Raw genomic sequence first — 223,323 nt, forward strand, 5'->3', positions numbered from 1 at the left:
CCAGAGGGCCATCTGGCGATTATCAGCTTCCTTCAGCGGCAAAACAGAGTGAGACAGCCCAAATTGTCGCGCGAGTCTCCTGCTGATCTCGATATCCATTTCGGCATTCGGGGCCTCAATCGTCACAAATTTACATCTGGACACGCTTTCCCGACAGCTAGCGAGAACTAGTCTCGAATCAAATCCAGCAGTCAACGTCGCCGCTACATTGAATTCACGGCACGTCGCAGTGCTAAATCCCCTTAACGCCATGGCAGCACGGGACGATGCCTCATCTATATTGCGCCACGCGGAGAATTCTCCCGGCCTCGGCCAAAACCTGTGGGCGGTCCAAGAGGATAGATCGAGGCAGTGGTTGGGCAGAAGGCGACTGACGTCCTCATGAGCGGTCAGGGTTCCCGAGATCCATCCGCCGTAACCTTCCCGACCAACAAGCGCCTTGTGGAGGTCTGCGCGGAACCGATCGCGATAGTCCGTCTCATCCAACAGCAATGACGGCGACGAGGCCGCTCGGCGGTCGGAGGCCGAGAAGACGATAGGCAACGAGCCCCCATGGTCAGGATAGATCCGCCTCGGGAGGCCCTCCGCCGTCAGGAGCACGAACATGCCCGAGAGCAGAGGCAGGACCTTCTCCTCGATGTCCTGGATATCGGTGATTTCCAACGGCAGTTCGGCCTCACCCGCAGGGAGAAAGGCGCTCGTGAACTCGCTGTATGCAAAGCCAAACACGGTCGCGAAAGGTCGTCGAGACTGATCCAGGAGCTTGGTCGTTGGAAGACGCCTGTCGTGTGCGACCCAAACTCCGTCCATTTTAGTCAAGTCGTAGGACGACGGGACTTCGGGAGGTTCAGTGGTTACGAAGAGCTGATAGTCCACAATAGTGGTGGCGCGAAAGCCGGCCTCGCGCCCCTTCAAGTCCGTCATGACCAGTCCTCTTCGCTTGTACGAGGGGTCGCCCAGAGGCGCAGCCTGCTTAGTGTCTAAATTGAAGAGCATTGAAGCGCCATAGAGCGATCGATCATGGCTTGGCACCCGTCAAAGACAAGCCCATTGCAGACCAGTTGGCGCTAACGTGGATCTTACGCCTTCGGCGGCGCAAATCACCTTGGGAGGGGACGAGAGGCGATTGCGCTGTCGGGCGACCGCTCGCGGTATGTGAGCCCGCCCCAACTCCCGCTCATGATCGAAACGCGATACAGATGGAAGATGCGCGAGCCGGCCCAAGATTGACGTGGGGATCTGATGTGAAAATCCAGCCTGCAGACGGCGAGTTCGCTCGGCGCCCTCACGACCGCCTTGACCCGCGACATGCCTCGCCGGGGGGCTCGATCCAATCCTCCGTGCTGCACCCGTACTTTGGCGGACTAAAGTCGGTTATCCCGCCTATGGCGCGCTGGGGCATTTTCGCCGCCATCGCCCTCTACTGCGTCGCGGTCGGATTTCTCTTCGCGCTCTTGGCGCCTTTCGTGATGGTGCCGTTCGCCGTGCCCATCGCGGCCTTGAGCATGGCGGTCATATGGGCCCTGCCCGACATACGAAACCCGCCGATTGCGCCGCTTCGCATGATGTTCTGGATATTTTTCCCGGCCCTGTTTCTGTGGCCGAACTATCTGGCTATCACATTGCCCGGCCTGCCGTGGATCACCATGATCCGACTGACCGGCATACCGCTCGTATTTCTTCTGCTGGTTTGCGCCTCGGTTTCCGCCGACTTTAGGTCTCAAACATCACAAGTGCTGCGCGCCTCCCCCGCACTTTGGAAGATGCTTGTCATTTTCGTCGGCATACAATTCCTCTCCATCTTCCTCTCGGACCAACCAGCAAATTCGCTACAAAAATTTATCGTCGCCCAACTTACATGGACGTCTATATTCTTCGTGAGCTGCTATATATTCTTGACGCCGCGGTCCGTCATTCGATGGAGCTTCGCATTTTGGCTTATTACCTGCGCTGTAACCGCAATCGGCTTCCTAGAGTATGTACAGGGAAAACTACCTTGGGCTGGCCACATCCCGAGTTTCCTGCAAATTGAAGACGAGCACGTCCAACGAATTTTAGCTGGCGCTTTTAGGGACAATAAATACAGGGTCCAGAGCACATTCTCAACAAGCCTAGGATTTGCAGAGTTCGTCGCTCTCGCCCTCCCCTTTGCGCTTCATCTGACCTTTAGCAGGCAACGCATCGCCATCAGGGTCGGCGCAGCCCTATCAATCCCGCTTTTCCTGTTCATCGTCATTGCAACTGGCGCCCGCCTGGGTCTCATTGGCTTCATTATCGGGCCACTACTTTACTTGGCATTTTGGGCGGTCCTTCGCTGGCGCGAAAGTCGGGGCAGCCTGCTCGCACCAGCAATCGCGTTCGCATACCCCGCCATCTTTTGCGCCATGGTTGCGTCGACGTTTTTCGTCGGTCGTATCCGCAATAAGGTGTGGGGAAATGGCACTCAAACCGCGAGTACTCAGGGCCGCATTGAGCAATACGAAACGGGAATTCCAAAGGTTTTCCGCCACCCCGAGGGATATGGAATCGGCATGGCAAGCGAGACGCTAGGAAGCGCCAACCAAGCAGGCATCCCATCCATCGATACCTATTATCTGCTGGTGGCGCTTGATTACGGAATCCTCGGATTTTTGGCGTATTACGGCATGATCCTGTGGTCCATCTACAATGCGACCAAGTACGCGTTCCAAGGTGGCGGGCGTGATCGTGATTACGGCCTCTTCACCCCGATCGCGATTTCGCTGACGATCTTTTTCGTCATCAAGGCGGTGTTCGCCCAGGATTCAAATCACCCACTGGTCTTCATGATGATGGGGGCGCTGGCGGCGCTCATATATAGGGCGCGCCGGGACGAGCAGGCGGCTCAAACAACGACCTGATGAGCCAGCCGCGCCGGACGGCGTGGCTAACGCCCCATCCAAACCGGGGCGTCGCGCTCGTTTCGCAATCCTGCCGCCAATCCGGAAAACGCATATCCTACTTGCCGCCAAGCGCCATGCCTTCCGTATCGCACCATGAGTTGGAGCATGGCGGCCGGCGCAGCCACCGGTAGGCGGAAGGGAAAGAGGTCCCGGGTCAGCAGCAAGCTGTTTCTCGCGCTGAGATAGATCGGCAACCGTGGACGCCTTGAGGCGGCCTCGCCAGCCCCGGTCGTGGTTCCCTGCGCGTGTAGGACGCGCGCGTCGGGCGCGAAGCCCAACTTAACGCCACGATCGAGCGCGCGAAGGCACCATTCGACTTCCTCGCAGTACAGGAAATAGTCTTCCCGCATCAGCCCGACCCGCTCGACGAACCGCCTGCTCACCAGCATCGCAGCGCCGTTGAGATAGCGCTGCTCCCGCTCCACGGCCTCCGCGTCGACAACCTCTTCCAGGCTGTCGCCAAGCCCGATGGACTCCGCTCGCGCCAACCACGAGATCCATTTGCCGCCGACCGATTGAATGCGACCGTTCGCACGATAGAGCGTGCAGCCCACCGCCTCGCAGTCACCTTCACGAAGCCTACGAACCTTCGCGGCCAAGGCGTCGGGATGTGGCTCCGTGTCCGGGTTCAGCACCCACCAGGCATCTGCGTCGGGGGTCTCGCTGATGCAAAGGTTGACGCCCCCAGCAAATCCACGATTCCCATCGGGACACACGATGCGCACCTGCTGGCCGCCTTTGAGACTGGCAGGAGCGATCGCCTTCAGATCTCGACACGCGTCTTGCCCACCATTCTCGCAGACGATGACTTCGAAGTCCGAATAGGTCGAACGGCTCAGGGCGACGAGGCAGCGCCCCACATCTTCGGCGTTGCGAAACCCTACGATGGCGACGGCGACGTGCATCAAGCCGCTACTCCGCCGGAGGCCAGGCGAAGCGCATCCCAGAACCGCCAAAGCCGGAGACGATAGAGGACCGCCAATGCGAGCAGCCTGTCCCTGGGGTGATGGAGCTTTCTGCTGGTCAGAATCCTCGGCGTGTGGGCCAGCGCGGACCCCGGCAAAGCCAGGCTACGCAGCAGCCAACGCAGCTTGCCGCCGCGCTCCGCCGCGTAGATCGCATAGGTCTCGGCGTTCAACCGCCGCCACTTTTTCTGCAGATCCGGCCACGAGCGACGCGCCGGATGCCCCACGACCGCCATCTCTGCGTACCCCAAGCGAAATCCCTGACCTAGGGCCCGGTGCGACCAATCGAAATCTTCCGACACTCCGACGCGAAACCCACCGACGCGATCGAAGACCTCGCGGGGGCAGAACAGATTCGCCGTTACGGTGAAGCCTTTCTGTTTGACGTAAGCCTCGTTGTTGAAAGCGAATTCAGCCTCAAAGGCCTCCGCCGGCGTCATCTTCTGCGGATCATCGACCAAGACTTTCATTCGGCCGCCGACGAAGTCAAAACCGCGGAGAGCTTCCAGGCCTTTCTCGAGCCACTCAGGTTCCGGCCGACAATCACAATCGGTGAAAGCCAAGATTCGGCCTCGAGCCTGCGCGACACCGCCGTTGCGGGCCGGGCCGGCCCCGCGTTCCGCGACGGTCACCAACCTGGCCCGCCCGCCGAGCAGCGCTGCCACGGCGGCTTCCCCCTCGGGTGAGGCGTTGTCCGCGACGACGATCTCGAAGGTCTCGGCGCGAAGCGATTGGCGCTCCAGCGCCGCGATGCACTGCGCCAACGATTCCAGATCATGGAAATGAGGGACCACCACGCTGACTTCCGGCGCGCTGCTCACCGCTTAGCCTCTCTGATCCATGCCTCCAGCCTCGCCACCGTAGGTGCATAAACCAAGTCTCGACGCTCCTCGACAAGCTTTCGAAGATCCATCAAATCCAATTCCCACCAGCGGCTCGCCTCCAGCGCCGCAATCAGTTCCGGCTCGAAACGAGAACGGAGTTTCCGCGCAGGGTTGCCCGCCATGATCGCGTAGGCTTCGACATCCTTCGTCACGACCGCTCCGGCCCCGATTACCGCCCCGCGGCCGATGCGCTTGCATCCGGGCAGGATCATCACATTATGCCCGACCCACACGTCGTCCTCGACGACGAGCACCTCATCCCACTCAATGTCCTTGTCCACCACGCCGAAGGCCCGCTCGTAGAGCGCTGGGTGGGTGGTCATCGCCTCCATGGGGTGATTGATGGGGGCGGACCGCACGGTGTTCGCAAAAGAACAGTAACGCCCGATGCTGATTGGCCCAGGCATCCGCCATTGATCGAAGCAGCCGTAGGAATATAAACCAATGTCGATCCTATGCTTCGATCTGAAATAAGCGCGCAGATTTTCACTATCGAACTGCCGGCGACGCAGCACATAGAGCCACGCTTTCTCGGCCAAAGATTTTACCATTCCAGCCACAACGACCACCTTTCAACTTCAACTCCTAACAGTCGTTCATTGAGCCCGGGTGAACGCCCCGCTCCGATACAGGACATCGAAGTCCGGCAGGCTGGAGCGCTTGACCGGCATGGCTTTTGCAGATGACTCCCTGGCGGCGCGAATTCGTAATAGATCGTGACTATCGTGGACATCCAAGCCATCGCCCACTAGCGCCGAACAACAAATATCACCCGCGTTACTATGAAGAGAAGGATGAGCCGTGCCTGAGTCCGCATCGCAATTTGAGACCCTGATGGCTCGCCTCGACAAGCGTGAGGCGACAATCGGCATTGTCGGTCTCGGCTATGTCGGCCTGCCTCTGGCCCTGGCGGCCCTGGACGCCGGCTTCAAGGTTGTCGGCTTCGATATCAACAGCGGCCGCGTTTCGGCGATCAATCAGGCCGAGCAGGTCATCAACTACATAGGCGCGGACGTTATGCGAGCGGCCATCGACAGCGGTCGGCTCAGGGCCACGACTGACTTTGGTCAACTATCGGAACCCGACGCGATCCTGATCTGCGTGCCGACGCCGGTCACGAAGCATCGCGACCCGGACTTGAGCTATGTGAGCAACACCGCCGAGACCATAAGCAAGGCCCTTCGCACTGGGCAGCTCGTCGTGCTAGAGTCGACGACTTGGCCCGGGACCACGCGCGAGATCGTGCAGCCCCTCATGGAGTCCGCCGGCTTCACCGTCGGCCAGGACGTGTTTCTGGCCTTCTCGCCCGAACGGGAAGATCCGGGCAACCCCCATTTCGGCACGAAGACGATTCCGAAGGTCGTTGGGGCGGACGACGCCCATTCGCGGGATCTGGCGGTCAAGCTCTACGAGCAGATGATCTCGAAAGTGGTCGCCGTGAGCAGCGCGGCGGCGGCCGAAGCGACGAAGCTGACAGAGAACATCTTCCGCTCGATCAACATCGCTCTCGTGAATGAGTTGAAGATGGTCTACGCCGCGATGGGCGTAGACGTCTGGGAGGTCATCGGCGCGGCTTCGACCAAGCCCTTCGGCTTCATGCCCTTCTACCCGGGCCCCGGGCTTGGCGGCCACTGCATCCCGGTCGATCCATTCTACCTGACCTGGAAGGCGCGGGAATATGGAATGGAAACCCGCTTCATCGAGCTGGCGGGCCAAATCAACACCAGCATGCCTCGGGTCGTCGTCGACGCCCTTGCCGAGGCCCTCAACCAGTCGTCCGGCAAGGGTTTGAAGGGCTCGAGGGTCCTGTTGATGGGCGTGGCCTACAAGAAGAACGTCGACGACACGCGCGAGAGCCCTTCGCTCGTGCTCATCGAAACGATCGAGGCCCGCGGCGCGCGTTGTGACTTCCATGACCCGCATACACCGACGATCCCGCCGACCCGCGAGCATGCGGGCCTGACGGGCCGCACCTCCATTCAACTCACGGCTGAGGCTATCGCCGATTACGACGCGGTCCTGGTCTCCACCGATCATGACGCCGTGGACTACGCCTTGCTGCAGGCGAACGCGAAGCTCGTTGTCGATACTCGCAATGTGTTCGCCCGGCTTGGCCTGCCCATGGACCGGGTGGTCAAGGCCTAGTTTGGAAATGTGGGGCGCGCCATGCGCGCCCCACCTACGCGATCCGATCGCTCCAAGCGTTAAGTGCCTCGTCAGGCCGGGGCCTTCTCCGCGGCGCGTGCGAACGGCAACTTCGGCTCGACGAAACTGGATGGGGCAAGTTCGTATTCCCGACCGCCGTCGTCGTGTTCGGCGACACGGATGAAGCCCAGTTTGTCAAAGTGGTCGGCGACCATCCGGTTCTTGGCCGTCGGGATATAGCGGGCCAGGAGCCGCGTCACCCCGGCCGCCCGCGCCGCTTCAACCAGTTCGGCCAGCATCGCCTCATCGACCTTCCGTCCCAAAACGCGACAGCTCATCAGCCAAGTGTCGATTTCCCACACTTGGCCCATCTCGGTTTCGTTGGCGATGATGACGCCGATCATCCCAAAATCGCCGTAACGATCGGCCAGCCGCGTCTGCAGCGTGAAGGCCGCCGAGCCAGCCTCCATCTGGGCGACTTGCGCCTCGGTGTAGCGCCGCGTCGTCAGATTGAACTGGTTGGTCTTGTTGATGAGTTGGGCGATCCGGGGGCGATTCAGCGCATCGAACGGCGCGAACCCTATCTGCATCTCGAGCGAGGCCAGGTAATCGTCAAGATTGCGAGCCTTGCTGTAGACCTCGGCCCGCTGCGCGTTGGCGGCATAGCTCGCGCTCCTCGCTCGATCTTCCGACGAGAACGATACGGCTTCGAAATACCCGGCCCCAAGCAGTATAGCTGGGTACAGCGCAGGGTCATTGGGTAGTTCAGGCACGCCAACCATGGGTAGAGCGCTGCGGACCTGGGCCCGTTCCGCGCCGTTGTCGTCCAGCAGCACCAGGGCGTCGAGGCCGATCTCGAGCTTCGCCGCGATGGCCTCCAGGTTGCTCGCCTTGTCGTTCCAATTGGCCTGGAAAACCGCGATGTCGCTCTCCTTCAAGAGCATGTCTGGATGCTCGCGGAACGGGAGGCGTGCAGTTTCGTCTTCGTTCTTGGAAGAGACCGCAAGGATCACACCCCGGGCCTTCAGCTCCAGCGCCATCCGTTGCACGGACAGGAAGCTGTCCCCGCCGGCCCCGCCGCCGCCGACCCGTATGTTCTCCAGGCCGTCGTCGCCGATGACCCCGCCCCAGCAGGTGTTGTCCAGATCGAGTACGAGACACTTGCGCGCCTTGCCGCGCATCGCGCCCATCAACCTGGCCAAGCCGTCGCAGTACAGCGGCACCGCATCTGGCGAGAACGGTAGCTTGTAGAGGCTGTAGAAGGCCGCATCGAACCACGTCGCAGTTCCGACGCTTTCGGCCAGCGCCGCGACATCGAAGAGGACCGAGCCCGTCTCCGCGCAAATCCCGGGGAGAAGCGCATTGAAGCGATCTATCAGGCTGCGCACGCTCCCCGGTTCCCGGCGATCATAGCTCCCGAACAATTGGGATGGTGGCACAGGGATGGTGGGGACGATCGCCGTCGTCGCCGCGGTTTCCGAAAGGGCCCCGAGCACCCCGCGAAGGCGATCGACCGCATCCTGGAGCCTCAGCTCGTGATCGCCGTCGAGAGCAGGTTTATCCAGGCCGAGCCAACGGTGATCGACCGCCAGCAGTACGGCGTCGGGCGTCGCTCGATAGAGCTCCGAAGCGACGTCATAGGCTTGCTGCTCGATCTGATCCAACGGACAGAGGGTGACCTCGACCGCGATGCCGTGGCGAGCCGCCGCGGCCGGCGTGGCTGCGGCTATGAAGTCGAACGTCGCACCGGGGAGAATGGCCAGCCGGAATCCCGAGAGCGGCTCGAACTTGGCGCCCCCGGCCCGCAGCCGCGCCATCGCCTTGCCGAAAGCGGCGGCTTGGGCCGCGTCCAGGTAATGCGTCGCCATCTTCTGCAGCGTGGCGCCGAGTTCAGGGTCAGCGTCCGAGAGCGCCCGGCAACTGTTGCGGAACCCCTCGGGCGCTCGCAACAACCAGGGCAACGCAATAGGCTCGAAACTCACCGTGACCCCCTACAGATCCGGCCGGCGGCGACCACCGAACCCCTACGCCTGCTGGGTTTCCCGAGCAAGGCGCACCAAATCCCCGACGTCCTTCAGGCCGTCGATCTGCTCGACTGTAAACTGACGGCCCAATCGTTTCTCGATCGCGACGATAATACCGACATGGGCCAGGCTATCCCAGCCCTCCACGGCGCTTGGCGCCGTGTCCATCGCCAGTTGAACATCATCATTGTCCAACTCGTCCTGAACGATCTGGGTGATCCACCCAAGGGTCTCCGCATCGCTCAAGAAAAAACCTCCAAAAAGATCCAATAGCCAAAAGAGGGCCGACGCCGGACGGCATCGTCGCCGGAATCCATTGCCGAAGCCTGGCCCCAAACCTAGCTCACTTGTCCGACATGAATATGTGTTTGTCAGTTCGTTGCCAACGCTGGCGGTATTGCTGACTCCGCACAACACGTATGAAAAGCATCCTGGCTCCATCACTGGGCCTCAAAGATACGAAGGAGCGGCATGGAACAGGGAAGGAAGTCCTTCACGGTGGAGGATCAGGTCCATTTCGCCCGCCTTTCGGGCGACGTAAATCCGATGCATATGGACGCCAACTTCGCGCGCAGAACTCAGATGGGCGCGCCAGTCGTTCACGGCGTCCACGGGGTGCTTTGGGCCCTTGAAGAAATTTGCCGTCGCGAAAGCCCCGACCTGAACGCGCTGAAGGTCAATTTCTCTGGCCCCGTCTACGTAGGCGATGCCGCCACGGCGGTATTGGGCAAACGTAGCGGGAGCCAGCTCCGAGTGCAGGTACAGGTCGACGGTGCCACGGCCACTACGATCACCCTGGGCCTTGGCGAGCCTGCACGCGGATCAGTTCCGGTCGTATCCGCTCCAGAAGGACCGAATTGGCCGAAGGAGCCAATTCCTTTGAAGCTCGAGGAAATGCGCGGTCGCAGCGGCGCCATCGAATTCGCCACGTCCGAATCCGAGATTGCTGAGGCGTTTCCCGCCCTGTCTTCCTGCATTTCGCCCCGGCGCGTCGCGGCGGTAGCCGCCCTATCTCGGGTCGTCGGCATGATCTGCCCCGGTATGCACTCGATCTTCAGTGGATTTAGCCTGGCGTTCACAGGCGATGCGGCCGGAAACCGCCTTGAGTACGCCACGACCGAGATCGACGAACGCTTTCGGATGGTCCGCCTCACCGTCGCCGGAGGCGGGATCGAAGGTGAGCTTACGGCGTTGGCGCGCATCCCGCCCGTCGCCCAACCGACAATCTATGAAGTCGCCGCCGCTGTCGCGCCGACGGCCTATGCCGGCGACGCGGTTCTCGTCGTCGGCGGATCGAGAGGGCTTGGTGAGGTCACTGCGAAGGCCTGCGCAGCGGGCGGAGCTCGCGTTTTCATCACCTACGCCACCGGCCATACTGAAGCGAACAAGGTGGTCGAGGAGATCCGCGCCTTTGGAGGTGAGTGCGAAGCCCTCCCGCTTGACGTGCGAGGGGATGTCGCCGCCCAGCTATCGAGGCTCCCGGTGGCGCCTTCCCACCTCTATTACTATGCGACCGGCCCTATTGCCCAACGTCGGACCAAGCTACTCAGCCAGGAGGTATTGGCCGAGTTCATGCGCTTCTACGCCACCGGGTTCGTGGAGACTGTCGAAGCCCTGCGGGCCATGCGCGCCGATGCCCAGTTGAATGTCTTTTACCCATCGTCCGTAGCCGTGAACGACACGCCGAAGGGTTGGCTCGAATATGCCATGGCGAAAGCTGCCGGCGAAATCGTCTGCCGCGAAATCGGGACGAACCTGCCGAACGTCCGCGTCCTCTGCGCCAGATTGCCGCGCATCCTGACCGACCAGACCGCCAATGTTCGCGCGACCGAGGCCGCGCCCATCATAGAGGTCATCATGCCGATCGTACGTGACCTGCATGAGGCATCTCGGTGAGGCCAAAGTCTGGCCGACCGTCCTATTGCCGTCCCAAGGCGACCGATCCCATTCGTTGCCGAAGGCTTTGCAGGGGCTTTTCCAGCAGGAAGTAGGATGCACAGGCCATAGCGAACGCCACCAAGAAAAGGGCCAAAACCTCGACCCAACCACTCAACCTGGCCACGTATCGCACGACGTCATGCGTGCATATCGACCAAACGTAGAGCGAATAGCTAATGTATCCAACAAACATAAATGGCGACGTATTTAGTATATACTGAACCCAACCCGGCCTAAACAATATAGATACCACGGCCGCCGCAATAGCGCAGCCCTGTATGCTATACCTAATAGTCTCTCTGAAAAATGGGTCGCGCCAGACCAGCGTGCCGAGAACAACTAGCCCAGCGATCACCAACGTTATCGGTGAAGCAATTTTGAGAAGCCGCCCCCTCCACTCCGGCATCTCGCACATGGCTGCCAAAGCAACACCATAGGCCAGAGAATCAATTCGCGCTTCGGTTCGGAAGTAAAAGAACCGTGTATCCAGCAATTCTGGATGCAACATGGCCATGACGATTCTGTAGACCAGACACAGAACACAAATCACAATCATCGAAGCGAGAAGCTCCCGCGGCCGTCGACGCAGGAAGAGCATCGCAGCTGGGAGGAGAAAATAGAAATGCTCCTCAACCGCCAGCGACCAAAGCGGCTCAAACGGCATGGTTCCGACACCACCCTGACGAGGCATCGGCGCATAAAAGTAATTAGCAAAATAAAATATGACAGACAGCGGCTCAGGCCAATTGATATCCATCCCAAGAAACAGATAAGCTGCAACAACAAAAAACGTATAGACGAAGACTACCGGATACAACCTCATCGCCCTTCTTCCGTAGAATTTGAGCAACGATATCTTTCCGTATTTTTTGTCTTCCTGGATAAGAAGTCGGGTTATAAGAAATCCACTTATAACAAAAAATATGTAAACCCCCAAGCTACCAGGAAATAGCTTCGACGATATGAAATGACTGCAAAGAACGATAAATACACTAATCGCTCGAAGGCCGTCTAAACTGGGAACTCGGCCAGACTGTGCACTCATCTCCGCTTCTTGAAGGTACAACCTAGCTGAAACTTTCGGCGCCTCGCCGACTTCCTGAGGTACGGCCGTCAAGATGCGCCTCCCATCACAACTCTCGCCAATTCATGCACGTCTAAAGGCCAAGCGGTCCATCGCCATCCAATGGTGTCAGATGCATCCGTTTGGCTGACGCTTGATCGCCGCCAAGAATTTCCGCAAGGGCCGGTGAGATTAGCAATATCCGCCTATTGTCACTTACCAAAAATCCGCAGCGCTTGAAGGCTGAATTCCATACGGGATTTGAGAAGTTGGCAACGATGGCGTCAACACCGCGACGCTCGAGATAACGGGTGGCCGACATTAGGACGGCGTGTTCGCAGCCCGGCAGGGACAAGGCATCGATGACCGAGCCAATTCGGAGATCGCCGAAACGAGGACTGTCCTTAAGTTGGGTGTTACGAACAGCCGCCCAACCGACGATGCTCCCGCCCACTTCCATCTTCAGGATTGAAGCTTCCGGCCAGCCATCCTGCGGCAGAAGCAGATTCATCGTCTGGCTGTCACGGGCCGCGATGAAATCGTAGTTCGAGCGCACCTTCGACCAAATCTCGTCGGCCCAAGGCCCGAAGCGCGACGCCTCCACGGCGTTCGCCCTGGGACCACCCAGCCCGCCCGCCAAAATCCGTTGCCCAAATTGAGCGGCGCCAAAGGCGAGGGTTCCCAAATGACTTGCGGCGAGCAGGTCTGATGCAAGCCTGACGGTTCGGCTGCCCCGAAGAAACCGGTTCAAGCGTAGAAACCGATTGCCCCTGACGACCTTCATGGCGAAGGGCGTATCGAGGGCGGTCCACCGCATTCGCCTGAGCACCGAAAGCAGACGCTCGGACGCGCCCCAAGCAAACAGCTTCGGCTCCCGCCCTTGCATGTCCCGGATCAGATGCAGCGCGACCGTGCCGAAGCGCTGATCAACCAACCCCTCGGACACTGGCCCCTGAATGCTCGCGACTTCCAGGGCGTTCCCGTTCACCAGAAACGGCTGGCGCTTCAGGCAATAGGCGCCCCGGACCGCCGGCGTCTCGTCGGTAGCCAGATAAAAATCCCGACGCACCTTGGGGCTCAGCCCCGGCGGGAGCCACGCTGGAATGGAAGTATCGTAAAAGCCCCAATGACTGCCCGCCTCCGACAGACGTTGATTGAAGGCCCGGACCATCGGCTCGTGTTCGCTCCGATACTCCGCGACGCTGATCGCCATGACTTGCCCCCCAGGGACAGATGATTTCATTGGACGGCTGCTGCCGACGGACCGTCGACTAGGCCGGTTTAGGCGGAGACGCCCGAGGGCGCGTGCTCGCGCGCGATGTCGCCGAGCAGATGGAAGCTAACGTCATGTAACGAGCCTAATCCGTCGGCGAGCTCGGCTAGGAATAACCGATCTTCCCGTTCCGGATAGGCGTTGTGGTGGAACATCAGCCCGACCACCGACATCCTACGTCGCGCCAGGCCAATCGCAGCCAGCACGGCCCCGGCGGTCTTCATCCTCACCGATCCGTTGTCGACTGGCACGGCGATCGAAAGCTCGGCGAGGCCGACGTCCCGACGCGTGCGTCCGTGATATGATATTCCGGAGCGACCCAGACGCGTGCGGCCCAACAGGCCACCGACGCCATAGACGATGCGATGGCCTCGACTGGCATAGCTCGAAGCCGAAAGCACCCGCACCCCAGAGGCCTTGAGGGCGACCAGCGTGTTGTAATCGTACTTGTGCTGGGGGGGGGTGAAGATGCTCGAATTGAAGTGGGCTGCCAGCCGCTCTCGAAGAATCGCCTGCCCAGCTTGAATTATCTCCAGCTGCTCTTGGTAGCTGCGCTCTGGTCCGAACTCATAGAACACGCGTCGCCCGCCCACCGTCATCTCGTGGGTCAGGCCGTGCTGGCAGAACTCGAAAAGGCCGGCCGCGCGTTCGCGGCGGAACTTGAGATGCTCCGCGCAGTCTTCGGTAAGGGCCGCCGGAATTATCTGATAGCTGACCGGAAGATTCCGTTGCGCGAAGATGTCCATGAAGCCGGTTAAGGCGGGCGTCAGAGCACCGACGTCGTCGTCGCGCAAAAAAATGCGCGTATGGTTCTCTTTCAGCACGGCAGCTCCCAAACGTCGATGAAGGAATGCCGCTCAACGCGGTCATCCCTTATTCTGAACGTCGTCTCGACGCTGTCCTGCAATTGTGGCGCCAAGATAGAGTAAATTACTACCCCTCCACCACCTCCCGCACCGCCTCGATCCCCGCCGCGGCCAACGCGGCGGTCAGATCGGCCACAGCCCGCGCCAGTTCGTCGGCGTTGCGGCTGCGCAGCACCAGGTTGGAGCCGAAGCCTTCGGGGTTGAAGAAGGGGTAGCTGCCCAGGGACATCTCCGGATGGGCCTTGGCCACGGCCTCCAGCGGGGCGGCGATCGTGCCTTCGCCGGAGCCTTCGACGCGCAGGGTTCGGGCGATGGTGACCATCCCGCCCCTCAGCCGCGGGCCCACGTCCTCCAGCATGCCGCGCATAATGGTCGGCACGCCGGCCAGCACGAAGACATTGCCGATCATGAAGCCGGGCGGGCCTTGGACCGGGTTCTTGACCAGCACCCCGCCCACCGGCACTCGCGCCATGCGGCGGCGCGCGGCGTTCAGGTCGTCGCCCCAGCGCGCCCGCATCATCGCCATGATCTCCGGATGCTCCTCCAGTTCCACGCCGAAGGCCGCCGCCACCGCGTCGGCGGTGATGTCGTCATGGGTCGGGCCGATGCCGCCGGTGGTGATCACGTAGTCATAGCGACCACGCAGGGCGTTCAGGGCCGCGACGATCTCTTCGTGCACATCGGGCACGGTGCGCGCCTCGGCCAGGTCGATGCCCAGCACGCCGAGATACCGGGCGATGTCGCGCAGATTGGTGTCCTGGGTCCGCCCCGACAGGATCTCGTCCCCGATAATCATCACCGCGGCGGTCACCCGCTCGCCCCCCGGACTCCCCATAACCTCGCTCCTCGCCTACATCCGCCGTTCAGTCGTTTTCCAACACCGGACTAACCCCGCCCATGGACTTACCGCAACCGCTCGTTCGCGGCCGGCTCGTCAGCCGCTACAAGCGCTTCTTCGCCGATGTGGTCCTCGACGACGGCTCTCCCCTCACCGCGCACTGTCCCAATCCGGGAGCGATGCTGGGGCTCAACGCGCCCGGCCTGCCGGTCTGGCTGTCGAAGTCCGACGATCCCAAGCGCAAGCTGGCCCACACCCTCGAACTGGTCGAGGTGGACGGCGGCATGGTCGGCATCAACACCATGCACCCCAACCGCCTGGTCGCCGAGGCCCTGGCCGCCGATGCGCTACCCGAGGTCGCCGGCTATTCCAGCCATCGCCGCGAGGTGAAGTACGGGGTCGGCTCGCGCGTGGACTTCCTGCTGGAGGACCCCGCCCGCGCGCCATGCTGGCTGGAGGTGAAGAACTGTCAAGCAGCTTACAACGCGCGGCTCAAACCCGATCACAAGGTCTGGCTCGAAGTAAAAAACGTCCACTTGATGAGGACGCCGGGCCTCGCCGAGTTTCCCGACTGCGTCGCGGCACGGTCGCTCAAGCATCTGCGCGAACTCGAAGCGATGGTGGCGGAAGGCGACCGCGCCATTGTCTTGTTCGTCGTTCAGCGCGGCGACTGCGAAGCGTTCAAGGCTTGCCACGAACTCGATCCCGCCTTTGCACGAGGGCTGGATCAGGCCGCCGACGCTGGTGTGGAGGTGTTGATCTACGCGTGCGACGTGGCGATCAGCGGACTGAAAATCTCTCACCGAATTCCTTGGGCGCGCTGACCCAACTGGTCGCCGATTTCGCTGCAACCCGTCAGCAACCTTGCACCGCATCCCGCAACCTCTACCGTCAGCGATATGATGCACCCCGCTCCGCTTTCAACGCTTGAGAATATCTACCTCGAAGATAGCTACTTTCTGGGCATGTTGGCCGTGGGCAGCGATCTGAAGCTACGCGGACTGTTCGCATTGACCGGGGATCATCCGGATTACGCGCCGCCGAAGCCCGGAGAACAGCACTGCTATCGAGAAGGCGACATCGTCATTTCGGGCCTTAAGGTCACGAAATGGCAGGCTGGCGCTCACCCCACAATTCTGGTCGGCCCGGACACAGAACTGGATTTCGGTAGCATCGGCATCGGCGCGAACGACGATGGGTATTGGGTAGAAACGGAATGGTTCGAGATGTCATTCCAAGCCGATAGCGTGAAGGCGGTTTTGGATGGAGTGGAACGCTAAGGTCGAAAGCGGGCTGTGAAGAACCTCCACCTGCGCCGTTCTGGCACACTGGCGGAGTTTCCCGACTGCGTGGCGGCCCGCTCGCTGAAACATCTGGCCGAGCTGAAGGCCATGGTCGCCGAGGGCCACCGCGCCGTCATGCTGTTCGTCATCCAGCGCACCGACTGCGACAGCTTCGCCGCCTGCGCCGAACTCGACCCTAAGTATGCGGCCGGACTGATCGACGCGGCGCGGGCAGGCGTTGAAGTCCTGTGCTATGATTGCGACATAAGCCCCAGCGCCATCCGCATCGCACGCCCGGTTCCGTGGCGCGACGCGGCGCTTACGGAAGCCGAAAGAAACTGACCATGAACGACGTCCTCGACGCAGAGCACCGCACCGGACAGATCCGCATCCACGACGCTGAAGCCTTCGAAGGCATGCGCGTGGCTGGCAAGCTGGCCGCCGAGTGCCTGGACATGCTGGTCCCGCATGTCGTGCCCGGCGTGGTCACCGAGCATCTGGACGACCTGGCCCGTGAGTTCATCCTTGACCACGGCGCGATCCCCGCCTGCCTGTTCTATCGCGGCTACGGCAAGACCACCTGCATCTCGCCCAACCACATTGTCTGCCACGGCATTCCCGGCGACCGGGTCCTGCGTGAGGGTGACATCGCCAATATCGACGTCACCGTCATCGTCGACGGCTGGCACGGCGACACCAGCCGCATGTATGGCGTCGGCGCGGTCGCGCCGCGGGCCAAGCGCCTGGTCGACATCACCTATGAGGCGCTGGAGCGCGGCTTGGCCGAGGTGCGGCCCGGGGCGCGCACCGGCGACATCGGCCACGCGATCCAGTCCTACGTCGAGTCCATGCGCTGCTCCGTGGTGCGCGACTTCTGCGGCCACGGCCTGGGCAAGGTGTTCCACGACGCGCCGAACATCCTGCACTTCGGCCAGAAGGGCACGGGCGAGATCCTGCGCCCGGGCATGTTCTTCACCATCGAACCCATGGTGAACCTGGGCAAATATCAGGTGAAGGTGCTGTCCGACGGCTGGACGGCGGTGACCCGCGACAAGTCGCTCTCGGCCCAGTGCGAGCATTCCATCGGCGTGACAGAAGATGGCTATGAAGTCTTCACCAGCTCGCCAAAAGGGATTTTCAAGCCTCCCATTCAGAGCGCCTGAGCCTCCGGTGCGGCCTTTGGACCGCCTAAGCTCGTTGCAGACGTTTCTCCCCGGGCCGGCACGCTGCGTTGGCGCGTTGCGCCAGTTGGAGACATTGCCCTCCCGCCCTGAAGCGGATTTAGTAGTGGGTCTGCAATCAGGCGCTTTGGCTTCGACCGCTGCCGACCCTTTGCGGACGTTGGCCTAGGCCGCGGTCTTCACGACATTGACGAGTGCCAGTCCTTGCATCGCGTTTGCATTTGCGCACCAAACGCCCGCGAGCCCATTCAGAGGGACTAGGCCGTAATCAAAGTCCTCAAAAGCGGCTGCAACCTCCTCCGAAACAGAGTGGGCAATTTGATCTGAGCTCAGCATGCCGATCCAATCGCGGACTGCCGCTCTTTCGTCAGCAGCGCAGGTCTGGGCCACATAGGTGCCGCCCGCATAGTCGAGCATGATCGTATAGAGATGCATGTCTCATGCTCGCACGACGTCGCGCCATTCCCAACGTCCGCAATCCACCCTGAAGCGACGAACAACAGGTCAACTCTGCGGAGCGGAGCGCGGGCGGCGAACGAATGACCGCCTGGCGCCAGGACCGGACATAGGCCGCCTACCCGGAATCGGACATTACGAGTGGGGGCCCACCGGGAGCCTGCCACCTGCGACGGTTCACAATTCCCACGGACGCGGTCGCACCAAGAACGCGCTTCAAAGCATCCGAGTATCGGCCCGAAACCTGTTCCCACACGCGGCGAACTCCTACAGTCACGCTGTAGAATCGGCAGAGGTCCTCGTGGACACAATCCTCAGCAACGCCGTGCAATCCATCCAGATCGGCATGGAAGACTCCAAGTCGCCCGATCCAAGGCGCGTGCTCTCGGCGATCCGCAACGTCCAGGCCGGCATCCTCCTGCTCTGCAAGGAGAAACTACGGCTCCTGTCGCCGCTCGGAAGTGACGAGGTCTTGGTCCGAGAACGCATCGCGCCACATCTGAACGCCGCCGGCGAGCTCACGTTTCGGGGTACCGGCCCCAAAACCGTTGATCAGCACCAGATCAAGGAGCGCTTCAAGACGCTCGGCGTGAAGGTGAATTGGGGGCCTCTCGATAAGCTGACCGGGTACAGGAACAACCTGGAGCATTACGCCTTTAGCGGCGCTCGAAGCGAACTGACGGAGGCGCTGGGCCAAGCCGCTGTCATCATCCAGGAGCTGGTAGAAGACGTCCTTGCCCTCGATCCGGCATCATTGCTTGGAGCTGACTGTTGGGAGGCTCTCCTCGAGTCGGAAGCGCTCTATGAGCTCGCGCTGACGAAGTGCAGATACACGATTGCAGCTATCCGCTGGATCTCCCCAGCCATGGGTCAAGCAGTCGAAGACATTGAATGCAGCGTCTGCGGCTCTCAGCTTATCGAGCAGGCGGATGTAACGAACACCGATCAACGTCGCGCAACCTTCCGCTGCATCGTCTGCCACATGGAATGTAGTGCGGAAGAGATCGTGCCATTCGCGCTGTCCAAGCACCTTTTCGCTGACGCCTACCTGGCCATGACAGACGGTGGCGAGTGGCCGCTCGGGGACTGCCCATCCTGCGGCGTAGCCGGCGCGATCCCCTTAGGCGAGGGCGAACGGATCTGCGCCCTATGTGGCGACGGCTTTCCGGAAGCCAGCTGCGCCGTTTGCCATGCGGCGCTTTCAGTCGATGAAATCTCGGAGAACGGCAGCCTCTGCGCTTACCACTTACATCAAGCGCTCAAGGACGACTAAAGACCTCGCTCAAATGCTCGCCGTAACTCCGTTGCCCCTCAATACTCAACGGCGCGCCCTGACCTGGCCGATGTCCGATTCTGTCGTGAGAAGGCGAGAACTTGTGGACGATCGCCCCCGGACCACGCTTAAGCTCCACTGTGGAAACAAACGTGCAACAGTCAGTTCTCTTTGACGAACGGTTCTTAGAGCGGCACGCTGGCCCGATCATCTCCGATCCGGCCGTCGCCATCGTTGAACTCGTCGCTAACGCGTGGGACGCTTGGGCCACTCGGGTTGAGGTTGTTTGGCGTGAAGGCGCCAAAGGGCTGCTGTTTTCGATACGCGACAACGGCAAGGGGCTGACCGCGGATCAATTCCGGCGTCGCTGGGGCACCCTGGACTACAACCGCTTGACTGAAGAAGGCGAACTCTCCGAGCCGCCGCCTGAGCTCGACGGCTATAGCCTTCGCAAGGCGTACGGTCGAAACGGAAGGGGGCGCCACGCAGCATTCCGGTTCGGCAATCCGTATGAGGTGAGAACCTGGCGCGACGGCCGCGAAGCCCGCTTCGAGGTGAGCCGCGATCCTGTCCTGCCGTTCAAGATTGAGCAGATTGGTGCACGCGACGGCGCTTCCGGCCATGGAACAGAGATCGTGGCTGAGGGCGGAGCTGGGGGTGTTCTGAGTGATCAGTCTCTGCGCGAAGTCATCGGCACGAGGTTCCTTTCCGATCCAAACTTCTTAGTCACGGTGAATGGCACCCAGGTGACTTTCGAAGACGTGCCGTCGGGAAAGCTGCGGCGCGAAACCATCGAGGTTCCGGAATTCGGCTCCGTCAATCTGACCGTCATCGACACGCTTAGGGCAGATAAGACCACGCGCCAGCATGGTATCGCTTGGTGGGTCGACAATCGGCTCGTCGGATCTCCAGGCTGGGTGGGATTTGATCACGAACGGATCCTCGACGGTCGCACCGCTGAGGCCAAGCGGTTCATTTTCATCGTGCAGGCGGACTTCTTGTCCACTCACAATGCCGTCCTCACCGATTGGACCGGCTTCAACCCAAACATTTCCGCTTGGTTGACGACGCGCAACCTCGTTCACAACAAGATTAGGGAGGTCCTGGCTGAAGTCACAAGCGAACGCCGGAAAGAGACGAAGGAAGCCATCCGCGCCCACCTGAGCACCACCATCAGGAAGTTGCCGCCGTTGGGCCGGGATCGTTGGAGTACCTTCCTGGACACTGTGGTCGACCAGTGCACAAGCATCAGCCCGACCGAAGTTGAACAGGTCGCCGAGATCCTGGCCAAGCTTGAACTGAGCCAATCCCAGTATGGACTGATCCAACAGCTCCACGAGATGAAGCCAGGCGAACTGGACGATCTCAACAAGCTTCTCGCCGACTGGAGCTTACGGGCCGCAAAGTTGGCGCTGGACGAAATCCAATCCCGTCTCAGCCTCATTGCAGAGCTGGACGAGAAGCTTCGGGACCCGGCAGTGTACGAAGTTGGTGACTTGCAGCCGTTGTTCGAGCGCAGCCTTTGGGTGTTCGGTCCCGAGTTCGAGAGCCTGGAGTTCACCAGCAATCGGGGCATGACCGAGGTGATTGCGAAGCTCTTTGCCGGCAAGCAGAAGGGGTCGTTGCAGCGTCCCGATTTCGTGATCGTGCCCGATGGGAGCGTGGGCTTCTACAGCCGCGACTCCCACGACGCGGGCCATGACGTTGATGGCGTCGCTCGGCTCGTTGTGGCCGAGATCAAGCGGCCTGGCGTCACGATCGGTGCCGATGAGAAGGCTCAGCCATGGCGCTACGTGAAGGAGCTGATCGAAAAAGGCCTCCTCACCAAGGCGGCCACAATCACTTGCTATGTTCTAGGTTCGCAGGTGGACCCTGCGGAGTCGGGCGATGATCGGCGGTGGGACGATCGCGTGCTGATCCGTCCTATGAGCTACAACACGTTCGTACGACGCGCAGAAAAGCGCATGCTCGGCCTCCGAGACAAACTTCGCGACGCGCCGTTCCTCCGTGAGGTCGGGCTGGACGCGGATGAGTTTGTTCACGGCCCTCGAAGCAGACCGACCGAACTACAATTCGAGGCGTAAGTATTTTCGGTCCTGGAGGTTATGCGGCCGACTAGCACCAGCAGCGTTGACGATGCACTAGATGCGGGACTGTTCGGCAGTGCGGCACGTTGCTGCGGCCGCCCACAAGCCGTGCCATAGAGACAAGAATGCCTATCCAAGTCGACGACGCGAATGCCGCCGCCAATCTCTGGGAAACGCTGATTCCGGCAGGTGTGGGCTTACTCGGCGTACTTCTCGGCGGTGCGATCCAGACTTACTCGTCGAGCAGCGTCTCAAACCAGCAGCGACGTGATCGCCTCTTAGACGAGGCGAAGGCGCGCGAGCGAGAGGCCGCCAAGGAAGAAGCTCAACGACAGTTCGTAAGAGCGGTGTTGGCCCGGCATCTCGAAGCCTTTGCTCGTAGTTGCGCGGAGGCGATGTGGCACAATGGCAATCCAGAAATTGACGGTGCTGCGGCACCACCCAGCTTTCCAGCTTGGCCGGCGGTACAGTGGGAGCTGCTAGGCTCTTCGGAAATGATCCGCATTCGGGATATTGAAATCCGTGTCGCAATTCTACGCGACAGCACCGAAGGCGCTGTCATCTATGGAGCGTCACACGAGGACGAAGCGCGAAGCTTCTACGCTGAAGGCGCGGCAGCCATTGGCCTGGAAGCTTGGAATCTCGCCCAGCGTCTCAGAACCGATGCTGGCGTTGATGCATTTCGCTTTCCTCGCGAAGGCGCAAACTACGCCGAGGCGCTCCAGGATCACGTGGAGCACATTGCACAGCGAGAACGTGAGGCTAGAGAGCGAAGGGCGGCGCGAATTGCCGCGGGAGATTCTGATCTTGTCGATTAGCCTGCCAACCTACACCACGAAGGCAACGCTGTACCGCGCCCGCGTCACCGCAACGTAGAATTTCGCACGATCAAGCGACATCTCCGGGTTAGGCTCCTTGATGTACTTTCTCATCGGCTCCGTCGGAAAGATGAGGACGCGATCAAAGCTCCTGCCTTTCACAACGCCGAAGTTAGTCGCCGGCAGACCAAGCGTGTCCGAGTTCTTGTTCCAACGGAGCACGACCGGGTTGAATTCCGCGACATAGCTCGGAACGTCCGCGGCGCTGATGTGGAAGACACCATCGTGCGGCGTCCGGGTCGCATTCCGCGAAGTCGTTCGCGGAAGATGGGGATATAGCGCGTCAGCGAAATCACAGATCACCTGATTGCAGCGCCAGCTCTCGGCACGCTCTTCCTGGGTAATGAGCCCAGCCTTCTCCATCGCGGAGAGCCAGGTCACGATCCCCGATCGCGCCGCCTTCTTGTGCTTAATCGAGTTGTTGGTGGTGTAGGTGCCTTGTCGAGGGTCCGCCACGGCAACCATCGTGATCTTCGATTTAAAAAGGCGTTCGAGCAGATCGAGGTCAGAACCTGCCATATCCTGCAGTTCGTCGATGAGAATGTGTGAGTAAATTGCCTCCAGTCTCTGGATGAGCTTACCGCCGGTCTTATCATCGACGAGGCACACAAAATCGGAGACGCGATCTCGATAAATGTCGCCATTTCGCGTGAAGAAATATCGATTCACATCGGCCTTCGGTACGAACCGCAGCGCCTGCGGTACCTGGATGAAGGCAATGGTTTGAGTGACGCCGACGTTGGAAAGTAGATTTTGATACGGGCGCACGCCGTGCCTAAGGAGGGTGCTGTACCAGCTCTCAATATCGATATTTTCCGGCACGTAGCCGAAGCGCGCGACCACGCAGTCTCGAATGTTGTCAACGTTCTCGTTCGTGTAGGTCGTGATGAGGACACGCCCCGCCTTTACGTGGGCCGCCTGGTCGATCAGGTGGGTCGTCTTCCCCGATCCGGCGCTGGCAACGACAACGGTGCTAACCATGCACCGCTTCGAAAATGTACGCGGGGAACTCTAGCTCCTCGTCGGCCTCAAAGACGCGCAACGCCCATTCGGACTTATTGTCGATCATCCACTCAGCCAAGCTGGCGGTGTCAGCGTGCGCGGTTCCTAGCGCCTTGTTAAGCGCTTCGAGCGTGTTGCATTTCACCATCTGCGGTTCGAGGGTGTTGGCTGTGTTGTCATCATCCGCGCAGATCCGAATGCCCTTGATCCCGGCATAGGGCTTGTATCGCTCCACGATCTTGTTCGCGTGATCACCGTCGTTGTCCGTGACCACGCAGACGTCCTTCCCAAGCTCCTTCGCGATATCGAGGAAGCGCGGAAATGACAGCCCCCGTACGTTAATCACATCGACGCCGTCGTCCGCCGGTAGGTGGCCGTGCACGCGCGCGTACGCCTTCTGCACGATCAGCTCGTCTGATGGCCCCTCGACCAGGATGCTTCGCTTCGCGAGGATGATACGGAGCGTGTCGTAGCCTGAGAGCTTCTTAAAGTAAGCCTGGGTGTCCTTTGGTAGCTTCGCAAGTGTGGTGGTCATGCCATCATGGAGAAGAACAGTCTTCTCCATTCCCAGCTTGTTCAGCACGTACGCGCTGTGCGTCGTGATGATGATTTGCTTGCCTTTGCACTTCTCATTGATCTTCGCGATGAGTGTCTGGAGCGAGGAGAAAGACAGGTGGTTCTCTGGCTCTTCAATCAGGATCACGTGGGCTTCGCCGGCCTGCCGCTCCAGGGCCAAGAGTATCTTGAGCGCGCTCTGCTCACCCTTACCGATTAGGTGAAACGGCAGGTCGTCGAGGTGTGGGACGAGGTTCGTCTCCCAGCTCGATTTCTGCGACACATCGACGGCGATCGCGAGCTTCTTGTCAGTGATCGCGCCCTTGTTCTGGGTCAGCTTATCGTTGATCGCTTTGATAGCAGCCTCGCCGGAGAACTTCTCCTTCAGTCCACGGTACGCGAGAGTGAGCGCTACGCGCTCCTTTGCGTCGAGGCCCGCATTGATGATGTTCTGGAGGTAATAGTCAGTGCCGCTCTGGAGCCTGATCGTCGTCGCGTCGATGTACGAGAGCCCCACCGGCATGCCGCGACTTGAGATCGCGTTTCCCGCAAACGAGCACCATTGAACGGTGTAAAACTCGATTGGGATCGTGCGTACCTCCGCGCGATCCGCAAGAAAGGCACCGTACTCGGCACCGTATTCGTCGTTGAAGCCGATCTCCAGACGAACGCCCACCGCGTCTGATTTTTCGATATTGTGGGAGCCGCGGAGGGCGGCGACGCTTGGCTCGTCCGACAGAAAAACCTCGATACGGATGCGCGGGAGGTCAGGATTTCCGCCAGCCTGAACTGCGGCTACGTAGGCGTCGACCGCTGCCTTGTTAAAGAGCGAAGCGCTTAGTTCCGTCTCGATCGCGCGGCCATTTATTCGCTTAGTCAGCGCCAGACCAAGAGCTTCCAGAATCGACGACTTCCCAGCTTCATTGTCGCCGACAATGATGTTGAGGTCCGGCTCCAGTGCTAGGCTAAATGCGCTAAATGCCTTGAAGTTGTCGATATAGATTTTGGTAATCATGGCCAATATTGTCTAATCAATACTGCACACTAGGGCCCACCTTCTGGTGCCGCTCAGTGCGACTTCGTCCAATCCCCTTGGCAGGCGCGACAGGCGGCCCGGGCCTATCCCTCTTCTTCAGGAAAGCGGACTAACGTGGAATGCGAAAGCGCCGGCTCCACGATTGCGATCTCCCACTCGGGATAGATTATCCCACCCTCTAGGCTGACCACCTTCTTGCCTGTGGAAAGAGACCAGAGCCCCTGCCCCGCCTTACGCACCACAATCACCGGATCCCCATTGGGAAGCAGAACCAACGCGCCATGTGCCGCGCTCGATTCTACTTTCGCGAGGAACGGACGCGCATCTTTCTCCGCACGTGGCCGGATGACGAGTTGCTCGCGGGGAACCGCCGCCAGATTGAATCCGAGCACGGATATGTTGAGCATGCGAGGCGTGGGAAACTGGTCTCCCATGTCGCCTTCATAATCGAGGACGAGGCACAGCGGCTCGGCCTCCGCCCCTGCTTCAACGGCCAGACACACGCCCTTCCAGCCGTGGGCGAACGCCGAAAAGTACGTACCCACGGGCACCGAAGTGATCGGCGCACCAAACCCCAGGACCTTAATTGTCATACTCGCCTCCGGACGGACGCTGTCCCTGCAACACTGTCTTGCTGCTCAGCTTAGGCGATCACCCCCGACCGCTGCTCGCTAACGCTATCATGCCGCGCTGTAGTGGCAACCACGCGCTTCGCGTGCGATTTCGAAGGCGCGTTTCAACTCCGGGCATTGCCTTCGCGGAGCCTCAAGTTCGATTGTTCGTGGAGAGGAACGGGCTGTCATCCGACCTTTACGAGCGGTGCCTTGAACCATCCGGACATCGCCGTGGCTACCCGGCTCAATAGCCAGGAGCGGACTTCTTGAATGTCGGCTAGGAGCCCTTCCACGACATCCGCAGGTTCTGCTTTGGACACGGAGCCTCGCCGCGCAGGGAGTTCCGATATATCTTAATAGTTGTAAGTTGGAATTGGACTTGGGACAGCCTTTGAGCTGAAGGCTGGCGCCGACTTTGCATTAACGGTTCGGTAACCTTTTGGATCGAGCCGTTCGTGCACAATCAGCCCATGCCCCGCCCGCTGAAGATCGTCCTCGGCGCCTCGATGGTCGCCGCCACGGCCTTCGCCTGGAGCGCTCTCGTCACGCTCTTTGGGGCCGGCGGCGCCTTGATCGCCATTTTGCCGGCGCTGCTGATTGGCGCAGGCGGCATATTGGCGATCGCCCAGCTCGTGGAGATGGCGTTTGTCGCGTTGCGCGGCGCGACTGCACGCTCCGCGTCGCAGAGACCAGCGGCGTAGGCGCCCTGATCGGAGGCCATGGCAAACGACAAAGCCGGTCGCATAGAAGGTCAGTCACGCCACTCTGCTCTGTAGAAGCCGGTCAAGGCGACCTAGACTTGAGCGAATCGCACCTCGCTGGATTCGCTGATCAGATCGATGAACGACAGCCTCGACCATCTCCCTGAGGGCAAGCGCCAGGAACTGGCGCGGGTGCTCGAGATCCTGTTCCGGGAGTTCGAGGACGCCACTCGGAGCAGGTCGTCTGCGCGCAAGCAGGGCCGCATCCTGAAGGTGCTGCTGTTTGGCAGCTACGCCAGGGGCGACTGGGTGGACGATCCGGTCGGCGGATATAAGTCGGACTATGATCTCCTGGTGGTGGTCAACGCCGATGAGCTGACCGACACCGCCGAGTACTGGATGGAGGCCGACCAGCACCTGTTGCAGGCCTATGAGATCGCCCACCAGCTGACCGCCCCGGCGCACTTCATCGTCCACTCGCTTTCGGACGTGAACCATCAGCTCGCCCGCGGCCGGCCGTTCTTCACCCAGATCGTGCGCGAAGGCGTGGCGCTCTACGAAGCCCCCGATCACCCCTTCGCCAAGCCGGCCAGGCTCTCGCCGCAAGAGGCCTATGCCGAAGCCAAGGCGAATTTCGATAATTGGTTTCCGAGTGCGTCAGATTTTGCTGACCAGGCACGTTATGCGATTTCTAAGAACAGGACGAACGTCGCCGCCTTTGAGCTCCATCAGGCCACCGAGCGGTTTTACCACTGCGTCCTGCTGACCATGACGCTGCACTCGACCAAGTCGCACAATCTGAACTTCCTGCGTTCTCAGGCTGAGCGGGTGGAGCCGGGGCTGATCCCGGTCTGGCCGCGCAGCAGCCGGTTCGAGAAGCGCTGCTGGGAGCTTCTGCGACGAGCCTATGTCGAGGCCCGCTTCTCCTCGCACTATGTCATCACCGTCGAGGAACTGGCTTGGCTGATCGACCGCGTGAGCGACCTCCAGCAGCGGGTTCAAAAGAGCTGCGAGGCCTACCTGGCGACGATCAGGCCTGACGACCGATAGACGGGCCCCTCCTATAGGCCAAGGTCCAGCTCAGCCGAGCGCTGAGCTCCTTTGCTGCTCATGGTCAATTCGACGGCGCCGCCGACCATGGGCGGCGCCTCGCCAATAGCAAGACGGGCATAATGGTCGCCGCCGCGACCGTCTCGCACGATGGCATAGCCAAAGGTTCGATGCCGATCGTGGAACCCGCTTTTCAGCACCTCTCCCTTCACCCTGCCCTGCATGAGCTCCTCGACGCGCGCTCCTGTCGCCAGTCGATGCTCGTTGATCGTGCGCAGCTTGGCCTTTGTGAGGTCCATTGCGGTCAGGCGCTGTTGAAGATCTGGAGCAATCCGATATTGCGCCCCCGCCGGAACGGCGAGCCCGAGGGCCGTGAGCGTGCGCAAACGCGCCCTGATCAATGCGCGCCATGTCGGACCTTGCCCCGGCTCGGGTCCGACGAGGCCGTCCTGCGTCGCCGACTGGACCAGTCGCCGGTCCAAGGCGGTGAAACGCTCGGCCTTTGTCTCGCGCCAAACCCCGCGCTCTTCATCGCCGCGTGAGAAATCGCCCAGTTGGGCGCTCGCCACTTCCCGGGCTCGGGCGCTAATCCCGTGATAGAGGTACTTGGGCGAGATCAGCAAAACGGCGCCGTCCTGGCGCCGACCGCGCACCACGACATGGGCGTGAGGATGGTCGGTATTGAAGTGGCACGTTCCGAGCCACGTCAGCTCCGGTTCGGAAAGGTCTGCGCTTACGTGGCTCATGACCTCCCTTACATATCCCCGCAGATCTGCCAGGCAGTCGCCATGCTCGGGCGAGATCATGAACCGGTAATGGCGCCTGTCATCTCTCCATGAGTGCGCCAGGCCTCTAATCTCAAGACCGTCATCCTTGCGATCGAAGAACTCAGCCCGCGCGCCCCCAAGTCCGACCCCCTCACGCTGAAGGTAACGTAGATGATTGTCGAGCCGCCAATATGACCGCGGGATCTCAACTGGTTGAATGGAAATGAAAGTTCGGACGATGACCCGCTGCCCGCTACCTGACCAGGCCCCGCGCCTTGCGCGTTGGGATGGGGCCCCACTCCATCCCCATCCCTTGACAACACCGACCCGTCGCAAAATCCAATCGCGGGCGATAGGTTTCTCCAATCTGAGCCAGAGGGGCAGATGCGGCCACACGCCGTCGCCGGCGGGGTCCAAACCTGTCGGGGATCCCGCCGTCCTCCGAAATGTCGAGGAGGGCTTCACCGGCCGCCTTGCGAACGACAGTCCTGCGCGGACTTGACCTGGCGGCCGGCGCTGATCGCCAGGAAACATTCGACCACGGTCTCGACATAGGCTTGCGTCTCGGCGATCGCCGGAACCCTGCCGAGCCGTTCCACACGCGCAGGACCGGCATTGTACGCCGCGAGCGCCAGCCTCAGATCGCCAAACCGCGCCAGCTGCCGAGCCAGATAATCTGCGCCGCCCAGCAGGTTGGCTTGCGGATCAAACCGGTCCGTTACGCCCAATTCCTCGGCGGTTGCAGGCATGAGCTGGGTAAGCCCGCCCGCCCCAGCTTTCGAAACGGCTTCAGCCTGGAAAGCGCTTTCGACCGCCACCACCGCCGCCAGCAGCTTGGGATCGAGTCCGTGGCGACTGGCCGCAGAGCCGATCGCCTCGGCAAAAGGCCAATGCGCGGGGCGCGCTCGCATTTCAGTCGATACGTCATCATCGGATACAGGGACCGGATTTGGCTCGGCCCCGACGAAGAGGGCGCCGCCCGCCGCGCTCCAATCGCTTTGCGCGGCGGCCGGACCGCCCGCCAGCGCAAGCAGAAGCGCCAGACATCTGGCCGCTACCATCGCAGCACCAGGCGATAGGTCCCGGCCACCGCGGTGTTGCGAACCGGGCCGAAATACCGGCTATCGAAGCTGGTCGGGGTGTCGCCAAGCAGTAAGAGCTCGCCCGGCGCCAAGACGCGGCATTCGCGCCAAGCCGGCAGAGCCCGCCCGAGGCGATCGCGGCGCAGCACTTGGGCCTGGCGCTCTGGGGTCGACAGAACATCGCCCCGAACGCACGCGGCGTCTCCGCCCAGGGCCGCAACGCGTTTGAGAATCCACATGTCCGCAGGGACCCCGAGCCTCGCCAGATAAGGGCGCGCGACAGCTGGCTGGAGAATGGCCACAACCGATCCACGACGCAGATCGGCGGTGAAGCTGCGCAGATAGATTCCCTTTGGAAGGCTCGTCGTCTCATTGATCATGATGGCTGGAGACCGCGCCTCGACGGCCGCGGCCCCCGCCGCGAGGGCGCAACCGAACAAGATCGCCGTGGCCGCTGTCCGCGAGACTGCTCGGATCTGCATGTTCATGGCGCATAAGGCTCCAGGACAAGGTCGTGGGTGATCAGCACGCGGACCCTCGCGCCTGGCCGAACCTGGATCGACGGACGCACATCGAGCTCGCGGTCGATCAATCTTCCCCCCACCTGGGCGGCCTCTATGGCGGCTGCGTCGCCCGCATCGTCGACCCATCGGCGTGAGGCGTCGGCCTCGTCGCGAGCCATCTGCCCGAGCGCGGTGATGGCGCCGCCGATCAGGCTCGCGGCCACCAGCGGCAAAAGACGCCGCTCGACCTTGCCTTCGACGCCGATCATGCCTTGGGCGTCCACGCCAGGCTCCCGATCGAGCACAAGGCTCTTGCCGTTGGGCAGGATCAGTCGGTCCCAGACGAGGAACACGCGCTTGTCGCCGTGACGGCTCTCGCCTTCATGCCGACCGATGAGGCGCGAGCCTTGAGGGATGAGCAGGTGCTGGCCCGTGACCGTGTCGTAGATGCTGTCGGTGACCGCGGCCGTCACCGGGCCGGCGCGAGCGGTGTCCACTCCCGTCAGTAACAAAGCCGGGATAACCGAACCGGCTTTCAGTTCGTAGGGGCTCACCAGATCGAGGAGATTGTCGGAATTGTAGGCGTCTTGCCCAGCGGTCCTTGGATCGCCGCCCAGGTCGGCTCGGGCTGGCGGGACTTGCGCAACCTGCCCGCTATGGGCCTGCGCAAAGAATAGAGGCGAGGTGCGAGCCTCGCTGGCCCGATCCATCGGCCGCGCCCCTCGATGCGCCGGCGCCTCGAGGGGCGACCTGGGCGGGGCGGCCGGTTGCGGCTGTGCTGAAGCTGGCCGCTGCGACACGTCCTGAAGCGGCTCAAGATCGCCATAGGTCGCTGGTCCTTCGGCGATCTGTGGGAGGGGCGGCGCCCGACCCTGGTCGTCCTCGACGGCTTCATCCTGGCGGGCCTGCGCGCGCAGGTCCGGCTGGATAATGAAGGCCCAGGCGAGCGCTCCGGCGCATAGCGCCGCGCTGGCGAGACCGGCGGCGACGACAGGGCCCTTGCGCACGCGCACCAGGACCTGAGCCGAAGACTGGATCGCTGCGGTTTGACCGATGGCCGACTGACTGGCCGCCAGGGCGCCCTGCAAGCGGCCGGGACGGGCCTTGGCCATTTGCTCAAGCTCGGCTGCGGCGCTCGCCAGGTCGCGCGCCGTATTCCTGGCCGTGGCGTTGCGCTCTTGACGAAGCTTCAGAGCCGTCTGCGGATCTAGACCTTGGACGATCGCCGGATAGATTTCCTCGAAGTCTGCCTGCAGTCCTGCAACATCGGAGGCCAATCCCTTGGCCGCCCCCGCAAGCTCGCCAATGCTGCTCAGCGTCTGGCTTGTCGCGGTCAGGTGGCTGTACGGGGAAGAGGCCAGTTCACGCGCCTGATTGGTCAGCATGTGCGCCTCATTGGCGAGGCTTTCCAACTGCCGGGCCGCCTGCAGTGCGTTCTCCAGATGGTTCTTGGGATCGAACACCAGTTGCTGGGCGTGAGCGGCCCGAGGACCGCAAGCCAGCACCGCCCCGGCCATGGCCAGGACCATTGCGGCGGCCCTAGGCCGCAGCCTCCGGCGCATCGAACGCATCGAACAGTTGATCCACATGAGGCACTCCCTTGGCTTTGAGGAAGGCGCGCGCAAAGCCGGCCTGGCCGGCCTGGCTGAGCGCTGCATCGATGAGGAGTTGATCTTCGGGGCTTGAAGCTGCGCACAGCGCCAGGCTCAAACCGGAGAGTTTGAGATCAAATAGCCGCCGCCCGCCGGGTTGGCGCCAATAGTAGGATCGCTTGGGAGTGGCCAGGGCGAGAAGCTCAAGCTGGCGCTGGTTGAGACCGAAGGCGCGGTAGTGCTGGGCGCCGCCAGGTTCCAGGGCTCGCGGATTTGGCAGGAAGACCTGAGTCGGGCAGGATTCGATAAGGCTGGCGGCGATCGGCGATGCGGCCACATCCTCCAGGCTTTGGGTGGCGAAGATCACCGCCACACGCTTCTTGCGCAGCGTCTTCAGCCATTCGCGGATTTTCGCGGCAAAGACCGTATCGTCGAGAAAGAGCCAGGCTTCGTCGAGGATCAGGAGCGTGGGGCGACCGTCGAAGCCACGTTCCAGGCGGTGAAAAAGGGCGTTGAGCATCGGCACGCTCGCCGAGCGCGCGGCCATGACGCTTTCCAACTCGAAGGTGTCAAAGCAACTTTCGACAAGTTCATCGCCTGCGCCGTCCATCAGGTGGCCGTGGGCGCCCTGCAAGGTCAGCGGCTCCAGGGCCGTCGCCACGGCGCGATCCTGGACCATCGCGCAAAAGACCGTGAGCGTGCGCTGGCCGCGCGGCGCCTCGGCCATGGCGTTGAGGCTCGCCCAGATTTCTTCACGTGCGCCGGGATCTGGCTCCACGCCCGCGGCCCTTACAGCCTCGGTGATCCATTCGGCCGCCCAGGCTCGCTCAGATGGGGCCTCGATTTCGGCGAGCGGCTGGAGCGAAAAGCTGTCGCCAGGTTCGAGACTGCGCCAGACCCCGCCAGCCGCCAGGGTGGCGGCTCGGGCGCTGCGGCCCTTGTCCAGGAAGATCACCCTTGAACGCGGGTAGCGAAACCACTGCAAAGCCAGGAACGAGAGCAGCGCGCTCTTGCCTGAGCCGGTCGGTCCCACCACCATGGCATGGCCGACATCGCCGACATGCAGCGCCAGCCGAAACGGCGTCGCACCGGTCGTTCTGGCCACGACAAGCGGCGCCCCATCCAGGCAAGCGTCACGAGCAGGTCCGGCCCAGACGGCCGAGACCGGCAAGAGATCAGCCAAGTTGAGGGTGGAGATCATCGGCCGCCTGACGTCGGCATAGGGCTCGCCGGGAATGGAGCCCAGCCAGGCCTCGACGGCATTGACGTCCTCGACCCTGGCCACAAGACCCTGGGCGTTGAGCGCGGCGACCGCTGCGCGGGCCTTTTCGGCCGCGCGCGCGCGATCGCCATCCAGGATGGTCACCGTCAAGGTGAAGTAGCCGTAAGCGCAGACCTCCGATCCCAACGCGGCCAGCACCCCATCGCACTCGTCGACCTTCACGGCCGCATCAGTGTCGAATAAGGGGACCTCTTCCTTGGTGACCGCCTCGCGCAACAGAACCGAGAGCCCCTTGCGCTTGGCGAACCAGCGCTTGCGCAGCCGGGTGATCTCACGTTCGGCCTCCGCCTTGTCGAGCCCGATCCAGCGAGCGCTCCAGCGCAGCTCGAAGGGAAGCGTCGAGAGCGCGTCGAGCAGGCCAGGCCGAGTGGCGGCCGGCAAGGCGCGGATAGACACCACCTTCAGCCATCGATCCCCCAGCTTCGGTTCCAGCCCGCCGGCCAGCGGCTCGTCGGCAAGTGCGGAGTCGAGAAAGGCCGGGACAAAATCTGGCTTCACCCGCGAGGCCCGCCCCGACACGCAGGCGCGCAGCCAAGTCAGGAGCTCTTCGTCCGACAGCAGGCGTACTTCGGGCAAGGCCTGGCTCAGAAGGTCGACCGCGACCTCGATCTCGTGGCGGAAGGCCGCCAGCGCCGTACGCCATTCCCGGCCAGCTTTTCCCAGGCCAGAAAACATCGCCCGCTCGATCCAGCGCGTCTCATCGGCTGGCGGCAGCCAGGTGAACGCCATGGTGAAGTCGGTTTCGAACGCGGGCTCGGCGTCCTCAAAGAGGGCCTGGCGCTCGGCATCGACCAGCCAGGCGGCGAGTCCTCTGTTTTCCATGGCGATGTAAGGATCGGCCGGGCGGCGTGCGGCCTCCACATGCAGGCACCAGCCCGCGCCCAGCCGCCGCAGCCCGTTGTTGAGGCGCGCACGCACCGCCATCAACTCGTCCTCCGTCGAGGATTCCAGGTCCGGACCGCGGAACCTGAGCGCGGTGAGAAACGAGCCATCCTTGTTGAGGACGACACCAGGCGCCACGAGCACAGCCCAGGGAAGGTGGTCGGCGAGGCTTATCGGCCGACGTCGGAATTCGTCGAGGAAACGCACGGCCCTTCACCCGTCCAGATGGGCCGGCCGGGCCAGATGACGCCGCAGGACATCGAAAAACCGCTTGTCGCCCCGCGCCAGAAAGACGCCAAGCCCATGAGCGCCGGCCCACCAGAGCAGGCCAAGCCACCAGATCCGCAGGGCCAGTCCGAGGATGAGCGCCAGCGTTCCCATCAAGATGGCGTAGTCCCTTGGCATTCCAGCCATGAGCACCGGTTCGGCGAGCGCTTGGGCCACAGGAAGCTCCCAGGCGCTCGGACGTTGGTCGGCCTTCATCAGCCGATCTCCACGCCGCCGGCGAACCCGAAGAAGTCCAGGAAGAACGTCGAGGCGGCGAAGGCGATGGAAAGACCAAGCAGAATTCCAAGCCCGCGCCGGATGCCAGACCCGGTCTCGCTCATGGCGATCCCCACGCCGAATATGGCGACAGCGATCACCGCTCCAGCTTGCACGACCGGTCCTGTCACCGAGTCGACGATCTGCTGCATGGGGCCTTCCCAGGGCATCCCCGCCCCACCTGCCAGGGCCGGACCGGCCATCAGGAAGGCACATGACGTCATCAGGGCGGTCCGACCGCACGAAAATATTCCGCGCACGTTTTCACCTCTTGGCGATGAGCATCTCCGCTCGACACCGAAAGAAGGCCGACCGCTGCAAATTGAGTCAATATATTTTTCAAGTGAATCTGCGTTTTACATCACGCAACTCAAAGATGACTTATAGCCGACGCAAAAGTAGGTTCATTTCCTTGATCAGCACGTCAATCAAAAGTTGTCATAACTTCGCCGCGACTTGCATGTACGTCACACGCGATCTGTCGGCTCACATCTTGAACACAAAGGCCGAGCTCGGCCGGCCCGCCGATGGAGCCGCATGCAACGCGTTCGAAGCCGGCGAAATCGACCGCGCCCTACGCCGCCCACAATCTTGGAAAAGCCCGAAGCGCGCTTCGTCTGCGAGGCTCGACCTTGGAGGCTCGCGACCGCTAGATCGATCTTAGAATTTTGCGAGGCTGATCGGGCGGGATCACCGATACCGGGCCTGGCGGGGGCGCTGGGCTCGGGCAAGCTGAAGCCTCATTATTCGCCTTTAACATTGAGCTGAGGTCAGCTGCGTTCCTCCGGCGCAATCGCCTCGGAAGCTTTTCGGCCATACGCCAACGGTCGGCTCCCCTTCCATGGGCGCGAGGCCAGAACCGATTGCTGCGTTCAGGACCCGTAGGCGCTTGCCCCACCGGTCGCCTCCGGCAGCGGATCTGCGCCAGCATCGCCGTCCTCGCCTGCGTGCGCCTGGACCAGCAAGGCGCGTTCGGCGATGGCGGCGGCGAAGGCCTCGGCGTCCTGGCCGCCGGCCGGCATGGCCGCCACCTCGGCCGCCGCGTTGGCCGCCTCGGCTGCGACCCGGCCAGCCAGCTGCTGGACGCGCCGCACGGTGGCGGGGCCGGCCAGGCCGGCGGCTTCGGCCATGCGGCGCCAATGTCGGCCATAGATGTGCCGGGCGCGCTGCTGGCCTCCGATGTCCTGGGCGTGGCTGAGGGTGATGTTGGGCCAGGTCAGGCCCGTCATCAGATCATAGAGCGGCGCCAGCGTGCTGCGGCGCGGCTGCAGGAGCACCGAGTAATTCTTGGCGTGGGAATCGACGTTGCCGATCGCGATGTTGAAGATCACCGCATCGAGCAACTGGGTGATTTCACGCGCCGTCATGTGGTGTCGCACCAGGGCGAACATGTCCGCTAGCGACGGGCCTTTGACGCCCGAGCGGTTGTGCTCGTACTTGGCGGCTGGCGGCTTGCCCAGAGCCTGGCAGAAGTCCTCCTGGTGCAGACGCTGGACGCCGGCGTCCGAGACTTGGCGATCATAGCGTTCGACGAGCAGATAGGACCGCGCCCCCGCACGCCCGGTCGTGACCGGCGCCACGGAGAGGCCGCACCGGCCCGCCAGCACCATGCACAGGGCTTCGTTCTGCACGCTGCCAGGCAGGCGTGGGTTGTCGGGTTTGAGGATGTGGGTTGAGGCCGCGCCATCGATCGGGATGGCGAGGCCCTCGGCGAGGCGGACGAGCGGCAGCTTCTCCTGAGCGCCGGCCAGGCTCATCGACACCCCGGCCTCGCCGACCAGAAAGGGCCGCGACGGCAGCTCCTCGATAATCCGCTCCAGCGCTTCGCCAGGCAGGGACACGAGCTTGGGCGCATCGCCCCGGCGTGGCTCGCCCATGGTCAGGGCGCCCGCGAGATCGCGGCCGAGGCTGGCGATCAGGCCCAGAATGTCGTCGCGGGCCACGCCGAGCGCGCGGGTGACGCCTCGCAGCGGCTCGCCCTCCGGAAGGAGGTTCATCAGCCAGGGAACCGTCGCCTCCGGCCCATGGCGCGCCTGCGCCAACGGCATGGTCAGGGAGATGGGAAAGCTGTCGCGCGCCCCGCTCCAGGCCTCCTCATAGTGCAGCCACGGCCCCTCGGCGTCGGTTTCGATCCGAGCGACAAGCCGGTCCGCCGCATAGATGGGCAGGCTCATGGTCGCACCGCCCTTCAGAACTCAGCCGCGTCGGTGAGGCGCATGCCCGCAGCCTTGGCGGCCGCCAGCGCCTTGCCTAGTTGGGCGGTGGCCTTCCCCGCCTCGAGCTCGACGATGAAGCGTTCGCCGACGCCGATGGACAGCGCCAGTTCCCGTTGGGTGAGCCCCAGGGCCTTGCGCGCGCGCGCCAGGGTGGCTCCGAATTCTTGCGCCGTGGCGATCATGGTCATCTTCCCGAGCGGGAAGATAGGCGCGATAAGGCGCATCGCGCAAGACACATCTTCCCGCTCGGGAAGAAGAGACGATATATCTCTGTCGGAAGCTGGAAAACTTCCCGTTCGGGAAGAAGTCGGGCGAGCCCGAAGCAATAGCGTTGGCTTGTGCAGGCCCAACACCACCGCTCGCTTCATCCGGCGGCGACCGGTGCGGCGGAACTCGACACGGGTTTGAGAGGCTTATCGCCGGGTGTCCGGGCGACTTCATCCTCCTACCTGCAGCAGCGCTCATCCTGCCCAGGTCCGCCAAGTCGCCGGGGTCAAAACATCCCGGGTCGCCAACACCGAGACGCTCTGCATTTTGCTCGATGCTCATGGCGATGCGCCGACGTCGCGTGTGAAAACCGCCTCTGCCGCCTCCCAGGGCCATAGAGAGACCCCTTCTTGGCCGTTGGACCCAGCCGATCGCGGGTTCCAAAGGAGCCCTTCGATCCTGCGACCATCGTCTGTTCGCGCGACGTGAACGATCAGGTCCACCGCTCGTTCGATCAGGCGCAGAGACGAACTAGCCATGACCTCGGCCAGTAGATCTTCCAGACGTGATAAGGCCTCGAGCGCAGAATTCGCATGTATCGTAGCAAGGCCGCCTGGATGGCCGGTGTTCCAGGCCTTCAAGGTCTCCAGGGCCGACGCGCCATCGCGCAGCTCGCCAACGACGATACGATCTGGGCGCATGCGTAGAGCGTCGCGCACGAGATCGACCACCGCGATCGCATCGGGTGGACGGCGGGTGAGCGTCGCGACCTGATCCCAGGCCGAGCACTGGAGTTCACGCACGTCCTCGATGAGGAAAACCCGGTCGCTGGCGAAAGCCGGTTCGGCCAAAAGCGCATTGGCCAGCGTGGTCTTTCCCGAACCGGCCCCGCCGGAGACGAGGATATTGCGTCGCGCACATACGGCCTGGCTGAGTGTTGCAGCCTCTTCTGGCGACATCGCACGCTGGGCCACATAGTCCTTGAGCGTCCAGATCCTCTGGGGCCGCTTACGAATGGAAAAGGCCGGCTGGGCGCAGACCGGAGGAAGGAACGCCTGGAAACGCTCCCCGCTCGGCAGCGCGCCCGACAACCTCGGAGCGCTTGGCGTAATGGTCTGCCCGACATGGGCCGCCACCAGCCGAATGACCCTTTCGCGCGCGCCGACAGTCAACCTTACGCCCAGGTCGCGCCGCCCCTGGCCTAGCACGTCGACGATGACCCGTCCGTCGGGATTGACGAGGACCTCCACGACGCCTGGCTCGGCGAGCGCCCTTAGCACCACCTCGCCAAGCGCCTGATCAAGCGCTTGATGTCTACGCGCCTGAGAGGCCGCCTCGGCCTCCATCCTAAGGCGCCGCCGGCGAGTTGACGGGCGGCAAGACTGAGCTGGGCGACGAGGCCCTATCGGGTCGGAAGGAGGCCTGCGATCCCCCTGCGATAATCTTGCCGGCGGCCACGCTCAGCAGACGCTCGATGCGCGCCTGGGCGGCGACCTGCATCAGCGGATCGTTGTCGGCGGGCGCATCGGGCAGCCGCAAAAAGAGCGCCCTGGCCAACTCCACGATCAATTCCTGCAAGATGCTGAAATCGCGCGTAGTCCGACGCTCATGATCGCCCAGCACCCTGGTCAGGGCCTCCTCTCCGCAGGTTTGGCTAGGGGGGTCAGACGAGAGTCCGCGTTCGATCGCTCGTTCGGCCGCACGGCTGAGGGAAACTCGATCCCCCCGCGCCGAACGCCGCAGCGCCGTGAGCAGCTTGGGATTGTCGAAATATACCTGAACGCGGGCGACTCGCCGATCAGCTTTCCTAGTCATGATGACGTCCCTGCAGATGGTCCAAAAAAGCTTCCTGGGCAGCCGTTTCCCCCGCCGCTCCCCGGTAAATCTCCGCCGGATGGGCAGCGGGCCTATTCTCGCCGGCCTCCGCGTTCGCCCTGGGGACCACAGGGCTTGCTCCCTCAACCTCGCCTAGCGCGCGGCGCCCAACCCAGGGATGCGGGACAGCCCCGGGCGTATCGAGGCCTGCGGCCTGGTCCGGCGCTGGCCTGGCCGCTCGGCGCGAAAACGGCGCACGCTGATCGTAGCGAAGCTTTCGGGCGAGCAGCGGCCGTCGGCCGGCCACGAACATCAATTGCTGATCATCGCTCAGGCCCCGGATCTCGCCAGGATCCATCAGCGGCCTTTCGGTCTCGCTGCGCGAGATCGAGGCGCGCCCGGCCCCAAGTCCGGCTGGACCGCTGCGGCTGGTGCGCAACTGGGTGGTCAGACCGGTCAATCTGGACACCTTGTCCTGAGTGAGCGGATCAAGGGCGCTGAAGGCGGTGTAGACGAAGCAGTTGTCCAGGATCGAACTGTGCGGCCCATAGGTTTCGACGATGTCGTTGAGGCTCTGGGCGACCAGCATGGCCTTCAGCCCATAACCGCTCATCAGCCGCAGAGTCTTTTCGAAGAACGGAAGGCGGCCCAGCAGCGGAAACTCATCCATCGCCAGGAGGAGCTCGTGGCGCTTGGGCCGCCCGCTGACATCTTGCGTCTCATGGGCCGTCAGCGATTGAGCCGCCGCATAGAAAAGCATCCGGATCAGCGGTCGAAGCGCGGCGACATCGGAAGGCGCAGCCTGGACATAGAGGCTCATCGGCGCTTCGGCGCACATGAGATCGCCAATGGAAAAATCCGAAGCCGAAAGCGCCCGCTCCATGTCTTCTCCGGCCAGCCACTTCAGATAGGCGCGGGCTGTGCCTTGCACGGAGGTGCGGAAGCGGTCGTGCATGGCGACATAGCCCTTGGCCGCGGTCTGGATGAAGGGGTGAACCTGTGGTCGCCCATCGGATCCGGCGCGATGCAAGGTCCTCAGCATCGTCTCGGCGACCGCGTCGAGGTCGGCGAGGAGTTCGCGCACCCTTAACAGGGTCTTCTGGTTGTCCGGCTCGGCGTAGAGCACGTGCAGGACGACCGCCTCCAGAATCTCTGTAGCGGATTTGTCCCAGATGGCGTCTTCGTCCCGCACCCCGCCCGGATCGGCCAAGATCGCCACCAGACGTTGAATTTGCGCGATCTCGCCCGGCCCCGGACTGATCTCCGCAAGCGGGTTCCAGCGCGCCGAAGCAAGGTCGCGGGGATTGAAGTAGAGGACGTGGGAAAATGAAGAGCGCCAGCCGGCCGTCGTGCGCCAAAGCTCGCTCTTGGGGTCGTGAACCAGCGCGCTCGCCGGCCAGCTGAGCAGGCTTGGCGTTACATGTCCCCGTCCCTTGCCCGAGCGCGTCCCCCCCGTCACCAGGGTTGGACGCAGATCGGCGGTGATCAGCAGGCGACCGTCGAGCTCGCCCAGCACGCAGCCGCTCTTGTCGCACAATCCGGCCGACCTGGCTTCGGCCAGATCCCCCCAGCTGCGCCCTCGCCGTCCCGCGACGCCTTCGCCCAGCATCGCCAGACCAAGGCCGCCCCCAACGCCCAGCACGATGACAAATCCGGCCCGCGCGAACAGCCTCGGCTGGGATTGGCCGAACTGCACGCGCCAGGCCAGCACCCGCCAGGGCTCATAGACGGTAAGCTGAGTGGAGAGTCGCAGGCCCTTTCCCAGGGCCGGATCGAAACCCACCGACCAGGCCGCGTACTGGGTTGCGCCCTGCAGCCCGACGGCTACGCCGAGCAGAGCCCCGAACAAGCGCATCCGAACGCCCATGTGCAGTTCACCTCCCGTCGGGGCGCAAGGCCGCACCCCGTAGAAAACGCAACCCACACTTGAATATTACTGGAATATATTTCCGCGATATCAAGCGTCCACGTCATGTATTGACGTCACCCACGACAAATTCTGTCGTTTCCGCCCTATTCGCCGTCCGTATTGGGATCGTCTTTTCCCTCGAGCCACTTCCTGCTGAAAGCGCGAGCAGCCTCCACCTCCTCGCCGAGCCGCGAAAAGGCCGCCTCCAGGATTTCAACGACCGCATGGGGCTGCAGCCATCTCACGTCCTGGCCCTTACGGTCGTACAACTCGCGCACGTGCTCCATCAGGAGCATGACAAACTTGTTGTCAGCGCACGCCACGGCCAGTTCCGGCGTCCCGAGCCTGAAGCTGGCCAAGAGCGCATAGGGATCGCTGTCGGTCACCGCGGCGAAGCGAAAGATGCGTTCCACCTTCAAGTAACCTTCACCAGCTTCGAAACGCTGATAGCTGCGAAGGTCCATCGCCATGGCGTCGGCGATCTGCATGGACGTCATGCCGCAATGAGCACGCAGAGCTTTCAGAATGGCGGAAAGGACCAGATCGCGTTCGGGTTTCCTGCGCTGGCGCCGATCGCTTTCAAAAGACATTGGACAACCCCACACTGTAAATACATTGCGGATCACCCGTAGGTCGCTATCGCACTGATAACGCTCAAGCGCAGCCTTAACAAGAGGGGCGCGGCCGTCCGCCAGCCCATTCGACCCGGACAAAGGCGGCTCCCCCGCGCCCGCTCAATTCTCGCTCATATTCGACGCAAATAGATGGACGATTTTCTTCGCCAATCGCGACAATAATTGTCGCATTCCTCGCCCATTCCGTCGTGTTACCAATTCATCTTATTCGAATTGTTTTTACTACCGGCTCTATGCTGATAAATGGGAGACTTCGACGATGCGCAAGCGCCCGGAGTCCTTCGCTATCGCCTTGGAGACGCTGCGCGCTGAGCTAAGAGCGGGCGTCTATCCTGCCGGGTCACGGCTTACCTCCGCCGCCATCGCCGAACGCCTTCACCTGAGCCCGACCCCGATCCGCGAAGCGCTCTCGCGGCTTGCCGGCGATGGCCTCCTGGATGACCGCCGCGGTCAGGGCTATTTCGCCGTTCAACTTGGAGCCAGCGCGCTTGAACATCTGTTTGCGCTGCAACGAGATCTGCTGATCATCGCCTGTTCGCATGGGCCCACGCGCGTGTCGGGAGCCCTGGAACGCCTGGCGACTGGACTTGGCCAGCGCCCGCCTCCCGAGCGATTTCTGCTAGGCAGCGAGCACTTGTTCCACTTGCTGACGGCGAGCGCCGGCCATGCGCTCAGCGACCATCTCAGACGGCTGCAAGATCAACTGGCTCCTGCCCGGCGTATGGAGCCGCTCGTCCTGCCCGAACTGGAAGCCGAGCTCGCCGGCCTCCTGCATGCCGCCAAGGCCGAGGACGCCGATGAACTCAAGATCGCTATCGAGGCGTTCCATCGACGGCGAATCGACTCAGCCGCACATCTCGCCCGACTACAGGAGGCGTCGACAATATAGATTCGATATAATTTGAATATATATGCAAGGAAACTCAAATTCCAAACCTCACCACATGGTGGTGAGATATCAAATACAGGAGCGTTGACATGCAATATTCCGAAAGCAGCTTCGAGCTTCTGGCGCTCGGCGACGCCGTCGCCGAGACCAATTCCCCGACTGGGGACCAAGAGCAGGAGCTCAATCCCGACGAGAAGTACGACGAGTAAGCCTCAAGAGCGCCGGCCCCTCCGGCGCTCTTTCTTTGTGGAAAGGCCACGACTTGCCCCTAGCCGCACGTCAGCGACCGCGTCGCGAGGCCCACGCCGTTGCGATCGGCGACGACCTGGTCATTCTTGATCTTGGCCGAAATCTCTACATGTGCGTTCCAGGCGCGGCGAAGGCTTGGCTCAGCCCGGACGGCGCAAGTCCTGATATTGCAAAGCTCTTCACCTTGGCTGGCCTGGATATTGGCGACGCCCCGGACGAGCGGGGACCATATTCACCGCCGGCGAAGCCCTGGGCCGATGTCGGCGAGGATTTAGAGGCAGCGATTTCCTGGCGCGATCTTGCCCAGGCCGCCATCGCCACCGTCGACCTTTGGCTGAACTACCGCGGGCGGTCCCTGGCCCAGCTCATCGCCCGGATCGAACAGGGACGCCCGCGCCAAGGCCGCACGATCGATCCCAATGCGGCCCATGCGCTGGCAAGACGCTTCCAGGCCTGGATCGCCCTAGCGCCGGTCTCGGACAAGTGCCTGGTCAGGTCGTTCATGCTGCTTCGCTACCTGCAGCGCAACCGGCTAGGCGGAACCTGGGTCTTTGGCGTGCGCACCTGGCCGTTTCGCGCTCATTGCTGGGTTCAGCTCGGCCCAGTGGCGCTAGATGACGCTCATGAGCGGCTCATCGCCTATACGCCGATCCTGGCGGTGAGCGCCCAATGAGCTACCTTGCCCTCTGCATGCCGTCGCACTCCGGGCCCGCCGAGCTGCGGACCAAAGCCTGCAGGCTGCTGGCGCAGGACGCCTCCTGGAGTCAGGCCGGGCAAACCGGCGAGCTCCTTCTTTGGACAGGGCCAGGCCCAACGCCGACCATCCGTTCCCTTGGCGACCAGGGATTTGCGATCGGCGAGGTTTATAGCGCCTGCGACGGGCGCCCATGGCGCGTGCCGGCCGCGCCGCAGATGGCCGCGCAGAATATCACCGCTGAGCTTTGCAGCCAGGCCTTCGGGCGATACGTGGCGATCTTTGCAGGGCCCGAGCCCGAAGCATTTCGCGATCCTTCGGGCGGGCTTGACTGCCTGGTCTGGCGGATCGGACCGCTTACGCTTGTCGCCGACGATCTTGAGCACGTTCCTGGGCCGCTGCAACCGCCGCTGCTCTCCCTGGATTGGAATGTCATCGCACGTTTTGCAGCCTCAGCGAGCCTGGCCTTCGGCGAACTGGCGCTTGAGGGCGTATTTGGCGTGACGCCAGGGACGTCACGCTCGCTGACCGATCCTTCCCAAAGCCGCACCTATTGGACGCCCGCCAGCTTCGTTGGGACTTGGGCGCCTACGCGCCTTGACCAGCTGGCCGAGACCCTGGCCGGGCGGGTCGATATCGCGGTGAAGGCCCTGCTTGGCGACCATGAGCGTCTCATGGTCGAAGTCTCGGGAGGCCTCGATTCCGGAATTTTGGCAGGTTCCATCGCCCGTTTGGGGGGCCTGCAAGATCGCATCGTCGGATGGTTGAACCATTTCGCGGACCGCGCTGAGGGCGATGAGCGCGCCTATGCGCGCAGCGCCACCGAAGCGATCGGCGCCACGTTGACCTGCGCCCACCTCCCCGTGCGCGCGCTCTCGGAGCGCGATTTCAGCGCCCTCGCCAGGGGCGCGCGCCCTGCTTTCAACGCGCTTGTCCCGGTGCGCGATGAGGACGCTGCGGCGCGCATGAGCATGCTGGGCGCCACCGGCTTGGTCTCAGGTCAGGGCGGAGACGCGGTCTTCTATCAGATGCCCAGCGCGCTCATTCTAGCGGACGAGCTGAGCGCCCATGGCCCTCGTGCATTAGGCTCTCCGCTCGTCCTGGCCCTGGCGCGCAGGCTTCGAAGGTCGGTCTGGAGCGTGATCGGCCAAGCGCTAGACGGCGACAGGGCGCAGGTGGCCGGCCGAGCTGGCTCGATCACGACCTTGCCACGCCAGGCGGCCAGGCAGGCCCACCCTTGGATCAGCGCGGCGGGCAAGGTCGGCCCGGCCAAGTCTTTGCAAATTGTCGGCCTCGCCAACGCGCAGGTCGCCACCGGCCGATGTCGGATCGCACAGGTCGGAAGCCTGCTCTACCCGCTGACCGCCCAGCCGGTCGTAGAATTCTGCCTGGATCTTCCCGCCGCCGTCCTCACCGCTGGCGGCAGGGAGCGTGGTCTTGCGCGCCAGGCGTTCGCCGACCGCCTGCCCTCGATGATCCTGAACCGCAGAAAGAAGGGCGAACTGACCGCCTTCCACGCGCAAACGGTCGCCGCCAGTCTCGACTTCCTGCGCAGCCACCTGTTGGACGGAGCGCTGGCCGACGCTGGGGTGCTCGACCGCCACCGCTTGGAAGCTGCGCTAAAGCCTGAGCAGCTTCTTTGGCGCGGCGAAGGAAGCGAGATTCTGCTGGCCGCCGCGCTCGAAGCCTGGGTCCGTCATTGGCAGCGTTACGTTCCCGACTCTGGGCAGGCAGGACGTCGCCAGTTCTGGGCGGGCGGGCGCAGATAATAGTCCAGCCAGTCGCTCGCCCGTCGATAGAGGTCGCGAACATTACCAGGGCTGGCCACGATGTGTCCTTCCCCCCAATAGGTGACCAAAACGGCGTCTTTGTTCTGACGATAGAGCGCTGAGAACATCTCCTCGGCCTGATTGAGCGGGACCGGATCTTGATCGGCGTGGACGAGCATGACCGGCGTATGAATGTTCATGGCCCAAAAGAGCGGGCTGTTGGCGATATAGCGATCAGGGACCTGCCAGGGCGGAGCGCCCATACGACCTTGCGAGTCCTCGGCCCAGCCCGCCGGCCAGCTTGGCCAGACGCCGTCTTCCGGGCTTGATCGCCAACTCGGCTGGAAGCTTCCGTAGATGCTGATGAGGTCGGTCGGCGCATTCATCGAAATGGCGGCCTTGAACCTGTCGGTCTGCCCGATCGTTCCCAAGGCGGCATAACCGCCATAGCTATGTCCCCAGATCGCCAGACGTTCAGGATCAAACTGGCCTGGCGCCTGCCGCGCGGCGGCGTCGACAACATCAAGGATGCGCTTGGCCAAGCCCTCCAATGGATCGCGCTGGCTCATCGCAAGCGGCAGGCTCGGGAGCAAAACGCCATAGCCACGGCCCACCAGCACACGAGTATCGGCGACCAAGCCCAGCACAGGCGGTCGAGACGAGGGCGGGCTGCGATAGTTATCGCCAAGATAGGGACGCACCACGAGCGCTGGCCTGCAGGCGCCGGGGGCCGGTAGATAGAGCCAGCTCAACAGGGCCTTACCGTCAGGCCCGGAATGCGCGATGGGCAAGACGCGCATCGGGTCGGTATCGGCAAGCCGCCGGTTCAGACGCATCGCCACGGCAGGCGCTTTTCCCGCCCTGCGCGCCTTCAAGAGGCTCACCCCCGAGGGCGTCGAGCTGGTGACCAGCAGCACCCTCTTGGCTGCGCTGAACCCCACCACGGTCTCTCCGGTCTCAAGGTCAAGGCCGATCGGCCCCTTCAGCGTCCGTAGGCTCGGCCTACCGGCCTCGGTCAGCAGCAAGGCGCGGCCAAGCTCGCGGCCTCCGTCCGGTCGTTCCGGGGGCCGCCACGCCACGGCGCCGAGCGCTTGTCCGGGCTGGGGCTCAAGCCCTCCCTTGGCGTCCATGCGCCAAAGTCGTGAGGCGGCCAGCAACACGAGATCGCCATCTTGAGACCCGAGCAGACGGGGGGCCTCCGGCATTTGAGCGGTGAGATTGACTGGGAGGTCGCTGGAAAGGCGCCACCAGTCCAAGCGACCTTCCCGTCTGGCCAGGCTCTGCCCGCGGACGATGGGCCAGTCCCCCAGCCAAGCCGTCTCGATCGCTTCAGGTCGCCGGCGCAGGGCCGGCGAAAATCCGCGACCGGCCAAGCGCTGACAGCGGTTCGAGCCGCCCTCCACACTGTAGAATTCTCCTTTGGACCAGGGAGCCTGATCGGGACGCGCAAAGATCAGGAGGCGGTCTGAGGTTGGGGACCAACTGAGAAGCGTCTCGAGCACGTCGCGCCCGCTGCAAGGATAGGCCAGCACTCCGCTGTGCAGATCTAGCAGGCCAAGTCGGCGCGCCTGCGCGGCCACGCCCCAGTCGCCTTGTGGGCTGCGCCCGTTGGCCGGTTGCAACGGTTCGCCGCGTTCGAGCAACGCGATCTGCGCTCCGGACGGGGAGAGCTTCAGATCAACAAAAGCCCCAACGCGCACGACCCTCGCCCGCCCGGTGGAAACGTCCACGTCCACCACCTGGGTCGGCTCAGGTCCGGGCGAGAGGTTTCGCCAGACGCCGCTGCCGATGGCGGTGTGCGCGCCGCGCCCGCCCGCACTGGCGCTCCAGCGGGGCGGCATTTGATGCGCCGCCTCGGAGATACGGCGCAATTCCGCCGGCGGCTTGGCGCTGGCCAGGACGATAAGTTCGCTTGGAGAACGCCATTCGACGTTGCGCCCTGGGAGGGACGCGGGAATGAGGCCCAGCCATCTGACGCGGCCCGACGCCAGATCGAGCACGCCCAACTCCCACTGCTCGGCGCCTAGCCTGTAGACGGCAAGCTGACGTCCGTCAGGCGACCAGGGACCAAGCAGATAGCCATAGCCCGAAGGCTGGGCCATCAGCTCTCTGGCCTCGGTTGGCGCGTCCAGCGAGATCAGAAAAAGGCGAGTTCCCGCTTGGGGCGCCTGGTGGCCTAGATCAAAGCGCGCGCCAGCGGCGTAAGGCCCGCGCCGCTCCACCGCGGCGTATCGGCCTGCCGGATCGAGAGAAATCTGGCCGAACGACTCCTGGTTCAGCAGATCGTCCACTGTGAAAGGACGCGCCAAGGCCGATGGGGCGCCGAGCCCTGTGAGCAACAGCGCCAGGGCGAGTATCAAGGAACGCATGGCTCAGCTGACTCACCAGGCCTTAGTCAGTTGCAGAGACATGAAACGGCCGATCGGATCGCCGTTGGCCGTGTCGTAGGCCACGCCGGAGGTGTTGTCGTAGAACGGCGGACGCTTGTCGAAGAGGTTGCGAATATTGAGCGTCGCCGACAGACCTGCGAGCGGCGAACCGCTGGGCGCCTGGAAGCGCAGTTGCAGATCGAAGGTGGTCATTGCATCGATCGGCGCGCCCAGGGCGTCCTGGTAGGCCGAAGTGTAATTGACCGAGGCCCCTGCGCCGAGAGCCCCCCGCCGCCAATCGAGCGTCCCCCTGGCGCGCCAATCGAGTGGGTAGGTCGCAATCCCGACGAGATCGACAGGCGCCGAGGTCGGGGTCACCGTCTGCTCGTAGCGATAGAGATGGCTGGCGGCGCCGCTGATGGCGACGACATCGTCACCGAAGGCATGTTCGTAGGCGGCGCTAAGGTCGATCCCGCTCACCCGCAGCGAGGCCGTGTTCACATAGCGGGAATCGACGATCGCTCCGTAGGCCTCGGGCGGACCGAGCACCGTGCGCGTGGCCGGATCGGCCAGCAGGGCGGCGATGAGCGCCCGGTCGGCCGCATTGGTGGCCGGCGAGATGCGGCGCACGAAGGTGGAGACGTTCGCATCGTCCAGGGCCGTCTGGATATTGGCCTGAACAGGACGGTCGATGCGATCCTTGAAGCGGATGTCGAACCAGTTGAAGCCGAGCCGCAGGCCGCTGAGCCGCCTAGGGGCGAGCTCAAAGCCCACCGTGTAGGAATCGGCGGTCTCCGGATCGAGGTCTGGATTGCCGCCCGACTGGATGAGCGTTCCAATCCGCGCAGCCCCTGACGGCAGCAGTGAGGAGGAATTGCTCGCCGGATCGCTTAGCTCCCGCAGCGCCGGCGCCCGGAAAGAGCGCCCATAGCTCGCCCGTATAAGCAGGCCCTGAACCGGTGACCACAGCGCACCCACCTTCGGGTTCCCGGTCCATCCGAAATCGCTGTAGCGCTCTAGACGCCCGGCGAGCGAGAGCTCCAGGCGCTCCATCCCGGAGCGGCGGTTGGCTTCATCGAAAAGTGGGATGCGCAATTCGGCGAAGCCGGCGTCGACCTTGCGCGCGACATCCACCGAGGCCAGCGGGATCGGCGCGACGCTCGTGGTGTAGTTCACCCCGCCCCGCGTAAAGCCCTCTTCCCTGTGCTGGGCCCCAAGCGCGAGCTTGATCGAACCTGCGGGCAAGGTCAGGAGCGAGCCATCGGCCTTGATGTTCAAGGAGCGGACAACGCCCCTGTTGCGGATTTTCTGGTAGCCGCCGCCGATATAGCCGAGCACGACATCGGAGTTGGCCGGTCGGCCGGTGAAGGGATTGAAGTAGCCGTCCAACGCCGGGCTATAGGGGGTGTCCGGACGATCAGGGCTCAAACCCAGGGCCTCTCCCACGGCAATGGTGTTGAGCAGCCCGGTATTGTTGGATCGGCCGATCTCGCGCGCATAAGCGCCATAGACCTCGGCGCGCCAGTCTCCCCAAAGATCTGCATCCAGGCCCAGCGAGATCCCAAGGCTCTCGGCTAAACCCGCCGCGCGAGCGTTCGGCAGTTCGGCGAAGGCGTATTGGATGCTGTGGCTGGCCGCCCCGTTTGGCGAAACGAAGAACGGATTGGCTCGTGAAACGCTGATCAAGCCGGTATTGGTCGATGACGCCGCCTCATATTTGCGCCGCCCATAGCGCACGTCGCCCGAGAGCTCGATCCGTTCGGTGAGCGCTTGCCTGGCCGTCGCATAGAGACTGTGCCGCTCCTGATGGGGCAGGACATCCACCCCCAGACGCTGGTTGCGCAAATTGACGGTCCCGGGCGTGAAGTCGTCTGGGCCAAGGCTCGTACCGTCCTGATCGACCGGAATGGCCCAATAGGGCGCATTGGCGCCGGTGACTGGATCCAGCCTGAGGATATTGCCGGGATAGGCGAAATTGCTGCGTTGGTCGGAACCTCCGAGACGCCGAAGGTCGGCATCTCTGGCGATCTCCCGGTCGGCCGAACGCAGGCGATCTCGCTGGTAGTATTCATAGGAGATCAATCCGCCGCCGCCGGACCAGCTTCGACCAAAGGTCTGAGCGAACTGGAATTCCGAAGGCTCGCCTGCCGTGGCGATCCCGCTTGAAAGGCGCGTTTCTGCGCCCTCGAACCTCTTCTTCAGGATGATGTTGACGACGCCGCCGACGGCGTCGGCGCCGTAAAGCGCCGAGGCCCCGTCAAGCAGAAGCTCAACCCGTTCGATGGCCGCCGTCGGGATGGTGGAGATGTCGGCGAACTCGGCGTTCGAACCGGCCCCGCCCATCCGTCGACCGTTCACGAGCACCAGTGTCGCATCACTGCCCAGGCCGCGCAGGTTCAATCCGCTTCCGAAATGGGAATTGCTGCCCTGACGTTCGCCGCCGTTATTGTTCAGTCCCTCGTTGACGCTTCCGGCGAAATTCTGCGGCAGCGCCGCCAGAGCCGCAGCCACGGTCGTGTAACCAGAGCGCTCGATCTGGGTGCGATCCAAGATCAGCACCGGCGAAGGCGTGTCGGTTACGCCCCGGATCAACGACCCGATGACCGTGACTTCAGCGATCAGCTCCGGCGCGCTCGCAGCCGCGTCGACCGAGGAAGACGAGGACTCAAGGCCGACCCGTCCGCTTTCCGGTGGAACGCTCCTAGCGGAACTATCGATGTCCCTGGCAGGCGGCGTCGACGGCGATGCTGGAGCCGGTTGTGCGCGCCGTAGCACCAGGACGCCTTCCTGCGTGCGCGTGACCTCGATATCGCTGCCCACGAGCAAGCGTGAAAGCGCCTCCTGCGGTGTGAACGCTCCGCGCAGCGCGCCGGTCTGCCGGCCGGCCACCAGCTCGGAGGGGTAAAGGACCTGCTGATGGGTCTGGGCGGCCAGCTTGTCCAAGGCCGCGGCGAGCGTTCCGGCCGGAACGTCGATAGCGACGGGCTCTTGAGCGATGGCTGACGAACACCAGCTCAGGAGCAGGCCAGAAGCGACACCGGCCAAAAGGCGAAGCTTGGGGCCGGACGGTATACGAGCGGATCGGTGCATTTCACTCCCCCGACGCCGCAGCAGCCCGCCGAAATGGCGAGGTCTTGGGTTCTTTTCGCGACGTCACCCAGGAAGACGCGCCAGACCCTCCGATTGCGAACTTCCCGGTGTGGAATTTTTTCCGCCGCGCGCGGCGGCGTCGGCCCGCAGGACAATGCGGTCGTCCGTCCTGGCTGCCGTAAGGCCGAAGAGCTCGGTGACGGCCGAAACGAATGCGGCCGTATCGCCCGTCTCGAATGCGCCGTTGATGCGCACCTGCGCCACATCGCCCGCATCGAGCACGATCTTCGTGCGGCTGTACCGATTGACCTCATCCACCGCCTTGACCAACGGCGTGTCGAGAAAACGCAGGCGTCCGATTGTCCAGCTCGTGGCCTGAGGAACGTCGGCCGGCCCCGGCCTTGGCGCAGCTTCGCCAAGCGTAATCTGCTCGTTCGGCTTTAGGGTCCAGGCGCTGGGCGTGCCGGCGCGTGCGACTTCCACACGTCCTTCGACCAAGGTCACACGGGTCTTCCCCTCGGTGCGCTGGACATCGAACTTGGTCCCAAGGGCGCGCACCTGCGCGTCGCCAGCTTCGACCACGAAAGGCCGGCCCCCATCGTGCGCGACCTCGAAATAGGCCTGGCCCCGCTCGAGCACCAATCGGCGCACGTGTTGGCCGTAGCGGACGCGCACCTTGCTATCGGTGTTCAGGCGCACCACCGAGCCATCCTCCAGGCGCACGACCTGCTGGGCCCCGACGTCGGTTGAGTAGGCCGGCCCACGCGTCGCCATCACAATGATCAGCGCAACGGCGGCGAAGGACAGGGCCGCCAGGGCCATCGGCGGAGCCCCGCGCCATCGCAAGATCGAACGTCTGGTCTTTTGCTCAGGACCGCGTAGGACCGCCTCGGTCATCCGAACCAACTCCGGATCGTTTCGCAGCCGCTCGACTTGCGACATGCGCCCTTGGACCTCGGCATAGGCTGCGCGATGGCCGGGCTCTGCGCGCCACCTAAAGAACTCGTCGATCGTCGTCTGGCTGACCTTGTTCTGACTGAGTTGCACGAACCAACCAGCCGCCTCTTCCAGCGCCTGGCGTTCATCTCTCCGGAGCGTGCCCATGGCCAATTACAGCCTCAATCGCGAAGTCGCGCTACAACGAGAGCCATCGCCTTCTGGAGCCGCTTGTCGATAGCGCGGACCGACACTTTACAGCGTTGCGCGATTTCGCGGTTCGTCAAGCCGCCGATCTTGCTCAACAAGATCACCTCCCTGAACTTGGGAGGTAACGACTTGATCACCTCACGCACATGGTAGTCGTCGTCTATCGTCCCGAACGTCCCAGGATGGGCCAGGTCTACGCCTTCGAAAAGCGCAGCGTGATCGGCGCGGACCTGGCCACGCCGGAATTGATCTCGTGCGACATTCTTGGCGATGGTGATCAGCAGCGCCCTTGGCATGTCGATATCCCCGTTGGCGTAGGCCGCCGCCCGGAAGAAGGTTTCCTGGGTCAAATCATCGGCCCATTGAGCGCCATAACGCCGCTGCAGGGACTTACGAAGCCAGTCGGCATGGCGCCGATAAAGTTCGTCGAGCCTGGCGCATCTGAGCTGGTCTGCCACGTTGCTCGGCGCCGAACCGACACGCAGCGATGTCGCCTGCGCGACATCGTGCTCCTGGGACCGACGCGCACGCGCAGCCCCCCAGTGACGGGACATTGGATTTCCTCGAGCACGAACCGCGCGACGTCAGAACCGGGCGTCTCGAACGCGAGGACCTAAGCCCCTCGCACCCCGCGCTTTTCCACAAAATGCGGTCTTGCATGGCGCGGGCGCCCAGCAACTGCTTGTCGCCGTCGCGGCGGCGGGCGGCTTGCCGTCCCAACCTTGCAAGAGATTGTCACAACTTGAAACAGCCGCCTAGAGCGCCTCTGCGCCTGACGTCAGCTCGCCGGGTCGTACATGAACTCGCGCAGTTCCTGCGAGCAACGGCAGGCGACCGCGATTTTTCGCGCCCAGGCGACGGCGTCTTCGCGCGTCGGCAACTCGAGCACGGTGAAGCCGCCCTTGAGGTGACTGCCGCGATAGATCTCCGTGGAAACCGACCCGTCGCCGGAGACCAACACCGGATCGACCTGCTCGTGGATTCCGCCGCCGAACACGTAGACCCCGGCCGCCTTGGCTTCTTCGATCACGGCCCGCGCCGCGTCGGCGACGATCGGCAACTCCTCGGGAGTGACCACCATGGCTTCGCTGGGAAACGAGATCAGATATTTGGTCATGCGCTGACTATGCATGACGCACGCTAGGATGTGCATCGCTTTCAGCGGGAAGGCCGGGCGGCCGGAACGCTCAAGACCTGGTGCGGGCGGCCGGGATCGAACCGGCAAGAGCCTCTCGGCTCGACGGATTTTCGTACCACTTCGGCTTTCGCCGCCGGGCCTGCGCCCGTTCGTGGTCTGGACTATCCCTTCGCCATAGCCACCGGCCTTAGGCGCCGCCCGTCTAGTCTCTACACCTTCCCCGAAGGGCTTGGCTCGGGATCGCCATCTGACAGGGTTCCCCGAATTTGAGCGGTTCTACGTCCGGGATTTCCCCCGGCGCACTCAATCCTCGGCTTAAGTCCGTTGCGTCTACCAGTTTCGCCACGCCCGCAGGCCGTGCTGGCCCTATAGCCAGTCGCCCGTTCGCCGCCAAGTGGTCCTCAGCCCTTCGGCAGGGCCGCGACGGCTTCCTTGAGCACCGCCAGCCGGTGGGCGTCGGCCGGATGGGTCGACAGCACCTCCGGCGGCTCGGGCTGCTTGCGCCCCTCGATGGCCATGCGTTCGAAGAAGCGGATGGCGCCGGCCGGGTCCAGGCCCGCCCGCTGCGCCAGATCCACGCCCAGCCGGTCGGCTTCCAGTTCGTGGTTGCGGGAATAGGGCAGGATCACCCCATAGACCGCGCCCATGCCCAGGGCGCCGGCGATCTCGCCCGCGTGCTGGCCATAGTCCCCGTTGGCGAGGATGGCCTGCAGCACGCCGACCCCGACCTGGACGGCCAGTTGCTGGCTCACCCGCTCGGCCGGATGGCGCGCCAGGATGTGGCCGACCTCATGGCCCAGAACGCCCGCCAGTTCGTCGTCGTCGCGGGCGAAGTCCATCAGGCCCTTGAACGCGGCCACTTTTCCGTTCGGCAGGACGAAGGCGTTGATCTCCGGCCGATCGAAGACGACGAACCGCCAGTCCAGGTCGGTGCGCCCACTGGCCTGGACGATCCTGCGGCCCACCCGCTCCAGCCGCGCCTGCATGGCGGTATCGGTCGAAGTCGGCGTCTGGTTGATCAGATCGGCCCAGGCCTGGTCCGCCATCTCGCGCAGGGTCTCGTCGGGCACCACCGCGAACTGGCTGCGCCCGGTCGCCGCGTTCTCCGAGCAGGCGACCAGCGCCGCGCCGCTGGCCAGCACCGCCAGCAGGTTGCGGCGCGAGACCCTGACAGGGCCTCGCCGACAGCCGCACGCCGTAATCACGCCCTCGCGGCGCTCTCCCATGCCTTGAACTCCGGGGTGGCCAGCAGCCGGTTCATATAGGCGCCGCAGGAGCCATCGTCGCCATAGTCCGAAGGATGCACGCCATAGGTCCGGAACCTGGTGGCGACCGGCGTATAGAAGGCGTCGGCGATTGACCACTCGCCGCCCAGGAACGGCCCGCCCGACCGGGCCAGCAGTTCGCGCCACAGCGCCACGATGCGGCGGATGTTCTTCTGGGTGGCTTCCGACAGCGTCACGACCTTCGGCTCGGCCTCCAGGGCCATCGGGCACTCGCCGCGCAGCGACTGGAAGCCGGAGTGCATCTCGCTGGCCGCCGCCCGCGTCAGAGCGCGCAGCGCCGGATCGGCCGGCCACAGCCTGGCCTCGGGGAATTTCTCGGCGAGATACTCGCAGATCGCCAGTGAATCCCAGACCGTCAGGTCGCCGTCCTTCAGCGCCGGCACCATCCCCGAGGGCGAGTGCGGCAAGATCTCAGCTTCCGTACGCCCGTCATCCTGGCGCAACATGATTTCTACTTCGGTGAATGGCGCGCCAACGTGCTTTAGGACCAGCCATGGGCGCAGGGACCAGGTCGACCACCGCTTGGTTCCGATCACGAGTTCCATGGGCTACTCCTTTTTTCTTCCGGAGAGGCTATTGCCCATGCCCCGGGGGGCTCGTCTAGAGTGCGCCCAACAATAAGAAATTCGTATCAGTCCCATTTTCGTAGGAAACGTCCTTCATGACCGAGACCACCGCACAGTCGGTTGATCCGGCCACCGCGGCCGCCGCCCCGGCGGCCAGCGCCCAGCCATTCTCCGCATCTTACACGCGGTATGCGATGTTCCTCCTGCTGGGGATCTACATCGTGAACTTCCTGGATCGCGCCGTGGTCAATATTCTGGCCGAGCCGATCAAGAACGACCTTCACCTTGCGGACTGGCAGCTCGGCCTGATGAGCGGCCTGGCGTTTGCGATTTTCTACACCGTGCTCGGCATTCCGATCGCGCGTATGGCCGAGCGTAAGAACCGGCCGATCATCATCGGCACCGCGGTCGCCGCCTGGTCCGGCTTCACCGTGCTCTCCGGCTCGGCTCAGAACTTCATCCAGCTCGTGCTCTGCCGGATCGGCGTGGGCGTGGGCGAGGCCGGCTGCACGCCGCCGGCCCACTCCCTGATCGCCGACTACGTGCCCAAGGAAAAGCGCGCCTCGGCGCTGGCCTTCTACTCCATGGGCACCCCGCTGGGCGGCCTGCTGGGCTTGGTCATGGGCGGCCTGGTGGCCGACGCCTTCGGCTGGCGCTGGGCCTTCGTGGTCGCCGGCGCGCCGGGCGTTCTCTTCGCCCTGCTCGCCTGGTTCACGCTGAAGGAACCCCGGAAGGTCATGGCCCAGCACTCCGCCGCCATCCAGGCGACCCAGGCCTCCTTCGGCGAGACCCTGAAATATCTCGGCAAGAAGAAGACCTTCTGGCTGATCGCGCTCGGCGCGGCCATCAAGGCGTTCATCGGCTACGGCCACGCCCCGTTCACCGCCTCGTTCTTCCTCCGCGTCCACGGCGACGAAGTCGCCAGCCTGGCCTCGGCCTTCGATCTGAAGTCCGTCGGCTTCCTCGGCCTGGCGCTCGGCCTCATGGGCGGCACCGCCGGCACCATCTCGGCCTGGCTCGGCGGCCAGATCGCCGACCGCTACGCCAAGACCGACCTGCGCGGCTACGTGTCGGTTCCGGCCATCGCCTCGCTGCTGGCCGTGCCGATCTACGTCATCGCCGTCAGCGTCCCGTCGGCGACCGCCGCGCTCTGGATCCTGGTGATCAACGGCCTGATCGGCTCGCTCTGGTACGGGCCGGTCTATGCGATCGGCCAGTCGATCGTGCCGCCGCACATGCGCGCGACCACCGCGGCGATCCTGCTGTTCATCATCAACCTGATCGGCCTGGGCCTTGGCCCGCTCGCCGTCGGCATCCTGTCGGACATCATGAGCAACGTCGTCGGCCTCGGCCCGGCGCAAGGCGTCCGCTGGGCGCTGATGCTCTCGACCGGCTTCGGCCTCGTCGCCTTCGCGCTCCTCTGGGCCGCGCGTCGCACGATCCGCGAAGAAATGGTCAGCTAGGCCTCATGGGCGGAGAGCGCCGCGCGCTCTCCGCCTAATGACGCAGGAAGACTAGCCACATCGCAGTTGCGGCGAAGATCAGCCCGAACACCAGGTTCAGCCAGCGGGCCCGGCGCACTGGCCGGCCAAGCGCCGCCTGGATCAGGAACACCGCCGCGGCCAGGGCGCACCCAGCCGCCGCCAGCCAGAACTTCCCCGGAGGCGGCACGAATATCGCCGCGGCCACCATCGCCAGGGCGATCGCACGCCCGATCAGTTCCGGCGCCAGCCGCCGCTTTTCCGCCGCCATCACGTCCCTCTTGCTCGAGCCTGCGCCGGACCTCGACGCGGTCGGTCATGGTCACAGAACCCGCAGCGGCGATCCAGCCGGAAGTCGAAAGCGTGAGCTTGTCGCCCTGCCCGGACTCTGGAAAATAGGTCGGTGACCAAGCTCATCTTCGATTGCGACCCGGGCGTCGACGACGCCATCGCCCTCTTCCTCGCCTTCGCCTCGCCAGAGCTCGAGCTGCTGGCGATCACCACCACGGCCGGCAATGTCAGCGCCAGCCTGACCGCCCGCAACGCCGCGATCATTCGCCAGATCGCCGGCCGCGAGGACGTGCCGATCCACGCCGGCGCCGATCGCCCGCTCTTCCGCGCCGCGGTCGAGGCCGGCGCCTTTCACGGCGAGAGCGGCCTTGGCCCGCTGGAGCTCTTCACGCCCGCAAAGGGCGTGGAGGCCGGCCACGCCGCCCAGGCCATCGTCGATATCGTCATGGCCCACGCCCCCGGCGAGGTCACGCTCGCCGTCACCGGCCCCTGCACCAACCTGGCCCTGGCCATGCAGCTCGAACCCACCCTCGCCGCCCGGCTCGGGCCGGTGGTCGTCATGGGTGGCGCACGCCGCGAGGGCGGCAACATCACCGCCTCGGCCGAGTTCAACATCTTCGCCGATCCGCACGCGGCCCAGGTCGTCTTCGCCTCGGGCGCGCGCTGCGTGGTGATGGGGCTGGACGTCACCCACCAAGTCCGCGCCGATCCAGCCCGCACCGCCGCGATCGCAGCCATCGACAGGCCGGCGGCCAAGGCCAGCACCGTACTGCTCGAGTTCTCCAACGCCCTGGAACGCGACATCGTCGGCGGAACCGGCGCGCCGATCCACGACCCCTGCGTGATCGCCTACCTGCTCGCGCCCCAGCTCTTCACCCTGCGCCGCTGCGACCTGCAGGTGGAGACCAGCTCGCCCCTCACCCTCGGGCACACCGCGGTCGAGTTCCGGCTGCCCGATCCCGCCGCCGCGCGCATAGAATGGGCGACCGGCGCCGACGCCGACGGCGTCTTCACCCTGCTGACCGAGCGCCTCGCCAGATGACCAGGATCACCATCGTCGGCTCGATCAACCTGGATTTCGTGGCCACCGCCGCCACCCTGCCAGCCCCCGGCGAAACCGTGACCGGCGCCAACCTCGCCCGTCATCCCGGCGGCAAGGGCGCCAACCAGGCCCTGGCCGCGCGACGGCTGGGCGCCGACGTCGGCCTGGTCGGCCAGGTCGGCGCGGACGGCCTCGCCGACGAGGCCCTGGCGCTGCTCTGCGCGGGCGACGTCGATCTCTCCGGCGTCGGGACCGATCCCGCCGCGGCCACCGGCGTCGCCCTGATCGCCGTCGCGGCCGGCGGCGAGAACCAGATCATCGTCGCCCCCGGCGCCAACGCCAGCTTCACGCCCGAGCGCCTGACCACCGTCCCGCCCGGCGCCCTGATCTGCCAGCTCGAACTGCCCGTTGCGACCGTCGCCAAGGCGGTGGCCATGGCCGAGGGTTTCGTCTGCCTGAACCTCGCCCCGGCCGCCGAGATCCCGCCTGAGACTCTCGCCCGCGCCGATCTCATCGTCGTCAACGAGACCGAGGCCGCCTTCTATGGGCAGGCGCTGCACGCCCAGCCCGGCCTCGTCGCCATCACCTGGGGCGCCAGAGGCGCCGGGCTCTTCCGGGCCGGCCGCCAGCTCGCGCTCGCCGCGCCGCCGAAGGTCGAGGCGGTGGACGCCACCGGCGCCGGCGACACCTTCGTCGCGGCCCTCACCCTCGCCCTGCTGGAGGGCCAGCCCCCGGCCGACGCCCTGGCCTTCGCCTGCGCCGCCGGCGCGCTTGCCGCCACCCGCCCCGGCGCCCAATCCTCCCTGCCGACCCGCGCCGAGGTCCTCGCCCTCATGGAAGCCGCCCGATGAGCGTTCCCACCCTCAGCCTCAGGACCTTCGCCGCCGGAGACGCCGCCGCCCGCGCGCGCTTCTCCGACGACCTGATGCGCGGCCTCCAGGACTACGGCTTCATCATCCTGGCCGACCACGGCGTGCCTGAGGACCTGCTGGGCGCCGCCTACGCCCGGAGCGCCGAGGTCTTCGCCCTGCCCGAAGCGGTCAAACGCCGCTACGCCGCCGGCATGCGGGGCTACACGCCGTTCGGGACCGAGCACGCCAAGGACTCCACGCTCCCTGACCTCAAGGAGTTCTGGCAGATCGGCCGAGACGCCGCCCCCGGCCTTCCGGCTGAGGATTTCCCCCCGAACGTCTGGCCGGCCGAAGCGCCAGCCTTCCAGGCGACCTTCAGCGCCCTGTTCGACGCGCTCGACCGCACCGGCCGCATCCTTCTCTCGGCCCTCGCCCCGAAGCTCGACCTTCCGTCTGACTATTTCGACGACAAGGTCTCGGCGGGGACCTCGATCCTGCGTGTGCTGCACTATCCGCCGGTGCCAGGCGACGCCCCGGCCGGCGCGGTCCGCTCGGCGGCCCACGAGGACATCAACTTCATCACCCTGCTGGTCGCCGCCAAGGGCGCGGGTCTCCAGCTCCTCGATCGCGACGGGACCTGGCTTCCGGTGGAGACCGAGCCGCGCAACCTGATCGTCGACTCCGGCGACATGCTCCAGCGCCTGACCAACGGCGTCATCCCCTCGACCACCCACCGCGTGGTCAATCCGGTCGGCCCGAACGTCAGCCGCTATTCGATGCCGTTCTTCATGCACCCGGCCTCCGACGTGTCCCTGGAGTGCCTCCCCTCGTGCCGGGGCGACGGCGCCCGCTGGCCGCCGATCACCGCCGGCGAGTTCCTCGCCGAACGCCTTCGCGAGATCGGCCTGGCGAAGTAGAAAGCGCTCATGAACCAGACGCAGACCATCTGCGGCCGCGAGGTTCTCTTCTGGAGCTCCGCCGGCCCGCCCCTCTCCGCCCCGAGCGACGCCTCCGACCTGGTGGGCGAAGCACTTTCGGCCAGCGCCGAACTGATCGTCATCCCGGTCCAGAGGCTCTCGCCGGACTTCCTCAGGCTCTCGACCGGCCTGGCCGGCGAGGTGCTGCAGAAATGCGTCAACTACGGCCTGAGGGTCGCCATCCTTGGCGACGTCAGCAGCGCGACCGCGGGCAGCGGTCCCTTGCGCGACTTCGTCTCCGAGTCGAACCGCGGCCGCTCGGTCTGGTTCGTGACCGACCGCGCGGACCTGGAAGACAAACTCGCCAGACTCCCCCCCTCAACGGGCGCCTGAAGCCTCCGGCACGCGCATGATCATGACGAGGCAGGGGTTCTCCGGTCCCCAGACCTCGATCAGCTCTTCCAGGGCCTCGAAGCCCACCGCCTCATAGAAGGCCCGGGTTCGCTCATAGGGTTCGTAGGGCAAGGACGGCCCACGCGTCTTCACGGTCAGGTTGGGCTTGCCCAGCTCCCGCGCGACGGCCCGGGCCTGGGCGATCAGCGCCTTGCCCACGCCTTGCCGATGAAGGTTGGGGCGGACCGCCAGGAGGTGGACGTCCAGTGCGGAAAAGCCGGTGTCCGTCAGGACCATCAGGCCAAGGGCCCGCCCGTCGGCCTCGGCGACCCAGGCCTGCTCGCGCTCGGCGGCCTCGGCATAGGCGGCGTTGGACTCGGGCAGCCCGAACCATTCGGGCAGTTCGGCAAGTATCGCAGCGCATTCGGCGCCGGCGGGCCGGCGGGTGATCTTCAAGCTCATTGGGAAGTTCTCGACAGTGGAATTCAGGCCGCAAACGGCCGTTCGCGCTCAAGGCGCGGCGAAGGCGGGGTGCTGGGTTCGTTTTCCTGTCGCGAAAAGACATACCGGCCAAGGCGCCCGACCACAAGAGGCGGCGGCGCCGCTCCAACCCGCCATCTGGCCGACCAAACCCGCTGCGTCTAAATCTTCCAGCCAAGTGTCGGGAACACGCAATCAGGCGCGTCCTTAGGGAGATCGGAAGCCAGCCATGCTCTACGCCATCCTTTGCTACAACGACGAAGCGATCACCTCCGCCTGGACCAAGGAAGAGGACGACGCGGTCATGGCCAGGCTCCAGGTCGTCCACGAGAAGACGCGCGAAAAAGGTCAGCTCGGCCCGGCCATCCGGCTGCTGCCGACCACCTCGGCCACCACCCTGCGCAAGGCCCAGGACCTGGTCATCGACGGCCCCTACGCCGAGACCAAGGAACAGCTTCTCGGCTTCTACATCGTCGACGTGCAGTCCCTGGACGAGGCCCTGCAGATCGCCCGCGACCTGGGCAAGGCCAATCCCGGCGGCGCCTATGAGCTGCGCCCCATCAGCATCTACCAGCCCGGAAAGGAGCTGCAGCTTACGTGACCGACCCGGCCTGGATAGACGCCGCGCTGACTTCCGCCCGCCCGCAGGCGGTCAGCGCCCTGCTGCGCTATTTCCGCGACCTGGACCTGGCCGAGGAGGCGTTCCAGGACGCCTGCCTGCGCGCCCTCAAGTCGTGGCCGCAGAAGGGGCCGCCCCGCGATCCGGCGGCCTGGCTCATCCTCGTCGGCCGCAACAGCGGCATCGACTCCGTCCGTCGCCGCGCCCGCAACCAGGCCCTGCCGCCCGAAGAAACCATCTCCGATCTCGACGATGTCGAGGCGCCGCTCGCCGAGCGCCTCGACGGATCGGACTATCGCGACGACATCCTGCGGCTCTTGTTCATCTGCTGCCATCCCGACCTGCCGGCGGTCCAGCAGGTGGCCGTCGCCTTGCGCATCGTCAGCGGGCTGTCGGTCAGGCAGATCGCCCGCGCCTTCCTGGTCAGCGAGGCGGCCATGGAACAGCGCATCACCCGCGCCAAGGCCAAGATCGGCCAGGCCGACGTCGCCTTCGAGGCCCCGGGCCCCGCCGAACGCGCCGAGCGTCTGACCACCGTCGCCTCGGTCATCTATCTCATCTTCAACGAGGGCTATTCCTCCACGGTCGCCGAGGCCGACGCCCGCGCGCCCTTCGCCGAGGAGGCCATCCGCCTCGCCCGCCTGCTGCTGCGCCTCTTTCCGACCGAGCCGGAGATTATGGGCCTGGCCGCTCTCATGCTGCTGCAGCACTCCCGCGCCGCGGCCCGCTTCAACTCGGACGGCGAGATCGTCCTGCTGGAGGACCAGGACCGCGGCCTCTGGAACCGCCGAATGATCGCCGAGGGCCTGGCCCTGATCGACAAGGCCCTGCGCCACGCCAGCCCCGGCCCCTATCAGGTCCAGGCCGCCATCGCCGCCCTGCACGCCAGGGCGCCCGCCCCTTCCGACACCGACTGGGCCGGCATCGACCGGCTCTACGCGACGCTGGAGGCCATGACCGGATCGCCCGTCGTCACTCTCAATCGCTCGGTGGCGATCTCCAAGACGCAGGGCCCGTTGGCGGCCCTCGCCATGATCGAGCCCCTGGCCGACAAGCTCTCCGGCTATTTCTATTTCCACGGCGCCAAGGGCGGCTACCTCATGCAGCTCGGCCGCAACAACGAAGCCCGCGAGGCCTTTGACCGCGCCATAGCTCTCGCCAACTCCGCCCCCGAAGCCGCCCACATCCGCCTCCACCTCGACCGGTTGCAGGCCGAGGCCGATCAGTAGCAGGCCGGGCCGGCGGAGGCGGCCAGCGGCTCGCGCATCAGGCGCACCTCGCTGGCGACGAGATCGGGGTCTTCCTGCGCGATCCCATGGCCGCACCGCTCGGCCACGACGAAACGCGATCGGCTGGACAACTCCGCCAGGCGCTGTTGTCCCTCTCGCCAGCCAGCCTCCAGCGGCGCGTGCGGTCCGCGGAACGGCTTTCCATGGGCGATGACCGTCAGCGGGAGGTCTCCCAGCCTTCCGAAACCGCCCGCGACCCGGCGATCGCCCGGGGTCGCAAGATAGGCGTCCGCCTCCTGCATGGCCGCGGCCCAGTGCTGAGCCCGGTTGACGACCCTGGCGATGCGTCGGCGCTGCTGCGCATCGAAGCTGCTTGGAAGGCCGCGCGACATCAACGGCCCCAGCAGGCCGAGCGGGCGCAGCAGGCGAACGGCCGCGAACTGCTGTCGGCTGGAGGCCAGCAGCAGGTCCAGGGAGGCGAACACATGCTGCTCTCCGGCGCTATCCACCAGGACAAGCCCGGCGACCTCGCCGGGGAACAGCCTGGCGAAGGCCCGCGCCACCAGCCCGCCGAAGGACTCCGCAACCAGGACGAACGGGCCTGCCTCGCCGGCCGTGGCGAGCAGGTCACGCAGATCGCGCGCATGGTCCTCGAAGGTCAGCGATTGGGGCGCCGGATCGCTCTCGCCGAGACCTGCGCGATCATAGCTGCACACCCGGCCAAAAGCGGCGATCCGCGCCTGGAGCGGCGCGCTGAACGCCGCCGACATGCCGCCGCCCGGGATCAGCACCGCAGTCGGCCCGCCGACGCCGCTGGCGACCATATGCAGCTTGCGTCCCCGCCCGGTCTCCAAAAGGAGTTCGTTCATGACCACAACCCCCGCCTGTATCGATCACGGCACAACCGGCGACGGACATCAAGACAGCTCGTGACACTATTGGGGTCCGGCATCGGGACGCTTTCAGAAGATATTCTCCTGCCGGCATGACAACTGTCGTGTCCGGGCAGCGGGGGCCCGGGCTAAGCTGAACCTCAACTGCCGCTACGGCGCGAAGCCGATCCCACGACGCCAGCGCCGCGGCTGTCATCGAAGGATTGCGCCATGGATGTCACCGTCGCCCGGATCATTCACGTCCTGTCGGTCCTGCTGTGGATCGGCGGGGTGGGCTTTGTCACGACGGTGCTCTTCCCGTCGGTCCGACGAAATTACGCGCCCGAGGAGCGGCTGGCGGCCTTTCTCAGGTTCGAGGGAGTGTTCGCCTGGCAAGCTCGGATCAGTGTTGGCCTGGCTGGCCTGAGCGGTCTCTACATGACCTGGCGGCTTGACGCCTGGAGCCGCTTTCAGTCTGCGACCTACTGGTGGATGCATGCCATGCTGCTGCTATGGCTCCTCTTTGCGGCGATGCTTTTCATAGTCGAACCGCTCGGTCTGCATCGGAAACTGGAGCGCGCGATCGCCGCTGGAACCTCGAGCGTCCAGTTCGGCCGCATGGAGCGTTTCCATAGGATCATGCTCGGCCTCAGCCTGCTGACTCTGGTGGGCGCCGTCGGCGGGAGCCATGGCCTGTTCGTCTGATAGGCCGGTCACCCATTTCGTTTCGCCGGACGAGACGATTCCGCTGGTTCTTGACCGCCTTGGCTTGGGCCATCCGCCCCGCTGACGTCGAGCGCCCCAGCCGGGGATCGGAAGGTCCGTTCGACGCCAAGAAGTCGATCAAATCTCGACCATGTCGAACTCGGCCTTGGCCGTGCCGCAGAGCGGGCAGATCCAGTCCGCGGGAATGTCGGCCCAGCGGGTGCCGGGGGCCAGGCCCTCGTCCGGATCCCCCGCCCTCTCGTCGTAAAGATAGCCGCAGGTCCGGCACTGCCAGGTCTTGTACGCCTCTGCCATGCCCGCCTCAGTTCATCTTGAAGCGGACCGGCACCGACTTCGGGCCGCACACGAAGCTCGCGGTCATGTTCTTGGGCTCGCCGTCAAGTTCGATCGCCTCCAGCCGCTTGAACAGCTCCTCCCAGAGCACCCGCATTTCCATCCGCGCCAGATGCTGGCCCAGGCACACGTGCGCGCCGTAGCCGAAGGCCACGTGCTTGTTGGGCGTACGCTCCGGGTCGAAGACGAAGGGATCGGTGAACACCGCCTCGTCCCGGTTGCCGGACGGGTAGCTGAGCATGAGCCAGTCGCCCTTGGCGATCTTCCGGCCGGCCAGTTCGGCGTCCGCAGTCGCCGTGCGCATGAAGTGCTTCACCGGCGTCACCCAGCGGATCGACTCCTCGACGAGACCGGGGATCAGGGCCGGGTTTGCCTTGACCCTGGAGAACACCTCCGGATTCCGCGCCATTTCCCACATCGCGCCCGCCGTCGTGGACGAGGTGGTGTCGTGCCCGGCGGTGGCGACGATGATGTAGTAGCTCATGGCCTCCAGGTGGCCGAGCGGTTGGCCCGCCACCTCGCCGTTTGCGATGATGCTGGCGATGTCGTCTCGCGGCCGCGCGCGGCGATCCTCGGTGATGCCTGCGAAATAGGTCATGAAGTCCATGACGACGGACTGGATCGTGTCGACTCCGGAGCCCACGTCGCCGGTCGTTTCCGCACCGGTGCGGTTCAGCTCCGGGTCGGCCGCGCCGAACAGTTCCTGGGTCAGCTTGAGCATCCTGGGCTCGTCGCTTTCCGGCACGCCCAGCACTTCCATGATGACCTGCAGGGGATAGAGGAAGGCCACGTCGCGGGCGAAATCGCAGCGCTCCCCCATGGCCGCCATGTGATCGATGAAGCCGTTGGCGATCTCGCGGATACGGTCTTCCAGCTTTCGGAGGTTCTGCGGCACGAAGGCGCCCTGGGTGAGGCGCCGGTAGCCCATGTGGTCGGGGTTATCCATCTGCACGAGCGAGCGGACCAGGTGCGGGCTGCCGCCCATCATGGCGCGCACCTTGCGGTCGCCCTCGATCGTCGTGAGCGTCGCGGAGCGGTCGCCGTTGTGGAACAGCTCGTTCTGCCGCTCGACATCGAGAATGTCCGCATGCCGGGTCACGACCCAGAACGGGTCGTAGCCGTCGGGTTCGGCCACCGCCAGGGGGGCCTCCTTGCGGAGCCATGCGAAGGCGTCGTCCACGGGCTTGCCGGCGGCATAGGCGCGGGGATCGATGATGGTGGCGGCGACGTCCGAAGGTATTTTCACGGCCTGGTCCCTGAGCGTATCTTGTCGGCATTAAGTTGATTGTCATACAACAAGTAAAGTGGATTCGATGACCGCGCCGACCGCCGCCGTGGACAATGCCGCCCGCGTCCGCCGCACCCAGGCCGAGCGGCGCGACGAGTCCGGGCGCCGACTGCTGCAGGCCGCCGCGGAACTGATCGTGGAGCGTGGCGTCTCGGCGGCCACGTTCCAGAACATCGGCGCGCGCGCCGGGTACAGCCGCGGGCTCGCCACCCAGAGGTTCGGGTCCAAGCAGGGCCTAATTGACGCGCTGGTCGCCTTTCTCGAGGCGCGGCAGGCGGAACTGATGGGCGAGCTCGACGCCCTGCCGGCGCTGGACGCGGTCCTGGCCTATGTGGAGCTCTTCCTGCGCAATCTCGGCGGGGCCGGGGAGGCGCGCGCCTATTTCATGATGATGGCCGGCGCCGTCGCCGACCTGTCGCCCCAGCGCTCAGCCTTCGCGAAGGTGCACGAAGGCGTGGAGCGGCGGCTCGAAGCTCTGATCCAACGCGGTCAGGCCGAGGGGACCATCCGGGCCGAGCTGGACGCCGACGCCACGGCGCTGATCATCGGCTCGCTATTGCTGGGCCTGTCCATCCAGCTCCTGGTGGACCCGCAGATGAACCTGGAGCCGATCCGTGAAACCAGCCTGATCTCGCTTCGCAAGACCCTGACGGCCGACCAGTAGCCCCAAGATCATACGTGATCGCCCTACCCGAGCCCCCAGGCCGTCCGCGCCGCCTCGATCGCCGCCAGCTTGGCGTGTAAGGCGCTCCAGTCGTCGCGCTCGGCGATGCCAGCCCAGATCGCCTCGATCTCGTCGTAGAGCAGTTCCTGCGGCTCGGGCTCGGCGAAATAGGCGTTCGCCAGCCGCTCGGGCCGGTCGGGCGCGAAGCCCTTCAGCAGCCGCCGGAACTCGGCGAAGGCTTCGCCCTCATAGAGGCTGGCCCGCGAACCGCCCATGGCTCGCACCTCGTCGCCGCAGAACCAGTCGAAGAAGAACGGCTCCCAGCGCAGCGCCTGCCCGCCCTCGGCGATGGCCCGGAACGTGGCGTTGGCGAAGGCGACCTCGGCCTCCTCCTCGCCGCGCAGCAGGCCAAGCCGGTTCAGCAGCGCGCCGGCCAACTCCCGCCGGTAGATAGGCCCGAAGCCGTTCAGCGCCTCGATCAGCGGCTCTGACGGGCTGACCAGCGTCAGGCAGCCGCCGAGCTGCTGCAGGTTCCAGAATACGCTCTCCGGCTGGCGGCCGAAGGCGTAGAGGCCGGCGGTGTCGAAATAGGCCGCCGTGAAGTTGGGGTCGTTGTAGGGCAGGAACCGGTAGGGGCCGTAGTCGAAGCTCTCGCCGGTGATGTTCATGTTGTCGGTGTTCAGCACCCCGTGCACGAACCCGGCCGTCATCCAGCGCGCCGTCAGCCGCGCCGCCCGCGCGACCACCGCCGCCATCAGCGCCGCGCCCCGATCCCCTGCGCCCGCCAGCTCCGGATAGTAGTAGGCGATCACGTGGTCCACGAGCTGGCCGACCTGCTCGCCCTTCTGGAAATAGGCCTGCCGCTGGAAGGTCCCGAAGCGGATGTTGCTGTGCGATAGGCGGACCAGCACCGACGAGCGGGTCGGGCTGGGCTCGTCGCCGCGCATCAGTTGCTCGCCGGTCTCGATCAGCGAGAAGGATCGCGAGCTCGGAACCCCCAGCGCCTCCAGCATGGCCGTCGCCAGCACCTCCCGCACCCCGCCTTTGAGGGTCAGGCGTCCGTCGCCGCCCCGCGACCAGGGCGTCTGGCCCGAGCCCTTGGTGCCGAGGTCCAGCAGCCGCCCGCCCTGGTCTTCGCGCATCTGGGCGAAGGTGAAGCCCCGCCCGTCACCGAGCTCGGGATTGTAAACGCGGAACTGATGGCCGTGATAACGCATGGCCAGCGGCTGAGGCAGGTTGTCCGGCAGCGGCCGGAAGCGCCCGAAGTGCGCGGTCCATTCCTCGTCGCTCAGGGCCTCCAGCCCCACGCTGGCCGCGGCCCGGTCGTTGCGGAACCGCAGCAGGGTCATCGGAAAGTCGGCCGGGGCCACGGGGTCGAAGAACTCTGCGCCTAGTTCCTGGACGTGCGGCTCGGGACGGTAGTCGGGCGAGACGGGCATCCCCTTCAAATGAGCGATCACATCGGCGCCAGCAACGCCCGATTGATGTGCGGGGCCGCGATGGCCCATGCTAACCGAAGCCATGGCGAGACGATTGACCCTCGATTTCCTGAAGACGGAAACCGCGTCGGGCGTGATCCTGGCCAGCGCGGCGCTTCTCGCCCTCCTGCTCGCCAACTCGCCCTGGGCCGACTCGTACTTCGCCTTCATCAGGCACGAGATCCCGATCCAGATCGGCGCCTTCCACGAGGTGAAGCCGGTTGATCGGTGGATCAAGGACGGCCTGATGGCGATCTTCTTTTTCGTCGTCGGGCTGGAGATCAAGCACGAGATCCTGCGCGGCGAACTCTCCAGTCCGCGGCGCCTGGCCCTCCCCGTCCTCGCCGCTATCGGCGGGATAGTGACGCCATCGGCAGTTTATCTGCTGATAAACGCCGGTTCGGCAGGTTCGCCGCAGGGCTGGCCGACCCCCGTCGCCACCGACATCGCCTTCGCCCTGGCCGCCCTCGCGGTGGCCGGACCGAGGCTGCCGGCCTCCTTGCGGATCTTCCTCCTGACCCTGGCCATCGCCGACGACCTGGGCGCGGTCGCCCTGATCGCCATCCTCTTTACGTCCGACGTGAACCTGTACGCCCTGGGCGGGGCGGCCGCCTCGATCGGGCTCATGGCCTTGATGTCTCAGTGGAAATCGGCGCCCTACCTCTTCTACGCGGCCTGTTTCGCCCTGGCCTGGGCCTTCTGCCTGAAGAGCGGCGTCAACACCTCGCTGGCCGGCGTCGCGGCGGCCATGACCGTCCCCATCGAGCCGCGCAAGCCCGGCCACGAAGGCCCGCTCAAGCACTTCATGGAGAGCCTGCACCCCTACGTCGCCTACCTGATCCTGCCCCTCTTCGCCTTCGCCGCCGCCGGTTTCTCCTTCGCCGGCCTGTCGCTTTCGACCCTGCTGAGCCCGATCCCGCTGGGCGTCGCGCTGGGCCTCTTCCTTGGTAAGCAATTGGGCGTATTCGGTTTTTCGGCCCTCGCCATCTGGCTGAAACTGGCCCGCCGGCCGACTGGCGCGAAGTGGCTGGAGCTCTACGGCGTCTCGCTGCTGTGCGGGATCGGGTTCACCATGAGCCTCTTCATCGGCGGCCTCGCCTTCGATCCGCATGACGGCCTGGCCCAGACCCAGGTGCGCGTGGGGGTCATCACCGGCTCGATCCTCTCGACCCTCGCCGGCATGGCGGTCCTGGCCTACGCCCAGCGGCTGCGCGGCGACGAGGTCTAGACCAGGGTCCGCGCCCAGCCCTCGTCGCCCCGCCGCGCGGCGATCACCTTCAAGCCCGGCGCGAACCGCGCCACGGCCTCGAGCGTCTGGTCGAAGTCGGGCGCGTCAGCCGCGCCATCCTGGCTGACCACCACCGCCTCGATGCTCAGCCCCCGCCCGCGCAGCGTTTCGACCGCGGTCAGGGTGTGGCTGACCCCGCCCAGATAGGACCCGCCCACCAGCACGCTGGGCAGGCCAAGCGTGATCATCAGGTCGAGGCACGTGGCGTCCTCAGCGATCGGCGACATCACCCCGCCCACGCCCTCGACCACAGTGAGGTCCGCTCCGCTCGCAGCCAGGCCATCGCGGCAGAACCGCTCAAGCTGCGCCAGCCGCAGGTCCACGCCCTCAAGCCGCGCCGCCATCGGCGGTGAGAGGGCCGCGCCGAATCGCAGCGGCGAGACCGCGTCCAGTTCCGCGACCGTCAACGACCGCCCCAAGGCGCTCAGCAGGCGGCCCGGATCGCTCCCTTCCCAGTTGGCGAGGTCGAAGCCGCTGACCACAGGCTTCAGCGCCTGCACGGACTGTCCGGCGGCCCTCGCCGCGCGCAGGATGGCGCAGGCGGCGTAGGTCTTGCCAACGTCCGTATGAGCGCCGGCGATGAACAGTCGCCGGCTCATGACGCCATAAGCGGACGCACCGCCGCCGATAGACGGTCGATCTCTTCGTCAGGATGGCCGGCGGTGAACGCCACCCGCAACCGCGCCGTCCCCGCCGGTACGGTCGGGGGACGGATCGCCACGACCAGGAAGCCCTCGGCCTCCAGCGCCCTGGCGGCGGCCAAGGTCCGCTCGGCCTCGCCCAGCACCACCGGCACCACCGAACTCGTCGCCTCGGGCAGGCCAAGCGCACGGGTGAAACGCTGCGCCTTGGCGAGCGGCGCGGCCGCCAGCGCCGGGTCCGCGGCGACCACGTCCAGCGCCGCGAGGGCCGCAGCGGCGTTCGCCGGCGGCAGGCCGGTCGTGTAGACCAGGGTCCGCGTCCGGGTCTTGATGAAGTCGATCACCGGCGCGCTGGCGCAGACATAGGCGCCATAGCCGCCGAGGGCCTTGGAAAAGGTGCCCATGGCCAGATCGATCCTGGCGTCCGGGAAGAGCGCCGCTGTCCCGCGCCCTTCACCCAGCACCCCCAGCCCGTGGGCGTCGTCCACCAGCAGCCAGGCCTCGTGCGCCTGAGCGAGCCGGGAAATCTTGTCCAGCGGGGCGATGTCGCCATCCATGGAGAAGACCCCGTCGGTGGCGATCAGCGCCCGTCCCTCGCCGCGCAGGCCCGCCAGCTTCTCGGCAAGATCCTGCATGTCATTGTGACGAAACCTGACGATACGGGCCTGCGAAAGCTGCGCGCCGGACCAGATGCAGGCATGGGCCAGCTCGTCCACGAACACCACGTCGCCTTCGCCCACGAAGGTCGGAATGATCCCGCTGTTGGCGAGATAGCCGGAGCCAAAGACACAGGCCGCCTCAGTTCCCTTCAGCGCCGCCAGCCGCGCCTCCAGCTCACTGAAGATCGGATGGTCGCCGGTCACAAGCCGCGAGGCGCCGGCTCCCGCCCCGTGCGCCTGCACCGCCGCGATCGCCGCAGCCTTCACCGCCGGATGATGCGAAAGGTTCAGGTAGTCGTTGCAGGAGAAGGAAAGCAGCCGTCGCCCGCCACGCTCGACCCACAGGCCGTCCAGCCGATGCGTCGGCGTCAGGCTGCGCTTCAGGCTCTGGGCCTCGAGGGTCGCGAGCTTTGCCTGCGCGAAGGCGGTCAAGGTGTCTGTCACGGCGTGCGGTATGCACGAGCCCGGCCTTCGGTTAAAGCCGCAGGTCATGACTTTCGCGACACCGGACTGGCTCACCCACGGCGCCCGCAACGTCTGGCGGCCCTACTGCCAGATGAAGACCGCGCCTGCGCCCCTCGCCGTCGCCCGCACGGAAGGCGCGCGGATCATCCTGGAGGACGGCCGCGAACTGGTGGACGGCATCGCCTCCTGGTGGACTGCCTGCCACGGCTACAACCACCCGCACATCCGCGCGGCGGTGACCGCCCAGCTCGAAACCGCGCCGCACGTGATGTTCGGCGGCCTGGCGCATGAGCCGGCCTATCGCCTGGCCAGCCGCCTGGCGGCCCTGTTGCCCGGCGATCTCGACCACGTCTTCTTCGCCGAAAGCGGCTCGGTCTCAGTCGAGATCGCGATGAAGATGGCGCTGCAGTACTGGATCAACCGCGGCGTCGCCGGCCGCACCCGCTTCCTGAGCTTCAAGGGCGGCTATCACGGCGACACCCTGGCCACCATGACCATCTGCGATCCGGAAGAGGGCATGCACAGTCTGTTCGCGGGCGTCATGCCGGCCCAGATCGTCACCGACCTGCCCGCAGGTCCGGCAACCGAAGCGGCCCTCGATACGCTGCTGGCGCAGAAGGCGTCCGAGGTCGCGGCGATCATCGTCGAGCCGCGTATCCAGGGCGCCGGCGGGATGCTGTTCCACGACGACGAGGTGCTGCGTAGCCTGCGCCGTCTGGCCGACAAGCACGGCGTCCTGCTGATCTTCGACGAGATCTTCGTCGGCTTCGGCCGCACCGGCGACCTCTTCGCCTGCGAAGGCTCGGGCGTGACGCCCGACATCGTCACCCTTTCCAAGGCCCTGACCGGCGGCACCCTGCCGCTCTCGGCCGCCATCGCCCGCAGCCACGTGTTCGAGGCCTTCTGGTCCGACGATGCGGGCGCGGCGCTGATGCACGGCCCGACCTACATGGCCAATCCCCTGGCCTGCGCCGCGGCCAACGCCAGCCTCGACCTCTTCGAGACCGGCCAGTGGAAGGCGGATGTCGCCCGGATCAACACCGCACTAACGGAGGGCCTGGAGCCCTGTCGCGCGGCGCCCGGCGTGGTGGACGTGCGGACCTATGGCGCCATCGGGGTGGTCGAGTTCGATCATGCGGTCGAGAGCGGCCCGCTCTGCATGGCCTTCGCCGAAGAGGGCTGCTGGATCAGGCCCATGGGCAAGGTCGTCTATCTCACCCCGCCCTACGTCACGACCGACGACGAACTCGCCCGCCTGACCGGCGCGATCCGTCGGGTCCTGACCCGCTAGTTTTTTTGCCTGCCCTGTCGGATCGGTCACCGCCCCCGCGTCCTTGAGCCAAAGGCCCTTTCACGGGCCGCCAAGGAGGACGACCCGATGACCACCATGGAAAGCGCCGCCGGCGAACTCGCCGCCATCGACATGCCCATGAAGGGCGTGATCCCGCACCTTGCCGTCGATGGCGCCAGCGCCGCGTCCGAGTTCTACCAGAAGGCTTTCGGCGCCAAGGAGGTCTTCCGCCTGCCGGCCGACGACGGCGTGCGCCTGCTGCATTGCGCGTTGCTGGTCAACGGCGGCACGCTGATGATCTGTGACGTGTTTCCGGACATGCCCGAGCACGGCGCGCCGTTCCAACCCTCCTCGTCCTACACCATGCACCTGCAGGTGGACGACATAGACTCCTGGTCCCAGCGGGCGCTCGACGCCGGCGCCGAGGTCGTTATGCCCGTCGACCTGATGTTCTGGGGCGACCGCTACGGCATCCTCCGCGATCCCTTCGGCATCCAGTGGTCGATGGGCGAGCCTCAACCCAAAGCCTGAAGGAGGATCGCGAAATGACCGTCGCCACCGACACGGGGCGTACGTCGAGCTCCCGGCCGATGGCCTGGGCCGGCTGGGCCCTGACCGGGCTCTTCGCCCTGTTCATGACCTTCGACATCGCCATCAAGCTGGTCGATCTGCAGGTTGTCCGCGACACCCTGGCCGCGCTCGGTTACCCGCCAGGGCTTGGCCGGACCATCGGGGTGATCGAGCTCGTCTGCCTGGCGCTCTACCTCAATCCGCGCACGGCCGTACTGGGCGCGGTGCTGTTCATGGCGGTGATGGGCGGGGCGATCACCAGCCACTTGCGCCTGGGCAACCCGCTCTTCAGCCACACCCTGTTCGGGGTCTATCTCGGCCTCTTCATGTGGGGCGGGCTCTGGCTCCGCGACGCGCGTCTCAGGAGCCTGTTTCCCGTCAGGCCCTGATGGCCCGGCCTGCCGTCACGACAGCCTTTCCCTTGCGGCGCCTACGGACATAGTGTCAGTCCAAACAGCGCCCGCTTGGGGAGGGGAATCGATTTCATGGCCGCGACCAACGCCGGCGTTGCTGAGCCTGCCAGAAAGCCGCTCTTCTCCGAAAGCTACAAGCAGTCGGTGCTTTGGCTTCTGGTCCTGGCCTACACCTTCAACTTCATCGACCGGACGATCATCTCGACCATCGGCCAGGCCATCAAGGTCGACCTGAAGCTCACCGACACCCAGCTCGGCTTGCTCGGCGGCCTCGCCTTCGCCCTGCTCTACACAGCCCTCGGCATCCCGATCGCCCGGGTCGCCGAGCGGGGCAGCCGGGTCAACATCATCACCATCGCCATCGTCATCTGGTCGGGCTTCACCGCGCTCTGCGGCATGGCGCACAGCTTCGTCCAGCTCATGCTGTTCCGCGTCGGGGTCGGGGTCGGCGAGGCCGGCCTTTCGCCGCCGGCGCACTCGCTGATCTCGGACTATTTCGAGCCGCGCAAACGCGCCTCGGCCCTGTCGATCTATTCGTTCGGGATTCCGCTCGGCAGCATGATCGGCGCCGTCGCCGGCGGCTGGATCGCCCAGAACCTTTCCTGGCGCATGGCCTTCATGCTGGTCGGCCTGCCGGGCGTCATCGTCGCCATCCTGATCAAGGTCTTCGTCAAGGAACCCCCGCGCGGCTATTCCGACCGCCTGATCGCCCAGCAGGCGGCCGACGCGCCGATGACCGAGGGCGACGAGACCGCGCCCGCCGTCCACACCAAGCCGCCCTCGGTCTGGGAGGTCGCCAAGCGGATCTTCGGCCGCTGGGGCTTCTTCCACATGGTGGCCGGCGTCACCCTGGCCTCCTTCGCCGGCTATGGCGTCGGGCAGTACTCGGCCCCCTACTTCATCCGCAATTTCGGCCTGGACCTGGCCACCGTCGGGATCATCTTCGGCCTGATCGGCGGGCTTTCCTCGGGGGCCGGCACCCTGCTCGGCGGCTTCCTCACCGACTTCGCGGCCAGGAAGTCGGGCCGCTGGTACGCGCTCGTGCCGGCGATCGGCCTGCTGATCGCCTGCCCGCTGTACATCCTGGTCTACGTCCAGACCGACTGGAAGCTGGCCGCTGGGCTGCTGCTGCTCCCGGGGATCTTCCACTACACCTATCTCGGCCCGACCTTCGGGGTGATCCAGAACGCCGTCTCCCTGCGCATGCGGGCGACCGCCACGGCGCTGTTGTTCTTCGTCCTGAACCTGATCGCCCTGGGCCTTGGCCCGCCCTTCTGCGGCTGGTGCATCGACATGCTGGCGCAGTCGAATTTCAGGGCCGTGGGCATGGGTCCGTTCTTCGACATGTGCCCCGGCGGCGTCGGGCGCGAAGGCGCCGGGCCGATGGTCGACGCCGCCTGCAAGGCCGCCACCGCCAAGGGCACCCAGCAGGGCATCATCTTCAACCTGCTGATCTACGCCTGGGCCGGCGTCCACTACCTGCTGGCGGCCATCACCCTGCCCAAGGACATGGCGGCCGCCCAGGCCCAGACCGAGGCAGAAGCGCTGGCCGGCGCATGACCGGCGCGGTTCGGCCCTGGCCGAACCGCCACGGGCGCCTCTAGGCTGCGATTCGCATGGACCTGAGCCCCCTTCCCCTGACGTCGGTCGTCGGCGCCTTCCTCCTGGCGTTTCCGGCGCTGTTCTCGATCGTCAATCCCGTGGGAGCCGCGCTCACCTTCCACCAGGTCACCGAGGGCCGCTCCGACCGCCACATTCTGGCCTGGCGGATCGCACTCTTCGCTCTCTTCATCCTGCTCGGCTCCCTGCTGCTCGGCGGCTACATCCTCAACTTCTTCGGGGTCAGCATGGGCGCCCTGCGGGTCGCGGGCGGCCTGGTGGTCGCTATCCGCGCCTGGGGCTTGCTCATGCAGCCGGAGGCCAACGAAAGCCGCAAGGCCGACGCCGCCGCGCCTGCGGAGCTGCAGGACGACGTGGCGTTCTTCCCGCTCACCATGCCGTTCACCACCGGCCCCGGGGCGATCTCGGTCGCCATCGCGCTCGCCTCGCAGCGACCGTCGGACGGCGACGGCGTCATCTCGTTCTTCATCGGGGTCAGCCTGGCGGCCGTGCTGGTGGCGCTGGCGGTGGGGGTTTCCTATCGCTGGTCCTACAAGGTGCTGGCCCTGCTGGGCCGTTCGGGCGCTCGGGTGCTGTCGCGCCTGGTGGCCTTCCTGCTGCTCTGCGTGGGCGTCCAGATCATCAGCAGCGGCCTCGAGAGCCTTGTCCCGACCTACCTCAACGCCCTGACCTGACCCGCCAAGATTGCGATCGGGCGGCTTCGAGGCTAACACGCGCCCGTTAAGGAGCCTCGCCCATGATCCCCCGCTACACCCGCCCGGAAGCCGCCCACATCTGGGACGCGCAGACCCGCTTCAAGATCATGTTCGAGATCGAGGCCCACGCCGCCGACAAGATGGCCGAGTTGGGCGTCATCCCGAAGCTGGCCGCCGAGACCATCTGGGAAAAGGGTCGCGATGCGATCTTCGACGTTGACCGCATCGACGCCATCGAGCGCGAAGTGAAGCACGACGTCATCGCCTTCCTGACCCACGTCACCGAGATCGTCGGTCCCGAGGCCCGTTTCCTGCACCAGGGCATGACCTCCTCGGACGTCAACGACACCACCCTGGCGGTCCAGCTCTCCCGCGCCACCGACCTGCTGCTTGAGGATGTCGACCTAGTGCTGGCCGCGCTGCAGAAGCGCGCCTTCGAGCACAAGCTGACCCCGACTGTCGGGCGCAGCCACGGCATCCACGCCGAGCCGACCACCTTCGGCCTGAAGCTCGCCGGTCATTACGCCGAGTTCCAGCGCGCCAAGGAGCGCCTGGCCATGGCCAAGTTCGAGATCGCCACCTGCGCGATCTCCGGCGCGGTCGGCACCTTCGCCAACGTGGCGCCCGAGGTGGAAGCCTACGTGGCTGAGAAGATGGGCCTGGCGGTCGAACCGTCTTCGACGCAGGTGATCCCGCGCGACCGGCATGCGGCCTATTTCGCGGCCCTCGGCGTCGTCGCCTCCTCGATCGAGCGCCTCGCAATCGAGATCCGCCACCTGCAGCGCACCGAAGTCCTCGAGGCCGAAGAATTCTTCGACGTCGGCCAGAAGGGCTCGTCGGCCATGCCGCACAAGCGCAACCCGATCCTGACGGAAAACCTGACGGGACTGGCCCGGCTTGTCCGCTCGGCGGTCACGCCGGCCATGGAGAACGTCGCCCTCTGGCATGAGCGCGACATCAGCCACTCCTCGGTCGAACGCGGCATCGCGCCGGACAGCACTGTCCACCTGGACTTCGCCCTGCGCCGTCTGGCCAGCGTGGTCGACCGCCTGCTGGTCTATCCGGAAAACATGCAGAAGAACCTCGACCGCCTGGGCGGCCTGGTTCACTCCCAGCGCGTGCTGCTGGCCCTGACCCAGAAGGGCCTCTCGCGCGAGGCCTCCTATTCGGCCGTGCAGCGCAACGCCATGAAGGTCTGGCGCGGCGAAGGCAATTTCCTCGACTTCCTGAAGGCCGATCCGGAGGTGACCCTTTCGGACGCCGAGCTCGCCGAGCTCTTCGACCTCGGCTACCACTTCAAGAACGTCGACGTGATCTTCTCGCGCGTATTCGGCCAGGACGCGATGGCCAAGGCCGCCGAGTAATCGAGAAACAAGGGACGCTCCGACGGGAGCGTCCCGTCCTTCCTCAGACCCTCTCGACGATGATCGCCGGGGCCATGCCGCCGGCGGCGCACATGGTCACCAGGCCGCGCTTCAGGTCGCGGCGCTCAAGTTCGTCGAGGATCGTACCGATCAGGATCGCGCCGGTAGCGCCGATCGGGTGACCCAGGGCCATCGCCCCGCCGTTCACATTGACCTTCTCGCGGTCGAGCTTCAGGTCGCGGATGAACTTCTCGGTCACCACCGCGAAGGCCTCGTTGATCTCGAAGAGGTCGATGTCGTCCAGGGTAAGGCCGGCCTTGGCCAGCACCTTCTTCGCCGCCGGAACCGGGGCGTTGAGCATCAGGGTCGGACAGTCGCCCATATTGGCCATGGCCACGACCCGGCCGCGCGCCTTCAACCCGTTCTTGGCCGCATATTCCGGCGATGCCAGAAGCACGCCGCCCGCCCCGTCCACCACGCCCGACGAGTTGCCCGCGTGGTGCACGTGGGTGAACTTCAGGTCCGGATAGACCTGCCGGATCAGGTCGGCATAGGTCGTGCCCTTCTCGTCCACCTGGACATTGGCGATCATCTCGAAAGAGGGCTTCAAGGCCGACAGTCCTTCCAGCGTGGTCTGCGGGCGCGGGAATTCCTCTTGGTCGAGGGCCAGCGAGCCGTCCTCGCGATAGACCGGCGTCAGGGACTTCTTGAAGTGGCCGCCCTTGATCGCAGCGTCCGCGCGCTGCTGACTGAGCAGGGCCAGCTCGTCCAGGGCCTGGCGGCTGATGCTTTCCATGCTGGCGACCGCATCGGCGCACACGCCTTGCTGGCTTTGCGGGCGGCGCGCCCGGAGGCGCAGGTTGCCGCCGTCCATCATCGGCGGCCCGGAGGATTGGCCGCCGCCACCGCCGCTGGAGGCGGTGTAGGACATCATCTCCGTACCCCCGGCGATCACCAGGTCTTCCATGCCCGACATGATGTTGGCCGCGGCGATGTTCACCGCCGTGATGCCCGAGCCGCAGAAGCGGTCCAGGGTCATGCCGCTGGCCCTGACGTCATAGCCGGCGTCCAGAGCCGCCATGCGGCCGAGGTCGCCACCCTGCTTGCCGCGCTGGCTCGAGGTCCCCCAGACGATGTCGTCCACGTCGCCGGTTTTCAGGTTGTTGCGCTCGGCCAGAGCCTTCAGGACCGTGGCGGCCAAGTGCTGGGGGTGAAAGTCGGCAAGCGCGCCTTTGCCGACCTTGCCGATCCCGCGCGGCGTGCGGCAGGCGTCGATGATCAGGGCTTCGGGCATCGGTGATGTTTCCTTCCGGTCGGGTCGTTTCGCCCATACGATCCACCCGCCGCTACGGCAGTCCAGCGCAAATCTCGTGCCCGCCGCGATCCGAAAAGCAGGACGAACGGCAGCCTCGATTGCCCTCTTTCATTCCCTAACGTCATTATCCGAACACTGCTTGGATAACAGGGGGAGGAGGAATCGGTATGGACGTCGTCGCCATGAACGCCTTGCTGGCCAGGCAGAAGGCAGCGCATCTTCGGGACGGAGAGCCTTCCGCCCAGAAACGCATCGACCGCATCGACCGCGCGATCGCCCTATTGGTCGACCACAGCGCGGAGATCCAGGACGCGGTCAACGCCGACTTCGGCTCGCGCTCGCCCGAGGCCACCGCCTTCACTGACGTCGCCGGCTCGATCGGCCCGCTGAAACACGCCCGCGAGCACGTCGCCAAGTGGATGCGTCCTGAACGCCGCAAGCCAAGCCCGGCGATCCTCGGCCTCTTCGGCGCCAAGGCCGAGATCCGCTTCCAGCCCAAGGGCGTGGTCGGGATCATCAGCCCCTGGAACTTCCCGGTGAACCTGACCTTCGCGCCGCTGGCCGGGGTGCTGGCGGCCGGCAACCGGGCGATGATCAAGCCATCCGAGTTCACGCCGGCGACCTCCGAACTGATGGCGCGGATGTTCGCCAGCGCCTTCGACGACGAAGAGATCGCCGTCGTCACCGGCGGGGCCGAGATCGGCCAGGCCTTCTCCTCGCTGGCCTTCGACCACCTCATCTTCACCGGCGCCACCGCCATCGCCCGCCATGTCATGCGCGCCGCGGCCGAGAACCTGACGCCGGTGACGCTGGAACTGGGCGGCAAGAGCCCGGTGATCCTCGGCAAGTCGGCCGACATCTCCGTCGCCTCGGCGCGGATCATGAACGGCAAGACGCTTAACGCCGGCCAGATCTGCCTGGCCCCGGACTATGTGCTGACCCCGCGCGAGAGCCTGGAGCCCTTCGTCGCCGGCGCGCAGGCGGCCGTGGCGCAGATGTTCCCGACCATGAAGGACAATCCCGACTACACCGCCATCATCGCCCAGCGGCACTACGACCGGATCAAGGGCTATGTGGACGAGGCCCGCGCCAAGGGCGCCCGCGTGATCGAGCTAAAGCCCGAGGGCGAGGACCTCTCCCAGCAGGAGCATCGCAAGATCGCCCCGACCCTGATCATCGACCCCACCGACGACATGAAGGTCATGCAGGAGGAGATCTTCGGCCCGGTCCTGCCGGTGAAGACCTATGGCGGCATCGACGAGGCCATCGGTTACATCAACGGCCACGACCGTCCGCTGGGCCTCTACTATTTCGGCTCGGACAAGGCCGAGCAGGAGAAGGTGCTGGCCTCGACGACCTCAGGCGGGGTCACCGTCAACGACGTGATCTTCCACGTGGCCCAGGAGAACCTGCCCTTCGGCGGCGTCGGCCCCTCGGGCATGGGCGCCTATCACGGCCAGGACGGCTTCCGCGAGTTCAGCCACGCCAAGTCGATCTACACCCAGATCAAGGCGGACAAGCCGCTCCAGCAGATGCGCCCGCCCTTCGGGCCCGGCATCCGCAAGTACCTGGAGGCCCAGATCAAGCGTTAGCCCTGCGCCCAGTCCTCCTCGGGCAGCCGCCAGTAGACGCCGGACTCGCGCGCAAGCATCCGGTGGCCGATCATCTCGCGACGCAGGGTGGCGCTGTCCCAGTGGATTTTCTGGATGATCTCGTTGACCTCGGCCTCGGGATAGCGGCGTCCGTCCTCGAACCTTCGCGCCAGCCAGGCGAGGACCACGGCTCGCTTGCGGCGGCTGGAGGGGATGACCTTCAGCTTTCCAGCCTCGTCCACGAAGCCGGAAAGCACCTTGGCTTCCCAGCTCTCGGCCTTGGGGGTGATGGCGGCCATGCCGGACGGCTCGAGGAGCGCCCGGTTCATTCGCGCCAGGGCGTCGATGTCCAGCCAATGCCATCGCATGACCCCCTCGGCCCGGGCCCTCACCACGCCCAGCGCCTTCAAGGCCGCCAGATGATGCGAGACCGTCGGCTCCTTAAGATCAAGGAGTTCAGCCAGTTCCTGCACACTCCGCTCACGCGCGGCCAGCAGCCCGACGATTCTCAGACGGCTCTCGTTCGACATCGCCTTGAAGAAGGCGAGCAGAGTCTTGAGCTGGGTTTCCGACATGGCGCGCCCCTCATAGATGAGAGTCTAATTAGACCACCATCTAATAATTTGGCCACAAAAAACGCCGCCCCAGCAGGACGGCGTTCTCGTCGGCTTGACCGTCGCCTATTCGCCGGAGCGCAGTTGCTCGCGCGCCTGGGCCAGCAGTTCGTCCATCTTCATACGGACTTCGCCCTCGCTGATGGCGACGCCGGAGCCCTTCAGGTCTTCGAAGACCTTGCGCAGCACGTCTTCATCGCCGGGCAGTTCGAAGTCGGACTTCACCACTGCCTTGGCGTATTCGGCGACGCTGTCGGCGGACAGGCCCATCAGGCCCGCAGCCCATTCGCCCAGCAAGCGGTTGCGACGCGCCCCGGCCTTGAATTCTTGCTCCTGGTCGAGCTCGAACTTCTTTTCAAAGCCACGCTCGCGATCGTCGAAGGTCGTCATGTGTTCCCCAGTAGGCGGTCGGTCGGCGTTGCATATCCCTTGAGCCCGTCGCCCGCAACGTAAACACAACGGAAGTCGCCTGCGGCCTGGCGCCGTTTGCACCGCAGCGAGGCTTCGGCTAATTTCCCGCCCGCCTCATACGAGTGAGAAGGCCTTGCTTCGAAAACGCGCGCGTTGGGATCGGACCGCGCGCGCTTTTCGTTTTTCCGATGGCGGCCAAGCCCTCACTCTGGGAGAAGGCGTATATGACCACCCGCCGCAAGAAGATCTACGAAGGCAAGGCCAAGATCCTCTATGAGGGCCCCGAGCCCGGAACGCTCATCCAGTATTTCAAGGATGACGCCACCGCCTTCAACGACCAGAAGCGCGCCATCCTCGAAGGCAAGGGTGTCATCAACAACCGCATCAGCGAGTACGTGATGACCAAGCTGAACTCCATCGGGGTTCAGAATCACCTCATCCGCCGCCTGAACCTGCGCGAGCAACTGATCCGCGAGGTCGAGATCATCCCGCTCGAGGTCGTCTGCCGCAACGTCGCCGCCGGCAGCCTGTCGCAGCGCTTCGGCCTGCCCGAAGGCCAGCCGCTGCCGCGCTCGATCATCGAGTTCTACCTGAAGGACGACAAGCTGGGCGATCCGATGGTCGCCGAAGAGCACATCACCGCCTTCAACTGGGCCTCGACCCAGGAAATCGACGATATGATGGCCCTCACCCTGCGCGTGAACGATTTCCTGACCGGGCTTTTCGCCGGGGTCGGAATCACCCTGGTCGACTTCAAGGTCGAGTTCGGCCGCATCTATGAGAACGACTTCTCGCGCGTAATCCTCGCCGACGAGATCAGCCCCGATTCCTGCCGCCTCTGGGACAGCCAGACCAACGAGAAGCTGGACAAGGACCGCTTCGACCGCGACATGGGCGATGTCATCGAGGGCTACACCGAAGTCGCCCGTCGTCTCGGCATCATGAAAGAGATGCCCACCGTCATCCAAGGAGGCCTGCACTAGTGCGCGCGAAAGTTCATGTGTTCCTGAAGCCCGGCGTGCTGGATGTTCAGGGCAAGGCCGTCGAAAACGCGCTGCACGGCCTGGGCTGGCCGCAGGTCGACGGCGTGCGCGTCGGCAAGACCATCGAGTTCGACCTGAAGGACGCCAGCGACAAGGCCGCCGCCGAAGCCGAGGTCAAGCAGATGTGCGAACGCCTGCTCGCCAACACCGTCATCGAAAGCTACCGGATCGAGGTGGCGTGAGGGCGCTCGTCGCCCTCACCCTTCTCCTGACGCTGAGCGCCTGCGCGCCTGAGCCCGAGGCGGTCCAGCCGCGTCTGGCCCTGGACTGCAGCCTTTCCTACGACGCCCTGCGCGGCAAGATCCTGGCCGTGCCCGGCCTGACGGCGGCCCCGCAGGAGCGCGGCGAGCCCTATCGCTTCTACAATGTGGCAGGCGGCGGCGAGGCCTTCGTCTTCACGGAGGAAGGCGCGCCCGGCCACCCGGCGATCCTGAAGCAGGAAGCCGTCCTCGAAGGCGGCCGGAAGGTCATGAAGAACACAGGCTGCGCCTATGGCGACAAGGCCGGCTTCGACCAGGTCATGGCCTATCTGGAAAGCCTCAGCGCCCGCTGAGGATCGCCCGGCGAAGCCGATCAGGCTCCGCCGGGCCAAGCCCTCTTAGAAGCGCTTGGTGAGCTGGATCCCGAAGGTCCGCGGCTCGTTGACGAACGCCGTCAGGTTGTTGAAGTCGATGGCCCCAATGACGTTGGCCTCGTCGGTCATGTTGCGGACGTAGAGCGCCGCTTCCAGGCCGAGGTCCAGGTCACGCCAGCCGACGCGGGCGCCGCCCTCGAACGAGGTGTCCTGCATGAACTCGACCGACTCATAGAGGAACAGGTTGAAGTCCTTCTGCATGACCCAGTCGGTGGAGGCGAAGATCTGCGCCCCGCTGGCCAGGGTGCGGACGTAGTTCAGGGTCAGATTGGCGGTGTATTCCGGTGCCTGCGGGAACGGGTTGCCGTCGATGTTGGCGCGACGGGTCGCGCCGACGTTCACGATCGGATCGGTGACGGTGCAGGCCGCGCCGCAGAAGGCGACCAGCAGACCGTCGTCCTTGATCTCGGTGTGGTTCCAGGCAAAGCCGCCGGCCAGGCTGAAGCCCGCGCCGAGATAGACGTCGCCGTCCAGTTCGATGCCGTAGCCCTCGCCCTTGTCGGCGTTGATCAGCTGGTTGAAATTGCCTTCGCCGCCGATCGCCGTGAACTGCGGGTCGGAGACCTCGTAGATGTAGGCGGTGGCGTTGAAGCGGGCCCGGCCGTCCCACAGGCGCGACTTGAGGCCGGCTTCGTAGGACATCACGGTTTCGGAATCGGCGGTGGTCACCACGTTCGAGGTGGCGATGCGGCCCTGGATCGACGGGCCGCGATAGCCGTTGGCCACGCGGGCGAAGAGGTTCAGGTCGTCATTGACCTCGTAGAGCGCGCTGATGTCCCAGCTAACCTGCTCGTCGCCGACCTTCTCGGTCACGTCCAGCGGCGCGCCCAGGGTGCGCTGGCCACGGAAGTCGCGATTGTCATCGGTATAGCGCAGACCGGCGGTCAGCTTCAGGGCATCGGTGACCTGATAATTGCCCTGGCCGAACACCGACCAGGAGTCCGACTCCTGCACGATGTCGGTGACGATGGTCGGCGCAAGACCGCCCACACCGTTGAAGGTGGCCGAGATCAGGTTGAAGCGCTCTTCCCAGTAGAAGGCGCCGACCTGCCAACCGAACCGGCCGTCGCCGTTCGACGCCAGCCGCAGCTCGTAGGTGTCCTGGGTCAGGTCGCTGTCGAGGGTGCCGGTCTCGGAGTTGAACGGCGTCTTGTAGGGCGCGCCGGCCGGGGCCGAGGCCACGCCGCCGTCGATGTCGCCGTTGCCCTTGGAGGCGCCCCAGTAGGAGCCGACCACACCGGTCAGGGTCGCCGGGCCGAAGTCGTAGGCCATCTGCAGCGAGCCCGAGCGGGTTTCCTGCTTCTGGAAGTTGTTGCGGCCGCCGTCGTAATAGACGCGATCGCGATCGAAATTGGCGTTCAGCTCGTTCGAGCCCTTGGTCAGCACATTGGCGCGGTTCAGCGTGCCGGTGCCGTCATAGTCGCGGGCCTGCAGGGTCAGCAGGGCCGAGAAGCGGTCGGTCGGCTTCCAGGCCACGTGGACGCGGCCGGCGACGTCGTCGAAGTTGCCCAGGTCCTTGCCGTTACGATCGACGAACGGCGCGTCGTACATATTGTCGACCCAGTCGTCCCGATGGTTCCAGAGGCCGGCCACGCGCACCTGCAGGGTGTCGCTGAGGGGGATCGTGACGCCGGTCTCGGCGCGGACCGAACCCAGGTTGCCGACCGCGACGGAGCCGAATCCATTGAAGTCGTTGGTCGGCTTGACGGTGTCGATCTTGATCACGCCGGCCGGGGTGTTGCGGCCGAACAGGGTGCCCTGCGGCCCGCGCAGCACTTCGAGCTGCTGGACGTCGAACAGCGGGAAGCCCTTCAGGAAGACATTCTCCAGCACCACGTCGTCGAGCACGACAGAGACCGGCTGGGAGGCGTTGAAGTCGAAGTCCACGTTGCCGAGGCCGCGGATGTAGAAGCGCGGGGCGTAGCGGCCGTTCGAGCTTTCGACCTGCAGGCTGGGCACGCGCGCGGTCATCGACAGGATGTCGGCGCCGCCGGCGGCCACCTCGGCCATGGTCTCGTTGTTAACCGCGCTCACGGCGAACGGGACGTCGCGGATGTTCTCGCTGCGGCGCTGCGCGGTGACGACGATATCCTCAACGGTGACGGCGGTTTCCGGCGAGCTCGCCGACTGGGCCAGGGCGGGCGTGGAAACGAGGAGAGCCAGGCCACTCACCGAACAGGCAAGCGCGCCGAAACGACGTGTCATTTTGGAATTATCCCCAAGTACTGGAAGGCGAGCCCGCCCCTACGCTGCAGCGCAGCAAATCGCCAGTAGATAACCACGTCGCGCTATAGAATTTCGCCAGGTGAGCTCTTTCTGCATTAGTCGGCGCGCTCCACCGTCACGCCATTGCTCCTAGCGAAAAATGGTGAGATCAGGCGGACGTGCGCGACACTCCTGCTTCTCCCGACCGTCGTCTGTTCCTCGGAGCAACCGCCGCCGTCGCCGCGAGCCCGCTGCTGGCCGGCCTTTCGCCCCCTGTCGTCGGGCGCGTGCTGGCCATGTCCGACCTGCATTCGGCCTATGAGCGGAGCGGTCAGCTTCTCGCCGCACTTGAGGCGGAGGTCGCCAGCGGGCCGGCCCCCCACGTCATCGCCATCAACGGCGATATCTTCGAGCGCGGTAATGTCGCGGCCGTGCGCTCGGAAGGCGCCATCGACTGGGCGTTCATCGGCGAGGCGGCCAGGATCGCGCCGACCGTCGTCAATCTCGGCAACCACGACAACGACATCATCCCGGACCTTGCCGATGTCGTCGCCCGGCTCCGCGCCCTTGGCGTCACGGTCGTCAGCACCATCGTCGACGCCCGGACGAAGGCCCCCTACGCCTCTGCCACTGCCGTCGTGCCTCTGGGAACCCGCACCCTTAGGGTCGTCGGCATCGCCACGAACGCACTGAACACCTATCCGGCGGCCAGTCGTTCGACCCTGGACATCCCCGCCCCGGCCGAGTGGGCGCGCACGCACCTGCCGGCGGCGCTATCGGGCGCGGACGTGGCCATCGTGCTGAGCCACGCCGGCGTTGCGCCTGATCGGGAGATCCTGCCGCTGCTGCCAGCGGGCGTGCCGATGATAGGCGGCCACAATCACCTGCTGTTCCAGCATCGGCAGGGTGGAAACCTCTATGTCCACACCGGATCGTGGAGCAACGCCTACACGGCCATGACCATGTATGCGGACGGCTCCGCCGACGCGGTGTCCAAGGCGGTCGCCGTGAACGCCATGTCCTCGCCGCGTCTCGCGACCCTGATCCCCGGCATCCTCGCCGAGGCCCTGACGGATCAGGAGCGGACGATCCTGGGCGCCTCGCCCGCCGCGCTGTCTCTCGGCCAGACCGGACGCGCCGTCGCCGCAGCCATGGCCGCCGCGACGGGCGCCCATGCCGGCTTCATCGGCCATACAACTCTGGGAACGGGCCTTCCGGCAGGCCCGGTCTCTCGCCACGCCTTCGACGCCGTCGTGCGTTTCGAAGGAAAGTTTATGATCGCGGAGGTCTCTCGCGAGCGGCTGGCCGCCTTCATGGCTCGCTCGAACCAGGACCGCCCGATGCCGCTGGACCATCGGAACGGCGACTTCCTCTATGGCGACACGATCGCCCGCCGCGCCGGTCCCCTCGTCCGGATCGTGACCACCGACTGGTGCGCGTCCAACCAGGCCGAATATTTTGGCGTCTCCGACCTCGTATTCCGAGAGATTCCCGACTTGCGGCTCAAGCCGGTGGCCGCAAAGGCGCTTCTCACCGGCCAGTCCTGAACGCGATGACGCAGGCGCCTTGCATCGCCGCGCCATAGCGACATTTAGAGCAAACCCTGCTAGGAGCCGCGCCATGAAAGCCGCTGTCATCGTCTTCCCCGGTTCCAACTGCGATCGTGACTGCAAGGTCGCCGTCGAACGCTCCACCGGAGCGAAGGTCGACATGGTCTGGCACGCCGAGACCGAGCTGCCGCAGGGCCTGGACCTGATCGTGCTGCCCGGCGGCTTTTCCTATGGCGACTACCTTCGCTGCGCCGCCATCGCGACACTGTCGCCGGTCATGAGCGAGGTTCGCGCCGCCGCCGACCGCGGCGTCGCAGTCGTCGGCATCTGCAACGGCTTCCAGGTTCTGACCGAGGCCAAGATGCTTCCGGGCGCCCTGCTGCGGAACGAGAAGCTGAAATATGTCTGCAAGCCGGTGAGCCTCGAGGTCACCAACGCCCAGACCCGCTTCACCGCCGGCTATGCCGGCCGCCGGCAGGTCGAGATGACCGTGGGCAACGGCGAGGGCAACTACTTCGCCGACGAGGAGACGCTGGACCGGCTGGAGGGCGAGGGCCAGGTGGTCTTCCGCTATCTCGACAACCCGAACGGCTCCTCGCGCGACATCGCCGGCATCGTCAACAAGCAGGGCAATGTGATCGGCCTGATGCCGCACCCGGACCGCGCCTTCGAGACAGAGCTGGGTTCGGCCGACGGAGCGATCCTCTTCCAGAGCGCCCTGGCCAGCGCCTAGCCCGACCGAACAGGGCCGATAGGTTGGAGAAGTCCCGAACGGCCGCTCACCGGACGCCCGTTTAACGGCCGATCTGCCGGGACTTGCGACCGCTCCGGCGGAAACCGGTTAGCCGGACAAGCGTTTGCTATCTCGGGTCGCAAACTTTCAACCATGACCAATAGCGCGAACACTTCTGGCGCAGAGCGCGCGGCGATGCCCGCCCTAAACGGGGAATGGGCGATCAGCGAGGTCCAGTGCCGCAACCTCTTCCAGAACATTCGTGAAGGCTTCTTCGTCGGCGAGATCGTTCGCGACGACGCCGGGCGGCCGGTCGATTACGTCTTCCTCGAAGTCAACGACGCCTTCACGCGCCAGACAGATCTGAGCGCGGATGCGACCGTCGGCCGGCGCGTGACGGAAGCCATTCCCGGCATAGGGAACGACACTATCGAGACCTATGGCAGGGTCGTGGACAGCGGGCAGCCCGCCTCCTTCGAGATCGAGGTCTCCGCCCTGGGGCATCGATCGTATGAAGCGCGGGCGCACTCGCTTGGGTGCGACCGCTTCGCAGTCCTCTTTCTCGAGATCACCGAGCGCAAGCGTGTCGAGAAGGCGTTGGCCGAAAGCCGCGCCATGCTCTCGGACATCGTGGGGACGGTCGACCAGATCGTCTGGTCGGCGTTGCCGGACGGCCGCCACGACTTCTTCAATTCGCGATGGTACGAATTCACCGGCGCGCGCGCCGGCTCGAACGAGGAGGCGACGTGGGCCTCGCTGCGCCACCCCGATGACCGAGAGCAGGTGTCCGAACGCTGGCTCCGCAGCCTCGCTACTGGCGAGCCCTACGAAATCGAATATCGGCTGCTGCACCATTCCGGCCAGTACCGCTGGATCCTCGGCCGCGCCCACCCCGTCCGCAACGCTGCTGGCGAGATCATCCGCTGGATGGGGACGTTCACCGACATCGACGCCGCCAAACGTGCGGAAGCTGAGCTGCGGGAGAGCGAAGAGCAGTTCCGCACCATGGCCGAGGCCCTGCCGCAGCTCGTCTGGATGGCGGACGATCAGGGGCGCATCTATTGGTACAACCGCCGCTGGTACGAATACACCGGAGCCGCCCCGCAAGAGGCCGAGGGCTGGGGCTGGCGCAAGGCCGTCCACCCCGAGCACGCGGCCCGGGTCGCCGAAGGCGTTCAGCTTTCCGCAGAAACCGGGGAACCTTGGGAGGACACCTTCCCACTGCGCGGCGCGGACGGCGAATATCGCTGGTTCCTATCCCGCGCGACGCCGCTGCACGACGCGAGGGGCCGCATCACGCGCTGGTTCGGAGCCAGCACCGACATCACTGAGAAGCAGAAACTGGAGGAATTCCAGGCGCTTCTGATCCGCGAGATCAGTCATCGCGTGAAAAACAGCCTCGCACTGGTTTCGGCGCTGCTCGATCTCCAGGCCCGGAGCCTGGAGGGCGGCCTGCGCGCGGCCCTGGACGACGCGGCCTCGCGAGTGGGCGCGGTGGCGAGGGTCCACGATCAGCTCTTCCGGCAGGCGACCACGCGGGAGATCGACCTCAAGCCATTTCTCTCGAACCTGGCAGTCGCGATCGCGACCAGCGCGCCGGAACACGAGACGGTCATCGACGTGGAGCCGGCGATCGTGCCTGCCGACATCGCCGTGCCAATCGGATTGTTCGTCAACGAGCTCATCACCAACGCCTACAAATACGCCTACCCCGAGGGCGACGAAGGCGAGGTCCGAATAACGGGCGAGCGCACGGACGAGGAACACTACCGGCTCGCGGTTTCGGACTTGGGCGTCGGCCTTCCGAAGGGTTTCGACCTTGCTCGCGCCTATGAGAGCCTTGGGATGAGGATCATCACCACCCTGGCGAAACAGTTGGGGGGCGAACTGACGGCGGACTCGACCGAACCGGGCGCTCGGTTCGCCCTCGTGTTCCCGGTCAGGCCGGCCCCGCCCCTGGCGGCCTAGCTAGTCCTCTTCGTCGCCGGTCTCATCGCCGATAGCCTCGGTGACGAGCTTGCGCCAGACCGGATCGCTGTCGTCGACCAGATCGACATCCTCCAGCAAGGCCACAGCTCCCGCCCCATCCGGCAAGATCAGCCCGAGAACTTCCATGACCTCGCCGTCCGCGGTGGTGTGCGCCTCGGCCTGCACCGCGACCGCGGCCACCTCGCCGTCATCGTCCCACCAGATGACCGGCTGCGGCAGGTCCATCTCGATGGGGCGGGCGTCCTCAGTGTCGCCCAGCGCGAAGATTGCGGCTTTTGCCTGAACGTCTTCGAGTTGCGCAGCGGCCCCGGCGAAGGGCTTCAAGCGCGACCAGTCATCGACGTCATAGCCGCCGCCATCCAGGTCCTGGTCGTCGTCACGCATCCTCGATCTCCCGCCGCCGCCCGGCCACCCATGCCCGCAAGCCCGTGAGAATCCTAGGGGACGGGACAGATTTCACACCAGGAAAGGCGCGCCGTCCGCCCGCTGATGATTTGCAAGTCATTATCATGGACGTCAGCGCGGCTATCTGGCGCCCAACAAAAACTAACGCCTTAGGTTGCAGGTCATTGCATTCGGGCCGCTTCGGGTAACAAGGTTACTCAATCGTTAACTCGTCGGGCCCATCAGGGCCCCTGGGGAGGTACAGATGCATAAACTGCTCAGCGCAGTGTTAGCTGGGAGCGCCGTCGCCGCGCTCTCGCTCGGCGCCGCAAACGCCGCAGTCGTAGTCGATGGCTACACCTTGGACACCGGATCCTTCGGCGCTCAGACCGGAGTCCACTCGGCTGGCGCACAGACCGGACCAGTCGTCAACGCCTACGTCAATCAAGACAACTCGACCGTCACGTTCAGCACCACCTCTGGCGACCTGTCGGTCAACGGCTCTGGCGAAGCCATCATCGACGGCGATCCGCTGCTCGAGAACCTGACTGTCGATTTCCAGAAAGCCTGGGACAAGATCACCTTCAACCTGGAATCGCAGAAGGGGCCGGATGCTCCTGCGCAATCCGATTTCACGCTGCTGGTGAATGGTCTGGCGCTCTTCTCGGCGACCCCGAACGTGGGTGATGACCCCTGCACGTTCTGCATCGTCAACAACGGTGAGAACAAATTCACCGTCTCGGGGCCGGGCATCACCCAGCTTGCCTTCACCTTTGATCCTGCCATCGCCGACGGCAAGCAGTTCCGCGTCGAAGGCCTGAGCTCCGCAATTCCGGAACCCGCCACCTGGGCGATGATGATCATCGGGTTTGGCGGCGCCGGCGGGATGCTGCGGCTTTCGCGCAAACGTAGGCTTCTGGCGCTCTCCAACGCCTGAAGGTTGAACGAGCCCAACGAGAAGGCCCTGCCCGCCCCCCGCGGGCGGGGCTTTTTCAATTCGGCAAGACGAGCGCCGTTTTGCCCTGCCGTAGCGTCATGCCCTAAGCATGCTCCCTGACCAGGGAGGCGGCATGCAACACAGGATGGGACCGGGCGAGTTGCTCGATGCGAGCGGACGCCTCGTCGAGCGCGGCTGGGCCACGCAGGAGGTACGCCGATATGCACGCTCGGCGATCGGCGCGCCCCACGACGATCCGGCCATCAAGGAATGGGACTACTACGCCATCCTGACCCCGGACTTCGGCCTGGCCCTGACCGTCGCCGACAACGGCCACATGGGTTTCCTGGGCGCCTCCTGGATGGACTTCAAGGCAGGCGCATTCGTCAATGGCGGGGTGGGAACGCCCGCTCCCCACGGCGCCATGGACATGCCGCCCAGCGCGGATGCGGGGGATATCGGCCATGAGCATGCCGGGTTCCAGATCGCGTTCCGGCACGAGAAGGGGGGCCGCCGGCTGACGATCGACGCTCCCGGCTTCGACAAGGGCGCGGGCCTGTCGGGCGAGATATTCCTCACCCAACCGCCGATGGACCGCATGGTCATCGCCACGCCCTTCGCCGAGAACCCATTGGCCTTCTACTACAACCAGAAGGTCAACTGCATGCCGGCCCGCGGCCATGTCGACTATGCCGGGCGCAGGTACATATTCGAGCCATCGAGCGCCTTCGGCGTCCTCGACTGGGGGCGTGGCGTCTGGACCTTCGACAACACCTGGTATTGGGGGTCGGCTTCGGGCCGGCATGAGGGCAAGCCGTTCGGCTTCAACATCGGCTACGGCTTCGGGGACACTTCGGCGGCCAGCGAGAACGTGATCTTCCACGACGGGAAGGTCCACAAGCTCGTGGACGTCGCCTTCCACCTGCCGGAGGGCGGGTACGACACCGGCCCCTGGCGGTTCACCTCAAGCGACGGCCGCTTCGAAATGTCGTTCCAGCCCATCGTGGACCGTCACGCGGACTTCCGCCTGGGCGAGATCAGTTCGCTCCAGCATCAGGTGTTCGGGCGGTTCTCCGGAACCGCAGTGCTGGATGACGGGACGCGGCTTGCGATCAGGGACCTGATCGGCTTCGCCGAGCAGGTGCATAACCGCTGGTGAGCCAGCCTAGAGCGTGACAGCTTCAAGTGGATGCCGGTCTAAGCCTGCTGGTGCTTCAGCGGCATCAGCGCGACGAGGCTGATCAGGGCAGCCACGCCGAGGTAGACGCCGACCGGAACCAGCCCGCCCGTGGTGGAGATAGCCTGGGCGATCACCGGGGTCAGGCCGCCGCCGATGATGCCGCCCACATTGAAGGCCATCGAGGAGCCGGTGTAGCGCACGCGCGCCGGGAACAGCCCCGGCAAGAAGGCGCCCAGCGGACCATAGACGAAGCCCATGGTCAGAAGGGCGAGCGACAGGAACGCCCAGCAGCTCAGCAGCGTGCCGTTGGTCATCATCGGCGCCATCAGCGCCCCGACGGCCACCGCCATGAAGCAGCCGAAGATCAGCACCCGCCGCGGGGTGCTGGCGTCGGACCACCAGCCGGCCAGGACGATGCCCAGGGCCATGAAGCCGATGGCGCCCAGTTGCACGCCGAGGAAGGCTTCGCGTCCATAGTTCAGGACCGTGGTGCCGTAGCCCAGGGCGAAGGCGGTGGCGATGTAGAAGACCGCGAAACAGGCGACCACTGCGAAGGTTCCGGCCACGGTCGGCACGAGATGGCGCTTGAAGAGCTCGGCCAGCGGCACCTCGGAGGGCTTTTCCTCGGCCACCGCCTTGGCGAAGGCCGGAGTCTCAGTCAGCTTGAGCCGCACCCAAAGGCCGACGGCGACCAGCAGGGCGCTGCCCAGGAACGGCAGGCGCCAGCCCCAGGCCAGGAACTGCTCTGGGGTCAGCAGCACGCCGAGGATCAGGAAGAGGCCGTTGGCGGCGATGAAGCCCACCGGCGCGCCGAGTTGCGGGAACATGCCATAGCGCGCGCGCCAGCCAGGCGGCGCGTTCTCCACCGCCAGCAGGGCCGCTCCGCCCCATTCGCCGCCAAGGCCGAAGCCCTGGCCGAACCTCAGCAGGCACAGCAGGGCCGGCGCGAACCATCCGGCCTGCTCGTAGCTGGGCAGGAAGGAGATCGCTACGGTCGAGCCGCCCATCATCAACAGCGAGGCGACCAGGGTCGACTTGCGCCCAATCCTGTCGCCGAAGTGTCCGAAGACGATCGCGCCGAGGGGCCGGGCGAAGAACGCCACCGCCATGGTCGCGTATGAGGACAGGAGCTGCATCGCCGGCGAGGCGGCCGGAAAGAACATCGGCCCGAACACCAGCGAGGCGGCCGTGGCGTAGATGTAGAAATCGTAGAACTCCACCGCGGTCCCCACCAGGCTCGCGCCCAGCACCCGCCGCGCCGATGGCGCCCCCGACTTTACCGACATGCGTTTCCCCGACTGTTTGCGCCGGCTTCGCGCCTCGGGCCCATCAGGTCAACCCCCGGGCGGCGGTGGCGGCGCCTGACGCCGCGCCATCGAAAGGCCGCCCAACCCTGCGAAATCATGGGGACAAGCACGTCGCAGGATGGAACTGCGCATGGCGAGGCTCGTTTCTGGCGTGATTACCCGTGGCGGAGCGAGCCATGATTGCAGTGCAGGACGCAGACACCACGCGTAGCGAAGACATCAGTTATCGACTGCTCGTCGACGCGATCGCTGACTACGCGCTCTTCATGCTCGACCCCCTCGGCCAGGTCGCCAACTGGAACGCGGGCGCAGAACGCATCAAGGGCTACAACCGCAGCGAGATCATCGGCCGCCACTTCTCGCTGTTCTATACCGAGGAGGATCGCGCCACCGGCCTGCCGGCCCGCGCCCTTCGAACCGCCGCCTTCGAGGGCCGGTTCGAACACGAGGGCTGGCGGGTGCGCAAGGACGGCAGCCGCTTCTGGGCCCACGTCATCATCGATCCCGTCCGCGACCAGGAAGGCCGGATCATCGGCTTCGCCAAGATCACCCGCGACATCACTGAGCGCCGCGAGGCCCAGCTCGCCCTCGACGCCGCGCGCGAAGCCTTGGTGCAGTCCCAGAAGCTCGAAGCCGTCGGCCAGCTTACCGGCGGGGTGGCCCACGACTTCAACAACCTCCTGATGGCGATCATCGGCAGCCTGGAGCTGGTGCGAAAGCGCCTGCCGACTGATCCCAAGATCCTCCCGCTGCTGGACACGGCCCTGCAGGCGGCCGAGCGGGGAGCCACCCTCACCCAGCGCATGCTCGCCTTCGCCCGCAAGCAGACCCTGAAGTTCGAGGCCGTGGACCTGCGGACCCTGGTGGAGGGCGTGACGGGGCTGTTGGGCCAGGCCATGGGCCCGTCGATCATGATCAAGGCCGAGATCCCGCGCGACCTGCCGCGGGTCCATACCGATCCGGCCCAGTTGGAAACGGCGCTGCTCAATCTGGCTGTGAACGCCCGCGACGCCATGCCCCACGGCGGTGTGATCACCATTCGCGCCGACGCCGCGACGGTCGAGCCGGGCGCGACGTCGGGCCTGGCGCCCGGCGAATATGTCCGCCTCTCGGTGGCCGATTCCGGCCAGGGCATGGACGAGGAGACACTCACCAGGGCGATGGAGCCGTTCTTCACCACCAAAGGCGTGGGCAAGGGCACGGGGCTTGGGCTCTCGATGGTGCACGGCCTCGCCGAACAGAGCGGCGGGCGGCTGAACATCTCCAGCGCGATAGGCGAGGGCACCGTGGTCGAACTCTGGCAACCGAAGGCCGAGGCCGGCCTTCATCTGCGTGACGCCGGATCGCGCCTTCTCGAGCAGGTCGCGGTCGAGCCTCTGTCGATCCTGGCTGTGGACGACGACGACCTGGTGCTGCGCAGCACGATCGCCATGCTGGAGGACCTGGGCCACCAGGCGTTCGCCGCCAGTTCCGCGGACGAAGCCCTGACGCTTCTGGATCGCGAGGCGATCGACGTGGTGGTCACGGACTACGCCATGCCCAAGACCTCCGGTGTCCAGCTGGCTCAGGCGATACGCGCCCGCCGCCCGTCGGTGCCGGTGATCCTGGCCACCGGCTATGCGGACCTGGGCAGCGGCGTGGCCGATGACTTGCCGCGGCTTGCCAAGCCGTTCCTGCAGCACCAGTTGGCCGCAGCGATCGGCGCGCTGATGAGCGCGCGCCTGCACTGCCCCTGACGAGCCTTCCTTGATTTGGGCGCGGCCTTGGGCCAGATGGCGCGCATGTCCCTACGGATCGACCCGTTCCACGCGATTTCCGTCAGCGCCCTGGCTCATCGCCTGAAGGCGGAAGGCCGCTCGATCATCCATATGGAGTTCGGCCAACCCTCCACCGGCGCGCCCAGGGCAGCCATCGAGGCGGCGCACCATGTGCTCGACACCGATCCCATGGGCTATTGGGAGAGCCCGGCGCTGAAGGCGCGGATCGCACAGCACTATCAGGAATCCTACGGCGTCACGGTTTCGCCCGGCCAGCTCACCCTGACCTGCGGCGCCTCGCCGGCCCTGGTGCTGGCCCTGTCGTCGGCCTTTTCGCCGGGAGATCGCGTCGCCCTGGCCCGCCCCGGCTACGTCGCCTACCGCAACACGCTCAAGGCTCTGCACATAGAGCCGGTCGAACTGGCCTGCGGGGCCAATGAGCGCTTCCAGCTTTCGGCCGAACGGATCGCCGCACTCGATCCAGCCCCGGCCGGCGTCATCATCGCCAGTCCGGCCAACCCGACCGGCACCATCATCCCCGCCGCCGAGTTGGAGGCCATCGCCAGGGTCTGCCGCGAGCGCGGGATCAAGATCGTCTCGGACGAGATCTATCACGGTCTCTCGTATGTGGAGCCGGCCCGCTCGATGCTGGAGTTCGAGCCTAACGCCTTCGTCGTGAACTCGTTCTCGAAATATTTCAGCATGGCCGGCTGGCGGCTTGGCTGGCTGCTGTCGCCGCCGGACCATGTCCAGGCGGCCCACGCCTATATGGGCGCCCTGTTCCTGACCCCGCCGTCCCTGGCCCAACATGCCGCCTTGGCCGCCATGGATTCGCGCGAGGAGTTGGAGGGCCATCTGCAGGTCTATCGCGCCAACCGCGCCCTGCTGCTGGAGGCGCTGCCGCGGCTCGGCCTGGGAGCGATCGCGCCGCCGGACGGCGCCTTCTATATCTATGCCGACGTGGGCCACCTGACCGACGATAGCCTGACGTTCTGCAAGCGCCTGCTGCAGGACACCGGCGTCGCCACCGCGCCTGGCGTCGACTTCGATCCCGTCGAGGGCAAACGGTTCATCCGCATGTCGTTCGCGGTCTCGACGCCGGAAATCCAGGACGCCATCGCCCGGATGGAGCCCTGGTTCGCCCAGGCTGCGGGCAAGCCGGTCGTTTGAGACCGCTCAGGCCGTCCGCGGCCGCCCGGTTTCAACGCTCAGGCGTCCGCCGCTGAGCCAAAGGGCCGCCGTCGGTGACAGGGCCAGCAAGGTCTTGCCCAGCAGCACGGTCGCGGCCAGCACCAGCAACGGCTGGACCAGCAGGAAAGCCGGGTAGAGCGGCGATCCCAGCGGCCCCGATAGCTTCCCGATCGCCGGGCCTGCCACCCAGATCATGATCAGGTGCCAACAGAACATCAGGAAGACGTAGGGCTCGACCTTCAGAAGCGCGGGCGCCGCGCGGCTCACCGCCACCCTCCAGGCGACGGCCCAGAAGAAGAGCGCCGTGGTGAAGCGCATCAGGACGTCCAGCGTCCGCAGCAGCACGGGATGATCCAGCCCCGCGTCGATCCCCACCGTCTCGAACCAGACCTTCGCGGTAGCCAGCACCAGGTACGGAACCAGGGTCAGCAGGATGGGCGCGCTTCCCAGCCGCTCGGCTAAGTCATGGCGGCGCGCCAGCATGCCGACGATGAAGAAGAAGGGGATGGTGGGCCGCAACACCAGGGGGAAGGCCACGCCTGAGATGGCCCACACCAGGGCGGCCAGGGCCGCCAGGCCCATGGCCCAGCCGGGCAGGCGCGCCAAGGCGGGCGCAGCTAGCATGCAGATGAAGAGGTCCCGCAGGAACGACATCTGCACGTTGATGTCGTTGGGCCTGGCAAGGCAGAACAGCTCGTCGATCGTCCACCACAGGGTGTCCGGCTTGGGGGCCTGCAGCAGCCCCGCATAGGCGGCGCCCGAGACGATCAGGATGGCCAGGGCGTTCCAGAGGACCATGGGCGCAAGGACGGTGCGCGCCTTGCCGGCGACGAACGCCCCATAGGAACGGCGTGTCACCGAACCCATGACCAGCCAGCCGGAGATGACGCTGAGCAGTGGCACGGCGCTGCGCCCGAGCAGCTCCATCAGCCCCCAGCGCAGCATTCCCTGAGGCGTGCCGTTGACCAGGGCCAGATCCGGACCAGGGAGGCCGGTCCAGGCGTGGACATAGACGATCCCCAGGATGCACATCACCCTGGCGACCGCGATGGAATCCGAAAGCTGCGCGGCCGGCCTTCGCCGCACCCCCGACCTGTCTTTCAAATGAACGTTTCCTCGCGCTTGCCGCGCCCCTTGAGATGTTCAAACGCAGGCGGAGCAAGATCGCCTCGCAGGTGAGCCAAAAGATCGCAGGCGATGTGGATCGCGGCCCTTCGACCACGCCGGAGGCCCGGTCAAGGACCTCCGGCCGGGTTTTGATCTAGATCAAAGCGTTCGCCGCGCGGTGAGGTTCTCATGAGCTTGGCTGTAAAGCCCGCCGCGCTCGCCCCCTCCTGTCCTCCCTCAGGCTGGATTGGGCGGGCGCGGTCGAGCTTGCCCCTCCCCGACCCCGCGCTTAGGCTCCCTGGCATAAGTTTACGCCATAAAGGGAAGCGACAATGAGCGCGGCGTTGGAAACGATCCAGAAATCGGACGAAGTTCTCTACGAGGTGTCGGAGGGCGTTGCGACCCTGACCCTTAATCGGCCTGATCGGCTGAACACCATTTCAGGGCCGATGCTGGCCCAGCTTACCCGGCTGCTGATCCAGGCCAACGAGGATCCGGCCGTCCGCGTCGTGGTGCTGACGGGGACCGGCCGCGCCTTCTGCGCCGGTCTCGATCTGGTGGACGCGACGCAGGGCAGCGGCATCGGTTCGGAGAAGCAGGCGTCGTCGGTCTCGGTGAACATCGACCTGCGCAACACGCCGCCGACCGTGCTGTTCGCCATGGACAAGCCGACGATCTGCGCCCTGAACGGTTCGGCCGCGGGCTACGGCATGGACACGGCGATGGGCTGCGACATCCGCATCTCCGCCGAAAGCGCCAAGATGGCCGCCGCCTTCGTCAAGCGCGGCGTGGTGCCGGAGTCGGGGGGCACCTGGATTCTTCCGCGGCTGCTGGGCTGGGCCAAGGCGGCCGAGCTGATCTTCACCGGCCGCACCCTGAGCGCGCGCGAGAGCCTGGACCTCGGCCTGGTCAACGAGGTGGTCCCCGACGACAAGCTGGCCGCTCGCGCCCGCGAAGTCGCTCTGGAAATCGCCGCCAACGCACCGCTGGCGGTGCAGTCGGCCAAGCGCCTGATGCGCATGGCCCTCTCCGAGCAGTTCAACGACCACGTCCACCACGTCTATCTGCAGTTCCTGCAGCTCGTGCGAACCCACGACTTCCGGGAAGGGATGACCTCCTTCCTGGAAAAGCGCCCGGCCGACTTCCAGGGTCGCTGAGTCTCGATCCCGGCCCCCGAGGGCCGGGACAACTCCTAGCTGTTCAATTGGGATAACAGAATTTCTAGGGCTGCCCTCATATATTCCCTAGTACATCGATTGGAATAATACACTTAGCGTCCGCCCCGCTTTGACAACACTGCGTGGGGGATGAACATGACGCGCGCCTGGCTCCAATTTTCCGCACTGGCCACAAGCCTCGCCCTGCTGGCGGGGCCGGGCGCCGAAGCCCGGGCCGAGGAGGCCGACGCCCAGCCGGACCAGGCCTCGGTGTCGGCCGTCACTGAAGTGATCGTCACCGCCCGTCGCCGCGAGGAGCGCCTGCAGGACGTGCCTCTGCCGGTGTCGGTCGTGGATGGCGCTCTGGTCGCCGACAGCGGCTCGTTCAACGTCAACCGGCTGAAGGAGCTGATCCCCTCGGTCCAGTTCTATTCGACCAACCCGCGCAACTCGGCCGCCAACATCCGCGGCCTGGGCGCGCCGTTCGGCCTGACCAATGACGGTATCGAGCAGGGGGTGGGCCTTTATGTGGACGGCGTCTATTTCGCCCGACCGGCGGCCGCCACCCTGGACTTCATCGACGTCGACCGCATCGAGGTGCTGCGCGGGCCGCAGGGCACGCTCTACGGTAAGAACACCACCGCCGGGGCGATCAACGTCACCACGCGGCGGCCCAGCTTCACGCCGCAGACCGACCTGGAGCTGTCCTACGGCAATTACGGCTTCGTCCAGGCCAAGGCCTCGATCACCGGGCCAATCACCGAGAACCTAGCCGGCCGTCTCTCATTTTCCGGCACCCAGCGCGACGGCTTTATCTACAACGTCGCCAAGAACGAGCACATCAACGACCTGAACAACCTCGGCCTCAAAGGCCAGCTCCTCTACAAGCCGAAGGACGGCCTGGAACTCATCCTCTCCGGCGACTTCACCCGCCAGCGGCCCAACGGTTACGCTCAGGTGGTCGCCGGGGTGGCCCCCACCCTGCGCGCCGCCAACCGCCAGTGGGCCGGGATCATCGCCGACCTGGGCTATGCGCCGCCCAGCTACGACGCTTTCGACCGGGTGACCGATTCGGACACGCCCTGGCGATCGACCCAGGACCTCGGGGGCGGCTCGTTGACCGTCAACTGGGACGTCGGGCCAGGCGCCCTGACCTCGATCAGCGCCTATCGCTTCTGGAACTGGGATCCGTCCAACGACCGCGACTTCGTCGGCCTGCCGATCACCACCCAGTCGGCGGCCACCTCGCGCCAGATGCAGTGGTCACAGGAACTGCGCTACGCCGGCGACCTCTCGGACTCCCTGGCCTTCGTGGTCGGCGCCTTCGCCTTCCGCCAGAAGATCGCCTCCGACCCGGTGCAGACTCAGGTCCAGGGTTCGGCCGCCGCGCGCTTCCTGCTGGCGCCCAGCGCTCAGGCCGCCACACCCGGCCTGCTCGACGGCTACGGGCAGGAGACTCGGCTCTCCTTCAAGAACGAGAGCGCCGCCCTGTTCGGTCAGTTCGACTGGCGTGTGACCGACCGCCTGCGGATTCTGCCGGGCCTTCGCCTGAACTACGACAAGAAGGAGGTATTCTACGACAATCAGGTGTTTGGCGGCTTGCAGACCACCGACCCGGCCCTGATCGCCCTGAAGCTCGGCATCCTGTCGCCCCAGACCTACGCGGCGGACGTGGATGACACCAACCTGTCCGGCCAGGTGACCGTGGCCTATGAGCTCAGCTCGAAGGCAAACGCCTATGCGACCTACGCCACCAGCTTCAAATCGGTGGGCCTGAACCTCGCAGGCGTGCCCACGGACGCCAGCGGCAAACCGGCGCTGGCGGCGGCGGTGGTCGATCCGGAGGACGTGCGGCACATCGAAATCGGGCTCAAGACTCAGCCCCTCCCCGGTCTGATCGCCAACTTCGCGGCCTATGAGACCACCATCAAGGACTATCAGGCCCAGGTGCAGAACGCTGCCGTCGGCGTGCTGCGCGGCTATCTCGCCAACGCCGACGAGGTGCGGGTCCGCGGCTTCGAATTCGACGGCCGCGCCGTCGTCGACGAGCACCTCAACCTCTATGCGGCGCTGGCCTATACCGACGCGGTCTACACCTCGTTCGTCGACGCCCCCGCCCCGCTGGAATTGACCGGCGGCCCCGCTGCGGTGGATATCTCCGGCTCGCGGCTGCCAGGCGTCTCCAAGTGGGCCGGCTCCATCGGCGGCGAGTACGTCCAGCCCGGCGGCCTGCTGGGTCGCAGCGGCGACTACTTCGTGGGTCTGGACGCCAGCTACCGCTCGTCCTTCTCGTCCAGCGCCACCCCGTCGGAATACCTGAACGTAAAGGGCTATGGCCTCGTCAATGCGCGCCTCGGTTTCCGGGTCGAGGACGGCTGGGACCTGACCTTCTGGGTCCGCAACCTCGCCGACAAGGACTACTTCGAACTGCTCTCGGCCGCGCCTGGAGGCTCGGGCCTCATTGTCGGCCAGCCGGGCGACCCGCGCACCTATGGCGTGACCATCGGCGCCAGCTTCTAGAGCGGTATCCACCAGCCGATCACGGGCGTAGGATCCGCATGCAGATCTCAGCAAAGCGGCAAGTCCGTGAGCGACGACGCGATCCGTTATGCGGTGAACATGGCGATCCTGCAGGCTCACCGCCTGGGCGAGCCGAGGGTCCTTGAGCTGCCGCGCGGCCTGTGCGGCCAGCTCCAGTCCGTCGCCGACCCGGGCGACTGGTGCGCGGGTCCGCCGTGCAGGTACCGCGGCCTGCGGGTGGTCGAAGCCGACGCCTGCAGGGTGCTGGTCTGGGATCGCGCCCGCGAGACCGAGATGACCCAGGTCATTCCCTGGCCTTCCAGCGCCTCCTAGCCGTCGGCAAGAGCTAAACCGCGCATTGGCGGAACGCCGGTATATGTTCATACTGCGCCCGCGATCAGCGAGGGCGGCGGCCTTGAACCTGCGGCGTTTCCTCAGCGAGCTTAAGAAACGCAACGTCGTGCGGGTGGCCGGCGTCTACACCGTCACGGCCTGGGGCGTTTTCCAGGTAGCCAAGACGGTTTTCGAGACCCTCGAATTTCCCAAGTGGCTTTCGGCCTCCAGCCTGCTGGTCCTGGCCCTTGGCCTGCCGATGGCGATCCTTGCTTCCTGGGCTTTCGAGGTCGGGCCGGACGGGACGATCCGCCGGGCCGCTCCGGCGGCGCCCGACGATACGGCCCGCAAGCTCGGCTGGATGGACTGGGGCGCCCTGGCGGTGATCGCCGTGGCCGTGGCCGTGTTCGTGGCCTCCGCCTTCGGGCTCGCCCGCTCCCTGGGCGGCGAGGCGCCGGGCCTGGGGGGCGCAGCGGCCAAGTCGGTGGCGGTCCTCCCCTTCGCCAGCTTCGCCGGCGGCGCGGATTCCGAGTACTTCGCGGACGGTCTGACCGAAGAGGTGACCAACAGCCTGGCGCAGGTGCCCGACCTGAAGGTCGCCGGCCGCACCTCGGCCTTCTATTTCAAGGGCAAGAACGAGGACGTCCGCGACATCGGCCGCAAGCTCAACGTCGCCCATGTGGTCGAGGGCAGCGTCCGACGCTCTGGCCAGCGCCTGCGCGTCACCTGCCAGCTCGTCAGCGTCCGCGACGGCTATCACCTGTGGTCCGAGACCTATGACCGCACCATGGACGACGCCTTCGCCATCCAGAGCGAGATCGCCGACGGCGTCGCCGACGCTCTCAAGGCCGAGCTGAAGGCCGAGGGAGGCGAGCGGGACCGGCGAGCCCGGCGCAATCCGGAAGCCTACGCCCTGGAAGTCGTCGCCAAGGGCCAGGTGCGCCGCATGGGCAAGGCCCAGATCCAATCGGCCCAGGCCATCTATCGTCAACTCATCGACATGGAGCCCGACAACGCCGAGGCCCACGCCGGCTACGCCTTCGCCACGGCCTATCTCGTCCAGAACCATCTCGAGGGCGACTTCCTGCCGGCGGTCCGGCAGGCCGAGGCCGAGATCGACAAGGCGCTGAAGCTCGATCCCAAGTCATCCTCGGCCTACATCGCGCGGGGCCTGCTCTCGGTCATCCGCTTCATCCGCGAAAGCGACCAGGAGGCCGAACGGACGGCCGAGGCCTCTTATCGCCGGGCTGTCGAGCTCGACCCGCGCAACCCCGAGGCCCTCAGCCTCTACGGGGACTTCATGGCCGGCCGCGACCCCAAGCTCGCCATCCCCTATCTGCGCCGCGCGTTGGACATCGACCCCCTGGACCGCATCGCCAACAACGCCCTGGCCGGCGCGCTCGTCGCCATCGACCGCCCCGCGGAAGCCGAGCAGCGTTATCGAGCCAATATCGAGCTCTTCCCCGACTATGTGGATTCCAAGGAACAACTCGGCGACCTGATGGTCGAGATCGGCCGCCTGGACGAGGCGGTCGCCTGGTATCGGCTCGCCGCGCAGCCGCAGACGGACCCGGCCGCGTCCATCGCCCTCGCCAACGCCTACTACAACCTCGGCATGCCCGCGGAGGCCGAGACCGCGGTCGAGCCGTGGAAGGCTCATCCCGTGGTCGGCCGCGTGGTGACCGCACTCAAGCTGCTCGTCGCCGGCGACTTCCAGGGCCTGATGGCCCTGAGCCGGGCGGAGCTCGCCAAGCCCCAGGCCGATCCCCTCTGGCGCGCCGGCGTGCAGATCGCCGGCGCCCAGCTCGGCGAGTACGAGGCCGCGCGGGAGCAATTCCTGATCACCTCGCCGGAGCTCTTCGAGCCCAGGCCCCAGGTGTCGGCCCGCCTCGCCAACGAGATCACCGGCGCGGCCTACGTGATCGCCCGCACTGGAGACCAAGGCCAGGCCCAGCGCATCCTGCAGGCCACACTGGAAGCGACGGCGCCGAAACCCGGCCTGCGTCAGCCCACCGCCAGACGCATCGCCCGCGTGAAGGCCTACGCCATGCTGGGCGACAACGAGCGCGCGATCGCCGAGCTGCGAGCCGCCATCGACGCCGGCTACCGGCAACTGGTCGATATCGACGGCTTCATGCGGCTGGACGCCTACCCGATGGTCGCGCCCCTCCGCGCCGACCCGCGCTTCAAGGCCCTAATCGCCCGCATCGAGGCGGACAACGCGCGCATGCGCCAGAAACTGCTGACCACCGGCGCGCCAACGCAGGTCGTCGCTCCCTGATCAGGGCGCCCGCGGCCGGCAGAAATCGTCCGATCTACGTCATTTCCACCAAGCGCCAGCGACGTTACCAAGATGGCGACGACGCGACCTCGGAGGCGCTTCCATGCTGATCCGGCTGCTTCTAGGCCTGACCGCGGCGCTGCTGCTCGCCACCGGCGCGGCGGCGCGGCCGCTGGTGGTGATCCTCGCCGACCCGCGCGGGACCGTCGGCCCCGACGTGCTGACTCCCTATGCGATCCTTGCCGACAGCGGGGCGGTGGAGGTGAAGGTCGTGTCTCCGACCACCGCCCCGGTTCGCCTCACCCCCGGTAAGGCCTGGGCTGGGCCGCAGATGACCTTCGCCCAGCTCGCCCAGGCGCGGCCGCAGGGGCCGGACATCGTGATCGTGCCGGCGCTGAGCGTCGAGAACGATCCGGCCAGGTCCGCCTGGCTGCAGGCCCAGCTCCGGGGCGGCGCGCGCATCATGTCGATCTGCAACGGGGCCAAGGTGCTGGCCGCGGCGGGCCTGCTCGAGGGGCGCCAGGCGACGATCCACTGGTTCAGCCGGGATCGCATGAAAAAGCGCTACCCGCAGGTCGAGTGGCGACGCGACCGGCGCTGGGTCACCGACGGCCCGATCACCACGACCGCCGGCATCAGCGCCGCCGAGCCGGCCGCGCTCCACCTGCTGGGCGAACTCGCCGGTCACGAGGTCATGCTGGCGACCGCCCGGCGCCTCGACCTTGCGCCTCCCGACCAGCATCACCGCGGCGAGGACTTCCGCCTCACCCTCAAGGGCATGGCCACGGTGGTGATGAACCGTATCGCCTTCTGGCGGCATGAGGACGTGGCGGTGCCGCTCTCGCATGGAATGAATGAGCTGGCCTTCGGCGACGCTCTGGATGGCTGGTCGCGCACCTACCGGTCCACCGCCTGGGCCGTCGGCGCTCCCAGCGTCACCACCCGTCGAGGCTTGGTGATCTACCGCAACCGCGCCCTTCCCGCCCATTTCGACCGCAGGGTCGCACTGCCCGAGCAGGAAATCGCCGAGGCCACCTTCAGGCAGATCGGCGCAGCCTATGGCGACGCCACGGGCCGCTTCGTGGCCCTGCAGTTCGAGCATCCCTACGGCGCGGTCCCGGTTGGGTAGGGGTGGGTCACGACGGTAGTTGCACCGCCTCGGCTATGCGGCCCGCAAGCGCTGCCATCGAGGCGTCGTCCATTGCGAGAACCCCCGCGCGCTCAGCGTCGAGGGCGGCGAACTGTTGAGCCTCGAACGGCACGCCAGGCGGCAGCGGGGCGACATGCCAGTGGACATGACTGTTTCCAGCCTGACTGCCCAGGGAGAGGATGTAGACGCGCTCCGGCTCCAGCACAGCCTGGAGAGCTTCGGCAACGGCGAACACCACAGTCTGCAGGCGCAGGTAGTCTGGAAGGCTGAGGTCCCCTGTGACTTGCTCGATGTGCGCCTTGGGACACACGAGAACATAGCCCAGGCAGGTCGGGTACTTGTTCAGGAAGGCGATGGCGAAATCGTCCTCGAACACGACGTGGTGTGCGAACTCCGGGTCGCCGCCGACCAATCCGCAAATGAAGCATCCCCGCTCCCGGACCCGCTCGAGATAAGCCGACGCGTCGAATTTCCGTCGCTCAAACAAATGGCTCCCCCGCCTGCGCTGCCAGCCTCAGCCGCGTGCGGCGAAGCCTATGCTACCGTCGTCCTCGCCGGGGAGGACATTGACTTCGCGCACCTGCGCGCTGGCCGGACCTGAGCGGCAGGCCTCGACGAGGCGCTCCAGCACGGTCTCTTCGCCGATGGCCAGCAGTTCCACCGAACCGTCGGCGCAGTTGCGCACCCAGCCGTCCAGGCCCAGGCGCCGCGCCGACTGTTCGGCCCACCAGCGGTAGCCGACGCCCTGCACGCGCCCGACGATCCTCAGCCGCACGACCTGCCGTTCCATGCGCCAAGGATGCGCCCCTCGGCACGGAGGTTCAACCGGAGCGGCTGTCGCGCAATGGTCACGCTTCAACGGCTGCCTTCCCTCCCGTCAGCCGCCTATCATCTGCGCCGGATGGGAGGGACCCGCGCATGAAGAAGTTCGCCTGGATCGCCGCGACGATCGCCGCCGGTTGCGCCGCAACGCCAACGACGCAGCAGCCAGCCGCGGCGCAGGCGCCGGAAGGTCGGCCCGCAGGCTATCTGGCTTCCGGCGCGGCACCCAACAGCCTCACTCTGCTTCCCGCCCCGCCGCAAGCCGGCTCGGCCGCACAGGCCCGCGACGACGACGCCTCGACGGACGCCTTGGCGATGTCGGGAGGGCCGCGCTGGCGGCTGGCGACGGAGGACGCCGAACTTGGCTTCCCGCAGGCCGCGGAGACGTTCTCCTGCTCGCTCGGCGTGAAGGTCTCCCCAGAGACGACGCCGCGGCTCTACACCCTTCTGCGTCGCAGCCTGGTGGATGCGGGCATGTCGACCTATCCCACCAAGAACAAGTACAAGCGCCAGCGGCCCTTCATGGTGAACCATGCCCCAATCTGCACGCCCGCCATCGAGGCGCGGCTGCGCAACGACGGGTCATACCCTTCGGGTCACAGCGCCATCGGCTGGGCCTGGGCGCTGATCCTGGCCGAAGCCGCGCCCGACCGCGCCGACCCCGTTCTGGCCCGAGGCCGCGCCTTCAGCCAGAGCCGCGTGGTCTGCAACGTCCACTGGCAGAGCGACGTCGACGAGGGCCGCACGATGGGCGCGGCCGCGGTCGCCAAGCTGCATGACGACGCCACCTTCCGCGCGGATTTGGACGCCGCCCGCGCCGAGATCACCGCAGCGCGAGTCACGGGCCATCTGCCGACCCGCGACTGCGGCCTGGAGACTGCCGGGCTCGCCGCCGGCTAAACGCCTGCGTGAGCGGCCTTCAGGGCGGCGATGTCGAGCTTCTTCATGCCCAGCATGGCCTGATTGGCGCGCCGGGCCTTCTCCGGGTCGGGATCGCCGACCAGTTCGGCAAGGACGGTCGGCACGATCTGCCATGAGAAGCCGAAGCGGTCCTTGAGCCATCCACACTGGCTCTCTTCGCCGCCGTCCGCGGTCAGGGCGTTCCAGTAGCGGTCGACCTCGGCCTGGTCCTCGCAGGCGACGCTGAACGAGACCGCCTCATTGAACTTGAAGGCAGGTCCGCCATTCAGCCCCGTGATCGGCTGGCCGGAGAGCTCGAACTCCACGGTCATGACCTGGCCGTCCATGCCGCCATAGGAACCGGGCGGATAGCGCGTCACCTTCCCCATCTTGGAGTTCGGGAACAGCGAGCAATAGAGCTTTGCGGCCTCTTCGGCCTGGCCGTCGAACCAGAGGAAGGGATGGATCTTCTGCATGGCGTCGTCCTCATTGCTACGGGGCCGCCCACGCGGCCTTCGCACCTAGGACGCAGAACGCGCCATTGATCCTACAGGAGCCGTCAGAATTTTCCGGCCAGCAGCAGACGGCCGGGACCCAGGCGCTCTAGCACCTGCGGCAGATCGTTCTCGGCGAAGGCGAAGCAGCCCTCGCTGCGGCCGAGCACGCCCCGCTCCTTCGCCATCTGCGGGCTCACATACCAGGCGCCGTGCACCACGATCGCCCGGGCCATGGCGTTGCTGTTGCCCGGATCCATGCCCTGCAGCCGCATCGAGCGGCCATGCTTGCCGACATAATAGTCGCCGGTGACGTAGGCGCCTTCCGAACTCGCCGCCGAACCGAAGGCGTTGGAAAACGACTTCACCCATCCGGTATGGCTCGGGTCCGATCCGCGGCCGTGCGCGACCAGCAGGCTGCGCATCTGGCCGCTCTGCATATCCAGCAGGTGGAAGCGCGGGTTCTTGGAGGGGCTGCTGAAGTCGGCGAGACCGACCAGGTCGCGGTGCTTCACCGAACCGCCCATACGTTCCAGCCCGACCTTGGCCAGGCCGAAGGCCCGCGCCCGGTCCGCCGCGCTGCTGACCGCCGCAAGCGCCTGTCCGCTCGTAGCGCCGCCGAGCGCCAGAGCGCCCAACGAGGCCTTCAGGAGCCGTCGCCGGCTCGCTGTCAAATCATTGCTCATGTACGCAGGCTCCGACTTGCACCCACTTGCCCTATAGCATCGCTGGCGCGGGCGGCCTCGCTCAAGACTTCGGGAGCGGCGACGTGCCGCTGGGCGGCGGCAGGCTGAACTGCATTCGGTCGGCGGGCTGGACGTCGACGGCGTTGACCTTGCGCTCCAGCGGCGCGGTCAGCTTGCCGCCATAGGTCACGAAGCGATGCGGCAGGGTGATCGACCCGACCTTGCGATAGTCGAGGACCTCGGTCGTCAACGGCCGCTCGCCTGGCGCGGCGCCTTCCTCGATCATCAGGCCCAGCAACCCGGTCTTGCGGTCGAACCACAGCTCACGCGGCGCTCCCCCGGCCGGTTGCACCTTGAGCACGTCATAAGTCTTGCCCTGGCTCTGCCGCTCTCCGACCGGCACGCTGCGCAGGTCGAACCGGCTGGGGAAGAAATAGCCGTAGGCGCCGAAGAAGGCCTCCGAACGCACCTTTCCCACCACCTGGCGCTCGACCGAGCCGGTCGCCACGCCGCTGGCCAGCACCCGCCATTCGGCCGCGCCGTTATAGCCTTGGGTGACCTTCCCGGCCGAGGTGTGGGTTTCCTTGCGCAGGCCATAGCGCAGCGGGTCGAGCCACCGCTCGAACTTCACCCCGCCTTCCTCGCCGCTTTCGTGCAGGCCCCGCAGGCCGTTCCAGGCTCGAGCCCCGCCCATAGCCGCCTGGGCCCGGTCGATCACCCTCTGGGCCCCCGGCGCGTTTTGCGCCTGCGCCTGCCCGCCCAGCAACACCACCAAGGCGGCTACCGCCCCGAAATAACCACGCATCGACGATATCCACATGGGCGGAAAGAAGCCCGCCAAGTTGTCCAGATTGCGGCCACGCAACGCCCGCGCGTCTGCCCTGCCGGTAGAGCAAGTCGCGCCCCGGCCGCAACAGCGCATTCCACGCGCGCACCCGGCGGCGCGTCCTGCTATCGATAGATGATGAGCTTTCCGTTCACCCCTTCGTTCCGCGCCGAACTGGCCGCCCGTTGCCAGGCTTTTCCGCGCATCGCCTATGCCGGGCCGGAACTGAAGCTGGCGGCCGTCGCCATCACCCTGGTGGACGCTGGCGATGGTTCGGGAGAAACGGCCTTCCTGCTTACCCGCCGCTCGGCGCAGTTGCGCGCCCACGCCGGTCAGTGGGCCCTGCCCGGCGGCCGCTGCGACCTGGGTGAAACCCTGCAACAGGCCGCCTTGCGCGAGCTGCATGAGGAACTGGGCCTGCTGCTGCCGCAGACCAGCATCCTGGGCGTGCTGGACGACTATGCCACTCGGTCCGGCTACGCCATCGCGCCGGTCATCACCTGGCTGGACCACGCCGAGGAGATGGTCCCCAATCCGGCCGAGGTCGCCTCCGTCCACCGCTTCCGGCTCGACCAGATCGCCGACGACGCAGCGGTCGCCTTCGAAACCATCCCCGAGAGCGAGCGCCCGCTGATCCGGCTCAACCTTGGCGAACACCACATCCATGCGCCGACCGCCGCGCTCATCTATCAGCTCCGCGAGGTGATCGCCGGCCGGGTGACGCGGGTTGCGGAACTGGAGCAGCCGGTGTTCGCCTGGCGTTGAAGCTGCGATCAGCAGCGTGGTCGCTCAATCAAAGCTCGCGGGCATTGAGAATGGCTTGTCCGCATCGACGACGAACATCACCAACTGCTCCAGGTCTCCAGAGCCGCTGCTCGTCAGTTGCATGACCATGCCCGGCTCGTGGCCTTTGAGGGCTTGGCCGGCGTCCAGCCGGATCTCTCCGTGCGAGCCCCGCTGAGTGAGCTGCCCCTTGAGGACGTAGAACGCCTCGGATCCCGGGTGGGTATGCACCGGCGTCTGGACGCCGGGCGGCCCGCCGGCGCGATTGATGCGTAGGCGGTAGGCGGAAGCGGTAGGGATCGACACCGGGCCTATCTCCGCGATCCTGGTTCCCCCGCTGCTTCCGCCCGGCGGTCCCAACGTAAACAGCCAGCTTCGCCCCCACGCCTGCGCCGCCAGGGCATAGGCGCCGGCCGCCGTCTGCGCCGCCGGGAGGCTTGGATAGGCCTCGATCCGCCAATAGAGCGCGCCGGCCGGAAGACGATCGACGACCTTCTCAGCGACCGGCTCCACAAGCATCGCGTGCTGCGCGCCCTGCGTTTCAAGGCCAGGCCCCAAGGATTGGGCGAGAGCCGCGCCGCCCCACAGGGCTGAGAGCAGGAAGAGCGTCGGCCACCTCGTCATCACTTCGACCTCCCGCCTGGGCTGGCGCAATCTAACCCCGGTCTGCCTCGCGGAATATCGGGTCGAACCCCTCATAGATCGCAGAAGCGCGCCACCCTGCCCTCTCCCACTTTGGCCAGAGTCCCGCTATATGCGCGCCCATGAGCGCCCAGCCTGCGAAGACCCTCGCCGAAACCGCCGCCGAATTCGGGCTGAAGCCCGAGGAATACGACCTGATCGTCAAGCGCCTGAACCGCGAGCCGAACCTCGTGGAACTGGGGGTCTTCTCGGTCATGTGGAGCGAGCACTGCTCCTACAAGTCGAGCAAGAAGCACCTCGGCAAGTTCCCGACCAGCGGCCCACGGGTGATCTGCGGCCCGGGCGAAAACGCCGGCGTCATCGACATCGGCGACGGCCAGGCCTGCATCTTCAAGATGGAGAGCCATAACCACCCCTCCTACATCGAGCCCTACCAGGGCGCGGCGACCGGGGTCGGCGGCATCATGCGCGACGTCTTCACCATGGGCGCGCGGCCGATCGCCTTGCTCAACGCCCTGCGCTTCGGCGATCCCTCGCACCCCAAGACCAAGCGCCTGGTCTCCGGCGTGGTCGCCGGCATCGGCGGCTATGGCAACTGCGTGGGCGTGCCCACCGTGGCCGGCGAAACCAATTTCCACCGCGGCTATGACGGCAACATCCTCGTCAACGCCATGTGCGTGGGTCTGGCCGACGCGGACAAGATCTTCTACTCCGCCGCTCCGGCTCCGGGTCTCCCGGTGGTCTATTTCGGTTCCAAGACCGGCCGCGACGGCATCCACGGCGCGACCATGGCCTCGGCCGAGTTCGACGACGCCTCGGACGAGAAGCGCCCGACCGTGCAGGTCGGCGACCCCTTCGCCGAGAAGCTGCTCATCGAGGCGACCCTGGAGCTCATGGCCACCGGAGCGGTCGCCGCCATCCAGGACATGGGCGCCGCGGGCCTCACCTCCTCGTCGGTCGAAATGGCCGGCAAGGGCGGGGTCGGCATCGAGCTCGACCTCGACCAGGTGCCCCAGCGCGAAGAGGGCATGACCGCCTACGAGATGATGCTCTCGGAAAGCCAGGAGCGCATGCTGGCGGTCCTGAAGCCCGGCCGCGAGGCTGATGGCTATGCGGTCTTCCAAAAGTGGGGCCTGGACGCCGCCGTCATCGGCAAAACCACCGACACCGGCCACATGGTGCTCAAGCATAAGGGCGAGGTAGTCTGCGACGTTCCGCTGGCGCCGCTGTTCGACGACGCCCCGCTCTATGACCGGCCCTGGACGGCCTCGCCCCAACTGCCGCGCCTGGCGGCTGCGGACGTCGAAGCGCCGGCGGACTACGCCGCCGCCGTGGTGAAGCTGATGTCCAGCCCGGACATGGCCTCCAAGCGCTGGCTGTGGGAGCAGTACGACCGCCACGTCATGGCCGACACCCTCGAGGACTCGGCCACCGGCGCGGACGCCGGCATGGTGCGCGTGCACGGCACGAAGAAGGCCCTGGCCGTCACCTCCGACTGCACCCCGCGCTATGTGCAGGCCGATCCCTTCGAGGGCGGCAAGCAAGTCGTGGCCGAGGCCTGGCGGAACCTGACCGCCGTCGGCGCCGATCCGATCGCCATCACCGACAACCTGAACTTCGGCAATCCCGAGCGGCCCGAGATCATGGGCCAGATCGTGCGCGCCATCGAGGGCATGGCGCAGGCCTGCCGCGACCTGGACTTCCCGGTCGTGAGCGGAAACGTCTCGCTCTACAACGAGACCAACGGCGCTGCCATTCCGCCGACCCCGACCGTTGGCGCCGTGGGCCTGATCCCCGACTACGCCCGCCGGGCCGACTTCGCCGGCATGCAGGAGGGCGACGCCCTGGTGCTGGTCGGCACGACCGTCGGCGAACTGGGCGCCTCAATGTACCTGCGCGAAGTCGTGGGCCGGGAAGCCGGCGCCCCGCCGCCAGTGGACCTGGCGCTGGAGCGCAAGATCGGCGACTTCGTCCGCCAGCTCATCGTTTCCGGTCAGGTCACGGTCTGCCACGACCTGTCGGACGGCGGCCTGATCGCCGCGGCCACTGAAATGGCCCTGGCTTCGAACCGCGGCTTCGCCCTGCAGCCCTCAGGATCGGTGGCCCCGCACGCCTTCCTGTTCGGCGAGGACCAGGCCCGCTACCTGCTCGCCGTGAAGGACGCCGGCCCGATCCTCGCCGCGGCCCGAGCGGCCGGCGTCGAGGCGACCGTGATCGGCAAGGCCGGCGGCCAGGAGCTGAAGGTCCAGGGCCTGCTGAGCCTGCCGCTGGCGGAGCTGCGCGCCGCCCACGAGGACTGGATGCCCGGCTTCATGGAAGGCTGACAGGGCTTTATGCGCTGGCCTTGGCCAGCAGCTCCAGCGCGGCGGCCGCGAACGCCCTCATATTGGCCTCGCGGTCATCAGAGCCGGTCTCGATCGTAGTCACGAACTCGATCGGACCGGAGATCGCGACGCAGGTGTGCCCCGCGGCGTCGCCATAGCCGTTGCCCGTAGGCCCCGCCGCGCCCGTCTCCGACACGCCCCAGGTGGCGGCGAACCGTTCGCGCACGGTCCTGGCCAGCAGCATGGCGTAGGGTTCGCTCGCCGAGCGCATGCCGGCCAGCGCTTCCTTCGGAATATCCATCAGCATCACCCGCGCCTTGGGCGTGTAGACCACCCCGCCGCCCAGATAATAGGCCGAGGCGCCCGGCACGCTGAGCAGCGCCGCGCTGATCAGACCGCCGGAAGAGCTTTCGGCCACAGCCACCTTCTGCCCCGCCGCCTTCAGTTGCGCGCCCACGACGGCGGCCTGGTCCATCAAAGATTGCACGGCGTCTCCTCACGATGTGCTTGGCCGCACGGCCGCGGCGGCTCATGATGCCGGCCAATTAAAACCAAGGCCATTATTCTCGGGAGGATTTGATGGACGCCCAATCGCAGTGGACCGGGCTCGACGCTGGCCGCCTGGAGCGGATCGGCGAGCATCTGGAACGGGCGTATATCGGCCCCCAGAAGATCATGGGTTGCCAGGTGGCGGTCGCCCGCCGCGGGCAGGTCGCCTATCGCAAGTCCTTCGGGTCGATGGATCTGGAGCGCGGCAAGCCGATGGCCGACGACGCCATCTTCCGCATCTACTCCATGACCAAGCCGATCACCTCGATCGCGCTGATGATGCTGTATGAACAGTGCCACTTCCAGCTCAGCGACCCGGTCAGCCGCTACGTCCCCTCCTGGCGCAACCACCGCGTATGGGTGTCCGGCGAAGGCCCGGACATGGTCACCGAAGAGCCCCACCGCCCGGTGTCCTTCCGTGATGTGCTCAGCCACACCGGCGGCTTCACCTATGGCGGCGGCCTGCCCGGCGTCGGCATCCAGCATCCGGTCGACAAGATCTATCGCGAGCTGAAGATCCGCAGCTCCGCGACAGAAGACTCCATGACCGCCTTCCTCGACAAGCTGAGCCAGGTGCCGCTGCTCTACCAGCCGGGCGCTCGCTGGATGTACTCGCTGTCGACCGACATCTGCGGCGCCCTGGTCGAGGTGATATCCGGCCGTCCCTTCGACGAGTTCCTGCAGGAAGAGATCTTGGGCCCGCTCGGCATGAAGGACACCTCGTTCTTCGTCGCCCCGGAAAAGCTCGACCGGTTCTGCGCCAACTACCAGCGCGGCCCCGACAAGAAGCTCAAGCTGATCGACGATCCGGCCACCAGCGCCTTCACCAGGAACCCCGTCTTCAAATCCGGCGGTGGCGGCCTGACCGGCACCATCGACGACTATATGCGCTTCTGCGAGATGCTGCGCCGCGGCGGCGAGCTGGACGGCCACCGGCTGATCGGCCCGCGCACCCTCGAGATGATGCACATGAACCATCTGGCCGGCGGACAGGACCTGTCGACCATGGCGATCGGCGCCTTCTCGGAAACCTCCAATGACGGCGTCGGCTTCGGGCTCGGTTTCGCCTCCACCAAGGGCCAGACCCAGACTCAGACCCTGGGCGTGGGCGACTACTATTGGGGCGGCGCGGCCTCGACCATCTTCTGGGTCGACCCGAAGGAGGAGCTGAGCGTGGTGTTCATGACCCAGCTCATGCCCTCGAGCACCTTCAACTTCCGCGGCCAGCTCAAGAGCCTGATCTATTCGGCGATCGTGGACTGACGCGAAGGGGACGTCAGTGGACCTGCTGGTCAACATCGACGTCCCCGACCTCGCCGCCGCGGAGGCCTTCTACTGCGGCGCGTTCGGCCTGACCGTGACACGCCGGTTCGGAGAGGGTGGCGTCGAGCTCTCCGGCCTGCCGGTGAAGCTCTATCTGCTGGTCAAGGCTGCCGGCTCGCTGGGCGCGGGCCAGGATCGCCGCAGGTACGAACGGCACTGGACGCCGGTCCACTTCGACCTCGTCACCGAGGACCTCGAGGCGACGCTGGCGCGGGCGCTTGCGGCCGGAGCCAGGCTGGACGCCCAGCCGACCACTCATTCCTGGGGCAGGATCGCCCTGCTGGCCGATCCGTTCGGCAACGGCTTCTGCCTGCTGCAGTTCCTGGGCCGCGGCTATGACGAGATCGCCCCGGCGCTCTAGGCTTCCTCAAGAGAACCCTTGGCCAATTAGCGGTTTTGAGCTTTCTGACCCGGAAAGTCTCATTGAGTGGAGCCCTCCCATGCCCATGTCCGTCGCCGATCTGGAATCGAACCTGAAAGAAGCCTTCCCGGACGCCGACATCGCCATCGAAGACCTGGCGGGCGACGGCGACCATTACCGCGCTCGTATCGTCTCCTCGGCCTTCGCTGGCCTTTCGCGGGTCAAGCAGCACCAGCTCGTCTATGCGGCCCTGAAGGGCAAGGTCGGCGGCGAACTCCACGCCCTGGCCCTGGAGACCTCAAGCCCCGCTTGACATGCGTCAAGCGGTGAGACGCCGCAGCGCTTGACCCAGGCGCGCCGGCTCCCTAGCTCTCAGATGAATTCTTCAAAGGCCCGTCCCATGACCGATACCGCGCCCGCCAACCCCGTTCACGACTTCATCGCCAAAGCCGTGGCGGACAATCCCGTGGTCCTGTTCATGAAGGGCGTTCCCGACGAGCCCCGCTGCGGCTTCTCGTCCTCGGTGGTCCAGATCCTCGACCACCTGGGCGCGGACTTCGTCGGCGTGGACGTCCTGCAGAGCGACGCCCTGCGCGAAGGCATCAAGTCCTTCACCGATTGGCCGACCATTCCGCAGCTCTACGTGAAGGGCGAGTTCGTCGGCGGCGCCGACATCGTGCGCGAGATGTTCCAATCGGGCGAACTGAAGACGTTCCTCACCGAGCAAGGCGTCCTGGCGGCGTGAGCCGCCTGCTGGAGCCGCCGCCCGGCCGTCAGGTCTTCACACTGAACTTCACGCCGGTTCCCTCGGATATCGACGAGAATGGGCACGTGAACAACGTGGTCTATGTCCGCTGGATTCAGGACATGGCCACGTCTCACTGGCATGCGCGCCAACTCGCGGAAGAACAGGCCAGGTGGGCCTGGATCGTGCTGCGGCACGAGATCGACTATCGCCGCGCGCTGATGCCGGGAGAGACCGCCACCGCGCGGACCTGGGTCGCCGACGCTCCCGAGGGTCCCAGGTTCGACCGCTTCGTGCGGATCGACGGCCCTGACGGCGCCATGTGCGCCCAGGCGCGAACCGTCTGGTGCATGATCGACCAGGCGAGCGGCCGACCCAGGCGCGTGACGCCCGACATCGTCGCACGGTTCGTGTGACGGGGCCCTGGCCGGCCCCAGCTCTGATCTAGAGGCTCGGCCCTCAGACTCGTGGCAGGCTGCGCCGGCATGGCGAGCGCAAAACCCCCCGGCACGGCCGGCGCCCTGGAGGCGAGCGACCTGAGGAGCCGATTGATCGGCCCCTTTTCGTTCACTTGGCCGCTGGGCGAGTGCGTGGCGATCGAGGGGGAGTCCGGTGCTGGCAAGAGCCTCTTCCTCCGACTGCTCGCCGATCTCGATCCCAATCAAGGCGTCGTGCGTCTTTGCGGCGCGGTCCGCAACGAAATGACCGCCACGGCGTGGCGACGGCTCGCGCCCTACGTCCCAGCCGAGCCCGGATGGTGGGATGACCAGGTCGAGGCGCACTTCGCGGTCGAGGACCGCGACCGCCTCGCCGCGCTGGCCGATGCGCTTGGCCTGCCGCACGACCGCTGCGCCGGACCTGTGGCCCGGTTGTCGACCGGCGAGCGGCAGCGCTTGGCCCTGATCCGCGGGCTGCTGCTCGAGTCCCCTCTCCTGCTGCTCGACGAACCGACCGGGCCGCTGGACCCCGACGCTACCCACCGGGTCGAGACCCTGCTCCGCGCTCGCGCCGAAAACGGCATGCTGGTCGTCATGGCCACCCACGATCCGGGCCAGGCCGAGCGCCTCGGCGCCCGTCGTTTCCGCATGCACGCCGGAAAGCTGGAGCCGTTCTCATGACGCCCATCAGCCTGACGCCCTGGGACCTGGCGGCGGCGGGCTCGCTGATCGCCTTCGATGCGGTTCTCTCCATCGCCCTGCGGCTGGACCTGCACCGGCGCATCCTGTGGGCCGCGGCGCGGATGGTGGTGCAACTGCTGGCGATCGGCGTCCTGCTGCGCTTCGTGTTCGACTCGCGCCATCCCGCGCTGACCGTGGCGATCGTCGCCGCCATGGCGGCCATAGCCGCGCGCGAGATGACGGTCCGCACCGAGCGACGCCTCCCCGGCCCCGTCGGCTTCGGCCTGAGCCTCGGCGCGGTGATCCTGGCCACGCTGGTGGCCCTCGGACTGGCCCTGGCGACGGCGATCCGGCCAACGCCCTGGTATGATCCGCGCTATGCGATCGCCATCGCCGGCATTGTCCTCGGCTCGGTGCTGAACGCAGGCAGCCTGACCTTGGACGGCGTGCTGTCAGGTGCGGCCCGCGAGCGCGCGGCGATCGAGGCCCAACTAGCCCTCGGCGCCAGCTTCCGCGCGTCCACGGCGCCGCTGTTGCGCGAAGCCCTGCGCCGCGGCCTGCTGCCGGCGGTCAACCAGATGTCGGCGGCCGGCGTCATCACCCTGCCCGGCGCGATGACCGGCCAGATCCTCGCCGGCGTCGAGCCCATGGAGGCCGTGAAGTACCAGATCCTGCTGATGTTCCTGCTGACCGGAGCCAGCGCCCTCGCCGCCGTGGTCGTGGGCTTCGGAGCGATGCGCCTCCTGACCGACGATCGACAACGCCTGCGCCTGGATCGGCTCGTAAGTTAAGTGCCAGGTCCGGTCCAGGCGATCAGCGGATTGAGCAGGAAGACCGCCTCAGGCCTTTCTATGCCGAGTTCGGCCCAGGTGAAGGTGAGCTCCGCCTTGCCCATCGCGAAGGAGCGGCAGGCGTCCAGCCGTTTGCGCGCCAACGACAGCGTCGCCGCCTGCAGCCGTCGCTCGAGATAGAAGGCGAAGTCCTCCTTCTTCGTGCAGCCGTTCGAGGCGACCTCAATGACCAGCGCGTCCTTGCCCGCGCGCGCGGCGTACAGGTGCTCCAGTTCGGGATGGGGCGCGGGCGCGCTCCTCGCCGTCGGGCCAGGGACGGTGGCGCAGCCCGCAAGCAGACCCAGCCCGGCGATAAGCAGCAGTCGTCGATTCATCGGCGCAGTCGGCCACAGACCCGCGTAAAGCAAAAGGCCCTGGATCGCTCCAGGGCCTTCGCATTCCGTTCGATCTTCGCGCCGGGTTAGGACGCGTAGAATTCGATAACCAGGTTCGGCTCCATCTTCACCGGGTACGGGACCTCGGAGAATTCCGGAACGCGGACGAACTTGGCGGTCATGCCCTTGAGATCGACCTCGACATAATCCGGAGTGTCACGCTCGCCCGACTGCAGGGCTTCCAGCACCAGGGCCATGTTGCGCGAACGCTCGCGCACGGAGATCACGTCGCCGACCTTCACGCGGTAGGAGGCGATGTTGACGCGCTTGCCGTTCACCAGGACGTGGCCGTGGTTCACGAACTGACGGGCGGCGAACACGGTCGGCACGAACTTCGCGCGGTAGACGACGGCGTCCAGACGCGATTCCAGCAGGCCGATCAGGTTTTCCGAGGTGTTGCCCTTGCGACGAGCCGCTTCGGTGTAGGTACGCGAGAATTGCTTCTCGGTCAGGTTGCCGTAGTAGCCCTTCAGCTTTTGCTTGGCGCGGAGCTGCAGGCCAAAGTCCGAAACCTTCGACTTGCGGCGCTGACCATGCTGGCCGGGGCCGTAGGCGCGTTGGTTGATCGGGGACTTCGGGCGACCCCAGATGTTTTCGCCCATCCGGCGGTCGATTTTGTACTTGGCGCTCTGGCGCTTCGACATAAGTCGTCTCTTTCAATTTCGACCCGGGCCGGCGCCCCCATTAGTAGGGACGCGATCTCAACGGCGGCTTCCAGATCATCCGTCATAACATCGCAGGCCGCAGGGCTGGCCCGGCGGCGCGAAGGGGCGGTGTATGGCCTTCGGGCGGCCAAGAGTCAATTGGGACGGCAGCGCGCCTTGCCGAGCAGATCGACGCGGCAGCGGGTGGCGGTCTTGCCCTGGCTGTCCTCGACCACCGTATTGCCTAGCACGTCGCGGCGCACGCTCACGCTCTCACCATCGCTATAGGTGGCGGTGCGATTGCCCAGGGCGTCCCGGCGGACGGTGACTGTCTCTCCGTACTGGTCGATCCAGATCGTATTGCCCAGGACGTCCTTGGTCGCGGTGACTTCGTTACCATAGACGTCGTGGCAGACCTTTCGGCCCGCATCGGTGCGGCAGGAGACCTGCGCCGCGGCCGGGCCGGACATCGCGGCCAGCGCGACAAGGGTCAGGACGAGTTTCTTCACTGCGCGCGCCTCTAGCTTTGCCTTGGCTCACCCTACAGGCCGCCGGCCGCCGGTGCGAGCCGATAGGCGATCAGCCGCCTCCGCAGCTTGCGCCCACCAATGCTTCACCATCTCCCCCGCGTCGCCAGGCTTGGCGAGCCGCATGGCCTGCCCGGCCCACAGCGAGATCATCCCAGGATCACCTGCCTTGGCGGCCGCGGCGCGGAGGGGCTGGGTCAGGCGGTTCTGCACCGGATAGGCCGGAGCCTCTTCCTCCATCGCTTTCGTCTCCCGCATGAAGCGGTTCTCGATGCCCCGCGCATAGCGTCCGGTGAAGGTGCGGGTCAGCCGTGTCGACTCATCCCCTGCCGCGACGATCGCCTGCCGCCAGGGTTGGCTTGCAGCGGTCTGGTCGGAGAGCAGGAAGGCGGTCCCCAATTGCGCCGCGGACGCGCCGAGCGCCAAGGCCGCCGCCACGCCACGGCCGTCCATCATCCCGCCCGCCGCGATCACCGGCAGATCGACGGCATCGAGGATCAAGGCGGTTAGCGCCATGGTCCCTACGAGGCTGGCATCCAGTTCGGCGAGGAAGTGCCCGCGATGCCCGCCGGCCTCAAAGCCTTGGGCGCAGATTCCATCGGCCCCGGCCGCCGCCCAGGCCCTGGCTTCCGACACATTGGTCGCCGTGCCGATCACATGGGTCCCGGCCGCCTGAAGCCGCTCGACCTGAGCGTGGGCGAGGACTCCGAAAGTGAACGAAGCGACCGGCGGCCGGGCGGCGATGAGCGCCTCCAGTTGGGCTTCGAAATCGGGCGCATAACTGTTCGGGCGGGCCGGCAAGGGCTCGCCAAGGGCGGCGTACCAGGGCGCGAGACGCTCCAGCGCCTTGTCGACCACCTCGGCGCCAGGCGCGGCCGGCGGCGCCATCAGGAGGTTCACCCCGAACGGCGCATCGGTCTGGGCCCGAAACGCATCGACCTGCGGCCCGATGGCGTCGGGCGCCGTAGCCCCCGCCCCCAGCGAACCCAGCCCGCCAGCGCGCGACACCGCCAGCGCCATCTCCGGGCTGGACGCGCCGACCATGGGCGCCTGAAGGATCGGAATGGGAAGGCCGTCCAACAGCGCCCGCAAGGTCATCCCTTGTTCTCCACGTCTCTCTGGCGAGCCAGCTTCTCCAGCGCCCGCCCGCGCCCCCTGGAGAGGGCCGTGACCACGCCGCGGAAGGTCCGCACCTCCTGGTCGGAGAACCGGGCCCGGCCGAGCGCGGACCTGAGGTTCTGGACCATGGAGGGCTTCTTTTCCGGCGGATGGAAGAAGCCCGCCTCGTCCAGCTCACGCTCCAGGTGTTCATAGAGGCCAAGCAGCGCAGAAGCCTCGGCCGGCGGCGGCCCGTCGCGGAAGGCCGGCGGCGCGCCGGTCTCCACCGTCATCCGCCACTCATAGGCGTTGATGGCGACGGCCTGGGCCAGGTTCAACGACCGGAAGCGCGGGTCGATCGGCAGGGTGACCACCGCCTGGCAGAGCGCGATGTCCGATGTCTCCAGCCCGGCCCGCTCGCCGCCGAACAGCAGGCCGACGGCGCGGCCGCCCGCCACTTCGCGCGAGAGATTCGCCGCGGCCTCGCGCGGAGTGATCACCGGCAGTTGCAGCTCCCGAGGCCGGGCGGTGGTCGCATAGACCAGATGCAGATCGGCGATGGCGTCCTCGACGCTCTCATAGACTCGGGCCGCGTTCAGCGGCCATTCCGCGCCCGACGCCGCGGCCCAGGCCCGCTCCTGCGGCCAGCCGTCACGCGGATTGACCAGGCGCAGGTCGGCCAGGCCGAAGTTGGCCATGACTCGCGCGACGGCGCCGATGTTCTGGGCCAACTGCGGCACGTTCAGGATGATGCAGGGAGGACGAGCGGTTTCCATCGCCGGGTTTTGGGATGCGAGCGGCCAGGAATGCAAGCACAGCCTGCGCCGAAAGGCCCGCCTGCGGGGGCTTTATCCGCCCTCCCGCTCTTTGCGTCTCGCCGCGGGGCTAGTATACGGCCAGCACCCTATCCGTAACGTCCCCTGGAGCCCTTTGCCCTCATGGCTAAGATCAAAGTCGCGAACCCCGTCGTAGACATCGACGGGGACGAAATGACCCGCATCATCTGGAAGTGGATCAAGGACAAGCTGATCTTCCCGCATCTGGATATCGACCTCGACTACTACGACTTGGGGATCGAGCATCGCGACGCGACTGAGGACAAGGTCACCGTCGAGGCTTCGGAGGCGATCAAGCGCCACGGCGTCGGCGTGAAGTGCGCCACCATCACCCCGGACGAAGCCCGCGTGGAAGAGTTCGGCCTGAAGAAGATGTGGAAGTCGCCGAACGGCACCATCCGCAACATCCTCGGCGGCGTCGTCTTCCGCGAGCCGATCATCTGCAAGAACGTTCCGCGCCTCATCCCGGGCTGGACCCAGCCGATCATCGTCGGCCGCCACGCGTTCGGCGACCAGTACAAGGCCACCGACTTCCGCGTGCCCGGCAAGGGCAAGCTGACCATGAAGTGGGAAGGCGAGAACGGCGAGACCCTCGAGCACGAAGTGTTCGACTTCCCGGGCGGCGGCGTCGCCATGGGCATGTACAACGTCGACGAGTCGATCCGCGAGTTCGCGCACGCCTGCCTGAACTACGGCCTGACCCGGAAGTATCCGGTCTACCTCTCGACCAAGAACACGATCCTCAAGGCCTATGATGGCCGCTTCAAGGATATCTTCGCCGAGATCTACGAGGCGGAATATGCCGCCAAGTTCAAGGAAGCGGGCCTGACCTACGAGCACCGCCTGATCGACGACATGGTGGCCTCGGCCCTCAAGTGGTCGGGCGGCTTCCTGTGGGCCTGTAAGAACTACGACGGCGACGTCCAGTCCGACCAGGTCGCCCAAGGCTTCGGCTCGCTGGGCCTGATGACCTCGGTCCTGATCACGCCGGATGGCAAGATCATGGAAGCCGAAGCCGCCCACGGCACCGTGACCCGCCACTACCGCCAGCATCAGCGCGGCGAGTCGACCTCGACCAACTCGATCGCCTCGATCTTCGCCTGGACCCAGGGCCTGAAGCACCGCGCCAAGCTCGACGGCAACGAGGCGCTGGCCCACTTTGCCGACACCCTTGAGAAGGTCTGCGTCTCGACTGTCGAAAGCGGCTCGATGACCAAGGACCTGGCGCTGCTGGTCGGCGACACCCAGGGCTGGCTGACCACCGAGGGCTTCATCGACAAGGTCGCCGCCAACCTCGACGTGGCCCTGGCCAAGTCGGCCGCCTGAGACGGCTATGAACGCCCGCGCGGCAAGAGACATCGATCTCGGTCGCGCGGTCTTTCGGCTGATCGTCACTCTGATCGTGGGAACGGCGCTGGCCTTCGCGGCCGCGCCGTTCTTCGCATTCAGGGCCGTGCAGGCCGCCGCCCGGGATGGCGATGGGCATGCCCTGAGCCAGCTCGTCGATTATCCCGCCGTCCGTCAGGGTCTGCGCGATCAGGTCGGGACGGAGCCTGTCGCCGCGCCTGCTCCGCCGGACATCTGGACCGATCCGGTCGGCGCGGTGAAACGCGCCATCGAGCCGATCGTCCCGACGCCCCGCTCAGTGGAGCCGTACCTCAGCGCATCGGGCCTCTACGCGCTTTCGCGCGGCTACGCCCCCAGTGCGGCGCCGGCCGGCGATGAGGGCCGCAGGCCGCCGCGTTTGCGCTATTGGGATCCGAACCGCGCGCGATTCCTGGCCCGCCCAAGAGGCGAAAAGGATCCGGCGAAGAGCGTCGTCTTTACCTTCGAGCGCCGCGACTGGTTTACCTGGAAACTGGTGCAGATTCGTCTTCCGGAGCACCCATGAGACTGGTTCTGGCGGCCATCGCCGCCTCTACCCTGGCTGGCCCGGCGCTCGCCCAGACCTGCGCCATTCCCCGAGACATCCGCGCTCCCGTAGCCAGTCCGCCCCCTACCCGCGAGATCGTCAGGGACGCGCCGACCGCCTCGTACATGCTGGCGCTCACCTGGTCGCCTCAGTATTGTGCGGGACGGCAGAACGCCCGCAGCGCGCAGGTCCAGTGCCGCGACAACCGCTTCGGCTTTGTCCTGCATGGGCTTTGGCCCAACGGCGCCGGCTCACGACATCCGCGCTACTGCGCGCCGGCTCAGGCGCTGCAAGTCTCGACCGTTCGCAAGCATCTCTGCATGACGCCCTCGGCCGATCTGCTGCAGCATGAATGGGCGGCGCACGGAGTCTGCGGATGGCGAACTCCTGAGGCCTATTTCAAGCAGGCGGCCGAGCTTTGGGGCGGCCTGCACAAACCTAGCCTCAGCTTCGCGAACGGCCGGGCGACGACGGCCGGCGAGATCCGCCGCGCCTTCGTTGCGGCCAATCCCCAACTGCGCCGCGACGGGCTCTATGTGAAGGTCGCCAAGGGCGGTTGGCTGGAGGATGTCCGCGTCTGTTACGACCTGCGGTTCCGGCCCACGGCCTGCCGCGGCGGCCTGGGCGCGCCTGACAGGGCGACGGTGAAGGTGCGCTCGGCCCGGCTCTGACCCTTCTTCGAACTTGACCGCAGGACCTGCGCCGCCATCCTTTGGCCCGTCCCCAGCTCGGAGAGAAAAGTGATGCGCACCGTTCTTGCGGCCTGCCTGCTTGCCGCCGCCACGCCCGCCGCCGCCGCCGAGGTCTGCTCCGCCTGGCGGCCGGCGGAGAATATCGGCCAGCTCGACACCAGCGTCGTGAACGAAGCCAGCGGCCTGGACGTCTCGGCGCAGTTCCCGGACCGGCTCTACCACAACAACGATTCCGGCGACGGCCTGCGCTTCTACGTCTCGCGCATGAACGGCCAGGATGCCCGGACGGTCGAGATCGAAGGTCCCAAGCCTGTCGATATCGAAGAGCTATCCCTCGGGCCGTGCGGGGATGAGGGCCAGTGTCTCTACCTGGGCGACATCGGCGATAATCCGGCCCGGCGGGACGAGGTGGCGTTCACCATCGTCCGCGAGGTCGAGAACTTCCCCGACAAGGTCACACCCTTGCGGGTCGTTCGTGCGCGCTATCCCGACGGCGCGCACAACGCCGAGGCCTTCGCGATCCACCCCGATGGCGACCTCTATCTGGTCACCAAGCCGGCCGACCGGCTGATGATGAATCCGGTCCCGGCCAAGGTCTATCGGCTGACCGCAACCCAGCTCCGCGCCACTGACCAGGTGCAGACCTTCGAAAAGGTCGGCGAGATCGACCTGCCGAAGATCATGGGAACCCGGCCCTTTCCCGGATCGATCCCCACCGCCATGGATATCAGCGCCGATGGCCGCCGCGTCATCCTGCTGACCTATATGGACGCCCTGGAGATCGGCCTGGACCTCAAGAACGGCCTGCCGCCGTTCGAGCAATGGACCGAGGGCAAGGACTACCGTGTGGTCGAGCTCGACACCCTGCCTCAGCAGGAGGCGGTCTCGTGGCTGCCCGACGAGACGGGCTTCCTCTACAACACCGAACTCACCCGCGGGGCGCAGACCGCGCCGATCAAGAAGGTCGCCTGCGGCGGCTGAGACGCAAAAGAAAAGGGCCGAGGTTTCCCTCGGCCCTTCGCTTAAGCCCTGGCCGCCTGCTCAGGCGGCGGCGAGAACGTTACGGCGACGGCGGATCGTCGCGCCGGCCAGGCCGAAGCCCGTGATCATCATCGCCCAGGTCGCCGGTTCCGGAACCGCCGACTGCATCGGCGCCTGCACATACTCGAAGTTGCCGCTGACAACCGCGCCGTACTTCTTACCAGGGGTGGTGCCGAACCAGCCTTCGTTGAAGCTCGTCGGGTTCAGCGTCACCTTGAGCTGACCTCCGTTGCCGAAGGTGAAGATTTCCGGGGCGTCCCAGGTCACCGCGCCGCCCTGGCTGATGACGAAGTTGAAGCCGAAGGTTTCACCTTCGACCGGGCCGCCCGACCAGGGGCCGTCCGGCTGCAGGAAGTTGAACTGAACGGCGATGTTGCGCGGCGAGGTGTCTTCACCCCAGGCGACGTCCGTTTCGTTCGTCCAGATGGTGAACAGGCCGATCGGGCCCGAGTTGTCACCGACGTCAAGGTCGAAGTTGAAGGAATTGTAGAGGCCGGTTTGGACCTCAAGGCCCGAGCCGCTGTTGTTGGCCGTCACGTTCGCGACATTGCCAGAGAAGGTGACAGCCGCTTCAGCCGCCGGCGCGGCGGTGAAGCTCAAAGTCACGGCCGCAGCCGCGGCAGGCAAAAACTTAAGCATAAGAGCCATCCTAAACAGTGATCCTGCGCCACCTGGCGCCCCTGGGATGGTGAACTAAAGTTTAACATCTTTTACGGCAACGCTGTTCGCCTGAGAAGCGCATTCCCCGGACGACATTCAACGAGCATCGTTCATTTGCCACCAGAACTTGCTCCGGTCGGGCGAGCAAAACCCCCGCAAGCCGGGCTGAAAGGCGCCTCCAGGAATCAGAAATGGCGCGCAGGCCACGCCCACGCGCCATCTTCAGTTGCAGGCCAGGAGGGGGCCTAGACGGAGAGGATAGCCTTGATCGCGGCGAGGCCCTCGGCCGCCTTCGCGCCGTCCGGAGCGCCACCCTGGGCGAAGTCCGGTCGGCCGCCGGCGCCCTGCCCGCCCATCGCCTGGACCGCCGCCTTGGCGAGGTCCACCGCGCTGAACTTGCCGGCCGCCGAGCCGGTGACCGCGACGGTCACCGCCGCCTTGCCGTCAGCCGCCCCCACCAGGGCGATGACCCCGTCGGCGAGCTGCTTCTTGAACTCCTCGGCGATCGGACGCAGGTCCTTGCCGCCGACGCCTTCCATCACCCGGGCGATGACCTGCACGCCGCCGATCTCCTCGGGCCCGGAAGCCCCGCCGCCGCCCCCGCCCATAGCGAGTTGGCGCTTGGCGTCGGCCAGTTCCTTCTCGAGCTTGCGGCGCTGGGCCTCCAGCGCTTCGACGCGGGCGCCGACCTCGGCCACCGGGACCTTGAACTGGTCGGCGAGCGACTTGGCGACGCCGGCCTGATCCACCAGCCAGCGGCGCGCCGCCTCGCCGGTCAGCGCCTCGATCCGACGCACGCCGGCGGCGACCCCGCTCTCCGAGATGACCTTGAAGAGCGCGATGTCGCCGGTGCGAGCCACGTGCGTGCCGCCGCAGAGTTCGACCGAATATTTGCCCTCGCCGCTCAGCGCCTGCCCCAGCGACAGGACCCGGACGCTCTCGCCGTACTTCTCGCCGAACAGGGCCATGGCCCCGGCCTCGATCGCCTTTTCGGGCGCCATCTCCTCGGTCACCGCCGGCAGGTTCTGCCGGACCACCGCATTGACCTCGGTCTCGATCCGATCGAGTTCCTCGGCCGTCACCGGGCCGCCGTGGCTGAAGTCGAAGCGGATTCGCTCGCCATCGACCATCTGGCCCTTCTGAGAGACATGCGGCCCCAGCACGTTGCGCAGGGCCGCGTGCAGCAGGTGGGTCGCCGAGTGGTTGGCGCGGGTCGCGGTGCGCAGGTCCGGATCGACCGCCAGCCGCACCTCGGCGCCGACCGACAGTTCGCCCTGCAGCACCTCGATCTCATGGACAAAGAGGTCGCCGGCTTGTTTCTGGGTGTCGAGCACGCGCGCCTTGCCGCCCGCCCACTCGATCTCGCCGACATCACCGGCCTGGCCGCCGCTTTCGGCGTAGAAGGGGGTGCGGTCGAACACGGCCAGGACGGTCTCGCCGCTCGTGGCCTTCTCGACCCCGGCGCCACCCGACACCAGGGCCAGCAGCTTGCCCGTCGCCTCGGTGGTCTCGTAACCGAGGAATTCGGTGGCCCCAAGCCGATCGCGGATGCCGAACCATTCGGCCGCCTGGGCCGCCTGGCCCGAACCGGTCCAGGCCTCGCGCGCCAGTTCGCGCTGGCGCTTCATGGCGTCCTCGAAGCCGTCAAGATTCACGCTGAGCCCCTTGGCGCGCACCGCGTCCTGGGTCAGGTCTAGCGGGAAGCCGTAGGTGTCATAGAGCTTGAAGGCGGTTTCGCCGGACAGCATGTCGCCCGGCTTCATATTGGCGGTCGCCTCGTCCAGAAGCGCCATGCCGCGGCCCAGGGTGCGGCGGAAGCGCTCTTCCTCCTGGCGCAGGGTCTCGACGATCACCGGCTCGGCGCGGCGCAGTTCCGGATAGGCCTCGCCCATCTCCGCCACCAGCACCGGCGCCAGGCGGTGCATCAGCGGCTCCTCGGCGCCCAGCAGGTGCGCGTGGCGCATGGCCCGGCGCATGATCCGGCGCAGGACGTAGCCGCGGCCTTCGTTCGACGGCGAGACGCCGTCGGCGATCAGGAAGCTCGTCGAACGCAGGTGATCGGCGATGACCCGGTGCGACGGGCCGTTGGTGCCGTCGCCGACGAGGTCCTTCGAAGCCGCGATCAGCGTGCGGAAAAGGTCGACGTCATAGTTGTCGTGGACGCCCTGCAGCACCGCGGCGATGCGCTCCAGGCCCATGCCGGTGTCGATCTGCGGCTTGGGCAGGTCGATGCGGCGGCCGTCGGCGAACTGCTCGAACTGCATGAAGACGAGGTTCCAGATCTCGACGAACCGGTCGCCGTCCTCGTCCGGGCTGCCCGGAGGACCGCCGGGGATGTGTTCGCCGTGATCGTAGAAGATCTCCGAGCACGGCCCGCAGGGGCCCGTGTCGCCCATGGACCAGAAGTTGTCGTTGGTCGCGATGCGGATGATCTTCTCGTCGGGCAGGCCCGCGATCTTCTTCCAGAGCGCAGCCGCCTCGTCGTCGGTGTGATAGACGGTGACGCACAGCTTCTCGGGCGGAAGCTTGAACTCCTTGGTCAGCAGGGTCCAGGCGTGCTCGATCGCGCCTTCCTTGAAATAGTCGCCGAAGGAGAAGTTCCCCAGCATTTCGAAGAAGGTGTGGTGGCGCGCGGTGTAGCCGACATTGTCCAGGTCGTTGTGCTTGCCGCCGGCGCGGACCGACTTCTGCGACGAGGCCGCGCGCGGCGCAGGCGGCGTCTCGGCGCCCGTGAAGTAGTTCTTGAACGGCACCATCCCCGCATTGACGAAGAGCAGGGTCGGGTCGTTCTGCGGAACGAGCGGAGCCGACGGAATGATCAGGTGATCATTCTTTTCGAAATAGCCCAGAAACGCGGTCCTGATCTCGTTAAGGCTCGGCATGGCTCGTCAGACGTTGGAAACGGAAGAAATAGATATGGGAGCTCGCCTGTCCGGCGCCGCCCCATCGGCGACCGTTTACGGATTTTGGCGGCCCCCGCAAAGAAAAAGGACGCCTGGACGGTCTGCGTCCAAGCGTCCTTGCGCATCATCGGCGTCCGTGCGGGGGCATGCCCGCCGGGCGGGTCCGGATGTCGGGTTGGAGGCCTCTCCGGTTCCGGTGGGCTGTGACGGCCGGCCGGCGATGCGAACCTAGTCCTCGTCAGAACCCTCGTCACCGGTCGGGCCGACCAGCAGCTCTTCCTCGATCGCCTCGCGGGCGCCGCGCACCTGACGCTCGATCTGATTGGCGATGTCGGGGTTGTTCTTCAGGAATTCACGGACATTGTCGCGGCCCTGGCCGATGCGGGTGGAGTTCCAGGAGAACCAGGAGCCGGACTTCTCGATGACCCCGGCCTTTACGCCCAGGTCGATGATCTCGCCCAGCTTGGAGATCCCCTCGCCGTACATGATGTCGAACTCGACCTCGCGGAACGGCGGGGCCACCTTGTTCTTCACCACCTTCACGCGGACATTGTTGCCGAGGATCTCGTCGCGCACCTTCACCGAGCCGGTGCGGCGGATATCCAGGCGAACCGAAGCGTAGAACTTCAGCGCGTTGCCCCCGGTGGTCGTCTCGGGGCTGCCGTACATCACGCCGATCTTGTGCCGGATCTGGTTGATGAAGATCACCAGGGTCTTGGCCTTGGAGATGGACGCGGTCAGCTTGCGCAGCGCCTGGCTCATCAGACGGGCCTGCAGGCCGGGAAGCTGGTCGCCCATCTCGCCTTCGATTTCCGCGCGCGGCGTCAGGGCCGCCACGGAGTCGATGACGATGACGTCGATGGCGCCGGATCGCACCAGGGTGTCGGTGATCTCGAGCGCCTGTTCGCCGGTGTCGGGCTGGGAGACCAGCAGGTCATCCAGGTTCACGCCGAGCTTGTTGGCGTACTGCGGATCCAGGGCGTGCTCGGCGTCGACGAAGGCGGCCACGCCGCCGGCCTTCTGAACCTCCGCCACCACGTGCAGGGCCAGGGTCGTCTTGCCCGAGCTTTCCGGACCGTAGATTTCGATGATCCGCCCCTTGGGCAGGCCGCCGATGCCCAAGGCGAGGTCCAGGCCGAGGGAGCCGGTGGACACCGCCTCCACCTCGATATGGCTCTTCTCGCCAAGCTTCATCACCGAGCCCTTGCCAAAGGCCCGATCGATCTGCGCGATCGCCGCTTCCAGCGCCCGCTGCTTATCGCCTTCTTCTTTTCCCACGAGCTTCAACGCCGACTGACTCATTGCAAGGCGCCCCTTGTTCCATGATTCCAACCCGACAGTCCGACGCGGGTAGCGGCTGGCCGTCGAAAGAAGGCGTACGCGCTTTGTTCGCTGTTCACAAGATGTTCTTTTGGTGGCGCTCCAGCCTGTGCGTCCGGTTCTGACGCCGCTCTAGAAGTCGTATGCCACGGACAGCCCGACTTGCCGAGGCCGCGGGGCGAACGCTTGAATCTGGCGTCCCGTCGTGGCGAAAGACGGACGATCGGCGTCCGAAAGGTTTTCCACGAAGGCGCTGAGCGTCCAGCGTCTCGTGCGTAGGCTCCCCCGCGCGTTGAACAGCCAGTAGTCGCCGAGCGCGACGTCGTTTGCGCTCCTCCGATCGAAGGCGCTGTGGGAGCGGCCGACATAGGCGCCGTCGGCGCGGAGCAGGAGTTGCAGGCCTTCGCGAAGGTCGCGGCGGTACTCCAGCCACCCTTCCGCCGACGCCCGTGGCGCCGCGGGGATGCGGTCGCCGGCCGAGCCCAACCCCGCCCCTTCGGCGCTGGCCTGGTCGCGGGTCAGGACTGCGTCGGTCAGGGTCAGGCTCACACCACCCCGCACCATGGAATTGACGACGAAGCTGGTGTCCGCCTCCAGGCCCCGAATGCGCGCCTCGCCGAGATTGGTGATGAAGGCGAACGCGCCGTTGGTGCTGCTCGCGCTGTACTGCATGTCCTGCCAGTCGATCTGGTAGACGGCGGCGTTGAACACCACGCGGTTGTTGAACCACGAACTCTTGAGGCCCAGTTCGTAGTTCCAGAGGCTGTCCGGGCCATAGGCGGCCAGGTTTGGCGGCAGGCCAGGCACGGTGTTGATCCCGCCCGGGCGGAAGCCCTGCGAGGCCTGCGCATAGAGCAGCGCCGTCGGAGAGAGCCGCCGATTGCCTAGAATCTTGATGCTCCAGCCGTCCTCGCCGGTCGTGGTGGCGAAATTCGCTTCGGAGGTGTTCGAGATGACATTGACGACCGCCGCGTGGCCGATCGTGGCCTTGTCGTATTCGAAACGTCTCGCCCCCAGGGTCAGGGAGGTGTCGCGATCGGCGCCGAGGGTGACCTCCCCATAGACCGCGCGGTGACTCAGGCGACTGTCGACGATACGCCGCCCCGTATAGCCCTGCTCGAAATCCGGCTCGCCGGTCAGGTCGTCGCCCACGACGACCTGACTGTCGATGCGGTCCTTCCGGATCTCGTGGAAGACGCCGAGCGTCCAGGCCAGGAAACCCGGGTCGTCGGATTGCAGACGGACTTCCTGGACTTGGGCGCTGAGATTGATCGGCTGGTTCAGCAGGCCAGGCGCCCGGCTGTCCACATAGGCCGAATAGACGCCCAATTGCTGCCCCGTGCAGGCGACGGCCGCCGGCAGGTCCAGATAGCGCTTGCAACCGTCGGGGCTGTCGCGCTCGGCCAGCAGAGTTCCAGTGTAATCGATGCGCCGCAGGCTGTCCCAGGCATAGGCGGCGGCGTTCGCCGACAGCCGCATGCCTGCGATGCGCCAACTAAGCGCGCTGTCAAAGAGCTTCAGGCGGCTCTCGAACGGCATCCGCACGTAGTTCAGAGAGACGTTCGGGCGGGCGCCCAACGATCCCCCGCTGGTGTCGTCATCGTGCGCGTCCTGGTAGCTGGCCGAGAGATTGACCTGAAGGTCCTCGGTCGGCTCCAAACCCAGGCCCAGGCGTGCGCCCCAGACCCGTCCGGCGTTGGCGTTCCGCACGCTCAGGCGATCATTGTCGACATATGCCGGCTCCGTGCGCCGATAGGCGGTGAGCCGTACGCCCAGCTTGTCGGCGATCAGAGGCTGGTTGATCACCAGGCTCTGTCCCCCGCCCCACTCGCCGGAGTTGGTATTGAGCTCGGCCAACGCCGTTTCGCTCGCCTGGGCGAGATTCGGCCGCTTGAAGATGACCTTCAGGGCGCCGCCCATGGCGCTCGCCCCATAGAGCGTGCCCTGCGGCCCTCGCAGAAGCTCGAGCCGCTCGACGTCGACCAGAAGCAATTCGGGCGACGAGCCGCCCGGGTCGGCGGTGGTGCCGCTCGGGCCGGTCACCGGAACGTCGTCGTAGTAGAGGGCGGTCGTGGCCTCGCCCGAACCGTACACGCCGCGCAGGCTGAAGCGATTGCGCCCGGTCCCGGTGCTGGTCTGGGTCAGGCCCGGCAGCAGCATCGCCGCATCGCTGAAATCGGCCGCACCGGCCCGCGCCAGTTCATCCCCCGACAACGCCCGCACCGACATGGGCGTCACTTGGTCGAGCGTCGGCCGGCGGCTGGCGGTGACGACTACGCTCTCGACCTCGGCGATCGGCTCGACGGGGGAGTGCGTCGGCGCACCTTCGATGAGGTAGCGGCCCTGGAACTGCCGCCAGGTGAGGCCTGAGCCTCGAAGGAGTTCCCTCAGCGCGATGTCCGGGCTCATCCTGCCCGATAGCCCGCTGGTTCTCCGTCCCGCGACGAGGTCAGGACTGAACAGGATGTCGCGGTCGCTCTGGGCGGAAAACGCGGTGAGCGCACGGTCGAGCGGCAGGCCGGCGGGGATCGAGAACGCGTGTGCGCCTTCGGCCGCAAGCGCTGGTCCGCCCGACATCGCCAGGGCGCCCACCAAGATCCCGAAACGGACAAAATTCAACAGGCGCACAGCTCCCCGCCGCCTGCACTTTTCACGGCCCGCCACAGACAAGCTAGCCCGCTCTGGCGGGTCTTTGGTTGTTTATTCGCCACAGCACTGTGGCGACGGGATCGACGGGAGCTGTGCCCGAAAATCCAGCATCGCCTGGTTTTCGAACAAGCCCTACCGCTAGGTCGTTGACCTCCACAGCGCCTTCAACAACCATGACCGCAATAAGACAAGTGGGGTGTGGAGTTCAGATGTCTTGGCCTGAAAGGTCCGGGGCCAGGAGTGAGCCGGAAGGACTCGCGTACGCCTCACTTCCGTACCAGCAGGCGCTCAGGGCGTTCTTCCGCCGCCGCACGGACGGTCATGAGATCGACGACCTGATCCAGGAAGTTCTGCTTCGGCTCCACAACCGTCGGCGCGGCGGCGAGGTGGCCAATCTGTCCAGCTTCATCTTCCAGACCGCCACCAATGTCCTGCTCGACCGTCGTCGTCGCGACACCGTTCGCCGGCGGGGCGCGCACTGCGAACTGGAAGAAATCCACCACCCGCTCGACGAACTGTCGCCCGATCGAATCCTCCAGGCCAAACAGGAAGCTTCCCTCGCGATGGAAGCCCTCGCGGCCTTGCCGCCACGCACGCGCGCCGCATTCATGCTCGTGCGTTTCGAGGGCATGAGCTACAAGGGCGCCGCTGCTCAACTTGGCGTTTCAGTCAGCGCGGTCGAGAAACACGTTACAAAGGCCCTTCGGATCATTTCGACCCGGCTGCAGGAAAGCGATGAACGACAACCAACGACAAAACGGTCATTCCGGTAGTCCGGACGCCGCGTCGTGGTTCGTGCAACTGCAGCGTCGCCCCGACGACAGCGGACTGCGATGCGCCTTCGAGGCATGGCTGGCGGCCGATCCAAGCCACGCAGCCCAGTGGGCGCAGGTCAGCGGAACCTGGGAGCACCTGGGCGACCTGAAGGATGAGCCGGAGATCCTCGCGGCCCGCGAAGCTCTGCGCGCCGAACTCGCGCAAGCCCAGCGCCGGCCGAAGATGCGTTGGGCCGCTGGGATCGCGGCGATCGCCGTCGCAGGCGCCGCGGCGCTGGGGATCGGCTCCTGGCGCCAGGCCCAGCCGAAAACCGCCTCCTCCACCTCGCCGCCTGCGATGGCCGAAGTCATCGCGACCTATCGCACCCCGGTCGGCGGCCAACAGGCCGTCACCCTCGAGGACGGTTCCAGGATCACGCTGAGCACGGCTTCCGAAGTTCGGCTGACCGAGTGGGGCGCACGCCGCGCCTTCACGGTGGTGCAGGGCGAGGTCTTCTTCGAGGTGGCCAAGAATCCGCAACGCCCCTTCGTGGTGTCGGCCGCCGGGCGATCGGTGACGGCGCTCGGCACAGCCTTCGACGTCAGGGTCGATCCGGGTCAGTGGTCGGTCAGCCTGATCGAGGGCAAGATCCGCGTCGCGACGCGCGGCACCTCCATCGACCTCACGCCCGGCCGCGAACTGACGCAGATCGGCGACCAGCCCTGGACCATCGAGAACCGCGACGTCGCCCGGCTGGCCACCTGGCGAGAAGGCCACCTGATGTTCGACAATCGACCGCTCGGCTCGATCGTCCAGGAAATGAACCGCTATTCCACCCGGAAGGTGCAGATCGCGGACCCGGCCCTGGCCGCCAAGCCGCTGAGCGGCCGGTTCAAGTCGGGCGACGTCACCGGCTTCGTGGAAACCCTCGAGGCCTATGGAATGGCGCGCGGGGTCGAGACGTCCTCCACCACCATCGAGCTGCGCCCGCTCTCGGGCGAGTGAGGATTTCCCGCCAAGCTGCGTCTTGAGCCCGAAGGCCGGCGCCCTTATGCGCTGGCGGCCTGGAGGACTCATGAAAACGATCACCAAGGCGCTGGCCACCAGCGCCATCTGCGCCACAGCTTGGCTCGCCGCAGGCGCGGCAAGCGCCGCCCCGCTCACCGCCGAAGGCCGCGGCCAGATCATCGCGGCCGTCGACGCCTATGCGCCGAAGATGAACGACGCGGCGCTGAAGATCTGGAACTATGCCGAGGTCGGCTATCAGGAAACCAAGAGCAGCGCGCTTCTGCAGGATCAACTGAAGGCCGCTGGCTTCAAGGTCCAGGCCGGAGTGGCCGGTGAACCCACCGGCTTCGTCGCCAGCTTCAAGAACGGCCCGGGCCCGGTGATCGCCATCCTGGCCGAGTTCGACGCCCTGCCCGGCCTGTCGCAGGCCGCCGCCCCGACCAAGCAACCGGTGGCGGGCCGCGACGCCGGCCACGGCTGCGGCCACAACCTGTTCGGCGCGGCCTCGACGGCCGCCGCCGTCGCCCTGAAGACCTGGATGGTCCAGAACAAGGTCCAGGGTGAGGTCCGCGTCTATGGCACGCCGGCCGAGGAAGGCGGCTCCGGCAAGGTCTACATGGTCCGCGACGGCCTGTTCGACGACGTAGACATCACCCTGCACTGGCACCCGGGAAACACGAACTCGGCCAACCAGGGCACTTCGATGGCCAACATCAGCGGCAAGTTCCGCTTCTACGGCCAGTCGAGCCACGCCGCCGGCGCGCCATGGGCCGGCCGTTCGGCGCTCGACGGCGTCGAGATCATGAACGTCGCCAACAACTACCTGCGCGAACACATCCCCGACCGCACCCGCATCCACTACGTGGTCACCAACGGCGGCAAGGCGCCGAACGTCGTCCCGGATTTCGCCGAGGTCTACTACTACGTCCGCAACGCCGACCCGAAGATCGTCGTCGATGTCATGGATCGGGTTAAGACCGCCGCCCAGGGCGCGGCCATGATCACCGGAACCAAGGTCGAGTTCGAACAGACCGGCGGCGTCTACAACCTTCTGCCCAACGACGTGCTGGGCAAGGTCATGCAGCAGTCGCTGGAGAGCGTCGGCGGCATCTCCTGGACCCCGGAAGAGACCAAGTTCGCCCAGGAACTGGCCAAGTCCCTCCCGAACGGCGGCGGCGACCTCGCCTCGGTCGGCAAGATCGAAACCTATCGCCCCGCCGACACCTCCGGCGACGCTGGCGGCGGCTCGACCGACGTGGCGGACGTGAGCTGGGTGACCCCGACCGTGGGCCTGTCCACCGCCACCTTCGTGCCCGGCTCGGCTGGCCATAGCTGGCAGAACGTGGCCGCCGGGGGCATGACGATCGGCCTCAAAGGCGCGGCCCTGGCCGCCAAGACCCTGTCGATCACCGGCGCGGAGCTGTTCTCCAATCCGGAGCTCATCGCCCAGGCCAAGGCCGAGCTGAAGCAGCGCCAAGGCAAAGGCTTCGTCTACAAATCCCTGCTCGGCGATCGCAAGCCGCCGCTCGACTACCGCAAGGTCGGCGGCGCCGAATAAGCCGCACGCCGTCGGGACCCGGCCGCGCCGGGTCCCGCAACCGGTCCTTCAACGCCCCGGTATCCTCCCATCTCGGAAAAATTCGCCCATGGCCCAGGTGCGGAATCGCCCCACGCCTGCGTCTGGCCTAAGGAAGCGTGTCCGTGTCGGGCATGTTGAGTCACGCAGGTAAGAGCGGGGGATGGAATGACGCGAAAACACGCAATGACGGGCGCTGCCCTGGCGCTGGTCCTCATCATGGGCGGCGGCGCGAACGCCGCGACCATAACTCCGCCGAGCGAAGCCTTCGCCCAGAACCCGGGCAGCGACTACTTCCTCGCCGACTACACGGCCTACGAGGCCTATCTGAAGACCCTGGCCTCCCAATCCGACCGCATGAAGCTGGTCGACTTCGGCAAGTCCGAGGAAGGCCGCACCCAGTGGATGGCGATCGTCTCCTCGCCGGCCAACCTCGCCAAGCTCGACCAGTACAAGAGCATCTCGAAGCGGCTGGCCAAGGCCGAGGGGCTCTCCAAGGAAGAAGCCGCCAAGCTCGCGGCTGAAGGCAAGGCGGTGGTCTGGATCGACGCCGGTCTGCACGCCACCGAGACCGTCACCTCCCAGGGCCAGATCCAGGTCCTCTACCGGATGCTGACCCTTAACGACCCCGAGACCCTGCGCATGCTGGATGATGTCATCATCATCTTCGCGCACGACAATCCGGACGGCATGGAACTGGTCTCCGACTGGTACATGCGCAACGAAGACCCGAAAAAGCGCGAGTTCGGCTCGATCCCGCGCCTCTACCAAAAGTACATCGGCCACGACAACAACCGCGACAGCTTCATGTCGCAGATGTCCGAGACGACGAACGTCAACAAGCAACTCTTCCGGGAGTGGTTCCCGCAGATCATTTTCAACCAGCACCAGACTGGTCCTGACGGGATGATCGTGTTCGTCCCGCCGTTCCGCGATCCTTTCAACTACAACTACGACCCGCTCGTCATGACCACCCTGCAAGAGGTGGGCATGAACATGCACAGCCGTCTGGTCGCCGAGGACAAGCCCGGCTCCGGCGCGCGCAGCGCGGCCGCCTATTCCACCTGGCACAACGGGATGGAGCGCTCGATCGCCTACTTCCACAACTCGGTCGGCCTGCTGACCGAGATCATCGGCGGCCCGACCCCGACCACCGTGTCGCTGGTTCCCGAGGTGCAACTGCCGAACGGCGACCGCCCCATGCCGATCGCGCCCCAGCCCTGGCATCTCAACCAGACGATCGAATACCAGTACAGCCTCGACCGGGCGGTGATCGACTACGCCTCGCGCAACCGCGAACGCCTGCTGTTCAACATCTACAAGATGGGCGCGAACAGCATCGAGCGGGGCTCGAAGGATAGCTGGACGGTCACGCCGACCAGGATCGACGCGCTGAAGGAAGCCGGCAAGAGCGCCAAGACCAACGATACGGCCGTCGCCTTCGGCCGCGGAGGCGCCATCGATCCGAGCCTCTACAAGACCGTCCTGCAAAAGCCGGAGAACCGCGATCCGCGCGGCTACGTCATCCCGGCGGGCCAGGCGGACATGCCCACCGCCGTGGCGTTCCTCAACGCGCTCATCAAGAGCGGCGTGGACGTGGATCGGGCCACCAAGGCCTTCAAGGTCGGCGACAAGACCTATCCGGCCGGCTCCTACGTGGTGAAGACCGCCCAGGCCTATCGCCCGCACATCCTCGACATGTTCGAGCCGCAGGACCACCCGCACGATCTCGAATATCCGGGCGGTCCGCCGAAGGCGCCCTACGACATCACCGGCTACACCCTCGCCTACCAGATGGGCGTCAAGTACGACCGCATCCTCGACGGCTTCGACGGCCCGTTCGAACGCGTGCCGGACCTGATCGCCGTCCAGCCGGGCGCCGTGAAGGGCTCGGGCAAGGCCGGCTGGCTTATCAGCCACGAGACCAACCGCAGCTTCACCCTCACCAACCGCCTCCTGAAGGCCGGCCAGCCGGTCTTCTGGCTGAAGACCGGCGCCAAGGCCGGCAAGGACAGCTTCGGCCCCGGCGCGATCTGGGTGCCCGCCTCGCCCCAGGCCCAGGAAATCGTCTCCAAGGGCGTGAAGGACCTCGGCATCGACGCCGTCTCGGTCGCCGCCAAGCCCGCCAGCGAGACCATCGCGCTGAAGCCCGTGCGCATCGGCCTGGTCGACGTCTATGGCGGCTCCATGCCTTCCGGCTGGAACCGCTGGCTCTTCGAACAGTTCGAAGCGCCCTTCGAAGTCGTCTATCCGCAGCGCCTCGACGCCGGCGACATCGCCAAGGACTATGACGTCCTGGTCTTCGCCGACGGCGTGGTCCCGGCGCCCGCCGGCGGCCCCTTCCGGCCGACGCGCGGCGGCGCCCAGCCCAAACCGGAGGATATCCCGGCCGAGTTCCGTCCGTGGCTGGGCAAGATCACCGACGAGACGACCGTTCCCCAGATCGCCGAGTTCGCCAAGAACGGCGGCACGGTGATCACCATCGGCTCCTCGGGCCGGCTGGCGACCCTGCTGGGCGCGCCGGTCGATATCGCGGTGGCCAGGACCGAGGCCGGCAAGCAGGTGGGCCTCTCGACCAAGGAATTCTTCATTCCCGGCTCGGTCCTGCGCACCAAGGTCGACAACACCCAGCCCCTCGCCTACGGCCTGCCCCAGGACGTGGACGTGTTTTTCGACCGTAGCCCGACCTTCAACCTGAAGGCCTCCGCCACCGGCGTGGCGCGGGTTTCCTGGTTCGACACCCCGACCCCGCTGCGCAGCGGCTGGGCGGTCGGCCAGGAGAAGCTGAACGGCTCCACCGCGGTGCTCGACATCGACGTCGGCAAGGGCAAGTTGCTGGTCATGGGACCGGAGGTGACCCAGCGGGCCCAGTCTTACGGAACCTTCAAGTTCCTCTTCAACGGCCTGCTCTACGGCCCCGCCGCCACCAAGAACTGAGGCCAACGACAGCCGGAAACGGCAAGCGCCGGGACCTTGCGGTCCCGGCGCTTTTCTTTTGCGCATATGCACCCAAGAAAAGGGGCGCCGGCCATTCGACCGACGCCCCTTCACCGCCAGGGGAGATAGCGGTGACGGCGCCGCCCGAGCCCCGGTGGGGTCAGGCTAAAGCGGCGCCGGTTCGCCTTAGAAGCGCTTGCGCAGGCCGACGTAGTAGGCCCGGCCCATCACGTCGTAGTTCTGGGCGTCGTAGTTGCCTTCCTCGTTGCCGGCCTGAGGCGGGGCCTTGTCGAACAGGTTGTTCACGCCGAAGCGCAGCTCGGTGTCCCAGGGCAGGGTCGCCCGGGCGTTCAGGTCGAAGACGTCATAGGCCTTCACACCGTGCGCCGTGCTGGTCGGAGTCACCACGAGGGCGGAGTTGTCCATGGCGCTGATGTGACGCCAGCGCAGGCCGACGCTCGCCGGTCCCCAGGTGTAGGTCGCGGTTGTGACCGACTTCCATTCCGGGTGCGCTTGGCCGGCGCTGCTTTCGACCGCCGTGCCCCAGGTGCCGGCATAGTCGAACGTGCCTGCTCCCGGCAGGGTCTGGATCTTGAACGTGTCCAGGTAGCCGAGGGCGACGTTCACGGCGAGCGAGCCCGCGTTGTCGCCCAATCCCATGTCGGCGAGGTTCGCCGACCAGTCGAACTGGAAGTCGACGCCGGTGGTCTCGAACTGACCGAGATTGAGCAACGGCTGCACCGGGTTCAGCGGCACGCCGCTGGCCGGGTTCCGGGCGATCAGTTGGCAGTAGTAGTTGGTCGGATCGAAGTTCGGGTTCGCGCCGCCCGCGTTGAAGCAGAACTGGAAGGCGTTCTTGATCGGCAGGCTGCCGACCGCGTCCTTCACCTTGATGCTGTACCAGTCGACCGAAGCCGACATCCGGCTCAGCAGCGGATGGTCGAACGGCGAGCGGATGACCGCGCCGACCGAGAAGGTGTCGGCGGTCTCTTCCTGCAGGTCCGGGTTGCCGCCGGTCAGGGCGAAGACCTGGGCCGTGCCCAACTGATAGCTGTCGATGATCGCCGTCGGCACACCCTGGGTCAGGCAGAGCGCGCGGACCTGGGCGCCGCTGGCGCCTTGGCGGAACGATGAGCGGACGTCGCAGGGATCGCCGTCGGTGTTCGTCGGGCTGGCGGTGCCGATGGTGACCGAACCCGTCGAAACCGGAGCGTAGAGTTCGCCGACGCTCGGGGCGCGAATGGCGCGGTTGTAGCCGCCGCGCAGGCGCACGGCGTCCACCACTTCCCACTCGAAGTCGGCCTTGTAGGTGCTGATGGCGCCGACCGACGAATAGTCCGAGAAGCGATAGCCGAGGTTGACGTTGAACTGCTGGATGAACGGCAGATCCTTCAGGATCGGCACCAGGACCTCGCCGAACAGCTCATAGGTGTCCACCGAACCGGCTGCGTCGCGCAGGACGCTGTAGCCGAGCACGTCCGACACGCCGCCCGGCAGGTTGAGCTGCGAGTCCGGGGTGAAGGTGTACTCGTTGGCGCGATAGTCTGCCCCGATAGCGAAGCGCACCTCACCGGCCGGCAGTTCGAACGCGCCGCCCTGGACACTGGCTTCCACGACCCGCTGTTCCAGGCTGTTCTGGTTCAGCGTGCGACGGCTCATGAAGGTGATGCAGTCGCCCGACGGAGTCAGGTTGCCGAAGGGGTTCCAGCCGCCGGCGCAGTATTCCGCGCCGCCGGTGGGGCTGTTCAGCAGGCGCGCCACGGCGCTGGCGCTGGCGCCGCCCCGCTGCTCGTTGTCGAACTTGGCTTTGGAGTAGGAGGCGTAAGCGTCCCAGGTCCAGTCCCTGAAGCCCACCTCGCCCGAGAGGCCGCTGGTCAGCTGATAGACCGTATAGGCGTACTTCTGGACGCGCGGCCCCAGGATGTTCAGGGCCTTGTAGAAAGTGAAATCGGCGTTCGGATTCGGCCGCGAGGCCAGGATGCTGCGGAAATCGTCCGGGATGAACGGGTTCGAGGCCGGAACCGTCAGGCCATAGACGTTCGAGGCCAGGGTCGGGTTGGTGATCCCGACGGACTCGTAGTCGGTGAAGGTAAACTGGGTGAAGAACCGGATGTTGTCGGTCAGGTCGTAGTCGAGCTTGCCGAACACCGCGTAGCGGTCGAGGTCCGACTGCAGCGAGGAGCCGTCGAAGCCGAAGTTCACCTGCTGGGATGTGCCCGAGGCGTTCGAATTGACGATATAGGCCGCGTTGGTTTCCGGATCGCGGAAATTCTGAACCTTCACGCCGGCGGTCGAGAACAGGGTCTGGTCGGTGTTGAAGCCGATCTGGCCGGTGTAGAAGCCGGCGGCGTTGCCCGGCAGGGCCGCCGTGCCGTACTCGCCGACGAAGACGCTGTTGACGGCCGAGAGCCTGGGCAGGTTCGCGCCGAACAGCACCGTGCCTTGCGGGATGGTCGACAGGCCCGGGGTCGAGGTCCGGAAAAGGTAGTAGTCGCGCGAGGCCTGCAGGGCCCGGTCGCGGTTTGTGTAGTCCACCGAGAGGACGGCGTGGCCGCGGCCTTCGTTGAAGGCGCCGCCGGCGGTCAGCGAGACCTTGAAGGACTCCCCGTCGCCCTTTTCCGAGATGCCGTACTGGCTGTCGACGACGATGCCTTCGAAGTTGCGCTTCAGGCGGAAGTTCACGACGCCGGCGGTGGCGTCCGAGCCGTAGGCCGTCGAGGCGCCGCCAGTGATGACTTCGACGTTCTCGATCAGGGCTTCAGGAATGGTGTTCAGGTCGACCGAGCCGTCCGGGTTCGACGGCTGCAGGCGTCGGCCGTCCATCAGGATCAGCGTCCGCTTGGCGCCCAGGCCGCGCAGGGAGGCGTAGGACTGGCCGCCATTCAGGCCCGTGGAGGTCGAGCCCGTGTTGCCTTGGCCGAACGAGCCGGAGAATTGCGGCATCTGCGACAGCGACTTCTCGACGGTCACCTGGCCGGTATTCTGGATCGCTTCCTGGCCCACCGAGATGATCGGGCTGTTGGCCGCATAATCCTGGCGCGCAATACGCGAGCCGGTGACGACGACTTCTTCGACGGAGGCCGTCCCACTGGCCGTCTGCGCCTGAGCCACGCCGGCCATCAGGGCCCCGTAGGCGACACCACCGGCCATAAGCCACTTCAAAGACCTAGGATTCATCCAACCGCCCTGTTGTTTTTCACGACGCGCCCCTCGCGCATCCGGTCCCCAAGACGCAGGGCTGGGGCGGACCCACATGCGGTTCGTGAAAATTTCCCTGGCTGGGCGCCGCCTACGGATTAGGCGCCTCATCAAGCGGCGCTGTTGACGCCTTCACGGCCACTGGACAGTCCGGCCTAGCTTCGCAGAATGAAACCTGCCCGCCCCGGGCCGGAATGGATCACCGCGTGCCTGTCGAGCTTCAGCCTGCCCCGCCGCCGCCCGTCTCCGCCGAGACGGCCCAGGCCCTGGAGCAGGCGCGCCAGCTCGCGCGATCTGGACAGGCCTCCGGCGCCGAACGGACCTATCGCGCCGTGCTGGCCCGCGATCGTGATTGCGTCCAGGCGGCTGCGGCGCTGGCGCGGCTGCTGACGGCGGACGGCCGGGCCGTCGAAGCCGCGGCATTGATCACCCCCTTCGTCCTGCAGGAGGCAATCTGGCCCGAGGCGCTGTCGGCCCGGGCCGCTGCGCTCAAGGCCGCCGGCCGGAAAGCGGAGTCCCTGGCCGACTATCAGCTTGCGGCGCGGATCAATCCGACCAGCGGCGTCGCCGCGCACAACGTGGCCTCCGGCCTCGGTGACGCCGGCCTCGATCAGGAAGCCGTGGCCGAGGCCGAGCGGGCGTTCAGCCTTGGCCTTGACGCGCCCGAGACCTGGCTCGTCTACGGGCGCGCCTTGCAGGGCCTGCGTCGCTTTGAGGACGCCGAGCGGGCCCTGCGCTACGCCCTGGCGCGTCGACCGATCTATCCGGACGCCCTGCGCGATCTTTCCCAGCTTCTCTGGATGACAACCGGAGACCCAGGCGCTGCGCTGGCGCCGCTGGACGCCGCCCTGGCTGCGGTCTCGAGCGGCCCACTCGCTTCGACCCTGGCCGGCGTGAAAGTCCGCGCTCTCAATCACATCGTCGGCGAAGACGAAGCCCTGGCCTTCGCCGAGCACGCCTTGCGCGCCGCGCCAGGCGATCTGCGCCTGGCGCTCGAGACGGCGGTCCTGTCGCTTCGCAGCGCGCCAGAGCGCAGTCTGGAGCTCTGCTCACAGGTGGTCGCTCATAGCCCGCGCGACGCCTCGGCCAGGCGCGCCCTGGCTCACGCCCTGCTGGCGGTCGGCGACAACCGCGAGGCCGCCAGGATCGCCGAGACCCTGCTTGGCGAGGATCGCTTCGACCAGGAAGCCGCCGCGGCGTTGGCGACCGCCTGGCGCGCGGGCGGCGATGACCGCTATCGCCAGCTCTGGGACTATTCGCGCCTGGTGTACGCCCAGGCCATCGACACGCCGCGAGGCTGGACGAGTCTGGCGGCATATCTCGAGGAGCTCGCCGCGGCGCTCATCGAACTGCACGGTTTGAAGGCGCATCCCCTGGACCAGTCGCTGCGCGGCGGAACCCAGACATCACAGAACCTGCTGGTCTCCAGGCAGCCGGCGATCGCCGCGTTTTTCCAGGCGATCGAGGGACCGATCCGCGCCTATCGCGAACGCATCGGCCAGGGCGAGGACCTATTCCGCGCCCGCAACCGTGGCGGCCACCGCGTGCTCGGCGCGTGGTCGGTGCGGCTGCGGCCTGGCGGTTTCCACGTCGATCATCTGCACCCGCAGGGATGGATCTCCTCAGCCTGCTACATCGCGGTGCCGAAGGCCGTCGGCGCGGGAGCGGATCGGGCCGGCTGGCTCCGCTTCGGACAGCCCTCGATCCCGACCCGGCCCGCGCTGGAGGCCGAGCATTTCGTCAGGCCGGAGCCCGGGCTGCTGGCTCTCTTCCCGTCCTACATGTGGCACGGCACCGTCCCGTTCGGCGGCGACGAGCCACGAATGACCATCGCCTTCGACCTCATTCCCGCCTGATTAAATTCTCGATGGGGCTGGGCGCGAGCCCTGCGTCTTGATTAAAAGCCGGCCCAGGCGTGGCCATTCAGCCGGCGCCCGTCACGTGTGAGTTGCCTATGAACCGTCGTTTCGCGCTGCTGATCGTCATATCCATGGTGCTGGGCATCGGCGTCGGGTGGGCCTGCAACCAGCTTCTCACCCCGGAACAGGCGAAGCAGGCGGCGAGCCATCTTTCCATCGTCACCGACGTCTTCCTGCGCCTGATCAAGATGATCATCGCCCCGCTGGTGTTCACCACCCTGATCGCGGGCATCGCGCACATGGAGGACGCCGCCGCCGTTGGCCGGATCGGCGCCAAGACTATGGGCTGGTTCATAAGCGCATCGGTAGTTTCGCTGCTGATAGGGCTGGCGATGGTGCACCTGCTGCAACCGGGCTCCGGGCTGCACATGGAGACGGCCGCCGCTGGCGCGATCCCCACCGCAAGCACCGAAGCCTTCACCCTCAACGGCTTCATCGCCCACCTGGTCCCGACCTCGATCGTCGACGCCATGGCCAAGAACGAGATCCTCCAGATCGTCGTCTTCTCGCTGTTCGTCGGCACGGCCGTCGCGGCGATCGACGACAAGGCCCCGGCGGTCATGCACGTCGTCGAGCAGGGCGCAGCCATCATGCTGAAGGTCACGGAGTTCGTGATGAAGCTGGCCCCGCTCGCCATCTTCGCCGCCCTGGCCTCGACCATCGCCACCCAGGGCCTGGCGATGCTCGCCGTCTACGGCAAGTTCGTCCTGGGCTTCTACGCCACCATGGGCCTGTTCTGGGTCCTGCTGTTCGTCGCCGGCTTCCTGTTCATCGGCAAGCGGGTCATCCCTCTGTTCAACGTGATCCGCACCCCGGCCCTGCTGGCCTTCTCGACCGCCAGCTCAGAAGCGGCCTACCCGCGCATCCTGGAAGCCCTGCCGAAGGTCGGCGTCCGCCGCCGCATCGTCTCGTTCGTGCTGCCGCTGGGCTACTCGTTCAATCTGGACGGGTCGATGCTCTACTGCACCTTCGCGACCATCTTCATCACCCAGGCCCACGGCGTGAACCTGACCGTCCAGCAGCAGATCTTCATGCTGCTGCTGCTGATGGTGACCTCGAAGGGCATCGCGGGCGTGCCGCGCGCCTCCCTCGTGGTGATCATGGCCACCCTCACCTATTTCGGCCTGCCCGAGGCCTGGATCGCCTTGGTGCTGGGCGTCGACCACCTGCTGGACATGGGCCGCTCGGCCACCAACGTCGTCGGCAACTCGGTGGCTGCGGCCGTGGTCGCCAAGTGGGAAGGCGAACTGGAAGACGTCCAGGACGAGGTGGAGGGCGAGCCGGTCAAGGCCACGACCTGAGGCTAGCCCAGGAGCCCACGCAGGAAGGAGACGGTTTCCATCAGGGCGAACAGCATGGCGCCGATGACGACCATGTCGAACGCCCGCCGGAGCCAGATCATCAGGCTGTGGCGACGTGGGGCTTGCGCAGTCGGCGCGGCGAAGGTGAAGCGCATGATGTCCTCCGACGGCACAGTCCCGTCCGTCGGAGACGCTCGTCGGCAAGCCCCACGCCAGAGGCGACGCTAGGCGGCCAGCACCGTCCAGCACCAGAGCGCCGCACAGGCCAGCAGCAAGCTCCACAGGAAGACGCGGAGCACCGACCAGCCGCTGGGCGGCGGCTTCCCCGGTGAGGGTTCCTCATAGTGAATCGAGAAACGCGTCATACTTACGCAAATAACAATGTTCCGTGAAATCCCTGTAAACAGGCTTGGTTAGCTGCGTCGGAGTCTTCACTCATGGTTACCGGATCATGCCTCTGCCGTGCTGTGCGGTTCGCAGTCGGCGGCGAATTGGCGCCCATCCAGTTCTGCCACTGCACCGACTGCCGCAAGGCGCAGGGCGGCGCGTTCGCCTCGAACATCCCGGTCGCGGAGGCCGACTTCCAGCTGACCAGCGGCGAAGAGGATCTGCAGGCCTATGAGTCCTCACCCGGCAAGGAGCGGGTCTTCTGCCGGCGCTGCGGCTCTCCGATCTTCAGCCGGCACGTCTCCAAGCCCGGCGTCCTGCGCCTGCGAGCCGGAACCCTCGACGCCCCGACGGGCGCCCGGGCCGGCTTCCACTTCCACGTAGCGTCGAAGGCCGACTGGTGGGAGATCACCGACGTGCTGCCCCAGCATCCCGGCGAACGGCCGCAATAGGCCGTCTCGGGCGCTCAGGGTGACGAAGGCGATCTCGTTGGCCGTTCAAACCCTGGTCGTCACCCACTCGGCCAGGTTCTGCTCCAGCACCGTCAGCGGCATGGCGCCCGACAGCAGGGCCGCGTCGTGCCAGGCCTTCAGGTCGAAACGCGGGCCAAGCTTGGTCTTGGCCTCCGCGCGGAGGCGGTTCCAGACCGTGTGGCCGACCTTGTAGCTCGTCGCCTGCCCGGGCGCGCAGCAATAGCGCTCCACCTCGCGCAAGGCGCGGCTGCGCGGATAGCCGGTGACCGAGACCATGTAGTCCGTCGCCTTCTCACGGCTCCAGCGCTTGTGGTGGATGCCGGTATCGACCACCAGGCGGCAGGCTCGGAACAGCAGCGACTGCAGGTAGCCCGCCTGGCCATAGGGATCGTCCTTGTAGACGCCCATCTCGTCGGCCAGTTGCTCGGCATAGAGCCCCCAACCCTCGCTGAAGGCCGAGAACCCGCCGCCGGCGCGCCGGATGATCGGGATCTGGTCGCTCTCCTGGGCCAGGGCGATCTGCAGGTGATGGCCCGGCGTCGCCTCATGATAGACGAGGGTCGGCAGGTTGTACTTCGGCCACTCGTGCGTGTCCTTCAGGTTGATGAAGAACGCCGCCGGCCGCGAACCATCGAGCGCCGCGCTCTGATAGTAGCCGTTCGACGCGCCGTCCTGGATGAACACCGGCACCCGCTTCACCGTCACCTGCGCCTTGGGCAGGGTGTTGAACGCCTGCGGCAGGCGCGCGGCGATATCGGCCACCTGCCGGTTCAGGTCGGCGATCACCGCGGCCCGACCCTCGTCGGTGTTGGGATAGAGCTGGGCCGGGTCCTGGTTGAGCGCTATCAGCCGCTCGGCCACCGTGCCGGTGGTCTTGCCCTGGCTCTTCAGGATCGCGTCCAGCCGTGCGGTGATGTCGGCGACCTGCTCCAGCCCCATCTGGTGGATCTCCTCGGCCGACATGGCCGTGGTCGTCGAGGCCTTGAGCCCATCGGCGTAATAGGCCGCGCCGTTGGCCAGCTTCCAGATGCCGGCGTCCGAGGTCGCCTTGGCGCGCGTGGCCTGCATGGCGGCGATCTGCCGGTCGAGGGCGGGGAAGATCTCCTGCGCCACGATCGCCGTCGCCGGGGTCGCATAGTCTCCCGTCAGGCCGGCGCTCTTCGCCTTGCCGGCGATCGAGGTGACCATGATGGTCTTCTCAGGCGCCTGGTCGCGCAGCGCCTTCATCTGGGCCAGGGCCAGGTCGCAGACGAAGTCCGGCGGGACGACGCCGGCCGCCACGTCGGCGTTCATGCGATCGAGGTCCTGGTCCATCGCTACCGCGAACGCCTTCAGGCGCGCCAGATAGGCGTCGGCGTCCGCCGCCGTCTGCACCCGGTGCTGGTTGTCCAGGAAGTCCGGGATGTCGCGATAGACCCCGTCCTGCTGGCTGATCACATAGGGGCTGAAGCGCCCGCCCACCGAGCCGAACTTGTAGCGGTCGCCGGCGGCCAGCGCGTTCTCCTGGCCCCACAGCACAGTGTCCAGGTCGACCTTCGAGGCGTGCGAGAGCCCGTTGCGGTCGATGGCCTTCAGCGCGCCGACCCGGGCGCGGGTCCGTTCCAGGCGCTGGGCGCGGCCGGCGTCGGAATAGTCGTCCAGGCGGCTCTTCAACGCCGCGCGCGCGTCCCTGTCCAGGCCAAGCGAGGTGGCCCGCTCGGGGCTCTCGTCCACCTGCTCTTCGAACATGCGGTCCAGCAGGGCGCGAAGCTTGGCGTCCTCCGAACCTTGAGCCAGGGCGGGCGTCGCGGCCGCCAGGGCCACGCCTGCGGCGCCGGTCATGAAGGCGCGGCGGTCGATGGGCTTGTTCATTGAAATCTCCCCCGATTCAAACTCAGGCGCTGTGACGCGCCACGTACTGGTCGATGACGCTTTCCAGCACCGTCAGCGGCATTGCCCCCGACAGCAGCGCCGCGTCGTGGAACTGCCGGATGTCGAACCGGTCGCCCAGCGCCGCCTTGGCCTTGGCGCGGATCCGCAGCCAGGTCAGCTTGCCGACCATGTAGCTGCACGCCTGGCCCGGCCAGACGCAGTAGCGCTCGATCTCGGTCGCCGCGGTGGTGGTCGGCGAGCCGTCGATGGAGCTCATGGTCTCGATGGCCTTCTCGCGGCTCCAGCGCTTGGCGTGCAGGCCGGTGTCCACCACCAGCCGCGCCGAGCGGAAGAGCGCCGCCTGCAGCATGCCCAGCTCGCCCAGCGGATCGCCCTCATAGACGTCCATCTCCTTGGCGAGCTCTTCGGTATAGAGCGCCCAGCCCTCGCTGTAGGCCGGGAAGCCGGCGATCCGGCGCAGCATCGGCAGATCCGCCTCCTGCTGCAGCGAACGCTGCAGGTGGTGGCCTGGAATGGACTCGTGGAAGGTCAGGGTCTTCAACGTCCACTTCGGGTTCTCGGCGCTGTCGCGCAGATTGATCCAGTAGACACCCGGCCGCGAACCATCGAGCGCGGGCCGGTTGTAGTAGCCGCCCGGCGCGCCGGCCTCGATGAACTTGGGCACCCGGCGGATTTCCACCGGCGCCTTGGGAAGCGTTCCGAACACCTGCGGCAGCCGCGGCTGGATCTCCTTCACCAGACTGTTGAGGTGGGCGATGAGCTCGACCTTCGCCTCGTCGGTGTTCGGATAGAGCTGGTCGGGCGCCTTGTAGAGCGCTGCGATCCGCTGCCCGACCGGCCCTTGCGTGTAGCCCTTGCTCTTCAGCAGCACGTCGGCCCGCTCGCTGAGCTGGCGCGCCTGCTCCAGGCCGAGTTCGTGGATCTCGTCGGCTGTCAGGTTGGTGGTCGTCGCGTTCTTCAGGGAGAGGCGATAGTACTCCTCGCCGTCCGGCAACCGCCAGCAGCCGGCGTCGTGGGTCGTCTTACCCTGCAGGGATTCCATGTGCGCGATCTGGCGTTCCAGCGCCGGAACCACCTTCTCGGCATAGATCTTCTGCGCCGGCGTCGCATAGTCGCCGGCAATCTGCTTCTCCTTGGCGCGCCGCACCACCGAGCCTACTAATGAAGAACTCGCGGGATCGGTCTTCAGGCCGCGCATCTGGATCAACGCCCGCTCGACGATGAAGTCCGGCGGAACGACGCCGAGGCCCACGTCGTGCCGGGCGCGTTCCAACTCCTGGTCCATCACCCCGGCGAAGGCCTCCAGGCGGGCCAGATAGGCGTCCGCGTCGGCCTTGGTCTCGATCGTGTGCTGGGAATCCAGGAAGTCGGGGACGTCCTGGTAGGCGCCGGTCAGTTGCGAGAGGACATACGGCTCCCCGGTTCCCTCCGCGCCATAGTTGAAGCGCGCATCGGCGGTCGCGTTGTTCTCGGCGGTGAACAGCACCGCGTCGTAGTTCGGCCTGTCCTTGTCCGACAGCGCCGCGCGGTCGATGCCCTTCAGGCGGGCAAGCTGCTCGACATTGCGGGCCTTATCGCGGGCCAAGGCCGACAGCGAGGCGTCGTCCAGCCTGGTCTTCGCCGCCGCCCGCGCGCCCTTGTCGAGCCCCAGGCTGGTGACCTGTCGGGGAGAGTCGTTCAGCCGCTCCTCGAAGAACTGGTCGAAGAGCGCCCGCATCTTGGCGTCTTCGGCGACGCCGCCCTGAGCGAAGGCCGGCGTCGCGATGACGGCGGCGGTGGAGGCCAGGAAAGCCCGACGATCGATCTGCACTAGGTTACTCCCCCTTCCGAAATCAGGCGCGCGCGGACGCGACATACTGATCGACGACCGCTTCGAGCACGGTCAGCGGCATGGCCCCCGACAGCAGCCCGGCGTCGTGGAATTTGCGGATGTCGAACCGGCCGCCCAGAGCGGCCTTGGCCCTTTCGCGCAGGCGCAACCACTCGAGCTTGCCGATCATGTAGCTGCAGGCCTGGCCCGGCCAGACCACATAGCGCTCAATCTCGGTGGTGGAGGCGGTGACCGGCGTCCCGCTGATGGCGTGCATCGTCTCGATCGCCTTCTCGCGGCTCCAGCGCTTGGCGTGCATGCCAGTGTCGACCACCAGCCGGGCCGCGCGGAACAGCGACGACTGGATGTAGCCGATCTCGCCGCGGGGATCGCCTTCATAGACCCCCATTTCGCGCGCCAGCTCCTCGGCATAGAGGCCCCAGCCTTCGCCATAGGCCGAGATGAAGCTCGCGCGGCGGATCATCGGCAGGTCGGCTTCCTGCTGCAGCGACAGTTGCAGGTGATGGCCCGGCACGCCCTCGTGATAGGTGATCGTCGGCAGGGCCCAGCGCGGATATTCGGCGCTGTCGCGGAGGTTGATCCAGTAGATGCCCGGCCGCGAGCCATCCAGGCTCGGCTGGTTGTAATAGCCGCCCGGCGCTCCGGCCTCGATGAACTTCGGCACCCGCTTGATCTGCAGCGGCGCCTTGGGCAGCGCCCCGAAATACTGCGGCAGCCGCTTGGACATGGCCTCGACCATGCCGTTCATGTCGGCCAGCATCTTCTCTTTGCCGGCGTCGTCATTGGGGTAGTGGTAGCGCGTGTCCTTGTAGAGCGCCTGGATCCGCTCGCCGACTGAGCCCTGGGTCAGGCCCTCGCCGCGCAGCAGCACGTCGGCCCGCGCCTCCAGGGCCTTGGCCTGCTCCAGGCCGATATTGTGGATCTCGTCCGGCGAGAGCTTGGTCGTCGTAGAGGACAGCAGCGCCTGGGCGTAATAGGCCTCGCCATCCTTCAGCCGCCAAACGCCGGCGTCGTGGACGGCCTGTGGCCGGGCCGCCTCGAGCAGCGCGATCTGGCGCTCGATCGCCGGCGCGACCTTCTCGGCGTAGATCTTTGCGGCCGGTCCGGCGTAGTCGCCGGAAACACCCTTCTCCTTGGCCCGCCGCGCGACGGAGGCGACGAGCGTCGAGGCCTCTGGCTGGGTCAGCAGGCCCCGCATCTGCGTCAAGGCGCGGTCGATGACGAAGTCCGGCGGGACGACGCCGGCCGCGATGTCCTTCCGCGCCCGCTCGGTTTCCTCGTCCATCACCCGGCCGAAGTCGGCCAGGCGCGAGAGGTAAGCGTCGGCGTCTTCCTTGGTTTCGATCCGGTGCTGGTTGTCGAGCCAGTCAGGCGTCGATTGGTAGGCGCCGTTGAGCTGCGAGACCATGTAGGGCTGGCCGCCGCCCAGATAGCCATAATCAAACTGCCGGTTCGCCGCCTCGTTGGTCTCCAGGTTGAAGAGCACGCTGTCATAGTTCACCGCGGCCATGCCCGAGAGCTGGCTGCGGTCGATGGCCTTCAGCTCGGCCAACTGGCGGGTATTGAGCGCCTTGTCCTTCGCCTTGTCCGCGAGGGAGGCGCCATCGAGGCTGAACTTGGCCTTGGCGCGATCGCCCTTGTCGAGGCCAAGGCTGGTGGCGAGCTGCGGCGAGTCGTCCAGCGCCTGCTGGAAGATCTTGTCGAGGAAGCTGTCGAGCTGGCCGGCGGCGCCGGCCGCCTGCGCCGCGGAAACCTTGCCGCCATAGCCGCCGAGCACGGCCAAGGCGCCTGCCGAAAGCAGAAGTTGACGCCGGTTTTGCATGTAGCACCCCACCCAAACTGGTCACAATGTGACACGGAACCTAGGGGGGCTGTATCGGGCGCGGCAAGTGGGGCCATGGCGCTATGCGTTAATTCTCCGTAATGGAAGCGTTTCAAGACCCTGTCGCAGAACCACCGTATTCCTCCGGCAGATATTGAACCTCCTCCCCGCCTTCGGACTACACACGACGTGACTGAGACCAAGCCCGCCGACTGGAGCCGAAGGCTCACCAACTACAGGCGCCCCAGCCTGGGTCGCAGCATCTTCGAGCTCGCCCTGACCGGCTCTGCCCTGGCGGCCCTGTGGGGCTTGGGATGGGCCGCGTTCCATCTCGGATTCTGGTGGGCCGCCCTGCTGCTCAGCCTGCCGGCCGCCGTGTTCCTCGTACGGCTGTTCATGATCCAGCACGACTGCGGCCACGGCTCGTTCTTCGAGGCGAAGGCGGCGAACGACTGGACTGGCCGGGTGATCGGTCTCTTCACCCTGACGCCCTACGACTACTGGCGGCGCACCCACGCCATGCACCACGCGACCTCGGGCAATCTCGACCGCCGCGGCCTCGGCGTGATCGAGATGCTGACCGTCGAGGAGTACCTGGCCCTCTCGCCCCTGCGCCGGCTCGGCTACCGGCTCTACCGCAACCCGGCGGTCATGTTCGGCCTGGGTCCGACCTTCGTCTTCTTCCTGCAGCAGCGGCTGCCTATCGGAATGATGAAGGAAGGCTGGCGCCCCTGGGTCTCAACCCTCGGCAACAGCGTCCTGGTCGCCGTCGGCATCGGCCTGATGATGTGGCTGCTGGGCGTCGTCCCGGTGATTCTGGTGAACTTCGCCACCATGGTCATCGCCGCCACCATCGGCGTCTGGCTGTTCTTCGTGCAGCACCAGTACGAAGGCGTCTCCTGGTTCCGGAACAAGGACTGGAAGCGAGATCAGGCCGCCCTGCAGGGCAGTTCGCACTACGACCTGCCCCAGCCCCTGCGATGGCTAACGGCGAACATCGGCATCCACCATGTCCACCACCTCTCTAGCCGCATCCCCTTCTACCGACTGCCGCAGGTGCTGAAGGACCATCCGGAGCTGCACGACGTCAGCCGCATCAGCCTTTGGGACAGCTTCCGCAACGCCCGGCTGGCGCTGTGGGACGAAGCGGCCCAGCGACTGGTCTCCTTCCGCGATATCCGCCACCTGCCCCGCGCCACCTGAGCCTGCCGCGCCGTCAACATTGACACCCGTCGGAAGGTGACCCCCAAACTTCTCCCATAAGAACAAATACGTGGGAGGACCTGGTGAGCGCTTGGATCTTCGCTGACGTCTGGGAAGCAATTGCTGGGCTGCAACCGGACCGGCCCGCCCTTGTCCAGGGCGAGCGGGTGCTCAGTTGGGCGCAGTTCGACGCCCGCGCCGACGCCCTGGCCTCGCACCTGGTGGCGAGCGGCATAGGGCCGGAGGCGAAGGTCGCCGCCTACCTGTTCAACTGCCCGGAATATATCGAGACCTACTACGCCGCCTTCAAGGCGGGGGTCGCTCCGCTCAACACCAACTATCGCTATGGCGGCGACGAGCTCACCTATCTGTTCGACAACGCCGACGCCGAAGCGGTGGTCTTCCATGCCAGTTTCACCAGGACCCTCGAACCGCTTCGCGAGAAGCTGCCGAGCGTCAAGCGCTGGATCGCCGTCGCCGAGCCGGGTCACCCGGCTCCAGGCTGGGCCGACGACTACGAGACGGTGGTCGCCAGGCCGCCGGCGCAACGCCCCTTCAAGGCGCCCTGGGGCCGCTCCCCGGACAATCTGGTGCTGCTCTACACCGGCGGGACCACCGGCATGCCCAAGGGCGTCATGTGGCGCCAGGACGACCTCTTCAACGTCATCGGCTCGGGCGGCCACCCGACGCTCGGCCTGCCGCCGCTGGGGAGCTCCGGCGACCTGAAGGCGCGGATCGGGACCTATGAGCCGCCGACCACCCTGGTCTGCTGCCCGCTCATGCACGGCACCGGCCAGTTCTCGGCCTTCATCACCCTCAATATTGGCGGGACGGTCGCCTGCCTGCCTTCGCGCAGCTTCAGCGCCATAGAGCTCTGGGACGAGGCCGTGCGGTTGCAGGCCGACAATATCGTCATCGTCGGCCTGGCCTTCTCGACCCCGATGCTGGAAGCCCTGGAGGCCAACCCTGGCCGCTGGGACCTTTCCCACGTCAAGGCCATGAGCTCGTCGGGCTCCATGTGGAGCCAGGAGAACAAGCGTGGCCTGCTCTCCCACGCCCGCAACGCCATGATCATGGATTCCTTCGGCTCGTCGGAGGCAGTGGGGCTGGGCGCTTCGGCCTCTGCGCCAGGGGCCGAGGCGGCCACGGCGGCCTTCATGCTGGGACCGAACTGCGCGGTGTTCGACGAGGACGGCCAGCGCGTCGCGGCGGGCTCGGGGGAGCGCGGCCTGGTCGCGGTCACCGGCTTCCTGCCGCTCGGCTACTACAAGGACGCCGAAAAGACCGCCAAGACCTTCAAGGTCATGGAAGGCCAGCGCTGGAGCGTCCCCGGCGACTGGGCCGAGGTCAATCTCGACGGCACCCTGAAACTGCTCGGCCGCGGCAGCCAATGCATCAACACCGGCGGCGAAAAGGTCTTTCCCGAGGAGGTCGAGGAAGCCCTCAAGACGCATCCGGCCGTACGCGACGCGGTCGTGGTCGGCGTGCCCGACGCGCGTTTCGGTGAGCGCATCTGCGCCGTGGTCGAGCCGGACCCCGCCGGCGGCGACGTCACCCTCGACGAAATGGCCGCCCATGTCCGCTCGCGCCTTGCCGCCTACAAGGCGCCGCGGGAGCTGGTGGTAGTCGAGAGCATCGGCCGCGCCCCCAACGGCAAGGTCGACTATAAGGCCTCCCGCGAGCGCGCGCTGACCGCTCTAGGCGTCGGGGCCTAGGGCTCCGGCGATATCCGGACCAGAAGCTTGCCTTCGTGGTCGCCGGTGAACAGCCGGCCCAGGGCATCGACCGCGTTCTCCAGCCCGTCGACCACGTGCGCCTTCCACTTGAGCTGGCCGCCGGCGACCAGCGGCGCCAGTTCCGCCATGCCTTCGGCGAAGCGTGGCAGATAGTCGATGACGATGAAGCCCTTGATCAGAATCCGGTGCATCAGCACCCGGCCAAAGTCGCTCGGACCAGGGACCGGACCTTCCGCGTTGTAGCTCGAGATCATTCCGCACAGCGGCATGCGGCTGAAGTTGTTCATATGCCCGATGACGGCGTCCATCACCTTGCCGCCGACATTCTCGAAATTGATGTCCACGCCGTTGGGCGCCAGGCGCGACAGCGCCTCGCCGACGTCCTCCGAGCGGTAGTCGATGGCGCCGTCGAAGCCGAGTTCCTCAGTCAGCCATCGGCACTTCTTCGGGCCGCCCGCGATGCCGATCACCCGGCAGCCCTTCAGCTTGGCGAGCTGGCCGACGATCGACCCTACCGCGCCGGCCGCAGCCGAGACCACGACCGTCTCGCCGGCCTGGGGCTTGCCGATGTCCATCAGGCCGAAATAGGCGGTCAGGCCCGTCGCTCCCAGGACGCTCATGTGCGCGGTCAGCGGCACGCCGGCCAGGCGAGGCGTGCGTCGGGCATGGCCCTCGGTGACGACGCCGTAGTCCTGCCAACCGCCGAGCCCCGGGTTCACGATCGTCCCCTCGGGCAGGTCGGCCGAGCGCGACTGCTCGACCACGCCGATGACGCCGCCTCGCATGACTTCGCCCACCTCAACCGGCGGCATGTACTGGTCACGGTCGCTCATCCAGATCCGATGGGTCGGGTCGAGGGAGAGATAGAGGTTGCGGACGAGAACCTCGCCGTCCTTCAGCTCGGGGGTGACGGTCTCCACCAGTTCGAGGTCGCCCTGCCGAATCTCGCCCTCAGGGCGACGGCGCAGAATCCATTGGCGATTGATCGGCATCAGCTTGGCTCCGTTCCCTTGGCGCCGATCATGCGGCCGGGAAGGCGGAGGTGTCGAGGCTCAGAGCGTCTGTTCGCGCCGCTTGAGCCGCCCGCTCACCAGGGAGACCAGCGCCAAGGCCAGCAGCGGCCAGGCAACCTGCGGCCGCAGCAGGATCGAAGCATCAGGGGTCGGGTCTCCAAGGAACGCCTGACCGAGACCTGCGCCGAGATAGCTGTAGATGAACGAATAGGGGATCGCGCCCACGGCCGTCGCTGCCACATAGGGCTTGAACGGCGCCCGCGCGCACCCCGCCGCCACATTGACCAGGCCGAAGGGGCTAAGCGGCACCAAGCGCAGCGTCAGCAGGTATCTGAAGGGCGCCTGCTCGAAACCGGCCATCAGGCCGCGCCATCGGCTGCGATTGAGCATAGCACGGATGCGGTCGCCAGCCGCGAACCGCGCCGCCACATAGGCGATGATCGCCCCAAGCGTCGATCCGACGATCGTCGCCCCCGTCCCGACCAGCGGCCCGAACAGGAAGCCGCCAGCCAGCATCAGCACCAGCCCCACCGGCACGAAAGCCGCCGTCGCCACGGCGTAGAGGCCGACGAAGACCGTCAGGGCGACGATCGGCGCCGCCGCCACCTCCGCCCGCAGCCTGACCTCGTTGGCCTGGATGTTGTCGAAGGAGATGTCGGTCGCCAAACCGCTGGCATAGAGCGCGATCGTGGCCCCGATCAGCAACAGGGCCGGAATCCAGCGCAGGATAACGCGCCAGGTCGAGCCTCGAACACGGTGCTGCGTGGTCATCCGGCGTGTCCCATGGCGCCTTCCTCCCAGCCTCATCCCCAGGCCTCATTCAACGCGAGGTCGAAGAGATCGCTCCGGCGGAGGTTAGAACTGATTTTGTGACCGAACCAAGACGGCTATTTCGGCCGCTTCTCTCCGGCCTTCTTCTTCCACGGCGGCTTGCCGGACTTGGGGCCGGGCGCGCCAGGCGGTCCCTTGAACGGCTTGCGGAACGGCCGCGGCTCGCCCTTGCCTCCGCCCCCGCCCCCGCCACGCGGCGAGGGAACGCCCGGAGGACCGGCTCGCTCGATCTTGATCTCGTCCTCAGCCGTCGCGCGGATGGCCTCGGCGAACTTCGCCTCGATATCCTTGGCGATCTCGAACTTCGTCTCGCGGTCGAAGATGCGGATCGAGCCGATGTCCTTCTTGGTCACGTGGCCCAGGCGGCAGATCATCGGGATCAACCACTTGGGGTCGGCGTTCTTGCTGCGGCCAACCGTAATGCGGAACCAGCTCACGTCTTCCGGCGCGAGCCGCTCGGGCTTTCCGAAGGCGCGGTCCTCGCGGCGCGGCCGCTCGCGGTCCTGGTCGCGGCCGCGGGCATCGTCATAGAGCTCTTCCGGGGCCGGAAGCCGCTGGCGGTGCAGGCGGATAAGCGCTGCGGCGACCTCGGCCGGCGACCGGGTCTCGAGCAGCAGTCCGGCCAGCCGGGCCTCTTCTTCGCCAGCCGCCTCAGCGAAGATCGGGTCCTCCAGAAGACGGGCCTGATCCTTGGCCCGGATCTGCTCGGCGGTGGGCGGTCCCTCCCACTGCACATCGACCCCGGCGGAACCCAGGAGTTGCTCGGCCTTGCGGCGACGGGTGTAGGGAACCAGCAGCACCGAAACGCCCTTGCGTCCGGCCCGGCCGGTGCGGCCTGAACGGTGCAGCAGGGCCGGCTTGTTGATTGGCAGGTCGGCGTGGATCACCAGGCCCAGGTCCGGCAAGTCCAGGCCACGGGCGGCCACGTCGGTGGCCACGCAAACCCGGGCATGGCCGTCGCGCAGCGCCTGCAGCGCGTCCGAGCGCTCCCGCTGGCCCAGTTCGCCCGATAGCCCGACCACCGCGAAGCCGCGCTCACGCAACGCCGCGTGCATGTGGCGGACGCCGTCGCGGGTATTGCAGAACACCAGCGCGCCGGGAGACTCGAAGAACCGCAGGACGTTGACCACCGCCAACTCGACCTCGTTCGGCGCGATGCGCATCGCCCGGTACTCGATGTCGCCATGCGGCTCGTCGCGGCGCACGGTGTCGATGCGCAGGGCGTTGCGCTGGTAGCGCTTGGCCAGGGCGGCGATGTCCTTGGCGATGGTCGCCGAGAACAGCAGGGTGCGGCGATCCACCGGCGAAGAGTCGAGGATTTCCTCGAGGTCCTCGCGGAAACCCATGTCGAGCATCTCGTCGGCCTCGTCGAGGACCAGCACCCGCAGGGCGCCGAGATCGAGATTGCCGCGTTCCAGGTGATCCTTCAGGCGGCCAGGCGTGCCGACCAGGATGTGGCATCCGGCGGCCAGCGCCCGCTGCTCGCGCCGGGGATCCATGCCGCCGACGCAGGTTTCGACCTTGGCGCCGGCCGCGGCATAGAGCCAGGTCAGTTCCTTGGCGACCTGCATCGCCAGTTCGCGCGTCGGCGCGATGGCCAGCGCGAGCGGCGCGCCAGGTTGCCCGAACCGCTCCTCCTCGCCCAGCAGGGTCGATGCAGCGGCAAGGCCGAAAGCGACGGTTTTGCCCGAACCCGTCTGGGCCGAGACCAGCAGGTCACGGCCTTCTGCGTCGGGCGTGAGCACCGCCGCCTGCACGGGAGTGGGATCGGCATAGCCCTGGCTCGCAAGCGCGCGCGCCAAGGCGGGATGGATGTCGGGGAAGGCCATGGTCGTCCTGAGGAGTGCGCACACACAAAAATAGCGCGGGCGCGCCTTAGATGCGAAGCAGGCGTCCACTGCAACCCTTCCCGGCGATAAAATCCCCCCAAGCGCCGATGGGCCGCAGCAAAACGGGCGCTCAGCGGCGCCCGACGGGGCTGGACTTTCCCGCTCCGAGGGCGTCTGACGCGCCAATGTCCCATTCTCCTCTGAAGGTCGCCGTCATCGGCGGCGGGCCGGCCGGCCTGATGGCCACCGAACTGCTCAGCGCCGGCGGCGTCCAGGTCGATCTCTACGACCGGATGCCCAGCCTGGGCCGCAAGTTCCTGATGGCCGGGCGCGGCGGGCTCAACCTCACCCACTCCGAGGACTTCAAAGCCTTCGTGGCCCGATACGGCGAGGCCGCGGCCTGGATGCGCCCTGTCCTTGAAGCCTTCACTCCGGCAGACCTGACGGCGTGGGCCGAGGGGCTCGGCCAGCCCACCTTCATAGGCTCCAGTGGCCGAGTCTTCCCACGAACTCTGAAGGCCTCCCCCCTGCTGCGCGCCTGGATCGGCCGCCTGCACGCCCAGGGCGTCCGGTTCCACATGCACAGCGAATGGCGCGGGTGGAACCCCGATGGCGAGTTGGTCTTCAATGACGGCGAAAGCGTGCCGGTCGATGTGGTCGTCCTGGCTCTCGGGGGCGCGAGCTGGCCGCGGCTGGGCTCCACGGGCGGCTGGGCCGACATTCTGCAGGGGCGCGGCGTCGCGGTGACGCCGTTCGAGCCGGCCAACAGCGGCTTCGACGTGGCCTGGAGTCCGATCTTCGCCGACCGCTTCGCCGGCCAGCCCTTAAAGAACATCGCCCTCTCCTTGGGCGACCGTACGGTGCGCGGCGAGGCCATGATCGCGACCTACGGCCTGGAGGGCGGCGCGGTCTACGCGCTGTCGACAGAACTCCGCCAGGCCATCCGCGCGGACGGCTCCGCCACGATCCAGGCGGACCTGCGTCCGGACATGACCCGCTCACGCCTCGCGGACCGCCTGCACAAGGCGCCGGCCGGCCAGTCGGCCGCCAACCTTCTTCGCAAGGCCGTCAACCTGTCGCCGGTGGAGATCAACCTGCTGCGCGAAGGTCACGGGGTGGAGCTTCCCCGCGACGCCGGCGCCCTGGCCCGAGCCATCAAGGCGACGCCGCTTCGCCTCACCGGCGTTCGCGGCCTCGACCGGGCGATTTCCTCGGCCGGCGGCGTGGCTCTGCCCGAGCTGGACGAGGGCCTGATGATCCGCCGTCTGCCCGGCGTCTATGCGGTTGGAGAGATGCTCGACTGGGAAGCGCCGACCGGCGGCTACCTGCTGCAGGCCTGCTTCGCCACCGGCGTCGCCGCGGCCCGCGCCATCCTCAGGCGTCAGGCTTCTTGAGGCGGTCGCGTAGCGTCGGCTTGCGGGCCGGTGTGGCCTTCTTCGTCCTGGCCGTCGGCAAGGGCGGCAGGCGATCTGCGGCGCCGTCGGCCAGAAGGCGGGCCGCGAGCATGAGGTCCCCTTTGACCGCGCCGAAGTCCTGCGCTTCCACCCAGGCGCGCACCGCGACCTCGACAAAGGCTTCCGACATTCCGGTCACCTCGGCGGCGACGGCCGGATCCTTCAAGACCAGGGGGTTGCTCTCGGCGCGCTCCTTGAGCCCAATCAGCAGCGCTGGAATGTCCCGCTTGGTGTCGACCCGCACGACGGCGTCCGCGCGACGGCGGGGGTGAGCGCTGGTGTTGACGATCACGTCGCCGAACACCTTGCCGTTCGGCAGCACGACCTTGAGATTGTCCGGCGTCGCCAGCTCGGTGACGAATAGGTCCAGCGCCTTCACCGTGCCGGTGCGTCCGCCGATCTCGACCACGTCGCCCACCTGATAGGGCCGGAACAGCAGCAGCATGACCCCCGCCGCCACGTTGCTGAGCGTGCCCTGCAAGGCCAGGCCCACCGCCAGCGACGCCGCGCCCAGCACCGCCAGGATCGAGGTGGTCTGAACGCCCAGTTGCTGCAGCACCGCGATCAGGCCGACGACGACGACCAGATAGCGCGCCAGCGACCCGGCGAAACTCTGCAGGGTGACGTCCGGCGGACCACCGCGGTTGACCCGCGCGATCAGGCGCCGGACCAGCCGGGAGGCCCAACCCGCCAGCCACCAGGTGACCGAAAGGATGATTATCGCGACGACGAGGTTCACGGCCAAGTCGCCCGCCGCGTCCATGAACCGTTGAAGGACGCGCTCGTCGATGGTGATCGTCTGGCGAAGGCGATCGCCTACTTCCGTTTCGAAACCCTGCATATGAGCGCTTAAAACTCCCGACCGCCCGGCATGCAATACGCTAAGCCGCCTTCTGGAGTTCCTGCTTCACCCGCTCCGCCAGGGTCTTGATGTCGATCGGCTTGGGCAGGAACGAAATGTTTTCCTCCCCTTCCAGCAGGTTCGAGAACTCCGCTTCGGCATAGCCCGAGATGAACATCACCGGCGCGCCGGCCAGGTAGCCGCGGGCATGCTTGAGCAGGTCCGGCCCCTGCATTCCCGGCATGACGACGTCGGATATCATCAGGTCGATCTGGCCGGCATGGACCTCCGCGAGCTCCAGCGCCTCCTCGCCCGAACCGGCCTCGATGACCTCATAGCCGCGGGCCCGCAGCAGTTTGGCCGCGACGGTGCGGACCGCGTCCTCGTCCTCGACGAAGAGGATGCGGCCGGCGCCCGAAAGGTCGCGAGCCTTCGGCGGCGCCTTGGCGGCGGTCGGTTCCGGCGCCGGCGCAGCCGCGCTCGGCACGTGGGCCGGCAGGAAGATCCGGAACGCCGCCCCCTGGCCTGGACGCGAGGAGACGCCGATCCAGCCGTCCGACTGCTTGACGATACCGTAGACGGTCGCCAGGCCGAGCCCAGTCCCCTCACCCACCGGCTTGGTGGTGAAGAACGGGTCGAAGATCTTGTCGATCACGTCGGGCGGAATGCCTGGGCCGTCGTCGGAGACTTCGATCAGGGCGTGCTCGTCCTTGGCGTTGGGATAGCCAGCCGCGACCGCCTCTTCCTGCGACAGCCGCGCCAGGCGAATGCGCACCTTCCCGCCGCCATGGGCGCGAACGGCGTCGCGGGCGTTGACCGCCAGGTTCATCACCGCGGTCTCGATTTGGCTCCGGTCGGCTCGCACATGGGGCAGATTGCGGCCATATTCGGTCTCGAGCTTCACGTCCTCGTAGAGCACCCGCCGCAGCAGCACCTCGGACTCGCTGATCAGTTCGCCCAGGTCCAGGGTCTCGCGCTGAACGGTCTGTTTGCGCGAGAAGGCCAGCAGTTTGCGCACCAGATCAGCCGCCCGGATCGAGGTCGAGCGGATCTCGTTGAGGCCCTCATAAGAGGGATCGCCGACCGGGTGACGCTGGGCCAGCACGTCGAGCTGGAAGAAGATCGCGGTCAGCAGGTTGTTGAAATCGTGGGCGACGCCGCCGGCGAGCTGGCCGATGGCCTGCATCTTCTGGCTCTGCGAGAGCTGCAGTTCGATCTGCTTCTGCTCGGAAACGTCGACGAGATAGGCGACCCAGCGGCCCTCATTCTTCGAGAGATATAGGTGCGCCACCTTGGCCGGATCGCTGGCCAGCCGCACCTCCAGAGCGCCGACATGGCCGTCCGTCAGCTTCTGAATCGCATCGGCGCGCGATGTGGCCTCGATCAGGTCGCCGAACCGCTCACCGCTAGCGCCGCCGCCGGTCAGGGCCGACAGCGCCGGGTTGGCTTCGATGATGGTCGCCTCGAACGGGTCCTCGCCATCCAGCAGCGCCGCGCCGAACGGCGATGCGGCCGCAAAGGCGTCGAGCACCTTCGGCGGGGGCGGCTTGGCGCTGTTGAACGCCTGCAGCACCTCGGCCGCAGCGGGCGGCAGGGCCAGCGGCGGCGCCTCGGCCAGACGCACCAGGAAGCGGCGCTCACCCAGCGGGGCCACGGTGGCGGTATGCTCGCCGCCGCTGTTGCGGATCGAGGCCTGGGCCATCTCGCCGCGGCGCGCCGCGCTGAGGGCGGTGAACAAGCTGGCGCCGGAAGAACCGCCCTTGGGCAGGCGGGCGGCCGCTCCCAGCACGGCCCGCCAGGCAGCGTTGGCTGCGTGGATACGGCCGTCGGCCGCGGCGATCGCCGCCGGCTCGGCCAGGGCGTCGATCATCTTGTCCGCCCCGGACTCTCCGACCGCCACCGGCTGGGTCGAACCACGAAGGGCGAAAAGGCCAAGGCAGGCCACGCCGAATAGGCCGATCAACAGCATGATGCCGGCCCGGGTCGCAGGCCCGGCGTGGAACGCAGGCACCGCCGCGAACGCCACCGCCGCCAGGAAGCAAAGCACGGCCATGACCGTCATCGGGTCGATCCGCCGCGTGCGGCCCTTGGACTTGATCTCCGCCATGGCTCGGCCCCGGTTGCTGTCGGACATGGAGACCTGCGCCTCCGGCGAATCAACGTTCGCCTCGTTAAATTCTATTAGTTCCGGGCCCTTGCGGCCACGCGCGCGCTGTTTTGCATGATGAAGCCGATCAGCTTGGCCACGGCTTCGTAGTGAGCGGGCGGAATGAAGTCGTCCAGCTCGACGGCGGCATAGAGCGCGCGAGCCAGGGGCGGGTCCTCGATCACCGGCACGCCGTGCTCCTCAGCCAGGGCGCGGATCTTCAAGGCGATGGCGTCCATGCCCTTGGCCACACATTGCGGCGCGGCCGTCTCGCCGGCCTCGTAGCGGAGCGCCACGGCGTAGTGTGTCGGGTTCATGATCACCATGGTGGCCTCGGGCACCGCGGCCATCATCCGGCGGCGGGAGCGCTGGATCGCGATCTGTCGCCGCTTGGCCTTGATGTGAGGATCACCTTCGGAGTTCTTGAACTCCTCCTTTTGCTCCTCCTTGGTCATCCGCATGCGCTTGAGGAAGCGCGAGCGCTGCCAGAACCAGTCGAACCCGGCGATCACCAGCATCAGGCCCGCGGCGGCGAACACCAGCCGGCGCAGGATATCGGTCATGAGCGGCAGCATGGCGGCCGGCTCCAGGGTCGCCAGATCCCGCAGCGGCTGGATGTAGGGCTTCATGACCATCCAGCCGACCCAGCCGACCATCACGACCTTGGCCAGGGACTTCACGAACTGCATCAGTCCGTCCGGTCCCAGAATCCGCTTCAGCCCCGCCATTGGCGAGACCTTCTTCCAGTCCGGCTTGAGCTTCTCCGGACTGAACAAGAGGCCGGTCTGGATAAGGTTGCCGCCCGCGCCCATGAGCGCTGCGACCGCCATGACCCCGATCAGGATCGGCGCGGCCGCGTGGGCCGCCCGTTGCGCCACATTGATCGCCCCATGGCCTTCCAGGCTAATGCTGTCGGGACTGGCGATGAAGGGCAGGAGCTCGGCGGCCAGATTGCGCGAAAACGACCCGCCGGCGAGGGCGATGACGGCTGCAACGCCCGCGAACGAGGCCACCATGCCCAGGTCTTGTGTCTTGGCGACGTCCCCCTTCTCCCGAGCCTTCTGGAGTTTTGAGGGTGTCGCCTCTTCTGTCTTGGAGTCTGTGTCCTGTTCGTCGGCCATCTGCTCAGCCGAGGAACAGCGAGACGAGCTCGCGATAGCGGTTGAGCCAGACCATGCCGATCACCCCCAGGCTGAGGGCGAAGATCGAAAGGCCCAGCAGGACCACCAGGGGGGTCACGACGAAGAAGACCTGGAACTGTGGCATCACGCGCCCGACCAAACCCGCCGCCACGTTGAAGATCACCGTGAAGACCACCACCGGCGCGGCCAGTTGCAGGCCGAGGCGGAAGGCGCCCGCAACCGTCTGGGCGGCGAGTTGCGCGCTGTCGGCGATCGGCACGTCGCGCGTGAAGGGAAACAGGCTGTAGGACCGCGCGATCGCGGTGATGAACATGTGATGCAGGTCCGTGGTCATGATCAGGGTGATCCCGATCAGGCCAAGGAAGGTGCCCAGCGAGGTCGAAGGCGCCGCCTGCCCCGGGGCCGCGGTCTGGGCGAAGGAAAGCGTCGTCTGGATCGAGATGATCTCGCCCGCCGTGGAGAGCGCCGACAGGAAGACCCGAAGGATCCCGCCGATCATCAGGCCGATCAGCACCTCCCGGATCACGCCGGTGGCGACGCCTGAGACGGTCCCGGGGACCGGCATGCCCTTGGCCACCAGCGGCATCAGCATCAGGGCCATCAGGAAGGCGAAGGAGAGCCTGATCCGCGGCGGCACGCTGTTGTCGCCGATGCCGGGCAGCAGCATCACGATGGCGCCGACGCGGGCGAAGATCAGCCCGGCGGCGTAGACCTGGGATGCGGCGGCGTAGCTTTCCATGCCGGGCCGGCTGGCCTCACATGGCCGCGATGCGGGCGGCGATCTGGCGCATGAAGCCGCTCATCAGCGCCCCCATCAGCGGCAGGAACAGCAGCAATGAGAGGAAGATCGCCACGATCTTCGGCGCATAAACCAGGGTCGCTTCCTGGATCTGGGTGAGGGCCTGCATGAGGCCGACGCCCACCCCGACCACCAGGCCGACGATCAGCACCGGCGCGCAGAGCTGGATGGTCAGCCAGATCGCGTCGCGCCCGATGTCCAGAACCTCTGCGCCGTTCATCTGGTGTCTCTTTCGGTACGCTTCGTGGCGGAAAATCAGCTAGGTCGAATTTGCCGGGTTATGGTTAACGAAGCGCTACTGTTCGTTAACCAGCGCCCTCGCCGCCTCCGCGGGCGTCAGCTTGTCGCGGTCGCGATCGACGCTGTAGTTGGCCGCGCGCATGGCCTCCACCGAGACGGCCCCCAGCAGGGGCCGCAGCGCCGAGAGCAGCCGCTGATCGCCGGCCCGCTGGGGCGAGACCAGGATCACCGCGTCGTAAGGCGGCAGCGCGCCCTTGGGGTCGCTGAGCACGACGAGATTGTCGGCCGAGATCCGACCATCGGACGAGAAGGCCGAGATGACGTCCGCCTCACCTCCTGCCAGGGCCCGGTACATGAAGGTCGGCTGGAACGAGCGCTCGGACCGGAAGTGGAAGCCGTAGGCGCTGTTCACCGCCTTCCATTCCGGCCGGGACAGGAACTCCAGGTCCGATCCGAAGTTGAGCTGCGGCGCCTGGCGCGCCAGGTCGGTCAGGCTGGTGACTCCAAGCTCTCGGGCGCGGTCGGAGCGCATGGCGAAGGCGTAGGCGTTCTCGAAACCCAGCGAGCCCAGAACGACCACCCCGTCGCGCGCCTTCAGCTCGGAGGTCAGCTCGTCGAGCACGGCTTCGCGACCCGGATTGTCGTTGCGCTTCAGGACGTTGGTCCAGAGCGTGCCGGTGTAGTCGACATAGACGTCGATCTCACCGGCGGCGAGCGCGCGGTAGGCGACGGCCGAGCCGAGGTCTTCCTTGCGCGAGACCCGCGCGCCGGTGCGCTCCAGCCCCTCGGCCATCAGTTCGGCCAGGATGTACTGCTCGGAGAAGTTCTTGGCGCCGACGACATAGCTGGCGGGTTTGCCGATGGCCGCCAGCGGTGCGATGGCGACGAGCGTGCCGGCGGCCAGCAAGGCGAGCCCGGCGACGACCAGGCCCCGGCTGCGCCGCGCCGCGCCGGTCTCGATCAATCCCAGCAGCTGGTCGACGACCATGGCGAGGATCGCCGAGGCTGCGCAGCCGAACAGCACGAAGACCCAGTTCTCCGTCTGCAGGCCGGCGAAGATGTAGTTGCCCAGGCTTGTCTGCCCGACCGGGGTGGAGAGGGTGGCCGCGCCGATCGTCCAGACCGCGGCGGTGCGCACGCCGGCCATGATCACCGGCATGGCCAGGGGCAGCTCCACCTGGAAGAGCCGTTGGCGCGGAGTCATGCCGACTCCGTCGGCCGCCTCCTTTACCGCCGGATCGACGCCCAGGATTCCCGTGGTCGCCGTCCGCAGGATCGGGAGCATCGAATAGAGGGTGAGGGCCAGGAGCGACGGCAGGAAGCCAAGCGCCGAAAAGCCCTTGCCGAACACCGCATGGCTCGCCGCCGAAAGGCCGAGCAGCAGCGGATAGAAGAGCGCCAGCAGGGCGAGGCTCGGAATGGTCTGGATCAGGCCCGCAAAGGCCAGGACCGGCCAGCGAAGGCGCGGGCTGCGGCTGGCGACTATCGCCAGCGGCAGGCTGATCGCGAGGCCGAGAAGCAGCGCGCTCGCGCTCAGCACCACGTGCCAGGCCAGGTAGTCCGGCAGCAGCTCGAAGGCCTGGGCGACGCGCGGGCTCACGACGCCTCGCCCAGTCGCTGCCGCAGCCGCTCGGCCTGGCGGCGGGGCGCCTCCAGCAAGGCGCGGACCTGCGGGTTTTCCGTGTCCTTGATCAGCGCATCGGGCGCGCCATCGGCGATGATCGCGCCGGCTTCGATGACCAGGACGCGGTCGGCCAGCAGCACCGCCTCGGCCATGTCGTGGGTGACCATCACGGTGGTCAGCCCCAGCCGCTCGTGCAGGGCGCGATAGTCGGAGCCGAGGGCGTCGCGGGTCAGCGGGTCGAGAGCGCCGAAGGGCTCGTCCATCAGCATGATCTTCGGCTCTGCCGCCAGTGCCCGCGCCACGCCGACCCGTTGACGCTGGCCGCCCGAAAGCGCCGCGGGCGACCGTCCCGAGACCTCCGCCGGCAGCGCCACCAGCTCCAGCAACTCGCTCACCCGCGCGGCGATGCGGGCCTTGTCCCAGCCGAGAAGGCGGGGCGTGACGGCGATGTTCTCGGCGATGCTGAGATGCGGGAAGAGGCCGACCTCCTGGAAGACATAGCCGATGCGCCGACGAAGTTCATGAGCCGGCCTGAGACCGACATCCTCCCCATCGATGCGCACCCGGCCGCTGTCGGGCGCGATCAAGCCATTGATGGTCTTGAGCAAAGTGGTCTTGCCGGAGCCCGACGATCCCACCAGGGCGACGAACTGACCGGGCGCGATCGCGAGATCGACGCCGGCCAGCGCGGCCCGCTCACCATAACGCTTCTCGATCCTGGAAAGCTCGATCGCCGCCTCGCCCATGCTCTAGGCGTAGCACGTCAGATCGGCATCCGCATGATTTCCTGGTAGGCGTTGATCACCTGGTCACGCACGGCCATCACCGTTTCCAGACTGGCCTCAGCGGCCGAGATCGCGGTGACGACGTCGATCAGTTCCGCCTTGCCGGCGACCTGGGCCGCGATCTGGCTTTCGGCCTTCTTGGTGTTGTGCACCACGTCGGTCATGGCCGATTTGACCATCGAGGCGAAGTCGAGCCCCTGGTCCTCCTGGGCGCCGACGCTCGGCTTGATCGCGGCGGCGCTGTTCTGGGCGGCGGCGTAGGCCTTGGCGGCCGCCATGGCGGTCATCATGGCTTAAGCCCTTACTTTTTCAGGATATCGAGGGTGCGCTGCTCCATGGCGCGCGCCGTCTCGATGACGTTGAGGTTGGCTTCGTAGGCCCGCTGGGCCTCCTTCATGTCGAGCGCTTCGACCAGCGGATCGACGTTCGGCAGCTTCACATAGCCGGTGGCGTCGGCCGAGGGGTGGCCGGGGTCGTAGACGCTGCGGAAGTCTTTCGGGTCGGGCGTCACGCGCGCCACCTGCACGCCCTGCCCCGCATCGGTCTTGTAGGGTGTGAACACCGGGATCTGCCGGCGGTAGGGATCCCCGCCCGCCTGACGCGACACCGAGTTGGCGTTGGCCATGTTCTCGGCGATCACCCGCATCCGCGCCTGCTGGGCCCGCAGGGCGGTCGCCGCGATCGATTGAGTCGCGCCGGTCATCGGCTTGTAGTCGGCCATCTAGCGCTCCTTAGCCCCGTCCGGGCGGGCGGCTGGCCAGCCGCAGCATGCCGAGCGATTTCTGGTAGAAGCCGATGGCCGCGTCGTAGTTCATCCGCGCCTCGGCCATCTTCAGCATCTCTTCCTCGAGCACGACCGAATTGCCGTCGAGGGTGGTCTCGGAGTCCTTCGCCTGCTGAGGCCGGAAGCCGGCGGAGCGCTGGGACGTCGGGACCATGTGGCCGGGCTGGGTGACCGCCTGGACCGTCGATGCCGCCTTCACCTGGGCCTCGAAGCTATACGGCTTCAGGTCCGTGGGCGTGTAGCCGGGGGTGTCGGAGTTGGCGACGTTCTGAGAGATCAGGCGCTCGCGCGCGTTCAAGTGGCCGAAGCGCCCCTTGAGCATCGCGAACAGCGGAATCTCGTTCAGGTTCATGGCTCAAGATGGTGAACAAACAGGGTTAACCACGTCTTAAGAACCTAGGCCGCACACGGGGACGCAAGGCGCAGCCCGCGCCGATTCCCCGCGTTCGAAGTCCGATGGACCTGGCTGAATTTCTCCGCGCCGTCTTCGCCCTGGCGCTGACCCTCGGGCTCGTCGGCCTGGGCGCCGTGGCCCTGCGCCGGTTTGGGCCCGACGTGCTGGCGCGCTTCCAGGTCGTCAAGAAGGAACGCCGCCTGGCGGTGGTCGAGACCCTGGTGCTCGACCCCTCGCGCCGGCTGGTCGTGGTGTCCTTCGACGGGGAAGAAAAGCTGCTTCTGCTGGGCGAGGGGCAGGTGCTCCCGACCACCGCCAAGAACCCAAAGATCGCGCCCCATGCGTAAGGTTTTCTCACGAAACTTCCACCTACGCGCCGAAGACTGGCGCCGCGCGGCGGGTCTCTCGGTGCTGGCGACGGCCGCGGCGATGATCTTTCCGGCCGCCGCCGCGGCCCAGGCGATCAATATCGACCTCGGCACCGGCGCGGGGCTCTCTGAGCGGGTCGTCCAGATGGTCGGCCTGCTGACCGTCCTCTCGCTCGCCCCCTCCATCGTGATCATGACGACCTCGTTCGTGCGGATCGTCGTGGTGCTGGGCCTGCTGCGCACCGCGCTCGGCCTTCAGCAGAGCCCGCCGAACGCCGTGCTGATCAGCCTGGCGCTCTTCCTCACCGCCATCGTCATGGGCCCGACCTTGCAGCGCTCCTATGACGAGGGGATCAAGCCGCTGATGGACCAGCAGATCGAACTGCCCCAGGCGTTCGACGCGGCCGGCGCCCCGGTGAAGACCTTCATGCTGAGCCAGGTGGACCAGGACGACCTCGCGCTCTTCATCCGGCTCTCGAAGATCGAGCGGCCGGCGACGGCCCAGGACACCCCGCTGCACGTCGTCACCCCGGCCTTCATGATCTCCGAGCTCAAGCGCGCCTTCGAGATCGGCTTCCTGCTCTTCATCCCCTTCCTGGTCATCGACCTCGTGGTGGCCAGCGTGCTGATGAGCATGGGCATGATGATGCTGCCGCCGGTGGTGGTGTCCCTGCCCTTCAAGCTGATCTTCTTCGTCCTGGTGGACGGCTGGCGGCTGGTGGCCGGAAGCCTGGTCGAGAGCTTCCAGCGCGGCGCGGGGGGCTAGCCCTTAGCGGCGGTCGGGGCGGCGGCCTGGGTGGCTTCGGGCGGCTTTGCGGGGCCGACGGGCGCCGGTTTCTCGCGGAAGCGCTGCTTCATCTTGTCGACCCAGCCGGAGAAGGCCTCGTTGTCGGCGGTGACGCGGCCGAAGTCGGCGACGTTGAGACGGCCGGACTGGACGCCGGTCAGGGCGACGCGCAAGGCGTCGGGATTGCGCGCCTGATCGTAGAAGCCCGCATAGCGCTGCTGCATCCGGGCCAGAGCCGCGTCGTCGCCGGCCAGGCTGTAGGCGACGCCGGTCCGCAGCAGTTTGCCCTCCTCCTCCGAGGAAAGCGGCCCCGCCTGCTTCCAGCGGTCGCCGAGGCTCTTTTCGAAGAGGCTCCCGGCGGCCGCCCAGTTCTTCTGCTTCCAGAGCGCCTCGGCGCGCAGGTCCTGGGCCTCGCGCCCCTTGTCGCGCTCGAGGACTTCAAGGGCGTGATCGTAGCGGCCGAGCCCCATCAGGGCTCTGGCTTCCACCAGCCGCCGCTCGGCGTTCAACGGACCGGGCAGGACCGTCGTGCGTGAGCCGTTGATCGCCTGCAGTGCCTGCTCGGGCTTCCGGTCCATCAGGTAGATGACGGCGAGATCGGTGGCGACCTGAGCGCGCGCCACGCCGTCGAGGCGGTTGTCGGCCTGATACTTCAGGAGGTCCGCGGCCTGGTCGAGCAGGTCCACGTCCACCAGGCGGCGCACCAGCTTGCGCACCATGAGGTCGCCATCGGCGCCCAGCGGGGTCAGCTCGCGGAAGTCGTAGAACATGGCCAGGGCCTGGATGGGCTCCAGGCCATCGGCCGCGCCGTCCAGGAACAGGGCGCGGAAGGCGGCCCCGAGATCGGCCTGCAGCTTCACCGCCTCGGGAAGGTCGGGCAGGCGATTGCCGGCGCTGCGCAACGCCTCCAGCGCTTCGCGATAGCGGCCCTGGCTCAGATAGAGCTGGCCGAGGGCGCGGATGGTCTCCAGCTCGGTGGCGTCGCCCCGCCAGCGATAGCGAAGGGCCGCAAAGGTGTCGGCGGCCTGGACCGGGGTGATCTTTCCGGTTTCCAGCCGGATCTTGGTGGCGCGCAGGGTCGCCGGCGCCGAAAGGGAGTCGGTCGGCGCGCCAGCCACGGCGGCGTAGATGCGCAGCGCCCGATCCTTGTAGCCCAGCGCCTCCACCACCTCGGCCTCGACCAAGCGCGTGGCCAGCTCCTCCATGGAGTCGGTCTTGTCCATCAGGGCGAGCTTGATGCGCGCCTGGGCGCCGTTGACGTCGCCCAGCGCCAGGGCGGCCTTGGCGTCGGATCGGGCGAAGCGCGCCTTCCAGACGGGGGAAAAGCGATTGAATGCCTCGGCCCCGGCGCCGAACTGATTGCGGGCGTCGCCCCACTGGGCCAGTTGCGCGGCGACATAGGACCGCCACAGCGCCACCGACGGGTCGTCGGAGAGGATCGGCACGGAGAAGTCGGCCTGGGCCTCCTTGTAGCGGCGCGCCATGACCCGGGCGATGCCGCGCAGGCCCCGGAACTCCGGATCGTCCAAGACCCCAGGACTGGTCCGCGCCACCTCGTTCAGGACGCCGATCGCTTCGTAGGACAACTCCGAGCCGACGAGGAAACGGGCCAGCGCCATGCGCGCGGCGACCGGGGCGTCGCGTCCCTGCGCCCCTTCCTCGTTGGCGGCCGACAGCAGTGCGTTGTAGCGCGAGAGAAACCCGCCCGATCCCGTCCTGGCCCAGGTGTCGTCGATGAGGCCCGGCAGGCTGGCCGGCTGCGGCGCGCCGAGATTGGCCTCGATGCGCTCCACCGCCGCCGAGGCCGGCGACAGGGAGAGGCCGGATGGCCGTCCGATCTGGACGAGGTCGCCTTCCCGGCGCACGGCCAGGTCGCTGATGTAGGATTCCGCCGCCAGGCCCTGGGCCGAGGGCAGCAGGGCCATCTGAACGAACTCGCGCCGCGACGGCAGGCCCTTCGCCGGGCCGAGCGCCGTTACCACCGAGAGCGTATCGCCGACGACGGGGTCGGAAACTCTGACCACGCGCGTGGCGCCCGCCACCGCCGCCTTGAGCCCCGCCGGACCGCCGGCCTGGTCGCGGACGATGCGGATCTGGGAGGCGGCCTCGACCTGGGCCCCGGGGCCGAGGGTGACGGTCCAGGTCGCGCCCTGGGCCGAGGCGAACACCGGCGTGCCTTGCGGAGAGTCGATCCGGACGGCGGTGTAGTCCGGGCCGCGATAGGCGCTGACCCGGCTGAGCTGCCGAAGTCCGCGCGGCGCCTTCGAGATGTCCAGGGTCGCGGGCGCGTCGAAGACCACCCAGACGGCGGCCCCACGGCGGAAGACGGCCGCGCCCGCGGGATTGGCCCAGGGAAAGATCAGCTGGACCTGACCGGCGCCGATCTGGCTGCCGACCCGCACCACACCACCGGCCGGGATGGGATTTGGGCGCGGCGGCTCCGGTTGGGCGACCGGCGCCTGCGGCGGCTGGGCGGGAGCTTCCGGCGCCTTGAAGAGGTTCACGTAGGTCGCGCCGTCGGCCGTCCCGATCCGGGCGTCGGCGTCGTCGGCCAGGGTGAGGACGAGTTCGGTGCCGGCCTTCGCCCGCCGCAGCTCGGCGGACGTCAGCCAGCGGGGCGGATCGACCTTCAGCCGGGTGATGTCGGGCGCGCCGGAGCTCAGGCGCAGGATGACGGCCTGGCCCTCGCGCCGGGCGATGGTCCGGGCTCCGGCCACCTCGATGCGCGAGAAGTCCTTGGCCTGGGCGACACGGACCTGCGCCACGCTCCTCGGCGCGACGCTGACCTGCGGCGCGGCCAAGCCGGCAGGCGCGGCGATCCCGGCGATGGTGATCGCCGCGACGCCGGACCTCAGGGCTTGGCGAAGCTTCATGGACTAGCCGGCCTTGGCCGGCGGGGCGGCGCTCGCCTGGCGCGGCGCTCCGCCGGCGGGCGGGCCGACGACGGCCTGGGCGGCGGCGGCCACCTTCTTCACCTCGGCGAAACGGCCGGCCAGCGCCTCCGTCAGCTTCTTGGCTTCGGCCGGCGGCATGTTGGCGACTATGGCCGAGAGCGAGCGCTCCTTCATCTTCGCCGCGATCGGCAGGCGGACCGCGTCGTCCAGCAACACCATGCGCGGCGCTGCGTCCTTGGGCTTCATGCCCTCGAACACCTTCACCAGGCGGTCGATCTCGGCCTGCTCCTTCGTGTCGGCGTCGACCATCAGCTTGGCGACGTCGGCCTTCATGCCGTTCAGAGCCTGGATCTTCGCGTCGAGTTTGGCCTCGGCCGCGGCCATCAGCGCGAGCTGGACGTCAAGATCCTGTTCGCGCTTGTCGAGCTGGCCGCGGCGAGCGCCCAGGCTCTGCAGGACCTGCAGTTCGGCCGGCGAGAGCCCGGCCTCCTTGGCGAGTTCGGCGGCGGTCGGGGCGCAGACCGCGGGCGGCGGCTTGGGCGCGGCGGCGAGGCCGGGAACCTTGGCGGCGGCGTCCTTGGCTTCACCGGTGGCGGCCTTGGCGTCCGGAGCGGACTTGGCGCCCTTGACGGTTTCCTCGGCGAGGGCGCGCGCACCGGAGACCAGGCTCGGCAGGGTCTCGGCGCCCGACAGCGCGTTGATGCCCATCACGCCGACGATGGCGACGCCGACGAGCGGGAGAATGCGGGGCATGTTCTTCATCGGCGGTATCCCAGGCGGGCGGCGGCGGAGCGCGGCGGCGCCGGTTCAGTCCTTGCCGGCGGCGTTTCGGCCGGCGGTTCGAAGAGTTCGTCGTCGAGGGTCGGGCGGGCCTTGGGGGCCGGCGCGCGCTTGGGGCCGACGTCACGTTCGGGCCGGCGTTCGCGCGCGCCTGACAGCAGGGAGCCCAGGCGCTGGGTCACGCGCTCGACGTCGCTTTCGGACACGGGCTGCTCCGTGCGGGCGGCGGGCGGTGCGGCCTGAAGCTGGCGGTCGAGCTTGGCGCTGAGCGCGCGGGCCTTCTCGATGCGGTCGGCCAGGGCGTCGTGCGCCTCGTCGGTGGCCGCCCGCAGATCGGCCAAGCCCTGTTCAGCGCGAGCGGCGGCGGCGTCCAGCTCAGCCACGGCCCGGGCGAACCCTTCATGGCTTTCGCGCAAAGCTTTGAGGCGAGCGTTCAGGCGCACGCCGACGACCATGGCCGCGACCAGCAGGCCGGCGAGCAGCAGGTTCATACCGATCGCGACGGCGCTCATTTGAACCTCGCAATGGCCTTCTTGGCGTGGGGCGACAGGGGGCTGTCCACGCGGACCGCGATGTGGTGGTTGCGCCGCCCCATGCGTCCCCGGGTGAGGGGAATCGCGCCCGCGCGCAACTCGATCTGGCTGTCGGGCGTCGCATTGAGCCGCAGGGTGTCGCCGACCTTGAGCGCCAGGACGTCCTTGAGCGGCAGCTGCAGTTCGTCGAGCACCGCGCGGACATCGAGCTGGGTCGTCCAGAGCTCGGTCGCCAGGTGGCTTTCCCATATGTTGTCGCGGCCGAACTTCTCGCCCATGAACTGCTGCAGCAGCATCTTCCGGATGGGCTCGAGGGTGGCGTAGGGCAGCAGGAGCTCGATCCGGCCGCCGCGGTCTTCCATGTCGATCCGCAGCTTCACCAGGATCGCCGCGTTGGCCGGCCGGGCGATAGCCGCAAAACGGGGATTGGTCTCCAGCCGGTCGAGGGTGAAGGTCACCGGGGTCAGCGGCTCGAACGCAGCGCGCGCGTCGGCCAGGACCACCTCGACCATCCGCTGCACCAGGACCCGTTCGATGGTGGTGTAGGGCCGACCCTCGATCCGCATGGCCGCAGTGCCGCGCCGCCCGCCGAGCAGCACATCGACGATGGAGTAGATCAGGTTGGAGTCGACCGTCAGCAGGCCGTAGTTCTCTAGCTCCTCGGCCTTGAAGACCGTGAGGATGGCCGGCAGCGGGATCGAGTTCAGATAGTCACCGAACCGGATCGAGGAGATGTTGTCGAGGCTGACCTCGACGTTGTCCGAGGTGAAATTGCGCAGCGACGTCGTCATCAGCCGCACGAGGCGGTCGAAGACGATCTCGAGCATCGGCAGGCGCTCGTAGGAGACCAGGGCCGAGTTGATGATCGCGCGAATGCCCGAGCGTTCAGCCGCCTCCTCCTCGGAAAGATCGAAGCCCAGCAGGCTGTCGATCTCATCCTGATTGAGGATGCGCTCGGCGCCCATCAGGTCGTCCATCTTGGCGTCGTCCGACGGCCAGGTGGACGGGTCGTCGGGGTTCACCGCGCCCTGAAGTCCGCCAATGATCTGAGGTTCTTCTTCGTCCATGCCCCTGAAGCCGACCAGCCTTAGTTGATCAGCATTTCCTCGATCAGAACGGCGTTCACCTTCGAGGGGGCGATCACCAGGTTCACGCGGCGCTGGATCTCCATCCGCAACTGATAGGAGCCCTGCGAGCCTTGCAGGTCCTCCGGGCGCAGCTCGCGCAGGAAGGTCTGAAACATGTCCTGGAGCCTGGGCATGTTCGGTTCGAGCTGGTCGACGGTCGCCTGGTCGGGGACCTCGAGGGTCAGCTTGAGCTTGAGGAAGGTCGCCCGCCCGTCGGCGGTCTGCATGTTCACCACCACGCTGGGCATGGTGTAGAACAGGACGCCGTCAGGACCCTGGCGCACCTCACCGACGGTCTTCTCACCCTCGCCCTTCTTCTCGGACTTCTTTTTCTTCTCGGCCTTGGCCTCGGCGGCCGAGCCGGGCTTCGGCTTGAGCAGGAAGAAGGCGCCCGTCCCGGCGCCGCCGAGCACCAGCGCGGCCGCGACGCCGGCGATGATCAGCATCTTCGGCGAAAGCTTCTTCCTGGCGGGCGCGCCCTCGCCGTCCTCGGCGTCGGAATCGCCTTCCGGTGCTTCCTTCACCTTGTCCTGGGCCACGCGAGCGCGCTCCTTAGAATCTATACCCGAGCTGTAGCTTCACCATGGTTAAGGATGAGTTTTTAACAGGTGTTAACGGCGGCGATTTTCGTGCCGGGCAAAATCCGCCGACCGGTCGCCGTTAACTTTATTTTTCATTGAAAATATTGGCCTTTTCATTTGGCCCGTTCCTTGCAGCCAAATCGGCGACCAAAACGCCGCAGCTCAAGGCTCGTCATGGACAACGCCCTTTATGTCGGACTCTCGCGCCAGCTCACCCTGCGCCGTGAACTCGACATCGTGGCCAACAACATCGCCAACATGGACACCACCGGATTCAAGGTGGAGAGCCTGATGGTGGAGACCGAGCCGGCCGCTCCGGCCCAGACCTTCGGCGCGCCGCGGCCGGTCAAGTTCGTGCTGGACCGCAGCGTCGGACGCGACTTCGGCCAGGGCACGCTGCGCTCGACCGGGGCGACGTTCGATCTCGGCCTGCAGGGGGACGGCTTCTTCCGCATCCAGACCGCGGCCGGCGAACAGTACACCCGTGACGGCCGGTTCCACATGGATCCCGACGGCCGGCTGGTCACCGAAGACGGTCAGATGCTGATGGGTGAAGGCGGCGGTGAGATCGTCATCGACCCCAAGCTCGGCCCCGTTTCGATCGCCAAGGACGGCACGGTCAGCCAGGGCCGCGAACTGCTCGGCAAGATCGCCGTGGCCCGGTTCGGCGAGCTCTCGGTGCTCGAGAAGGTCGGCGAGAACCGCTACCGCAACACCTCCAACGCCCAGCCGCAGGCCGCCCCGGACACCCAGATCCACCAGGGCATGCTGGAGGGCTCCAACGTGAAGCCGATCGCCGAGATCACCCGGATGATCGAGGTCACCCGCGCCTATGAGTCCATGGCGAAGATGATGGATTCCAACGCCGAACTCTCCCGCCGCTCGATCGAGCGGATGGGCAAGCTGAACTAAGAGGAAGCCTGACCGATGCAAGCGCTCCGCACCGCCGCGACAGGCATGGCCGCTCAGCAGCTCAACGTCGATGTGATCTCGAACAACATCGCCAACATGAACACCGTCGGCTTCAAGAAGCAGCGGGCGGAGTTCCAGGACCTGCTCTACCAGACCATCGAGCGGGCCGGGGCGCAGTCGTCCGACCAGGGCAATGTGGTGCCGACCGGCGTGCAGGTCGGCGGCGGGGTGAAGACCGGCTCGGTCTACCGCATCACCCAGCAGGGCAACCTGACGCCGACCGGCGGCAAGTACGACGTGGCCATTTCCGGCCGCGGCTACTTCCAGGTGATGCTGCCGACCGGCGAGATCGCCTACACCCGGGCGGGCAACTTCTCGACCAACGACCAGGGCCAGTTGGTGACCGAGGACGGCTACCTGCTGGAGCCGGCGATCACCATCCCGCAGGACGCCACCGACGTCACCATCTCCAAGGACGGCCAGGTGCAGGCGATCCGCGCCGGCCAGACCCAGCAGGACGTGATCGGCAACCTGGAGCTGGCCACCTTCGTCAACGAGGCGGGCCTCGACGCGATCGGCGACAACCTGCTGAAGGAAAGCGCCGCCTCGGGCCAGCCGACGGTCGTCGTCCCGGGCATCGACGGCGCCGGCACCCTGAGCCAGGGCTACACCGAGAGCTCGAACGTCGATGCGGTGAGCGAGATCACCGCCCTGATCGTCGCCCAGCGGTCCTACGAGATGAACTCGAAGGTCATCACCTCGGCCGACGAAATGCTGCGCACCGCCAGCAACCTGAGGACCTGATCATGAAGCGCCTCGTCATCGCCCTGGCGGCCCTGATCGCAACGCCGGCGGCCGCGGGCCAGCCGGTGACACTGAAGCTCGATCCGGTGGACGCCGACGGCCTGATCACCCTGGCCGATCTGTTCGACGGCGCAGGCGCGGCCGGCAAGGTCGCGGTGGCCGCGCGGCCGGGCGCCAGCGCGGTGCTGGACGCCTTCGCGGTCCAGGCCGCCGCCCGCAACGCCGGCCTCGACTGGTCGAACGCCCAGGGCTACCGCCGGATCATCGTGCGCGCCGCCGCCGAAGGGGGCGCAGCGAGCGCGCCCCGCGGCAATGTCGAGGTGCTGACCTACGCCCGCAGCCTGGCCGCCGGCGAGATCGTCCAGGCCCAGGACGTGATCTGGGCCAAGGCGGCTGCGGCCCCGGCCGATGCGCCGGGCGACGCGGAGGCGGTCATCGGCCTGGCGGCCCGCCGGCCGCTGCGCGCCGGCTCCGCGGTCATGGCCCGGGACGTCGCCGCCCCGCAGGTCATCAAGGCCGGCGAACAGATCACGGTCGTCTACGAGGACGGCGGCATCTCGCTTTCGCTGCAGGGCAAGGCCATGGCCTCGGCCAGCGTCGGCGAGAGCTTCGCCGTGCAGAACATCGCCTCCAAGAAGATCATCCAGGCCGTCGCCAGCGGTCCTGGCCAGGCCGTGGTCGGCCCCGCCGCCGACCAGATCAAGGCCCTCCCCCGCACCCAGTACGCTCTTCGCTAGGGACCAACGCCCATGCGCCTCTCGACCTTCGCCCTCATCGCCCTGGCCCCGCTGGCGGCCTGCTCCACCGTCTCCGAGGCCGTGAAGGGCCCGGAACTGGCGCCCGTCGGCTATCCGTCGGCCCTCGTTGGGCGCGATCCGCCCGGCTTCGTCTCGGCGCGCGATCCGGCCCCGCAGGCGGCCTCGGCCAACTCGCTGTGGCGGACCGGCGCGCGGGCCTTCTTCATCGACCAGCGGGCCAACCGCGTGGGCGACATCCTGACCGTCCAGATCGACATCGACGACTCCGCCCAGACCCGCAACGCCTCGACCAGCAGCCGCACGGCTGGAATGAGCGCGGGGGTCCCCAACTTCTTCGGGCTGGAGTCCAGCCTCGGCAAGATTTTCCCCGGCGGCTACGACCCGGCCAACATGATCAACACCAACTCGACCTCGACGAACCAGGGGGCGGGCGCGGTCACCCGGTCCGAGAAGATCTCGCTGACCATCGCCGCGGTCGTGACCAACGTGCTGCCCAACGGCAACATGGTGATCGAAGGCACCCAGGAAGTCCGCACCAACGCCGAGCTGCGCCAGCTCACCGTCGCCGGGATCGTGCGGCCGGAAGACATCTCGTCGGCCAACACCATCAGGCACACCCAGATCGCCGAGGCGCGCATCAGCTATGGCGGCCGCGGCGACATCAGCCGGGTCCAGAAGGTCCCGGCCGGCCAGTCCCTGGTGGAGCGCTTCCAGCCGTTCTGACGGATCATCTGGGACCAGCCGGCGTTCACCCTGCGAAGGGAGCACCGTCATGCGCTTGCGAGCGCTGCTTGGACTTTGCGTTTCGTGCCTGCTGGCCGCCTGCGCGCACCAGGGCGACGGCGGCGGCGTCAGGGGCATGGCCTGGTCGCTGCACCATACCGAGGGCGAAGGCGCCAAGCTCGCCTATGGGGAGCCCGCCAGCGACAATGTGGTGCTGATGATGAGCTGCCAGCCGGGATCCGGCCGCGTCTTCGTATCGCTGACGGCGCCGGCGAGCAGCGCCTCCAACGCCATCGAACTGCGCTCGCGCCGCCAGACCAGCCGTTTCGAAGGCGCCGCCGCGCCGGGTCTGGGCGAGGGCGCGATCATCGAGGCCGAGGCCTCCGCGGCCGATCCGACCCTGCTGAGCTTCGCGCGGACCGGGGATCTGGCGGTGGTCGAGCAGGGGCGCGCCGCCCGGTTGCCGGCTGGACGCGCCGAGCGCGCCGCAGTCACCGACTTCTTCGCCCAGTGCCGCGCCGCCTAGAGCCTGCCACGAGCCGGTGATAGCTTGAGCGCATGAAGTCCGTCGCCGTCGCGCTTGCGCTCCTCCTTTCCGCCACCGCCGCCAACGCTCAGGAAGCCCAAGTCTGGGCCGTCGAAACGCCCAAGGACGCCGACGCCTGGTTGCATTTCGGCACGCCGGAGACCGACGACCATCCGCTGGCCTTCTCGTGCGAGCGCAAGTCCGGTCAGGTGCGGGTCGCCGCCGTGGTCGACCGCAAGATGGGGGTTCGGAAGGACGGAAACGCCTGGGTCGACCGCGCCGGGGTTCGGGCGCCCTGGCCCCTCAGCATCTCCCTCGCCTCCGAGGGCGGCTCGGTGACCCTGCGCGGCGCCGCCGAGCCTCACGACCCCAGCGGCGGCACAATGGTGTTCACCGAATTCTCGACCCGCGCGCCGTTCACCGAGGCCTTTCGCAAGAGCGGCCTCGTGCGCCTCACGGCCGCGGGCCAGACGATCGAGCCGCCGCCCGCGAAGAAGTCGATGGTCCGAAAGTTCCTCGGCGCCTGCAAATAGGCGCCCGAGCGTTTAGGCGCGCCGCCCGGCCGCCGAAACGTTGTCCACGCCCAGAGCCGCCAAGGCCCCGGCGACGATGCCGTCGGCATCGAGGCCCGCCTGGGCGTACATGGCCTCGGGCTTGTCCTGGTCCTGGAAGATGTCCGGCAGGGTCAGGGTCCGCACCTTAAGGCCGCGGTCCAGCGCCCCGTGGGCCGCCAGTTCCTGCAGCACGAAGGCGCCGAAGCCGCCGATGGCGCCCTCCTCGACGGTGATCAGGGCCTCGTGCTCGCGCGCCAGGCGCAGCAGCAGCTCGACGTCCAGGGGTTTGGCGAAACGGGCGTCGGCGACGGTGGTCGAAAGGCCGCGGGCCGCCAGCATGTCCGCCGCCTTGAGGCTGTGCGACAGGCGGGTGCCGAAGGAGAGGATGGCGACCGCCGAACCTTCGCGAACGATGCGGCCCTTGCCGATCTCAAGCGGCTGCGCCGGGTCGGGAATCTCCACACCCAGGCCCTCGCCGCGCGGATAGCGGAAAGCGGAAGGACGGTCGTCGATCGCCGCCGCCGTCGCGACCATCCGGACCAACTCGGCCTCGTCGGACGCGGCCATCAGCACCATGCCCGGCAAGGCGCCCATGAAGCCGATGTCGAAGGAGCCCGCGTGGGTGGCGCCGTCCGCGCCGACCAGACCGGCGCGGTCCATGGCGAAACGCACCGGCAGGCCCTGAATCGCCACGTCGTGGACGACCTGGTCATAGCCGCGCTGCAGGAAGGTCGAATAGATCGTGCAGAACGGCTTCATGCCATCGGCCGCCAGGCCCGCGGCGAAGGTCACGGCGTGCTGCTCGGCGATGCCGACGTCGTACATCCGCTGGGGAAAGCGCTTGGCGAAGAGATCAAGGCCCGTGCCGGAATCCATCGCCGCGGTGATGGCGACGATCTTGGCGTCCTTCTCGGCCTGACGGATCAACTCCTGGGCGAAGACCTTGGTGTAGGTCGGCGCTGACGGCTGGCTCTTGGCCTGCTGACCGGTGATAACGTCGAACTTCTGGACTGCGTGCAGCTTGTCGGCGGCGCTCTCGGCCGGAGCGTAGCCCTTGCCCTTCTGGGTCACGACGTGGACCAGGACCGGCTTGTCCTTGATCTCGCGAACGTTCCGCAACACCGGCACCAGGGCGTCCAGGTCATGCCCGTCGATGGGGCCGACATAGTAGAAGCCGAGCTCTTCGAAGAGCGTTCCACCGGTCACCATGCCGCGGGCGTATTCCTCCGCCTTGCGGGCGGCTTCCTGCAGCGGCTTGGGAAACACCTTGGCGACCGACTTGCCGAGGTTGCGCAGCGACTGGTAGCCGCCGCCGGACACCAGGCGGGCCATGTAGGCGCTCATCCCCCCGACCGGCGGGGCGATGGACATGTCGTTGTCGTTGAGGATGACGGTGAGCTGGCCGGTCGTCTCGCAGGCGTTGTTCATCGCCTCATAGGCCATGCCGGCGCTCATCGAGCCGTCGCCGATCACCGCGACCACGCGGTTGTCCTTGCCGGCCTGGTCGCGCGCGGCGGCGAAGCCGAGTGCGGCCGAGATCGAGGTGGCCGCATGGGCCGCGCCGAAGGGGTCGTATTCGCTCTCGCTGCGCTTGGTGAAGCCCGAGAGCCCGCCGCCCTGGCGCAGGGTGCGGATGCGGTCGCGCCGCCCGGTCAGGATCTTGTGCGGATAGGTCTGGTGGCCGACGTCCCAGATCAGGATGTCTTCAGGCGTCTCATAGACGTGGTGAAGCGCCACCGTGAGTTCGACCACGCCCAGGCCAGCCCCGAAGTGGCCTCCGGTCTGAGAGACGACGTCGATCATCTCCTCGCGCAGCTCGTCGGCGAGTTGTCGCAGCTCAGCTTGGTTGAAACCGCGCATGTCGCGGGGATACGAAACCTTGTCGAGCAGGGGCGTGACTGGCGGCATTATCGTTCGGTTCTTGTCTTTAGCTTCGGCGATCTAGCACGAAATCGACACTGGCCCGCAGGAAATCGGCTCGCGCGCCGAAAGGATCCAGATGGGCCTTGGTCTGCTCCGAAAGAAGGGCCAGTCGTTCGCGGGCCGCCTCGGCGCCGAGCAGGGTGACGTAGTTCGCCTTTCCCTTTTCTGCGTCCTTGCCGACACCCTTTCCCATCTCCGCGGCGTCACCTTCCGCATCGAGCAGGTCGTCGACGATCTGGTAGGCGAGCCCGATGTCCTGGGCGAAGGCCATCAGGGCGTGGCGTTCGGCCTCGCTCGCATGGGCCATGATCACCGGCAGCTCGAAGGAGACCGCGATCAGGGCGCCAGTCTTGAGGCGCTGCATCCGCGCGACGGTGCCGAGATCGTCCTTCACCCCCATCATGTCGATCATCTGGCCGCCGCACATGCCCTTGGCGCCCGAGGCCAGAGCCAGGCGCAGCACCATCTCGGCGCGCACGGCGCCGTCGGTGTGGGTGTCCGGATGGGCCAGGATCTCGAAGGCGACGGTCTGGAGGGCGTCACCCGCCAGCACGGCGGTCGCCTCGTCATAGGCCTTGTGGACGGTCGGCCGGCCACGGCGCATGTTATCGTCGTCCATGCAAGGCAGGTCGTCGTGGATCAGGCTGTAGGCCTGGATGCATTCCAGGGCGCAGGCCGCCCGCAGCACCGGACGGTCGTCCAGTTCGAACATCCGGCCGGTTTCGATGGCGAAAAAGGTCCGCAGCCGCTTCCCCGGCCCGAGGGCCGCGTATCGCATCGCCTCGGTCAGCCGCTGCTCCGGGCCTTCGGCGCGCGGCAGCAGTTCGTCGAGCGCGACCGTGACCAGATCGGCCGCCTGCGCCACCCGTTGCGCCAGGGCCATCAGTTGAACTCGGCCGGTTCGACGCCAGCCTGGCCGCCAGGGCCGACCACGATCTTCTCGACGCGGAGCCGCGCCGCCTCCAGGCGCTTTTCGCAATGCGCCTTGAGCAGGGCCCCGCGTTCATAGAGCTCGATCGACTGTTCCAGCGGCGCCTGACCCGACTCCAGTTGCCCGACGATCCGTTCAAGCTCGGCCAGAGCCTGCTCGAAGGAGAGCGCGTCGATGTCGGCGGCTTCTGCCATTGGAAAATCCTTGATATGCGAACAGGTTAGTCTAGGGGCGCGAGCGACCGCAACGCCAGAGCGTCAGGACCGCTCGTACCTGCGGGTCGACCAGTACTTCCAGCCCTGATTGGCCGTCAGCCGCCAGCCGCGCCGCTTCAGCGCCCGGCCTACCATAAAATTGAAGAAGCCGTGCGCCAGCACAACCACGTCCTGACCGCTTGCGGCAAGATCGACGATCATCTGCGCGGCCTCGTCGGCGCGGGCCTCGGCCTGCCGGCGGGTCTCCTGGCCCTCGTGGTGATTGAAGAACCACCACCAGACCCGGGCGATGAAGCCCCAGAGCTTGGGAGACATCTTCACGAAGCCCGGCCAGTTCGGCGGCGGCAGGGGCGCCTCGACGAACAGCGGCGTGCGGGAAAATTCGCGGCCCGCAGCGAGCGCCAGAGCGCTTTCGATCGAGCGATTGCGGACCGAGGAGATGATCACACCGGCCCGCGCGGTCTGCGCGATCAGGGCCGGCGGCGGCGTCTGGCCAGGCCGGATGCCCAGCAGCTCGTAGCGGCTCCAGTAATCGCGATAGCCATGGGCGCTCAGCATTACCTTGCGGTGGATGTCAGGTTCGCCATGGCGCGCCAAAACGATCGCCCCGGGGCGCGTGGCGGTCGATTGCGGAAGGTCGGCGGTCAATGCGTCGGCCATGTCATTCACAGGTCGGGATTCGCGCAACCCGGGCCTCGCCCCTACCCTTCTGAGAGAGCCCGAACATGCGCGAGCGCCGAACGGCCTAGAGCCTCAAGGTCGTACCCCCCCTCAAGCGAGGAAACAACCCGGCCCCGCGAATGGAGACGCGCGACACTCATGATCGCGCGGGTCGCCCAGGCGAAGTCCTCGGCCTCCAGGTTCTGCGTGGAGTCTCCGATGGGGTCGCGGACATGGGCGTCGAAACCTGCGGAAACCAGAATAAGGTCGGGCCCGAACACGTCTACATGGTCCATCAGGCCTTCGAACTGCTCGCGCCAGGCTTCCCGCGACGCACCGGGCGGCACGATGGCGTTGCGGACGTTGGAGGGCGCCTTTTCCGAGGGATGGCCGCTGCCCGGCCAGAGCGGCCACTGCTGCACGGAGGCGAAGAACAGGCCTTCCTGCCCGCCGACGGCCGCCTGAGTTCCATTGCCGTGGTGAACGTCGAAGTCGACGACAGCCACTCGTTCGATGCCGGAGAGCTGAGCCGCTCTAGCGGCGATCGCCACGTTCGAGAAGATGCAGAATCCCATGGGCAAGGCCGGCTCGGCGTGATGCCCCGGAGGCCTGACCGCGCAGAACGCCCGATTCTGTTCGCCCGAGGCCACGTCCCGCACCGCCTGGACCACTGCGCCGGCCGCCCGATAGGCCGCCGTCAGGCTGCCAGGGGACATGTAGGTGTCGTCGTCGAGCCGCAGCACGTCCTGCGTCGGCGCGCTGGCGATGATCGATCGGACATAGGCCTCGCGATGCGCAAGCTGCAGCTCGGCAGGGTCGATCAGCGGGGCCACCCGCCGATCCAGCCAGAGGTCGCTGTCCTCCAGCGAGCCCAGGACGGCGGCCAAACGCTCCGGCCGCTCCGGATGCCAGTCGCCCGGCCGGTGGCCCAACATGTCGGGATGAGTGTAGAGGGCGACGTCCATCAGAATCAGAGCCTAACTCGCCAAACGCCGAATATCGAATGCAGCAGCCCGTAATACGCAGAGCAGGTCCGTCCGACGCCGCCGTCCTGGCGGAACTTGGCGCCCGCACCTTCAGCGACACCTTCGCCCACCTCTATGCGCCCGAGGACCTGGAAGCCTTTCTCGCCGACGCCTACAGCCTGAAGCGGACCGGAGCCGACCTGGCCAATCCGGCCAAGGCGCTCTGGCTGGTCGAGGCCGGCGGCGAAGCGATCGGCTACGCCCTGGCCGGGCCGTGCGACCTTCCGCACCCGGAGGTGACGCCGGCCTGCGGCGAGCTGAAGCGCTTCTATCTGCTCAAGGACTGGCAGGGCGCCGGCGTCGGCGGCCGATTGTTCGCCGAGGTCATGGCCTGGCTCGAGCGGGAAGGCCCGCGCGACATCTGGATCGGCGTCTGGTCCGAGAATTTCGGCGCCCAGCGGTTCTATGGCCGGGAGGGATTTTCCAAGGTTGGGGAATACGGCTTCCGGGTTGGTCGCACGGTCGACCGCGAGTTCATCTTGCGACGTGTCGCGGAGAACCATTCCACCCTGGCGTGATTTTCGGCGCCTCCAACGCTGGTTCCTGCGAAGATTGCCGCGATTTAACGACCTAGACTTTGACGCTGCGTCACACATTTGCGAGGTTCCGCGCAATCATCGACGAGCTGTACGGGCGGCGGGTGGGATGCTGAGAATTGGTTATGTGCGCCTTCAGGATACGCGTTCTGCGGAAGACACCGCGGCGCTGAAATCCCTGGGGTGTCACGTTGTTCGCGCCGAGGAGCCGACCGATCCGACATCGGACGGTTCGTCGGTGCTGCTTTCGATTCTGGACTTTATCTCCGAGGGCGACGAGCTCGTGGTGACGCGTCTCAGCCACCTGGCGACGTCGGCGCGCGAACTGCTGGACATGATCGACCGGCTCGAAGCGCGTGGCGCGAGCCTGCTGGTCACCGAAGCTGAAGTCAGCAGCATCGGTGAAAGCGGCCGGGCGCTCCGGGCGGCGTTGGAGGCGGTGGCCAGCCTGGAGCCCGCCTGGAGCGCACGCCGCCGCAAGACCGCCCCCGCAGAGGACATTCGGGCGCTTCAGGCCGCCGGCGTGGGACCGGTGGAGATCGCCCGACGCCTGGGGGTTTCGCGGATGACCGTCTGGCGCAAGCTCAAGGAAACGACAGCCTAGGCTTGGGCCGGCGACCGAGACGAAATTCGCAACCTCGGGCTTGCCACCGCAACGTTATAATATTACGTCCCTCAAGCCGCAGCGCACGCAGGCGGCTCCTGGCGCTCCCGGAGGGATTTTTGAAACCTGCCCCAAGCTCCCTGCTGGACGCCTCGGCCGTTGGCCTGTCCGGTCTCTGCCTGGCTCACTGCCTGGCCCTCCCCCTCGTCGCCGCCTTCTCCCCCCTCCTGGCGACCTGGGCGGAGGCCGAGTGGGTTCACGCGGTGGTCATCGGCATGGCCGCGCCGCTCTCGATCTTCGCCCTGTGGCGCAGGGGCAAGGGCCTGGCGATCATCGGACTGTCGGCCCTTGGCCTCTCGATGCTGACCCTCGGCGCGTTCCATTGGCCGTCGGCGGAGCTTGAAACGCCGATCACCGTGGCCGGCAGCCTGGTGCTGGCCTGCGCCCACACGCTGAACTGGCGCCGGCGGCACGCCCACTAAAAAGACCGCCCTGAGCTCCGCGTACCGAACGCCATCTGGACAACGGCGGTCGCGGGGACCATCTTTCGGTGTCAAACGTCTGTTCGTCACCGTGGGAATCCCCGCCATGTTCATGCGCTTTTTCACCGAGCTGCGCGAAGCCAAGGTGCCGGTGACACTGAAAGAGTACCTCATGCTGATGGAGGCGCTCGACAAGGTGGTGATCGAACGGAAGGTGGAGGATTTCTACTATCTGTCGCGCTCGGCCCTGGTGAAGGACGAGAAGAACCTCGACAAGTTCGACCAGGTGTTCAGCCACGTATTCAAGGGCCTGGAGAAGGTCGAGGGCGTCGGGACCGCGGACATCCCTTCCGAGTGGCTCAAGAAGATCTCCGAGAAGTTCCTCACCGAGGAGGAAAAGGCGCAGATCGAGGCCATGGGCGGCTTCGACAAGCTCATGGAAGCGCTTGCCGAGCGCATGAAGGAGCAGAAGGAGCGCCACGAAGGCGGCAACAAGATGATCGGCACCGGCGGCACCTCGCCGTTCGGCGCCAACGGCTATCACCCCGAAGGCATCCGGATCGGCCAGGACAAGGGCCGGCACGGCAAGGCCATCAAGGTCTGGGACAAGCGCGAGTACAAGAACCTCGACGACAGCGTCGAACTCGGCACCCGCAACATCAAGGTCGCCTTGCGCCGCCTGCGCAAATGGGTGCGTGACGGGGCCGCCGAGGAGCTGGACATGCCCGGCACGATCCGCGGCACCGCCGAGAAGGGCTATCTCGACATCCAACTCCGCCCCGAGCGCCGCAACAAGATCAGCGTCCTGATCTTCTTCGACATTGGCGGCTCGATGGACAGCCACATCAAGGTCTGCGAGGAGCTATTCTCGGCCGCGCGGTCCGAATTCAAGAACATGGAGTTCTACTACTTCCACAACTGCCTCTATGAGAGCGTGTGGAAGGACAACCGCCGGCGTCACGCCGAAAAGCTGAACACCTGGGACATACTCCATAAGTTCTCCAGCGACTACAAAGTGATCTTCGTCGGCGACGCCACGATGAGCCCCTACGAAATCACCTATCCGGGCGGCTCGGTGGAGCACTGGAACGAGGAAGCCGGCGCCATCTGGATGGACCGCGTGGCCCAGATCTACGAGCACGTGGTCTGGCTGAACCCGACCGCCGAACGCCACTGGGACTACACGCCCTCCATCGAGGTCATGAAGCAACTGGTGAACGACCGGATGTTCCCGCTGACCCTTGAGGGACTTGAAAAGGCGATGCGCGAACTGGCGCGTTAAGCGCCGCCTCGCCGATTTTGTCACACCTGCTAAGCTGATGTGACAGTTGAGAGATTCGCCCGTGGACGCCGCCGAGGCCAACGACGCAGCAGAAAGCAACGAGGCCGCGACCAAGGCTGCGGTCTTCGCCGCAGCCGAGCGGCTGTTCGCCCTGCACGGCTTCCAGAACGTCTCCGTCCGAGACATCACCGCGGACGCGGGCGTGAACCTAGCCTCGGTGAACTATCACTTCGGCTCCAAGGACGCCCTGCTGTTCGAAATCTTCCGGCGCCGGACCGCGGAGCTGAACCGCGAGCGGGCGCGGATGCTGCACGAGGCGAACGACCGCCACCAGGGCGCCCCGCCGGTCCGCGAGATCCTTGAGGCCCTGTTCGCCCCGCCGCTGCGCTGGGGCGCGGCCAACAGCGACCGCCGCATCTCGGTCCAGTTCATCATCCGCTCACGCAGCGAGGGCACCGAGGAGATGCGCGAGGCGCTGGCCAAGGATGTCAGCCACCTCGCCCGCTTCGCCGACGCCCTGATCAAGGCGCGGCCCGACCTGCCGCCGGAGACGGTCTACTGGCGGCTGCATTTCTGCCTGGGCATGACCCACAACAACCGCTTCGCCGAGTTCGACCGCCTGCACGTGCTGTCCGACGGCCTGACCCGCGAAGGCGACACCGACGCGCTGCTCAAGCGCATGCTGGACTTCGCCGAAGCCGGCTTCCTCGCCTAGCCAAACAGCGTCAGCCGGCCGTTGGCCACGCCCACGCCACGTCCCTCGGCCCAAGCGGGAGTGGGTGACGCCGCGAGGCGATCAAGCGCATCTCCCTCCGGCCAGCCGCCGGCGACGTGAAACGCCGCAACGGTGTTCGGTTCGCGCGGCAGGACGCCGATAGCCTGCTCGACATCGCCCCAAGCCCGCGCGAGCGTTTCGCTGGAACCCGTCCGGATCACCACATAGTCGGCCCTGGGGATCAGGCTATTCGGTTCGGTCCAGAGCGCGATGCTGGAGAGCGTATCGCCTTCGGGCAGGAGCGTCAGATTGGCCACGGCGGTCGGCCGCCCTTCCCGCGCCAGGCGCTCGGCGACCAGAGGCTGCTCCTGTTCGTGGATTTCCGCCTTCCGCAACGCCGCCAACACCTGCAGGCTGGCGCTGCCGGTGGTGTCCTCGAAGGCTTTCCACTCGCCGTCGACCAGGATCAGCGGGACGGCCGAAACCGCGGGGCCATGCCGTTGGAGAACGCCCCGCGCGGCGGCGGCCATGGCCTCCAGCGCATCGGGATCATCCGCGCCTGCGACCAAGAGCATATCCCGGGTCACCGCGATCGCCACGGGCGCGCCGCGCAAGTCCAGCCCATTGAAAGTCTCCGGGACTAGCATCCTGCTGACGTCGTTGTAGTCCGTTCCCGCCGAAACGTAGAAGCCGTCCTCGTCCCGCTCGAAGGCCAACGGCTCGCGTTGGCGCAGGTTCGCCAGCGCCGCCTCCAGCACCTCCGGAAAGGAGCGCCCCCAGTCTGCGAGACGGTCCGGCTCGACGCCGGCCAAGCTGTGGGGACGGTCGATACCGACACGGATCACCAAGTGCTCGGTCAGCGGCCGCCAAGCCCCCGCCTTCGAGGGTTCGTAGCACGCCGCCAACTGGGCAGGCGCGGCCGCCCGCACGAGCGGAACCAACAAATCCTTGCAGGCCTCCCAGCTCGGATCAGCGCCCGCCTCGAGCACGAAGGACACGGCGTGGTCGATCGCAGTCTGGCGCGCGGCGCCGCGCGCGTCCGACCAGTGCTGGAAGAGAGGCTCGAGGTCCACGCCCCCTAAGATGCCCAAGTCGAACCGGAAGCGCTTCTCGTCATAGTCGAGCGGATGCGGCCAGCCTTGGCCGCGAACCCCTTCGAAAACCTGCTTGGCGAAGCGCTTGCGCCCGCCTCCGAACAAATCCAGCAGACCCATAAGCGCCCCTAGAGTTGATGCGCAAAACAAAACGAGAACACGCCTGTACTGTCAAGCTTGTTTGGCCAGGACTGGTCGGAAAACGGGCCAGAGCGCCGCAGGCGCCGTCAGCAAAGCTTGCGTTCACGATCCTGTGGGAACATCAAGCGTTGGCGCTCACTGGTTGCGCCCTGACCGGAACCCACTGCCTTGCGTACCTCCATCGTCCATCCCGGAGCCGATAATCTCCGCTACGAAATCCGCCAGATCGTAGAGGTCGCGCGAGCTATCGAGGCTGCAGGCCAGCCGATCCGTTGGGAAAACATCGGCGACCCGGTCGCCAAGGGCGAGAGCGCGCCCGGCTGGATCAAGGAAATCGTCGGCAAGGCTGCGCAGGAGGACCTGAGCTTCGCCTACTCCCCGACCAAGGGCCTGGACGAGACCCGCGCCTACATCGCCCACGAACGGAACCTCGAAGGCGGGATCCAGATCACGCCCGACGACCTCCTGTTCTTCAACGGGCTGGGCGACGCCATTTCGACCATCTACGGCGCGCTGCATCCGACGGCCCGGGTGATCGGCCCCAACCCGGCCTATCCGACCCACTCCTCGGCGGAGGCCGCCCACGCCGGCGCGCCGCACATCACCTACCGCCTCGATCCGGAGAACGGCTGGCGGCCCGACCTTGCCGACCTGGAATCCAAGGTCGCTGCCAACCCGCACATCGCCGCCATCCTGATCATCAATCCCGACAACCCGACGGGCTTCGTCTATCCGCAGGAAACCCTTGCCGCGATCGTCGATATCGCCCGCCGCTACAACCTCTTCCTGATTTCCGACGAGATCTATTCGAACCTCGCCTACGACGTTTCGGAGATGCGCAAGCTGGCCTCGGTGATCGGCGAGGTCCCGGCCATCGCCATGCGCGGGATCTCCAAGGAGTTCCCCTGGCCGGGCGCGCGCTGCGGCTGGATCGAGATCTACAACCGCGACAAGGACACCGACTTCGACCGCTTCGCGCGCTCGCTGCTCGAAACCAAGATGCTCGAGGTCTGCGCCACCACCCTGCCCCAGCGCGTCCTGCCGCGGGTCATGGGCGACGCGCGCTACTACCCTTACCTGGCCCAGCGCGTAGCCGCCTACGACCGCCGCGCCAAGCGCGCCGTCGCGGCGCTATCGGACATCCCGGAGATCACCATCCATCCGGCTCGCGGCGCCTTCTACATGACCGCCGTCTTCCGCCATGGCGTCCTGGGGATGGATCAGTCGTTGCCCACCTCGGCGAGTGCTGAAGCGATCATCTCGCCGCACCTCAGCGCCGCCCTCGACCAGCGCTTCGTGCTGCACCTGCTGGCGGCCACCGGCATCTGCGTGGTGCCGCTCTCAACGGGCTTCAACTCCGACCTGCAGGGCTTCCGCTTCACCTTGCTCGAAGCCGACGAGACGAAGTTCGAGGCCCTGCTGGCCGATCTGGCTGCGGCCCTGCGCGCCTATCTTGCAAGCGCGCCCAAGGCGGCCGGCCAGCCCGCCACCAAGAGCGCCGCCGTGGCCTGAAGCCAGTGAGGCGCGGGCCTCCCGCCGGCGCCTCGCCGCTCAGGTCTCCTCGTCGCCCATCATGTCCGCCGCCGACAACTCGTCCGGCCGGTATTTCGGCAATCTGGCGGCCGGGAAGATCGACAACAGCGAGATGCCCGCCACGACCAGGAACGCTCCGCGCAGGGCGCGGAGTCGGGCGTCTTCATTGATCGCGATCGCCGTCGCCACCTGATCCCGCGTTCCTGAGGTCGCGCCGAGGACGCCCCTCAGTTCCTCATTGGTTACGAAGTCGACCTCGTCGAACAGTACGCGATGGCTGAGCTCGGGCGGCAATCCGGACTGGTCGAAGGCCGAGGCGAGAAACACGCTCAGCAGACCGACCGCCACCACGCTGGCGAACGCGGCGCCCAGTGCGTTCGAGACGTTGTTCGCCACGCCGCGCAAAGCGGCCACGTCGCCGGCGAAGCGCTTGGGCGAGGCCGACACGAGCACATTGAAGAGCAGGGTCAGGAGCGTCCCCTCGCCGACGCCGACGAGGATCAGCCCCATAATGACTGTCACGGTGCTCCAGTCGTCCCCGACCGTGAAGGCGACCACGACCAGGCCGATTGCGATCAGAAGGAACGAGGCGACCCCGAGAATGCGTGGCGCGAAGCGGTCGTATAGGCGCACCGAGAGAACACCCGCCACCGCGATGGCGGCTGTGTAGGGCAAGATGGCCACCGCGGAGAACAGCGGCGTGCGGCCCTGGATGATCTGCACATAGAGCGGGATCAGAAATCCGACCGCGAGACCGAGGCTGCCCGCGGCCAGGAAGGCGACTACGGCGTTCCTCTCTTCTCGGCTGTCCAGGACCTCCACCGCAAGCAGGGGCTCCCCGCCCGCTGCGACGCGCCTGTTCGACCACGCGAAGAACGCCTGGCCCAGCAACACGCCCAGAAGAATGAGGATCGGCGCCGGCGACAGTCCGAGCAGCGAGAACGGTGCGGCGCTGTCGGCGACCAGGAGCCCCCAGGTCTGGAGGTTGTTGAAGCCGAGCAGGATCAGCGCCACCGCGGCCGCCGAGAGGACGACCCCGAACAGGTCGACCCGCGTGCCTGGCTGGCGCGGGATCGGCGCCAGACGAAAGCTCAGGATCAGGACCGCGACCGCCAGGGCCACGATCAGCCAGTACGAGTAGCGCCAGCTCAGCGTTGTGGCGAGGAATCCGGCGATGAGGAAGGTGACCGCGCTGGCGACCGCGGGGATGCCGGCGAGTACGCCCAGCGCCGTCTTCTGCTGTCGTCCGCGATAGTTCGCTGCGATCAGCACCACCAGGGTCGGGACGGCCGCGGCGGCGGCGGCTCCCGCGATCGACTGGGCGATATTCATGGCGCCGGCATTGGTCGCCGTCGCCATCATGGCCATCGCCAGGGCGTGTATGACGAGGCTGACCTGCATGACGAGACGCTCGCCGATGAGCTTGCCGATCTTCGCGCCAAGCATGACGAAGGCGGCCACGAACATCGAATAGAGGAGCAGCGCGGTCGCCGCAGCGGTGGCCGGCGCGCCCAGATCCTCGGAGAGCGGCCCCAGCGAAACGGGCAAGGCGCTGATGTTGATGGCCATCTGAAGTTGGGCCAGGACGATGACGACCAATGGCAACCACGGCGCCCGGCCATCGCGAGAGCCGGTGACGACAGAGTCGGCAGCCTGGTCCGGTGGTGTCATCATGTCGTCCCCTCCGAAACGCTCACAGCGGCAGCAGCCACGGCACCAGCAGCACGCTGACAATCAGGACAATCAGTGAGAACGGCACGCCGATCCGGACGAAGTCGCCGAAGGTGTAGTGTCCGGGCGCGACCACGAGCGTGTTCACTGGAGAGGATACCGGAGTCATGAACGCGGTCGAGGCCGCCAGCGCCACGATCATCGCAAACGGATAAGGCGAAGCGCCCATCTCCCGTGCGGTCGCGAGCGCCACCGGCGCCATCAGCACGGCCGTCGCCGTGTTCGAGATGAACATCCCGAGCAAGGCGGTGATCGCAAATAGCGTTCCCAGCACAACATGGGGGCCTGCGCCGACCGTGAGGGCCCGCAGGCCGCTCGCGGCGAGCTCCACTCCGCCGGTGCGCTCGAGCGCGATGGAGAACGGCAACATGCCGACGATCAGCACGATCGTCTTCCAGTCTATGGCGCGATAGGCGCCCCGGAAGTCGATGCAGCGCAGCGCCCCCATCAGCAGGCAACCGATGAGCGCCGCCTGGACGTTGGGAATGAGGCCGCTGACCATCAAGCCGACGACCAAGGCGAGGCAAGCCAGGGCATGGACCGCCTTTTCCGGCCTCGGCAGTTCCTCGGCGCGTTCGACCGCCATGCTGAGGATGACCAGCGGACTACCGTCCGATCGAAGCTTGTCGAGCTCTCGCCAAGGCCCGATCAGGAGCAAGGTGTCGCCCACCGCCAGCGGCTCATGCAGAAATTCGCGGCCGTAAGCGACCACACCGCGACGCAGGCCGATCGCGGTCAAGTTGAACCGCGCGGTGAACTCCTCACCGGCGATCGTATGGCCAGCCAGATCGGACGACGCCGCGACGATGACTTCGGCGAGGCCGATCTCCTGCGAGCGGTCGGCGAAATCGATCCCACGCAACGGCGCTGCTTCGAGCCCGAAGCGCTCACAGATGGACCGAATGTCCGAATTCGCCCCGGCATAGTCCATGAGCATGACGTCGCCGGCCTGCAGGCGCATCCTCGCCGATGGCTGCATGACCTCACGAGCCCGCCTGCGACCTCGCTCGACGGCAACGACATTGGCGCCGGGCCATCCGCTGAGGTCGAACGCTTCCAGGGTCCCGCCCGCCAAGGGCGACTGCGCGGCCACCCGCAGCCTGTGCTCGCGATCGGCCAGGCTGTACTCGTCGATCCAGGCCGAAAGGCTCGAGCGGCTCGAACTTGACCCCGGCGTGGCGGCGTCCGGAAGCCAGCGCCGCGCGATGCTCATATAGGCGACGCCGAGCAGCAGGACCGGCGCGCCGAACGGCGTGAAGCCGAAGAAGCCGAAGCCTTCCAAGCCATTGCGCTCGAGCTCGCCGTTCACGATCAGGTTTGGCGCGGTGGCCACCAGGGTCATCATTCCGCTGATCAACGCGGCCACGCTGAGCGGCATCATTAACCGGCCCGGACCGATGCCGGTGCTCTGCGAGATGCGCAGCGCCACCGGGATGAAGATCGCCGTAACGGCCGTCGAACTCATGGTCGCCCCGAGCGCGGCCACGACCACCATCAACAGCACCATCAGGCGCAGCTCGCTCCTGCCCGCCCTGGCGATCAGCCAGTCGCCCATCCGCTGGGCGACGCCGGTGCGGACCAACCCCTCGCCAAGCACGAACAGGGCGGCGATGAGGACGATGTTGGAATCGCCGAAACCGGCCAGAGCTTCCCCCATGGTGAGGACGCCGGTGAAGGGCAGCGCCACCAGCATGATCAGGGCGATCGCATCCAGGCGCGGCCTGTTGATCGCGAACATCACGATGGCCGCGCCAAGAAGCGCAAGAACGATCAGAAGATCAGTCGTGACCGCCTCCTAAGCCTCGCATCCGCATCTCCGCCGCCGAGACCTGGCCGCCGCATCAGGTGAGTTGCGGTTGTCCGTCGTTCCCGAAATCCGCACCGCCGGGCCAGGCGGGGCCGAACGCGCGCATGCGTTCGGCATAGTGGCGCAGCCGGTCCTGGACGAGCCGATGCACCGTCCCTTCCGGAAAGCTTCCCTCCGCAGCCGGCTGGCCGGCCGGCCGATCCATCAGCAACTCGATGCCCTCATCGACGTGACTGGTCGCCCAGACGTGGAAGCGCCCGGCCCCCACCGCCTCCACGACCTCTTCCTTGAGCATCAGGTTCTTGACGTTCGCCGTCGGCACGATCACCCCCTGCCCGCCGGTCAGCCCTCGCTCGCGGCAGACGTCGTAGAAGCCTTCGATCTTGCGGGTCACGCCCCCCACCGCCTGCACCTGTCCGTGCTGGTTCACCGCGCCGGTCACGGCGATGCCCTGGTTCAGCGGCAGTCCCGAGAGGGCCGACAGCAGGGCGTAGAGCTCTGTGGTCGACGCCGAGTCCCCGTCTATCCCGCCATAGGACTGCTCGAAGGTGATCGTCGCCGCCAGCGAGAGCGGCCAGTCCTGAGCATATTGCGCTTGCAGATAGCCGGTCAGGATCATGAAGCCCTTCGAATGGATCGGGCCGGAGAGCGCGATCTCTCGCTCGATGCTCTGCACCGCGCCCCGCCCCACCGAAACCCGAGCGGTCACCCGCGAAGGCTGGCCGAAGCTGTAGTCGCCGACATTGAGCACCGAGACCCCGTTTATCTCCGCCACCCTTGCGCCTTCGGTGTCGATCATCACCGTTCCGTCGGCGATCACCTCGCGCGTCTGCTCCTCGGCCAGGTTGCGCCGCCGCTCCTGTTTGGCGATGGCTGCGTCGACATCGTCCGCCAATACGTATTCGCGCCCCGCCTTGCCGGCCCAGTGGCTGGCCTCGACGGCCAGCCTGGCGATGTCGAGGAACCGGGTGGTCAGCTTCCGCTGATGGTCACGCAAGCGCGCTCCGTGCTCCACGATCCGGGCGACGGCCGAGCGGTCGAAGTGGAGCAGCCCGCGATCCTGAACCACCAGGCTCAGGAAGGCCGAATAGCTGGCGAGGTTCTCCTCGTTCCAGTCCATGTCCGGCGCGAATTCCGCCTTCACCCCGAACAGCTCCGGGAATTCGACATCGATCTGGTGAAGGGTTTTGTAGAGCCCGGCCGGCCCGATCAGGATCACCTTCACGTCGAGCGGAATCGGCTCCGGACGCGGCCGGGTGGTCGGCAGCGACGCGCCCTGCTCGCCCGGATTTTCGATCACCATCTCGCCGGACATGAGGGCGCGCTTCAGTCCCTCCCAGGCAAAAGGGTTACGCATGACGTCAAGGGCGTGGAGGATGAGGAAGCCGCCGTTGGCGCGGTGCAGCGCGCCCGGCTTGATCTGCCGGAAGTCCGTCACCATCGTCCCCATCACCGGCCGGTACTCCAGTCGGCCGATCAGGTTGTAGTAGGTGGGGTTCCTCTCAAGGACCACCGGCGCGCCGGTGATCGCGCTGTTGTCGATCAGCAGGTTGACCTCGTAGCGCGCCAAGCGCTCCCGATGCCGCCGCGCCTCGGCCGCGTCGTCCACGTGCTTGGCCTGCCTCGCCTCGGCCGCCATCAGGAAGTCCTCCAGATGTTCCGGCAGATCGCCTTGGATCTGCTCGAGGAAGAGAAGGACATTCGGCTGGTCGCCGTACTGCTCGCGCAACTCCGCGATAAGCGGGCTCGCGGCGGCCAGCGCCACCTCCTGATCGAGCGCCGTGATGCGCTGTTGGGCCTCCTTGTCGATCTGCCGCATCCCGCGCCTATAGGCGCCGACCTCGGCCTGGACCTGCGCGCCCCGCTGCTCGAGTTGCGCCCTGACCTCCGGGGTCAACTGGTCGAACACCTCCTGCGGCATCGGCTCGCCGTTCCGCAGCGGAATCGTGGCGACGCCGCTCGGCGTCATCTCCAGAGAGAACTCCCGTTCCTGCGCGAAGGCGCGCAGGGCCGCCAACAATTCGGCGCGCCGGGCGTTCACGGCGGCCAGGGACTGCTCTCGCCGCCGAGCGTAATCCTCGCCCTCGAAGGCGCGGAAGATCTCCCGCTGCGCCGCCTCCACGAACGACGTCATCGCCTTGACCAGCCCACGCCCCTCCCCGGCCGGCATCGAAAAGGCGCGCGGGCAGTCCGCTTCGGCGAAGTTGTAGACGTGGACCCAGTCCGGCGGCGTCGGCCGCGCCTCGGCGAAGGCGCGCACGGCCGCGAGCACCGTGCTCTCACGTCCGGCGCCGGGGGAACCGGCGGCGTAGAGATGGAAGCCCTTTGCGTCCACCTCGAGCGCGAAGGCGATCGCCTCGGCCGCGCGAGGCTGGCCGATCGTCGTCTTGATCGGCGGCACCTCGGCCGTCGTCTGGAATGGAAGGGTAGCCGGGTCGAGTCGCCGCCTCAGATCATGCGGCTGCAGCTCCAGCCGCTCGCGCAGGTCCCGCATGGCGCTTTCTCCGCATAAGGCTCGCGACACTTTTGCAGTCCGCGTCCCCCGGGTCGCAGAAGGGATATCGAAGAATGCCCGCAGAAGTGGCGGCAAGCCAAGACACCCTCGGCATTACCTAACCATCAGGAGGGTGCGAAGTTCGGCGCAGAGGCTCAGAAACGCCTGCTCACGACCTCGCCGACGCGCGCGACAGCAAGGGTCAGCACGGCCCAAGACCCGATGGGGACCACTCGTCCCCATCCATGCAAATCATTGATTTACAAGGAGATGAAGTAAATGGCGCGCCCGGAACGATTCGAACGTCCGACCCTCAGATTCGTAGTCTGATGCTCTATCCAGCTGAGCTACGGGCGCGCTTTGCCTTACGGCGAGGGCGCGGAACCTATGCGGAGCCCTTGCGGTTGGCAAGCGGGGTTCGAAGAAAAATTCGTCCTGAACCCAACTTTTTTTCTAGAGCCCCGGAAGACGGCCGCCGAGGCCCTTCAGGATCGCTCCGCCGACGCCCGGAATCCCCATCGGGGGCTTGGGTTGCTCTCGGCCAGGAGCGCCCTGACGGCCGCCCGCGACATCCTCGTCGCCGCCCATGCCGGGCATCTCCATGCCGAGCATGGCCCCAGTCTGGGACTTGTAGCGGACCTTCAGGGTCCAATCGATGTTCCACGGCGTCTTCGGGTCCGTCGGGCGCGGCGGATAGGAGACGTTGGTCTCGCCGCCGTAGGCCGCTAGCTGGACCATCAGGTTGGGCGCCGCCCTGACGGCCTCCTGCGGGATCGTGCAGGCGGTCGTGCCGGGCGACATGAGCGCCCGGTTCGCCACCAGCCGGGTCAGGTCCGCGTTGCTGAGATAGTCCGGCAAGGCGAAGGCCGAGGCCTGGACCTCGCTGGAGGTCCAGAGGACCATCGTCTCGTCTTCGCCCGCGCCCACACCGGTGGCCAGGTAACCGCGCGCATTGGGTATGGCGTTCCAGGCGAGCTGGCCCGAACCCGTTGGACCGATCGCGTTCTGGGTCAGGTTCAGCGGAGCAAGGAAGTCCTCCGACGCATTGAGCGCGAACTTGATGTCCGGGCTGTAGTTGCCGCGGATGAGGTGGTCGCCCACCAGCGAGCCGGCGGCGGGGACCGACGTCCGCGTCCGCTCGTTCGGCCATTCGCCATAGGTGGTGTTGCGTCCCGGAGACGGCGGCTGCATCGCCGCGCCGAACTGCGCGGCCAGGGCCTGCATTCCGGGCGGGACCTGACCGGCCGCCATCTTGGCGAAGTCGATGACGATCGGCTGGCCGGCCTTGGCGTGGTCGCCGCAGCCCCAGAAGATCAGCATCTTGCCCTTGGGCCGATAGTCGTTGGGCATCTGGCCCGGATCATGGTCCGGCGCCGGCGGGGCGCTCGTCGGAGTCAGCAGCGGCAGGCTCTGCCCGGCCCGCAGGCCGGAGGGCGGCAGGTGCTCGGCCACCGGCGCGCCCGTCGGCTTGCGCGAGGAGCCGAGTTGCAGGGTCAGGGACTTGGAGACGTTCGAGCCCCCGCCCATGGCCGCGCCCATGATGGAGCCGATGGACGGCCGTCCGCCGCCCGCAAGACCGCCAAAGCCCGTCGCGGTCTGGGCGCTCATCCAATAGGTCGCGACAGGTCCGGTCACCTGTTGCTTGGTCTGCGCCTGCGCGCCGCCGGCCATCAGCCCAGCCCCGGCGGCGACCGCCGCAACCCTGGCCCAACGCATGAGTTCGTCTCCTTGGGAAGCACACTCCGATAACGCGGGTATTTCTACCCTACGCTTAGAGCAAAGCTTCCGCAATTCGGCGAATGAGGTTCCGGCGTCGACAAGGCCGGCGAGCTGCGCCCTGGGGACTACAAAGTCAGGTCGCGCCAGGCGGTCACGCCGGGCCAGGCCCTGGCCTCGTAGACCGCCCGAGCCACCGCGCGGGCTAGGACGTCGGCGGCCAGGGCGCCGATTCGGGTCACGGTGAAGTCCGGCGCCTCCCCCATCGGGCGCTGGGCGGTGGAGAGCGCGAAGACGACGTCCCCGTCGAAGGGGGCGTGCACGGGCCTTATCGCGCGCGCCAGGCCGTCCTGGGCCATGATCGCCACCCGCCGGGCCTGGACCGGGGTCAGGGCGACGTCGGTGGCCACGCAAGCGACCGTAGTGTTCATCCGCGCCTTGGGATCGGTCTTGGCCAGGCCCCACTCGTCAGGACCGGCCCGCAGAGGCCCTGCGCCCAGGCCGCCGAATTCGCCCTGCAGCTCGAAGGGGGCAGCCCAGAAGGCCCTCCCCCCCGGCGCGATCACCGAGCCGAACGAGTTCACGCAGACCAGCGCCCCGATCGTGATCCCATCGGCCGCGACGACCGAAGCCGAACCGGTCCCGCCCTTTAACTTGCCGGCCATGGCGCCATAGCCGGCGCCTGCCGTCCCCAGGTCGAAATCGCGGTCGGCGGCGGCCACCGCATCGCGCCCGAGCTGACGATAGGGCGGGCTTTCGCCCCATCCCTTGTCGCCGCCGTTGGCGAGGTCGTAGAGAATGGCCGCCGGAACGACGGGCGATTTCGGAACGCCCGCGGCGCTCACCAGGCCATAGCCTCGTCCCTGCGCGCCCAGCCAGCCAACCACGCCGTCGGCGGCGGCCAGGCCATAGACCGAGCCGCCCGAGAGCACGACCGCGTCGATCGCCTCGACCAGATTCTCGGCCGCCAGGGCGTCGGTCTCCCGTGTGCCCGGCCCTCCGCCGCGCACGTCGCACGCCGCTACGGCGCGCTCATCGGGCAGGATGACGGTGACGCCGGTCCTGGCCCCCTCGTCATGCGCCTGGCCGACGCGCAGCCCCGGCACGTCTGTGATCAGGTTGCGTCGACCGGGCCCGGCAGCTTGCAGAGAACTCATAATCGGCATCGAAAGCAGGCGGCGCATTGGTTGTCCACGGTGAGGTGGCTATGGTGCAGCTCCTCATTCCGTCGCGTGGTCTTCGTCGTGCCCCAGATTCAGCGTTTCGCCGCCCTTTCACTCGCGTTCGCACTTACCGCCTGTGCTACGGCGTCCACCGAAACAAGGCCTCAGGCCGCCGCTGCGGCTCCGCACGGCCAGGTCATGGTCTCCGCCGCCAATCCCCTGGCGGTGGAGGCTGGTCTCGACGTCCTGCGCAAGGGCGGCTCGGCGGTCGACGCCGCCGTGGCCGTGCAGGCGGTCCTGGGCCTAGTGGAGCCGCAGAGCTCGGGGCTCGGCGGCGGCGCCTTCATGACCTATTACGACGCCCAGACGCGCAAGGTCGTCGCCTATAACGGCCGCGAGACCGCGCCTGCCGGCGCGACCCCGAACATGTTCCTGGACGAAAGCGGCAAGCCCCTGCCCTTCCCGGTCGCCGTGACCAGCGGCAAGGCGACCGGCGTGCCGGGCGCGATCGCCATGCTCTCCATGGCCCAGACCGAGCACGGCAAGCTGGCCTGGAAGGACCTGTTCGGCGACGCCGAACGCCTGGCGGACCAGGGTTTCGTCGTCAGCCCCCGTCTGGCCGGCATGATCTCCAGCAACTTCCCCCAGGCCGGAACACCGGACGCCACCGCTTATTTCACCAAGCCCGACGGCCAGCGCTACCAGGCCGGCGACCTGCTGAAGAACCCGGCCTACGCCGCCAGCGTCCGCAAGATCGCGGCCGAGGGGCCCAAGGCCCTGCTCGAGGGGACGCTGGCCCAGGAGATCGTCGCCAAGACCGGCCAGGGCCCGCTCCCCGGAACCATGACCCTGGCCGACCTCAAGGCCTATCGCCCCAAGGTCGGCGACGCGGTCTGCGGCCCCTATCGCGTCTACGTGGTCTGCGTGCCCAACGCGCCCTCCAGCGGCGCGGCCCTGCTCCTGGGCCTCGGCATCCTTGAGCATACCGACATCGCCCAGCGCGGCCCGACCGATCCCCAGGCCTGGTTCCTGTTCGCCCAGGCCAGCCGCCTGATGTACGTCGACCGCGATCGCTATTTCGGCGACCCGGACTTCACGCCGGTCCCGATCGAGGGTCTGCTGGACCCCGACTACGTCGCCGGCCGCGCCAAGCTGATCGGCGATGTGGCCGGGCCGGCTCCAGCCCCCGGAACGCCTCGCGGCGCCGGCGCCCTGGCCCCTGACGCCACCAAGGAGCCGGGCGGCACCACGCACTTCGTCATCGTGGACGCCGAAGGCGACGTGGTCTCCATGACGACCACGGTGGAAAGCATCTTCGGCACCGGCCGGATGGTCGGCGGCTTCTTCCTGAACAACCAGCTCACCGACTTCTCCTGGTCCCCGACCAACGCCGACGGGACCAAGGCCGCCAACGCCGTCGCGCCGGGCAAGCGTCCGCGCTCGTCCATGGCGCCGACCATCGTCCTCGATCGCGAGGGGCGCCTGGTGGCGGCCGTCGGCTCGCCGGGCGGCAATTCCATCCTGGCCTACAACCTGAAGGCCCTGGTCGCGATCCTGGACTGGAAGATGAGCGTGCAGGACGCCTTCAACCTGCCCAACCTGATCGCGCGCGGCGACAGCTTCGCCTCGGAGCCCGCGCGCTTTGCGCCCGGCGTGGTCGAAGCGCTGGCCGCCAAGGGCATCGAGTTCAAGGGCAGCGGCGGCGAGGGTTCGGGCCTGCACGGCGTGAAGGTCACCCCGCAGGGCCTGCAGGGCGGCGCCGACGACCGCCGCGAGGGCGTGGCCAAGGGCTTTTAGGAAGCCTTGGCCTTCCGCCGCCTCGGCGGCGGCTTAAGGGGCGGCGGCGCCCCTGGCAGGCGCAGCTCGAAAATTGACCCTTCGGGGCCGGTCTCAGCCAGCGACAGGTCGCCGCCGTGGCCCTGGGCGAGTTCCCGGGCGATGGCCAGCCCAAGCCCCGCCCCGCCCGGCCGGGTCGAACCGGCGAAGGGCTGGAAGAGGCGCTCGCGCGCCCGCTCCGAAACGCCAGGCCCGTTGTCGGCCAGACGCAGGACGCTCACTCCGTCGTCGGCGAACAGCGACACCTGGATCATGCCAGGACCTGTCCGTTCGGCCTGCTGCTCGATCGCCTCACGGGCGTTGCGCATCAGGTTCACCAGGATGCGGTGCAACTGGTCGGGGTCGGCGTTCACCCGCTCGCCCGGCTGCACCAGCGACACCAGCCGCACGCCGTCCGGGGTCAGCCGAGCCTCCTCGGCGGCGGCGTCCAGCGCCTCGCCCAAGGTCAGCGGGCGGGCGTCCGGCGCGGCCTCTTCTGTCTTGCCGTAGGTCAGCACGTCGCTGGCCAGCTTCACGGCGCGGTCGAGGGCCCGCTCCAAGCGCGGCATGGCCTGGGTGACCTGCGGATCCTTCAACGCCGCCAGCCGCTCCGATGCGATCTGGGCGCTGGTCAGCATGTTGCGCAGGTCGTGATTGATCTTGGCCACCGCCTCGCCCAGAGCGGCCAGGCGGGCGCGTGAGGACAGGGCCGCGCGCAGCTCGTCCTGCATCCGGTTGAGCTGCACCTCGGCCCGCCCGATTTCGTCCCGACGGCCTGACGGCGTCAGCCGCGCTCCGGCGTCCTCGGGATCGGCGGCGAAGCGCTCCATCGAATGGGTGATCCGCTGCATCGGCCGGACCAGGAAGTAGTTGAGCGACAGGTAGACCAGCGTCCCGGCCAGCACCGACACGAAGGCCATGATCGCCAGCAGGCGCCAGAGATAGACACTGAGTTCGGCCTTGAGCTCGGTGTCGGGCGCCACGACCTCGATGAACTGGGCCTGATAGAATCGCGGCTCGGCGATCACACGGACCATTCGCCCCTCGCCCCCGCCGAACAGGGTCTGGAACGGCGCCGACAGCCAGGAGGCCGGCGCCTGGTCGCGCAGGTCGACCAGATAGGGCGGCTCTTCCAGCCGCGGCCCCGGCACCTTCAGGAACCGGTTGCCGTCATTGTCGAGCACCGCGACGGTCTGTACCCCGGCCCCCTGCCGCAGGCGTTCGGCCAGGTTTTCGCTGAGGACCTGGTCGGGCGCGACCTCGGTGGCCATGGAGGCCAGTTCCGCCGCCCGGACGCGGTCCAGCAGCCACTGCTCCTCGAACGCCGCCAGGGCCGCAGGCAAGGCGAAGGCGCTCGCGCCCGCAACGAAGAGCACAGTCAGAATCAGCAGACGCGCAGACAGGCCGCCCGGCCAGAAGAAACGGCGCGTAGGCGGCTTTGTGGGCGCCGGGGGAGAAGGGGCGTCCGCCATGACGAGTCCCCGTTACTTCACCCGCATCGGTTCGGCAACGCGGGCTTCGATACAAGCGTAGCCGAATCTTGGCTTCCGGCTCAATTCGCGCCGACCGCTTGGGCCAGACTCGTGAAGCCGTCGCGGCGCAGGCAGGCCGCCAGTTCCTGCTTGATGCGCGTGACCAGGCCCGGGCCTTCGAACACCATCGCCGAATAGAGCTGCACCGCGCCGGCGCCCGCGCGGATGCGCTCATAGGCGTCTGCGCCGGATGCGATCCCGCCAGCGGCGATCAGGGCCGTCCGTCCCGCGCTCGCCTGGCGGAAGCGTCCCAGCATCTCGGCCGCGAGCGTCTTCAGCGGCGCGCCGGAGAGGCCGCCGGCCTCCCCCGCATATGGCGAAGCCAGGGCAGGACGGCTGATGGTGGTGTTGGAGACGATGATTCCCGACAGCCCGTTGGCGACGACGGTTTCGACGATCGCCTCCACCTCGCCGTCCTCCAGGTCCGGCGCGACCTTCAGGAAGATCGGGACGCGCCCGGCGGCCGGCAGGCCGTCGCGCGCCTGAGCGAGCCGTCCCAGCAGTTCCTCCAGGGCGGCCTTGGTCTGCAGCGCCCGCAGGCCCGGCGTGTTGGGCGAGGAGATGTTGATCGTGAAATAGGAGGCCAGGCCCCAGAGGCGCGTCAGGCCGGTCACATAGTCGGCGATGCGGTCCTCGGCGTCCTTGTTGGCTCCGATATTGGCCCCGACCACGCCGGGTCCGCGCCGCGCCAGACGCGCCGCGAACGCTTCCAGGCCGTCGTTGTTGAAGCCCATGCGGTTGATCACCGCCCGATCTTCCGTCAGGCGGAACAGGCGCGGCCGCGGATTGCCGGCCTGCGGCAAGGGCGTGACCGTGCCGCACTCCACAAAACCGAAGCCGGCCCGCAGCATGGGCCCGAACACCTCAGCGTTCTTGTCGAAGCCGGGGGCCAGGCCAACGCAGTTGGGCAGCATCAGCCCGGCGACCTCAGTGGCCAGGATCGGATCGTCCTTCCCGCCACGCGGGCCAAGCCCGGCGGCTAGGGCGCGGATGGTGAAGCGGTGCGCGTCCTCGGGATCGATCAGGTGCAGGGCGCGGGCGGCGATGTCGTGCAAGCTCATCCGAGCGCTCCAAGTTGGGGGACCCCATCGGGACCGAGCGGCGCTTCGGTGACCGCGAGCACCTTGTCGGTCGACAGATGCGCATAGAGATGGGGGAAGAGGTCGCCGCCGCGGGAAGGCTCCCAGACCAGCGCCTGCCCCAGAGCCTCGGCCTCGACCGCCAGCACCACGAGGTCGGCCTGGCCGGCGAAGTGCCGCCGGGCCGTCTCGGCCGCCTGGCTCGCCGTCGAGAAATGGATATAGCCGTCGGTCAGGTCGACCGCCGATCCCTCGAACATCCCCTTGGCCTGGGCCGCGGCCCACTCGGCGCGGGGCAGGATCTTGTAGATGCGCGTCACGTGTCAGCCCCGGGGGAAGAAGAGGCCGTCATAGGCCGGGCGGCCGGTCGCATCGAACAGGAAGACGGCGGCCGTCGCGGTGGGGAACATCGCATGGGCCCGCGCGATTAGCGGCGACGGCGCAGAGCCTTCGTTCAGCAGGCGGATGACGAGTTCCTGCAGGCCGGGATTGTGGCCGACCACCATCACGACCCTGGACGTCTCGCCCGCGTCCTCGGCCAATTTGCGAACGACCCGTTCCTCCGCGTGATAGAGCGAGGGCTCCACTCGCCAGGCCGCGCCGGGAAAGGACTCCTGCGCCGCCGCCCATGTCTCGCGGGTCCGCGCCGCGGGCGAGACCAGGACGAGATCGGGCACCAGCCCCAGGTCCGCGAGATGCGCCGCCGCAGCCGCCGACTCACGCACGCCGCGATGGGTGAGCTTGCGATCGAAATCGTCGCCGCTGACGGATTCGCGCTCCGCCTTCCCGTGCCGCAGGAGAATAAGCCTGTCCATTGACGCTCCGAAGCGCTCCTCACAACCGAAGCGCCCCCAAGCGCCGCAGAAGTGTCATAGCGGTACGAAGGCCCGGCGCGAAGCTGTTGACAGCAAAACAGCTTGGCGGTCCAAGCGTCGCATGACCGCATTGGCGATCCCTCCTGGCGAAAGCGGCGGCGGCGTTCATCGCTTTCCCGCCGGCCAGCCCCTGCGCCTGGATTCGGGCGCGCTGCTCGCGCCGCTGGAGATCGCCTACAAGACCTACGGCGCCCTCAACGCCGACAAGTCGAACGCGGTCCTGGTCTGCCACGCCCTCACCGGCGACCAGCATGCGGCCTCCACCCACCCCGTGACCGGCAAGCCCGGCTGGTGGAACCGGGTGATCGGCCCGGGCCTGCCGCTCGATCCGGCCCGGCACTTCATCATCTGCACCAACGTCGTCGGCGGCTGCATGGGCTCGACCGGGCCAGCCTCGCTCGACCCGAAGACGGGCCAGCCCTACGGCCTTTCCTTTCCGGTCATCACCATCGCCGACATGGTGCGCGCCCAGGCCATGTTCATCGAGGCCCTGGGGATCGAAACCCTGTTCGCCGTGGTCGGCGGCTCCATGGGCGGGATGCAGGTCCTGCAGTGGGCGGCCGACTATCCGGAGAAGCTGTTCTCGGCGATCTGCATCGCCGCGGCCGCCCGCCACTCCGCCCAGAACATCGCCTTCCACGAGGTCGGGCGCCAGGCGATCATGGCCGACCCGGACTGGCGCGGCGGCGCCTACCAGCTCTCCGGCGTGCGGCCGGAGAAGGGACTGGCGGTCGCCCGTATGGCCGCGCACATCACCTATCTCTCCGAGCGGGCCCTACAGCGGAAGTTCGGCCGCGAACTGCAGCGCGACGGCCTCTCCTGGGGGTTCGACGCCGACTTCCAGGTCGAGAGCTATCTGCGCCACCAGGGGACCAGCTTCGTCGACCGCTTCGACGCCAACTCCTACCTCTACATCACCCGGGCCCTGGACTATTTCGACCTCGCCGCGCGCCATGAGGGCGTGCTGGCGCAGGCCTTCCAGCGCGCCCGCCACGTGCGGTTCTGCGTGCTCTCCTTCTCCTCGGACTGGCTCTATTCCACGGCCGAGAGCCGCGACATCGTCCGCGCGCTGAACGCCGCCGGCTGCCGGGCCTCCTTCGCGGAGATCGAGACCGACAAGGGCCACGACGCCTTCTTCCTCGACGAACCGGCGCTGGACTCCGCCCTGAGAGGGTTCCTGGCCTCCGCCGCCGAGAAGCGGGGCCTTGCGTGAGCTCCATGCGTGACGACTTCACCGAGATCCTGCGGTTGGTCCGCCCGCGCGCCCGGGTGCTCGACGTCGGTTGCGGCGAGGGCGAGCTACTCGAACTGCTGACCCGCGAAAAAGCCATCGACGGCCAGGGGTTGGAGCTCTCGGGCGATGGGGTGGCGGCCTGCCTTGCGCGAGGCCTGGCGGTGGTCCAGGGGGACGCCGACCGCGACCTCGACCACTTCCCGACCCGGGCCTTCGACTACGCGATCCTCTCCAAGACGCTGCAACAGGTCCGCGACCCGCGCCATGTGCTGCGCGAGCTGTTGCGGATCGCCGACCGGGCGGTGGTCTCGTTCCCGAACTTCGGACACTGGCGGGTGCGCTGGTCGCTGCTGGCGACTGGCCGGATGCCCACGACCAAGGCCCTGCCCGAGCCCTGGTGGTCGACGCCCAACATCCACCTCTGCACCCTGCGCGACTTCACGGTGCTCTGCGATCAACTGGGGCTGCGGATGGAGGCCTGCGCGGCCCTGGTCCCCGGCAAGCCGGCGCGGGCGATAGATCCGGCGCGGGGGATCGAGAACTGGCGGGCCGAGACCGCCCTCTTCCTGTTAAGCCGAAAGGCGGAGCCAGCGCCTGCGCCGGCCCCGCCTCCAGGCGGCCTCTTCGATTAGCGGCGGGCGGCGGGGGGACTCCGCCCGAAAACGCCGCTGTCAGGAGAGCCATTTGGGCTGCGGCCGACCCGCCGCAGCCATCAGGCTGAGGAGCGCCAGGCTCCCCTCGAAGAGGCAGAAGCCGGCCACGAACAGGACCGGCGTCTCCACCAGGGCGCTCGGATCGAGCACCACAAGCACTGCGCCGAGGGCCAGGCACACGAGCGCGCCGGCCAGGGCGATCTTCGAACGCCAGAGCGGCGGGACGCCATGGGTGCGCCGCGCCACTCCGACCAACCCCGCCCCGATCGCCAGAAGGCCTCCAGCCAGGAGCGTCACCACTTACTCACCTCCTCAGAACAGGAACCGGACGACGACGCGGGCGTCGTAGGCCTCGTAGTCGTCGCGATACTCGCCGCCGCCTTCCAGCGCGAAGTCGAAGTATTCCCCCTGCCCGCGCAGGGCTGCGCGGACGACCGGCCCGCCGCCCGAGAGGTTCGGCGCCTCCAGGCTGAACGAAGGACCTCCGGCGACGAAGCGGGCGGTCGTGACGTCCACTCCGTCGCCGGTTGCCTGCCGCCATCCGGCGGTCAGCTCGGGAACCCACGCAAACGCGCTCTCCTCGCCGAAGCGGGCCCCGAAAGTCACGCCTGCGAAGCCGCTGAGCTGGTCGCTCGAGCGTTTGTCGATGGAAAGGTCGATGGCCTCGCCGCCGCCGGACTCGGTGCGGCCGTCTTCCTTCAGCAGGAAGTAGTCGGCGGTGAGGTTGGGCTTCACGTAGAAGCGCCCCATGTCCACCTGGTAGGCGAGGCCGGCATGCGCCGAAGCGGTGAAGCCGTTCCAGTCGGACTTGGCCTCGCGGTTGAGGCCTGCAGCCAGGTCGTTGACGACCCGCGTGCTCTTCAGCTTGGCGTAGCCGCCGTTGAGGCCGAAGTTGGCGACCAGGCCGCCGGCTTGGTCGCGCCAGTAGACCCCGGCCGAGAACACCTGCCCGCCCAGGGATTCGGCGATCGCCGCGCCGTCGTCGTCGACGTCGACGTTCACGAAGCTGGTCATGACGCCCAGCGTGCCGATGCCCGCATAGGGCGCCTCGACGCCGGCTGCGAGACCGAAGCCGTCGGCGTCGTAATTGGTCGTGCGGTCCACGTCGCGCTTCACCAGGAAGGCGATCTCCTGGGTCCAGACCCGCAGACCCGCGCCGGTCTGGACTCCGTCGGCCTCGTCGATGGCCCGGCTGGTGGCGTCGGACGCCGCCGCCAGGGTGTGGAAGAGGCTGCCCGAGAAGTCCGGCAGGAACTGGTCGTAGAGGGCCGCGAAGCTGCCGGCGTCGGTCTTGGACAGCACCGCGTCGCGGACCGCCGCCTCCCGATCGAAGTTGGCGAAGAAGGCGTCATAGGCGCCCGCCTCGCCGGCGTTCAGGCCAGCCTCGGTAGCGGTGCGGCGGCGCACGTCGGCCAGCAGCGAGTTGTTGGCCGCATCGACCCGCAGCTCGGTCCGATAGAGCCAGGGCGTGGACTCCAGCAGGCTCTGGTCCACCGAACCGGCGTTGAGCGCCCCGGCCTTGATCAGGGTGAAGGTCGTCGCCTCGTCCAGCTTGGAGGCGAAGCGCAGCCCGACCTTCGAACCGCTGGCCAGGTTCGCCGCGCCGGCGACGTTCAGCAGGGTGCTCTGGCCGCTTGCCGGATCGGCGGTCAGCACCAGCTCGCCGCTCGCTCCGACGTCCAGCGACGACAGGTTGATCGCCGCCACGTTGGTCGTGGTCAGCCGGCCCTTGCCGATGCGGACGGCAAGCCCCCCGCCGGCGTCGCTCAGCCCGCCGGCCATCGACGCGCCGCCATCGATCACCAGGGTGTCGGCGCCGGAGCCGAACGCCACATTGCCGGCCAGAGCGCCGGCCAGCAGTTCAAGCTGGGCCGGGCCCGAGCCGAACAGCACGTCGCCGACGATGCTCGGCGTGATGGTCGAGATGGAATTCGGCCCCTGGCGAACCGTCACGCCCTGGGTGTTGGCCCGCAGGTCGAGCGCCACGGCGCTCCCGGTGACCGCCGTCCCGTCGCTGTTGGCGATCACCGCCGCGATGGTGTTGGTGTTCTCGATCGTCCGCAGAGTCCCGGCCGAGTCGAGGATGGCCGTCGCCGAACCCTTCGAGCCGGTGATGGTGGCGCCGATCGTGCCGGAGTTGCCCAGATAGTCGACCGAGGCGCCGGAGTTGATCTGGATCGCGCGGACGTCGACCGCATCGGTTGCGGTGGCGGCGGCCTTGATGGACCCGCCCTCGACCAGGAACTTCGGGGTGGTGACGCCGGCTCCCAGCAGGACGCCGGTGGAACCGGCCTTCACTGAGGCGGTGCTCACTGTGCCGAGAACGCGCACGCCGCCTTCGACCGAGACCGCGCCGCCCAGGCCGCCGAGTTGAACGCCCGTCGTGGAAAAGCCGTCATAGACGCCGGAGCTCTGCACGACGCCGCGGATGTCCAGGCCGTATGAGCCGGCCGGACGGCCATCGACGCCGATGCGCACGGCGCGCGAGTCCGATCCGACCAGCATGGCCGGCGCAGAGCCGTAGGCGTTGATGACGCCCGTCGTCTCGCTGGCGTCGGCGATCCCGTCGTCATCCTCGTCCGTGTTGGCGGGATTCAGATCCGCCGGCGGAGCATCGACGATGATCCCGCCGAAGACGTCGCCGCTCACCCGCACCGCCGGTCCGCCGACCAGCAGGTCGTCCGCGTCGAGCTTGGCGATGGCCGCGTCGGCCGGCCGCGTGGTGTAGCGGAAGCCGGTCGCGGTGATGGCGTTCCCCAGCACCAGCTTGCCGCCGATGTTGCCGTCCGTGGCCACCGCGACGGCGCCCTGCCCCTGGGCGGTGATGGTCGAGAGCAGCGAGACGTCGCCGCCGACGGTGCTGGCCGTGTGCACGCCGTAGGTGCGATCGCCGCTGACGCCGATGGCGCCGGCGGTGCGCAGCGAGCCGTCGATGGCCGTTTCGACCGAGATGCCCGCCGAGTCGTTGCCCTGCACGCTGATCGTGCCGGCGCTCTGCTCGACCCCGCCGTGGAAGGCGTCGGGGCCGGTAACACGGATGCCGAAACGGCGCGCGCCCGTGGCGAAGGCGCCGTCCAGGTCCCCGTCGCCGTCGGCGTCTTTCAGCTCGGCGCTGTCGTTGATGGTGATCGAGCCGGCGTTCTTCACCTGGCCGGTCACGCCGCCGATGGCTAGCAGGCCCGTGGCGTCGTTGGCGTCCTGGATATTGATGGCGCCTTCGTTGGTGATGCTGTTGTCGCTGTTCAGGGTGACGGCCGCGCCGCCGGTGACCTTGATCGAGCCGGCGCTCGAAATCCGCACATTGTCCGGCCCGCCGTTCGCGGCGGTCGCCGTGGCCACCGGCGCGGTGGTCTCGGTGGAAATGACGGTCTCAGCCTGAGCGGCGCTCGCGATGAGGCATATCGGCGAAGCTGCAGCCAGAAGCACGTGACGAAGGCGCATGATCACTCCAGTCGGGCCTCACGACGTGGCGGCTGCCACAGACCCATGTTATGATGACAACGAGTCGTTGCACGTCTCGTATAAATACGTTTCGTAATTACTGTACATCACCGGGTCAAGACGTCATAAGGGGCTGGCGGCGATTTCCGCCGACGTGCCCCGAGGAGTAGAAACATGCCAAGAAGCGCGGTCGACCCGGCGCGAGCGGCAGCCACCAAAAGCCTGCGCCAGGAAGCTGGTCGCTGGCTCAAGGCCGGTCGCGAAGCTGCGGGCCTGACTCAAGCCGAACTGGCCGAGCGCGTGGGCCTGCGCTATTACACCTTCGTCTCGCAGGTCGAGAGCGGTCTTGGCCGCGTACCGATCGAGACGCAAGGCGCCTGGGCGAAGGCCATCGGCCACGATCCCGCCGCATTTGCCCGCACCTTGCTGCGCTATTACGAGCCGGAGCTATATCGGCTGTTGTTCGGGGACGCCGCGGGGGACGCGCAGGTCGCGCGCCGCGCTGGCAGGGGCTAAGGAACTACCGTCGTAATGGACAACGTCGTCCCGTTCGCGCCGCGGCCTAACGCCGGCGGCGGCTGGACCGCCGCTGAGCGGGAGCGACTCTCGGAACTCGCCGATCGTCTTTCGGCCGGCGGCGCGAAGGTCGAAATCGTCTACGGCATGACCGACGAAGGCGACCCCTGGTGCGTCATCAAGGACGACCAGGAAGAGGTCTTGATCCACGTCGCCCGCATCAATGGCGGCTTCGTCGTCCACGACGCTTCGGTCGATACGATCCAGCAGGGCGAGACGCTCTGGTCCGCCTGCGACCGCCTGCTGGGCGGCGACTGGCGGCAAAATCGCGAGGACGTGGTCGTTTCGCTGAGCGGCCGCCAGGCCCAGACCCTCATCGCCTTGGTCGTAGCCGCCACCTTCATCGAGCAGGCGCACGACGCCGAGGCCGCGACCATCGTCCAGGCGACCGATCATCAGCCCGCCCTGCCCGCCGCCATCGCCGTCGCCACCGCCGCCCAGCCCGCCGAGGATGACCTGCAGCGCCAGGATCTGCTCGCTCCGCAGCACGACGGTTCGAGCGAGCCGCCGGCCATGACTTCCGGAGCCTCGGCTCCGGTCGAGGATCACGCCGCCGAAACGGCTGCGGCGCCTGCCGCGCCCGAGGGCGAGGACGTGGCGGCCAGCACCGTCGAGGACGATCTCTCCACTCCTGAACCCCGGATGGCGAGCGCCGGGCCCGCTTCACAGGACCTGGACCTGCGGGGAACCGACGGCGACGATTCCCTTGTCGGGGGCGCGGGCCACGACACCGTTCAAGGCGGCGCGGGCGATGACACCCTGGACGGCCTGGCGGGGAACGACAGCCTGGCCGGCGGATCGGGCGCCGACCAGCTCTATGGCGACGAGGGGAACGACACCCTCGACGGGGGCGGCGCTCCGGAAGGACGTTTCGATTTCCTCGACGGCGGCGCGGGCGACGACCACCTGCACGTTTCCTCCAGGACCATCGCCAGGGGCGGTGAAGGCGCGGACACCTTCATATTCGCACCGCGACCGGCTCCCGACGGGCTGGTGGGCGTGGCCCTGGATTATTCGGGCCGCCAGGGAGATCGCCTTGTCGTCGAGGGCCAGGACGCCAGGGTCGTCTCGCAGCAGGAACAGACGAACATCTTCGAAGGTCACCCGGAATTCGCGGCTCAGTTCAACGTGACCAAGGTCCAGCCGGGAGTACGGATCGGCATCGACCTGAACGGCGACGGCGCGGAGGATGGATATGTCCTCGTCGGTCGCCCGCCGGCGGACACCCAGGCCCTGGAAGGCGCCCACGTGATCCTCGAGGTCGGTCGGCTCCCCGAGCAGGACGCGCAGCCGCTTGAGCTGCCGCTGAACCGCTTGCTCGATCAAGGCGATTTCCTCGCCTAGAGCGTGACGGCTAGCGGCCGACAAGGCTCCACGCGAAGCTCAGGTCCGCCACGAAGGCCGCGAACGTGCTCGCCTTGGCCTCCGGCTCCTGGATGCGCAGCAGGAAAGACGGGTGATAGGTCACCACGCCCTGCGCCTGATCCTCCAGTTGGAACGCCTGGCCGCGGCTCCTGGCGATCGGAACGGTCTTGCCGAAGACCGCCAAGGCCGCCGTCCCGCCCAGCGCCACGATCACCCGCGGCCGGATGATCCGCCGCTCGGCGTCCAGCCACCACCGACAGGCCGAGACATGGGTCGCGGCTGGCGTCTGGTGGATCCTGCGCTTGCCGCGCAGTTCGTGGCGGAAATGCTTCACGCCATTGGTCACGTAAGTCTCGGCGCGCGGTACGCCGGCGGACTCAAGCGCCCTGTCCAGCACCTTGCCGGCCGGGCCTATGAATGGCTGACCCGTCAGGTCCTCCTGGTCGCCGGGCTGCTCGCCGACGAACATCAGCCGGGCCGAGGCCGGCCCCGCGCCGGCCACGCCTTGCGTCGCGCCACGCCAGAGTTCACAGCGCCGGCAGACATCCACTCCGGCCTCCACCTCCTGCAAGGTCGCCGGCGGGATTTGGTCATTGGGATTTGAGATGACCTGGCGGACCATGACGGCGGCTTTCGGCTGATCGATCGGTTCCGGAATGACCCACGCCTGCCGCCGGTTCCTCGATGATCGAGCCCGCGCCTAGGGCCGATACCTGATCACGAAAGCTTCGCGGAACCATCGGCTCGCCGCGCATGTTCCCCCCGCGCCATGACGCGCCTGACCATACGGCACGAGACCCGCTACACCTACGAACGGCCCGTGCGCTTTGGCGAGCATCGGCTGCTCGTCCGGCCGCGCGACAGCCACGCCACGCGCATCGTCCAGGCGTCCCTCGCCTTCTCGCCCCAGGGCCAGACCCGCTGGCTCTATGACGCCCTGGGCAACTGCGTCTGCGTCTTCTGCCCCGAGGGCGAGGCCTCGGAGCTCTACATCGTCAGCGAACTGGTGATCGAACGCTTCATGGTTCCGCTCGCGCCGCCGCCGATCGATGATCCGCGCACAACCATGCCGCTGGTCTACCGGCGTCCGGACCGCGCGGTCCTCGACCCCTTCATCGACCCAGCCTCGGACGACCCGGAAGCGGTGCTCCTCAAGTGGCTCCGGGTCCAGATCGGGCCGCCGGACGAGACCGCGCAAGACTTCGTGGTCCGGCTCAACAGCGTGATCCGCGCCCAGTTCGACTACCTCGCCCGCGCCCAGGAAGGCTGCCAGCCGCCCCCGGAGACCATCCTCAAGGGCCAGGGCACCTGCCGGGATTTCGCCTGGCTGATGGTCGAGGCCCTGCGCCGGCTCGGCTTCGCGGCGCGCTTCGTGACCGGCTATCTCTACGCTTCGGCCGCCGAGACGCGGGGCGCCGGCGCGACCCACGCCTGGTGCGAGGTCTTCCTGCCGGGCCTGGGCTGGACCGAGTTCGACCCGACCAACGGCCTGGTCGCCTCGCCCGAACTCATCCCCGTCGCCACCAGCCGCACGCCAGAGGGCGCCTCGCCGATCCGCGGCGTGATCTTCGGCGATCCGGGGACGTCCCAACTTCACGTCAGCGTCGACGTTCGCCCCGCCGACGCCATGCAGGCCGCGGCGGAATAGCTCGGGAGGACATGTGATGACGACCCACGGCTTCCAGCAGCAGAACCAGACAGGAAGCTTCCAGCTCCCCAAGTCGGCCGCCACCCAGCAGCACGGCGAAAAGCCGACCAAGAGGATCACCAAGGGCAAGAAGCCCCGTTCGGTCGAACCGCGGCCGGGCCACTAGAGCGCGTTCCGTCTGATCGCATTCGTGCTCCAAGGCGCAGGCTCGACGCATCCGCTCGCGCGGTTGTAGCCTTGCCGCAATGGACCTCATCGACCCGTTCGCCCTGGCCAGCCCGCGCTTCATCACTCGCCTGAAGAATGGTGAGCCGCACCAGGTCTTTTCCGGCTTCCTGTTCCATGTCGAGGCCGACCGCTACATCGTCCTGACCGCCCTGCACTGTCTGCTGCGCCCCAACATGCCCTACCACAAGCATCGCGGGACGGAGGCCACCTGGGCAGAGACCTTCGGCCACGATCTCGACTGCGAGGCCCTGGGTCTCAGCGTGCCGCTCTACGACGGCGCGCGGCCGCGCTTCCGCTGGCACCTGGACCCGCACAACGCTTCCCTGGACATCGCCGGCGTCCCGGTCCGCCTGCCCGCGCGCCCGCAGGCGATCAACTGGCTAGGCAATTTCGGCGACTATGACGTGGTCGAGGAGGGCTTGCCGCTGACCACCGGCTCGGCTGGCCTGATCTACGGCTTCCCCGGCGGCGCGACGATCTTCGGCGCGGCCCCGATCGCACGCGGCTTCACCCTGGCCAGCGACTATCGCATCAACCCCTTCGCCTTCCATGTGGACGGCATCGGCGGCGCCGGGTGCTCCGGCGGGCCGGTGGCGCTCCGGGCCGAGCGGGGCGACCGCACCCTGCTGCAATGGATCGGGATCTACGTCGCCACCCACGACGCCGAGCGCCTCGGCCGCTGCATTCCGCTCGCCCCGATCGAGGAGGTCGTCCAGTCGATCGTCGCCGAACCCGAGCTCTGGGCCTAGCTCGATGAAGAAGGCTTAATCCATTCGGCTGTAGAGCCCCCTTCAGCCCGTGGATGTCCACGTGCTTAACGCGCATCGCCGGGATCGTAATCGGCGCCGCACTCAGTGGGGGTCCCCTTGGAAGTATCTCGTCTCGTGCTCGCCGCCAGTCTCGCCGCGGCGCTTCATCCCGTCGGCGCCCTGGCCCAGGAGGCGAGCCACGTGGAAGAGTTGGTCGTCACCGGCGAAAAGACCGAGCGCAGCCTGCAGGACACCGTCACCAGCGCCGCCGTCGTCACCGCGCGCCGGATCGACCAGGAGAACATCCAGAGCTTCTTCGACATCGCCAACCGCACAGCGAACGTCACCGAGAGCTTCGGCGGCGCCGGCTTCACCATTCGCGGGATCAGCAACCGAGGCGTCTCCGGCGGAGGCAATGGCGGCGTGGTCACGGTCTATGTGGACGGCGCGCCGATCCCTGACGACGCCCTGCGCAACGGCCCGCTCGACACCTTCGACGTCGCCCAGGTCGAGATCCTGCGCGGCCCGCAATCGACCCTGCAGGGCCGCAACGCCCTGGCCGGCTCGGTGATCATCCGCACCCAGGACCCGACCTGGACCTGGTCGGGGATCGCCCGCGCCCTGGTCTCCGACGAGGACGAACGGACCTTCTCGATCGCCGGCGGCGGCCCGATCGTCGCCGACCAGCTCGCCTTCCGCCTCGCCTACCAGGATCGTGACGCCGACGGCTTCATCCGCAACACCACCCTCGACCGACAGGAAGACCCGACCCGCGCCAAGACCCTGCGCGGCAAGCTGCTTTTCACGCCGTCGGTCCTGCCGGGCCTGACCGTCCGCGCCGGCGTCACCCACGACGAGCGTAAGGGCGGCTATCTCTACACCTACGCCCGGACGGACACGCCGGACGCCGCCGACACCCGCGTCTCGCTCGGCGACTTTCCCACCGACGCCGACAACACCACCGACCTGATCAGTGTCACGGCGGACTACAAGTTCGACAACAATTTCACCCTGTCGTCGGCCACCGCCTGGAGCAAGGTCGACAGCCTCATGCGCTACGACACCGACGGCACGGCCCAGCCGCTGGAGTTCGGCACGATCGACCAGGTCGACCAGAGCTTCACCCAGGAGCTGCGCCTGGCCTATGACGGCGAGCGCCTCTCCGGCCTGGTGGGCGCCTATTACGCCGATCGCGACCGCGACTACGGCCTGACCAGCCGCGCCAACGTCCCGACGCCGCGCAGCACCATCGTCGCTCAACTCATGGCCCTGGGCCTCGGCTCGGCCCAGGCCAACCAGATCGCCACGGTCTATGTGGCCGCCCTGCCGGCGGTCGCCATCGACTTCAATGGCCAGGCCCCCGACGAGGTGAAGACCGCCGCGATCTTCGCCGACGGCCGCTATCGACTGACCCCCCAGCTCTCGCTGCTCGCCGGCTTCCGCTATGACCACGAGGAATATACTCAGAGCGTGGACCAGACTTCGGTTTTCGGGGGCGCCTATCCGAACCCGGCTGCGTTCGGCCCCCTGGCGCCCGCCATCGCCCGCCTGAACCAGGCCGTCGCCATGTCCGTCGCCCAGGCCAACGCCACCGTCGCGCCGGCCTCGCGGGACTTCGACGCCTTCCTGCCGAAGCTGGGCGTGAAGTACGACTTCACCGACGACGCCTCGCTCGCCTTCGTGGTCCAGCGCGGCTACCGGTCGGGCGGCTCGTCGATCAACGTCGCCCGTTCCGACGTGGTGGCCTTCGATCCGGAATACACCTGGAACTACGAGCTGGCCCTGCGCACCGCCTGGCTGGCCGACACCCTGACGGTCAACGCCAACGCCTACTATGTCGACTGGAAGGATCAGCAGGTCTCGGTGAACCTCGGCACCAGCCTCTACGACTACCAGACCGAGAACGCCGGCAAGTCCCATCTCTACGGCTTCGAGCTGGAGACCAACTACCAGCCCAGCGCCGCCTGGGGCGTCTACGGTTCGGTCGGCTACAGCCGCACCGAGTTCGACGACTTCCAGGTCATGAACGGCGCCGCCAGCGTCGATCTCTCGGGCTCGGAGTTCGCCTTCGCCCCGCGCTGGACGGTGGCGATCGGCGGCGACTACCGCTGGACCAACGGCCTGGCCCTGAACCTCAACGCCAGCTACCGCAGCGACATGTACGGCGCCACCGGCGTCACCCAGGGGCAGACCCGCATCGACGAGCGGATCCTGGTCAACGGGAAGTTCGGCTACAACGCCGAGCACTGGTCGCTGTCGGTGTTCGCCAACAACGTCTTCGACGAGACCTACATCCAGTACGAAGACGCCGCCCGCAATCGCGCCGTGTACGGCGCGCCGCGGGTAATCGGCGCGATCCTCGAAACGCGCTGGTAATCGGAGCTGGCGCCGCCGAGAGGACTTCCCCGGCGGCGCCAGAGTCTGATACGAGGAACGGCATTGAATTAAGCCGTTTAAAATAGGGAGGTCGCCCGCGCGACCCTTTGCGAACCGCGCGCGGGCGGTACGCTGTTGGAAGCACAAATTAAGAAGGATGATGCGGACATTTCCGCATCCGATACCGACGCGCCGGAACCCAGCCTGGCCGAAAAGGAAGCCGCCTACGAGCGGTTCGTCTGGGACAATCTGAAACGCAATTATATCGGCAACTATCTGCACGGCATGCTGGGCATGACGGGCTTCAGGCTGGTCAACGCGCCGACCTTCCTGCCGGCCTATCTGCACATGATCTCCGGGTCGAACACGATCGTCGGCCTGGGTCTCGCCCTGCAGCAGGTCGGCAGCATCGTCTCGCCCGTGGTCGGGGCCACCCAGATCGAACATCGGACCAAGGTCATGCCCGCGGCCATCTGGATGGGCGGCCTCGCCCGCGTCCAGATCGTCGGCATGGCCCTGGCCGGATGGTTCATGTCGGGCCAGCCCCTCGTCTGGGCCATGCTGCTCTTCATGTTCCTGTTCGGGCTGTTCATGGGCGCCCAGCGGGTGGTCTTCGGCCTGCTGATGGCCAAGGTGATCCCGCTCAGCCGTCGCGGCCGCCTGCAGGCCTGGCGCAACGCCACAGGCGGCCTGATCGCCGCCGTGCTGGCCTGGGCCGCCGGTAAGTACCTGATCGCCGGCAACGTGCTGGGCAACGGTTACGCCACCACCTTCGCCCTGGCGGCCTTCCTGACCAGCGCCGGCCTATGGACCCTGCAGTTCCTGCTGCGCGAACCGGAGCCGCCGAACCTTCCAGAGCCCAGCCGGCTGCGCGACCGCCTGAAGGACTTCCCGCGGCTCATCATGTCCGACAAGGGCTATGCCTGGTTCCTGGTCGTGCAGATGGTCACCACAGCCAGCCGTATCGCGACGCCGTTCTACATCATCTACGTCTCGTCGGCGATGTCGCTGGACGGTAAGACGCTGGGCCTGCTCAGCCTCGCCTATCTGGGAGCCGACACCCTGTCCAACCTCCTGTGGGGGTATCTCGGCGACAAGACCGGCTTCCGCCTGGTCCTGATCTTCTCGCTGGGCGCTTGGTTCGCGGCCACCCTGCTGCTGCTGCTCAACCACCACCCGTGGGCGATCTTCCTGTCCTTCTTCGGCCTCGGCGCGGCTCAGTCGGGCTACATGATGGCCGCCCAGACCATGATCCTGGAGTTCGGATCGCGGGCGGAAATGCCCATGCGCATCGCGATCTCCTCGACCGCGGAAGGCATCATGGCCTCGCTCGGCCCGCTGGCGGGCGGCCTGGTCGCCGACCACCTGGGCTTCACCACGGTGTTCGGCGCTTCGCTGGGCTTCCTGATGATCGGCCTGATCGTCCTCCTGACGGTCGTGAAGGAGCCCCGCACGGCGAAGATGGCGTAGCTCTCAGGTCGTGCTAGATCGTTCTCCATGAAGCCGGAGAAGGAGCCCGAGGTCATCGACCTCGCCCAACGTCGAAAGGCGCTCCAAGCTCGCGAGGCGGCCGCCAAGGCCGCCCGCGAGAAAGCCGAGCGCATGGCCCGCAGCGGCGGATCGGTCATCGGCGGACGCAAGCACGCCGGCTGGATTCTTCTCGCCGTCGTGCTGGTGCTGCTGGCCCTCTACGTGGCGCCCAGATTTTTCTGAGCGCCTTTTTCTTTTCCGGTGTCACAGGCCGCGGGCCTGGTCCGTCCTGTGTTTGAAACCAACACGCAGGAAAGGACCTCCCCATGTCGCCTCGCCTCAATCCCTACGCCGCCGCCCCCGAGATGATCGCGGCCATGAGCGCGCTGGAAAAGGCCGTCGTCTCCTCGGGTCTCGAGCACAGCCTGATCGAGCTGGTGAAGACCCGCGCCTCGCAGATCAACGGCTGCGCCTTCTGCATCCACATGCACACCCAGGACGCGCGCGCGGCGGGCGAAACCGAAGAGCGGCTGTATATGCTGTCGGCCTGGTGGGAGACCTCGGTCTTCACCCCGCGCGAGAAGGCCGCGCTGGCCTGGACGGACTCACTGACCCTGATCGCCCAGACCCGCGTCCCCGACGCCGACTACGAGACCATGCGTGAGCACTTCGATGAGGCTGAGGCCGTCAAGCTCACCATGCTGATCGGCGCGATCAACGTCTGGAACCGCCTGGCGGTCGGCTTCCGTTCGACGCACCCCAGCAAGTGGTCGGCCCAGAAGGTCGCCGCTTAACCCCACCTGCTCAGGCGGCCAGCTTCTCGGCGGCCGCCTGAGCGATGCGAGCCTTCGCCATCTCGTTGGCGACTTCGTGGGTCGGCCGCCCCTCGGCGATCGCACGGTCCAGCACCTCTTCCAGCGTCTGGGTCAGCTTGACCAGCTTGGCGTCGACCCAGCTCGGATCGAAGGCCTCGCCGCGCTCCAGCGCCCGGATCTCGCCGGCGACGTTGATGATCCCGCCGCCGTTGATCACGTAGTCCGGGGCGTACAGCACGCCCATTTCGAACAGCGCCCGCCCGATCTCCGGATCGGCCAACTGATTGTTGGCGCCGCCCGCGACGACCTTGGCCCGCAGTCGCGGCAGGGTCTCTTGGTTGATCGCCCCGCCCAGGGCGCAGGGAGCGAATACGTCGGCCTCCGTGTCGAAGATCTCGCCCGGCGCGACGATCTGGGCGCCCGTGCGCTCGGCCACCGCGGCCAGCGCCGCTTCATTGACGTCGGTGAGGATCAGCTTGGCGCCGGCGGCGTGCAGCTTCTCGGCCAGAAAGCCGCCCACATGGCCTACGCCCTGGATCGCCACGGTCACGCCGTCCAGGTCGCGCTTCAGGGCGCGCCGCACCGAAAGCCGGACGCCGCGGAAGATGCCCTCGGCCGTCACCGGACTCGGGTCGCCCGACGCGGCCGGATGGCCCTCCAGCCCGGCGACGAAGCGCGTCTGCTTGCGCGCGCTGGCCAGGTCCGACGGCGAGACCCCGACGTCCTCGGCGGTCCAGTAGCGGCCGCCCAGCGCGTCCACAGCCCGGCCGAAGGCTTCGAACAGGGCCGGCGTCTTCATGGTCCGGGAATCGCCGATGATGACCGCCTTGCCGCCGCCCAGCTCCAGGTCGGCCATGGCGTTCTTGTAGGACATCGCCCGCGACAGCCGCAGCGCGTCCTCCAGCGCCGCCTCCGCGGAGGCATATGGCCACATCCGGCAGCCGCCGGCCGCAGGGCCGCGCGCGGTCGAGTGGACGGCGATGATGGTCTTAAGGCCGGTTTTTTCGTCGAAGAACGAGTGTACGCCTTCGTGTCCCTCGAACGCAGGAGAATCGAACAAGGTCATGCTGCTATCACCGCCTCAAACCGGAATGACTTGCCCACGGCTCTACGCCTCGGACCTCCCATTCACAAGCCCGCCTTCGCCTCCTCGCCCGCCTCTGCGGTGATTGGCGCATTCCGCTTGGTCGGCGTCGCCGGGATCGGCGGCGCTCCGGACGGCAGCGGGGCGGCGGGGTCGAGAATGAAGGAGAGCAGGTCCTGCCACACGACCGGCCCCTGCAGGTCCCGCGTCATCAGGTGCCAGCCCTTCCTGTAATAGGCGGACTTGTCGGTCGGCTTCAGGCGCGCGGCCGCCTCGAAGGACGGCTCCTCGGGGATGATCTGGTCGTTCGCGCCATAGATGTAGAGGATCGGGACCTTCACCGCCCCGACCGATCGCCAGGCCCGCTCCATTAGGCCGACCAGTCCATAGAGGGCATCCGAACGCGCGCCCCAGGTCATGAGCGGATCCTTGCCCATGCTGATCAGTTCTTCGATGTTGTCGGTCGGCTTCACCCGCCGGGTCAGCCAGCGCGGCGGCGTATAGACATGACTGCCTGTGAACCGCGCCGTCGCCCACAGCATGGTCTTGTAAGGCAGGGGCAGGTTCGACCAGCCCCAGACCGCGGGCGCCATCAACATCAGCCGGTCAGCGGCCGGCGGGCGGTCCGAGGCGAAGGCCTGGATGGCCACCGCGCCGCCCATGCTCTCCCCGGCCACGATAACCGGCGCCCCCGGGTGCCTGGCCCGGGCCAGGGCGGTCAGGGTGCGCAGGTCTTCGACCATCAGCTCGTCGCCCGCCCAGATCCCACGGCCGGGCGAGCGCCCGAACCCGCGCTGGTCGTAGGCGTAGGTCGTGACCCCATGCTCGGCCCAATAGGGCGCGGCCAGGTGGAAGGCGTTGGCGTAGTCGTTCATGCCGTGGACGGCCACCACCACCGCCACCACGTCCCCTTGCGCCGGCCAGCTCGTCAGGCCCAGCCGGGCGCCGTCGAACGAAACGAAGCTTTCGCCTTCCATGCGAGGCCCCTGAAATCCCATCGGCGGCGCGCCGGCCTGCTGAACCATCAGCGGAGTGCACGCGCTCAACATCACGGCGGCGGATATGGCGGCCAGGCGTCTCACGATCCCAAAATGCCTTTCACCCTTTCCCGAAGATAAGGTGTCACCTCCGCCTCGAACCAGGGGTTGCGCTTCAGCCAAGCCGTATTCCGCCACGAAGGATGCGGCATGGGCAGGACCGCCGGCGCATATTCCCGCCATGCCCGCACCGTCTCGGTCATGTTCGCCTTGGCCCGCGCGCCAAGCGCCCAGGCCTGGGCGTGACCGCCGACCAGCAGGGTCAGTTCCACGTTCGGCAGCTCGGCCAGCAGCCTGGTCCGCCAGAGCTGCGCGCACCTGGGCGGCGGCGGATAGTCACCGCCCTTCGGATTGGTCCCAGGGAAGCAGAAGGCCATGGCCGCAACGCCGATCTCCGGCCGGCCATAGAAGGCGGGCGCGTCGACGCCCATCCAGCCGCGCAAGCGATCGCCGGAAGGGTCGGTGAAGGGCGCGCCGCTCTCATGCACCCGCCGTCCCGGCGCCTGGCCGCAGATCAGCAAGCGGGTCTGGGCGCTCACCATGACCACCGGGCGCGGCTCATGCGGCAGTTCCCCCGCGCAGGCGCGGCACTCGGCGATCTCGGAAAGCAGCTCTTTCAGGGGCACGACAGCACATATAGGCGCGCAAGCCCCACCCCCGCCACTGCATCAAGCTTCGCTTTGAGCGCGGTCAATTTTTCTTCAAACAAATCGGCGTAGGTGGTCCTGGGCGAAGTACGGGGGCGTCTTCCCAATGTTGAAATCGATCAAGGCGCGCATGCGCGCGTCGTGGGCTGTGGGCCTTGCCGGGGCATTGAGCGTTGCAGGGCTGAACGCTCTGCTGCTGGCGCGATTGGAGAGCTCCGTCACCGGCGACGGCGTAGAGCTCGTGGCGCTGGCCAGCCGCATCAACCTGATGGTCGGAGCGGCCATGCTGGTGGGCGTGGTGATCGGCGCCCTGTTCTTCGAACGCCTGATCGTCGGCGCGCTGGGCGAGATGACCCGCGCGGCGACCAAGCTGTCCCAGGGCGACTTCGCCGTCGTCGTGCCCGGCGCGGGCCGCCAGGACGAGATCGGCGAGATGGCCCGCTGCCTGCAGGTCTTCCGCGAGAACGGCGAGGCGCGCGCGCGCCTGGAGGCCGAGGCCGCCGAGATGCACGCCGAGGTGGATCGCAAGCTGAAGGAAACCGAAGCCGCCTTCGCCGCGGCCGGCCGCGACCAGAAGCTGGTGGTGGACGCCATGGCCCGCGAACTGGCCCGCCTGGCCCAGGGCGACCTCACCGTCCGTTTGAACGAGAGCGTCGCCGCCGAGTACTGGGCCCTGAAGGACGACTTCAACTCCGCCGTTGAGCGGTTGGCGAGCGTCGTCGGCTCCATCGCCTCGGCCGCCGATCAGATCCGCTCCGGCTCGGGTGAGATCGCCAACGCCACTGAGGACCTGTCCCGCCGCACAGAGCACCAGGCCGCGAACCTCGAAGAGACCGCCGCGGCTCTCGACCAGATCACCGTCACCGTGAAGCGCACGGCCCAGGGCGCCGACCAGGCCAACGCCGTCGTCGCCACCGCCCGCAAGGACGCCGAACTCTCCGGCGAGGTCGTGACCCAGGCCGTCTCGGCGATGGGGGAGATCGCCGAGTCCGCTGGCCGCATCAGCCAGATCATCGGGGTGATCGACGAGATCGCCTTCCAGACCAACCTGCTGGCCCTCAATGCCGGCGTCGAAGCCGCCCGCGCGGGCGAGGCTGGCCGAGGGTTCGCCGTGGTCGCCTCCGAAGTCCGGGCGCTGGCGCAGCGCTCCTCGGAGGCCGCCCGCGAGATCCGCGACCTGATCGCTCGTTCCGGCGAGCAGGTGGATCGCGGCGTGAAGCTGGTCGGCCAGACCGGCGAGGCGCTGACCGGCATCGTCGGCAAGGTCGGCGAGATTTCCGGCCTGATCTTCGAGATCGCCGCCTCGGCCAAGGAGCAGTCCATCGGCCTTGCGGAGGTGAACAGCGCCGTGAACCAGATGGACGAGTTCACCCAGCAGAACGCCGCCATGGTCGAACAGGCGACCGCCGCGACCCAGGGCCTGACCCGTGAGGTCGGCGACCTGACCGAGCGCGTCCACCAGTTCCGCCTGGCGGACGTCGGCCCCGCCCGCGCCGCCCAGCAGCGTCTGCAACGGGTCGTCGGCGGCGGCCTGCGGGTGGTCTAGTCCTCGGACTGCGCCGCCGGCGGCGGCGCCTCCCCGGGCAGGGGCAGGCGCAGGCGATAGACGCCCTTGAAGTTCTCCGGGTCGGCCGGCTTGCCGTGGCGGGTCACCACGATCTTGCCCTGCCGCGCCAGTCCGCGGGCCGTGGAGCGGACATGGCCGGTCAGCCGGCGCCAGTTCTCGTTGTCGGCGGCCCGCGCCACCTCTTCAGACGACGCGGATTTGCCCGGCGCCAGGCGCCCGAGCACGTCGAGGATCACAGCTTCCATATCGACGGCCACGATCAGCCTCCACGCTTCAGGGTTTCGCGGGCGATGACCACCTGCTGGATCTGGCTGGTGCCTTCATAGATCCGGAAGATGCGCACATCGCGATACAGGCGTTCGATGCCGTGGTCGGCCACATAGCCGGCGCCGCCGAAGATCTGCACCGCACGGTCGGCCACGCGGCCGACCATCTCGGAGGCGAAGTATTTGGCCGCCGCGGCCTCCATGGTCACGCTCTGGCCGGCGTCGCGCTTGCGGGCGGTCTCCATGGTCATGGCCTTGGCGACCAGGGCCTCGGTCTTGGAATCCGCGATCATCCCCTGAACTAGTTGGAAGCTCGAGATCGGCTGGCCGAACTGCTTGCGCTCGGTAGCGTAGGCCACGCAGTCGGCGATCAACCGCTCGGCCACGCCCACGCAGACCGAAGAGATGTGCAGGCGCCCGCGGTCGAGCACCTGCATGGCCACCTTGAAGCCCTCGCCCTCGGCGCCCAGGCGGTTCTCCGCTGGCACCCGGACATTGTCGAAGATTACGTCGCAGATGTGCGCGCCCTGCTGGCCCATCTTCTTCTCGGGCTTGCCGACCGACAGGCCCGGCAGGTTCCGCTCGACCAGGAAGGCCGAGACCCCGCCTCCGCCCGGCTTGGACGGATCGGTCCGCGCCATCACCGTGAAGAGGTCGGCCTTGTTGGCGTTGGTGATGAACCGCTTCGAGCCGTTCAGCACGTAATGGTCGCCGTCGCGCACCGCCCGCGTCTGCACATTGGCGCTGTCGGAGCCCGCCTCCGGCTCGGTCAGGGCGAAGGAGGTGATGATCTCGCCCGAGGCGATGCCCGGCAGGTACCTGGCCTTCTGGGCCTCGGTCCCGAACATCACCAGGCCCTGGCTGCCGATGCCGACATTGGTGCCGAAGGCCGAGCGGAACGCCGGGCTCGTGCGGCCCAGCTCCACACCGACCAGGCACTCGTCCTCCATCGAAAGGTCCAGGCCGCCGAACGCTTCGGGGATCGAAAGACCAAAGAGGCCCAGCCCCTTCATCTCGTCGATCACCTCCTGTGGAATGGCGTCGTCCTCGGCCACCTTGGCCTCCAGCGGACGCAGGCGTTCAGTCACGAACCGGCGCACCGTGTCGATGAGCTGTTCGCGGGTTTCGAGGTCGAGGGCCATAGAAGTCTCAGTTACTTGCAGGTGGGGGTGTCCGCGTCGGGGGGCGCGAACTTCTGGATGGTGACGGCCACGACCGGGTCGGGCCAGGTTTCGACGTGGGTGCTTCCGGCGGGCACGGCGCAGACCGGCGCCATACGGCGCATCAATTGCCCTTGGCGGATCGCCGCGATCTCGACCTCGAAGGCCACCGGCGTGGTCAGCCCGTTCCAGACCTTCATGATCGACTGGCGCTTGGCCTGCGAGGCGTCGAGGGCGAAGGCCAGGCGGCCGGCGCCGACGCCCTTGTAGGTCTCCTCGCCCTCCGGCGCCGCCAGGCCGAGGCGGCCGGCCTGGACGTCTTCGAGCATCGGTTCGCCGCCCGGCTTCAGCCGGATGATCGCCCGCTGCTGCAACATCACCTGCGCCTTGCCGTCCTCGACCTTGGTCTCCGGGTCCAGGCCCGCCGCCTCCAGCGCCTGGAGCATGTTGCCCGCCGGCGGCTTCGCGGCCTCCTGCGCGCTCGCGGCCGAAGCTGCGCTCAGCGCCAGGACTGCGATCACGGCGGCGCGCATCAGGCGCGCGCCAGAGCCAGGGCCGAACCCTGCCCCACGCCGACGCACATGGTGGCGAGCGCCCGCTCCCC

211 protein-coding genes, 1 tRNA gene and 2 pseudogenes (2 of these 214 running past the window's edge) are annotated in these 223,323 nt (G+C 66.8%); 98 read left to right on the forward strand and 116 right to left on the reverse strand.

Going from position 1 to position 223,323, the window contains the following annotated elements:
* Positions 1–924: the 5' portion of a hypothetical protein gene (locus ABID41_RS16310; RefSeq protein ID WP_354298119.1), read on the reverse strand. Its footprint begins 615 nt before the window's first position; only the first 924 of its 1,539 coding nucleotides appear in the window; its start codon is at positions 922–924; its stop codon lies off the left edge, out of view.
* A 320-nt stretch (positions 925–1,244) separates the two neighbouring features.
* Between ABID41_RS16310 and ABID41_RS16315 the strand changes: the two genes are divergently transcribed.
* A complete protein-coding gene (locus ABID41_RS16315) occupies positions 1,245–2,879 on the forward strand; it encodes an O-antigen ligase family protein (RefSeq protein WP_354298120.1) in 1,635 nt (544 codons plus the stop codon).
* Between the two features lie 26 nt (positions 2,880–2,905).
* Here ABID41_RS16315 and ABID41_RS16320 read toward each other — a convergent pair whose 3' ends face one another.
* The 3 genes from ABID41_RS16320 to ABID41_RS16330 are packed head-to-tail and all read right to left on the reverse strand — an operon-like array spanning position 2,906 to position 5,339.
* A complete protein-coding gene (locus ABID41_RS16320) occupies positions 2,906–3,826 on the reverse strand; it encodes a glycosyltransferase family 2 protein (RefSeq protein ID WP_354298409.1) in 921 nt (306 codons plus the stop codon).
* Positions 3,826–4,707 (reverse strand): glycosyltransferase family 2 protein, encoded by an 882-nt coding sequence (locus ABID41_RS16325; protein WP_354298121.1) that lies wholly within the window; start codon positions 4,705–4,707, stop codon positions 3,826–3,828. Before ABID41_RS16325 ends, ABID41_RS16320 begins: the two co-directional genes overlap by 1 nt.
* On the reverse strand, positions 4,704–5,339 hold the full coding sequence (locus ABID41_RS16330) for a CatB-related O-acetyltransferase (RefSeq protein ID WP_354298122.1): 636 nt from the start codon (positions 5,337–5,339) through the stop codon (positions 4,704–4,706). The genes ABID41_RS16325 and ABID41_RS16330 overlap by 4 nt, the downstream gene beginning before the upstream one ends.
* Positions 5,340–5,604: 265 nt before the next feature.
* On the opposite strand from ABID41_RS16330, the gene ABID41_RS16335 reads away from it, so the two are divergent.
* Entirely contained in the window at positions 5,605–6,915 is a 1,311-nt protein-coding gene (locus ABID41_RS16335) for a nucleotide sugar dehydrogenase (RefSeq protein WP_354298123.1), read from the forward strand.
* A gap of 71 nt (positions 6,916–6,986) precedes the next feature.
* Here ABID41_RS16335 and ABID41_RS16340 read toward each other — a convergent pair whose 3' ends face one another.
* Together ABID41_RS16340 and ABID41_RS16345 are read right to left on the reverse strand one after the other, a co-directional pair.
* On the reverse strand, positions 6,987–8,897 hold the full coding sequence (locus ABID41_RS16340) for an HAD-IIIC family phosphatase (RefSeq protein WP_354298124.1): 1,911 nt from the start codon (positions 8,895–8,897) through the stop codon (positions 6,987–6,989).
* Between the two features lie 42 nt (positions 8,898–8,939).
* Positions 8,940–9,185 carry an acyl carrier protein gene (locus ABID41_RS16345; protein WP_354298125.1) on the reverse strand — a complete coding sequence of 82 codons (246 nt, stop codon included), beginning with the start codon at positions 9,183–9,185 and terminating at the stop codon, positions 8,940–8,942.
* 225 nt (positions 9,186–9,410) lie between these two features.
* Between ABID41_RS16345 and ABID41_RS16350 the strand changes: the two genes are divergently transcribed.
* Positions 9,411–10,835, forward strand: coding sequence for an SDR family NAD(P)-dependent oxidoreductase (locus ABID41_RS16350; RefSeq protein ID WP_354298126.1), 1,425 nt, complete (start codon positions 9,411–9,413; stop codon positions 10,833–10,835).
* Positions 10,836–10,857: 22 nt separating this feature from the next.
* On the opposite strand, the gene ABID41_RS16355 is transcribed toward ABID41_RS16350, so the two are convergent.
* From ABID41_RS16355 to ABID41_RS16370, 4 genes are all read right to left on the reverse strand, one after another.
* Entirely contained in the window at positions 10,858–11,922 is a 1,065-nt protein-coding gene (locus ABID41_RS16355) for an acyltransferase family protein (protein WP_354298410.1), read from the reverse strand.
* A 112-nt stretch (positions 11,923–12,034) separates the two neighbouring features.
* Entirely contained in the window at positions 12,035–13,153 is a 1,119-nt protein-coding gene (locus tag ABID41_RS16360) for a hypothetical protein (protein WP_354298127.1), read from the reverse strand.
* Positions 13,154–13,221: 68 nt separating this feature from the next.
* Positions 13,222–14,037 (reverse strand): DUF2334 domain-containing protein, encoded by an 816-nt coding sequence (locus ABID41_RS16365; protein WP_354298128.1) that lies wholly within the window; start codon positions 14,035–14,037, stop codon positions 13,222–13,224.
* 109 nt (positions 14,038–14,146) lie between these two features.
* Entirely contained in the window at positions 14,147–14,914 is a 768-nt protein-coding gene (locus ABID41_RS16370; RefSeq protein ID WP_354298129.1) for a competence/damage-inducible protein A, read from the reverse strand.
* Between the two features lie 62 nt (positions 14,915–14,976).
* On the opposite strand from ABID41_RS16370, the gene sfsA reads away from it, so the two are divergent.
* From sfsA to map, 4 genes and pseudogenes are all read left to right on the forward strand, one after another.
* Positions 14,977–15,741, forward strand: coding sequence for a DNA/RNA nuclease SfsA (gene sfsA / locus ABID41_RS16375; protein WP_354298130.1), 765 nt, complete (start codon positions 14,977–14,979; stop codon positions 15,739–15,741).
* A 78-nt stretch (positions 15,742–15,819) separates the two neighbouring features.
* Complete coding sequence (locus ABID41_RS16380; RefSeq protein WP_354298131.1) at positions 15,820–16,197, forward strand: hypothetical protein; 378 nt, start codon at positions 15,820–15,822, stop codon at positions 16,195–16,197.
* Between the two features lie 15 nt (positions 16,198–16,212).
* Positions 16,213–16,542 (forward strand): annotated as a pseudogene (locus ABID41_RS16385) (DNA/RNA nuclease SfsA); the annotation flags it as partial.
* A 2-nt stretch (positions 16,543–16,544) separates the two neighbouring features.
* Positions 16,545–17,363, forward strand: coding sequence for a type I methionyl aminopeptidase (gene map / locus ABID41_RS16390; RefSeq protein WP_435530024.1), 819 nt, complete (start codon positions 16,545–16,547; stop codon positions 17,361–17,363).
* A 183-nt stretch (positions 17,364–17,546) separates the two neighbouring features.
* Here map and ABID41_RS16395 read toward each other — a convergent pair whose 3' ends face one another.
* On the reverse strand, positions 17,547–17,816 hold the full coding sequence (locus tag ABID41_RS16395) for a hypothetical protein (protein WP_354298132.1): 270 nt from the start codon (positions 17,814–17,816) through the stop codon (positions 17,547–17,549).
* A gap of 322 nt (positions 17,817–18,138) precedes the next feature.
* Between ABID41_RS16395 and ABID41_RS16400 the strand changes: the two genes are divergently transcribed.
* The 3 genes from ABID41_RS16400 (at position 18,139) to ABID41_RS16410 (ending at position 22,015) form a co-directional block, all read left to right on the forward strand.
* The gene (locus ABID41_RS16400; protein ID WP_354298133.1) at positions 18,139–19,110 is read left to right on the forward strand and encodes a hypothetical protein; all 972 of its coding nucleotides are present in this window, start codon (positions 18,139–18,141) and stop codon (positions 19,108–19,110) included.
* 152 nt (positions 19,111–19,262) lie between these two features.
* On the forward strand, positions 19,263–21,194 hold the full coding sequence (locus ABID41_RS16405) for an ATP-binding protein (protein WP_354298134.1): 1,932 nt from the start codon (positions 19,263–19,265) through the stop codon (positions 21,192–21,194).
* A gap of 128 nt (positions 21,195–21,322) precedes the next feature.
* Positions 21,323–22,015: a hypothetical protein gene (locus tag ABID41_RS16410; protein WP_354298135.1), complete on the forward strand. Its 693-nt coding sequence runs from the start codon at positions 21,323–21,325 to the stop codon at positions 22,013–22,015.
* A gap of 9 nt (positions 22,016–22,024) precedes the next feature.
* On the opposite strand, the gene ABID41_RS16415 is transcribed toward ABID41_RS16410, so the two are convergent.
* From ABID41_RS16415 to ABID41_RS16425, 3 genes are all read right to left on the reverse strand, one after another.
* A complete protein-coding gene (locus ABID41_RS16415) occupies positions 22,025–23,056 on the reverse strand; it encodes a UvrD-helicase domain-containing protein (protein WP_354298136.1) in 1,032 nt (343 codons plus the stop codon).
* On the reverse strand, positions 23,049–24,647 hold the full coding sequence (locus ABID41_RS16420; protein WP_354298137.1) for an ATP-dependent nuclease: 1,599 nt from the start codon (positions 24,645–24,647) through the stop codon (positions 23,049–23,051). The genes ABID41_RS16415 and ABID41_RS16420 overlap by 8 nt, the downstream gene beginning before the upstream one ends.
* A 104-nt stretch (positions 24,648–24,751) precedes the next feature.
* Positions 24,752–25,261 (reverse strand): hypothetical protein, encoded by a 510-nt coding sequence (locus ABID41_RS16425; RefSeq protein WP_354298138.1) that lies wholly within the window; start codon positions 25,259–25,261, stop codon positions 24,752–24,754.
* A 491-nt stretch (positions 25,262–25,752) separates the two neighbouring features.
* Between ABID41_RS16425 and ABID41_RS16430 the strand changes: the two genes are divergently transcribed.
* Together ABID41_RS16430 and ABID41_RS16435 are read left to right on the forward strand one after the other, a co-directional pair.
* Entirely contained in the window at positions 25,753–25,983 is a 231-nt protein-coding gene (locus ABID41_RS16430; protein ID WP_354298139.1) for a hypothetical protein, read from the forward strand.
* Positions 25,984–26,121: 138 nt separating this feature from the next.
* Positions 26,122–27,033 carry a HEPN domain-containing protein gene (locus ABID41_RS16435; RefSeq protein ID WP_354298140.1) on the forward strand — a complete coding sequence of 304 codons (912 nt, stop codon included), beginning with the start codon at positions 26,122–26,124 and terminating at the stop codon, positions 27,031–27,033.
* An 11-nt stretch (positions 27,034–27,044) separates the two neighbouring features.
* Here ABID41_RS16435 and ABID41_RS16440 read toward each other — a convergent pair whose 3' ends face one another.
* From ABID41_RS16440 to ABID41_RS16500, 13 genes are all read right to left on the reverse strand, one after another.
* Positions 27,045–27,839, reverse strand: coding sequence for a hypothetical protein (locus ABID41_RS16440; protein ID WP_354298141.1), 795 nt, complete (start codon positions 27,837–27,839; stop codon positions 27,045–27,047).
* 422 nt (positions 27,840–28,261) lie between these two features.
* The gene (locus ABID41_RS16445; RefSeq protein WP_354298142.1) at positions 28,262–28,861 is read right to left on the reverse strand and encodes a lytic transglycosylase domain-containing protein; all 600 of its coding nucleotides are present in this window, start codon (positions 28,859–28,861) and stop codon (positions 28,262–28,264) included.
* The gene (locus ABID41_RS16450; RefSeq protein WP_354298143.1) at positions 28,855–29,370 is read right to left on the reverse strand and encodes a S26 family signal peptidase; all 516 of its coding nucleotides are present in this window, start codon (positions 29,368–29,370) and stop codon (positions 28,855–28,857) included. Before ABID41_RS16450 ends, ABID41_RS16445 begins: the two co-directional genes overlap by 7 nt.
* Positions 29,367–30,947, reverse strand: a complete 1,581-nt coding sequence (locus ABID41_RS16455; RefSeq protein ID WP_354298144.1) for a TrbI/VirB10 family protein — start codon at positions 30,945–30,947, stop codon at positions 29,367–29,369. The genes ABID41_RS16450 and ABID41_RS16455 overlap by 4 nt, the downstream gene beginning before the upstream one ends.
* On the reverse strand, positions 30,925–33,348 hold the full coding sequence (trbE, locus tag ABID41_RS16460) for a conjugal transfer protein TrbE (protein WP_354298145.1): 2,424 nt from the start codon (positions 33,346–33,348) through the stop codon (positions 30,925–30,927). Before trbE ends, ABID41_RS16455 begins: the two co-directional genes overlap by 23 nt.
* A gap of 6 nt (positions 33,349–33,354) precedes the next feature.
* Positions 33,355–33,624, reverse strand: coding sequence for a VirB3 family type IV secretion system protein (locus tag ABID41_RS16465; RefSeq protein WP_354298146.1), 270 nt, complete (start codon positions 33,622–33,624; stop codon positions 33,355–33,357).
* Positions 33,624–33,908 (reverse strand): TrbC/VirB2 family type IV secretion system protein, encoded by a 285-nt coding sequence (locus ABID41_RS16470; RefSeq protein WP_331932635.1) that lies wholly within the window; start codon positions 33,906–33,908, stop codon positions 33,624–33,626. Before ABID41_RS16470 ends, ABID41_RS16465 begins: the two co-directional genes overlap by 1 nt.
* Positions 33,909–34,556: 648 nt before the next feature.
* The gene (locus ABID41_RS16475) at positions 34,557–35,858 is read right to left on the reverse strand and encodes a type II toxin-antitoxin system HipA family toxin (protein ID WP_354298147.1); all 1,302 of its coding nucleotides are present in this window, start codon (positions 35,856–35,858) and stop codon (positions 34,557–34,559) included.
* Positions 35,859–35,872: 14 nt separating this feature from the next.
* On the reverse strand, positions 35,873–36,082 hold the full coding sequence (locus ABID41_RS16480) for a helix-turn-helix domain-containing protein (RefSeq protein ID WP_354298148.1): 210 nt from the start codon (positions 36,080–36,082) through the stop codon (positions 35,873–35,875).
* 363 nt (positions 36,083–36,445) lie between these two features.
* Positions 36,446–37,453: a P-type conjugative transfer ATPase TrbB gene (trbB, locus tag ABID41_RS16485; RefSeq protein WP_354298149.1), complete on the reverse strand. Its 1,008-nt coding sequence runs from the start codon at positions 37,451–37,453 to the stop codon at positions 36,446–36,448.
* 1 nt (position 37,454) lies between these two features.
* A complete protein-coding gene (locus tag ABID41_RS16490) occupies positions 37,455–37,730 on the reverse strand; it encodes a hypothetical protein (RefSeq protein WP_354298150.1) in 276 nt (91 codons plus the stop codon).
* Positions 37,731–37,914: 184 nt separating this feature from the next.
* On the reverse strand, positions 37,915–39,789 hold the full coding sequence (locus ABID41_RS16495; protein ID WP_354298151.1) for a type IV secretory system conjugative DNA transfer family protein: 1,875 nt from the start codon (positions 39,787–39,789) through the stop codon (positions 37,915–37,917).
* 146 nt (positions 39,790–39,935) lie between these two features.
* On the reverse strand, positions 39,936–40,421 hold the full coding sequence (locus ABID41_RS16500; RefSeq protein ID WP_331931170.1) for a helix-turn-helix transcriptional regulator: 486 nt from the start codon (positions 40,419–40,421) through the stop codon (positions 39,936–39,938).
* A gap of 304 nt (positions 40,422–40,725) precedes the next feature.
* Here ABID41_RS16500 and ABID41_RS16505 point away from each other — a divergent pair, with 304 nt between their 5' ends.
* The 3 genes from ABID41_RS16505 to ABID41_RS16515 all read left to right on the forward strand — a co-directional run bounded on the left by ABID41_RS16505 (position 40,726) and on the right by ABID41_RS16515 (position 44,067).
* The gene (locus tag ABID41_RS16505; RefSeq protein ID WP_354298152.1) at positions 40,726–41,355 is read left to right on the forward strand and encodes a GntR family transcriptional regulator; all 630 of its coding nucleotides are present in this window, start codon (positions 40,726–40,728) and stop codon (positions 41,353–41,355) included.
* Positions 41,356–41,617: 262 nt separating this feature from the next.
* Positions 41,618–42,277: a lasso peptide biosynthesis B2 protein gene (locus tag ABID41_RS16510; RefSeq protein WP_354298153.1), complete on the forward strand. Its 660-nt coding sequence runs from the start codon at positions 41,618–41,620 to the stop codon at positions 42,275–42,277.
* A complete protein-coding gene (locus tag ABID41_RS16515; protein WP_354298154.1) occupies positions 42,274–44,067 on the forward strand; it encodes an asparagine synthase C-terminal domain-containing protein in 1,794 nt (597 codons plus the stop codon). Before ABID41_RS16510 ends, ABID41_RS16515 begins: the two co-directional genes overlap by 4 nt.
* On the opposite strand, the gene ABID41_RS16520 is transcribed toward ABID41_RS16515, so the two are convergent.
* The 8 genes and pseudogenes from ABID41_RS16520 to ABID41_RS16555 form a co-directional block, all read right to left on the reverse strand.
* Positions 44,007–46,358, reverse strand: coding sequence for a S9 family peptidase (locus tag ABID41_RS16520; protein WP_354298155.1), 2,352 nt, complete (start codon positions 46,356–46,358; stop codon positions 44,007–44,009). The two genes, ABID41_RS16515 and ABID41_RS16520, sit on opposite strands and share 61 nt — an antisense overlap.
* 90 nt (positions 46,359–46,448) lie before the next feature.
* Positions 46,449–49,379, reverse strand: a complete 2,931-nt coding sequence (locus ABID41_RS16525; RefSeq protein ID WP_354298156.1) for a TonB-dependent receptor — start codon at positions 49,377–49,379, stop codon at positions 46,449–46,451.
* Between the two features lie 210 nt (positions 49,380–49,589).
* Entirely contained in the window at positions 49,590–50,348 is a 759-nt protein-coding gene (locus tag ABID41_RS16530; RefSeq protein ID WP_354298412.1) for a FecR family protein, read from the reverse strand.
* A gap of 138 nt (positions 50,349–50,486) precedes the next feature.
* A pseudogene (locus ABID41_RS16535) lies at positions 50,487–50,630 on the reverse strand (DUF4880 domain-containing protein); the annotation flags it as partial.
* Between the two features lie 14 nt (positions 50,631–50,644).
* Positions 50,645–51,226 carry an RNA polymerase sigma factor gene (locus ABID41_RS16540; RefSeq protein WP_354298157.1) on the reverse strand — a complete coding sequence of 194 codons (582 nt, stop codon included), beginning with the start codon at positions 51,224–51,226 and terminating at the stop codon, positions 50,645–50,647.
* Positions 51,227–51,450: 224 nt separating this feature from the next.
* Complete coding sequence (locus tag ABID41_RS16545) at positions 51,451–51,789, reverse strand: YciI family protein (RefSeq protein ID WP_331931186.1); 339 nt, start codon at positions 51,787–51,789, stop codon at positions 51,451–51,453.
* 422 nt (positions 51,790–52,211) lie between these two features.
* Positions 52,212–53,036, reverse strand: coding sequence for a M48 family metallopeptidase (locus tag ABID41_RS16550; protein ID WP_354298158.1), 825 nt, complete (start codon positions 53,034–53,036; stop codon positions 52,212–52,214).
* Positions 53,012–53,641: a glutathione S-transferase family protein gene (locus tag ABID41_RS16555; protein WP_354298159.1), complete on the reverse strand. Its 630-nt coding sequence runs from the start codon at positions 53,639–53,641 to the stop codon at positions 53,012–53,014. Before ABID41_RS16555 ends, ABID41_RS16550 begins: the two co-directional genes overlap by 25 nt.
* A gap of 116 nt (positions 53,642–53,757) precedes the next feature.
* Between ABID41_RS16555 and ABID41_RS16560 the strand changes: the two genes are divergently transcribed.
* Positions 53,758–55,125: a spinster family MFS transporter gene (locus tag ABID41_RS16560; protein ID WP_331931192.1), complete on the forward strand. Its 1,368-nt coding sequence runs from the start codon at positions 53,758–53,760 to the stop codon at positions 55,123–55,125.
* Between the two features lie 34 nt (positions 55,126–55,159).
* On the opposite strand, the gene ABID41_RS16565 is transcribed toward ABID41_RS16560, so the two are convergent.
* The gene (locus ABID41_RS16565; protein ID WP_354298160.1) at positions 55,160–55,414 is read right to left on the reverse strand and encodes a hypothetical protein; all 255 of its coding nucleotides are present in this window, start codon (positions 55,412–55,414) and stop codon (positions 55,160–55,162) included.
* A 132-nt stretch (positions 55,415–55,546) separates the two neighbouring features.
* Here ABID41_RS16565 and ABID41_RS16570 point away from each other — a divergent pair, with 132 nt between their 5' ends.
* The 4 genes from ABID41_RS16570 to ABID41_RS16585 are packed head-to-tail and all read left to right on the forward strand — an operon-like array spanning position 55,547 to position 58,637.
* Entirely contained in the window at positions 55,547–56,476 is a 930-nt protein-coding gene (locus tag ABID41_RS16570; protein WP_354298161.1) for a nucleoside hydrolase, read from the forward strand.
* On the forward strand, positions 56,473–57,327 hold the full coding sequence (locus ABID41_RS16575) for a ribokinase (RefSeq protein ID WP_354298162.1): 855 nt from the start codon (positions 56,473–56,475) through the stop codon (positions 57,325–57,327). The genes ABID41_RS16570 and ABID41_RS16575 overlap by 4 nt, the downstream gene beginning before the upstream one ends.
* Positions 57,324–58,244 (forward strand): isopenicillin N synthase family dioxygenase, encoded by a 921-nt coding sequence (locus tag ABID41_RS16580; protein ID WP_354298163.1) that lies wholly within the window; start codon positions 57,324–57,326, stop codon positions 58,242–58,244. The genes ABID41_RS16575 and ABID41_RS16580 overlap by 4 nt, the downstream gene beginning before the upstream one ends.
* A 9-nt stretch (positions 58,245–58,253) precedes the next feature.
* Complete coding sequence (locus ABID41_RS16585) at positions 58,254–58,637, forward strand: DUF4180 domain-containing protein (protein WP_354298164.1); 384 nt, start codon at positions 58,254–58,256, stop codon at positions 58,635–58,637.
* On the opposite strand, the gene ABID41_RS16590 is transcribed toward ABID41_RS16585, so the two are convergent.
* Positions 58,623–59,099 (reverse strand): GNAT family N-acetyltransferase, encoded by a 477-nt coding sequence (locus ABID41_RS16590; protein WP_354298165.1) that lies wholly within the window; start codon positions 59,097–59,099, stop codon positions 58,623–58,625. The two genes, ABID41_RS16585 and ABID41_RS16590, sit on opposite strands and share 15 nt — an antisense overlap.
* 247 nt (positions 59,100–59,346) lie before the next feature.
* Here ABID41_RS16590 and ABID41_RS16595 point away from each other — a divergent pair, with 247 nt between their 5' ends.
* Entirely contained in the window at positions 59,347–59,718 is a 372-nt protein-coding gene (locus ABID41_RS16595) for a YciI family protein (protein WP_354298166.1), read from the forward strand.
* On the forward strand, positions 59,715–60,965 hold the full coding sequence (locus tag ABID41_RS16600; protein WP_354298167.1) for an RNA polymerase sigma factor: 1,251 nt from the start codon (positions 59,715–59,717) through the stop codon (positions 60,963–60,965). Before ABID41_RS16595 ends, ABID41_RS16600 begins: the two co-directional genes overlap by 4 nt.
* On the opposite strand, the gene ABID41_RS16605 is transcribed toward ABID41_RS16600, so the two are convergent.
* Positions 60,959–61,834, reverse strand: coding sequence for an alpha/beta fold hydrolase (locus ABID41_RS16605; protein WP_354298168.1), 876 nt, complete (start codon positions 61,832–61,834; stop codon positions 60,959–60,961). The two genes, ABID41_RS16600 and ABID41_RS16605, sit on opposite strands and share 7 nt — an antisense overlap.
* A 234-nt stretch (positions 61,835–62,068) precedes the next feature.
* Here ABID41_RS16605 and ABID41_RS16610 point away from each other — a divergent pair, with 234 nt between their 5' ends.
* The gene (locus ABID41_RS16610) at positions 62,069–62,542 is read left to right on the forward strand and encodes a hypothetical protein (RefSeq protein WP_354298169.1); all 474 of its coding nucleotides are present in this window, start codon (positions 62,069–62,071) and stop codon (positions 62,540–62,542) included.
* A gap of 138 nt (positions 62,543–62,680) precedes the next feature.
* Here ABID41_RS16610 and ABID41_RS16615 read toward each other — a convergent pair whose 3' ends face one another.
* Positions 62,681–62,857 carry a rubredoxin gene (locus tag ABID41_RS16615; RefSeq protein WP_331930833.1) on the reverse strand — a complete coding sequence of 59 codons (177 nt, stop codon included), beginning with the start codon at positions 62,855–62,857 and terminating at the stop codon, positions 62,681–62,683.
* Between the two features lie 7 nt (positions 62,858–62,864).
* Positions 62,865–64,142, reverse strand: coding sequence for a cytochrome P450 (locus ABID41_RS16620; RefSeq protein ID WP_354298170.1), 1,278 nt, complete (start codon positions 64,140–64,142; stop codon positions 62,865–62,867).
* Between the two features lie 67 nt (positions 64,143–64,209).
* Here ABID41_RS16620 and ABID41_RS16625 point away from each other — a divergent pair, with 67 nt between their 5' ends.
* Entirely contained in the window at positions 64,210–64,848 is a 639-nt protein-coding gene (locus ABID41_RS16625) for a TetR/AcrR family transcriptional regulator (RefSeq protein WP_354298171.1), read from the forward strand.
* A gap of 23 nt (positions 64,849–64,871) precedes the next feature.
* Here the strand turns inward: ABID41_RS16625 and ABID41_RS16630 are convergent, their stop codons facing one another.
* Positions 64,872–66,287: a protein adenylyltransferase SelO family protein gene (locus tag ABID41_RS16630; protein WP_354298413.1), complete on the reverse strand. Its 1,416-nt coding sequence runs from the start codon at positions 66,285–66,287 to the stop codon at positions 64,872–64,874.
* A 94-nt stretch (positions 66,288–66,381) separates the two neighbouring features.
* On the opposite strand from ABID41_RS16630, the gene nhaA reads away from it, so the two are divergent.
* Entirely contained in the window at positions 66,382–67,554 is a 1,173-nt protein-coding gene (gene nhaA / locus ABID41_RS16635) for a Na+/H+ antiporter NhaA (protein WP_354298172.1), read from the forward strand.
* Here nhaA and bioD read toward each other — a convergent pair.
* Together bioD and bioF are read right to left on the reverse strand one after the other, a co-directional pair.
* Positions 67,551–68,213, reverse strand: a complete 663-nt coding sequence (gene bioD / locus ABID41_RS16640; RefSeq protein ID WP_354298173.1) for a dethiobiotin synthase — start codon at positions 68,211–68,213, stop codon at positions 67,551–67,553. The two genes, nhaA and bioD, sit on opposite strands and share 4 nt — an antisense overlap.
* A complete protein-coding gene (gene bioF, locus ABID41_RS16645) occupies positions 68,210–69,406 on the reverse strand; it encodes an 8-amino-7-oxononanoate synthase (protein WP_354298174.1) in 1,197 nt (398 codons plus the stop codon). The genes bioD and bioF overlap by 4 nt, the downstream gene beginning before the upstream one ends.
* Between bioF and ABID41_RS16650 the strand changes: the two genes are divergently transcribed.
* The 6 genes from ABID41_RS16650 to purB all read left to right on the forward strand — a co-directional run bounded on the left by ABID41_RS16650 (position 69,405) and on the right by purB (position 75,332).
* Complete coding sequence (locus ABID41_RS16650; RefSeq protein WP_354298175.1) at positions 69,405–70,670, forward strand: adenosylmethionine--8-amino-7-oxononanoate transaminase; 1,266 nt, start codon at positions 69,405–69,407, stop codon at positions 70,668–70,670. The two genes, bioF and ABID41_RS16650, sit on opposite strands and share 2 nt — an antisense overlap.
* An 87-nt stretch (positions 70,671–70,757) precedes the next feature.
* On the forward strand, positions 70,758–71,201 hold the full coding sequence (locus ABID41_RS16655; protein ID WP_354298176.1) for a VOC family protein: 444 nt from the start codon (positions 70,758–70,760) through the stop codon (positions 71,199–71,201).
* A gap of 14 nt (positions 71,202–71,215) precedes the next feature.
* Complete coding sequence (locus ABID41_RS16660; RefSeq protein ID WP_354298177.1) at positions 71,216–71,629, forward strand: DoxX family protein; 414 nt, start codon at positions 71,216–71,218, stop codon at positions 71,627–71,629.
* A gap of 96 nt (positions 71,630–71,725) precedes the next feature.
* Positions 71,726–73,213 carry a spinster family MFS transporter gene (locus tag ABID41_RS16665; RefSeq protein WP_354298178.1) on the forward strand — a complete coding sequence of 496 codons (1,488 nt, stop codon included), beginning with the start codon at positions 71,726–71,728 and terminating at the stop codon, positions 73,211–73,213.
* Positions 73,214–73,269: 56 nt separating this feature from the next.
* Entirely contained in the window at positions 73,270–73,947 is a 678-nt protein-coding gene (locus ABID41_RS16670; RefSeq protein WP_354298179.1) for a MarC family protein, read from the forward strand.
* A 62-nt stretch (positions 73,948–74,009) separates the two neighbouring features.
* On the forward strand, positions 74,010–75,332 hold the full coding sequence (gene purB / locus ABID41_RS16675) for an adenylosuccinate lyase (RefSeq protein ID WP_354298180.1): 1,323 nt from the start codon (positions 74,010–74,012) through the stop codon (positions 75,330–75,332).
* 43 nt (positions 75,333–75,375) lie between these two features.
* Here the strand turns inward: purB and ABID41_RS16680 are convergent, their stop codons facing one another.
* Positions 75,376–76,626, reverse strand: coding sequence for an acetyl-CoA C-acetyltransferase (locus tag ABID41_RS16680; RefSeq protein ID WP_354298181.1), 1,251 nt, complete (start codon positions 76,624–76,626; stop codon positions 75,376–75,378).
* 188 nt (positions 76,627–76,814) lie between these two features.
* Between ABID41_RS16680 and ABID41_RS16685 the strand changes: the two genes are divergently transcribed.
* On the forward strand, positions 76,815–78,239 hold the full coding sequence (locus ABID41_RS16685; RefSeq protein WP_354298182.1) for a coniferyl aldehyde dehydrogenase: 1,425 nt from the start codon (positions 76,815–76,817) through the stop codon (positions 78,237–78,239).
* On the opposite strand, the gene ABID41_RS16690 is transcribed toward ABID41_RS16685, so the two are convergent.
* Positions 78,236–78,814, reverse strand: coding sequence for a DUF2087 domain-containing protein (locus ABID41_RS16690; RefSeq protein WP_354298183.1), 579 nt, complete (start codon positions 78,812–78,814; stop codon positions 78,236–78,238). The genes ABID41_RS16685 and ABID41_RS16690 overlap by 4 nt on opposite strands.
* A gap of 105 nt (positions 78,815–78,919) precedes the next feature.
* Positions 78,920–79,243: a DUF1476 domain-containing protein gene (locus ABID41_RS16695; protein WP_331931770.1), complete on the reverse strand. Its 324-nt coding sequence runs from the start codon at positions 79,241–79,243 to the stop codon at positions 78,920–78,922.
* 245 nt (positions 79,244–79,488) lie between these two features.
* On the opposite strand from ABID41_RS16695, the gene purC reads away from it, so the two are divergent.
* The 3 genes from purC to ABID41_RS16710 are packed head-to-tail and all read left to right on the forward strand — an operon-like array spanning position 79,489 to position 80,860.
* Entirely contained in the window at positions 79,489–80,247 is a 759-nt protein-coding gene (gene purC / locus ABID41_RS16700) for a phosphoribosylaminoimidazolesuccinocarboxamide synthase (protein ID WP_331931771.1), read from the forward strand.
* Positions 80,247–80,489 (forward strand): phosphoribosylformylglycinamidine synthase subunit PurS, encoded by a 243-nt coding sequence (gene purS, locus ABID41_RS16705; RefSeq protein WP_331931772.1) that lies wholly within the window; start codon positions 80,247–80,249, stop codon positions 80,487–80,489. The genes purC and purS overlap by 1 nt, the downstream gene beginning before the upstream one ends.
* Positions 80,486–80,860, forward strand: a complete 375-nt coding sequence (locus tag ABID41_RS16710) for a hypothetical protein (protein WP_331931773.1) — start codon at positions 80,486–80,488, stop codon at positions 80,858–80,860. Before purS ends, ABID41_RS16710 begins: the two co-directional genes overlap by 4 nt.
* Positions 80,861–80,905: 45 nt before the next feature.
* Here ABID41_RS16710 and ABID41_RS16715 read toward each other — a convergent pair whose 3' ends face one another.
* Positions 80,906–83,146, reverse strand: coding sequence for a TonB-dependent receptor (locus ABID41_RS16715; protein WP_354298184.1), 2,241 nt, complete (start codon positions 83,144–83,146; stop codon positions 80,906–80,908).
* A 179-nt stretch (positions 83,147–83,325) separates the two neighbouring features.
* Between ABID41_RS16715 and ABID41_RS16720 the strand changes: the two genes are divergently transcribed.
* From ABID41_RS16720 to ABID41_RS16730, 3 genes are all read left to right on the forward strand, one after another.
* Positions 83,326–84,693 carry a metallophosphoesterase gene (locus ABID41_RS16720; protein ID WP_354298185.1) on the forward strand — a complete coding sequence of 456 codons (1,368 nt, stop codon included), beginning with the start codon at positions 83,326–83,328 and terminating at the stop codon, positions 84,691–84,693.
* A gap of 73 nt (positions 84,694–84,766) precedes the next feature.
* Positions 84,767–85,429 carry a phosphoribosylformylglycinamidine synthase subunit PurQ gene (gene purQ / locus ABID41_RS16725; RefSeq protein WP_331931776.1) on the forward strand — a complete coding sequence of 221 codons (663 nt, stop codon included), beginning with the start codon at positions 84,767–84,769 and terminating at the stop codon, positions 85,427–85,429.
* A 195-nt stretch (positions 85,430–85,624) separates the two neighbouring features.
* A complete protein-coding gene (locus ABID41_RS16730; protein ID WP_354298186.1) occupies positions 85,625–87,397 on the forward strand; it encodes a sensor histidine kinase in 1,773 nt (590 codons plus the stop codon).
* Here the strand turns inward: ABID41_RS16730 and ABID41_RS16735 are convergent, their stop codons facing one another.
* Positions 87,398–87,802 (reverse strand): hypothetical protein, encoded by a 405-nt coding sequence (locus ABID41_RS16735; protein WP_331931778.1) that lies wholly within the window; start codon positions 87,800–87,802, stop codon positions 87,398–87,400.
* Between the two features lie 265 nt (positions 87,803–88,067).
* Here ABID41_RS16735 and ABID41_RS16740 point away from each other — a divergent pair, with 265 nt between their 5' ends.
* Entirely contained in the window at positions 88,068–88,739 is a 672-nt protein-coding gene (locus ABID41_RS16740; protein ID WP_354298187.1) for a PEPxxWA-CTERM sorting domain-containing protein, read from the forward strand.
* A 133-nt stretch (positions 88,740–88,872) separates the two neighbouring features.
* A complete protein-coding gene (locus tag ABID41_RS16745) occupies positions 88,873–89,898 on the forward strand; it encodes a DUF2804 domain-containing protein (RefSeq protein ID WP_354298188.1) in 1,026 nt (341 codons plus the stop codon).
* Positions 89,899–89,936: 38 nt separating this feature from the next.
* Here ABID41_RS16745 and ABID41_RS16750 read toward each other — a convergent pair whose 3' ends face one another.
* Positions 89,937–91,205: an MFS transporter gene (locus ABID41_RS16750; RefSeq protein ID WP_331931781.1), complete on the reverse strand. Its 1,269-nt coding sequence runs from the start codon at positions 91,203–91,205 to the stop codon at positions 89,937–89,939.
* 197 nt (positions 91,206–91,402) lie between these two features.
* Between ABID41_RS16750 and ABID41_RS16755 the strand changes: the two genes are divergently transcribed.
* Both ABID41_RS16755 and ABID41_RS16760 read left to right on the forward strand, forming a co-directional pair.
* The gene (locus tag ABID41_RS16755; RefSeq protein WP_354298189.1) at positions 91,403–92,962 is read left to right on the forward strand and encodes a PAS domain-containing sensor histidine kinase; all 1,560 of its coding nucleotides are present in this window, start codon (positions 91,403–91,405) and stop codon (positions 92,960–92,962) included.
* A gap of 45 nt (positions 92,963–93,007) precedes the next feature.
* Complete coding sequence (locus ABID41_RS16760; RefSeq protein WP_354298190.1) at positions 93,008–94,153, forward strand: pyridoxal phosphate-dependent aminotransferase; 1,146 nt, start codon at positions 93,008–93,010, stop codon at positions 94,151–94,153.
* A gap of 6 nt (positions 94,154–94,159) precedes the next feature.
* Here ABID41_RS16760 and ABID41_RS16765 read toward each other — a convergent pair whose 3' ends face one another.
* Positions 94,160–95,278 (reverse strand): acyltransferase family protein, encoded by a 1,119-nt coding sequence (locus ABID41_RS16765; protein ID WP_354298191.1) that lies wholly within the window; start codon positions 95,276–95,278, stop codon positions 94,160–94,162.
* Between the two features lie 335 nt (positions 95,279–95,613).
* Between ABID41_RS16765 and ABID41_RS16770 the strand changes: the two genes are divergently transcribed.
* The 5 genes from ABID41_RS16770 (at position 95,614) to ABID41_RS16790 (ending at position 102,701) form a co-directional block, all read left to right on the forward strand.
* Positions 95,614–96,438, forward strand: coding sequence for an enoyl-CoA hydratase/isomerase family protein (locus ABID41_RS16770; RefSeq protein ID WP_354298192.1), 825 nt, complete (start codon positions 95,614–95,616; stop codon positions 96,436–96,438).
* A gap of 156 nt (positions 96,439–96,594) precedes the next feature.
* Positions 96,595–98,958 carry a TonB-dependent receptor gene (locus tag ABID41_RS16775; RefSeq protein ID WP_354298193.1) on the forward strand — a complete coding sequence of 788 codons (2,364 nt, stop codon included), beginning with the start codon at positions 96,595–96,597 and terminating at the stop codon, positions 98,956–98,958.
* 66 nt (positions 98,959–99,024) lie between these two features.
* The gene (locus tag ABID41_RS16780; RefSeq protein ID WP_354298194.1) at positions 99,025–99,291 is read left to right on the forward strand and encodes a hypothetical protein; all 267 of its coding nucleotides are present in this window, start codon (positions 99,025–99,027) and stop codon (positions 99,289–99,291) included.
* A gap of 82 nt (positions 99,292–99,373) precedes the next feature.
* Entirely contained in the window at positions 99,374–101,572 is a 2,199-nt protein-coding gene (locus ABID41_RS16785) for a tetratricopeptide repeat protein (RefSeq protein WP_354298195.1), read from the forward strand.
* Between the two features lie 103 nt (positions 101,573–101,675).
* A complete protein-coding gene (locus tag ABID41_RS16790; RefSeq protein ID WP_354298196.1) occupies positions 101,676–102,701 on the forward strand; it encodes a DJ-1/PfpI family protein in 1,026 nt (341 codons plus the stop codon).
* A 7-nt stretch (positions 102,702–102,708) separates the two neighbouring features.
* On the opposite strand, the gene ABID41_RS16795 is transcribed toward ABID41_RS16790, so the two are convergent.
* Together ABID41_RS16795 and ABID41_RS16800 are read right to left on the reverse strand one after the other, a co-directional pair.
* Positions 102,709–103,209 (reverse strand): HIT family protein, encoded by a 501-nt coding sequence (locus tag ABID41_RS16795; RefSeq protein ID WP_354298197.1) that lies wholly within the window; start codon positions 103,207–103,209, stop codon positions 102,709–102,711.
* Positions 103,210–103,236: 27 nt separating this feature from the next.
* Positions 103,237–103,512, reverse strand: coding sequence for an acylphosphatase (locus ABID41_RS16800; RefSeq protein WP_354298198.1), 276 nt, complete (start codon positions 103,510–103,512; stop codon positions 103,237–103,239).
* 128 nt (positions 103,513–103,640) lie between these two features.
* On the opposite strand from ABID41_RS16800, the gene ABID41_RS16805 reads away from it, so the two are divergent.
* Entirely contained in the window at positions 103,641–104,444 is an 804-nt protein-coding gene (locus tag ABID41_RS16805) for an acid phosphatase (protein ID WP_354298199.1), read from the forward strand.
* Here ABID41_RS16805 and ABID41_RS16810 read toward each other — a convergent pair.
* From ABID41_RS16810 to ABID41_RS16820, 3 genes are all read right to left on the reverse strand, one after another.
* Positions 104,441–104,920: a VOC family protein gene (locus tag ABID41_RS16810; RefSeq protein WP_331931697.1), complete on the reverse strand. Its 480-nt coding sequence runs from the start codon at positions 104,918–104,920 to the stop codon at positions 104,441–104,443. The two genes, ABID41_RS16805 and ABID41_RS16810, sit on opposite strands and share 4 nt — an antisense overlap.
* A gap of 83 nt (positions 104,921–105,003) precedes the next feature.
* Positions 105,004–105,624: a murein L,D-transpeptidase catalytic domain family protein gene (locus ABID41_RS16815; RefSeq protein ID WP_354298200.1), complete on the reverse strand. Its 621-nt coding sequence runs from the start codon at positions 105,622–105,624 to the stop codon at positions 105,004–105,006.
* Positions 105,625–105,685: 61 nt separating this feature from the next.
* A complete protein-coding gene (locus ABID41_RS16820) occupies positions 105,686–106,429 on the reverse strand; it encodes a hypothetical protein (protein WP_331931699.1) in 744 nt (247 codons plus the stop codon).
* A 159-nt stretch (positions 106,430–106,588) separates the two neighbouring features.
* Here ABID41_RS16820 and ABID41_RS16825 point away from each other — a divergent pair, with 159 nt between their 5' ends.
* Entirely contained in the window at positions 106,589–107,215 is a 627-nt protein-coding gene (locus tag ABID41_RS16825; RefSeq protein WP_354298201.1) for an NUDIX hydrolase, read from the forward strand.
* A gap of 24 nt (positions 107,216–107,239) precedes the next feature.
* Here ABID41_RS16825 and ABID41_RS16830 read toward each other — a convergent pair whose 3' ends face one another.
* Positions 107,240–107,857 (reverse strand): cupin domain-containing protein, encoded by a 618-nt coding sequence (locus tag ABID41_RS16830; RefSeq protein ID WP_354298202.1) that lies wholly within the window; start codon positions 107,855–107,857, stop codon positions 107,240–107,242.
* A 140-nt stretch (positions 107,858–107,997) separates the two neighbouring features.
* On the opposite strand from ABID41_RS16830, the gene purL reads away from it, so the two are divergent.
* Complete coding sequence (gene purL, locus ABID41_RS16835) at positions 107,998–110,199, forward strand: phosphoribosylformylglycinamidine synthase subunit PurL (protein WP_354298203.1); 2,202 nt, start codon at positions 107,998–108,000, stop codon at positions 110,197–110,199.
* Between the two features lie 7 nt (positions 110,200–110,206).
* Here the strand turns inward: purL and ABID41_RS16840 are convergent, their stop codons facing one another.
* On the reverse strand, positions 110,207–110,674 hold the full coding sequence (locus ABID41_RS16840) for a CinA family protein (protein WP_354298414.1): 468 nt from the start codon (positions 110,672–110,674) through the stop codon (positions 110,207–110,209).
* A gap of 104 nt (positions 110,675–110,778) precedes the next feature.
* Between ABID41_RS16840 and ABID41_RS16845 the strand changes: the two genes are divergently transcribed.
* The 7 genes from ABID41_RS16845 to ABID41_RS16875 all read left to right on the forward strand — a co-directional run bounded on the left by ABID41_RS16845 (position 110,779) and on the right by ABID41_RS16875 (position 115,086).
* Positions 110,779–112,011: a serine hydrolase domain-containing protein gene (locus ABID41_RS16845; protein WP_354298204.1), complete on the forward strand. Its 1,233-nt coding sequence runs from the start codon at positions 110,779–110,781 to the stop codon at positions 112,009–112,011.
* 16 nt (positions 112,012–112,027) lie between these two features.
* Positions 112,028–112,432: a VOC family protein gene (locus ABID41_RS16850; protein WP_331931704.1), complete on the forward strand. Its 405-nt coding sequence runs from the start codon at positions 112,028–112,030 to the stop codon at positions 112,430–112,432.
* A 79-nt stretch (positions 112,433–112,511) separates the two neighbouring features.
* The gene (locus ABID41_RS16855) at positions 112,512–112,745 is read left to right on the forward strand and encodes a BolA family protein (RefSeq protein ID WP_331931705.1); all 234 of its coding nucleotides are present in this window, start codon (positions 112,512–112,514) and stop codon (positions 112,743–112,745) included.
* Positions 112,746–112,832: 87 nt separating this feature from the next.
* Positions 112,833–113,177 carry a Grx4 family monothiol glutaredoxin gene (gene grxD / locus ABID41_RS16860; RefSeq protein ID WP_331931706.1) on the forward strand — a complete coding sequence of 115 codons (345 nt, stop codon included), beginning with the start codon at positions 112,833–112,835 and terminating at the stop codon, positions 113,175–113,177.
* A complete protein-coding gene (locus ABID41_RS16865; protein ID WP_331931707.1) occupies positions 113,174–113,593 on the forward strand; it encodes an acyl-CoA thioesterase in 420 nt (139 codons plus the stop codon). The genes grxD and ABID41_RS16865 overlap by 4 nt, the downstream gene beginning before the upstream one ends.
* A gap of 69 nt (positions 113,594–113,662) precedes the next feature.
* The gene (locus ABID41_RS16870) at positions 113,663–114,295 is read left to right on the forward strand and encodes an ABC transporter ATP-binding protein (RefSeq protein ID WP_354298205.1); all 633 of its coding nucleotides are present in this window, start codon (positions 113,663–113,665) and stop codon (positions 114,293–114,295) included.
* A complete protein-coding gene (locus tag ABID41_RS16875) occupies positions 114,292–115,086 on the forward strand; it encodes an ABC transporter permease (RefSeq protein WP_354298206.1) in 795 nt (264 codons plus the stop codon). Before ABID41_RS16870 ends, ABID41_RS16875 begins: the two co-directional genes overlap by 4 nt.
* On the opposite strand, the gene ABID41_RS16880 is transcribed toward ABID41_RS16875, so the two are convergent.
* The 5 genes from ABID41_RS16880 to ABID41_RS16900 all read right to left on the reverse strand — a co-directional run bounded on the left by ABID41_RS16880 (position 115,083) and on the right by ABID41_RS16900 (position 118,565).
* On the reverse strand, positions 115,083–115,460 hold the full coding sequence (locus ABID41_RS16880; protein WP_354298208.1) for a hypothetical protein: 378 nt from the start codon (positions 115,458–115,460) through the stop codon (positions 115,083–115,085). The genes ABID41_RS16875 and ABID41_RS16880 overlap by 4 nt on opposite strands.
* An 86-nt stretch (positions 115,461–115,546) precedes the next feature.
* Positions 115,547–116,164 carry a 30S ribosomal protein S4 gene (rpsD, locus tag ABID41_RS16885; RefSeq protein WP_354298209.1) on the reverse strand — a complete coding sequence of 206 codons (618 nt, stop codon included), beginning with the start codon at positions 116,162–116,164 and terminating at the stop codon, positions 115,547–115,549.
* A 155-nt stretch (positions 116,165–116,319) separates the two neighbouring features.
* The gene (locus ABID41_RS16890; protein ID WP_354298210.1) at positions 116,320–116,673 is read right to left on the reverse strand and encodes a hypothetical protein; all 354 of its coding nucleotides are present in this window, start codon (positions 116,671–116,673) and stop codon (positions 116,320–116,322) included.
* A 27-nt stretch (positions 116,674–116,700) separates the two neighbouring features.
* Complete coding sequence (locus tag ABID41_RS16895) at positions 116,701–117,789, reverse strand: NAD(P)H-dependent flavin oxidoreductase (RefSeq protein WP_354298211.1); 1,089 nt, start codon at positions 117,787–117,789, stop codon at positions 116,701–116,703.
* Positions 117,786–118,565, reverse strand: a complete 780-nt coding sequence (locus ABID41_RS16900; protein ID WP_354298212.1) for an RNA methyltransferase — start codon at positions 118,563–118,565, stop codon at positions 117,786–117,788. The genes ABID41_RS16895 and ABID41_RS16900 overlap by 4 nt, the downstream gene beginning before the upstream one ends.
* 162 nt (positions 118,566–118,727) lie before the next feature.
* On the opposite strand from ABID41_RS16900, the gene ABID41_RS16905 reads away from it, so the two are divergent.
* The 4 genes from ABID41_RS16905 to ABID41_RS16920 all read left to right on the forward strand — a co-directional run bounded on the left by ABID41_RS16905 (position 118,728) and on the right by ABID41_RS16920 (position 122,210).
* Positions 118,728–119,951, forward strand: coding sequence for an NADP-dependent isocitrate dehydrogenase (locus tag ABID41_RS16905; protein WP_331932240.1), 1,224 nt, complete (start codon positions 118,728–118,730; stop codon positions 119,949–119,951).
* A gap of 7 nt (positions 119,952–119,958) precedes the next feature.
* A complete protein-coding gene (locus ABID41_RS16910; RefSeq protein ID WP_354298213.1) occupies positions 119,959–120,516 on the forward strand; it encodes a DUF2939 domain-containing protein in 558 nt (185 codons plus the stop codon).
* On the forward strand, positions 120,513–121,208 hold the full coding sequence (locus tag ABID41_RS16915; RefSeq protein ID WP_354298214.1) for a ribonuclease T2 family protein: 696 nt from the start codon (positions 120,513–120,515) through the stop codon (positions 121,206–121,208). The genes ABID41_RS16910 and ABID41_RS16915 overlap by 4 nt, the downstream gene beginning before the upstream one ends.
* A gap of 72 nt (positions 121,209–121,280) precedes the next feature.
* Positions 121,281–122,210, forward strand: coding sequence for a hypothetical protein (locus ABID41_RS16920; RefSeq protein WP_354298215.1), 930 nt, complete (start codon positions 121,281–121,283; stop codon positions 122,208–122,210).
* A gap of 60 nt (positions 122,211–122,270) precedes the next feature.
* Here the strand turns inward: ABID41_RS16920 and ABID41_RS16925 are convergent, their stop codons facing one another.
* The 4 genes from ABID41_RS16925 to ABID41_RS16940 all read right to left on the reverse strand — a co-directional run bounded on the left by ABID41_RS16925 (position 122,271) and on the right by ABID41_RS16940 (position 129,772).
* Positions 122,271–122,909, reverse strand: coding sequence for a PEPxxWA-CTERM sorting domain-containing protein (locus tag ABID41_RS16925; protein WP_354298216.1), 639 nt, complete (start codon positions 122,907–122,909; stop codon positions 122,271–122,273).
* A gap of 266 nt (positions 122,910–123,175) precedes the next feature.
* Positions 123,176–125,812 (reverse strand): alanine--tRNA ligase, encoded by a 2,637-nt coding sequence (alaS, locus tag ABID41_RS16930; protein ID WP_354298217.1) that lies wholly within the window; start codon positions 125,810–125,812, stop codon positions 123,176–123,178.
* Positions 125,813–126,061: 249 nt separating this feature from the next.
* Complete coding sequence (gene recA, locus ABID41_RS16935) at positions 126,062–127,135, reverse strand: recombinase RecA (protein ID WP_331932408.1); 1,074 nt, start codon at positions 127,133–127,135, stop codon at positions 126,062–126,064.
* 150 nt (positions 127,136–127,285) lie between these two features.
* Positions 127,286–129,772 (reverse strand): TonB-dependent receptor, encoded by a 2,487-nt coding sequence (locus ABID41_RS16940; RefSeq protein WP_354298218.1) that lies wholly within the window; start codon positions 129,770–129,772, stop codon positions 127,286–127,288.
* Positions 129,773–130,011: 239 nt separating this feature from the next.
* On the opposite strand from ABID41_RS16940, the gene ABID41_RS16945 reads away from it, so the two are divergent.
* The 4 genes from ABID41_RS16945 (at position 130,012) to ABID41_RS16960 (ending at position 136,079) form a co-directional block, all read left to right on the forward strand.
* On the forward strand, positions 130,012–130,575 hold the full coding sequence (locus ABID41_RS16945; protein ID WP_354298219.1) for an RNA polymerase sigma factor: 564 nt from the start codon (positions 130,012–130,014) through the stop codon (positions 130,573–130,575).
* Positions 130,538–131,563 carry a FecR family protein gene (locus ABID41_RS16950; RefSeq protein ID WP_354298220.1) on the forward strand — a complete coding sequence of 342 codons (1,026 nt, stop codon included), beginning with the start codon at positions 130,538–130,540 and terminating at the stop codon, positions 131,561–131,563. Before ABID41_RS16945 ends, ABID41_RS16950 begins: the two co-directional genes overlap by 38 nt.
* A 70-nt stretch (positions 131,564–131,633) precedes the next feature.
* Positions 131,634–133,124, forward strand: a complete 1,491-nt coding sequence (locus tag ABID41_RS16955; protein WP_354298221.1) for an amidohydrolase — start codon at positions 131,634–131,636, stop codon at positions 133,122–133,124.
* A 186-nt stretch (positions 133,125–133,310) separates the two neighbouring features.
* Complete coding sequence (locus ABID41_RS16960) at positions 133,311–136,079, forward strand: M14 family metallopeptidase (RefSeq protein ID WP_435530025.1); 2,769 nt, start codon at positions 133,311–133,313, stop codon at positions 136,077–136,079.
* Positions 136,080–136,265: 186 nt separating this feature from the next.
* On the opposite strand, the gene ABID41_RS16965 is transcribed toward ABID41_RS16960, so the two are convergent.
* Entirely contained in the window at positions 136,266–139,229 is a 2,964-nt protein-coding gene (locus ABID41_RS16965; protein WP_354298223.1) for a TonB-dependent receptor domain-containing protein, read from the reverse strand.
* A 254-nt stretch (positions 139,230–139,483) separates the two neighbouring features.
* Here ABID41_RS16965 and ABID41_RS16970 point away from each other — a divergent pair, with 254 nt between their 5' ends.
* On the forward strand, positions 139,484–141,133 hold the full coding sequence (locus ABID41_RS16970; RefSeq protein ID WP_354298224.1) for a putative 2OG-Fe(II) oxygenase: 1,650 nt from the start codon (positions 139,484–139,486) through the stop codon (positions 141,131–141,133).
* 98 nt (positions 141,134–141,231) lie between these two features.
* Positions 141,232–142,497 carry a dicarboxylate/amino acid:cation symporter gene (locus ABID41_RS16975; RefSeq protein WP_331932416.1) on the forward strand — a complete coding sequence of 422 codons (1,266 nt, stop codon included), beginning with the start codon at positions 141,232–141,234 and terminating at the stop codon, positions 142,495–142,497.
* Positions 142,498–142,499: 2 nt separating this feature from the next.
* Here the strand turns inward: ABID41_RS16975 and ABID41_RS16980 are convergent, their stop codons facing one another.
* A complete protein-coding gene (locus ABID41_RS16980) occupies positions 142,500–142,652 on the reverse strand; it encodes a hypothetical protein (protein WP_331932417.1) in 153 nt (50 codons plus the stop codon).
* 69 nt (positions 142,653–142,721) lie between these two features.
* Positions 142,722–142,862, reverse strand: a complete 141-nt coding sequence (locus ABID41_RS16985; protein WP_354298225.1) for a hypothetical protein — start codon at positions 142,860–142,862, stop codon at positions 142,722–142,724.
* Between the two features lie 72 nt (positions 142,863–142,934).
* Between ABID41_RS16985 and ABID41_RS16990 the strand changes: the two genes are divergently transcribed.
* Positions 142,935–143,336 (forward strand): GFA family protein, encoded by a 402-nt coding sequence (locus ABID41_RS16990; RefSeq protein ID WP_354298226.1) that lies wholly within the window; start codon positions 142,935–142,937, stop codon positions 143,334–143,336.
* A 45-nt stretch (positions 143,337–143,381) separates the two neighbouring features.
* On the opposite strand, the gene ABID41_RS16995 is transcribed toward ABID41_RS16990, so the two are convergent.
* Genes ABID41_RS16995 through ABID41_RS17005 form a run of 3 tightly spaced genes read right to left on the reverse strand, consistent with a single transcriptional unit; the run spans position 143,382 to position 148,882 of the window.
* Positions 143,382–145,208, reverse strand: coding sequence for a DUF885 domain-containing protein (locus tag ABID41_RS16995; RefSeq protein ID WP_354298227.1), 1,827 nt, complete (start codon positions 145,206–145,208; stop codon positions 143,382–143,384).
* Between the two features lie 22 nt (positions 145,209–145,230).
* On the reverse strand, positions 145,231–147,084 hold the full coding sequence (locus ABID41_RS17000) for a DUF885 domain-containing protein (RefSeq protein WP_435530026.1): 1,854 nt from the start codon (positions 147,082–147,084) through the stop codon (positions 145,231–145,233).
* Positions 147,062–148,882 carry a DUF885 domain-containing protein gene (locus ABID41_RS17005; RefSeq protein WP_331932422.1) on the reverse strand — a complete coding sequence of 607 codons (1,821 nt, stop codon included), beginning with the start codon at positions 148,880–148,882 and terminating at the stop codon, positions 147,062–147,064. The genes ABID41_RS17000 and ABID41_RS17005 overlap by 23 nt, the downstream gene beginning before the upstream one ends.
* Before the next feature lie 189 nt (positions 148,883–149,071).
* Between ABID41_RS17005 and ABID41_RS17010 the strand changes: the two genes are divergently transcribed.
* Together ABID41_RS17010 and ABID41_RS17015 are read left to right on the forward strand one after the other, a co-directional pair.
* Complete coding sequence (locus ABID41_RS17010) at positions 149,072–150,085, forward strand: fatty acid desaturase (RefSeq protein ID WP_354298229.1); 1,014 nt, start codon at positions 149,072–149,074, stop codon at positions 150,083–150,085.
* Positions 150,086–150,168: 83 nt separating this feature from the next.
* Complete coding sequence (locus ABID41_RS17015) at positions 150,169–151,800, forward strand: acyl-CoA synthetase (protein ID WP_354298230.1); 1,632 nt, start codon at positions 150,169–150,171, stop codon at positions 151,798–151,800.
* Here the strand turns inward: ABID41_RS17015 and ABID41_RS17020 are convergent.
* The 3 genes from ABID41_RS17020 to ABID41_RS17030 form a co-directional block, all read right to left on the reverse strand.
* Positions 151,797–152,813, reverse strand: a complete 1,017-nt coding sequence (locus tag ABID41_RS17020) for an NADP-dependent oxidoreductase (RefSeq protein WP_354298231.1) — start codon at positions 152,811–152,813, stop codon at positions 151,797–151,799. The genes ABID41_RS17015 and ABID41_RS17020 overlap by 4 nt on opposite strands.
* Before the next feature lie 60 nt (positions 152,814–152,873).
* Positions 152,874–153,605, reverse strand: coding sequence for a TVP38/TMEM64 family protein (locus tag ABID41_RS17025; protein ID WP_354298232.1), 732 nt, complete (start codon positions 153,603–153,605; stop codon positions 152,874–152,876).
* 116 nt (positions 153,606–153,721) lie between these two features.
* Positions 153,722–155,494 carry a DEAD/DEAH box helicase gene (locus ABID41_RS17030; protein ID WP_354298233.1) on the reverse strand — a complete coding sequence of 591 codons (1,773 nt, stop codon included), beginning with the start codon at positions 155,492–155,494 and terminating at the stop codon, positions 153,722–153,724.
* A 185-nt stretch (positions 155,495–155,679) separates the two neighbouring features.
* Between ABID41_RS17030 and ABID41_RS17035 the strand changes: the two genes are divergently transcribed.
* Positions 155,680–156,888 carry a BaiN/RdsA family NAD(P)/FAD-dependent oxidoreductase gene (locus ABID41_RS17035; protein WP_354298234.1) on the forward strand — a complete coding sequence of 403 codons (1,209 nt, stop codon included), beginning with the start codon at positions 155,680–155,682 and terminating at the stop codon, positions 156,886–156,888.
* Here ABID41_RS17035 and ABID41_RS17040 read toward each other — a convergent pair.
* The 10 genes from ABID41_RS17040 to ABID41_RS17085 form a co-directional block, all read right to left on the reverse strand.
* The gene (locus tag ABID41_RS17040) at positions 156,869–157,789 is read right to left on the reverse strand and encodes a mechanosensitive ion channel family protein (RefSeq protein WP_354298235.1); all 921 of its coding nucleotides are present in this window, start codon (positions 157,787–157,789) and stop codon (positions 156,869–156,871) included. The genes ABID41_RS17035 and ABID41_RS17040 overlap by 20 nt on opposite strands.
* A 40-nt stretch (positions 157,790–157,829) precedes the next feature.
* Entirely contained in the window at positions 157,830–159,923 is a 2,094-nt protein-coding gene (gene cckA, locus ABID41_RS17045; RefSeq protein ID WP_435530027.1) for a cell cycle histidine kinase CckA, read from the reverse strand.
* A 47-nt stretch (positions 159,924–159,970) separates the two neighbouring features.
* Positions 159,971–161,056, reverse strand: coding sequence for a flagellar biosynthesis protein FlhB (flhB, locus tag ABID41_RS17050; protein WP_354298236.1), 1,086 nt, complete (start codon positions 161,054–161,056; stop codon positions 159,971–159,973).
* Positions 161,057–161,060: 4 nt separating this feature from the next.
* Positions 161,061–161,816: a flagellar biosynthetic protein FliR gene (gene fliR / locus ABID41_RS17055; protein ID WP_331931820.1), complete on the reverse strand. Its 756-nt coding sequence runs from the start codon at positions 161,814–161,816 to the stop codon at positions 161,061–161,063.
* Positions 161,817–161,832: 16 nt separating this feature from the next.
* Positions 161,833–162,096: a flagellar biosynthesis protein FliQ gene (gene fliQ / locus ABID41_RS17060; RefSeq protein ID WP_331931821.1), complete on the reverse strand. Its 264-nt coding sequence runs from the start codon at positions 162,094–162,096 to the stop codon at positions 161,833–161,835.
* Positions 162,097–162,171: 75 nt separating this feature from the next.
* The gene (locus tag ABID41_RS17065) at positions 162,172–163,716 is read right to left on the reverse strand and encodes a glycine betaine ABC transporter substrate-binding protein (RefSeq protein WP_354298237.1); all 1,545 of its coding nucleotides are present in this window, start codon (positions 163,714–163,716) and stop codon (positions 162,172–162,174) included.
* The gene (locus ABID41_RS17070; RefSeq protein ID WP_354298238.1) at positions 163,713–164,486 is read right to left on the reverse strand and encodes an ABC transporter ATP-binding protein; all 774 of its coding nucleotides are present in this window, start codon (positions 164,484–164,486) and stop codon (positions 163,713–163,715) included. Before ABID41_RS17070 ends, ABID41_RS17065 begins: the two co-directional genes overlap by 4 nt.
* Positions 164,487–164,503: 17 nt before the next feature.
* The gene (locus ABID41_RS17075; RefSeq protein ID WP_331931824.1) at positions 164,504–164,815 is read right to left on the reverse strand and encodes a flagellar hook-basal body complex protein FliE; all 312 of its coding nucleotides are present in this window, start codon (positions 164,813–164,815) and stop codon (positions 164,504–164,506) included.
* Positions 164,816–164,826: 11 nt separating this feature from the next.
* Positions 164,827–165,246, reverse strand: coding sequence for a flagellar basal body rod protein FlgC (gene flgC / locus ABID41_RS17080; RefSeq protein ID WP_331931825.1), 420 nt, complete (start codon positions 165,244–165,246; stop codon positions 164,827–164,829).
* Between the two features lie 10 nt (positions 165,247–165,256).
* A complete protein-coding gene (locus ABID41_RS17085; protein ID WP_331931826.1) occupies positions 165,257–165,661 on the reverse strand; it encodes a flagellar biosynthesis protein FlgB in 405 nt (134 codons plus the stop codon).
* Between the two features lie 104 nt (positions 165,662–165,765).
* Between ABID41_RS17085 and ABID41_RS17090 the strand changes: the two genes are divergently transcribed.
* Positions 165,766–166,050 carry a flagellar biosynthetic protein FliO gene (locus ABID41_RS17090; RefSeq protein WP_331931827.1) on the forward strand — a complete coding sequence of 95 codons (285 nt, stop codon included), beginning with the start codon at positions 165,766–165,768 and terminating at the stop codon, positions 166,048–166,050.
* On the forward strand, positions 166,043–166,837 hold the full coding sequence (fliP, locus tag ABID41_RS17095; protein WP_331931828.1) for a flagellar type III secretion system pore protein FliP: 795 nt from the start codon (positions 166,043–166,045) through the stop codon (positions 166,835–166,837). Before ABID41_RS17090 ends, fliP begins: the two co-directional genes overlap by 8 nt.
* Here the strand turns inward: fliP and ABID41_RS17100 are convergent.
* The 5 genes from ABID41_RS17100 to ABID41_RS17120 form a co-directional block, all read right to left on the reverse strand.
* The gene (locus tag ABID41_RS17100) at positions 166,834–169,731 is read right to left on the reverse strand and encodes a tetratricopeptide repeat protein (RefSeq protein WP_354298239.1); all 2,898 of its coding nucleotides are present in this window, start codon (positions 169,729–169,731) and stop codon (positions 166,834–166,836) included. The genes fliP and ABID41_RS17100 overlap by 4 nt on opposite strands.
* A 3-nt stretch (positions 169,732–169,734) precedes the next feature.
* Complete coding sequence (locus tag ABID41_RS17105) at positions 169,735–170,514, reverse strand: MotE family protein (protein WP_354298240.1); 780 nt, start codon at positions 170,512–170,514, stop codon at positions 169,735–169,737.
* A complete protein-coding gene (locus tag ABID41_RS17110) occupies positions 170,511–171,044 on the reverse strand; it encodes a DUF6468 domain-containing protein (protein WP_354298241.1) in 534 nt (177 codons plus the stop codon). Before ABID41_RS17110 ends, ABID41_RS17105 begins: the two co-directional genes overlap by 4 nt.
* Positions 171,041–172,042 (reverse strand): flagellar motor switch protein FliM, encoded by a 1,002-nt coding sequence (gene fliM, locus ABID41_RS17115; RefSeq protein WP_331927650.1) that lies wholly within the window; start codon positions 172,040–172,042, stop codon positions 171,041–171,043. The genes ABID41_RS17110 and fliM overlap by 4 nt, the downstream gene beginning before the upstream one ends.
* A gap of 110 nt (positions 172,043–172,152) precedes the next feature.
* Positions 172,153–172,731, reverse strand: coding sequence for a flagellar basal body-associated FliL family protein (locus ABID41_RS17120; protein ID WP_354298242.1), 579 nt, complete (start codon positions 172,729–172,731; stop codon positions 172,153–172,155).
* Positions 172,732–172,947: 216 nt separating this feature from the next.
* On the opposite strand from ABID41_RS17120, the gene flgF reads away from it, so the two are divergent.
* Genes flgF through ABID41_RS17150 form a run of 6 tightly spaced genes read left to right on the forward strand, consistent with a single transcriptional unit; the run spans position 172,948 to position 177,029 of the window.
* Complete coding sequence (flgF, locus tag ABID41_RS17125) at positions 172,948–173,685, forward strand: flagellar basal-body rod protein FlgF (RefSeq protein WP_354298243.1); 738 nt, start codon at positions 172,948–172,950, stop codon at positions 173,683–173,685.
* Positions 173,686–173,700: 15 nt separating this feature from the next.
* Positions 173,701–174,489: a flagellar basal-body rod protein FlgG gene (gene flgG, locus ABID41_RS17130; RefSeq protein WP_354298244.1), complete on the forward strand. Its 789-nt coding sequence runs from the start codon at positions 173,701–173,703 to the stop codon at positions 174,487–174,489.
* A 2-nt stretch (positions 174,490–174,491) separates the two neighbouring features.
* Positions 174,492–175,226, forward strand: coding sequence for a flagellar basal body P-ring formation chaperone FlgA (flgA, locus tag ABID41_RS17135; RefSeq protein ID WP_354298245.1), 735 nt, complete (start codon positions 174,492–174,494; stop codon positions 175,224–175,226).
* A 12-nt stretch (positions 175,227–175,238) separates the two neighbouring features.
* Entirely contained in the window at positions 175,239–175,970 is a 732-nt protein-coding gene (gene flgH, locus ABID41_RS17140) for a flagellar basal body L-ring protein FlgH (protein WP_354298246.1), read from the forward strand.
* A 49-nt stretch (positions 175,971–176,019) separates the two neighbouring features.
* The gene (locus ABID41_RS17145) at positions 176,020–176,496 is read left to right on the forward strand and encodes a hypothetical protein (protein ID WP_331932026.1); all 477 of its coding nucleotides are present in this window, start codon (positions 176,020–176,022) and stop codon (positions 176,494–176,496) included.
* A gap of 32 nt (positions 176,497–176,528) precedes the next feature.
* Positions 176,529–177,029, forward strand: coding sequence for a hypothetical protein (locus ABID41_RS17150; protein WP_354298247.1), 501 nt, complete (start codon positions 176,529–176,531; stop codon positions 177,027–177,029).
* A gap of 12 nt (positions 177,030–177,041) precedes the next feature.
* Here ABID41_RS17150 and dxs read toward each other — a convergent pair whose 3' ends face one another.
* The 5 genes from dxs to ABID41_RS17175 all read right to left on the reverse strand — a co-directional run bounded on the left by dxs (position 177,042) and on the right by ABID41_RS17175 (position 181,744).
* A complete protein-coding gene (dxs, locus tag ABID41_RS17155) occupies positions 177,042–178,958 on the reverse strand; it encodes a 1-deoxy-D-xylulose-5-phosphate synthase (RefSeq protein WP_354298248.1) in 1,917 nt (638 codons plus the stop codon).
* A gap of 19 nt (positions 178,959–178,977) precedes the next feature.
* Entirely contained in the window at positions 178,978–179,859 is an 882-nt protein-coding gene (locus tag ABID41_RS17160) for a polyprenyl synthetase family protein (RefSeq protein WP_354298416.1), read from the reverse strand.
* Positions 179,856–180,098 carry an exodeoxyribonuclease VII small subunit gene (locus ABID41_RS17165; RefSeq protein ID WP_331932023.1) on the reverse strand — a complete coding sequence of 81 codons (243 nt, stop codon included), beginning with the start codon at positions 180,096–180,098 and terminating at the stop codon, positions 179,856–179,858. Before ABID41_RS17165 ends, ABID41_RS17160 begins: the two co-directional genes overlap by 4 nt.
* Positions 180,099–180,161: 63 nt before the next feature.
* Positions 180,162–180,779, reverse strand: a complete 618-nt coding sequence (locus tag ABID41_RS17170; RefSeq protein ID WP_331932022.1) for a histidine phosphatase family protein — start codon at positions 180,777–180,779, stop codon at positions 180,162–180,164.
* A 41-nt stretch (positions 180,780–180,820) separates the two neighbouring features.
* Positions 180,821–181,744, reverse strand: a complete 924-nt coding sequence (locus ABID41_RS17175) for a histone deacetylase family protein (protein ID WP_354298249.1) — start codon at positions 181,742–181,744, stop codon at positions 180,821–180,823.
* A gap of 38 nt (positions 181,745–181,782) precedes the next feature.
* On the opposite strand from ABID41_RS17175, the gene ABID41_RS17180 reads away from it, so the two are divergent.
* The 5 genes from ABID41_RS17180 (at position 181,783) to ABID41_RS17200 (ending at position 185,423) form a co-directional block, all read left to right on the forward strand.
* Positions 181,783–182,322, forward strand: coding sequence for a GNAT family N-acetyltransferase (locus tag ABID41_RS17180; protein ID WP_354298250.1), 540 nt, complete (start codon positions 181,783–181,785; stop codon positions 182,320–182,322).
* A 127-nt stretch (positions 182,323–182,449) separates the two neighbouring features.
* A complete protein-coding gene (locus tag ABID41_RS17185) occupies positions 182,450–182,944 on the forward strand; it encodes a recombinase family protein (RefSeq protein ID WP_331932019.1) in 495 nt (164 codons plus the stop codon).
* Between the two features lie 119 nt (positions 182,945–183,063).
* On the forward strand, positions 183,064–183,426 hold the full coding sequence (locus ABID41_RS17190; RefSeq protein WP_331932018.1) for a MerC domain-containing protein: 363 nt from the start codon (positions 183,064–183,066) through the stop codon (positions 183,424–183,426).
* Positions 183,427–183,532: 106 nt separating this feature from the next.
* Positions 183,533–184,708, forward strand: coding sequence for a vWA domain-containing protein (locus ABID41_RS17195; protein ID WP_354298251.1), 1,176 nt, complete (start codon positions 183,533–183,535; stop codon positions 184,706–184,708).
* 46 nt (positions 184,709–184,754) lie between these two features.
* Complete coding sequence (locus ABID41_RS17200; RefSeq protein WP_414695983.1) at positions 184,755–185,423, forward strand: TetR/AcrR family transcriptional regulator; 669 nt, start codon at positions 184,755–184,757, stop codon at positions 185,421–185,423.
* On the opposite strand, the gene ABID41_RS17205 is transcribed toward ABID41_RS17200, so the two are convergent.
* Entirely contained in the window at positions 185,420–186,637 is a 1,218-nt protein-coding gene (locus ABID41_RS17205) for a DUF1444 domain-containing protein (RefSeq protein WP_354298252.1), read from the reverse strand. The two genes, ABID41_RS17200 and ABID41_RS17205, sit on opposite strands and share 4 nt — an antisense overlap.
* A gap of 189 nt (positions 186,638–186,826) precedes the next feature.
* On the opposite strand from ABID41_RS17205, the gene ABID41_RS17210 reads away from it, so the two are divergent.
* Positions 186,827–188,170: a pyridoxal phosphate-dependent aminotransferase gene (locus ABID41_RS17210; protein ID WP_354298253.1), complete on the forward strand. Its 1,344-nt coding sequence runs from the start codon at positions 186,827–186,829 to the stop codon at positions 188,168–188,170.
* Between the two features lie 39 nt (positions 188,171–188,209).
* Here the strand turns inward: ABID41_RS17210 and ABID41_RS17215 are convergent, their stop codons facing one another.
* From ABID41_RS17215 to ABID41_RS17240, 6 genes are all read right to left on the reverse strand, one after another.
* Positions 188,210–189,865, reverse strand: coding sequence for an MFS transporter (locus tag ABID41_RS17215; RefSeq protein ID WP_354298254.1), 1,656 nt, complete (start codon positions 189,863–189,865; stop codon positions 188,210–188,212).
* Positions 189,866–189,884: 19 nt separating this feature from the next.
* A complete protein-coding gene (locus ABID41_RS17220) occupies positions 189,885–191,660 on the reverse strand; it encodes an SLC13 family permease (protein ID WP_354298417.1) in 1,776 nt (591 codons plus the stop codon).
* A gap of 103 nt (positions 191,661–191,763) precedes the next feature.
* Entirely contained in the window at positions 191,764–194,223 is a 2,460-nt protein-coding gene (locus ABID41_RS17225) for a Lon protease family protein (RefSeq protein ID WP_354298255.1), read from the reverse strand.
* Between the two features lie 280 nt (positions 194,224–194,503).
* Positions 194,504–194,580: transfer RNA gene (locus ABID41_RS17230), tRNA-Arg, on the reverse strand.
* Between the two features lie 96 nt (positions 194,581–194,676).
* Positions 194,677–195,939, reverse strand: a complete 1,263-nt coding sequence (locus ABID41_RS17235) for a hypothetical protein (protein ID WP_354298256.1) — start codon at positions 195,937–195,939, stop codon at positions 194,677–194,679.
* A gap of 128 nt (positions 195,940–196,067) precedes the next feature.
* Positions 196,068–197,096 (reverse strand): P1 family peptidase, encoded by a 1,029-nt coding sequence (locus ABID41_RS17240; RefSeq protein WP_354298257.1) that lies wholly within the window; start codon positions 197,094–197,096, stop codon positions 196,068–196,070.
* Positions 197,097–197,300: 204 nt separating this feature from the next.
* Between ABID41_RS17240 and ggt the strand changes: the two genes are divergently transcribed.
* On the forward strand, positions 197,301–198,899 hold the full coding sequence (ggt, locus tag ABID41_RS17245) for a gamma-glutamyltransferase (RefSeq protein ID WP_435530028.1): 1,599 nt from the start codon (positions 197,301–197,303) through the stop codon (positions 198,897–198,899).
* Here the strand turns inward: ggt and ABID41_RS17250 are convergent.
* From ABID41_RS17250 to ABID41_RS17265, 4 genes are all read right to left on the reverse strand, one after another.
* Positions 198,896–200,389 (reverse strand): sensor histidine kinase, encoded by a 1,494-nt coding sequence (locus tag ABID41_RS17250; RefSeq protein WP_331931732.1) that lies wholly within the window; start codon positions 200,387–200,389, stop codon positions 198,896–198,898. The genes ggt and ABID41_RS17250 overlap by 4 nt on opposite strands.
* An 80-nt stretch (positions 200,390–200,469) precedes the next feature.
* On the reverse strand, positions 200,470–201,510 hold the full coding sequence (locus ABID41_RS17255; RefSeq protein WP_354298259.1) for a quinone-dependent dihydroorotate dehydrogenase: 1,041 nt from the start codon (positions 201,508–201,510) through the stop codon (positions 200,470–200,472).
* A complete protein-coding gene (locus ABID41_RS17260) occupies positions 201,507–201,848 on the reverse strand; it encodes a DUF952 domain-containing protein (RefSeq protein ID WP_331931734.1) in 342 nt (113 codons plus the stop codon). Before ABID41_RS17260 ends, ABID41_RS17255 begins: the two co-directional genes overlap by 4 nt.
* Before the next feature lie 3 nt (positions 201,849–201,851).
* On the reverse strand, positions 201,852–202,343 hold the full coding sequence (locus tag ABID41_RS17265; RefSeq protein WP_354298260.1) for a SixA phosphatase family protein: 492 nt from the start codon (positions 202,341–202,343) through the stop codon (positions 201,852–201,854).
* 121 nt (positions 202,344–202,464) lie between these two features.
* Here ABID41_RS17265 and metX point away from each other — a divergent pair, with 121 nt between their 5' ends.
* Positions 202,465–203,616, forward strand: a complete 1,152-nt coding sequence (gene metX, locus ABID41_RS17270) for a homoserine O-acetyltransferase MetX (RefSeq protein ID WP_354298261.1) — start codon at positions 202,465–202,467, stop codon at positions 203,614–203,616.
* Positions 203,617–203,621: 5 nt separating this feature from the next.
* Complete coding sequence (gene metW / locus ABID41_RS17275) at positions 203,622–204,269, forward strand: methionine biosynthesis protein MetW (protein WP_354298418.1); 648 nt, start codon at positions 203,622–203,624, stop codon at positions 204,267–204,269.
* Positions 204,270–204,308: 39 nt separating this feature from the next.
* Here the strand turns inward: metW and ABID41_RS17280 are convergent, their stop codons facing one another.
* Both ABID41_RS17280 and ABID41_RS17285 read right to left on the reverse strand, forming a co-directional pair.
* Positions 204,309–204,590 carry a hypothetical protein gene (locus tag ABID41_RS17280; protein WP_354298262.1) on the reverse strand — a complete coding sequence of 94 codons (282 nt, stop codon included), beginning with the start codon at positions 204,588–204,590 and terminating at the stop codon, positions 204,309–204,311.
* Positions 204,591–204,602: 12 nt separating this feature from the next.
* Positions 204,603–207,731, reverse strand: a complete 3,129-nt coding sequence (locus ABID41_RS17285; protein WP_354298263.1) for an autotransporter outer membrane beta-barrel domain-containing protein — start codon at positions 207,729–207,731, stop codon at positions 204,603–204,605.
* 174 nt (positions 207,732–207,905) lie between these two features.
* Between ABID41_RS17285 and ABID41_RS17290 the strand changes: the two genes are divergently transcribed.
* Together ABID41_RS17290 and ABID41_RS17295 are read left to right on the forward strand one after the other, a co-directional pair.
* Complete coding sequence (locus ABID41_RS17290) at positions 207,906–208,247, forward strand: helix-turn-helix domain-containing protein (protein WP_331931740.1); 342 nt, start codon at positions 207,906–207,908, stop codon at positions 208,245–208,247.
* 15 nt (positions 208,248–208,262) lie between these two features.
* Complete coding sequence (locus ABID41_RS17295) at positions 208,263–209,651, forward strand: calcium-binding protein (protein ID WP_354298264.1); 1,389 nt, start codon at positions 208,263–208,265, stop codon at positions 209,649–209,651.
* Between the two features lie 10 nt (positions 209,652–209,661).
* Here ABID41_RS17295 and ABID41_RS17300 read toward each other — a convergent pair whose 3' ends face one another.
* Positions 209,662–210,294 carry a UdgX family uracil-DNA binding protein gene (locus ABID41_RS17300; protein ID WP_354298265.1) on the reverse strand — a complete coding sequence of 211 codons (633 nt, stop codon included), beginning with the start codon at positions 210,292–210,294 and terminating at the stop codon, positions 209,662–209,664.
* 147 nt (positions 210,295–210,441) lie between these two features.
* On the opposite strand from ABID41_RS17300, the gene ABID41_RS17305 reads away from it, so the two are divergent.
* The 7 genes from ABID41_RS17305 (at position 210,442) to ABID41_RS17335 (ending at position 216,937) form a co-directional block, all read left to right on the forward strand.
* Positions 210,442–211,320 (forward strand): transglutaminase family protein, encoded by an 879-nt coding sequence (locus ABID41_RS17305; RefSeq protein ID WP_354298266.1) that lies wholly within the window; start codon positions 210,442–210,444, stop codon positions 211,318–211,320.
* 16 nt (positions 211,321–211,336) lie between these two features.
* Entirely contained in the window at positions 211,337–211,486 is a 150-nt protein-coding gene (locus ABID41_RS17310; RefSeq protein ID WP_331931744.1) for a hypothetical protein, read from the forward strand.
* A gap of 79 nt (positions 211,487–211,565) precedes the next feature.
* Positions 211,566–212,297, forward strand: a complete 732-nt coding sequence (locus ABID41_RS17315) for a hypothetical protein (RefSeq protein ID WP_354298267.1) — start codon at positions 211,566–211,568, stop codon at positions 212,295–212,297.
* A 117-nt stretch (positions 212,298–212,414) separates the two neighbouring features.
* Positions 212,415–214,673: a TonB-dependent receptor gene (locus tag ABID41_RS17320; RefSeq protein WP_354298268.1), complete on the forward strand. Its 2,259-nt coding sequence runs from the start codon at positions 212,415–212,417 to the stop codon at positions 214,671–214,673.
* Between the two features lie 135 nt (positions 214,674–214,808).
* Positions 214,809–216,143 carry an MFS transporter gene (locus ABID41_RS17325; protein WP_331931747.1) on the forward strand — a complete coding sequence of 445 codons (1,335 nt, stop codon included), beginning with the start codon at positions 214,809–214,811 and terminating at the stop codon, positions 216,141–216,143.
* 27 nt (positions 216,144–216,170) lie between these two features.
* Positions 216,171–216,386, forward strand: coding sequence for a hypothetical protein (locus ABID41_RS17330; protein WP_331931748.1), 216 nt, complete (start codon positions 216,171–216,173; stop codon positions 216,384–216,386).
* An 83-nt stretch (positions 216,387–216,469) separates the two neighbouring features.
* Positions 216,470–216,937, forward strand: a complete 468-nt coding sequence (locus ABID41_RS17335; RefSeq protein WP_354298269.1) for a carboxymuconolactone decarboxylase family protein — start codon at positions 216,470–216,472, stop codon at positions 216,935–216,937.
* 10 nt (positions 216,938–216,947) lie between these two features.
* Here the strand turns inward: ABID41_RS17335 and ABID41_RS17340 are convergent, their stop codons facing one another.
* From ABID41_RS17340 to ABID41_RS17350, 3 genes are all read right to left on the reverse strand, one after another.
* Positions 216,948–218,024 carry a Glu/Leu/Phe/Val dehydrogenase dimerization domain-containing protein gene (locus tag ABID41_RS17340; RefSeq protein WP_354298270.1) on the reverse strand — a complete coding sequence of 359 codons (1,077 nt, stop codon included), beginning with the start codon at positions 218,022–218,024 and terminating at the stop codon, positions 216,948–216,950.
* Between the two features lie 62 nt (positions 218,025–218,086).
* Positions 218,087–219,019: an alpha/beta hydrolase gene (locus tag ABID41_RS17345; protein ID WP_354298271.1), complete on the reverse strand. Its 933-nt coding sequence runs from the start codon at positions 219,017–219,019 to the stop codon at positions 218,087–218,089.
* Positions 219,020–219,120: 101 nt separating this feature from the next.
* Complete coding sequence (locus ABID41_RS17350; RefSeq protein WP_354298272.1) at positions 219,121–219,705, reverse strand: uracil-DNA glycosylase family protein; 585 nt, start codon at positions 219,703–219,705, stop codon at positions 219,121–219,123.
* Positions 219,706–219,832: 127 nt separating this feature from the next.
* Here ABID41_RS17350 and ABID41_RS17355 point away from each other — a divergent pair, with 127 nt between their 5' ends.
* On the forward strand, positions 219,833–221,272 hold the full coding sequence (locus ABID41_RS17355) for a methyl-accepting chemotaxis protein (protein WP_354298273.1): 1,440 nt from the start codon (positions 219,833–219,835) through the stop codon (positions 221,270–221,272).
* Here the strand turns inward: ABID41_RS17355 and ABID41_RS17360 are convergent.
* The 4 genes in view from ABID41_RS17360 to pcaF are tightly spaced (at most 11 nt apart) and all read right to left on the reverse strand, a layout consistent with a single transcriptional unit that may run on beyond the window.
* On the reverse strand, positions 221,269–221,550 hold the full coding sequence (locus ABID41_RS17360; RefSeq protein ID WP_331931754.1) for a DUF3253 domain-containing protein: 282 nt from the start codon (positions 221,548–221,550) through the stop codon (positions 221,269–221,271). The genes ABID41_RS17355 and ABID41_RS17360 overlap by 4 nt on opposite strands.
* 2 nt (positions 221,551–221,552) lie before the next feature.
* Positions 221,553–222,701 (reverse strand): acyl-CoA dehydrogenase family protein, encoded by a 1,149-nt coding sequence (locus ABID41_RS17365; RefSeq protein WP_354298274.1) that lies wholly within the window; start codon positions 222,699–222,701, stop codon positions 221,553–221,555.
* An 11-nt stretch (positions 222,702–222,712) separates the two neighbouring features.
* The gene (locus ABID41_RS17370) at positions 222,713–223,252 is read right to left on the reverse strand and encodes a hypothetical protein (protein WP_354298275.1); all 540 of its coding nucleotides are present in this window, start codon (positions 223,250–223,252) and stop codon (positions 222,713–222,715) included.
* Positions 223,252–223,323, reverse strand: the end of a protein-coding gene (pcaF, locus tag ABID41_RS17375; RefSeq protein ID WP_354298276.1) for a 3-oxoadipyl-CoA thiolase. Its footprint extends 1,137 nt past the window's final position; the window shows 72 of its 1,209 coding nt (coding positions 1,138–1,209); its start codon lies beyond the right edge, outside the window; it ends in the stop codon at positions 223,252–223,254. Before pcaF ends, ABID41_RS17370 begins: the two co-directional genes overlap by 1 nt.

Origin of the sequence: Phenylobacterium koreense (assembly GCF_040545335.1) — a bacterium.
GTDB classification, from domain to species: Bacteria; Pseudomonadota; Alphaproteobacteria; order Caulobacterales; family Caulobacteraceae; genus Phenylobacterium; species Phenylobacterium koreense.

Excerpts from the sequence above, each read along its gene's own strand:
- ABID41_RS16320 (WP_354298409.1), bottom strand. The coding sequence starts at position 3,826 with ATGCACGTCGCCGTCGCCATCGTAGGGTTTCGCAACGCCGAAGATGTG.
- ABID41_RS16335 (WP_354298123.1), top strand. The coding sequence starts at position 5,605 with ATGGCTCGCCTCGACAAGCGTGAGGCGACAATCGGCATTGTCGGTCTC.
- ABID41_RS16350 (WP_354298126.1), top strand. The coding sequence starts at position 9,411 with ATGGAACAGGGAAGGAAGTCCTTCACGGTGGAGGATCAGGTCCATTTC.
- ABID41_RS16355 (WP_354298410.1), bottom strand. The coding sequence starts at position 11,922 with ATGAGTGCACAGTCTGGCCGAGTTCCCAGTTTAGACGGCCTTCGAGCG.
- ABID41_RS16360 (WP_354298127.1), bottom strand. The coding sequence starts at position 13,153 with ATGGCGATCAGCGTCGCGGAGTATCGGAGCGAACACGAGCCGATGGTC.
- ABID41_RS16370 (WP_354298129.1), bottom strand. The coding sequence starts at position 14,914 with ATGGGGAGTCCGGGGGGCGAGCGGGTGACCGCCGCGGTGATGATTATC.
- sfsA (WP_354298130.1), top strand. The coding sequence starts at position 14,977 with ATGGACTTACCGCAACCGCTCGTTCGCGGCCGGCTCGTCAGCCGCTAC.
- ABID41_RS16380 (WP_354298131.1), top strand. The coding sequence starts at position 15,820 with ATGCACCCCGCTCCGCTTTCAACGCTTGAGAATATCTACCTCGAAGAT.
- map (WP_435530024.1), top strand. The coding sequence starts at position 16,545 with ATGAACGACGTCCTCGACGCAGAGCACCGCACCGGACAGATCCGCATC.
- ABID41_RS16395 (WP_354298132.1), bottom strand. The coding sequence starts at position 17,816 with ATGCATCTCTATACGATCATGCTCGACTATGCGGGCGGCACCTATGTG.
- ABID41_RS16410 (WP_354298135.1), top strand. The coding sequence starts at position 21,323 with ATGCCTATCCAAGTCGACGACGCGAATGCCGCCGCCAATCTCTGGGAA.
- ABID41_RS16415 (WP_354298136.1), bottom strand. The coding sequence starts at position 23,056 with ATGGTTAGCACCGTTGTCGTTGCCAGCGCCGGATCGGGGAAGACGACC.
- ABID41_RS16420 (WP_354298137.1), bottom strand. The coding sequence starts at position 24,647 with ATGATTACCAAAATCTATATCGACAACTTCAAGGCATTTAGCGCATTT.
- ABID41_RS16425 (WP_354298138.1), bottom strand. The coding sequence starts at position 25,261 with ATGACAATTAAGGTCCTGGGGTTTGGTGCGCCGATCACTTCGGTGCCC.
- ABID41_RS16430 (WP_354298139.1), top strand. The coding sequence starts at position 25,753 with ATGCCCCGCCCGCTGAAGATCGTCCTCGGCGCCTCGATGGTCGCCGCC.
- ABID41_RS16435 (WP_354298140.1), top strand. The coding sequence starts at position 26,122 with ATGAACGACAGCCTCGACCATCTCCCTGAGGGCAAGCGCCAGGAACTG.
- ABID41_RS16440 (WP_354298141.1), bottom strand. The coding sequence starts at position 27,839 with ATGATCTCGCCCGAGCATGGCGACTGCCTGGCAGATCTGCGGGGATAT.
- ABID41_RS16445 (WP_354298142.1), bottom strand. The coding sequence starts at position 28,861 with ATGGTAGCGGCCAGATGTCTGGCGCTTCTGCTTGCGCTGGCGGGCGGT.
- ABID41_RS16450 (WP_354298143.1), bottom strand. The coding sequence starts at position 29,370 with ATGAACATGCAGATCCGAGCAGTCTCGCGGACAGCGGCCACGGCGATC.
- ABID41_RS16455 (WP_354298144.1), bottom strand. The coding sequence starts at position 30,947 with ATGCGCCGGAGGCTGCGGCCTAGGGCCGCCGCAATGGTCCTGGCCATG.
- ABID41_RS16465 (WP_354298146.1), bottom strand. The coding sequence starts at position 33,624 with ATGAAGGCCGACCAACGTCCGAGCGCCTGGGAGCTTCCTGTGGCCCAA.
- ABID41_RS16470 (WP_331932635.1), bottom strand. The coding sequence starts at position 33,908 with ATGACGTCATGTGCCTTCCTGATGGCCGGTCCGGCCCTGGCAGGTGGG.
- ABID41_RS16475 (WP_354298147.1), bottom strand. The coding sequence starts at position 35,858 with ATGAGCCTGCCCATCTATGCGGCGGACCGGCTTGTCGCTCGGATCGAA.
- ABID41_RS16480 (WP_354298148.1), bottom strand. The coding sequence starts at position 36,082 with ATGATCGCCACGGCGCAAGAATTCGGAGCCACCCTGGCGCGCGCGCGC.
- trbB (WP_354298149.1), bottom strand. The coding sequence starts at position 37,453 with ATGGAGGCCGAGGCGGCCTCTCAGGCGCGTAGACATCAAGCGCTTGAT.
- ABID41_RS16495 (WP_354298151.1), bottom strand. The coding sequence starts at position 39,789 with ATGGGCGTTCGGATGCGCTTGTTCGGGGCTCTGCTCGGCGTAGCCGTC.
- ABID41_RS16500 (WP_331931170.1), bottom strand. The coding sequence starts at position 40,421 with ATGTCTTTTGAAAGCGATCGGCGCCAGCGCAGGAAACCCGAACGCGAT.
- ABID41_RS16505 (WP_354298152.1), top strand. The coding sequence starts at position 40,726 with ATGCGCAAGCGCCCGGAGTCCTTCGCTATCGCCTTGGAGACGCTGCGC.
- ABID41_RS16515 (WP_354298154.1), top strand. The coding sequence starts at position 42,274 with ATGAGCTACCTTGCCCTCTGCATGCCGTCGCACTCCGGGCCCGCCGAG.
- ABID41_RS16530 (WP_354298412.1), bottom strand. The coding sequence starts at position 50,348 with ATGGCCCTGGCGGCCCTGTCCTTCGCCGCCGTTGCGCTGATCATTGTG.
- ABID41_RS16540 (WP_354298157.1), bottom strand. The coding sequence starts at position 51,226 with ATGTCCCGTCACTGGGGGGCTGCGCGTGCGCGTCGGTCCCAGGAGCAC.
- ABID41_RS16545 (WP_331931186.1), bottom strand. The coding sequence starts at position 51,789 with ATGACCAAATATCTGATCTCGTTTCCCAGCGAAGCCATGGTGGTCACT.
- ABID41_RS16550 (WP_354298158.1), bottom strand. The coding sequence starts at position 53,036 with ATGGGAGAGCGCCGCGAGGGCGTGATTACGGCGTGCGGCTGTCGGCGA.
- ABID41_RS16555 (WP_354298159.1), bottom strand. The coding sequence starts at position 53,641 with ATGGAACTCGTGATCGGAACCAAGCGGTGGTCGACCTGGTCCCTGCGC.
- ABID41_RS16560 (WP_331931192.1), top strand. The coding sequence starts at position 53,758 with ATGACCGAGACCACCGCACAGTCGGTTGATCCGGCCACCGCGGCCGCC.
- ABID41_RS16565 (WP_354298160.1), bottom strand. The coding sequence starts at position 55,414 with ATGGCGGCGGAAAAGCGGCGGCTGGCGCCGGAACTGATCGGGCGTGCG.
- ABID41_RS16575 (WP_354298162.1), top strand. The coding sequence starts at position 56,473 with ATGACCAGGATCACCATCGTCGGCTCGATCAACCTGGATTTCGTGGCC.
- ABID41_RS16580 (WP_354298163.1), top strand. The coding sequence starts at position 57,324 with ATGAGCGTTCCCACCCTCAGCCTCAGGACCTTCGCCGCCGGAGACGCC.
- ABID41_RS16585 (WP_354298164.1), top strand. The coding sequence starts at position 58,254 with ATGAACCAGACGCAGACCATCTGCGGCCGCGAGGTTCTCTTCTGGAGC.
- ABID41_RS16590 (WP_354298165.1), bottom strand. The coding sequence starts at position 59,099 with ATGAGCTTGAAGATCACCCGCCGGCCCGCCGGCGCCGAATGCGCTGCG.
- ABID41_RS16595 (WP_354298166.1), top strand. The coding sequence starts at position 59,347 with ATGCTCTACGCCATCCTTTGCTACAACGACGAAGCGATCACCTCCGCC.
- ABID41_RS16605 (WP_354298168.1), bottom strand. The coding sequence starts at position 61,834 with ATGAACGAACTCCTTTTGGAGACCGGGCGGGGACGCAAGCTGCATATG.
- ABID41_RS16610 (WP_354298169.1), top strand. The coding sequence starts at position 62,069 with ATGGATGTCACCGTCGCCCGGATCATTCACGTCCTGTCGGTCCTGCTG.
- ABID41_RS16615 (WP_331930833.1), bottom strand. The coding sequence starts at position 62,857 with ATGGCAGAGGCGTACAAGACCTGGCAGTGCCGGACCTGCGGCTATCTT.
- ABID41_RS16625 (WP_354298171.1), top strand. The coding sequence starts at position 64,210 with ATGACCGCGCCGACCGCCGCCGTGGACAATGCCGCCCGCGTCCGCCGC.
- ABID41_RS16630 (WP_354298413.1), bottom strand. The coding sequence starts at position 66,287 with ATGCCCGTCTCGCCCGACTACCGTCCCGAGCCGCACGTCCAGGAACTA.
- bioD (WP_354298173.1), bottom strand. The coding sequence starts at position 68,213 with ATGAGCCGGCGACTGTTCATCGCCGGCGCTCATACGGACGTTGGCAAG.
- ABID41_RS16650 (WP_354298175.1), top strand. The coding sequence starts at position 69,405 with ATGACTTTCGCGACACCGGACTGGCTCACCCACGGCGCCCGCAACGTC.
- bioF (WP_354298174.1), bottom strand. The coding sequence starts at position 69,406 with ATGACCTGCGGCTTTAACCGAAGGCCGGGCTCGTGCATACCGCACGCC.
- ABID41_RS16655 (WP_354298176.1), top strand. The coding sequence starts at position 70,758 with ATGACCACCATGGAAAGCGCCGCCGGCGAACTCGCCGCCATCGACATG.
- ABID41_RS16660 (WP_354298177.1), top strand. The coding sequence starts at position 71,216 with ATGACCGTCGCCACCGACACGGGGCGTACGTCGAGCTCCCGGCCGATG.
- ABID41_RS16665 (WP_354298178.1), top strand. The coding sequence starts at position 71,726 with ATGGCCGCGACCAACGCCGGCGTTGCTGAGCCTGCCAGAAAGCCGCTC.
- ABID41_RS16670 (WP_354298179.1), top strand. The coding sequence starts at position 73,270 with ATGGACCTGAGCCCCCTTCCCCTGACGTCGGTCGTCGGCGCCTTCCTC.
- purB (WP_354298180.1), top strand. The coding sequence starts at position 74,010 with ATGATCCCCCGCTACACCCGCCCGGAAGCCGCCCACATCTGGGACGCG.
- ABID41_RS16680 (WP_354298181.1), bottom strand. The coding sequence starts at position 76,626 with ATGCCCGAAGCCCTGATCATCGACGCCTGCCGCACGCCGCGCGGGATC.
- ABID41_RS16685 (WP_354298182.1), top strand. The coding sequence starts at position 76,815 with ATGGACGTCGTCGCCATGAACGCCTTGCTGGCCAGGCAGAAGGCAGCG.
- ABID41_RS16690 (WP_354298183.1), bottom strand. The coding sequence starts at position 78,814 with ATGTCGGAAACCCAGCTCAAGACTCTGCTCGCCTTCTTCAAGGCGATG.
- ABID41_RS16695 (WP_331931770.1), bottom strand. The coding sequence starts at position 79,243 with ATGACGACCTTCGACGATCGCGAGCGTGGCTTTGAAAAGAAGTTCGAG.
- purC (WP_331931771.1), top strand. The coding sequence starts at position 79,489 with ATGACCACCCGCCGCAAGAAGATCTACGAAGGCAAGGCCAAGATCCTC.
- ABID41_RS16715 (WP_354298184.1), bottom strand. The coding sequence starts at position 83,146 with ATGACACGTCGTTTCGGCGCGCTTGCCTGTTCGGTGAGTGGCCTGGCT.
- purQ (WP_331931776.1), top strand. The coding sequence starts at position 84,767 with ATGAAAGCCGCTGTCATCGTCTTCCCCGGTTCCAACTGCGATCGTGAC.
- ABID41_RS16730 (WP_354298186.1), top strand. The coding sequence starts at position 85,625 with ATGCCCGCCCTAAACGGGGAATGGGCGATCAGCGAGGTCCAGTGCCGC.
- ABID41_RS16735 (WP_331931778.1), bottom strand. The coding sequence starts at position 87,802 with ATGCGTGACGACGACCAGGACCTGGATGGCGGCGGCTATGACGTCGAT.
- ABID41_RS16740 (WP_354298187.1), top strand. The coding sequence starts at position 88,068 with ATGCATAAACTGCTCAGCGCAGTGTTAGCTGGGAGCGCCGTCGCCGCG.
- ABID41_RS16745 (WP_354298188.1), top strand. The coding sequence starts at position 88,873 with ATGCAACACAGGATGGGACCGGGCGAGTTGCTCGATGCGAGCGGACGC.
- ABID41_RS16750 (WP_331931781.1), bottom strand. The coding sequence starts at position 91,205 with ATGTCGGTAAAGTCGGGGGCGCCATCGGCGCGGCGGGTGCTGGGCGCG.
- ABID41_RS16755 (WP_354298189.1), top strand. The coding sequence starts at position 91,403 with ATGATTGCAGTGCAGGACGCAGACACCACGCGTAGCGAAGACATCAGT.
- ABID41_RS16760 (WP_354298190.1), top strand. The coding sequence starts at position 93,008 with ATGTCCCTACGGATCGACCCGTTCCACGCGATTTCCGTCAGCGCCCTG.
- ABID41_RS16770 (WP_354298192.1), top strand. The coding sequence starts at position 95,614 with ATGAGCGCGGCGTTGGAAACGATCCAGAAATCGGACGAAGTTCTCTAC.
- ABID41_RS16775 (WP_354298193.1), top strand. The coding sequence starts at position 96,595 with ATGACGCGCGCCTGGCTCCAATTTTCCGCACTGGCCACAAGCCTCGCC.
- ABID41_RS16790 (WP_354298196.1), top strand. The coding sequence starts at position 101,676 with ATGCTGATCCGGCTGCTTCTAGGCCTGACCGCGGCGCTGCTGCTCGCC.
- ABID41_RS16800 (WP_354298198.1), bottom strand. The coding sequence starts at position 103,512 with ATGGAACGGCAGGTCGTGCGGCTGAGGATCGTCGGGCGCGTGCAGGGC.
- ABID41_RS16805 (WP_354298199.1), top strand. The coding sequence starts at position 103,641 with ATGAAGAAGTTCGCCTGGATCGCCGCGACGATCGCCGCCGGTTGCGCC.
- ABID41_RS16810 (WP_331931697.1), bottom strand. The coding sequence starts at position 104,920 with ATGCAGAAGATCCATCCCTTCCTCTGGTTCGACGGCCAGGCCGAAGAG.
- ABID41_RS16815 (WP_354298200.1), bottom strand. The coding sequence starts at position 105,624 with ATGAGCAATGATTTGACAGCGAGCCGGCGACGGCTCCTGAAGGCCTCG.
- ABID41_RS16820 (WP_331931699.1), bottom strand. The coding sequence starts at position 106,429 with ATGCGTGGTTATTTCGGGGCGGTAGCCGCCTTGGTGGTGTTGCTGGGC.
- ABID41_RS16825 (WP_354298201.1), top strand. The coding sequence starts at position 106,589 with ATGAGCTTTCCGTTCACCCCTTCGTTCCGCGCCGAACTGGCCGCCCGT.
- ABID41_RS16830 (WP_354298202.1), bottom strand. The coding sequence starts at position 107,857 with ATGACGAGGTGGCCGACGCTCTTCCTGCTCTCAGCCCTGTGGGGCGGC.
- purL (WP_354298203.1), top strand. The coding sequence starts at position 107,998 with ATGAGCGCCCAGCCTGCGAAGACCCTCGCCGAAACCGCCGCCGAATTC.
- ABID41_RS16840 (WP_354298414.1), bottom strand. The coding sequence starts at position 110,674 with ATGGACCAGGCCGCCGTCGTGGGCGCGCAACTGAAGGCGGCGGGGCAG.
- ABID41_RS16845 (WP_354298204.1), top strand. The coding sequence starts at position 110,779 with ATGGACGCCCAATCGCAGTGGACCGGGCTCGACGCTGGCCGCCTGGAG.
- ABID41_RS16855 (WP_331931705.1), top strand. The coding sequence starts at position 112,512 with ATGCCCATGTCCGTCGCCGATCTGGAATCGAACCTGAAAGAAGCCTTC.
- grxD (WP_331931706.1), top strand. The coding sequence starts at position 112,833 with ATGACCGATACCGCGCCCGCCAACCCCGTTCACGACTTCATCGCCAAA.
- ABID41_RS16870 (WP_354298205.1), top strand. The coding sequence starts at position 113,663 with ATGGCGAGCGCAAAACCCCCCGGCACGGCCGGCGCCCTGGAGGCGAGC.
- ABID41_RS16875 (WP_354298206.1), top strand. The coding sequence starts at position 114,292 with ATGACGCCCATCAGCCTGACGCCCTGGGACCTGGCGGCGGCGGGCTCG.
- ABID41_RS16880 (WP_354298208.1), bottom strand. The coding sequence starts at position 115,460 with ATGAATCGACGACTGCTGCTTATCGCCGGGCTGGGTCTGCTTGCGGGC.
- rpsD (WP_354298209.1), bottom strand. The coding sequence starts at position 116,164 with ATGTCGAAGCGCCAGAGCGCCAAGTACAAAATCGACCGCCGGATGGGC.
- ABID41_RS16895 (WP_354298211.1), bottom strand. The coding sequence starts at position 117,789 with ATGACCTTGCGGGCGCTGTTGGACGGCCTTCCCATTCCGATCCTTCAG.
- ABID41_RS16900 (WP_354298212.1), bottom strand. The coding sequence starts at position 118,565 with ATGGAAACCGCTCGTCCTCCCTGCATCATCCTGAACGTGCCGCAGTTG.
- ABID41_RS16905 (WP_331932240.1), top strand. The coding sequence starts at position 118,728 with ATGGCTAAGATCAAAGTCGCGAACCCCGTCGTAGACATCGACGGGGAC.
- ABID41_RS16910 (WP_354298213.1), top strand. The coding sequence starts at position 119,959 with ATGAACGCCCGCGCGGCAAGAGACATCGATCTCGGTCGCGCGGTCTTT.
- ABID41_RS16915 (WP_354298214.1), top strand. The coding sequence starts at position 120,513 with ATGAGACTGGTTCTGGCGGCCATCGCCGCCTCTACCCTGGCTGGCCCG.
- ABID41_RS16920 (WP_354298215.1), top strand. The coding sequence starts at position 121,281 with ATGCGCACCGTTCTTGCGGCCTGCCTGCTTGCCGCCGCCACGCCCGCC.
- ABID41_RS16925 (WP_354298216.1), bottom strand. The coding sequence starts at position 122,909 with ATGCTTAAGTTTTTGCCTGCCGCGGCTGCGGCCGTGACTTTGAGCTTC.
- alaS (WP_354298217.1), bottom strand. The coding sequence starts at position 125,812 with ATGCCGAGCCTTAACGAGATCAGGACCGCGTTTCTGGGCTATTTCGAA.
- recA (WP_331932408.1), bottom strand. The coding sequence starts at position 127,135 with ATGAGTCAGTCGGCGTTGAAGCTCGTGGGAAAAGAAGAAGGCGATAAG.
- ABID41_RS16945 (WP_354298219.1), top strand. The coding sequence starts at position 130,012 with ATGTCTTGGCCTGAAAGGTCCGGGGCCAGGAGTGAGCCGGAAGGACTC.
- ABID41_RS16950 (WP_354298220.1), top strand. The coding sequence starts at position 130,538 with ATGAACGACAACCAACGACAAAACGGTCATTCCGGTAGTCCGGACGCC.
- ABID41_RS16955 (WP_354298221.1), top strand. The coding sequence starts at position 131,634 with ATGAAAACGATCACCAAGGCGCTGGCCACCAGCGCCATCTGCGCCACA.
- ABID41_RS16960 (WP_435530025.1), top strand. The coding sequence starts at position 133,311 with ATGACGCGAAAACACGCAATGACGGGCGCTGCCCTGGCGCTGGTCCTC.
- ABID41_RS16965 (WP_354298223.1), bottom strand. The coding sequence starts at position 139,229 with ATGGCCGGTGGTGTCGCCTACGGGGCCCTGATGGCCGGCGTGGCTCAG.
- ABID41_RS16975 (WP_331932416.1), top strand. The coding sequence starts at position 141,232 with ATGAACCGTCGTTTCGCGCTGCTGATCGTCATATCCATGGTGCTGGGC.
- ABID41_RS16980 (WP_331932417.1), bottom strand. The coding sequence starts at position 142,652 with ATGCGCTTCACCTTCGCCGCGCCGACTGCGCAAGCCCCACGTCGCCAC.
- ABID41_RS16985 (WP_354298225.1), bottom strand. The coding sequence starts at position 142,862 with ATGACGCGTTTCTCGATTCACTATGAGGAACCCTCACCGGGGAAGCCG.
- ABID41_RS16990 (WP_354298226.1), top strand. The coding sequence starts at position 142,935 with ATGGTTACCGGATCATGCCTCTGCCGTGCTGTGCGGTTCGCAGTCGGC.
- ABID41_RS16995 (WP_354298227.1), bottom strand. The coding sequence starts at position 145,208 with ATGAACAAGCCCATCGACCGCCGCGCCTTCATGACCGGCGCCGCAGGC.
- ABID41_RS17000 (WP_435530026.1), bottom strand. The coding sequence starts at position 147,084 with ATGTCGCGTCCGCGCGCGCCTGATTTCGGAAGGGGGAGTAACCTAGTG.
- ABID41_RS17005 (WP_331932422.1), bottom strand. The coding sequence starts at position 148,882 with ATGCAAAACCGGCGTCAACTTCTGCTTTCGGCAGGCGCCTTGGCCGTG.
- ABID41_RS17020 (WP_354298231.1), bottom strand. The coding sequence starts at position 152,813 with ATGCCGATCAATCGCCAATGGATTCTGCGCCGTCGCCCTGAGGGCGAG.
- ABID41_RS17025 (WP_354298232.1), bottom strand. The coding sequence starts at position 153,605 with ATGACCACGCAGCACCGTGTTCGAGGCTCGACCTGGCGCGTTATCCTG.
- ABID41_RS17030 (WP_354298233.1), bottom strand. The coding sequence starts at position 155,494 with ATGGCCTTCCCCGACATCCATCCCGCCTTGGCGCGCGCGCTTGCGAGC.
- ABID41_RS17035 (WP_354298234.1), top strand. The coding sequence starts at position 155,680 with ATGTCCCATTCTCCTCTGAAGGTCGCCGTCATCGGCGGCGGGCCGGCC.
- ABID41_RS17040 (WP_354298235.1), bottom strand. The coding sequence starts at position 157,789 with ATGCAGGGTTTCGAAACGGAAGTAGGCGATCGCCTTCGCCAGACGATC.
- cckA (WP_435530027.1), bottom strand. The coding sequence starts at position 159,923 with ATGTCCGACAGCAACCGGGGCCGAGCCATGGCGGAGATCAAGTCCAAG.
- flhB (WP_354298236.1), bottom strand. The coding sequence starts at position 161,056 with ATGGCCGACGAACAGGACACAGACTCCAAGACAGAAGAGGCGACACCC.
- fliR (WP_331931820.1), bottom strand. The coding sequence starts at position 161,816 with ATGGAAAGCTACGCCGCCGCATCCCAGGTCTACGCCGCCGGGCTGATC.
- fliQ (WP_331931821.1), bottom strand. The coding sequence starts at position 162,096 with ATGAACGGCGCAGAGGTTCTGGACATCGGGCGCGACGCGATCTGGCTG.
- ABID41_RS17070 (WP_354298238.1), bottom strand. The coding sequence starts at position 164,486 with ATGGGCGAGGCGGCGATCGAGCTTTCCAGGATCGAGAAGCGTTATGGT.
- ABID41_RS17075 (WP_331931824.1), bottom strand. The coding sequence starts at position 164,815 with ATGATGACCGCCATGGCGGCCGCCAAGGCCTACGCCGCCGCCCAGAAC.
- flgC (WP_331931825.1), bottom strand. The coding sequence starts at position 165,246 with ATGGCCGACTACAAGCCGATGACCGGCGCGACTCAATCGATCGCGGCG.
- ABID41_RS17085 (WP_331931826.1), bottom strand. The coding sequence starts at position 165,661 with ATGAACCTGAACGAGATTCCGCTGTTCGCGATGCTCAAGGGGCGCTTC.
- ABID41_RS17090 (WP_331931827.1), top strand. The coding sequence starts at position 165,766 with ATGGACCTGGCTGAATTTCTCCGCGCCGTCTTCGCCCTGGCGCTGACC.
- fliP (WP_331931828.1), top strand. The coding sequence starts at position 166,043 with ATGCGTAAGGTTTTCTCACGAAACTTCCACCTACGCGCCGAAGACTGG.
- ABID41_RS17100 (WP_354298239.1), bottom strand. The coding sequence starts at position 169,731 with ATGAAGCTTCGCCAAGCCCTGAGGTCCGGCGTCGCGGCGATCACCATC.
- ABID41_RS17105 (WP_354298240.1), bottom strand. The coding sequence starts at position 170,514 with ATGAAGAACATGCCCCGCATTCTCCCGCTCGTCGGCGTCGCCATCGTC.
- ABID41_RS17110 (WP_354298241.1), bottom strand. The coding sequence starts at position 171,044 with ATGAGCGCCGTCGCGATCGGTATGAACCTGCTGCTCGCCGGCCTGCTG.
- fliM (WP_331927650.1), bottom strand. The coding sequence starts at position 172,042 with ATGGACGACCTGATGGGCGCCGAGCGCATCCTCAATCAGGATGAGATC.
- flgF (WP_354298243.1), top strand. The coding sequence starts at position 172,948 with ATGGACAACGCCCTTTATGTCGGACTCTCGCGCCAGCTCACCCTGCGC.
- flgG (WP_354298244.1), top strand. The coding sequence starts at position 173,701 with ATGCAAGCGCTCCGCACCGCCGCGACAGGCATGGCCGCTCAGCAGCTC.
- flgA (WP_354298245.1), top strand. The coding sequence starts at position 174,492 with ATGAAGCGCCTCGTCATCGCCCTGGCGGCCCTGATCGCAACGCCGGCG.
- flgH (WP_354298246.1), top strand. The coding sequence starts at position 175,239 with ATGCGCCTCTCGACCTTCGCCCTCATCGCCCTGGCCCCGCTGGCGGCC.
- ABID41_RS17145 (WP_331932026.1), top strand. The coding sequence starts at position 176,020 with ATGCGCTTGCGAGCGCTGCTTGGACTTTGCGTTTCGTGCCTGCTGGCC.
- ABID41_RS17150 (WP_354298247.1), top strand. The coding sequence starts at position 176,529 with ATGAAGTCCGTCGCCGTCGCGCTTGCGCTCCTCCTTTCCGCCACCGCC.
- dxs (WP_354298248.1), bottom strand. The coding sequence starts at position 178,958 with ATGCCGCCAGTCACGCCCCTGCTCGACAAGGTTTCGTATCCCCGCGAC.
- ABID41_RS17165 (WP_331932023.1), bottom strand. The coding sequence starts at position 180,098 with ATGGCAGAAGCCGCCGACATCGACGCGCTCTCCTTCGAGCAGGCTCTG.
- ABID41_RS17170 (WP_331932022.1), bottom strand. The coding sequence starts at position 180,779 with ATGGCCGACGCATTGACCGCCGACCTTCCGCAATCGACCGCCACGCGC.
- ABID41_RS17175 (WP_354298249.1), bottom strand. The coding sequence starts at position 181,744 with ATGGACGTCGCCCTCTACACTCATCCCGACATGTTGGGCCACCGGCCG.
- ABID41_RS17180 (WP_354298250.1), top strand. The coding sequence starts at position 181,783 with ATGCAGCAGCCCGTAATACGCAGAGCAGGTCCGTCCGACGCCGCCGTC.
- ABID41_RS17185 (WP_331932019.1), top strand. The coding sequence starts at position 182,450 with ATGCTGAGAATTGGTTATGTGCGCCTTCAGGATACGCGTTCTGCGGAA.
- ABID41_RS17195 (WP_354298251.1), top strand. The coding sequence starts at position 183,533 with ATGTTCATGCGCTTTTTCACCGAGCTGCGCGAAGCCAAGGTGCCGGTG.
- ABID41_RS17205 (WP_354298252.1), bottom strand. The coding sequence starts at position 186,637 with ATGGGTCTGCTGGATTTGTTCGGAGGCGGGCGCAAGCGCTTCGCCAAG.
- ABID41_RS17215 (WP_354298254.1), bottom strand. The coding sequence starts at position 189,865 with ATGATGACACCACCGGACCAGGCTGCCGACTCTGTCGTCACCGGCTCT.
- ABID41_RS17220 (WP_354298417.1), bottom strand. The coding sequence starts at position 191,660 with ATGTTCGCGATCAACAGGCCGCGCCTGGATGCGATCGCCCTGATCATG.
- ABID41_RS17225 (WP_354298255.1), bottom strand. The coding sequence starts at position 194,223 with ATGCGGGACCTGCGCGAGCGGCTGGAGCTGCAGCCGCATGATCTGAGG.
- ABID41_RS17235 (WP_354298256.1), bottom strand. The coding sequence starts at position 195,939 with ATGCGTTGGGCCAGGGTTGCGGCGGTCGCCGCCGGGGCTGGGCTGATG.
- ABID41_RS17240 (WP_354298257.1), bottom strand. The coding sequence starts at position 197,096 with ATGAGTTCTCTGCAAGCTGCCGGGCCCGGTCGACGCAACCTGATCACA.
- ggt (WP_435530028.1), top strand. The coding sequence starts at position 197,301 with ATGGTCTCCGCCGCCAATCCCCTGGCGGTGGAGGCTGGTCTCGACGTC.
- ABID41_RS17250 (WP_331931732.1), bottom strand. The coding sequence starts at position 200,389 with ATGGCGGACGCCCCTTCTCCCCCGGCGCCCACAAAGCCGCCTACGCGC.
- ABID41_RS17255 (WP_354298259.1), bottom strand. The coding sequence starts at position 201,510 with ATGAGCTTGCACGACATCGCCGCCCGCGCCCTGCACCTGATCGATCCC.
- ABID41_RS17265 (WP_354298260.1), bottom strand. The coding sequence starts at position 202,343 with ATGGACAGGCTTATTCTCCTGCGGCACGGGAAGGCGGAGCGCGAATCC.
- metX (WP_354298261.1), top strand. The coding sequence starts at position 202,465 with ATGACCGCATTGGCGATCCCTCCTGGCGAAAGCGGCGGCGGCGTTCAT.
- metW (WP_354298418.1), top strand. The coding sequence starts at position 203,622 with ATGCGTGACGACTTCACCGAGATCCTGCGGTTGGTCCGCCCGCGCGCC.
- ABID41_RS17285 (WP_354298263.1), bottom strand. The coding sequence starts at position 207,731 with ATGCGCCTTCGTCACGTGCTTCTGGCTGCAGCTTCGCCGATATGCCTC.
- ABID41_RS17290 (WP_331931740.1), top strand. The coding sequence starts at position 207,906 with ATGCCAAGAAGCGCGGTCGACCCGGCGCGAGCGGCAGCCACCAAAAGC.
- ABID41_RS17295 (WP_354298264.1), top strand. The coding sequence starts at position 208,263 with ATGGACAACGTCGTCCCGTTCGCGCCGCGGCCTAACGCCGGCGGCGGC.
- ABID41_RS17300 (WP_354298265.1), bottom strand. The coding sequence starts at position 210,294 with ATGGTCCGCCAGGTCATCTCAAATCCCAATGACCAAATCCCGCCGGCG.
- ABID41_RS17305 (WP_354298266.1), top strand. The coding sequence starts at position 210,442 with ATGACGCGCCTGACCATACGGCACGAGACCCGCTACACCTACGAACGG.
- ABID41_RS17310 (WP_331931744.1), top strand. The coding sequence starts at position 211,337 with ATGACGACCCACGGCTTCCAGCAGCAGAACCAGACAGGAAGCTTCCAG.
- ABID41_RS17315 (WP_354298267.1), top strand. The coding sequence starts at position 211,566 with ATGGACCTCATCGACCCGTTCGCCCTGGCCAGCCCGCGCTTCATCACT.
- ABID41_RS17330 (WP_331931748.1), top strand. The coding sequence starts at position 216,171 with ATGAAGCCGGAGAAGGAGCCCGAGGTCATCGACCTCGCCCAACGTCGA.
- ABID41_RS17335 (WP_354298269.1), top strand. The coding sequence starts at position 216,470 with ATGTCGCCTCGCCTCAATCCCTACGCCGCCGCCCCCGAGATGATCGCG.
- ABID41_RS17340 (WP_354298270.1), bottom strand. The coding sequence starts at position 218,024 with ATGACCTTGTTCGATTCTCCTGCGTTCGAGGGACACGAAGGCGTACAC.
- ABID41_RS17345 (WP_354298271.1), bottom strand. The coding sequence starts at position 219,019 with ATGGAAGGCGAAAGCTTCGTTTCGTTCGACGGCGCCCGGCTGGGCCTG.
- ABID41_RS17355 (WP_354298273.1), top strand. The coding sequence starts at position 219,833 with ATGTTGAAATCGATCAAGGCGCGCATGCGCGCGTCGTGGGCTGTGGGC.
- ABID41_RS17365 (WP_354298274.1), bottom strand. The coding sequence starts at position 222,701 with ATGGCCCTCGACCTCGAAACCCGCGAACAGCTCATCGACACGGTGCGC.
- ABID41_RS17370 (WP_354298275.1), bottom strand. The coding sequence starts at position 223,252 with ATGCGCGCCGCCGTGATCGCAGTCCTGGCGCTGAGCGCAGCTTCGGCC.